General features: G+C 70.2%; 203 protein-coding genes, 6 tRNA genes, 1 other RNA gene, 2 pseudogenes and 1 riboswitch (1 of these 213 running past the window's edge). Of the genes and pseudogenes, 143 read left to right on the plus strand and 69 right to left on the minus strand.

The genetic code is table 11. The features are described from left to right. Positions 1-97: 97 nt before the first annotated feature. On the minus strand, positions 98-1117 hold the full coding sequence (locus tag ACTVCO_RS01255; protein ID WP_443726572.1) for an NAD(P)H-quinone oxidoreductase: 1020 nt from the start codon (positions 1115-1117) through the stop codon (positions 98-100). Positions 1118-1297: 180 nt separating this feature from the next. On the opposite strand from ACTVCO_RS01255, the gene ACTVCO_RS01260 reads away from it, so the two are divergent. From ACTVCO_RS01260 to ACTVCO_RS01320, 13 genes are all read left to right on the plus strand, one after another. Beyond that, positions 1298-5362 (plus strand): ATP-binding protein, encoded by a 4065-nt coding sequence (locus ACTVCO_RS01260; protein WP_443726573.1) that lies wholly within the window; start codon positions 1298-1300, stop codon positions 5360-5362. 20 nt (positions 5363-5382) lie between these two features. Beyond that, positions 5383-5826, plus strand: coding sequence for a roadblock/LC7 domain-containing protein (locus tag ACTVCO_RS01265; RefSeq protein WP_443726574.1), 444 nt, complete (start codon positions 5383-5385; stop codon positions 5824-5826). A 15-nt stretch (positions 5827-5841) separates the two neighbouring features. After that, a complete protein-coding gene (locus tag ACTVCO_RS01270; RefSeq protein ID WP_443726575.1) occupies positions 5842-6240 on the plus strand; it encodes a DUF742 domain-containing protein in 399 nt (132 codons plus the stop codon). Next, on the plus strand, positions 6221-6814 hold the full coding sequence (locus ACTVCO_RS01275) for a GTP-binding protein (RefSeq protein WP_443726576.1): 594 nt from the start codon (positions 6221-6223) through the stop codon (positions 6812-6814). The genes ACTVCO_RS01270 and ACTVCO_RS01275 overlap by 20 nt, the downstream gene beginning before the upstream one ends. A gap of 197 nt (positions 6815-7011) precedes the next feature. Beyond that, positions 7012-7455, plus strand: a complete 444-nt coding sequence (locus ACTVCO_RS01280; RefSeq protein ID WP_443726577.1) for a hypothetical protein — start codon at positions 7012-7014, stop codon at positions 7453-7455. Positions 7456-7497: 42 nt separating this feature from the next. Next, positions 7498-7580, plus strand: a tRNA-Ser gene (locus ACTVCO_RS01285). A 169-nt stretch (positions 7581-7749) separates the two neighbouring features. Further along, on the plus strand, positions 7750-9018 hold the full coding sequence (locus ACTVCO_RS01290) for a threonine/serine ThrE exporter family protein (RefSeq protein WP_443726578.1): 1269 nt from the start codon (positions 7750-7752) through the stop codon (positions 9016-9018). Positions 9019-9067: 49 nt separating this feature from the next. Continuing rightward, a tRNA-Ser gene (locus tag ACTVCO_RS01295) sits at positions 9068-9156 on the plus strand. Positions 9157-9321: 165 nt separating this feature from the next. After that, a tRNA-Arg gene (locus tag ACTVCO_RS01300) sits at positions 9322-9394 on the plus strand. Positions 9395-9805: 411 nt separating this feature from the next. Continuing rightward, the gene (locus ACTVCO_RS01305) at positions 9806-10621 is read left to right on the plus strand and encodes a hypothetical protein (RefSeq protein ID WP_443726579.1); all 816 of its coding nucleotides are present in this window, start codon (positions 9806-9808) and stop codon (positions 10619-10621) included. A gap of 3 nt (positions 10622-10624) precedes the next feature. Beyond that, a complete protein-coding gene (locus tag ACTVCO_RS01310) occupies positions 10625-11323 on the plus strand; it encodes a hypothetical protein (RefSeq protein ID WP_443726580.1) in 699 nt (232 codons plus the stop codon). A gap of 167 nt (positions 11324-11490) precedes the next feature. Continuing rightward, positions 11491-12114 (plus strand): hypothetical protein, encoded by a 624-nt coding sequence (locus tag ACTVCO_RS01315; RefSeq protein WP_443726581.1) that lies wholly within the window; start codon positions 11491-11493, stop codon positions 12112-12114. A gap of 272 nt (positions 12115-12386) precedes the next feature. Next, positions 12387-12722 carry a hypothetical protein gene (locus ACTVCO_RS01320; protein WP_443726582.1) on the plus strand — a complete coding sequence of 112 codons (336 nt, stop codon included), beginning with the start codon at positions 12387-12389 and terminating at the stop codon, positions 12720-12722. A gap of 4 nt (positions 12723-12726) precedes the next feature. Here the strand turns inward: ACTVCO_RS01320 and ACTVCO_RS01325 are convergent, their stop codons facing one another. Next, positions 12727-12996 carry a helix-turn-helix domain-containing protein gene (locus tag ACTVCO_RS01325; RefSeq protein ID WP_443726583.1) on the minus strand — a complete coding sequence of 90 codons (270 nt, stop codon included), beginning with the start codon at positions 12994-12996 and terminating at the stop codon, positions 12727-12729. Positions 12997-13291: 295 nt separating this feature from the next. Between ACTVCO_RS01325 and arsB the strand changes: the two genes are divergently transcribed. From arsB to ACTVCO_RS01340, 3 genes are read left to right on the plus strand one after another with little or no spacing between them, the layout of a single operon-like run. Then, positions 13292-14395: an ACR3 family arsenite efflux transporter gene (arsB, locus tag ACTVCO_RS01330; protein WP_443726584.1), complete on the plus strand. Its 1104-nt coding sequence runs from the start codon at positions 13292-13294 to the stop codon at positions 14393-14395. Positions 14396-14403: 8 nt separating this feature from the next. Further along, positions 14404-15471 (plus strand): metalloregulator ArsR/SmtB family transcription factor, encoded by a 1068-nt coding sequence (locus tag ACTVCO_RS01335; protein ID WP_443726585.1) that lies wholly within the window; start codon positions 14404-14406, stop codon positions 15469-15471. Next, positions 15468-15917: an arsenate reductase ArsC gene (locus ACTVCO_RS01340; RefSeq protein WP_443726586.1), complete on the plus strand. Its 450-nt coding sequence runs from the start codon at positions 15468-15470 to the stop codon at positions 15915-15917. The genes ACTVCO_RS01335 and ACTVCO_RS01340 overlap by 4 nt, the downstream gene beginning before the upstream one ends. Positions 15918-15957: 40 nt before the next feature. Here the strand turns inward: ACTVCO_RS01340 and ACTVCO_RS01345 are convergent, their stop codons facing one another. After that, positions 15958-16266 (minus strand): sulfurtransferase TusA family protein, encoded by a 309-nt coding sequence (locus ACTVCO_RS01345; RefSeq protein WP_443726587.1) that lies wholly within the window; start codon positions 16264-16266, stop codon positions 15958-15960. A gap of 190 nt (positions 16267-16456) precedes the next feature. Between ACTVCO_RS01345 and ACTVCO_RS01350 the strand changes: the two genes are divergently transcribed. The 4 genes from ACTVCO_RS01350 to ACTVCO_RS01365 all read left to right on the plus strand — a co-directional run bounded on the left by ACTVCO_RS01350 (position 16457) and on the right by ACTVCO_RS01365 (position 22941). Beyond that, positions 16457-17845: a GH1 family beta-glucosidase gene (locus tag ACTVCO_RS01350; protein WP_443726588.1), complete on the plus strand. Its 1389-nt coding sequence runs from the start codon at positions 16457-16459 to the stop codon at positions 17843-17845. A 292-nt stretch (positions 17846-18137) separates the two neighbouring features. Continuing rightward, the gene (locus ACTVCO_RS01355) at positions 18138-19802 is read left to right on the plus strand and encodes an AbgT family transporter (RefSeq protein ID WP_443726589.1); all 1665 of its coding nucleotides are present in this window, start codon (positions 18138-18140) and stop codon (positions 19800-19802) included. Between the two features lie 26 nt (positions 19803-19828). Next, positions 19829-21343: a leucyl aminopeptidase family protein gene (locus tag ACTVCO_RS01360; protein ID WP_443726590.1), complete on the plus strand. Its 1515-nt coding sequence runs from the start codon at positions 19829-19831 to the stop codon at positions 21341-21343. 35 nt (positions 21344-21378) lie between these two features. After that, positions 21379-22941 (plus strand): SLC13 family permease, encoded by a 1563-nt coding sequence (locus tag ACTVCO_RS01365; RefSeq protein ID WP_443726591.1) that lies wholly within the window; start codon positions 21379-21381, stop codon positions 22939-22941. A 60-nt stretch (positions 22942-23001) separates the two neighbouring features. Here the strand turns inward: ACTVCO_RS01365 and ACTVCO_RS01370 are convergent, their stop codons facing one another. Further along, entirely contained in the window at positions 23002-23616 is a 615-nt protein-coding gene (locus ACTVCO_RS01370; RefSeq protein WP_443726592.1) for a phosphoribosylanthranilate isomerase, read from the minus strand. A gap of 29 nt (positions 23617-23645) precedes the next feature. Beyond that, the gene (locus ACTVCO_RS01375) at positions 23646-24395 is read right to left on the minus strand and encodes a TetR/AcrR family transcriptional regulator (protein ID WP_443726593.1); all 750 of its coding nucleotides are present in this window, start codon (positions 24393-24395) and stop codon (positions 23646-23648) included. A gap of 114 nt (positions 24396-24509) precedes the next feature. Between ACTVCO_RS01375 and ACTVCO_RS01380 the strand changes: the two genes are divergently transcribed. Together ACTVCO_RS01380 and ACTVCO_RS01385 are read left to right on the plus strand one after the other, a co-directional pair. After that, on the plus strand, positions 24510-27335 hold the full coding sequence (locus ACTVCO_RS01380) for an MMPL family transporter (protein ID WP_443726594.1): 2826 nt from the start codon (positions 24510-24512) through the stop codon (positions 27333-27335). Between the two features lie 26 nt (positions 27336-27361). Beyond that, the gene (locus tag ACTVCO_RS01385) at positions 27362-29713 is read left to right on the plus strand and encodes a hypothetical protein (protein ID WP_443726595.1); all 2352 of its coding nucleotides are present in this window, start codon (positions 27362-27364) and stop codon (positions 29711-29713) included. 31 nt (positions 29714-29744) lie between these two features. Here the strand turns inward: ACTVCO_RS01385 and ACTVCO_RS01390 are convergent, their stop codons facing one another. The 4 genes from ACTVCO_RS01390 to ACTVCO_RS01405 form a co-directional block, all read right to left on the minus strand. Beyond that, entirely contained in the window at positions 29745-30794 is a 1050-nt protein-coding gene (locus ACTVCO_RS01390; protein WP_443726596.1) for a pirin family protein, read from the minus strand. Continuing rightward, positions 30791-31111, minus strand: a complete 321-nt coding sequence (locus ACTVCO_RS01395) for a GNAT family N-acetyltransferase (protein ID WP_443726597.1) — start codon at positions 31109-31111, stop codon at positions 30791-30793. Before ACTVCO_RS01395 ends, ACTVCO_RS01390 begins: the two co-directional genes overlap by 4 nt. A gap of 106 nt (positions 31112-31217) precedes the next feature. Then, positions 31218-33176 carry a heavy metal translocating P-type ATPase gene (locus tag ACTVCO_RS01400; protein ID WP_443726598.1) on the minus strand — a complete coding sequence of 653 codons (1959 nt, stop codon included), beginning with the start codon at positions 33174-33176 and terminating at the stop codon, positions 31218-31220. Between the two features lie 113 nt (positions 33177-33289). After that, the gene (locus ACTVCO_RS01405; protein WP_443727131.1) at positions 33290-34969 is read right to left on the minus strand and encodes a methyl-accepting chemotaxis protein; all 1680 of its coding nucleotides are present in this window, start codon (positions 34967-34969) and stop codon (positions 33290-33292) included. 274 nt (positions 34970-35243) lie between these two features. On the opposite strand from ACTVCO_RS01405, the gene ACTVCO_RS01410 reads away from it, so the two are divergent. The 7 genes from ACTVCO_RS01410 (at position 35244) to ACTVCO_RS01440 (ending at position 43722) form a co-directional block, all read left to right on the plus strand. Further along, entirely contained in the window at positions 35244-36836 is a 1593-nt protein-coding gene (locus ACTVCO_RS01410; RefSeq protein WP_443726599.1) for an aspartate:alanine exchanger family transporter, read from the plus strand. A gap of 56 nt (positions 36837-36892) precedes the next feature. Next, a complete protein-coding gene (locus ACTVCO_RS01415; RefSeq protein ID WP_443726600.1) occupies positions 36893-37534 on the plus strand; it encodes a TetR/AcrR family transcriptional regulator in 642 nt (213 codons plus the stop codon). 129 nt (positions 37535-37663) lie between these two features. Continuing rightward, the gene (locus ACTVCO_RS01420) at positions 37664-40801 is read left to right on the plus strand and encodes an efflux RND transporter permease subunit (protein ID WP_443726601.1); all 3138 of its coding nucleotides are present in this window, start codon (positions 37664-37666) and stop codon (positions 40799-40801) included. An 11-nt stretch (positions 40802-40812) separates the two neighbouring features. Continuing rightward, positions 40813-41544 (plus strand): glutamine amidotransferase, encoded by a 732-nt coding sequence (locus ACTVCO_RS01425; RefSeq protein ID WP_443726602.1) that lies wholly within the window; start codon positions 40813-40815, stop codon positions 41542-41544. Positions 41545-41597: 53 nt separating this feature from the next. Further along, positions 41598-42641, plus strand: a complete 1044-nt coding sequence (locus ACTVCO_RS01430) for a YihY/virulence factor BrkB family protein (protein WP_443726603.1) — start codon at positions 41598-41600, stop codon at positions 42639-42641. A gap of 54 nt (positions 42642-42695) precedes the next feature. After that, on the plus strand, positions 42696-43280 hold the full coding sequence (locus ACTVCO_RS01435) for a CDP-alcohol phosphatidyltransferase family protein (protein WP_443726604.1): 585 nt from the start codon (positions 42696-42698) through the stop codon (positions 43278-43280). A gap of 238 nt (positions 43281-43518) precedes the next feature. Further along, positions 43519-43722: a cold-shock protein gene (locus ACTVCO_RS01440; protein ID WP_166412647.1), complete on the plus strand. Its 204-nt coding sequence runs from the start codon at positions 43519-43521 to the stop codon at positions 43720-43722. 104 nt (positions 43723-43826) lie between these two features. On the opposite strand, the gene ACTVCO_RS01445 is transcribed toward ACTVCO_RS01440, so the two are convergent. The 4 genes from ACTVCO_RS01445 to ACTVCO_RS01460 form a co-directional block, all read right to left on the minus strand. After that, positions 43827-44621 (minus strand): DedA family protein, encoded by a 795-nt coding sequence (locus ACTVCO_RS01445; protein ID WP_443726605.1) that lies wholly within the window; start codon positions 44619-44621, stop codon positions 43827-43829. Between the two features lie 146 nt (positions 44622-44767). Next, positions 44768-46909, minus strand: coding sequence for a thioredoxin domain-containing protein (locus tag ACTVCO_RS01450; protein ID WP_443726606.1), 2142 nt, complete (start codon positions 46907-46909; stop codon positions 44768-44770). A 130-nt stretch (positions 46910-47039) separates the two neighbouring features. After that, positions 47040-47684 carry a PKD domain-containing protein gene (locus ACTVCO_RS01455; RefSeq protein WP_443726607.1) on the minus strand — a complete coding sequence of 215 codons (645 nt, stop codon included), beginning with the start codon at positions 47682-47684 and terminating at the stop codon, positions 47040-47042. Between the two features lie 275 nt (positions 47685-47959). After that, positions 47960-48370 (minus strand): hypothetical protein, encoded by a 411-nt coding sequence (locus tag ACTVCO_RS01460; RefSeq protein ID WP_443726608.1) that lies wholly within the window; start codon positions 48368-48370, stop codon positions 47960-47962. Positions 48371-48911: 541 nt separating this feature from the next. On the opposite strand from ACTVCO_RS01460, the gene ACTVCO_RS01465 reads away from it, so the two are divergent. Next, positions 48912-50405, plus strand: coding sequence for a hypothetical protein (locus tag ACTVCO_RS01465; RefSeq protein ID WP_443726609.1), 1494 nt, complete (start codon positions 48912-48914; stop codon positions 50403-50405). A gap of 75 nt (positions 50406-50480) precedes the next feature. Here the strand turns inward: ACTVCO_RS01465 and ACTVCO_RS01470 are convergent, their stop codons facing one another. Beyond that, positions 50481-51392 carry a nuclease-related domain-containing protein gene (locus tag ACTVCO_RS01470; protein WP_443726610.1) on the minus strand — a complete coding sequence of 304 codons (912 nt, stop codon included), beginning with the start codon at positions 51390-51392 and terminating at the stop codon, positions 50481-50483. Between the two features lie 24 nt (positions 51393-51416). Beyond that, positions 51417-52313 carry an HNH endonuclease gene (locus ACTVCO_RS01475; protein WP_443726611.1) on the minus strand — a complete coding sequence of 299 codons (897 nt, stop codon included), beginning with the start codon at positions 52311-52313 and terminating at the stop codon, positions 51417-51419. Positions 52314-52413: 100 nt separating this feature from the next. Between ACTVCO_RS01475 and ACTVCO_RS01480 the strand changes: the two genes are divergently transcribed. Both ACTVCO_RS01480 and ACTVCO_RS01485 read left to right on the plus strand, forming a co-directional pair. Continuing rightward, the gene (locus ACTVCO_RS01480) at positions 52414-53454 is read left to right on the plus strand and encodes an LLM class flavin-dependent oxidoreductase (RefSeq protein WP_443726612.1); all 1041 of its coding nucleotides are present in this window, start codon (positions 52414-52416) and stop codon (positions 53452-53454) included. A 136-nt stretch (positions 53455-53590) separates the two neighbouring features. Next, on the plus strand, positions 53591-53839 hold the full coding sequence (locus tag ACTVCO_RS01485; protein ID WP_443726614.1) for a hypothetical protein: 249 nt from the start codon (positions 53591-53593) through the stop codon (positions 53837-53839). A gap of 131 nt (positions 53840-53970) precedes the next feature. Here ACTVCO_RS01485 and ACTVCO_RS01490 read toward each other — a convergent pair whose 3' ends face one another. Continuing rightward, positions 53971-54945, minus strand: a complete 975-nt coding sequence (locus tag ACTVCO_RS01490) for a hypothetical protein (protein ID WP_443726615.1) — start codon at positions 54943-54945, stop codon at positions 53971-53973. A 141-nt stretch (positions 54946-55086) separates the two neighbouring features. On the opposite strand from ACTVCO_RS01490, the gene ACTVCO_RS01495 reads away from it, so the two are divergent. The 3 genes from ACTVCO_RS01495 (at position 55087) to ACTVCO_RS01505 (ending at position 57247) form a co-directional block, all read left to right on the plus strand. Beyond that, the gene (locus ACTVCO_RS01495) at positions 55087-55788 is read left to right on the plus strand and encodes a DsbA family oxidoreductase (protein WP_443726616.1); all 702 of its coding nucleotides are present in this window, start codon (positions 55087-55089) and stop codon (positions 55786-55788) included. A gap of 32 nt (positions 55789-55820) precedes the next feature. Next, the gene (locus ACTVCO_RS01500; RefSeq protein WP_443726617.1) at positions 55821-56030 is read left to right on the plus strand and encodes a hypothetical protein; all 210 of its coding nucleotides are present in this window, start codon (positions 55821-55823) and stop codon (positions 56028-56030) included. Between the two features lie 374 nt (positions 56031-56404). Then, on the plus strand, positions 56405-57247 hold the full coding sequence (locus tag ACTVCO_RS01505) for a VOC family protein (RefSeq protein WP_443727132.1): 843 nt from the start codon (positions 56405-56407) through the stop codon (positions 57245-57247). Positions 57248-57705: 458 nt separating this feature from the next. On the opposite strand, the gene ACTVCO_RS01510 is transcribed toward ACTVCO_RS01505, so the two are convergent. After that, positions 57706-57987: a DUF4235 domain-containing protein gene (locus ACTVCO_RS01510; RefSeq protein ID WP_443726618.1), complete on the minus strand. Its 282-nt coding sequence runs from the start codon at positions 57985-57987 to the stop codon at positions 57706-57708. Positions 57988-58397: 410 nt separating this feature from the next. After that, positions 58398-58511, plus strand: a riboswitch (TPP riboswitch). 86 nt (positions 58512-58597) lie between these two features. Here ACTVCO_RS01510 and ACTVCO_RS01515 point away from each other — a divergent pair. The 19 genes from ACTVCO_RS01515 (at position 58598) to ACTVCO_RS01605 (ending at position 80953) form a co-directional block, all read left to right on the plus strand. Continuing rightward, positions 58598-59782 carry a thiamine ABC transporter substrate-binding protein gene (locus ACTVCO_RS01515; protein WP_443726619.1) on the plus strand — a complete coding sequence of 395 codons (1185 nt, stop codon included), beginning with the start codon at positions 58598-58600 and terminating at the stop codon, positions 59780-59782. A gap of 6 nt (positions 59783-59788) precedes the next feature. After that, complete coding sequence (locus tag ACTVCO_RS01520) at positions 59789-61576, plus strand: ABC transporter permease (protein WP_443726620.1); 1788 nt, start codon at positions 59789-59791, stop codon at positions 61574-61576. Next, the gene (locus ACTVCO_RS01525) at positions 61576-62595 is read left to right on the plus strand and encodes an ABC transporter ATP-binding protein (RefSeq protein ID WP_443726621.1); all 1020 of its coding nucleotides are present in this window, start codon (positions 61576-61578) and stop codon (positions 62593-62595) included. The genes ACTVCO_RS01520 and ACTVCO_RS01525 overlap by 1 nt, the downstream gene beginning before the upstream one ends. A gap of 117 nt (positions 62596-62712) precedes the next feature. Beyond that, on the plus strand, positions 62713-63741 hold the full coding sequence (locus ACTVCO_RS01530; RefSeq protein WP_443726622.1) for a LacI family DNA-binding transcriptional regulator: 1029 nt from the start codon (positions 62713-62715) through the stop codon (positions 63739-63741). Between the two features lie 170 nt (positions 63742-63911). Further along, positions 63912-65216 carry an extracellular solute-binding protein gene (locus tag ACTVCO_RS01535; protein WP_443726623.1) on the plus strand — a complete coding sequence of 435 codons (1305 nt, stop codon included), beginning with the start codon at positions 63912-63914 and terminating at the stop codon, positions 65214-65216. Between the two features lie 9 nt (positions 65217-65225). Beyond that, a complete protein-coding gene (locus ACTVCO_RS01540; RefSeq protein WP_443726624.1) occupies positions 65226-66248 on the plus strand; it encodes a carbohydrate ABC transporter permease in 1023 nt (340 codons plus the stop codon). Then, positions 66248-67141 carry a carbohydrate ABC transporter permease gene (locus tag ACTVCO_RS01545; RefSeq protein ID WP_443726625.1) on the plus strand — a complete coding sequence of 298 codons (894 nt, stop codon included), beginning with the start codon at positions 66248-66250 and terminating at the stop codon, positions 67139-67141. Before ACTVCO_RS01540 ends, ACTVCO_RS01545 begins: the two co-directional genes overlap by 1 nt. Before the next feature lie 58 nt (positions 67142-67199). Beyond that, complete coding sequence (locus ACTVCO_RS01550) at positions 67200-69668, plus strand: beta-xylosidase/alpha-l-arabinosidase (protein ID WP_443726626.1); 2469 nt, start codon at positions 67200-67202, stop codon at positions 69666-69668. Beyond that, positions 69665-71218 (plus strand): family 43 glycosylhydrolase, encoded by a 1554-nt coding sequence (locus ACTVCO_RS01555; RefSeq protein WP_443726627.1) that lies wholly within the window; start codon positions 69665-69667, stop codon positions 71216-71218. Before ACTVCO_RS01550 ends, ACTVCO_RS01555 begins: the two co-directional genes overlap by 4 nt. Before the next feature lie 34 nt (positions 71219-71252). Then, positions 71253-71750 carry a fluoride efflux transporter FluC gene (locus tag ACTVCO_RS01560; RefSeq protein ID WP_443726628.1) on the plus strand — a complete coding sequence of 166 codons (498 nt, stop codon included), beginning with the start codon at positions 71253-71255 and terminating at the stop codon, positions 71748-71750. After that, complete coding sequence (crcB, locus tag ACTVCO_RS01565) at positions 71747-72118, plus strand: fluoride efflux transporter CrcB (RefSeq protein WP_443726629.1); 372 nt, start codon at positions 71747-71749, stop codon at positions 72116-72118. The genes ACTVCO_RS01560 and crcB overlap by 4 nt, the downstream gene beginning before the upstream one ends. A gap of 121 nt (positions 72119-72239) precedes the next feature. Then, positions 72240-73208: a MerR family transcriptional regulator gene (locus ACTVCO_RS01570; RefSeq protein ID WP_443726630.1), complete on the plus strand. Its 969-nt coding sequence runs from the start codon at positions 72240-72242 to the stop codon at positions 73206-73208. Next, on the plus strand, positions 73205-74455 hold the full coding sequence (locus ACTVCO_RS01575) for an MFS transporter (protein ID WP_443726631.1): 1251 nt from the start codon (positions 73205-73207) through the stop codon (positions 74453-74455). Before ACTVCO_RS01570 ends, ACTVCO_RS01575 begins: the two co-directional genes overlap by 4 nt. Before the next feature lie 103 nt (positions 74456-74558). Beyond that, positions 74559-75035, plus strand: coding sequence for an AAA family ATPase (locus ACTVCO_RS01580; protein ID WP_443726632.1), 477 nt, complete (start codon positions 74559-74561; stop codon positions 75033-75035). Positions 75036-75147: 112 nt separating this feature from the next. Next, complete coding sequence (locus tag ACTVCO_RS01585; protein ID WP_443726633.1) at positions 75148-76212, plus strand: cold-shock protein; 1065 nt, start codon at positions 75148-75150, stop codon at positions 76210-76212. A gap of 810 nt (positions 76213-77022) precedes the next feature. Next, on the plus strand, positions 77023-78867 hold the full coding sequence (gene dnaK / locus ACTVCO_RS01590; protein ID WP_443726634.1) for a molecular chaperone DnaK: 1845 nt from the start codon (positions 77023-77025) through the stop codon (positions 78865-78867). Further along, positions 78864-79475: a nucleotide exchange factor GrpE gene (gene grpE / locus ACTVCO_RS01595; RefSeq protein ID WP_443726635.1), complete on the plus strand. Its 612-nt coding sequence runs from the start codon at positions 78864-78866 to the stop codon at positions 79473-79475. The genes dnaK and grpE overlap by 4 nt, the downstream gene beginning before the upstream one ends. A 77-nt stretch (positions 79476-79552) precedes the next feature. Beyond that, positions 79553-80542 carry a DnaJ C-terminal domain-containing protein gene (locus ACTVCO_RS01600; protein ID WP_443726636.1) on the plus strand — a complete coding sequence of 330 codons (990 nt, stop codon included), beginning with the start codon at positions 79553-79555 and terminating at the stop codon, positions 80540-80542. A gap of 6 nt (positions 80543-80548) precedes the next feature. Then, positions 80549-80953, plus strand: a complete 405-nt coding sequence (locus ACTVCO_RS01605; protein WP_443726637.1) for a heat shock protein transcriptional repressor HspR — start codon at positions 80549-80551, stop codon at positions 80951-80953. A gap of 61 nt (positions 80954-81014) precedes the next feature. Here ACTVCO_RS01605 and upp read toward each other — a convergent pair whose 3' ends face one another. Continuing rightward, positions 81015-81653: a uracil phosphoribosyltransferase gene (gene upp / locus ACTVCO_RS01610; protein ID WP_443726638.1), complete on the minus strand. Its 639-nt coding sequence runs from the start codon at positions 81651-81653 to the stop codon at positions 81015-81017. 150 nt (positions 81654-81803) lie between these two features. On the opposite strand from upp, the gene ACTVCO_RS01615 reads away from it, so the two are divergent. Continuing rightward, positions 81804-82235, plus strand: a complete 432-nt coding sequence (locus ACTVCO_RS01615; RefSeq protein ID WP_443727133.1) for a nucleoside deaminase — start codon at positions 81804-81806, stop codon at positions 82233-82235. 48 nt (positions 82236-82283) lie between these two features. On the opposite strand, the gene ACTVCO_RS01620 is transcribed toward ACTVCO_RS01615, so the two are convergent. After that, positions 82284-83090, minus strand: coding sequence for a tyrosine-protein phosphatase (locus ACTVCO_RS01620; RefSeq protein ID WP_443726639.1), 807 nt, complete (start codon positions 83088-83090; stop codon positions 82284-82286). Between the two features lie 124 nt (positions 83091-83214). On the opposite strand from ACTVCO_RS01620, the gene ACTVCO_RS01625 reads away from it, so the two are divergent. From ACTVCO_RS01625 to ACTVCO_RS01650, 6 genes are all read left to right on the plus strand, one after another. After that, positions 83215-83925, plus strand: a complete 711-nt coding sequence (locus ACTVCO_RS01625) for a FadR/GntR family transcriptional regulator (RefSeq protein ID WP_443726640.1) — start codon at positions 83215-83217, stop codon at positions 83923-83925. A 74-nt stretch (positions 83926-83999) separates the two neighbouring features. Next, positions 84000-84905 carry a dihydrodipicolinate synthase family protein gene (locus ACTVCO_RS01630; RefSeq protein WP_443726641.1) on the plus strand — a complete coding sequence of 302 codons (906 nt, stop codon included), beginning with the start codon at positions 84000-84002 and terminating at the stop codon, positions 84903-84905. A gap of 32 nt (positions 84906-84937) precedes the next feature. Beyond that, on the plus strand, positions 84938-86260 hold the full coding sequence (locus ACTVCO_RS01635; RefSeq protein WP_443726642.1) for an ABC transporter substrate-binding protein: 1323 nt from the start codon (positions 84938-84940) through the stop codon (positions 86258-86260). Between the two features lie 58 nt (positions 86261-86318). Further along, positions 86319-87266: a carbohydrate ABC transporter permease gene (locus ACTVCO_RS01640; protein ID WP_443726643.1), complete on the plus strand. Its 948-nt coding sequence runs from the start codon at positions 86319-86321 to the stop codon at positions 87264-87266. Then, positions 87263-88102 (plus strand): carbohydrate ABC transporter permease, encoded by an 840-nt coding sequence (locus tag ACTVCO_RS01645; RefSeq protein WP_443726645.1) that lies wholly within the window; start codon positions 87263-87265, stop codon positions 88100-88102. The genes ACTVCO_RS01640 and ACTVCO_RS01645 overlap by 4 nt, the downstream gene beginning before the upstream one ends. Then, positions 88099-88896 carry an SDR family NAD(P)-dependent oxidoreductase gene (locus ACTVCO_RS01650; protein ID WP_443726646.1) on the plus strand — a complete coding sequence of 266 codons (798 nt, stop codon included), beginning with the start codon at positions 88099-88101 and terminating at the stop codon, positions 88894-88896. Before ACTVCO_RS01645 ends, ACTVCO_RS01650 begins: the two co-directional genes overlap by 4 nt. On the opposite strand, the gene ACTVCO_RS01655 is transcribed toward ACTVCO_RS01650, so the two are convergent. Then, complete coding sequence (locus ACTVCO_RS01655) at positions 88854-89780, minus strand: NAD-dependent protein deacetylase (protein WP_443726647.1); 927 nt, start codon at positions 89778-89780, stop codon at positions 88854-88856. The two genes, ACTVCO_RS01650 and ACTVCO_RS01655, sit on opposite strands and share 43 nt — an antisense overlap. 136 nt (positions 89781-89916) lie before the next feature. On the opposite strand from ACTVCO_RS01655, the gene ACTVCO_RS01660 reads away from it, so the two are divergent. Next, positions 89917-91443: a peptide MFS transporter gene (locus ACTVCO_RS01660; RefSeq protein WP_443726648.1), complete on the plus strand. Its 1527-nt coding sequence runs from the start codon at positions 89917-89919 to the stop codon at positions 91441-91443. Between the two features lie 96 nt (positions 91444-91539). Next, positions 91540-91628, plus strand: a tRNA-Ser gene (locus tag ACTVCO_RS01665). A 69-nt stretch (positions 91629-91697) separates the two neighbouring features. Here the strand turns inward: ACTVCO_RS01665 and ACTVCO_RS01670 are convergent. After that, positions 91698-93077, minus strand: a complete 1380-nt coding sequence (locus ACTVCO_RS01670; RefSeq protein ID WP_443726649.1) for a hypothetical protein — start codon at positions 93075-93077, stop codon at positions 91698-91700. 147 nt (positions 93078-93224) lie between these two features. Between ACTVCO_RS01670 and ACTVCO_RS01675 the strand changes: the two genes are divergently transcribed. The 3 genes from ACTVCO_RS01675 (at position 93225) to ACTVCO_RS01685 (ending at position 97331) form a co-directional block, all read left to right on the plus strand. Then, positions 93225-94928, plus strand: a complete 1704-nt coding sequence (locus ACTVCO_RS01675; protein ID WP_443726650.1) for a glycoside hydrolase family 13 protein — start codon at positions 93225-93227, stop codon at positions 94926-94928. A 174-nt stretch (positions 94929-95102) separates the two neighbouring features. After that, a complete protein-coding gene (locus tag ACTVCO_RS01680) occupies positions 95103-95903 on the plus strand; it encodes a tetratricopeptide repeat protein (RefSeq protein WP_443726651.1) in 801 nt (266 codons plus the stop codon). A 117-nt stretch (positions 95904-96020) separates the two neighbouring features. Next, complete coding sequence (locus ACTVCO_RS01685) at positions 96021-97331, plus strand: uracil-xanthine permease family protein (protein ID WP_443726652.1); 1311 nt, start codon at positions 96021-96023, stop codon at positions 97329-97331. A gap of 124 nt (positions 97332-97455) precedes the next feature. Here ACTVCO_RS01685 and ACTVCO_RS01690 read toward each other — a convergent pair whose 3' ends face one another. From ACTVCO_RS01690 to ACTVCO_RS01710, 5 genes and pseudogenes are all read right to left on the minus strand, one after another. Further along, complete coding sequence (locus ACTVCO_RS01690) at positions 97456-98061, minus strand: GNAT family N-acetyltransferase (protein ID WP_443726653.1); 606 nt, start codon at positions 98059-98061, stop codon at positions 97456-97458. Position 98062: 1 nt separating this feature from the next. Beyond that, the gene (locus ACTVCO_RS01695) at positions 98063-98788 is read right to left on the minus strand and encodes a LytR C-terminal domain-containing protein (protein ID WP_443726654.1); all 726 of its coding nucleotides are present in this window, start codon (positions 98786-98788) and stop codon (positions 98063-98065) included. A 155-nt stretch (positions 98789-98943) separates the two neighbouring features. After that, positions 98944-99234, minus strand: a pseudogene (locus ACTVCO_RS01700) (type II toxin-antitoxin system VapB family antitoxin); the annotation flags it as partial. Between the two features lie 174 nt (positions 99235-99408). Further along, positions 99409-100023 carry a copper resistance CopC family protein gene (locus ACTVCO_RS01705; RefSeq protein ID WP_443726655.1) on the minus strand — a complete coding sequence of 205 codons (615 nt, stop codon included), beginning with the start codon at positions 100021-100023 and terminating at the stop codon, positions 99409-99411. Positions 100024-100341: 318 nt separating this feature from the next. Then, positions 100342-100426: transfer RNA gene (locus ACTVCO_RS01710), tRNA-Ser, on the minus strand. Positions 100427-100526: 100 nt separating this feature from the next. Between ACTVCO_RS01710 and ffs the strand changes: the two genes are divergently transcribed. The 11 genes from ffs (at position 100527) to ACTVCO_RS01765 (ending at position 112055) form a co-directional block, all read left to right on the plus strand. Beyond that, positions 100527-100623: signal recognition particle sRNA small type (ffs, locus tag ACTVCO_RS01715), an RNA gene on the plus strand. A gap of 504 nt (positions 100624-101127) precedes the next feature. Next, positions 101128-102027, plus strand: a complete 900-nt coding sequence (locus ACTVCO_RS01720; protein ID WP_443726656.1) for a MetQ/NlpA family ABC transporter substrate-binding protein — start codon at positions 101128-101130, stop codon at positions 102025-102027. A 166-nt stretch (positions 102028-102193) separates the two neighbouring features. Further along, positions 102194-103300, plus strand: coding sequence for a methionine ABC transporter ATP-binding protein (locus ACTVCO_RS01725; protein ID WP_443726657.1), 1107 nt, complete (start codon positions 102194-102196; stop codon positions 103298-103300). Then, positions 103297-104010: a methionine ABC transporter permease gene (locus ACTVCO_RS01730; protein ID WP_443726658.1), complete on the plus strand. Its 714-nt coding sequence runs from the start codon at positions 103297-103299 to the stop codon at positions 104008-104010. Before ACTVCO_RS01725 ends, ACTVCO_RS01730 begins: the two co-directional genes overlap by 4 nt. A 55-nt stretch (positions 104011-104065) precedes the next feature. Further along, positions 104066-107068, plus strand: coding sequence for a DNA polymerase III subunit gamma and tau (locus tag ACTVCO_RS01735; RefSeq protein WP_443726659.1), 3003 nt, complete (start codon positions 104066-104068; stop codon positions 107066-107068). A gap of 56 nt (positions 107069-107124) precedes the next feature. Then, complete coding sequence (recR, locus tag ACTVCO_RS01740) at positions 107125-107724, plus strand: recombination mediator RecR (protein ID WP_443726660.1); 600 nt, start codon at positions 107125-107127, stop codon at positions 107722-107724. Then, positions 107717-108307 carry a DUF5063 domain-containing protein gene (locus ACTVCO_RS01745; protein WP_443726661.1) on the plus strand — a complete coding sequence of 197 codons (591 nt, stop codon included), beginning with the start codon at positions 107717-107719 and terminating at the stop codon, positions 108305-108307. The genes recR and ACTVCO_RS01745 overlap by 8 nt, the downstream gene beginning before the upstream one ends. After that, entirely contained in the window at positions 108304-109089 is a 786-nt protein-coding gene (locus ACTVCO_RS01750; protein WP_443726662.1) for a TSUP family transporter, read from the plus strand. The genes ACTVCO_RS01745 and ACTVCO_RS01750 overlap by 4 nt, the downstream gene beginning before the upstream one ends. A 144-nt stretch (positions 109090-109233) precedes the next feature. Further along, entirely contained in the window at positions 109234-109419 is a 186-nt protein-coding gene (locus ACTVCO_RS01755; RefSeq protein ID WP_443726663.1) for an antitoxin, read from the plus strand. Between the two features lie 275 nt (positions 109420-109694). After that, positions 109695-110978 (plus strand): aspartate kinase, encoded by a 1284-nt coding sequence (locus ACTVCO_RS01760; RefSeq protein ID WP_443726665.1) that lies wholly within the window; start codon positions 109695-109697, stop codon positions 110976-110978. Positions 110979-110981: 3 nt separating this feature from the next. Continuing rightward, positions 110982-112055, plus strand: a complete 1074-nt coding sequence (locus ACTVCO_RS01765) for an aspartate-semialdehyde dehydrogenase (RefSeq protein WP_443726666.1) — start codon at positions 110982-110984, stop codon at positions 112053-112055. An 83-nt stretch (positions 112056-112138) separates the two neighbouring features. On the opposite strand, the gene ACTVCO_RS01770 is transcribed toward ACTVCO_RS01765, so the two are convergent. Beyond that, positions 112139-112870: a hypothetical protein gene (locus ACTVCO_RS01770; RefSeq protein WP_443726667.1), complete on the minus strand. Its 732-nt coding sequence runs from the start codon at positions 112868-112870 to the stop codon at positions 112139-112141. Positions 112871-112991: 121 nt separating this feature from the next. Here ACTVCO_RS01770 and ACTVCO_RS01775 point away from each other — a divergent pair, with 121 nt between their 5' ends. Then, positions 112992-113948, plus strand: a complete 957-nt coding sequence (locus ACTVCO_RS01775) for a hypothetical protein (RefSeq protein WP_443726668.1) — start codon at positions 112992-112994, stop codon at positions 113946-113948. Between the two features lie 126 nt (positions 113949-114074). Then, a complete protein-coding gene (locus tag ACTVCO_RS01780; protein ID WP_443727134.1) occupies positions 114075-114194 on the plus strand; it encodes a helix-turn-helix domain-containing protein in 120 nt (39 codons plus the stop codon). 20 nt (positions 114195-114214) lie between these two features. Here the strand turns inward: ACTVCO_RS01780 and ACTVCO_RS01785 are convergent, their stop codons facing one another. The 6 genes from ACTVCO_RS01785 to ACTVCO_RS01810 form a co-directional block, all read right to left on the minus strand. Beyond that, positions 114215-114907, minus strand: a complete 693-nt coding sequence (locus ACTVCO_RS01785; RefSeq protein WP_443726669.1) for a response regulator — start codon at positions 114905-114907, stop codon at positions 114215-114217. A 29-nt stretch (positions 114908-114936) separates the two neighbouring features. Further along, the gene (locus tag ACTVCO_RS01790; RefSeq protein WP_443726670.1) at positions 114937-116187 is read right to left on the minus strand and encodes a sensor histidine kinase; all 1251 of its coding nucleotides are present in this window, start codon (positions 116185-116187) and stop codon (positions 114937-114939) included. 9 nt (positions 116188-116196) lie between these two features. Continuing rightward, the gene (locus tag ACTVCO_RS01795) at positions 116197-116973 is read right to left on the minus strand and encodes a lysostaphin resistance A-like protein (RefSeq protein ID WP_443726671.1); all 777 of its coding nucleotides are present in this window, start codon (positions 116971-116973) and stop codon (positions 116197-116199) included. An 888-nt stretch (positions 116974-117861) separates the two neighbouring features. Beyond that, positions 117862-118476, minus strand: coding sequence for an anaerobic ribonucleoside-triphosphate reductase activating protein (gene nrdG / locus ACTVCO_RS01800; RefSeq protein WP_443726672.1), 615 nt, complete (start codon positions 118474-118476; stop codon positions 117862-117864). 1 nt (position 118477) lies between these two features. Continuing rightward, positions 118478-120763 carry an anaerobic ribonucleoside-triphosphate reductase gene (nrdD, locus tag ACTVCO_RS01805; protein WP_443727135.1) on the minus strand — a complete coding sequence of 762 codons (2286 nt, stop codon included), beginning with the start codon at positions 120761-120763 and terminating at the stop codon, positions 118478-118480. A gap of 224 nt (positions 120764-120987) precedes the next feature. Next, on the minus strand, positions 120988-122220 hold the full coding sequence (locus tag ACTVCO_RS01810) for a methyl-accepting chemotaxis protein (RefSeq protein ID WP_443726673.1): 1233 nt from the start codon (positions 122218-122220) through the stop codon (positions 120988-120990). A gap of 407 nt (positions 122221-122627) precedes the next feature. Between ACTVCO_RS01810 and ACTVCO_RS01815 the strand changes: the two genes are divergently transcribed. Further along, entirely contained in the window at positions 122628-123701 is a 1074-nt protein-coding gene (locus ACTVCO_RS01815) for a 3-deoxy-7-phosphoheptulonate synthase (protein ID WP_443726674.1), read from the plus strand. Positions 123702-123977: 276 nt separating this feature from the next. On the opposite strand, the gene ACTVCO_RS01820 is transcribed toward ACTVCO_RS01815, so the two are convergent. Together ACTVCO_RS01820 and ACTVCO_RS01825 are read right to left on the minus strand one after the other, a co-directional pair. Then, the gene (locus tag ACTVCO_RS01820) at positions 123978-125612 is read right to left on the minus strand and encodes a SulP family inorganic anion transporter (RefSeq protein ID WP_443726675.1); all 1635 of its coding nucleotides are present in this window, start codon (positions 125610-125612) and stop codon (positions 123978-123980) included. A gap of 130 nt (positions 125613-125742) precedes the next feature. Continuing rightward, positions 125743-126405, minus strand: a complete 663-nt coding sequence (locus ACTVCO_RS01825) for a TetR/AcrR family transcriptional regulator (RefSeq protein WP_443726676.1) — start codon at positions 126403-126405, stop codon at positions 125743-125745. Positions 126406-126601: 196 nt separating this feature from the next. Between ACTVCO_RS01825 and ACTVCO_RS01830 the strand changes: the two genes are divergently transcribed. The 6 genes from ACTVCO_RS01830 (at position 126602) to ACTVCO_RS01855 (ending at position 134275) form a co-directional block, all read left to right on the plus strand. Beyond that, the gene (locus ACTVCO_RS01830; protein WP_443726678.1) at positions 126602-128284 is read left to right on the plus strand and encodes an ABC transporter substrate-binding protein; all 1683 of its coding nucleotides are present in this window, start codon (positions 126602-126604) and stop codon (positions 128282-128284) included. 93 nt (positions 128285-128377) lie between these two features. Further along, a complete protein-coding gene (locus tag ACTVCO_RS01835; protein ID WP_443726679.1) occupies positions 128378-129199 on the plus strand; it encodes an ABC transporter ATP-binding protein in 822 nt (273 codons plus the stop codon). Next, positions 129196-129996: an ABC transporter ATP-binding protein gene (locus ACTVCO_RS01840; protein ID WP_443726680.1), complete on the plus strand. Its 801-nt coding sequence runs from the start codon at positions 129196-129198 to the stop codon at positions 129994-129996. Before ACTVCO_RS01835 ends, ACTVCO_RS01840 begins: the two co-directional genes overlap by 4 nt. After that, on the plus strand, positions 129993-131066 hold the full coding sequence (locus tag ACTVCO_RS01845; protein ID WP_443726681.1) for an ABC transporter permease: 1074 nt from the start codon (positions 129993-129995) through the stop codon (positions 131064-131066). Before ACTVCO_RS01840 ends, ACTVCO_RS01845 begins: the two co-directional genes overlap by 4 nt. 3 nt (positions 131067-131069) lie before the next feature. Continuing rightward, the gene (locus ACTVCO_RS01850) at positions 131070-132044 is read left to right on the plus strand and encodes an ABC transporter permease (RefSeq protein ID WP_443726682.1); all 975 of its coding nucleotides are present in this window, start codon (positions 131070-131072) and stop codon (positions 132042-132044) included. Positions 132045-132046: 2 nt separating this feature from the next. Next, complete coding sequence (locus tag ACTVCO_RS01855; protein WP_443726683.1) at positions 132047-134275, plus strand: exo-beta-d-1,3/1,6-glucosidase; 2229 nt, start codon at positions 132047-132049, stop codon at positions 134273-134275. An 82-nt stretch (positions 134276-134357) separates the two neighbouring features. Here ACTVCO_RS01855 and ACTVCO_RS01860 read toward each other — a convergent pair. From ACTVCO_RS01860 to ACTVCO_RS01870, 3 genes are all read right to left on the minus strand, one after another. Then, a tRNA-Pro gene (locus ACTVCO_RS01860) sits at positions 134358-134431 on the minus strand. A 93-nt stretch (positions 134432-134524) separates the two neighbouring features. Then, a complete protein-coding gene (locus ACTVCO_RS01865; RefSeq protein ID WP_443726684.1) occupies positions 134525-135451 on the minus strand; it encodes a metallophosphoesterase in 927 nt (308 codons plus the stop codon). Continuing rightward, the gene (locus ACTVCO_RS01870; protein ID WP_443726685.1) at positions 135444-137906 is read right to left on the minus strand and encodes a transglycosylase domain-containing protein; all 2463 of its coding nucleotides are present in this window, start codon (positions 137904-137906) and stop codon (positions 135444-135446) included. The genes ACTVCO_RS01865 and ACTVCO_RS01870 overlap by 8 nt, the downstream gene beginning before the upstream one ends. 130 nt (positions 137907-138036) lie before the next feature. Between ACTVCO_RS01870 and ACTVCO_RS01875 the strand changes: the two genes are divergently transcribed. Continuing rightward, a complete protein-coding gene (locus ACTVCO_RS01875; protein WP_443726686.1) occupies positions 138037-138204 on the plus strand; it encodes a DUF4177 domain-containing protein in 168 nt (55 codons plus the stop codon). Further along, on the plus strand, positions 138201-138674 hold the full coding sequence (locus ACTVCO_RS01880; protein ID WP_443726687.1) for a RidA family protein: 474 nt from the start codon (positions 138201-138203) through the stop codon (positions 138672-138674). Before ACTVCO_RS01875 ends, ACTVCO_RS01880 begins: the two co-directional genes overlap by 4 nt. 90 nt (positions 138675-138764) lie before the next feature. On the opposite strand, the gene ACTVCO_RS01885 is transcribed toward ACTVCO_RS01880, so the two are convergent. Next, positions 138765-139442, minus strand: coding sequence for a Crp/Fnr family transcriptional regulator (locus ACTVCO_RS01885; RefSeq protein WP_443726688.1), 678 nt, complete (start codon positions 139440-139442; stop codon positions 138765-138767). Positions 139443-139494: 52 nt separating this feature from the next. Then, a complete protein-coding gene (locus ACTVCO_RS01890; RefSeq protein WP_443726689.1) occupies positions 139495-139896 on the minus strand; it encodes a hypothetical protein in 402 nt (133 codons plus the stop codon). A gap of 107 nt (positions 139897-140003) precedes the next feature. Between ACTVCO_RS01890 and nth the strand changes: the two genes are divergently transcribed. Next, on the plus strand, positions 140004-140732 hold the full coding sequence (gene nth / locus ACTVCO_RS01895; RefSeq protein ID WP_443726690.1) for an endonuclease III: 729 nt from the start codon (positions 140004-140006) through the stop codon (positions 140730-140732). A 42-nt stretch (positions 140733-140774) separates the two neighbouring features. On the opposite strand, the gene ACTVCO_RS01900 is transcribed toward nth, so the two are convergent. Together ACTVCO_RS01900 and ACTVCO_RS01905 are read right to left on the minus strand one after the other, a co-directional pair. Next, positions 140775-141674 carry an alpha/beta fold hydrolase gene (locus ACTVCO_RS01900; protein WP_443726691.1) on the minus strand — a complete coding sequence of 300 codons (900 nt, stop codon included), beginning with the start codon at positions 141672-141674 and terminating at the stop codon, positions 140775-140777. Then, positions 141671-142402, minus strand: a complete 732-nt coding sequence (locus tag ACTVCO_RS01905; protein ID WP_443726692.1) for a winged helix-turn-helix domain-containing protein — start codon at positions 142400-142402, stop codon at positions 141671-141673. Before ACTVCO_RS01905 ends, ACTVCO_RS01900 begins: the two co-directional genes overlap by 4 nt. Positions 142403-142583: 181 nt before the next feature. Here ACTVCO_RS01905 and ACTVCO_RS01910 point away from each other — a divergent pair, with 181 nt between their 5' ends. The 4 genes from ACTVCO_RS01910 (at position 142584) to ACTVCO_RS01925 (ending at position 146341) form a co-directional block, all read left to right on the plus strand. Further along, on the plus strand, positions 142584-143318 hold the full coding sequence (locus ACTVCO_RS01910; RefSeq protein WP_443726693.1) for a hypothetical protein: 735 nt from the start codon (positions 142584-142586) through the stop codon (positions 143316-143318). A gap of 257 nt (positions 143319-143575) precedes the next feature. Further along, the gene (locus tag ACTVCO_RS01915) at positions 143576-144106 is read left to right on the plus strand and encodes an FABP family protein (protein WP_443726694.1); all 531 of its coding nucleotides are present in this window, start codon (positions 143576-143578) and stop codon (positions 144104-144106) included. 4 nt (positions 144107-144110) lie between these two features. Beyond that, positions 144111-145250, plus strand: coding sequence for a CAF17-like 4Fe-4S cluster assembly/insertion protein YgfZ (gene ygfZ / locus ACTVCO_RS01920; protein ID WP_443726695.1), 1140 nt, complete (start codon positions 144111-144113; stop codon positions 145248-145250). After that, a complete protein-coding gene (locus ACTVCO_RS01925) occupies positions 145250-146341 on the plus strand; it encodes an FUSC family protein (protein WP_443726696.1) in 1092 nt (363 codons plus the stop codon). Before ygfZ ends, ACTVCO_RS01925 begins: the two co-directional genes overlap by 1 nt. Positions 146342-146363: 22 nt before the next feature. Here ACTVCO_RS01925 and dtd read toward each other — a convergent pair whose 3' ends face one another. The 4 genes from dtd to ACTVCO_RS01945 form a co-directional block, all read right to left on the minus strand. After that, positions 146364-146795, minus strand: a complete 432-nt coding sequence (gene dtd / locus ACTVCO_RS01930) for a D-aminoacyl-tRNA deacylase (RefSeq protein WP_443726697.1) — start codon at positions 146793-146795, stop codon at positions 146364-146366. Between the two features lies 1 nt (position 146796). Continuing rightward, the gene (locus ACTVCO_RS01935; protein WP_443726698.1) at positions 146797-147123 is read right to left on the minus strand and encodes a DUF2516 family protein; all 327 of its coding nucleotides are present in this window, start codon (positions 147121-147123) and stop codon (positions 146797-146799) included. Positions 147124-147145: 22 nt separating this feature from the next. Beyond that, complete coding sequence (locus tag ACTVCO_RS01940) at positions 147146-147916, minus strand: ABC transporter ATP-binding protein (RefSeq protein WP_443726699.1); 771 nt, start codon at positions 147914-147916, stop codon at positions 147146-147148. 166 nt (positions 147917-148082) lie between these two features. Then, positions 148083-148676 carry a hypothetical protein gene (locus ACTVCO_RS01945; protein ID WP_443726700.1) on the minus strand — a complete coding sequence of 198 codons (594 nt, stop codon included), beginning with the start codon at positions 148674-148676 and terminating at the stop codon, positions 148083-148085. Between the two features lie 185 nt (positions 148677-148861). On the opposite strand from ACTVCO_RS01945, the gene ACTVCO_RS01950 reads away from it, so the two are divergent. Then, entirely contained in the window at positions 148862-151426 is a 2565-nt protein-coding gene (locus ACTVCO_RS01950) for an ATP-dependent Clp protease ATP-binding subunit (RefSeq protein WP_443726701.1), read from the plus strand. Between the two features lie 137 nt (positions 151427-151563). On the opposite strand, the gene ACTVCO_RS01955 is transcribed toward ACTVCO_RS01950, so the two are convergent. The 3 genes from ACTVCO_RS01955 to ACTVCO_RS01965 form a co-directional block, all read right to left on the minus strand. Further along, a complete protein-coding gene (locus ACTVCO_RS01955; RefSeq protein ID WP_443726702.1) occupies positions 151564-152397 on the minus strand; it encodes an alpha/beta fold hydrolase in 834 nt (277 codons plus the stop codon). A 144-nt stretch (positions 152398-152541) separates the two neighbouring features. Further along, entirely contained in the window at positions 152542-153777 is a 1236-nt protein-coding gene (gene nhaA / locus ACTVCO_RS01960) for a Na+/H+ antiporter NhaA (RefSeq protein ID WP_443726703.1), read from the minus strand. Between the two features lie 134 nt (positions 153778-153911). Further along, positions 153912-154892: a DUF4862 family protein gene (locus ACTVCO_RS01965; protein WP_443726704.1), complete on the minus strand. Its 981-nt coding sequence runs from the start codon at positions 154890-154892 to the stop codon at positions 153912-153914. A 386-nt stretch (positions 154893-155278) separates the two neighbouring features. Here ACTVCO_RS01965 and ACTVCO_RS01970 point away from each other — a divergent pair, with 386 nt between their 5' ends. The 11 genes from ACTVCO_RS01970 (at position 155279) to ACTVCO_RS02020 (ending at position 164573) form a co-directional block, all read left to right on the plus strand. After that, positions 155279-156283: a TRAP transporter substrate-binding protein gene (locus tag ACTVCO_RS01970; RefSeq protein ID WP_443726705.1), complete on the plus strand. Its 1005-nt coding sequence runs from the start codon at positions 155279-155281 to the stop codon at positions 156281-156283. Between the two features lie 31 nt (positions 156284-156314). After that, a complete protein-coding gene (locus ACTVCO_RS01975) occupies positions 156315-156821 on the plus strand; it encodes a TRAP transporter small permease (protein WP_443726706.1) in 507 nt (168 codons plus the stop codon). Positions 156822-156831: 10 nt separating this feature from the next. Then, a complete protein-coding gene (locus ACTVCO_RS01980) occupies positions 156832-158139 on the plus strand; it encodes a TRAP transporter large permease (protein ID WP_443726707.1) in 1308 nt (435 codons plus the stop codon). Positions 158140-158236: 97 nt separating this feature from the next. Further along, positions 158237-159076, plus strand: coding sequence for a 5-dehydro-4-deoxy-D-glucuronate isomerase (gene kduI / locus ACTVCO_RS01985; protein ID WP_443726708.1), 840 nt, complete (start codon positions 158237-158239; stop codon positions 159074-159076). A 27-nt stretch (positions 159077-159103) separates the two neighbouring features. Then, the gene (locus ACTVCO_RS01990) at positions 159104-159898 is read left to right on the plus strand and encodes an IclR family transcriptional regulator (protein WP_443726709.1); all 795 of its coding nucleotides are present in this window, start codon (positions 159104-159106) and stop codon (positions 159896-159898) included. A gap of 41 nt (positions 159899-159939) precedes the next feature. After that, positions 159940-160728, plus strand: coding sequence for an SDR family oxidoreductase (locus tag ACTVCO_RS01995; protein WP_443726710.1), 789 nt, complete (start codon positions 159940-159942; stop codon positions 160726-160728). 17 nt (positions 160729-160745) lie between these two features. Continuing rightward, positions 160746-161756 (plus strand): C-terminal binding protein, encoded by a 1011-nt coding sequence (locus tag ACTVCO_RS02000; RefSeq protein WP_443726711.1) that lies wholly within the window; start codon positions 160746-160748, stop codon positions 161754-161756. Further along, on the plus strand, positions 161753-162787 hold the full coding sequence (locus ACTVCO_RS02005; protein WP_443726712.1) for a zinc-dependent alcohol dehydrogenase: 1035 nt from the start codon (positions 161753-161755) through the stop codon (positions 162785-162787). Before ACTVCO_RS02000 ends, ACTVCO_RS02005 begins: the two co-directional genes overlap by 4 nt. Further along, on the plus strand, positions 162784-163539 hold the full coding sequence (locus ACTVCO_RS02010; RefSeq protein ID WP_443726713.1) for an SDR family oxidoreductase: 756 nt from the start codon (positions 162784-162786) through the stop codon (positions 163537-163539). The genes ACTVCO_RS02005 and ACTVCO_RS02010 overlap by 4 nt, the downstream gene beginning before the upstream one ends. Positions 163540-163623: 84 nt before the next feature. Further along, complete coding sequence (locus tag ACTVCO_RS02015) at positions 163624-164031, plus strand: hypothetical protein (protein WP_443726714.1); 408 nt, start codon at positions 163624-163626, stop codon at positions 164029-164031. Positions 164032-164099: 68 nt separating this feature from the next. Next, positions 164100-164573: a hypothetical protein gene (locus tag ACTVCO_RS02020; RefSeq protein ID WP_443726715.1), complete on the plus strand. Its 474-nt coding sequence runs from the start codon at positions 164100-164102 to the stop codon at positions 164571-164573. A 14-nt stretch (positions 164574-164587) separates the two neighbouring features. On the opposite strand, the gene ACTVCO_RS02025 is transcribed toward ACTVCO_RS02020, so the two are convergent. Continuing rightward, on the minus strand, positions 164588-165271 hold the full coding sequence (locus ACTVCO_RS02025; RefSeq protein ID WP_443726716.1) for a FadR/GntR family transcriptional regulator: 684 nt from the start codon (positions 165269-165271) through the stop codon (positions 164588-164590). Between the two features lie 8 nt (positions 165272-165279). Then, positions 165280-166662, minus strand: a complete 1383-nt coding sequence (locus ACTVCO_RS02030) for an enolase C-terminal domain-like protein (RefSeq protein ID WP_443726717.1) — start codon at positions 166660-166662, stop codon at positions 165280-165282. 236 nt (positions 166663-166898) lie between these two features. On the opposite strand from ACTVCO_RS02030, the gene ACTVCO_RS02035 reads away from it, so the two are divergent. From ACTVCO_RS02035 to ACTVCO_RS02060, 6 genes are all read left to right on the plus strand, one after another. After that, positions 166899-167660, plus strand: coding sequence for an IclR family transcriptional regulator (locus tag ACTVCO_RS02035; protein WP_443726718.1), 762 nt, complete (start codon positions 166899-166901; stop codon positions 167658-167660). Positions 167661-167730: 70 nt separating this feature from the next. Beyond that, positions 167731-169371 carry a hypothetical protein gene (locus tag ACTVCO_RS02040; protein ID WP_443726719.1) on the plus strand — a complete coding sequence of 547 codons (1641 nt, stop codon included), beginning with the start codon at positions 167731-167733 and terminating at the stop codon, positions 169369-169371. A gap of 149 nt (positions 169372-169520) precedes the next feature. Beyond that, positions 169521-170162 (plus strand): bifunctional 4-hydroxy-2-oxoglutarate aldolase/2-dehydro-3-deoxy-phosphogluconate aldolase, encoded by a 642-nt coding sequence (gene eda / locus ACTVCO_RS02045; RefSeq protein WP_443726720.1) that lies wholly within the window; start codon positions 169521-169523, stop codon positions 170160-170162. A 47-nt stretch (positions 170163-170209) separates the two neighbouring features. Beyond that, positions 170210-171334: a sugar kinase gene (locus ACTVCO_RS02050; protein ID WP_443726721.1), complete on the plus strand. Its 1125-nt coding sequence runs from the start codon at positions 170210-170212 to the stop codon at positions 171332-171334. A 329-nt stretch (positions 171335-171663) separates the two neighbouring features. Continuing rightward, a complete protein-coding gene (locus ACTVCO_RS02055; RefSeq protein WP_443726722.1) occupies positions 171664-172446 on the plus strand; it encodes an SDR family NAD(P)-dependent oxidoreductase in 783 nt (260 codons plus the stop codon). 135 nt (positions 172447-172581) lie between these two features. Then, positions 172582-173760 (plus strand): VanZ family protein, encoded by a 1179-nt coding sequence (locus ACTVCO_RS02060; protein ID WP_443726723.1) that lies wholly within the window; start codon positions 172582-172584, stop codon positions 173758-173760. On the opposite strand, the gene ACTVCO_RS02065 is transcribed toward ACTVCO_RS02060, so the two are convergent. Together ACTVCO_RS02065 and ACTVCO_RS02070 are read right to left on the minus strand one after the other, a co-directional pair. Continuing rightward, on the minus strand, positions 173710-174333 hold the full coding sequence (locus tag ACTVCO_RS02065; protein ID WP_443726724.1) for a histidine phosphatase family protein: 624 nt from the start codon (positions 174331-174333) through the stop codon (positions 173710-173712). The two genes, ACTVCO_RS02060 and ACTVCO_RS02065, sit on opposite strands and share 51 nt — an antisense overlap. Continuing rightward, positions 174330-174794, minus strand: a complete 465-nt coding sequence (locus ACTVCO_RS02070) for a tRNA (cytidine(34)-2'-O)-methyltransferase (protein ID WP_443726725.1) — start codon at positions 174792-174794, stop codon at positions 174330-174332. Before ACTVCO_RS02070 ends, ACTVCO_RS02065 begins: the two co-directional genes overlap by 4 nt. Positions 174795-174841: 47 nt before the next feature. Between ACTVCO_RS02070 and ACTVCO_RS02075 the strand changes: the two genes are divergently transcribed. From ACTVCO_RS02075 to ACTVCO_RS02090, 4 genes are all read left to right on the plus strand, one after another. Then, positions 174842-175918, plus strand: coding sequence for an aldo/keto reductase (locus ACTVCO_RS02075; RefSeq protein ID WP_443726726.1), 1077 nt, complete (start codon positions 174842-174844; stop codon positions 175916-175918). Positions 175919-175994: 76 nt separating this feature from the next. Then, entirely contained in the window at positions 175995-176522 is a 528-nt protein-coding gene (locus ACTVCO_RS02080; protein WP_443726727.1) for a MarR family winged helix-turn-helix transcriptional regulator, read from the plus strand. Next, on the plus strand, positions 176522-177202 hold the full coding sequence (locus ACTVCO_RS02085) for an NAD(P)H-dependent oxidoreductase (RefSeq protein WP_443726728.1): 681 nt from the start codon (positions 176522-176524) through the stop codon (positions 177200-177202). The genes ACTVCO_RS02080 and ACTVCO_RS02085 overlap by 1 nt, the downstream gene beginning before the upstream one ends. Positions 177203-177243: 41 nt before the next feature. After that, a complete protein-coding gene (locus tag ACTVCO_RS02090) occupies positions 177244-177576 on the plus strand; it encodes a cupin domain-containing protein (protein WP_443726729.1) in 333 nt (110 codons plus the stop codon). Positions 177577-177585: 9 nt separating this feature from the next. On the opposite strand, the gene ACTVCO_RS02095 is transcribed toward ACTVCO_RS02090, so the two are convergent. Next, on the minus strand, positions 177586-179463 hold the full coding sequence (locus ACTVCO_RS02095; RefSeq protein WP_443726730.1) for a bifunctional 3'-5' exonuclease/DNA polymerase: 1878 nt from the start codon (positions 179461-179463) through the stop codon (positions 177586-177588). A gap of 221 nt (positions 179464-179684) precedes the next feature. On the opposite strand from ACTVCO_RS02095, the gene trpS reads away from it, so the two are divergent. Together trpS and ACTVCO_RS02105 are read left to right on the plus strand one after the other, a co-directional pair. Beyond that, complete coding sequence (trpS, locus tag ACTVCO_RS02100; protein ID WP_443726731.1) at positions 179685-180746, plus strand: tryptophan--tRNA ligase; 1062 nt, start codon at positions 179685-179687, stop codon at positions 180744-180746. Positions 180747-180824: 78 nt separating this feature from the next. After that, the gene (locus ACTVCO_RS02105; protein ID WP_443726732.1) at positions 180825-182189 is read left to right on the plus strand and encodes a hypothetical protein; all 1365 of its coding nucleotides are present in this window, start codon (positions 180825-180827) and stop codon (positions 182187-182189) included. Between the two features lie 3 nt (positions 182190-182192). On the opposite strand, the gene ACTVCO_RS02110 is transcribed toward ACTVCO_RS02105, so the two are convergent. Next, on the minus strand, positions 182193-184094 hold the full coding sequence (locus ACTVCO_RS02110; RefSeq protein ID WP_443726733.1) for a phosphoenolpyruvate carboxykinase (GTP): 1902 nt from the start codon (positions 184092-184094) through the stop codon (positions 182193-182195). A 165-nt stretch (positions 184095-184259) separates the two neighbouring features. On the opposite strand from ACTVCO_RS02110, the gene ACTVCO_RS02115 reads away from it, so the two are divergent. From ACTVCO_RS02115 to ACTVCO_RS02140, 6 genes are all read left to right on the plus strand, one after another. Next, a complete protein-coding gene (locus ACTVCO_RS02115) occupies positions 184260-185696 on the plus strand; it encodes a helix-turn-helix domain-containing protein (RefSeq protein ID WP_443726734.1) in 1437 nt (478 codons plus the stop codon). A gap of 107 nt (positions 185697-185803) precedes the next feature. Then, positions 185804-186517, plus strand: coding sequence for a hypothetical protein (locus tag ACTVCO_RS02120; protein WP_443726735.1), 714 nt, complete (start codon positions 185804-185806; stop codon positions 186515-186517). Between the two features lie 41 nt (positions 186518-186558). Beyond that, positions 186559-187827 carry an MFS transporter gene (locus tag ACTVCO_RS02125; RefSeq protein WP_443726736.1) on the plus strand — a complete coding sequence of 423 codons (1269 nt, stop codon included), beginning with the start codon at positions 186559-186561 and terminating at the stop codon, positions 187825-187827. A 20-nt stretch (positions 187828-187847) separates the two neighbouring features. Beyond that, positions 187848-188045 (plus strand): hypothetical protein, encoded by a 198-nt coding sequence (locus ACTVCO_RS02130; protein WP_443726737.1) that lies wholly within the window; start codon positions 187848-187850, stop codon positions 188043-188045. A gap of 198 nt (positions 188046-188243) precedes the next feature. After that, positions 188244-188780: a helix-turn-helix transcriptional regulator gene (locus ACTVCO_RS02135; RefSeq protein WP_443726738.1), complete on the plus strand. Its 537-nt coding sequence runs from the start codon at positions 188244-188246 to the stop codon at positions 188778-188780. Then, positions 188777-190078 carry a HipA domain-containing protein gene (locus ACTVCO_RS02140; protein ID WP_443726739.1) on the plus strand — a complete coding sequence of 434 codons (1302 nt, stop codon included), beginning with the start codon at positions 188777-188779 and terminating at the stop codon, positions 190076-190078. The genes ACTVCO_RS02135 and ACTVCO_RS02140 overlap by 4 nt, the downstream gene beginning before the upstream one ends. A gap of 210 nt (positions 190079-190288) precedes the next feature. On the opposite strand, the gene ACTVCO_RS02145 is transcribed toward ACTVCO_RS02140, so the two are convergent. The 5 genes from ACTVCO_RS02145 to ACTVCO_RS02165 all read right to left on the minus strand — a co-directional run bounded on the left by ACTVCO_RS02145 (position 190289) and on the right by ACTVCO_RS02165 (position 197130). Beyond that, entirely contained in the window at positions 190289-191590 is a 1302-nt protein-coding gene (locus ACTVCO_RS02145; protein ID WP_443726740.1) for an alpha/beta fold hydrolase, read from the minus strand. 35 nt (positions 191591-191625) lie between these two features. Beyond that, positions 191626-192801, minus strand: a complete 1176-nt coding sequence (locus ACTVCO_RS02150) for a matrixin family metalloprotease (protein WP_443726741.1) — start codon at positions 192799-192801, stop codon at positions 191626-191628. Positions 192802-192898: 97 nt separating this feature from the next. Further along, the gene (gene glpK, locus ACTVCO_RS02155; RefSeq protein WP_443726742.1) at positions 192899-194416 is read right to left on the minus strand and encodes a glycerol kinase GlpK; all 1518 of its coding nucleotides are present in this window, start codon (positions 194414-194416) and stop codon (positions 192899-192901) included. Between the two features lie 122 nt (positions 194417-194538). Further along, entirely contained in the window at positions 194539-195276 is a 738-nt protein-coding gene (locus ACTVCO_RS02160) for an MIP/aquaporin family protein (protein ID WP_443726743.1), read from the minus strand. A 102-nt stretch (positions 195277-195378) separates the two neighbouring features. Continuing rightward, the gene (locus ACTVCO_RS02165; RefSeq protein WP_443726744.1) at positions 195379-197130 is read right to left on the minus strand and encodes a glycerol-3-phosphate dehydrogenase/oxidase; all 1752 of its coding nucleotides are present in this window, start codon (positions 197128-197130) and stop codon (positions 195379-195381) included. A 151-nt stretch (positions 197131-197281) separates the two neighbouring features. On the opposite strand from ACTVCO_RS02165, the gene ACTVCO_RS02170 reads away from it, so the two are divergent. Together ACTVCO_RS02170 and ACTVCO_RS02175 are read left to right on the plus strand one after the other, a co-directional pair. Beyond that, entirely contained in the window at positions 197282-198283 is a 1002-nt protein-coding gene (locus tag ACTVCO_RS02170; RefSeq protein WP_443726745.1) for a sugar-binding transcriptional regulator, read from the plus strand. 166 nt (positions 198284-198449) lie between these two features. Then, positions 198450-198965 carry an amino-acid N-acetyltransferase gene (locus ACTVCO_RS02175; RefSeq protein ID WP_443726746.1) on the plus strand — a complete coding sequence of 172 codons (516 nt, stop codon included), beginning with the start codon at positions 198450-198452 and terminating at the stop codon, positions 198963-198965. A gap of 99 nt (positions 198966-199064) precedes the next feature. On the opposite strand, the gene ACTVCO_RS02180 is transcribed toward ACTVCO_RS02175, so the two are convergent. Next, positions 199065-199955 (minus strand): A/G-specific adenine glycosylase, encoded by an 891-nt coding sequence (locus ACTVCO_RS02180; protein WP_443726747.1) that lies wholly within the window; start codon positions 199953-199955, stop codon positions 199065-199067. 188 nt (positions 199956-200143) lie between these two features. Here ACTVCO_RS02180 and ACTVCO_RS02185 point away from each other — a divergent pair, with 188 nt between their 5' ends. Beyond that, the gene (locus ACTVCO_RS02185; RefSeq protein WP_443726748.1) at positions 200144-200758 is read left to right on the plus strand and encodes a hypothetical protein; all 615 of its coding nucleotides are present in this window, start codon (positions 200144-200146) and stop codon (positions 200756-200758) included. 38 nt (positions 200759-200796) lie between these two features. On the opposite strand, the gene disA is transcribed toward ACTVCO_RS02185, so the two are convergent. Together disA and radA are read right to left on the minus strand one after the other, a co-directional pair. Further along, positions 200797-201861, minus strand: coding sequence for a DNA integrity scanning diadenylate cyclase DisA (disA, locus tag ACTVCO_RS02190; RefSeq protein ID WP_443727136.1), 1065 nt, complete (start codon positions 201859-201861; stop codon positions 200797-200799). Between the two features lie 50 nt (positions 201862-201911). Continuing rightward, positions 201912-203315 (minus strand): DNA repair protein RadA, encoded by a 1404-nt coding sequence (gene radA / locus ACTVCO_RS02195; protein WP_443726749.1) that lies wholly within the window; start codon positions 203313-203315, stop codon positions 201912-201914. A gap of 98 nt (positions 203316-203413) precedes the next feature. Here radA and ACTVCO_RS02200 point away from each other — a divergent pair, with 98 nt between their 5' ends. From ACTVCO_RS02200 to ACTVCO_RS02240, 9 genes and pseudogenes are all read left to right on the plus strand, one after another. Then, a complete protein-coding gene (locus ACTVCO_RS02200) occupies positions 203414-204451 on the plus strand; it encodes a LacI family DNA-binding transcriptional regulator (protein ID WP_443726750.1) in 1038 nt (345 codons plus the stop codon). Between the two features lie 105 nt (positions 204452-204556). Beyond that, positions 204557-206173: pseudogene (locus tag ACTVCO_RS02205) on the plus strand (FGGY-family carbohydrate kinase); the annotation flags it as partial. A gap of 111 nt (positions 206174-206284) precedes the next feature. Beyond that, positions 206285-206980: an L-ribulose-5-phosphate 4-epimerase gene (locus tag ACTVCO_RS02210; RefSeq protein WP_443727137.1), complete on the plus strand. Its 696-nt coding sequence runs from the start codon at positions 206285-206287 to the stop codon at positions 206978-206980. Between the two features lie 23 nt (positions 206981-207003). After that, positions 207004-208509 (plus strand): L-arabinose isomerase, encoded by a 1506-nt coding sequence (gene araA / locus ACTVCO_RS02215; protein ID WP_443726751.1) that lies wholly within the window; start codon positions 207004-207006, stop codon positions 208507-208509. 208 nt (positions 208510-208717) lie between these two features. Beyond that, on the plus strand, positions 208718-209674 hold the full coding sequence (locus ACTVCO_RS02220) for an ABC transporter substrate-binding protein (protein ID WP_443726752.1): 957 nt from the start codon (positions 208718-208720) through the stop codon (positions 209672-209674). A gap of 75 nt (positions 209675-209749) precedes the next feature. After that, complete coding sequence (locus ACTVCO_RS02225; protein ID WP_443726753.1) at positions 209750-211294, plus strand: sugar ABC transporter ATP-binding protein; 1545 nt, start codon at positions 209750-209752, stop codon at positions 211292-211294. A gap of 1 nt (position 211295) precedes the next feature. Continuing rightward, positions 211296-212411: an ABC transporter permease gene (locus ACTVCO_RS02230; protein WP_443726754.1), complete on the plus strand. Its 1116-nt coding sequence runs from the start codon at positions 211296-211298 to the stop codon at positions 212409-212411. Continuing rightward, positions 212411-213472, plus strand: coding sequence for an ABC transporter permease subunit (locus ACTVCO_RS02235; RefSeq protein WP_443726755.1), 1062 nt, complete (start codon positions 212411-212413; stop codon positions 213470-213472). The genes ACTVCO_RS02230 and ACTVCO_RS02235 overlap by 1 nt, the downstream gene beginning before the upstream one ends. Before the next feature lie 176 nt (positions 213473-213648). Continuing rightward, positions 213649-214371 (plus strand): hypothetical protein, encoded by a 723-nt coding sequence (locus ACTVCO_RS02240; RefSeq protein WP_443726756.1) that lies wholly within the window; start codon positions 213649-213651, stop codon positions 214369-214371. A 117-nt stretch (positions 214372-214488) separates the two neighbouring features. Here ACTVCO_RS02240 and ACTVCO_RS02245 read toward each other — a convergent pair whose 3' ends face one another. From ACTVCO_RS02245 to ACTVCO_RS02255, 3 genes are read right to left on the minus strand one after another with little or no spacing between them, the layout of a single operon-like run. Next, a complete protein-coding gene (locus tag ACTVCO_RS02245; protein WP_443726757.1) occupies positions 214489-214920 on the minus strand; it encodes a hypothetical protein in 432 nt (143 codons plus the stop codon). A gap of 58 nt (positions 214921-214978) precedes the next feature. Continuing rightward, positions 214979-215689: a potassium channel family protein gene (locus ACTVCO_RS02250; RefSeq protein ID WP_443726758.1), complete on the minus strand. Its 711-nt coding sequence runs from the start codon at positions 215687-215689 to the stop codon at positions 214979-214981. Further along, positions 215682-217058: a TrkH family potassium uptake protein gene (locus tag ACTVCO_RS02255; RefSeq protein ID WP_443727138.1), complete on the minus strand. Its 1377-nt coding sequence runs from the start codon at positions 217056-217058 to the stop codon at positions 215682-215684. The genes ACTVCO_RS02250 and ACTVCO_RS02255 overlap by 8 nt, the downstream gene beginning before the upstream one ends. Positions 217059-217240: 182 nt before the next feature. On the opposite strand from ACTVCO_RS02255, the gene ACTVCO_RS02260 reads away from it, so the two are divergent. From ACTVCO_RS02260 to ACTVCO_RS02270, 3 genes are all read left to right on the plus strand, one after another. After that, positions 217241-218440 (plus strand): acetoin utilization protein AcuC, encoded by a 1200-nt coding sequence (locus ACTVCO_RS02260; RefSeq protein WP_443726759.1) that lies wholly within the window; start codon positions 217241-217243, stop codon positions 218438-218440. A 136-nt stretch (positions 218441-218576) separates the two neighbouring features. Continuing rightward, the gene (locus ACTVCO_RS02265; RefSeq protein ID WP_443726760.1) at positions 218577-218783 is read left to right on the plus strand and encodes a helix-turn-helix domain-containing protein; all 207 of its coding nucleotides are present in this window, start codon (positions 218577-218579) and stop codon (positions 218781-218783) included. 149 nt (positions 218784-218932) lie between these two features. Then, positions 218933-219031 (plus strand): 30S ribosomal protein bS22, encoded by a 99-nt coding sequence (locus tag ACTVCO_RS02270; protein ID WP_003792170.1) that lies wholly within the window; start codon positions 218933-218935, stop codon positions 219029-219031. A gap of 139 nt (positions 219032-219170) precedes the next feature. On the opposite strand, the gene ACTVCO_RS02275 is transcribed toward ACTVCO_RS02270, so the two are convergent. Then, the gene (locus tag ACTVCO_RS02275; RefSeq protein WP_443726761.1) at positions 219171-220037 is read right to left on the minus strand and encodes an HAD family hydrolase; all 867 of its coding nucleotides are present in this window, start codon (positions 220035-220037) and stop codon (positions 219171-219173) included. Between the two features lie 37 nt (positions 220038-220074). On the opposite strand from ACTVCO_RS02275, the gene ACTVCO_RS02280 reads away from it, so the two are divergent. The 3 genes from ACTVCO_RS02280 (at position 220075) to ACTVCO_RS02290 (ending at position 223161) form a co-directional block, all read left to right on the plus strand. Beyond that, positions 220075-220326, plus strand: coding sequence for a glutaredoxin family protein (locus ACTVCO_RS02280; RefSeq protein ID WP_443726762.1), 252 nt, complete (start codon positions 220075-220077; stop codon positions 220324-220326). Continuing rightward, entirely contained in the window at positions 220323-220985 is a 663-nt protein-coding gene (locus tag ACTVCO_RS02285; RefSeq protein ID WP_443726763.1) for a redox-sensing transcriptional repressor Rex, read from the plus strand. Before ACTVCO_RS02280 ends, ACTVCO_RS02285 begins: the two co-directional genes overlap by 4 nt. A gap of 217 nt (positions 220986-221202) precedes the next feature. Continuing rightward, on the plus strand, positions 221203-223161 hold the full coding sequence (locus tag ACTVCO_RS02290; protein WP_443726764.1) for an anthranilate synthase family protein: 1959 nt from the start codon (positions 221203-221205) through the stop codon (positions 223159-223161). A gap of 66 nt (positions 223162-223227) precedes the next feature. On the opposite strand, the gene ACTVCO_RS02295 is transcribed toward ACTVCO_RS02290, so the two are convergent. Continuing rightward, positions 223228-226599, minus strand: a complete 3372-nt coding sequence (locus tag ACTVCO_RS02295; RefSeq protein ID WP_443726765.1) for a S8 family serine peptidase — start codon at positions 226597-226599, stop codon at positions 223228-223230. A 242-nt stretch (positions 226600-226841) separates the two neighbouring features. Then, the gene (locus ACTVCO_RS02300; protein WP_443726766.1) at positions 226842-227390 is read right to left on the minus strand and encodes a YceI family protein; all 549 of its coding nucleotides are present in this window, start codon (positions 227388-227390) and stop codon (positions 226842-226844) included. Positions 227391-227542: 152 nt separating this feature from the next. Here ACTVCO_RS02300 and ACTVCO_RS02305 point away from each other — a divergent pair, with 152 nt between their 5' ends. Next, positions 227543-228001, plus strand: a complete 459-nt coding sequence (locus ACTVCO_RS02305) for a MarR family winged helix-turn-helix transcriptional regulator (protein ID WP_443726767.1) — start codon at positions 227543-227545, stop codon at positions 227999-228001. A 172-nt stretch (positions 228002-228173) separates the two neighbouring features. Beyond that, on the plus strand, positions 228174-228233 hold the 5' end (the start) of the coding sequence (locus tag ACTVCO_RS02310; protein ID WP_443726768.1) for a histidine phosphatase family protein. 621 nt of this gene lie beyond the right edge of the window; 60 of the gene's 681 nt are visible here — the first part of the coding sequence; it begins with the start codon at positions 228174-228176; its stop codon lies off the right edge, out of view.

The following is a 228233-nucleotide window of genomic DNA, read 5'->3' on the forward strand; positions in this document are numbered from 1 at the left end:
CACCGCGCGGACGGGGGAGGGTCGGCGCGAGCGCCGACCCTCCCCCGTCCGTCGTCCACGCGGGTGTCGCGCCGGCAGTGAGCCGGCGTGCGGGGCCTCAGGGAGTGAGAACGACCTTGCCGACGACGTCACCCGAACCGAGCAGGTCGTGGGCCCGCTGTGCTTCGGAGAAAGGCACCTGAGCGTGCACGTGGGGCCGCACGACACCACGGGTGACGAGCGGCCACACGTGCTCCTCGACAGCAGCCACGATGGCAGTCTTCTCGTCGTCGCTCCGCGACCGCAGGGTCGTGCCGCTCACGGTCCCGCGTCGGGCGAGCAGAGCGCCGAGGTCGAGCTCGCCGCGACGCCCCTTGAGCATGCCGATGACGACGAGCCTCCCGTCGAGTGCGAGCGCCTCGACGTTGCGCCCGAGGTTGGCCGCGCCCACGACGTCGAGAACGACGTCTGCGCCGCCCGCCTCGCGAACGACCGTCACGAAGTCGTCGGTCTCACGGTCGATGACCGTGAGGGCGTCGTGCGCTGCGCCGTGAGCGCGCGCGTGGACGAGTGCGGGTGTCGCGAGGTCGCGCACGGCAGCGACCCGCTCGCGTCCCCGTGCCGTCGTCACGACGCGGCAGCCGCGCGTGAGCGCGACCTGCACGGCCAGCGACCCCACACCGCCAGCGCCCCCGTGCACGAGGACGGTCTCACCGGGGACGAGGCGCCCGACGTCGACGAGCGAGGACCACGCGGTGCACAGCCCTTCGGGGAGCGCGGCCGCGTGCGCGTCGTCAAGATCGTCGGGCACACGCCACACGTGGCTCGCGGTCACGCGGACCTGTTCGGCGTAGCCGCCCCCGGGGAGCAGCGCCGCGATCCTGTCGCCGACGGCCAGCCCGGCCACCTCGTCGCCCACCGCGGTGACCACACCCGCCACCTCGAGCCCGGGCCATTCGGGGGCGCCGGGCGGCGCGGGGTAGAGTCCCCGGACCTGCAGGAGGTCCGCGGGGTTCACACCGGCGGCCCTCACCTGGACGAGCACCTCACCTGGTCGGGCGACCGGAACGGGGGAGGTCGAGTCCGTCAGGTGGGCAGGTACTGGCCCCGCGGCGGGAGTCACGGCGATAATGCGCACGGCGTCGACTCTACTGTCGTCACAGCCGTCGCAAGTGGTTTCCTGGTTCTCCGTTAAGGTGGGCGGGCTGGGTGCCGATGCTACTTAGCACGAAGACTTGTTTCGGTCCTACCGAGACACGCAGCTCCCGAAGGTCGGAACCCATCGATCACCGGGCACGAACGAACGAGAGAGGTACCGATGCTCCGCAGACTCGGGGTGCGCGGGAAGATCCTGGCAGCGCTTGGCGTGCCAGTCCTCGTGCTCGTCGTCGCGTTCGGCCTCCTGTCGCTACGCGCGGTCAGCAGCTACGACCAGGCGCAGCTTCAGAAGACGTTCGTCTCTCTCGTCGCAGGACAGGAGCGTTTCATCCAGACGCTCCAGCACGAGCGTGACATCGCCATCCAGGTTGCGCACGCCGGGGACGCCGCGTCGGCGGATCTCAAGGCCGAGCTCGACCGTGCCAAGGCCGCATCTGACACCGCCCGCAAGGCGTTCAACAACGCGATGGCTGGCGCGGACCTCAACAGCGAGAGCGAAGACACCCGAGCCGCGCTCAGCGCGTCGGTCAAGGCGCGCAGCGAAGCCGCCGTCGAGAACGCACGCGCCGCACTCTCGGCCCAGCCGTTGCACGCCCCGACGATCCAGGCGCGCTACACCGAGATCATCAACCCGCAGATCGACCTCATCGACGTCCTCGCGAACGTCCTCGTCGACCGCAAGCTCGGCTCCTACGTCGCCGCCTACGGGGCTCTCACCCGGTTGCACGACGGCGTGCAGCTCGAGGGCGTTCTCGGTGCGCAGCAGATCGCCCTCTACGTGAGCGACGACCTCACAGAGGGCCAGCGACGGACCGTCGCGCTCTTCGCGAGCAACATCGGCGCCGTCGAGGCAGAAGCGCAGTCGCGCCTCAACCAGATCACTGGGCTCGCCGCGAACCTCAAGGTTCCGACCAACATCTTCTACTACACGCAGGTGCACAACGCCCTGCGTGACGGCAACGTGACCTCCGCTGGTGTTTCCGCGATCCAGCAGTGGGACGAGTCCTACGCGTCGCAGGTCGAGGGCGTGGATGCAGTTCGTGCGCAGGTCTCGTCGGCCATGGCCGACGTCGCCAACGCAGCCGAGGCTGCCGCGCTGCGCGAGCTCATCATCACGATCATCGCCATCCTTGCGGCCTTGATCGTCACCCTCGTCATCGCGTTCTTCATCTCCCGGACGATCGCTGACCCACTGCGGGCCCTCCGTGACGCCGCCGGCAAGATCCGCGACGAGCTGCCGCGCATCGTCGACCAGGTCGCCGAGCCCGGTCGAGGGCCGGACGTCGTGGTCACACCGATCGAGGTGACCTCGCGCGACGAGGTCGGTCAGCTCGCGACCGCGTTCAACGAGGTCAACGAGGTGACGCTCCGCGTTGCCCGTGAGCAGGCACTTCTTCGTGGCTCGATCGCTGAGATGTTCATCAACGTGGCGCGTCGCGACCAGGTGCTCCTCAACCGCCAGCTCGTCTTCCTCGACGAGCTCGAACGGTCTGAGGAAGACCCCAACACGCTCTCGAACCTCTTCCGGCTCGACCACCTCGCCACTCGTATGCGTCGTAACGCGGAGTCGCTCCTTGTCCTCGCGGGCATCGACTCGGGTCGTCGCGTGCGACAGCCCATGGCGCTCTCGGACGTCGTCCGCACCGCATCCTCTGAGATCGAGCAGTACGACCGTGTCCAGCTCGACCTTGAGACCGACCCCCTCATGCTTGGGCACAACGCGCTGCCCGCAGCGCACCTGATCGCTGAGCTCCTCGAGAACGCGACCGTGTTCTCCGAGCCCGGTACTCCGATCGTCGTGTCTGTCACGGAGGACAGCCGGTGGATCAACGTCGCGGTCACGGACGAGGGACTGGGAATGTCCCCCGCGGAGATGGAAGAAGCCAACGAGAAGGCAGCGACCTACGCCGCGAGCGAGATCGTCGGCGCACAGCGTCTCGGCCTCTACGTGGTGGGACGCCTCGCCTACAAGCTGGGCGCGACCGTCCGCTTCACCCCGGCGACGGCCGGCACCGGGACGTCCGTGCGCGTCGCGTTCGCCCGTGCGCTCTTCCTCGCCGAGTCCGAGGTCCCGCTCGACGCTCCTGTCGACCCGCTGAGCAAGTCGACGCGCGACGCGACCGACGCCTGGGTCGGCCCAGAGGTCGAGCCGAGCCCCGCGCCGCTCGCGCCGCGACGCCCCGCGATCGAGGAGCCTGAGGCTCCGGTTGCGATCCCCGTCGACCTTGATGCCCTCACGGATGGCGCGACCTCGACCGGCATGCCGCGTCGGCGCACGCGGATGGACGGGAATGCACCCGCGCCCAGCGTGGCGATGTCGGGCGGTCTCGACGAGTCCGCGATCATCCTCCCTGAGACTGTCGCACCTGCCTTGCCAGCAGACTTCGCTGGCGCGAACGACGGCTGGACGCCTCCCGAGGCTGGTATCGCGACCGGTGTGCTGCCGTCGCGTGGCGGCACGGGCCTTCCGGCGCGCTCTCGCCAGCAGGTCCCGGCCCCGACGGCGGCGACGGCCCCGTCGCTCGGAATGATGGATTCGGCTGCCGACGGTGTTCCCGCCCGCGCCGCCGTCTTCTCGAGCTTCCGCACCCGTCGCTCGATCGAGTTCATGGAGCAGGCGAACGCCTCAGGCGGCGCCGTCCCGAGCGGGGACGTGGCCGCTGAGGCCGTGGCACCACACGAGGACGAGTTCGTCGTTCCCGGCGTCGTCGCCGACTCCGACATTCTCGGCCCCGAGCTCACGCCTGCCGCGCCTGCGACGGCGACGCCCGCGGACGACTCGTGGGCCCCGACCTACCCGGGTGGCTCGTTCGAGCTGCCGATGGACGAGCCGTGGGCTCCCTCAGCGCCGGCGGACCAGACGACGGCGCCCGCGCACGCGGCGCCCGTCGACGAGTGGGCCGCTCCCTCTGCGTCGGACTCGTGGGAGGCCGTCACCACTGAGGCGTGGGAGGCACCTGCTCCCGTCGAGGCTCAGGCGTCGGTCGAGATCAGCTCGTTCGCCGATCCCGCAGAGGTTCAGCGTCTGCGCTCGCTCGGCGCTCACGTCGGCTCGATCGCGTCGGCTGCCGAGCTTCCCGAGGACGACGCCCCCGTGCGTCGTGGGCGCTACGCGCGCTACGTCGACGAGGAGCCCATGGCTCCGGCCGCGTACTCGGCCCCGGCCGTGCACGACGAGCCCGTCGCCTACGACGAGCCCGTCGCCTACGTCGAGCCCGTCGCGTACGCCGCGCCCGTGGTTGACGATGAGCCCGCCGCGTACGAGGTCCCCGGTCTCGAGGCCTCCGATGTTGAGTCATACGTGCCCGGCCTGGAGTACGAGGCCGCGCCCGGCCTGGCGGATGGTGACGCGTTCGCGGAGCCGGCGCCTGTCGAGCTCGCGCCCGCACCCGACGGCTTTGCTCCCGCACCCGAGCCTGAGACGGCAGAGGCACCTGAGGCCGCGTCATGGCCGCAGCAGCAGGCACAGGCCGACGCCTTCGCGCCCTTTGCCGTGACCCCCGGCGGAACTTCGCTCCCGAGCTTCTCCGACGTCCTCGGCCAGCCGGCGGCTCAGCCGGTCGACGAGCCCGTCGCAGAGCGTCAGGGTCTCTTCGGCCGGATGTTCAAGCGCAAGCGGGCTGACGCGGCCGCGGCGCCCGTCACCCCGGCGCCGAGCGCGCCTGCTCCGTTCATCGCGCCCGAACCGGCTGCGCCCGCCTGGAACGCGCCTACGGAGCCCGGGTTCTCGGCACCAGCCCCCATCGACTCGGCTGACGTCCCCTCGAGCGGGTTCTCGTACCGCGCGCCTCAGATCCAGCACAACTTCGCCCCGGCTCAGACGTTCGAGCCTGCGGCCGCCGCGGCTCCGGTCGCTGCTGCCGAACCGGCAGAAGAAGTCTGGGGAGGGCCATCGCTCGCGTTCGACGCCGACCTCACCGCGCGGCTTGCGCTTCAGGCCGGCATCCAGGAGCAGGCGCTGTCTGAGCTCAGCCAGCTCTCGTCCTACCGCCCCAACCAAGACCTCTCGGGCAAGAGCCCGAGCCTCACCAAGCGCGTGCGCTCCGAGGCTCCCGCTGCGACCGAGACGGAGAACGCCGAGGACACGAAGATCAACCGCGACGCGGTCGAACTTCGCTCACGCCTCTCGTCCTTCATGAGTGCGACCACCCGCGGTCGCCAGGATGGCGTGGGCGACGAGCCCGCACCGTCCTCCGTTCCTGACCACGCACCGCAGTCGTACTGACGCCGGCACAAGGAGATCCCGTGACCATCAGTTCCGAGGCAACCAACTTCGGCTGGCTGCTCGACAACTTCGTCAAGACAGTTTCCGGCGTCAAGCACACGCTCGTCGTCTCCGCCGACGGCTTGCTCATGGCCATGTCGGAAGACCTTGACCGCACGTCGGGCGACCAGCTCGCCGCCATCGTCTCCGGCATGTCGAGCCTGACGCGCGGGGCAGCGCGCCAGCTCAACTCCGGTAACGTTCGCCAGTCCATCATCGAGATGGACGACGCGTTCCTCTTCCTCATGAACGTCTCGAACGGCTCCGTGCTCGGTGCTGTCGCAGACGCTACGTGCGACGTGGGCCTCATCGGCTACGAGATGGCCCTGCTCGTCTCGCGTACGGAAGCAACGCTCACCCCGCAGCTCATCTCTGAGATGCGCGGGAACCTGCCCGTCAACGGCGCAACGCTGCCGCAGAACTGATGAGGTGATGACCCGATGAGTAGTTACGACAACGAGGTGGAGCACTCCACAGTGCGGCCCTATGCCGTGACTGGTGGGCGTGTGCGTTCGGCGACGTCGGACTTGCCTCTTGAGGCTCTTGTCGAGGCGACGCCTGCATCCGTCAACGGTCGCGGCCTCACTCCCGAAAAGCGCGAGATCCTGCGTCACGCCGCGACGAACTATGTCTCCGTCGCTGAGCTCTCCGCGCTCGTGCGACTTCCCATTGGCGTCGTCCGCATCGTCATCTCTGACCTTGCTGACGAGGGCTTCCTCACCGTGCACACGTCGACGCCTGTCAACGTCCACACTGGTCACGGTCAGCCCGGTTTCCAGAACCCTGCCCTTTCCCTGAGCGTGTTGGAGAGTGTTCTCAATGGCATTTCCTCCCTCTGAGTCGGGCGCACAGCCGCACCAGGCTCCGACTGCCGTGAAGATCGTCGTGGCGGGTGGGTTCGCCGTCGGCAAGACGACGTTCATCGGTTCGATCTCTGACATCGAGCCGCTCAACACCGAAGCGGCGATGACCGAGCACTCCGTGGGCGTCGACGACGCCGGCGGCGTCACCGACCGCAAGACCACGACGACGGTCGCCATGGACTTCGGTCGCATCGAGCTCTCGAGCTCGCTGTGGCTCTACCTGTTCGGCACGCCCGGCCAGGACCGCTTCCTCTTCATGTGGGACGACCTTGTTCGCGGTGCCATCGGCGCCGTCGTGCTCGTCGACACCGACCGCCTCGAGCAGTGCTTCCCGGCCGTCGACTACTTCGAGTCGCGTGGCATCCCGTTCGTCGTCGGCGTCAACTGCTTCGACGGCGTGGCCAAGCACCGCCTCGAGGACGTCCGCGAGGCGCTCCAGGTGCCGGCGCACGTGCCGATGCTCTACACGGACGCCCGCTCGCGCGCGGCGACCAAGCAGACGCTCATCGCGCTCGTCCAGCTCGCGATGGCTCGCCTGCGCGCCGCCTGAGCAGAAGCAGTCGTTGCAGGCCCGCACCCCGATGAGGGTGCGGGCCTGCGTCGTTCTCGAGGACGTGCACGCGTCGTGACGTGATGCCGGACGACTGGGCTGCTCCGGGTGCTCGGCCACGATGCCCGCACCCCGCCCATGACGGTAGATTGGCGACGGCTGCGCACAGAGGCGCGCCACGGCAGGAGGTGTGGGACGTGTACTACGCGGACGGGTCCGCGCTCAGGCTGTCAGTCGTGGACCCCGACTACCCGTTCCTCCCCGGCGAAGACCATGGCCCGGCCATGCACGCGCACGCATGGCGAGCGTGGCTCGCGGAGCACGCCGAGCGGGTTGCCGTCACTGAGATGGGGCTGAGCGCCGCCAAGAGCGCCGCGATCCCGCTGGGATGGGCGGCCCGCGACGCTGTCCGTGAGCTGGGGGAACGCCTTACGGTCCTGCGCATCCCTGACCAGGCGTTCCCGGTTGCGGCGATGGTCGGTGGCGTCGTCCCGTCCGTCGACGCGGTCCACCTCGGCGTCGCGGTTGCCGACAGCGAGGTCGACACGTTCCTCACCTACGAGAAACAGTCCGCGCAGCTCGCGCGCATGTATGGACTCGACGTCTTCTCGCCCGGGCTGCCCGACCACTGGTGGGCGTGAGAGGCGCCAAGGCCTCGCGCGACGTGCCAGAATAGGGCGTCGGGAGGGCTGACAGAGCGGCCTAATGTGACGGTCTTGAAAACCGTTGTCCGAAAGGACCGGGGGTTCGAATCCCTCGCCCTCCGCAGCTGACGGGGTCGCGCCCACGCCGGGCGCGACCCCGTCGTCGCGCCACGGGTCCCTCGTCCCACCCGCGTGCACACAGGTCGTGACACGATCATCCGGGCGTCGGTGCTCCGGCGCTCTGCGCCGCCAGCCAGCCCGACGACACGGCAGCAGCGTTGAGGAGGGGTCGTGAGCGGCACGACGCAGGAAGACCAGCTCGAGCCCGTCGGGCTCATCCGACAGTCGGGCGCGATCCTCGCCCTCGGGCGGCTCAGCCTCTCCGGCGGAACGGGCAGCTACCGGGTCAAGGCGACGATGGCGCGGGCGGCGCAGGCCCTCGGCATGGACCGGCACGAGGCGCACGTGACGCTCACCGAGATCACCGCGACGTCGCACCGCGGACCGATCTTCCGGACCGAGGTCACCGAGAGCCGCAAGGTCGGGGTCAACGCCGACCGGCTCATGGAGATCGAACGGTTCGTCTCGGCGCTTCCGGTCGGCGCGCGCGTCGAGGAGCTCGAAGAAGGTGTCGGACGGATCGGCGCGAAGGCGCCGCTCTACGGGCCGTGGCGCAACGCCCTGTTCGCGGCCGTCGCCTGCGCCGCGTTCGCGTTCCTCAACAACGGCGGGCCCATCGAGTGCGTGGGTGTCTTCGTCGCCGCCGGGCTTGGCCAGCTGCTGCGCCGAGCCCTCCTGCACCGGGGCATGAATCAGTTCGCTGTCACGATGGTGGCCGCAGCCCTCGCGTCGGCGCTGTACCTCGGGCTCGTGACCGTGCTGCTCGCGACCGGGGCGACCGCCGGCAACCACGAGGCGGCGTACATCTCGGCAGTGCTCTTTCTCGTGCCCGGGTTCCCGCTCGTCACGGGGGCGCTCGACCTCGCCCGGCTCGACTTCTCGGCCGGGGTCGCGCGCCTCGTCTACGCACTCATGATCCTTGTGTCGGCGGCGCTCGCCGTCTGGGCCGTGTCGGCGCTCGTCGGCGTCATACCGGATCCTGCCGTCGCGCCGAACATCCCGTTCCTCGTGCTCACTGTGCTGAGGCTGCTGGCGAGCTTCCTCGGCGTGCTCGGGTTCGCGCTCATGTTCAACAGCCCATGGGCCATGGCAGTCACCGCCGCCTGCGTCGGCATGGTTGCCAACGTCATGCGCCTCACGCTCATCGGCGAGGGCCTTGCGCCACAGGCAGGAGCCGCAATCGCCGCGCTGCTCGTCGGCGTCGTCGCCGCGTGGGCCGCACCTCGCATCGACGTACCGCGGGTCACCGTCTACGTACCGGCGGTCGTCATCATGGTGCCGGGTGCCGCCGCCTACCGCGCTGTCTACCACCTGAACAACGGGGCGACGGTCCAAGCCATGGCGTACGCCGTCGACGCCGGGCTCGTCGTCGTCGCGCTCGCGATCGGGCTCGCCGTGGGCCGGATGCTCACCGACCGCTCGTGGTTGATCGAACGGTAGACCGTTCAGTTTGGAGCGTGTCGGGGCCTCCGATAGAGTGTGCTGGCCTGGAGACGTCGCATAGTCAGGTCTAGTGCGCCACCCTGCTAAGGTGGTAACGGGGTAACTCGTTCGAGGGTTCAAATCCCTCCGTCTCCGCTTCCGAAGGGCCCCGGTCAATGACCGGGGCCCTTCGCTGTATCAGGCGGCCGTGACGGCCCGGGGCCGAATGTGAGCGGGGCCATGCTGGATGGATTTCGCACCCAGCCCTTCCTGTGGGTATGCTCTACGAGGCCGATCACGCGGAGACGTGCGAGCGGCCATGCGCCCGTAGCTCAACGGATAGAGCATCTGACTACGGATCAGAAGGTTGGGGGTTCGAATCCCTCCGGGCGCACGAGTCGCAACGGCACCCCACGGGGTGCCGTTCGCCGTTTCCGGGGCCAGGCGACGGAGCCGTGACGCCGTAGAGCTGCATGACATCGACGCCGAGGTAGTCCGCGACGATGAGGAGTTCGGCGGCGTCGAACGCGACGTGCCTCATCTTCCTGCGCGAGAACCAGGGCTGCTTCTGGCCGAGATGGTTGGCGAGCATCGTGGACGCCAGAGCGACTTCCGTCCCGACGCGTGTCGAGCGGGAAGCAAGGTGCGTCGACCGCCGCGCGATGCCCTCAGTCGCGACAGTGACGCGATTCTCTCGCGGGGACCGTGACGTCACTAAGGCAAGGGGCTCCGTCGCGGTCCTGAGAGAGGCTATAGGTGCTTTAACCCAGAGCGAGGCCATGGGGGTATCCAGACGCTATGGCCAATGTGGCTGTTCACCCCTACGGTTAAGCTATGTAACAACGCTCACGAGGAGATCGGTATGTACCGTAGACCCAAATTTGCAGCACCGATCGGTGTCTCTGCCATCACCGTGATCTGTATGTCTGCGTTGTTCTCCGCGACCTCGGCGAATGCACGGGAAGCATCCCCAGCGCCGGGCGATGCAACTGAAGGCCCAGCGCTCGTGATCAACGGTGTGCGAGGCTTCCGTGGATCGATCGAGGAGTTGATTGCGGCATTCCCGGACGACGACGCAGACGTGACGATCCGCGTCGAGAACATCGAGGTGCTCGACGGCGATGCGCGGCGAGCCCGCGATGCGCGGTGGGTGGCCGAGCAGGCGCCGTTGCAGCGGAGCACCGTGGGTTCCGAGCTCGCGTGCGAAGACCGGGCGGCAGCGGCTCGGACCCGCCATGCTGTTGTCGCCATGCTGTCATGCCTCGACCAGCCCGCCTCGACGCGCGACAAGACAATCGACGGCGAGAATGTCGACGCCGTCCTGGATGCCTTGACTGCGCTCATCGAGCACGCGGTATCGACGCCGCTGGCTGAGCCGCTTTCCGGCGCGCTCGTCGACGGGCACCTCACGGTCTCTGTTCCAGCCGCGGTCGCGCAGACGGTATCGACGCTCGACGGCATGAAGAAGTCATCGCTCGACGATGCCGTGTACTCGACGTTGTTAATGGTGCGGACCGTGTCCTCGGCGACTTTGGGGGTTGACGGCGACTGTTACGCGTGGGCCCTCACCTTGGGCGGCGATAGTTGCGGAGCCATGACCTTCGACTCCTGGGAGAAGTGACCGGTGCTGAAGCAGATGATCCGCGCTCTACTGACCCTGTGCCTGGTGTCTGCCGGGATGGTCGTCGCGACGTCCCCCGCGAGGGCCGACTACAACTATGTGCCGACGGCCGCCGCTAACAACGGTCACAAGGTGTTCCTGTCCGTAGCGTGCCACGACGGCAACGACGGAGTGCCCGGCGGCGCCTGTATACCAAATATCGGGTGTAAGTCGCACAACGAGAACACGGGCTCTCTCGTCGCCTCGCTCCATACGGCTAGCGGAACGAGCGTAGGCTTCGGTTCTCTCGTTGACCGTGGTTACAAGGTTCGGGTCGGAAACGGAACGGCGGGGCAGAATATCACCTCATCGAACCAGTTCGGCGCAGACGTTCATATACCTGTTCACTCCAACGCGACAAACGGCTACACGTGTTCGACGACCGTCGCGAGCAACAAGGGAACCTTGGCGATGTATGCCTCGACAGCAGGAAAGGCCTGCGCGGACTACCTGAGGTCCGCAGTCGGTCCGCGGTCGCCTGGGACCAACGACATCATTCAGAAGAGGACGAACCTGGGCGAGCTCAACCAGACGAACGCGACTGCGTGCTACCTCGAGGTTGAGTATCACACTTGGAACAAGGGCGTGGACTTTATCAAGGACGTGCCGGATTGGACATGGCGGGTCGCCATGGCCGTCGAGCAGACCCTCGGCTACCCGTGAGGCGCACCGGGGTCATCATCGGCTTCGCGGCGATGCTCCTCGTGGGGTTCTCTGGTTGCACTCCCTCCTCGAGCGATCCGTCTCCCACGCCCGCAGTCAGTGCGTCGCCGTCCGCGCCGGGCCTCGCGGTCGCGCCCGGGGATGCGGGAAAGCTCGAGATCCGCGGGGTGGGGTTCGCGCCAGGGGTCAAGGTCGAGATCATTCCCTGCGCGCGTCCGTCGGGCGAACTCGAGAACGCGGAGGCGGACTGTGACCTCTCTGACCGGACGCTCGCCGCTGTCGACGCATCCGGCGAGTTCACGGCGAGCGTCGATGCGTTCGCCTACGTCCAGTTCGGTCCCCGACACGAGCGAGTGTGCGAGTCCGACTGCTCCGTCGGTGTGACGGGGGGTGGGGACGACAGCGTTCTCGCGGCGATCGACGTCCCGGCAGAGCTGCAGCCGGCGCTAGTGCCCACCCCGGAGCTGAAGTTGGGGAAGATCAGCTACGCGAAGGACGGTGCAGCGCAGGTGGCTGTGACGGGTTCCGGCTTCGCTGCACGCGAGTCGGTGGGCCTTGTCCAGTGCCCCGCCAGGGATGAGAACTCGGTGCCGGCCGGGGACTGCCTGTACGACTACGGGACCCGTGTCGTCGCCGATGACGACGGATCTATCGTGGCAACGGTTGTGCTCTACACGCGGATGCAGCGGTCCAACGACGAGCTGGTCGAGTGCGGTGCGATGGTCGGGAGGTGCGTCCTCGCTGTTCCGTGGCCCGAAAAGGGGACGCGGATGGTGATCGCCCCCTTCTGAACCAGCGAGGTTGAGGGCCCCAGGTCGCGGCCCGTCGCGGTGAGGGATGTTCGTGCACCCAGATCGTGCGGCGAGCCATGCGGTCCCGGCGACTGCCGGACCCGTCGGGTCTACGTTCCACGTGCGCCTGCCGGCCGGGGATACGACCACCCCGCGAGGTAGCCCAGGGCGAAGCTCTCTGGCAGCGAGAGTCGGGCCCCGAGGTTCCGGGCCGCGTCGACTCCGTGACGGCTCTGTGGGTGACGAGCTCTGGTCGCGCCGAGCGACTGGTCGTGAAGGAGAACTCCCTCACGTTTGAAGCGGGGCGGAAGTACGTCGTTCCGATGTACGTCGACGGCCAGTCGGCGGCGTGGGTAGCGATGACGGGCGCGGCCCTGCCCTATGACGGGGGCGTCGTGGGCAGCGGCGAGGCGTTCGTGAGCAAGGAGGGCCGGGTTGCGGAGCCGCGCAACGACGCAGGTCGCGAGATCTGGGGAGGGGACGCGACCGTGATCCGCGAGAAGCTCGGCGTCGCTGTTCCGGAGCCGGCGTCGCAAAAGCACTTGGACCTACCGGCCCCGCGGCGGTACGTCGCAGCCCAGGAGGATATCCGGGGGGCGGCGCAGTAGAGCGTCACTGTTGTTGGAGTGGGTCCTCGTCAAAATGGTCGAGCCCAGCGGGTCGTGAGTCGACCACGATCAGTTGTCGCTCGAGTGCGCCCACGACGGCAAGCACGCGCGCGAACTCCGCGCCGGGGCGAGCGCCGGCCTCGAGTTCGGAGACGAATCGACGAGAGACGCCGGCGCGCTCGGCGACGTGGGCTTGCGTCAGGCCCAGCTTCTCCCGCGAATCGGTCACAGCGGTGTGGAGCGTGGCGGCGCGGACCGCGGCCTGGTGTGGCACGCGAGGGCCGTTTTCTCGCGCATCGGCGGCCGGTGATGAACAGTGCGTGAACCTGCCCCGGGACATGGACCCCTGTATCAATGAGTGTCAATATAGATGCATGTCGATGGAGCAGTCAGCGGTTCCGCTGGGTGCACCTCGGCGGTCGACGCGGCCCACGTCGTGGCGGCGTCACCCACCCAGCTCGTCGACGCCAGGGAGGCACTGTGAGCACCGCAACCGGCGAGCTCGTTGAGACGATCATCGGCGCGGAGCCGAGCACTGCCCTTTCCGCTGCGATCAATGAGGTGCTCGCGTGAACACAACGACGGACACAACCGTTGCGCAGGCACCTGCTCGCTTGTCGACGCTCGATCGCTGGCTGCCGATCTGGATCGGGCTGGCGATGCTCTCGGGTCTGGTGCTCGGCAACGTCGTCCCGGCGCTCTCCGACGCGCTGGCCGCGATGGAGGTCGGCGGGATCTCGGTGCCGATCGGTATCGGCCTGCTCGTCATGATGTACCCGGTCCTCGCGAAGGTCCGCTACGACCGCGTCTCGGCCGTCACGGGCGATTCCCGGCTGCTCGTGAGCTCGATCGTCCTCAACTGGCTCGTCGGCCCCGGGCTCATGTTCGCCCTCGCCTGGGTCTTCCTGCCCGACCTTCCCGAGTACCGCACTGGCCTCATCGTCGTCGGCCTCGCGCGCTGCATCGCCATGGTTGTCATCTGGAACGACCTTGCGTGCGGGGACCGCGAGGCGGCAGCGGTGCTCGTCGCGATCAACTCGGTCTTCCAGGTCGTCGCCTTCTCCCTCCTCGGGTACTTCTACCTCACGGTCCTCCCCGGCTGGTTGGGCCTGGATACGCAGGGCCTCGACGTCTCCATGGGGCAGATCGCGCTGAACGTCCTCGTCTTTCTCGGGGTGCCGCTCATGGCCGGCGGCGCGTCGCGTTGGATCGGCGAGCGGGCCAAGGGCCGCGACTGGTACGAGTCGACGTTCGTCCCGCGCATCGGTCCGTGGGCGCTCTACGGCCTGCTCTTCACGATCGTCCTGCTCTTCGCCCTCCAGGGCGAGGCGGTCACGTCCGCTCCGCTCGACGTGGTCCGCATCGCGCTGCCGCTGCTCGCGTACTTCGGCCTCATGTGGGGAGTCGGCATGGTCACGGGACGAGCGATCGGGCTCGGGTACGCCCGGTCGACAACCCTCGCCTTCACCGCCGCGGGGAACAACTTCGAGCTCGCCATCGCCGTCGCGATCGGCACGTTTGGCGCGACATCGGGGCAGGCGCTCGCCGGTGTCGTCGGACCGCTCATCGAGGTCCCCGTCCTCGTCGGGCTCGTGTACGTCTCGCTCTGGGTGGGGCGCCGGTGGCGCGCCGAGGACCCGACCGTGCCGCAGGCCCGCGGCGGGGTCCTCTAGGGGCTGCGATGACCGCCATCGACGCGAACGCCACCGGGGCCGTCGCCGATCGTGCCCCGGTAACCGAGGCGCACACCATGGGGCTCGACGCCGCCGAGCGCGTCGGCGCCACACTCAAGGCGTTGGCCGAGCCGGTGCGCCTGCGGATGCTCTCGCTCATCACCACGTCCGCGACGGGGGAAGCGTGCGTCTGCGAACTCACCGCGATCACCGAGATTTCTCAGCCCACGGTTTCCCACCATCTCAAGGTCCTCAAGGACGTCGGTGTGCTCACCTCTGAGCGGCGCGGCACGTGGGTGTACTACCGCGTCGCGCCGACGCTGCGTGGCGCAGTGTCGACCCTGCTTGATGCCTTCGCCCCCGCGACGCTCGATGCGCCCACGAGCGGCCCCGAGACCGTCGGCCTCGCCGACGTCGACCACACGCTCGTGCGGATGGCCGACGAGCTGGCGGAGTGCTACCCGAGTCTGGATCACGATGCTGTGCTGTGGGTCGTCCGGGAGTCCTACACGGCCCTCGCTCGTCGGTCGACGGTGCGCACGCACCTCATCGTCACGACAGAGCGGTTTGCACAGCAGCGGCTGGCAGACCTCGCTCGGACGACCGCCGTCGGCGTGGGCCGCCGACCCCAGGTGCTCTTCGTGTGCGTCGCCAACGCTGGGCGCTCCCAGCTCGCAGCGGCTCTGCTCCACAGCTATGCCGGTGACGCCGTCATCGTTCGGTCGGCAGGCTCGGCCCCCGTAGGCGAGGTACACGCCGGGGTCCGGCCCGTCCTCGACGAGCTCGGTGCATCGGACGCCTTCCCCAAACCGCTCACCGACGACGTCGTGCGCGCGGCGGACGTCATCGTCACGATGGGCTGCGGCGACACCTGCCCGGTCCTGCCCGGCAAGCGCTATGAGGACTGGTCCGTAGGCGACCCGGCCCTGGCCTCGCCCGAGGGCGTCGCCGCGATCCGCGACGAGCTCGACCGACGCGTTCGCGGCCTGCTCGCCGAGATCATCCCGTCTTCTACCGTGCCTGCCCACCCCACCGCGGCCCTCGCCGCACTGCCCGACACCCAGGAGAACTCATGACGACGACCAATATCACGGCTGGTTCGACCGCCGAGCAGACCCGCCCCAGCGCGCTCTTCGTGTGCGTCCACAATGCCGGCCGCTCCCAGATGGCTGCGGGCTTCCTGCGTGAACTCTCTGGCGGCGCCGTCGAGGTCCGGTCGGCGGGCTCGATGCCGGCTGACCAGATCAACCCGACCGCCGTCGAGGCGATGCTCGAGCTCGGCATCGACATCCGTGCCGAGCAGCCCAAGGTCCTCACCACCGAGGCCGTCCAGGCGTCCGACGCCGTCATCACGATGGGATGCGGCGACGTGTGCCCGATCTTCCCGGGCAAGCGGTACGAGGACTGGAAGCTTGACGACCCGGCAGGCCAGGGCCTCGAGGCCGTCCGCCCGATCCGCGACGAGATCCGCCGGCGCGTCGTGGCCCTGCTCGACCAGCTGGGCGTTCCCGCAGCCCCGTGACTAGGTCAGATGGCTCGCGTGCGAGTGGTCGCCACCGACGCTAGAGCGTCTGCCAGGGGTGTTGCGGGTCTGTCCGCGTGGGGGTGGCCGCGACCTGGATGGCGTAGGTGGGGCGATCGTCGCTGGCGACCGGGCCCAGATAGGTGTGGCCCGTGAGGCGGCACCAGGCGGGTAGGTCGATCGGTGCGAGGGGGTCCGAGGACGTGAGGTGGACGATCGCGTCCTCGCTGAGCGCTGCCACGTGACGGCGCAGGTGGATGAGGAGTCGGGCGCAGCCGAGGTCGCCGCCGTCGACGCGCAGGATCCCGTCGTCGCCGTGCTCGGCTGTGATCGTCGGGGGCAGGCTCATGCGCCGTGGGCGTGCACGCGCGGGTCGGCGTCGTGCTGCGCAGGTCCGGCAGAGTCCATGGCTCGACCCTACCGGCGGTCGTGGCCTGCGCGGCGGGCGCGGGTTCCCAGAGATTGGGCGGCGATGGTCGTCGTCGGGCACGTGTGACACCATGTGGAAGCGTTTCCACAGACGGCGAAGGAGCCCCACCATGCGCATCCCCGACGGCTTCATCCTCGGCGCCGCAACCGCGGCCTACCAGATCGAGGGCGCAGCAAGCGAAGACGGCCGCGGCCCGTCCATCTGGGACACCTTCAGCCACGTGCCGGGCACGATTCTGGGCGATGACACGGGCGATGTCGCTGTCGACCACTATCACCGTCTCGACGACGACCTCGACCTCATGGCGTCGCTCGGGCTCAATGCCTACCGCTTCTCGATCTCATGGCCTCGCGTCATCCCGGCCGGCCGCGGACCCGTGAACCGCGCGGGCCTCGACTTCTACTCGAGGCTCGTCGACGGACTGCTCGAGCGCAACATCACACCCGTCGCGACGCTCTACCACTGGGACCTGCCGCAGCAGCTCCAGGACGCGGGAGGCTGGCTCAACCGCGACACGACGAGCGCCTTCGCGGACTACGCGCGCATCGTCGGCGCTGAGCTGGGCGACCGCGTCGACACGTGGACGACGCTCAACGAGCCCTGGTGCTCCGCCTACCTCGGCTACGGCTCCGGCGGGCACGCGCCCGGCCTCACCGGTCGCATGCAGCCGCTGCTCGCCGCGCACCACCTCAACCTCGCGCACGGCGCCGCGATCGCGGCCATGCGGCCCGTCGTCCGCCCCGACGCGAAGTTCTCCGTCACCCTGAACTTCCACGCGTTCATGCCCGACGGCCCCACGGGCCCGGCCGCCGTCGACAAGGTCGACGCGCTCGCCAACGACACGTTCCTCGTCCCCATGGTCGAGGGCAAGCTCTCGGAACGGCTCGTCCGTGTCACCGAGGACGTCACCGACTGGTCCTTCGTGCGCGACGGTGACCTCGAGACGATCGCCCAGCCGTTGAGCAACTTGGGCGTCAACTACTACTCCTCCAACACCGTGCGCATGTGGGACGGCGCGAGCGAACGCACGCTCGCCGACGGCCACAAGCGCGGCGCGACGTCCGCGTGGCCAGGGGCCGAGGACGTCGACTTCCTGCCGATGGCCGGCCCGCACACCGCGATGGGCTGGAACATCGACCCCGACGCACTGGGCCGCCTCCTGCGCAACCTCTCCGAGCGCTACCCCCGCCTCCCGCTCCTCATCACCGAGAACGGTGCGGCTTTCGACGACGAGGTCGCGCCCGACGGCGCGATTCACGACGACCTGCGCACGGACTACATCCGTCGTCACCTCGCCACCGCGCTCGAGGCACGTGCCGACGGCGTCGACCTGCGCGGCTACTTCGTGTGGTCGCTCTTCGACAACTTCGAGTGGCGCTACGGCTACGACCGCCGCTTCGGCATCGTGCGCGTCGACTACGACACCCTCGTGCGGATTCCTAAGGACTCCGCGCTCTGGTACGCGGGCGTCATCGCCTCACGCGAGCTTGACGCATAGGGCGCCCGCGCAGCCGGAATAAGCTGCCCGAGCCGTGATGGCCGTGGCGGTGTCACCTCGACCGCAGGCCGCGGACGTGGAAATATGCTGAGCAGGGCCTTCTTCGATACGAGGCCCGCCAGCCGGGTCGCCACCGGCTGCCCGACTCGGGACGGACGCCGTCAATGACGAAGCTCCTCGTGACCGCCACCCACCAACCGCGGCTCCCGATGGCTGACGCCAACCCCCTGTCCCCGGGGTGCGGACGAGCAACCCAGTCCGGAACCCCGCCGCTCGGGACTTGGAGGACGACATGACCGCGCAGCCAGCACTTACAGGCGACATCGACGACGCGAGCACGAAGGGCTTCCTCGGCTGGATCGAGCGCGTCGGCAACAAAGTGCCCGACCCGACGCTCATGTTCGTCTACCTCATCGCCCTCATCGCCGTCATCTCCGCGATCGGCTCGTGGGCCGGGGTCTCCGTCACCGACGACGTCGTCGTCCCCGTGCCCCGCGACGAGTTCTCCCAGATCAACGAACACCTCGGCGGCACCTGGTCGATCTACGACTCCGTGACCGGAGAACCGGCTGAAGTCCCCGAGTTCATCGTCACGCAGCAGACGTTCGAGATCCGCAACCTCCTGTCGGCCGAGGGCGTGCGGCACTTCTTCAGCTCGTTCGTCGACAACTTCGCGGGCTTCGGTGTCGTCGCCGTCGTCCTCATCGCCATGGGAGGCGTCGGCGTCGCCGAACACGCCGGCATGATGGGCGCGCTCATCAGGCGCATCGTCAAGATTGCCCCGCGCCGCTGGCTCGCCGCGATCCTCATCGGCGTCGGCGTCCTCTCGTCGGTCGTAACCGACGCGGGCTACCTCATCCTCGTGCCCCTCGCCGCCGCCGCGTTCCTCACCGTCGGACGCCACCCCCTCGCGGGCCTGGCCGCCGCCTTCGGCGCCGTAGGCGCCGTCTTCGGCGTCAACGTCCTCATCACGCCGAGCGACTCCATGCTCACCGAGGTGACCAACGGCGTCCTCGAAGCCGCAGGCATGGAAACGATCGAAGTCACCCAGAACCTCTACTTCGCGATCGTCTCGTCCATCGTCCTCACCGTCGTCACGCTGCTCGTCACCGTCTTCATCACGGAGCGCAGGCTCGGCCCCTACGACCGCGCCGAGCTCGCTGTGGCCTCGATCGACGAAGAGATCGACGAAGCCGCTGAGATCCGGGGACTGCGAGCCGCAGGTATCGCGCTCGGCATCTTCGCCGTCGTCATCGCGCTGCTCACCCTCGTGCCGAACGCACCGCTACGCGACGCAGAGACCGGCCAGATCATCGGCACGACGCCCTTCATGGCCAGCCTCGTCTTCATCATCTCGCTCGCGTTCCTCGTGTGCGGGATCGCCTACGGGCGCGCAGCCAAGACGCTCACGGGAGGCAGCGCCGTCGTCGGAGCGATCGGCAAGACGTTCGGAAGCCTCGGCGGCCTGCTCGTCATGTTCCTCATGATCGCCCAGTTCATCGCCTTGTTTAACTGGTCCAACCTGCCCACGGTCGCCGCCGTCTCAGCCGCAGAGCTTCTCGAACAAGCGAACGTGCCCGCGATCGTCCTGCTCATCGCGTTCATCGTCGTCATCGTGCTGCTCGACTTCATCCTGCCCGGGCTCGTGCCCAAGTGGGTGATCTTCGCGCCCGTCTTCATCCCCATCTTCGCGTCGCTCGACGTCGCACCGCAGACGCTCCTCGCGGCCTACCGAGTCGGAGACTCGCCCGTCAACGTCCTCACCCCGCTCATGGTGTACCTGCCGTTCATGGTGACCGTCGCCCAGCGCTACAAGAAGGACGCGGGCATCGGCACGATCATCGCGCTCATGATCCCGTACGCCACGTGGATCCTCCTCAGCTGGACCGCGCTGTTCGCCGCGTGGTTCTACCTCGGCATCCCCTGGGGCCCCGGGTCTCCGGTCTCGATCGGCTGAGCATTCCCACCACCCAGGAGGCACAGATGCCAGACACCACACCAGCCCTCGACCACGCGCTGCCAGGCCTCGCGGCCCTCGATGCGCTCACCGTCATGGCGAGCGCCGACGCCACCCCGGTCGACGCCATCGGCTACCTCGTGCCCGACGGTGACAGCCTGCCCCCCGACGCCGGAATCGACCTGGCGACGCTCGAGGCTGCAGGCCTCGAACCAAAGCACGGCGCCACGATCCTCGTGCCACAGCCGCACGGCCCCGACACCGTCGTCGTCAGGCTCGGGCCCGCCGCAGACCTCACGGTTGCCCGCCTCCGAGACGCCGCCGCCGCGTTCGTGCGCGCAGTCCCGCGCCGTGCCCGCCTCGCGCTCGCGACCCCGCTCGACGACCTTGACGTCGACCGCGCCGATGCCCTTGCCGCGCTCGTCGAAGGCGCGGTCCTCGCCCGCTACCGCTTCGCGACCTACCGGACGAGCCCGCCGGACGTCTCGCTCGACGTCCTCGCCCTGCGCGTCGGGGTCGGCGGCGACGACGACGCCGCCATCGCGCACGCCCTGCGCGGCGTACGTGCAAGCGTCGTCGCCCGCGACCTCGCCAACACGCCCGCGACGGACCTCACCGCGCAACGGCTCGGCGAGATCGCCACAGCGCTCGGCGAACGCTTCGGCTTCGACGTCTCGATCGCCGACAAGGCCGAGCTCATCGAGCTCGGCTGCGGCGGGCTCCTCGGCGTCAACCGCGGCTCGGTCGACGAGCCGCGCATGATCCGCCTGCGCTACGTGCCCGACGGCAACCCCACCGGCCTGCTCGGGTTCATCGGCAAGGGCATCATGTACGACTCCGGCGGCATCAGCCTCAAGCCGTCGGACCCCATGCACCTGCTCATGAAGATGGACATGGGCGGCGCCGCAGCCGTGCTCGGCGCCTTCACCGCGCTGCGCGACGCTGGCACCCCGAACGAAGTGCGCGGCTGGCTCATGTGCACCGACAACATGCCGTCAGGATCCGCGCTCAAGCTCGGAGACATCCTCGTCGCGCGCGACGGCACGACGATCGAGGTCAAGAACACCGACGCCGAGGGCCGCCTCGTCATGAGCGACGCATTCGCGCTCGCCGTCGAGGCCGACGTCGACGCGATCGTCGACGTCGCAACGCTCACCGGCTCGGCTCTCGTCTCGCTCGGGCCACGCGTCGCCGCGCTGCTCGGCAACGACGTCGACATCCTCAGCATCGTTGAAGACGCGGCAGAGGTGACGGGGGAGCGCGTCTGGCAGCTGCCGCTCGAACGCGACTACCGACCCCAGCTCGACTCGACGATCGCTGACATCTCGAACCTCGGCGGCCCGTACGCGGGCGCAATCACGGCCGCTTTGTTCCTCGACCACTTCACGCGCGGCACACCCTGGGCCCACCTCGACATCGCCGGCACCATGCAGGTCGAGAAGGACGAATCATGGCGTAGCGCGGGAGCGACCGGCTTCGGTGCGCGCATCCTGCTCGACGTCGCCGGACGGTTCACGACAGACGACGACGCGACGCAATGACCCAACCGGACGCACGGAGCTGAGGGGAGCGCCACGTGGAACCATCGACGATCACCTTCATCATCCTTGCCGCCGCCGTCGTCGCGATGATCTCGGGCAAGGTGCCCCTCGGCGTCACCGCCATCGGGGTGTCCCTCGCGCTCTACCTCACGGGCGTCCTCACGCTCGACGAGACGACAGCTGGGTTCGGCGACCCGACAGTCCTGTTCATCGCGGCGCTCTTCGTCGTCGCCGAAGCGCTCGAGATCACAGGCATCACCGCCTGGGCAGGTCACATGCTCGTCGAACGCGGTGGCACCCGACGCGGCCCCCTGCTCGTCCTGCTCTGCCTCATGACGGCAGCGCTCACGGCACTCATCAGCGTCAACGGAACAGTCGCGGCGTTCCTGCCGCTCGTCGTCGTCGTCGCCTCACGCGTCGGCATCCCCGCGTCGCAGATGCTCATGCCCCTCGCGTTCTCTGCGCACGCAGGCTCGCTCCTCGCGCTCACCGGCACGCCCGTCAACATCATCGTGAGCGACGCCGCCGTCGAGGCTGGGGCGCGCCCCTTCGAGTTCTTCGAGTTCGCGCTCGCAGGGCTGCCGCTGCTCACGGGCACCATCTTGCTCGTGGTCTTTCTCGGCACGCGTCTCTTCCCAGAGCGGCCGGCGGCCCAGGCACCCGCCGACGCCCACCGCCTCGCGGCCCTGCTGCGCGAGGAGTACGGGATCGACGACGAACGCACGCTCATGACGACCGCCCGCGGCGTCACCGAGGTGCTCGTGCCGCCCCGCTCCCCGCTCGTCGGCCTGCACGTCTACCCCGGCATGGCCACGCCCAGCGGGAGCCTCGTCGTGCTCGCGGCCCGGAGGGGTGACGACGAGATCACGGGCCACGACTCAACCCTTCAAGCGGGCGACATACTTTTGCTCGACGGCACGTGGGACGACCTCGTGCTGCACACGGCTGACGACCGCGAGGTGCTCGTCGTCAATGCTCCCGGCCGCCTGCGCCGATCCGTTCCGCTCGGAGCCGGCGCCAAGCGGACCATGGTCGTCCTCGTCGCGATGATCGTGCTCCTCACGACGGGCATCCTGCCCGCTGCGGTCGTGGGACTTGGCGCGGCGTGCGCCCTCATCCTGCTGCGCGTCGTCACCCCGCCCCAGGCATATCGCTCCGTGTCCTGGACGATCATCGTGCTCGTCGCCGGAATGATCCCCCTCGCGACCGCCTTCACGACGACCGGCGCAGCCGACCTCATCGCACGCCACATCGTCTCGGCCGTCGGATCTGCGGGCCCGACACTCGCCCTCGCCGCGATCGTCCTCGTCACCCTCGTGCTCGGCCAGCTCATCTCCAACACCGCGACCGTTCTCATCCTCGTGCCGGTCGCGGTCGCGACCGCCTCCACGATGAACGTCTCGGTCCTGCCGTTCCTCATGGCGCTCACGGTCGCCGGGGCAGCGTCATTCCTCACCCCGGTGGCCACCGCAGCCAACCTCATGGTGATGGAGCCAGGCGGCTACCGGTTCGTCGACTACATCAAGGCCGGGTGGCCGTTCTTCGCCCTGTTCGGGCTCGTCGCGATCTTCTACGTGCCGCTCATCTGGAGGTTCTAGCCGACGCCGCTCGGCGACCCTGCCGTCGCGCCCGCGCTACGCCCCGCGCTAGGCCCCGCGCTACGCCCCGCGCGCCGCCTCGACGAACGCGCGCACGAGCTGCGGGTCTTTGACGCCGCGCGTCACCTCGACACCGGATGACACGTCGACCCCCCATGGCCGCACGGCGCGCACAGCGTCGGCCACGTTCGCCGGGTTGAGCCCGCCCGCGAGCATCCATCGTCCGTGAGGCCTGTGCTCCCCGAGACCCGTGAGGTCCCACGCGTTCCCCGAGCCGGGCACGGGTGCGTCGAGCAGGAGGACGCTCTCGCCCAGCGCTCCGACAACCGGTGCGGCGTCGTCCGCGAGCGACACGGCACGCCACGGCATCAGTCCCTCAGCGGTGACCGCCGCGAAGTCCGCCGCGCCGTAGTGCCCTCCGTGCAGCTGGACGGCGTCGACTCCTGCCGCGAGCGCCTGGCGCACTGCCTCGGCGGACGAGAGCTCCGCAGTGACGAGCACCGTCGTCACCTCTGGATCGGCTTCTCGCAGCGCCACGACGATGTCGAGGGCTTGCGCGGTCGTCACGTGCCGTGGGCTGCGAGGGCTCATGACGACGCCGATCGCGTCGGCGCCGGCCGCCGCAGCGACGTGCGCGAGCTCGGGCGTCGTGAGCCCGCAGATCTTCACCAGCACAGGGATCCTCCGGATCGTGGACGACGACCCTATCGGGTCTCGCTGCTCTCGTGACGGGTGGGCCGGGACGCCCCGGGCTGCGTCGTCGTGTCCTCGCTGCGTGGCTGGGTGAGGCGCGCGGTGACGATGGGGATCCACTCCGACGCGAGCTCGGTTGCTGTCGGACCACCGGGAGCCGAGCGTTCGACCGTCTCGAAGTCGACCTGGAATCCCGCCCACAGCAATCGCACGAACACGCGCGTCGGAATGGCGAGCTCGCGCCCCATCGACTCGACGAGCTGCACGATCTCGTGCCCGATCGCGTCAAGGAGCATGTCCTCGCGGTGCGCGTGTGCCCTGGCGAACGCGGGGTTCCGGAGCGCGATCAACCGGAGCTCGCCGTTGATCATGCCCCACCGTCGGTCGAGCGTGAGGGCGTCGAGCAACGTTGTGGCGACCTCGCCGAGCGAGGTGAGGGAGTCGTCGGACTCGCACGTGCACTCCCACGTGCCCGCGTCGATGGCTTCGCGCAGCTGGGTGATCGCCGTGTCCTGCTCGCGCGCGGCGAGCGCGTCGATGAGCTCGTCCTTGTCGGCAAAGTTGGAGTAGAAGGCGCCACGCGTGAAGCCTGCTCGGTCGCAGATCGCCTCGATCGACGTCGCGTCGACCCCGGCCTCGGCGAAGAGGTCGAGTGCTGCGTCGAGCAGGCGCTCGCGGGTGCGCTGACGCCGCGCGCTGGGCGCGGGGTTGCCGGAGGCCTGCGCGTCGGGCGGTGCGGGCGTCAATGCGGGCGTCGACATGGGGGTCCTCTCCGTCGAGGCAACCATAGTCCCCGATACGGGAGTGTATCCAGTACGGTGGTGTATCGGATACAGTTCTGTATCGAATCTGGTGCCTCATCGCTTGGAGTCGTCGTGTCCTCCTTCCTCTACCGCCTCGGTCGCACCGCCTCACGGCACCGACGCGCGGTCGTCGCGCTCGTGCTCGCGACACTCGTCCTCCTCGGCGGCGCCGCTGGCCTCCTGCAGCAGGGCATGGACAACTCCGTCAGCATCCCCGGCACAGAGTCCCAGGCCGCGCTCGACCGCCTGAGCGCGACGTTCCCCGAGGTCTCGGGTGCCAGCGCCCAGATTCTCGTCGTCGCCCCCGAGGGCACCTCGGTGCGCGACGAAGGCGTCGCAACGACCGTCCGCGCCACAACCGACGCGCTCACCGAGCGCGACGACGTCCGCGGCATCCAGTCGCCCTTCACCGACACCCTCACGGGCACGCCCATCGCCGCGGCAGACGCGGCCGGGCTGTCCGACGACGACCGCGCCGCGCTCGTCACCGTGATGATGAACGGCGCGAGCCCCGAGATCCCCACCGAGATCAAGGACGAGATCGCCGACATCGTCGGCGACCTCGCCGCCGAGCTCCCTGACGGCTGGACCGCAACCGTCGGCGGCGAGCTCTACTCCTCGGAGTTCCCCGAGATCACGCCGACCGAGGCCCTCGGCGTCGGCGTCGCCCTCATCGTCCTCGTCCTCACCCTCGGCTCCCTCGTCGCGGCAGGCCTGCCGCTCGTCAACGCGCTCGTCGGCGTGGGCATCGCCATGGCGCTCGTCCTGCTCGCGACCGCCGTGACCCCGGTCAACTCCTCGACGCCCATGCTCGCGCTCATGCTCGGCCTCGCCGTCGGCATCGACTACGCGCTGTTCATCGTCTCGCGTCACCGCGACCAGCTGCGCGAGGGCCTCGACGTCGAGGAGTCGATCGCGCGCGCGACCGCGACGTCCGGCTCCGCCGTGCTCTTCGCGGGCCTCACCGTGATGATCGCGCTCGTCGGCCTCGGCGTCGCCGGCATCCCCTTCCTCACGACCATGGGTGTGGCGGGGGCCGTCGCCGTCGCCGTGTCCGTCGTCGTCTCCGTGACGCTCACGCCCGCGCTGCTCGGCTTTGCGGGGGAGCGGCTGCGGCCGCGACCCTCGCGTCGCGCTCGCCGCGCCGCAGCGCGCGCAGCCGCGCACGCGGGTGCACCGCACGACGCGACGCCCGACGCCCCCGCGCTCCCCGCCCTCACCCGCTCCGACCGCTTCTTCGCCGGCTGGGTCTCGGCTGTCACGCGCCGCCCCATCGTGACGATCGGCGCCGTCCTCATCGTCGGCGTGATCCTCGCTCTGCCAGCGCTCAACCTGCGACTCGCCCTGCCCAACGCGGGCGGCCTGCCGACCTCGAGCCAGGCGCGCCAGACGTACGACGCCATCACCGACCACTACGGCGCAGGCGCCAACGGCCCCCTCATCGTCACCGGGTCGATCCTCACGAGCGACGACCCGCTCGGCCTCGCCGACGACATCGCGCGCGAGATGCAAGCCCTGCCCGGCGTCGCCGACGTGCCGCTCGCGACCCCCAACGCGTCGGCCGACACGCTCATCGTCCAGGTCGTCCCCGCGACCGGACCGACCGACGAGGCCACGACCGAGCTCGTCCAAGAGATCCGCGACCAGCGTGAACGGCTCAAGGACACCTACGACATCGACATCGCCGTCACGGGCTTCACCGCCGTCGGGATCGACGTGTCGGCGAAGCTCGGCGCCGCGCTCGTCCCCTTCGGGATCTTCGTCGTCGGTCTCTCGCTCGTGCTCCTCACGATGGTCTTCCGCTCGATCGCCGTCCCCCTCAAGGCGACGTTCGGCTACCTCCTGTCCGTCGTCGCCGCGTTCGGCGTCGTTGCCGCCGTCTTCGAGGACGGGATCGCCGCCGAGCTCCTCAACGTCGGCAAGCTGGGGCCCGTCATCTCGTTCATGCCCATCGTCCTCATGGGCGTGCTCTTCGGGCTCGCGATGGACTACGAGGTCTTCCTCGTCTCACGCATCCGCGAGGACTACGTGCACGGCGGCGACGCGCGCGCCGCGATCCGCTCAGGCTTCCGCGGCTCGGCACGCGTCGTCACCGCCGCGGCCGTCATCATGTTCTCGGTCTTCATCTTCTTCGTCCCCGAGGGCGACGTGTCGATCAAACCCATCGCGCTCGGTCTCGCGGTCGGCGTCTTCGTCGATGCGTTCCTCGTACGGATGACGCTCGTGCCCGCGATCCTCGAGCTCCTCGGGGACAAGGCGTGGTGGATGCCGCGTTGGCTCGATCGCGCGCTGCCGTCGTTCGACGTCGAGGGTGAGGGCCTGCACGCCGAGCTCGCGCTCGACGGATGGCCCGCAGCCGGGACGATGATCGGTGCACGCGCACTCGTCGTCGACGAACGCGCCGGAGTCCCGACGCCGCTCGACCTCGCAGTCCCGACCGGCGCCGTCCTCGTCGTCGATGGCCCCGCACGCGCGGTCACGGGCCTGCTCCTCACGCTCGCCGGGCGCGTCGCGCCCGTCAGCGGCGACCTCAAGGTCGACGGGCTCGGACTGCCCATGCGCGGCGGCGCGGTGCGCCGCCGCGTCGGGTGGGTCGACTCCCGCCACACCGACGTCCGCGCCGTCGAGGCCGCCGTCCGCGAAAACCCCCGTGTGCTCGTCGTCGACGCAGCCCACCACCTCCACGGGGACGAGCGCGCCGGGCTGGCGCTGCGCAGCGCGCTCGAGGCGGGCGTGACGCTCGTGCTCGGCTCCGCCGGGCCCGACGTGCTCCCGCCCGGACTCACCCCCACCCACCGCCTCAGTCTCGAGCCCGTCGTGGCCGCGACCGAGAGCCCCGCCGGCACCCCTGCCGCCGGAACCGCCGTCGGAACCGCCGCGGCCGGAGCCCAGCGATGACCGCCCCCGTCCGGAAGGACCCCCTGATGACCCGCTCCGCACAGCGCCGGTGGCTCCTCGCGGCCGTCGCGCTCCTCGTCCCCGTCGCCCTCGTCTTCACCGTGCTCGCCTCCCAGTGGGACCCCGCCGCACGCGCCGCCGACGTCACGGCCGCCGTCGTCAACCACGACGAACCCGTGACGATCGGTGACCAGCTGACCCCGCTCGGTCGCCAGCTCGCAGCCGAGCTCGTCAAGGGATCGCGGTCGCGCGGCGGCTGGACGTGGGTCGTCACAGACTCCGACGACGCGACGACAGGGCTCGACGACGGCACGTACGCGGCGGTCGTGACGATTCCCGAGTCGTTCTCGGCCGACGCAACCTCGTTCGCCGACGGTGACAGCGCGCGCCAGGCGCACATCGACGTCGTCACCGCGCACGGTTCGACCGCGACGCGCGACCTCGTGACGACCGCGCTCGCCGACGCAGCGACCGTCGGCCTCGGCCGCCAGCTCACGCAGACCTACATCGAACAGGTGCTCGTCGGGTTCTCGACGACGGGCGATCAGCTGGGTGAGGCTGCCGACGGCGCGAAGCAGCTCGCGTCGGGTGCGGGCAAGCTCGCTGACGGTCAGCAGCAGCTGGCTGACGGGGCGGGGAGCCTCGCGTCTGGCACGACGACCCTCGCCGACGGGCTCGCGTCCCTCGCGGGTGGTGCGGGCACCGCCGCGTCGGGAGCGAGCTCGCTCGCGGCGGGCGCCGGAGAGCTCTCGAGCGGTGCGCGCGACCTCGCGTCGGGTGCCGCCACCCTCGCGAAGGGCACCAAGCCGCTCGCCGTGGGCGCGTCCGACGCCGCCCGCGGCGGCAAGGACCTCGCCAAGGGGGCCAAGGACCTCGCCGCAGGCGCCGGTGCGCTCGCGACGGGAACGTCCGCGATCGCTGACGGCGCGGGCACGCTCGCTGCGGGTGCCGAGCCGCTCGCGACCGGTGCGGGAGCCGTCGCCGACGGCATCGACCAGGTGCTCACGGGCGTGACCGGCATGCAGCCCCGGGTGGCTGTGCTTCCGGGAGCGGTCGGCGCGCTGCGCGCCGCGCTCGAAGGCCTTGACGGCGCCGACCCGGTGACCATCGACGTGACGGTAAAGAAGGTCGCGGCCGGCCTCGCCGCTCTCGAGGGCGACCCTGACGCCGCCCCGACGTCCGAGGCGGCGGGCCTCTACGGCCTCGTCGCAGGGCTCGGTGGGCTCGTCGGTGACCCCGACGCGGCTCCGACCTCGCCCGCCTCGGGCCTCCGCGGACTCGCGGCGGGCGCGCGCAGCGTGGCCGACGGGACCGACGAGCTCGCCTCGGGCGCCTCGACGCTCGCCTCAGGTGCTGGCGAGGTGGCCGAGGGCGCGGACGCCCTCGCCACCGGGACGACCGCGCTGTCGAAGGGCGCGAGCTCGCTCTCGGGCGGCCTCACGACGCTCTCCAAGGGAACCTCCCAGCTCTCGACCGGTGCGGGCGCGCTCGCCACCGGCGCAACGTCGCTCTCGACGGGCGCGACGACCCTCGCAACCGGTGCGGGCGAGCTCGCAGGAGGCGTCGGCCAGCTCTCCGAGGGTGCGCGCGGCGCATCGACCGGAGCGGGAGCCCTGCGCGACGGGGCCTCGAGCCTCGCCGAGGGCCTCGGCACGACCCTGCCCGGGACGACGCAGCTGACCGACGGCGCCTCCGAGCTGGCCGACGGCCTCAGCACGGCCGTCGACGCGCTCGCGCAGCAGAAGGTCACCGACCCGGCCGCCCTCGCGAACGTCATCGCCTCACCCGTCGCGGCACCCGCGGCGCGCGGCCTTGGCTCGGTCGGCTCGGCGGGCATCACCGCGGCCGTCGCGCTGTGGCTCGGGGCGCTCGTTCTCACCATGCGCCCGCACGTCTCGGGAGCCGCGATGCTCGGCACGACGCGGTCCTCGGCCGTCGTCACCGCCCGCGACACCGCAGCCATCGGCGGCGTCGCCGCAGCTCAGGGACTGCTCGTGGGTGCGGTCCTCGTCGCGGTGACCGAGGCCTCGTGGGTGGCCGTCCCGGCCGCTGCGTTCGTCGCGGTCGTCCTCGTGTGGTTCCTCTACGCGCTCGTCGCCTGGGTCGGGAACGTCGGGCGGGCCGCCGCGCTCATCGTCGGCGTGGCGGTTCTCGTCGCGTCGTCGGCGCCGTCCGCACCCGCGTGGGTCGGCGGGCTCGGCGAGCTCGGACCGCTCGACGCAGCGGGCCAGCTGCTCGGTGGCTTCGTGCACGGGGAGGCGTCGGGTGGGGCGTTCGTCGTCCTGCTCGTGTGGGCTGCAGCCTCCGCTGCGGCCGCGATCGGCGCAACGAGCTGGCGCCGCCGGCAGGCGGGCAGCGCGGTGCTGGCCGCGGCCTGACCGCGGCCCGCCCAGGCGGGCGTGGGCGGCGCTACCGGGCGCGCGGGCGGAGCCGGACGTGGGGGAGCTCGGGCGCCGGCAGCGGCCGCCCGTCGTACCCGACGACCTTGCCGAAGCGGGCCTCGCCCTCGGCCCCGCCGTCCACAGCGTCCTGCCACAGCCGACGGGCCTCGACGACCTCGTCGTGCGTGCGCCCGACGAAGTTCCACCACATGAGGATCTGCTCGTCGAACGGCTCTCCGCCGACGAGCATGGCGCGCACGGGACCGTCACCCGCGCGCAGCTCAAGGACACGCCGCCCGGGCGCGACATAGCCGACCCACGCGGGGGCGATCGTCGTCCCCTCGAGCGCGAGGTCGCCCAGGTCAACAAGAACAGCGTGCTCGAACGACTCCTCGACCTCGAGGCGCACGACCGCACCCGCGGCCAGGTCGATCTGCGCTGCGACGAGCGGCGTGTACGCGCGCGCGGGCGACGTCACCCCACCGAGCGACCCCATGACGACCTGGACGCGCCCGACCGCCTCACCAACCGCATCCGCGGGCGCGTTCGCGGGCGCACCACGGTCGTCCGCGTGCATGAGCGTGAACGACGGCACCTCCTCGACGTGCTCGAACGCGCGCTCGCCATGCCGTGCTTCCTCGGGCAACGCAGTCCACAGCTGCACGCCGTGCAGCCGCGGACTCTCCGGGAAGAGCTGCGGGGTCGCTTCCTCGGAGTGGCAGATCCCCGCGCCCGACGTCATGAGGTTGAGCTGTCCGGGCGTGATCTCCTCAAGGGAACCGAGCGCGTCGCGGTGCCGCACACGCCCCTCGAACAGCCAGGTGACGGTCTGCAGTCCGATGTGCGGGTGGGGTGCGACGTCCATGCCACCCGTCGCGGCGACGTCGTCGGGCCCGTAGTGGTCGATGAAGCAGAATGCGCCGACCATGGAGCGTCCGCGCGAGGGAAGGGTCCGGCGGACCGTCATGGCTCGCGGCCCGCCGAGCGGAACGTCGCGCGGCTCGACGAGCTCGACCCCCGCGTGGATGGCGCCCGCGCTGCACGGGGTCTCGGTGGGCTGGGGGTCGAGGTTCGTCATGGGTGGTCTCCGAGGCCGAGCCGCTCGCGGGCGTCGGCGGGGACGAGATCGAGCCAACGACCGGGGTCGCGCGCGATCGTGGCGCGGGCGTAGGAGCAGAACGGCAGAACGGCCAGGTCGCGCTGCCGGACGTCGTCGAGGACGGATGTGATGAGCTCCTTCGCAAGACCCTGACCTGCGAAGATGGGGAGCGTCTCCGTGTGAGTGAGGGCGATGACGTGCCCTTCGAGCCGGTAGTCGACGAAGCCGGCGAGCGTGCCGTCGACGGCGATCTCGTAGCGCGACGCGTCGGGTGCGTCGATGACGGTGACGTTCACGGAGCCTCCCTGGTCAGTGAACCTTCATCCTGCGCCATCTCTGGCGTGCGGCGCATCCCCCAGCGCCTGCGCAGGAGCCCGGGGGATGCGCGCGTGAGCGGCGTTCCTACGATGTCACGCGTTCGCGCACGCCGGCTGCCTCGGCCGGGGCCGGGGTGCGGGACGCGGGCGGCAGCGTGGGTGCGCGACGCCCGGGGGTGAGGGCGCGCAGCGCGCCGAGGATCGCGACGAGGTCGACGACCTCTTGCATGGCCGCGCCCGCGAGTGCGGGCAGGAAGCCGAAGGCGGCGACGAGCATGAGGACGACGGAGAGCCCGATGCCCGCCCAGATGCTCTCGAGCGCGACGCGGACGGTGCGTCGGGCGATCCCGACGAGCTGCAGGAGGCCGCCGAGGTCGTCGATGAGCAGGACCGCGTCGGCGGACTCGCTGGCCGCGGTTGCGCCGGTGGCGCCCATGGCGACGCCGACGTCGGCGACAGCGAGTACCGGGGCGTCGTTGACGCCGTCGCCCACCATGAGGACGGGACGGTCCGTGAGCCCCGCGACCGCGGCGACCTTCTCCTGCGGCAGGAGGCGAGAGCGGACGTCGTCGATGCCGACCTCGGCCGCGACGTGCTGGGCAGTCTCGCTCGCATCGCCCGTGAGCATGACGATGTGCTCGACGCCGAGGCCCCGCAGCGCCGTGAGCACGGCAGCGCTCTCGTCGCGGAGCGCGTCGGTGAGCTCGACGCGTCCCACGAGGGCGCCGTCGACGGCGACGTAGACGGCTACCGCCCCCGGCGGGATGGGGGCATCGGTCGAGACGTGCGGGGCTGTGGTCACGTCGGCGTCGGTGCCGGGCGCCGCGCTGCCCCCAGGAGCCTCGCGGCGCGAGGCGTCCACGACCCACGACGCCTTGCCGACCGCGACCCGACGCTCGCCGACGGTCGCGGCCACGCCGTGCGCGGTCTCCTCCGCGACGTCCGTACCCGTGGCCACCGGGAGCCCGCGCTCGCGGGCTCCCGCGACGACCGCGGTCGCGAGCGGGTGGGGGGAGTACTGCTCGGCCGCGGCAGCGAGGGCGAGCACGTCGTCCTCGGCGAGCCCGTCGGTCGCGACGACCCGTGTGATGTGGGGCCGCCCGTGCGTGAGGGTTCCGGTCTTGTCGAGCGCGACCGTCCGCACGCGTGCGAGCTGTTCGAGCACGCCCCCGCCTTTGACGATGACACCCGCGCGCGCCGAGCGTGACATGCCGGCGACGAACGCGACCGGCGCGGCGATGAGCAGCGGGCACGGGGTCGCGACGACGAGGACCTCGGCGAGTCGGCGCGGGTCACCGCTCACCCACCAGGCGACGAGCGCGATCGTGATCGCGACGAGCGTGAACGGCAGTGCGTAGCGGTCGGCGAGCCGCACCATGGGTGCGCGTGACGACTCGGCCTCGGCCACGAGCGTGAGGATGCGCTGGTACTGGGAGTCTGCGGCGAGCGCGGTCGCGCGGATGCGGATGACGCGGTCGCCGTTGACGGTTCCGGAGGCGATGTGGTCGTCGCGCACGTGCTCGACGGGAAGGGACTCCCCGGTCACGGACGACTCGTCGAGCACGGCGTCGTCGTCGAGCAGGGAGCCGTCGACGGGGACGACCTCGGCGGGCTTGATGAGCAGGGTGTCGCCCACGGCGACCTCGTCGACGGGGACGTCGGCGACGGTGCCGTCGGGCGCGAGCCGGTGAGCGGTGCGGGGTGCGCGGTCGAGGAGGGCGGTGAGCTCGCGCTTGGCGCGGCGCTCGGCGTAGTCCTCGAGGGCCTCGCCGCCCGTGAGCATGACGACGACGATGAGCGCGGCCCAGTGCTCGCCGACGGCGACGGCTGCGGAGATCGCGAGGACCGCGAGGATGTCGAGGCCGACGGCCCCGGCCCGCAGGGACTTCACCATGTCCCACGCCTGCGTGAGCGCCACCGTCATGGCCCAGGCCGTGATCACCCAGCGCGATGCGTCCTGGAGGTCGGCTGCGAGCAGCGCGAGGCCGAGGACGCCGACGACGAGCGTGGCGATGACCCAGGGGTAGGCGCGGAGGCGTTCCATGACACCAGTCCTACGCCTTACCGAGAATCATTTCCAGCAAGCGAAGGCTCGCCTCACTCGTCGTCGCCGTCGTGGACAACGTGCGGGTCGCGCCGTACGCGACCCGCACGCTGTCAGTACGTGAACGTCGCGACCCGGCCGTCGAGCTCGGCCGCCATGCGCGCGAGCTCGGCCACGGCCGAGCCCATCTGCTCGACGGTCCGCGACGAACGGGCGGCAGACTCCGCAACGCCGGTGATGTTGCGCGCGATCTCGGTCGAGCCCGTTGCGGCCTCGGTCACCGAGCGTGACATCTCGGTCGTCGTCGCGGTCTGCTCCTCGACGGCCGACGCGATCGTCAGCTGGTAGTCGTTAATCTGCGCGACGATCTGCGTGATCTCGCTGATCGCCGTGACCGCGCCATCCGTGTCGGCCTGGATGGCCTCGACGCGTCGGGCGATGTCCTCCGTGGCGCGCGCGGTCTCCTGCGCGAGCTCCTTGACCTCGCCGGCGACGACCGCGAAGCCCTTGCCGGCCTCGCCTGCGCGCGCGGCCTCGATGGTCGCGTTGAGGGCGAGCAGGTTGGTCTGCTCGGCGATCGAGGTGATGGCCCGCACGACGGCGCCGATCTCCTGCGAGGACGTGCCGAGGCGCGCGACGGTCTCGCTCGTCGTTCCCGCGACGTCGGTCGCGCGTGCGGCGACCTCCGCGGCGCGGGACGCGTTCTGTGCGATCTCGCGGATCGAGGCGCCCATCTGCTCGGCGCCTGCGGCCACGGTCTGGACGTTGCGGGAGACCTGGTCGGCTGCGGCCGCGACGACCCCGGCCTGCGTGGAGGTCTCGTCGGCGCCCTTGGCGACGTCGACTGCAGCGGTTCCGAGCTCCTCGGCCGCGCTTGCGACGGTCGCGGATGTCTCACCGACGCGAGCCAGGGTTCCGGCGATCGTGCCACGCGCGACGTTGAGGCGCTCCGCGGTGATGCCGAGCTCGTCACGACGGACGACGGGTGCGTCGACCGTGAGGTCGCCCGCGGACATCGCAAGGATGGAGCCTTCGAGGCTCTTGACGGAGCGGCTGACGGACGTGATGACCGAGCGGGACAGCAGGAGCACGACAGCAGCCGCCGCGATGATGACGACGATCGTGACGATGGTCGAGATGTCGGCGCGAGTCCGGGCCTTGTCAGCGATTCCGTCCATGTACGCGTCGATCTCGACGTGGGCGTCGTCGAGGGCCGCGACGTACTCGTCGATGACGGGCTGGACGTAGATCGTGTGGAGCTGCGTGAAGGAACCCTCGGCGCTGGATGCACCGTTGAGCAGGGGCATGAGTCGCGCGTCGCGGACCTCGACGAAGGCGGCAAAGGCCTCGGTGAAGCGCGTCCAGCTGGCGGAGGCACCGTTGAGCGATGCGCTGAGCTTGTCGATGTTGGCGGTGAGGATCGCGTCGTTCTCGCGCAGCTTGGCACCCCAGGTGTCGCGCTCTGAGGTGGGACCCGCGGCGGCCATCTGGGCGATGATCATGCGGCCCTTGAGCTGGTCCTGGTGCACGAGGTTGAGCGGGGCGCCGATGCTCGTGTTGACGGTGGTGATCTCGCTGGACGAGGCCGCGAGGATGTTGAGCAGGGCGAGCGCGAGGCCACCGATGACCAGGACGCCGGCGATGCCGGAGGCGGTGAGCATGAGCAGGCGACGGCGGATGCTCGCGCTCCTGCGGGTGCTGGTCGCGGGCGGCGTCGGCGTCGGCGTCGAGCCGGTTTCGTCGTCGTGGGGCGGGAAGCTGGGCGAAGCCAGGTCCACCTCTGGGGTCGTCATCGTCATCTGATCGTCCTTGACTCGGGCTGAGCGGCCACCAGTCCCTTGCGGCAGCTGCGCTTCTGGCCGTCCCATCGGCTGGCGGTGACGGAATGTGAGGGGAAACACCAGGGGGCGTGGGCGCGGACGTGCGGGTGCGCTCGGAGGTGGGTCGCGGGGCTGGCGTCGGCGAGGGTCGGGGCCAGTGGTCCCACGTGTGGGGCGCGTTGGGGTGATGGGGTGGGTATGGCAGGGACAAGGCGACGGGCCTGTCACTCGTCGTGGAAAGGTCGTCATGGACGCGGTCCTCACTCTCCTCGTGGAGCAGCCGGTTCTCCTTCTTGTCGGGCTCGTCGGTGTGGGTGCGGCGATCGGTCATGTGCAGGTGCGCGGTGTGGCGCTCGGTGCGGCTGCCGTCTTGTTCTGCGCGCTGTTGTTGGGTGCGTGGGGGGCGTCGCGGGCGATCGAGCTTGAGGTGCCGCACGCGTTTGGCACGTTTGGTCTCACGCTCTTCACGTTCACGGTCGGGATCGTCTCGGGTGCGGAGTTCTTTGCGTCGTTGCGGCGCAGCCTCACGGTGGTCGGCGCGATGATCGGTGTCGTTGCGGTGGGCGCGGGCGTGGCGGTGGGCCTGGGCAAGGTGCTGGGGCTGTCGTCGGCGACGGTTGCGGGAACGTTTGCGGGTGCGCTGACGAACACGCCCGCGCTTGCGGCTGCGCGTGATGCAGCGGGCGATGCGTCGGCTCCGACGGTCGGGTACGCGGTTGCGTACGTGTTCGGTGTCATCGGCATGCTTGTCATCGCGCAGCTGGTGCTGCGTGGGCGCGGCTCGGACGTGGACGCGCCGCCCGAGATCGTTGAGCGGCCGGTGCGGGTCGAGTTCGCGAGCGGGCAGTCGTTGCGTGAGCTCACGGAGCTCTACGGCGAGTCGATCGTGTTCTCGCGGTTGCGCCGGGGTGCCGAGGACGCGGCGCCGCGGGCGGCGCTGGACGACGACGTGCTCGAGGTCGGCGACGTCGTCACGGTCGTCGGTCCTGAGCGGCAGGTCGATGAGATTGCCGCGGCGCTCGGGCACGTGTCGTCGCACATGCTGCGCCAGGACGGACGTGTCGTCGCGATGCGCCGCATCACGGTCTCGAGCACGCGGATCGCGGGCCGCACGCTCGAGGAGCTCGAGCTGCACTCGCGCTTCGGCGCCGCGGTGACGCGGCTGCGACGCGGGGATGTCGATGCGGTGGCGAACTCGCGGACGGTTCTGCAGCTGGGGGATCGGGTGCGCGTCGTGGCGCCGCGCGGTCACATGGCTGAGATCACGAAGATCCTGGGGGACTCGACGCGCGGGTTCTCGGACATCAACCCGGGGGTGCTCGGTATCGGTCTGGCCCTCGGGGTGCTGCTGGGGCTCGTCGTCCTGCCGATCCCCGGGGTGCACGTGACGATCGGCGCGGCGGCCGGGACGCTCGTCGTGGGTCTCGTGCTTGGTCGGTTGGGCAGGGTGGGGCCGTTGTCGACGTCGATGTCGTTCTCGGCTGCTCAGGCGTTGAGCGAGCTGGGCCTGCTCATCTTCCTTGCGCAGGCGGGGCTCGTTGCTGGCGGCCAGGTTGCGCCGGCGTTTGCGTCGGGTGAGTGGTTGCGCATCGTCGTGCTGGGGGCGGCGGTGACGTTGACCGTGGGCCTGGGGCTGTGGGTGGTGTTGCGCAGGGTGTGCCGTGTGGGCGCGACGACGACGTCGGGGATGATCGCCGGAACTCAGACGCAGCCCGCGGTTCTGGCGTTTGCGAACCAGCGCACGGGCTTTGATCCTCGGATCGCGCTCGGGTATGCGCTCGTGTACCCGGCGGCGATGATCGTGAAGATCGTGGCGGGCGGGATCCTCGGCTCCCTGTGAAGATTGCCCATTGGGCAATGTTGCACAGTGGGCAACTGCATGCCTAGGGTGACCCGGTGACTGCTTCGTTGCGCGACCTCAAGAAGGCCGCGACCGCGCACGACCTCGCCGCGACGGCGCTCGCCCTCGTGCGTGAACGCGGCTACGACGCCGTGACGATCGACCAGATCGCTGAGCGCGCAGGCTATTCGCGCCGCACGTTCGCCAACCACTTCGGTGGCAAGGCCGAGGCCGTCGTCGACGGCTTCCTTGAGCGGGTGCGACCCGAGGCGATCGATGAGACGAGCGCACCGCACTCCTTCAGCGACCTCGTCGACGGGACCGAGGCGTTCATCAGCGCGCTGTGCGAAGGCCCCGCCCTCGACGACATCCGCGACTTCGTCGTCATCGCCCGCGAACACCCCGTCGTCGAGTCCACCGCGCACGCCCGCATGCAGGCGTTCCGCGGCTCCGCGACGCTGCAGCTGCTTGCGCACCGCTTCGGAGAGACGCGATCGACTCTCTACATCTCGGCCGTCGTCGGACTGCTCGGAGGAGCCCTGCACGTCCTGCACGACGAGCTCGGCGAACCGTGCGGGCCGCCTGATCTCACCCCGCGCGTCCGCGCACGGCTGCGCGACCTCATCACCGAGGCGTTTGGCTACCTCCGGCACGGCTTCGTGCCCGGCCCCCGCGCAGAGGCGGACCCGGCGCCCTAGCGACCCCGCCCCTAGCGACCCCGCCTCCCTGGCGGTCCCGCCTCACCCCAGAACCTCTCCGCCCAGTCAGACCCGCTCCGCCCCGCACGACCGTCTCCGCCCAGCACGCATTCACAGGACAGGATCCCCGTGCATCAGCTCTCCGTCTTCTCACTGAAGAACCGCGCACTCATCGCGCTCGTCACGGTGGTCGTCGCCGTCTTCGGCGCGCTCGCCTTCACGTCGCTCAAGCAAGAGCTCATCCCCTCGATCGAGGTTCCGCAGCTTGCGGTCATGACGGTCCACCCCGGTGCGTCGGCCGAGGTCGTCGCGAGCGACGTCACCGCCCCGCTCGAGAAGGCGTTGCAGACGGTCCCGGGCCTGCTCGGCACGACGTCGACGTCGTCGACGGGTGTCTCGGTCGTCCTCGCCGAGTTCGAGTTCGGGACGGACACCGCCAAGGTCGAGCAGAAGATGACGCAGGCGATCAGCCGCATCCGCTCGTTCTTGCCTGAGAACACGGATCCGTCTGTCATCGCGATCAGCCTGGACGACTTCCCCGTCATCCAGGTCGCGGTCTCCGCCAACAACACGGCGTCGCTCGCGGGCGTCCTCGCTGACTCGGTCGTCCCGCAGCTCGAGCGCCTCGAGGGCGTCGCGTCGGCGTCGATCGTCGGCGCGCCTGGCCCGCGGGTGTCGATCACACCGCGTGCGCAGGACATGGCGGCCTACGGCGTGGGACCGCAGCAGATCGGCGCGCTGCTCATGCAGAACGGTGTGCTCATGCCTGCGGGCACGATCGTCGAGAGCACCAAGGAGATGGCGGTCCAGGTCGGCTCGCGCCTCACGTCGGTCGAGGACATCGCGGCCCTGCCGATCGTGCTCGGCCCGGGCTCGGGCGAGACCACGCTCGCGGACGTCGCTGACGTCGAGATGACGACGGACCCCACGTCGTCGTACTCGCTCGTCAACGGCAAGAAGGCGCTCACGCTCTCGGTGACGAAGCTGCCCGACGCCAACACGGTTGATGTCTCACAGGCTGTGCGTGACGCCCTGCCTGCCCTCGAGGCCACGATTGCGGGCGCGTCGTTCAGCGTGCTCGTCGACCAGGCGCCCTTCATCGAGGAGTCGATCAGCGGGCTCGCGACCGAGGGTCTGCTCGGCCTCGTCATGGCGATCATCGTCATTCTCGGGTTTCTGCGCTCGGGCCGCGCGACGCTCGTCACGGCGGTCTCGATCCCGGTGTCGCTCCTCATCGCGTTCGTCGGCATGCAGGCGGCGGGCTACACGCTGAACATTCTCTCGCTCGGTGGTCTGACGATCGCGATCGGGCGCATCGTCGACGACTCGATCGTCGTCATCGAGAACGTCGAACGCCATATGCGGTACGGCAAGTCGAGGCGGGCGACGATCGTCGACGCGGTGCGCGAGGTGGGCGGCGCCATCACGGCTTCGACCGTGACGACGGTTGCGGTGTTCGTGCCGATCGCGCTCGTGGGCGGCATGGCGGGCGTGCTCTTCCGTCCGTTCGCGTTCACGGTCGCGATCGCGATGGGTGCCTCGCTCCTCGTCTCGCTCACGATCGTTCCGGTGCTCGCGTTCTGGTTCCTCAAGTGGCGTGGTCACGGCGCAGCCGTGACGAGCGACGCTGTGACGAGCGACGCCGACGCGACCGTCGTCGACCCGGCTGCAGCCGGGACGGCGGCGACCGAGACCGCAGGGAACGCGGCCGAGCCCGCCAACGAGTTCGAGGACGAGGACGCGGGCGCGATCCAGCGCGTCTACGGTCGCCTGCTCGACAAGGTGCTCGCGCACCGGTGGATCACGGTTGGCGCGGCGGTTCTCGTCCTCATGGGGACCGTTGCTCTCACCCCCCTGCTCAAGACGAGCTTCCTCGGCGACATGGCGCAGAACTCGCTCGGCATCACGCAGCAGGTCAAGCCCGGCACGAGCCTTGACGCGCAGCTGAAGACGGCGCAGCAGGTCGGCAACGCGCTGCGTCAGGTCAAGGGTGTCGAGCTCGTGGCGGCGACAGTAGGCCAGACCGACCAGAGCATGCTGCTCGGCGGTGGTGGCGGTATCTCGTACTCGCTGACGACGGCCGCTGACGGCGACCAGGAACGCATCGAGGCCGACGTGCGTGCGGCTGTCGTGGCGATCGTCGACGAGGACGACGTGACGATCTCGCCGTTCGCGGGCATGGGCATGTCGAACGATGTCGAGATCGCTGTGTCGGGGACGGATGCGCAGCTCGTGGCGAAGGGCACGGAGGCGATTGCTGAGGCGATGCGTCCGCTCGACGGAGCCCGTCAGGTCTCGACGACGCTCGCGGCGGCTCGTCCGACGGTCTCGGTGGTCATCGACCGCACTAAGGCCGCGATGGCAGGGCTGACGGAGTCAGCGTTGTCGCAGGCGATCGGCGGCATGATCACCCCGCAGCAGGTGGGTGCGGTGACGTTCGACGGCTCGTCGATCGACGTCTTCCTCACGCCTGAGGAGCCGGCAGGGTCGGTCGAGGCGATTCGTCAGCTGCCGCTCGGTGAGGGCTTCACGGTCGGTGACGTGGCCACGGTCGAGGTGGTGGACGGGCCGGTCGCGATCACGACGGCGAACGGTGTGCGCAACCAGCTCGTCAAGGTGACGCCGCAGTCGGACGACCTGGGCCAGGTGGCTTCGGTCGTGCAGGAGGCGCTCGACGGCGTCGACCTGCCTGACGGTGTGACAGCGGAGCTCGGTGGGGTGACAGCTGAGCAGTCGAAGGCCTTCGCTCAGCTGGGTCTGGCGATGCTCGCTGCGATCCTCATCGTCTACGTCGTCATGGTGGCGACGTTCCGGTCGCTCCTGCACCCGCTGCTGCTGCTCGTCTCGGTTCCGTTCGCGGCGACCGGTGCGATCCTGCTGCAGGTGGCGACGCAGATCCCGCTGGGTGTTCCGTCGCTCATCGGTGTGCTCATGCTCATCGGCATCGTCGTGACCAACGCGATCGTGCTCATCGACCTCGTCAAGCAGTACCGAGATCGTGGCAGGTCGATGACCGACGCACTGCGCCTGGGTGCGATCCACCGTGTTCGACCGATCCTCATGACGGCTGCGGCGACGATCCTCGCGCTCACGCCGATGGCGATCGGGGTGACCGGCCACGGTGGATTTATCTCCCAGCCGCTTGCGATCGTCGTTATTGGTGGTTTGCTGTCGTCGACGCTCATGACGCTCGTCGTCCTGCCGGCGGTCTATCACCTGGTCGAATCGATCGGGAAGCGCGGACAGACGCGCGTTCTCGAGGACTGAGAGGGGCTCAGATGCACCCGTTCGTGCTCATCGCGACGCGCGCCGAGGACGAGATCGCCGATGTGGAGCACGCGGCGTACCTCGAGCTCGGTGGGCTCGCGCCGCACGAGCTCGTTCGGGTGCGTCTTGAGCAGGGGCCGATGCCCGAGCTCGATCTTGCTGCTGTCTCGGGCGTGATCGTCGCGGGCAGCCCGTTCACGTCGTCGGTTCCGGCGGGCTCGAAGAGTGCGACGCAGGTGCGGGTCGAGGCAGAGATCTCGGCGCTGCTCGACGAGGTGCTCGCGCGTGACGTGCCGTACCTGGGTGCGTGCTACGGCGTCGGGACGCTCGGAACCAAGATCGGCGCGATCGTCGGCCCAGAGTTCGGGGAGCCTGCGGGAACGATCGACGTCGCGCTGACGGACGAGGGTCGGGCGGACCCGCTCCTTGCGGGCCTGCCGGACGTCTTCGCGGCGTACGTCGGGCACAAGGAGGCCGTGACGTCGCTCCCGCCCCACGCGGTGCTGCTCGCGACGGGCACCGCGTGCCCCGTGCAGATGTTCCGGGTGGGGCGGGCGGCGTACGCCACGCAGTTTCACCCGGAGCTCACGCGTGACGCGTACGTGCAGCGCCTCGAGGCGTACGCGGGCCACGGCTACTACGCGCCCGACGAGGCCGAGGCGGTTCTTGCGACGGCCCGGGCGAGCGACGCTCCGGAGCCGCCGCGCATCTTGCGGCGCTTCGTCGAGCTCTTCGCGCGCTAGCTAGCGCGTCGCCCCCGATGGCGAGCGCTCTCGCCGCGCGGGACGATCAGTCCATGACACCGGTCGACGAGCCTCGCGCCCCCCGCCGCTCTCCGCTGACCGTCGCACGCGCGACGGTCAGAGCGTTTCTTGCGGACCGCGGGACGGATGTCGCGGCTGCGTTGACGTTCTACGCGGTGCTTGCGATCGCGCCTGCGGCGGCGGCTCTGCTGTCGATCGTCGGCCTTGTCGAGAACCGGCAGTCCGTCGTCGACGAGATCATGGGGGTGCTGCGCGAGGTGGCGTCGCCCGAGGTCGTCGAGACGGTGGGCGGTATCCTCACGCGTCTGGCCGAGAGCGGAGGGGCGGGGCTCGCCTTCGTCGTCGGTCTTGTCGTCGCGCTCTGGTCGGCCTCGGCGTTCGTCACGGCGTTCTCACGAGCGATGAATACCGTGCACGGTGTTGAGGAGGGGCGGCCCGTGTGGGTGCTGCGGCCGCTCATGGCGGCGCTCACGGTCGTGCTCGTGCTCGTGGCTGCGATCGTCGCTGTGCTGCTCGTCGTCTCGAGCGACGTGGCGCGGGCGTTGGGTGAGCCGATCGGGCTGAGCGACACGTTCGTCACGCTGTTCGCCTGGGGTCGCTGGCCGCTCGTCCTTGTCGCGCTCGTGCTGCTCGTCTCGTTGCTCTACCACTGGACGCCGAACGTGCGGCCGGGACGGTTCCGGCTCCTGTCGGCGGGGGCGGCGGTGGCGATCGGGGTCATCCTCGTCGCGAGCTGGGGCTTCGGCTTCTACGTGAGCAACTTCGGGAGCTACGACCGCACGTACGGGGCGCTCGCGAGCGTCGTCGTCGTGCTCGTGTGGCTGTGGATCTGCTCGATGATCCTCGTCCTGGGGGCAGAGCTTGATCACGAGCTGCTGCGGGGCCGCCAGCTGCGGGCGGGCATGCATGCGTCGGAGCGTGCGCTCCTGCCCGTGCGCTCGACCGCTGGCATCGAGAAGCGGGCGCGTGCCTCGGCGAAGGCAGCCGAGCGTGACGAGGCCGTGCGGCGTGCGGCGCTTGCGACCTTGGTCACCGCGGATGGGACGCACACAGGTCCAGCGTCCGCTGGCCGATAGGCTGACGCGCAGCGTGGGCCTGTCGCGGGCCCGCTATGAAAGGAAGGACGGCAGGTGACGATTCCCAACATCATCACCGTGGTCCGCCTCGTCGTCCTCACCCCGCTGTTCGTCGTGCTCGCTGTGACGGGTCAGACGGGTGCGGCGATCGTGACCCTCATCGGGCTCGGCATCACGGACTGGGCCGACGGCTTCATCGCCCGGCGCTTCGACATGGCGAGCGAGCTTGGCAAGACCCTGGACCCCCTCGCGGACCGGCTGGGGATGCTTGCGGTCATCATCACACTCACTGCGCTGGGTGAGCTTCGCCTGTGGATGCTCGGGCTCGTCGTGCTGCCTGACGTCATTCTCATCTGTGGGTCGCTGTTCCTCATGGCGACCAAGCGCTGGCCCTTGCCTGACCTCGAGGTGTCGTTCCTGGGCAAGGCGCGCACGGCTGCGCTCATGACGGGACTTCCGCTGTTGTTGCTGGCCTCGGGCACGGACGGCGTGCTGTGGCATGTCGCGTTCGGTCTGACGGTGGCGGGGTGCGTGGGCCATGCGGTCGCGGCGACCGCCTATGCGGTGCGGGCGTGGCAGCTCGTCTACGGGCCTGGGCGCGCCTCTTCTGAGGCTCAAGGTCCCAGTCGTCTCGTCTGAACATCTGGTGCACGGGGAGCGTCGGATGCGTGTTGTTTCCGCATCGTTATAAAGAGGTTCTCGATCCGACTCGCACAAGAGGCCCTCAGTCCCCTATGCTGACGTGGTAGTTGCTGTGCTTTGCTCGTCTCGCTGCGATGGAATCATCGCGTTCCGGCTTCAGGAGTGGACGAAGAACACCGCGACGGAGCGGTCCTCGAAAGACGAGGACCGTCCGAGCACTCTGAAGGAGTACGGAATGTCTGTTGGAACCGTGAAGTGGTTCAACTCGGAAAAGGGCTACGGCTTCATCGCCCCCGAGGACGGTAGCGCCGACGTGTTCGCGCACTACTCGGCCATCCAGTCGAGCGGCTACCGCTCGCTCGAGGAGAACCAGCGCGTCGAGTTCGACGTCACGCAGGGCCCGAAGGGCCCGCAGGCGGAGAACATCCGCCCCATCTGATCTCGCACAGCGCGTAGATCTTCGAACGCCCCGCTCCCCTCACGGGGGGCGGGGCGTTCTGCATGCCCGGGGGGCGTGTCGTTGACGCCCGGTGGGGCCCGCCGTCAGGCGCGGGGATTGCCCTGCTGGCCGTCGCCGGGCGTGGCCGGTTCGTCGAGGTCGATGTCGGTGACGGCCTCGACGACGGTCTCGACGGCATCTTCGACGGCGTCCTGCGCGGTGCGGTTGGCGGCGCGGACGCGCGTGATGCGCAGGAGGCGTGCGGCGACGAACCAGAGGACGAGGGCGCCGATGACGACGAGCACGAGCGTCGAGAGGACGCCGCTCCACCTCTCGAGCACGGGGCGGATCGCAGGCCCGGCGACGTAGCCGATGCCGATCCAGATCGCGTTCCACAGCCCGGAGCCGGCGAAGGTATACCACGTGAAGCGGCCGATGGGCATGCGTTCGATCCCGGCGGGGATCGAGATGAAGGAGCGCACAAGAGGTACGCAGCGCCCGACGAAGACCGCGGTTCCGCCCCACCGGCTGAAGAAGGCCTCGGCGCGGTCGAAGTCCTCGTGCTCCATGAGAGGAATCGCGCCGACGATCGCGCGCGTGCGGTTGCGTCCGAACGCGTAGCCGATGCCGTACCAGGCCCAGGCGCCGATGAGGGCGCCGGCGGTGGCCATGGACCAGGCGAGCCAGACGTTCATGCGGCCCTCGTAGGCGAGGAATCCGGCGCCGGGCAGCACTGCCTCGGACGGGATCGGGGGCACGAACGTCTCGACGAGGACGGCGATGCCGACACCGATCTCGCCGAGGGTTTCCATGAGACCGAGCACCCAGCCGATGAAGCCGTCGTAGCCGGCGGCGGGATGGGTCTCGGTCGTGAGCAGGGCGGTGCGGATGGGGTTCATGGCTCCGTGCTTCAGCGAGAGGGGTGGCCAGGTGGAAGCGGCCTTCCTGAACCTACCCGGGTGGCGGGCCGCGGTGGGCGAGCGCGTGGGGAGGTGTCGTAGGGAAACGCTGCGCGTGGCCGTGCTGCGCGGTGTGGTCGGCGTGCTCAGCTGCGCTGGGGTGAGAGGGTGCGCGCGAGGGCGTCGGGTGCGGTGAGTGGCAGGGAGCAGGTGGTGCCGCGGCAGACGTATGCGGTGGGCGTGCCGTTGACGGGCAGGCGGTCGGCGTGGGCGGGGATCGCGACTTTGGGAGCCGAGGCATCGTGGGGTGCGACGAGTGTTGCGACGACGCCGGGGGCGGTCGACGACCAGACGATGCGTGCAAGCTCGTCGTCCGGGGTCGCGCCTGCCAGGACGACGCACTGGGGTCCGTCGACGAGGGCCTCGGCGACGGCGAGGCCCCAGCCTGCGGCGCGGGGCGCACCGTGGGCGAGTGCGCGGTAGGGGGCGAGCGCGGTGTGTGCGGCGGCGAGCTGACGGTGGTCGCCGCTGAGTGCTGCGAGACGGAGGAGCGCACCGGCGGCCGCGGAGCGGCCCGACGGCGAGGAGCCGTCGGTGGGATCCCCGGGCCGGACGACGAGTGCTGGGCCTGTGCCCGCGGGTGGCGCGTCGTAGTAGGCGTCGCCGTCGACGAAGCGGTCGAGCATGCGGTTGACGATCTGGTGTGCGACGTCGTACCAGTGGGGGTCGCCTGTCGCGGCGTGGAGCTGGAGGAGCCCGTCGGCAAGCAGGCCGTGGTCCTCGAGGGTGCCTTCGACTGGGCTCACGCGGTCGCCGAGGCTCGTGCGGTGCAGCGTCCCGTCGGTGAGGTGGCGCCCGACGACGGTGTGCGCGACGCGCGTCGCAAGCTCGACGAGATGGGGTGCGTCGAGTGTCCGACCTGCCTCCGCAAGGGCGCCGAGGGTGAGGCCGTTCCAGCCGGCGACGACCTTGTCGTCGCGGGCGGGCGCTGTGCGCGTCGCGCGAACCTCGTGGAGCCGAGTGCGGATGTGTGCCCAGCGTTCGCCGTCGGACGAGGCAGCGGGTGCTGCGAGCACGTGGGGTGCGAGGCGCAGGACGCTCGTGCCGTGCTCGAACGTGCCTGCGTCGGTGACGGAGCAGATGTCAGCGACCCACGCCGCGTCGTCGGCCCCGAGGGCGTCGGTGAGCTGTGCGGGAGTCCACACGTAGAAGGTGCCCTCGGCGCCGTCCGTGTCAGCGTCGAGGGAGGTCGCGAATCCTGTGGGGGTGAGCATGTCGTGTTCGAGGAAGGTGGCGAGGCGCAGCGCCGTCGTCCGCACCCAGGGTTCACCGGTTGCGCGCCAGAGTCCTGTGAGGACGGCGAGGAGTTGGGCGTTGTCGGTGAGCATCTTCTCGAAGTGGGGGACGGTCCACGTCGCGTCGACGCAGTAGCGTGCGTACCCGCCGCCGAGCTGGTCGTGCAGTCCGCCGCTCGTCATGGCGAGGACGGTGCGCTGGACGACAGCGAGTGCGCGAGCGTCACCCGTGCGGCCGTGATGGCGCAGCAGGTGCAGGAGGTTCGCCGATGGTGGGAACTTCGGGGCTCCGCCGAAGCCGCCGTGGACACGGTCCTCTGCTGCGATGAGGTGCTCGACGGCGGCTGCGAGGTCGTCGGGCCCGGGCGCGATCGCCGTGCGACGGGCGCCGGGCATCGCGCCGGTGCTCGGGATCTCGGTGGCCGCGACTGCGAGCGGGTCGAGGCCGCTCGGTGCGCCCTGGGTGTCCTGTGCGGGCGTGGGGCTGGCGGTCGACGTGCTGCGCAGGTGTGCAGCGAGTGCGTCAGCCTGGCGTTCGATCGCGTCGCGTTGGCCATGCCAGGCTGCCTGGACGCCGTCGAGGAGCTGGCGGAACGAGGGGTGGCCGCCGACGGGCTCGGGTGGGTAATAGGTGCCGGCGAGGAAGGGACGTCCGTCAGGCGTGAGGAGGGCGGTCAGTGGCCAGCCGCCGTGCCCGGTGAGGGCGAGGAGCGCGGCCATGTGGACGGCGTCGACGTCGGGGCGCTCCTCGCGGTCGACCTTGATGCTCACGAACCCCGCGTTGAGCATTGCGCCGACCTCGGGGTCGGAGAAGGACTCGCGTGCCATGACGTGGCACCAGTGGCAGGCGGCGTAACCGATCGAGAGCAGGACGGGGACGTCGCGCTCGCGGGCCTCGGCGAATGCCTCGTCCGACCACTCGTGCCAGTCGACGGGATTCTCCGCGTGCTGGCGCAGGTAAGGAGAGAGCGCGTGGGCGAGGCGGTTCGACACGATGACTCCGAGGGCGCGACGGCAGGGACGACTCCAGCAAAGCACGAACCCCGGACGCTGCAGCGGCGAGCGGTCACTGTCTCGGCGTGGGCGGAGGTCGGGGGTGGACCGGTGTGATGACGGGGCGTCGTCAGCTGAGGACGGAGCGGATCTCGCGGGTCTCGAAGGAGGCCGTGGTGTGGGTTGTGGAGCCTGTGCCGGTGATGGGGCGCCAGGTGTCGGCTCCGGTGATGCGGAAGCGGCCTTCCCAGGTGGTGGTGAGCGTGATCCGGTACTCGCCGACCTTCTTGTAGACGTGCGTGATGGTGTCGTCGGGGAAGGAGGCGCCGGGCGCTTTCGACGTGATCGCTGCGGTGCCGTCGCCCGGGTCCCACGTGAAGGTGGTGGGGGTGAGTTCGAGCTCGACGTCGGTGCCTAGGACTGTGGTCGTGAGGGTCTCGGGCTCAGCGTCGGTGTAGTAGGTCATGGGGAGCTGGACGGGGAACCAGTCGGTGACCGGTGCGATCTGAGCGCGCTTGGCGGGGATCTTCAGGGTCTTGAGCTCGCGGGCGACGGCGTCGGCGATGGGGTCGTCCGAGGTGAGGGTGCCGTCGTCGACGGGTACGCACGGCGGTGTGACGAGGCGCCAGGGACCCCATTTGTTGGTCGCTGGATCGAGGGTGCGGGCAAGGGTGGGCCAGACGAACGCCGTGCCGTCGGGGCAGGTGATCTCGTAGAGGTCGATGTCTTGGGCGCCTGCGCACCATGCGGTAAGGACCGGGTGAGCGTCGGGCACGGTGACGCAGTTCTCCGCGATCCACCGTGTGTACTGCGTCCTTCCGGGATCTGTTGAAGGCGGGAGAGGAACGGCGGGTGCCGCATCGCGGGTCGGCTCGGTGCCGACGGCGTCGTTGTTGGTGCGGCTCGTGATGATAGAAGGCTCCGAAGGACCAGTTGGCCCAACCCCGTAGGCGGCCGAGGGGTAGCACCCGATGAGTGCGAGGATGAGCGGTAGTGCGAGTCTCAGTCTCGTGAGCGGTCCCGCCTGTGAAGCGCTCGGGGCGTTCTCTATCACTCCTGCTCCGTCGAGGCTGAAATGCCGTTGATGCGCCAGTTGGGCCCTACGCGGACGAGCTCGATATAGGCAACTGACGACAGCGGCTCCGTCGTATGTGAGTCCTCTGGATTTGGGTACTCGTAGGTGATGGGCGCTTGTGTGTACTCGACGCGCCATACGAACCGGCCTTCGTGCGAGCTCTTCAGTTCCTCTGAGAGAGGGAAGCGGAACCCCCCGCCGGTCGCCACAATGCTCTGAGTCTTGAAGTTGTCGATGTCCTCAATGAGGTTGGCACACGATTTACAGTCTTCGGTCGAGAGTTCCTTGAGTTGGGTGGACTCGCCGGTGTGGAGGCCGCTGGTGTAGGCGGCGAAGAACCGTTCGACGACGTCCCAGGTCACTTCAGCGGGGATCTTCGGATTCACATTCGAACGCGCAGGGGTCGACGGTTCTGCCGCCGCGGTTGTCGTCGGCGTTGCCTGCGGAGGCGCAGTGGTGGTGGGGTGCGTGGTGGTCGGCGGTGGTGTGGGTGAGCTGTCGGCTGGCGTGCTGCAGCCGGCGAGGGTGAGCGCCAGTACTCCGAGCGCGGCTGCGCCAAGCCGGGGCAGGTGTCGTTGGTGTGCTGAATGTGCCATGTTGGTCCTCCTGTCGGGTTCTGCCGTCGAACATAGAGCTCGGGTCAGTTGCCCGCATCTGCGGGTGCCGGCCTGTGGACAACCTGCCAGGGTCCTCGCCACCCCACGCGACTACGGTGCCCAAGAGAGTCGCGGTGGGCGGAGGGCCTGGGGTGGGGGTTCGCCTCCGGTCGCGGCGGCTGCCGTCTCGTCATATCGTGTGCCCGACGAGCGTCGGCGAGGGTCGGGGGACGACATGGCACGGTCACGAGTGGTCGCAGCTCTGGCGGCGATGGCGGTCGGAGTGGCATTGAGTGGGGCCGCGCCCGCGGCGGCCGCTCCACTTCCGAGCGTGGCTCCGCTTCCGACGTCCGTTTCGACGACGCGGGTCGCCGCGTCGGCGTACTCGGACGGGCTCCTGCGGCGTTCGGCGACGGTCGCGGATGCGAGCACGTCGACCTCGCCGAGTGCTGCGCAGCGGGTGACGCGGATCGTGGCGACGCAGGACGTCGTCGGGCGGCGCCTGCGAGCGACCGTGACGTATGCCGCGGCGCCGACGGCGACTGCCGGGTCCTTGGTCGCGGTCGTCTTCGGGGAATGGGCTGGTACGTCGTGCACGCCGCAGGTGGTGCTCGCGGCGAGTGCGCAGCCCAGGGGCGCAACATCGGGCCAGTTCGTGACAGCGAGCGGAACGCTGGGCGGCACGTTCAGTGTGGCGCGAGGTGGTAGCGGCGCAACGCTGACGCTGACGTCGTCGGCCGCAGCGACGTTCCGGAACTCGAACCTCGAATGTGTGTTCGCGACGGTGGGTTCCACGGTCGACGGGTCGCCCTACCAGAGCTTCTATGCCGAGGACCTCGCCGAGACGTACAAGCCCAAGCTCGCGGTCACCGGCGGCGAGCCCGTGCAGGGCGCGCGCGCAGGCAAGTGGACGACGCTGCGGCTTGAAGTGCGCAACAGCGGGCGCGGACCGGCAAAGAACGTGAAGATCCGAGCCAAGGGCTCGGGTATGACGATCAAGAAGGCGAGCCGAAAGCTCGGCACGATCGACGCTCGATCGAGTGAGTACGGCGTGATCTACAAGGTGAAGCTCAAGGGCGCGAAGTCCCGCAAGCTGACGTTCACTGTGACCGCCAGCGGCGGGTACAAGACGACGAAGTCATTCACGATCGCGCGTGAGCCGGCGCCCAAGAAGTATCGGTCGCTCTCTGGGCGATACTTCTGGGGGTTCCAGCCGACAAGCATGAGCTCCTCGTCGGGCTGGGACAACACGACGATGCACTTCCTCAACAAGAAGTGGGTGTACATCGGTGACGAGAAGGGGCGCACGCCGACGTGCCGCAAGACGACGAAGACTTGCAAGCGCTACACCTATGACGCGCGACGCGGTGTCGCGAAGATCGGCTTGCAGAAGTTCAAGGTGACGACGAAGGGCTTCTCGTACCGGGTGGCGAAGGGCGAGCAGAAGTCGAGCTTCTCACCGGCAACGCTCGCGAAGAAGGGCACGCGCATCAAGGCTGACCTTGTGCACCAGGACTGGTCCGGCTTCTGCATGATCAGCTGCACCTCGTGGACCGAGCGCCTCACGCTCTCAAAGAACGGGCGCTTCGTGTGGGCACGAACGTCGATCGGCAGCTGGCCGGGAATCGGGTCGTCATGGTCGTCGGCTCCGCCGGACAAGCGTGGCACGTACAGGGTCGTGAAGAAGGGCGTCGCAGAACTGCGATACGCGAACGGCAAGAAGAAGCGATTCACGATCGCAATCGATCACGACATCCGCGGGAAGGCGTCGCCGGCCGGCGCCGGAGTCCTGCTGGGGACGAAGAACTTCTACTACCAGGACTGAGGCGGGACCGCTTTTGAGCGGTCGGGTCCGGGCGGTTTGCAGTGTCGCCGCTTGTGGGGTGGTGGTCGGGCTCGGTCAGCCGGCCGGCGTGGGCGCGGGGACCGCTCCGATGGCCTGGCCAAGGAGATCGCCTATGAACTCACCGATCGCGGGCCCGTAGTTGACGAGGAGCACGAAGCCGAGGAACGCGACGAGCATCCGAAGAATCGTGCTGAATGCGGACCGCGCCGAGCGCCGCGTAGCGCCGCGCGATCCTGACTGCGACGGGCGCGCTGTCTGCGTTCTCTGCTGCGCCCGGGGCCGATGAGTTCGCACCCTCGCCTCGTACGAATGGTGGTCCCGCCTGACTTGGATAGCGACGTCGACAACGTCAAACGGGTTCAGGCGGGCGGGCAGGTCCAGCAGCCACGGCCCAAGGTGTTCGCGGCCCATCACGATGATCGGCCCCGCCTGGGCGGGCGCGGTGTCGTGAGAAGCGAGGGCCATAACTCCGCGCACGGCCGATCGCTGCTCGGGCCGAAGCAGTGCGGTCACGTCAGCCGCCTGGCGCGCGATACCGTCGCACTCCTTGGCTTTGCTGTATCCGCCGCAGCGGAGGACGCCGTCCGTCACCGTGACCTCGCCGCTCCAGTTCTTCGTATCGATAATGACGACACCGCCCGGCCCGATCGCAACATGATCGATGTTGGCCTTCTGGCGTCCCGGCCAGCGGATGTCGTGGAGAAGGAGCCAGCCGTAACGCTCGAGCGCACCTAGCGTCTGCGCCACGAGACGCTCCCCCTCAGCGCCTTGCGACCAGTTCTTCTGCGTCCGCAACGCTCGCTGGAGCTCGGCCTCGGCCGCGCTGTCTGTCGCCCCTGCGATCTCACGCTCACGCCGTAGCCGTCGGGCGCGAAGCGCTGCACGCGACGCGACCTCCTCGGCCCCTTCGCCCGGCCCGCGATGCTCGGTCACGGAATATGAATCGGCACAATCGCGCGCCGACATGAGCCGGAGGCCAACGGAGCCCGGTCAGCTGGCTCCCACAAAGTCCTCGTAGCGGTCTGCAAGGTACGCGCGATTGGGCCGATCAGCTGCACGCTTGGGAACGACGAGTGTCCTGCCATGCATCTCTTGCAGGCCGTGCGTAAGCATTGGACCGTCCGAGTCCTCGAGTACCCAGGGACTTACCTTCACTACATAGTCGGGCGTGATGCCGAGCATGTTGCGGTCAAAGGCGACATGGTGGATCTTGCACAGCGCCATGCCATTGTCGGTCGTCGGCACGCCCCGCTCGTCTGAGTCCGGCAGGATGTGGGCTGCATCGAGGAGCGCTCCGTACTTGAGCTGGCAAACGGCACAACGCGAGGAGTAGGCGACCATGACTCGCGTCCGAAACGCCGGCTGGTGCAAGCGTTGGCGAGCGAGCCTCATCGCATACTCCTTCTGCGTCTCCGACATCGCGACCGGGTCGGCGAGCAACGTCAGCGACTCGTCGAATGCGATGAGAAACGTCCGGGTGGCGCGGTCATCGCCCACGACAAACGCCGGCGCGACGGGCGTGTACACGTTGGCCACTTCCTTGCGGAAGAGGATGATCGGCTCCCGTGTGGCAAGGGCATTCCGCAACTTGCGATTGTCGCTCCCGTCAGGGTCTCCAGCCCGATATGCGTAGTGCAAGAGCCCATCATCGGACTCCAAGTCGTCGTAGGGTCCGTTCGCAGTCGAGACGATCGACAGCGTGGACTCGAAGGTTGCAGGATTTCGGATCCCGCGGGAGTAGTCGATCACGGGCAGCTTCAGCCCACCCGCCGTGTAGTTGAGCAGCTCCTCCCTTCGGAGGAACCCGCCATTCTCCTCGGCCCTCCGATTCACCCAGTCAATTACCTGAAGGCGAAGCGCACGTTCAACCGCTGAGTCCGCTGACATGACACCGATGATGCCAGCACCCAGTGCACACGGTCCATGAGGGAATTTTGGCGATCGTGGGCGGTTCTACTTGTTACCGAACCGACCCTGGAGCCCCCACATGCCCACCCCCTTCCCGCTCGAGCTTGGCCTCGACACCTTCGGCGACACGTCCACCACGCCCAGCGGCTCCCTGAGCTCGCACGCGCAGACGATCCGTGAGGTTGTCGAGCAGGGCGTTCTCGCTGATCAGGTGGGTCTGGATTTCATCGGTATCGGCGAGCACCACCGGCCTGACTTCGCGGTGTCGGCGCCGGACACCGTCGCGACGGCGATCGCGGCCCGCACGGAGCGCATCCACGTGGGCACGGCGGTGACGGTGCTGTCGTCGGAGGATCCGCTGCGCGTGTTCCAGCGGTTCTCGACGATCGACGCCATCTCGGGCGGACGCGCCGAGGTGATCCTCGGGCGCGGCTCGTTCATCGAGTCGTTCCCGTTGTTCGGCTACAACCTCGACGACTACGAGATCCTCTTCGAGGAGAAGCTCGACCTGTTCATGCGGGCCCGCGCGCAGGAGCCCATCACTTGGTCCGGTCAGACCCGCGCGAGCCTCGAGAACGCCGAGGTGTACCCGCACGTCGAGAACGGCCTGCTGAAGGCATGGATCGCCGTCGGCGGCTCGCCGCAGTCCGTGATCCGCACCGCGCAGCACGGACTGCCGCTCATGCTCGCCATCATCGGCGGGGAGCCGCTCGCATTCGCGCAGTTCACCGACCTGTACCGTCGCGCGCTCGACCAGCTCGGCAACCCGCTCCAGCCGATCGGCGTGCACATGCCCGGCCACGTCGCGGAGACCGATGAGCAGGCGATTGACGCGGCGTGGCCGTTCATCGCGCCCTACTTCTCACGCATCTTCGCGGAGCGCGGCGGCCGGCCCATCACCGAGGGGCAGTTCCGGCAGATGGTCGGGCCCGACGGCGCCTACGCCATCGGCAGCCCCGAGACTGTGGCCCGCAAGATCGCGCGCACCCTCGAGGGCCTCGGTGCCAGCCGCTTCGACCTCAAGTACGCCAACGGCAACATGCCGCACTCGATGCTCACGCGCTCGATCGAGCTGTACGGCACGAAGGTCGCGCCGCTCGTCCGCGACATGCTCGCCTGAGCCGGATGCGAGGCCCGTTCGCGGTGTGTCTCGGCGTGTCTCGGTGACATGCTCGCGGCTGCGATCCCACCCTCCCGCCGGTGACACCGACTCGTGGGCTCTCAAGTCCCGCCACAGGCCTGCCGATATCGGTGACATGACGGACCTTGACCCGAAGGCGGCCCCCACTGCGGCCTCGAGGCGCGCCGCACTGGCGCACTCGCGTCACCTGCGCGTCGAAGGGCACCACGTCCCGCCCGCGTACACCGTCGTCGTGTCCGACCTCACGCCAGCCCTCGCAGCCGAACGCAAGCAGCGCGACCGCAGCGGCCTCTGGTTTGCCCTCGGCGTCGTGCTCACGGTCGTCGTGCTCGTTGCGTACAACGCGCTCGTCGGATTCGGCTGAGCCGCGAGCTCACGCCGTGATGCACGCCCAGTGAACCGGGCTGCCCCTAGATACGCCGACGCCCCGCCGCCGATCGCCGTGATGGCGACTGGCAGCGGGGCGTCGGACGTTGTGAGGTCAGTGCCTGCCTGTCAGGCGGAGCGCGTCGTCCACGTGCGCTCCGGGTCCTGGTACTTCTTGCCCCACGCCTTCCACATGGCCTTCGCGTTCTTCAGGCGCTCGCCCTTGCAGGACCGCGTGTAGTAGTTGTTGCGCGTCGACTTCGTGATGGCCGTCGCCATGCAGTCAGCCTGCTGCTCCTGGGCGGGGTGCAGGCCCTTACGGAACACCTTGTTCGTCCGTGCAACCGACGCGTCGTACGACTTCTGGCTCTTGCCGATCGGGCGCGCCTGCACGATGTGCGCGCACTCGTGGATCGCCGTGTGACGCAGCTGGCTCGAGGTGAGGCCCGACGCAAGCTCGATCGTCTGCGTCCAACGCCACTTGTACGTGAAGCCAGAGCCGTTCCACGACGACCGCCACTGCCACCGCGTCCACGCCATGCCGATGTAGGAGCTGTCCTTGACGCGGGGCGAGTCGATGTAGATGGGGGTGGACGGGCAGTACCGCTTGATGTACTTGCGCGCCTTCGCGATGTACTTCGCGTACTTCTTCGAGTCAGACTGGAAGAACCTGAACGACTTCGAGATCGTCTGCTTGTTGTACTTGCTCTTGCCCAGGACGACGCGGTACGCGCGGTAGCCAGCCTTCGCCGGGACCTTGAGACGCACCGTCGCGCTCGTGCCCGTACGCGGAGCCCGCGTCGTCGAGATGGTGCGCCACTTGCCGGAGTCCTTGCGCTGCAGGGCCAGCTTCTGCCCGCGCGGCTGCGACACCTTGACCGACACCGACTGGCGCTTGTTCGTTGACTGCAACTCGCGGAACGATGGCTTGCCGAGCTTTGACTTCGCAGCACCACCGATGGTGCCCGAGCCGGACGAGGTGCCGAGTGTCGACGCGACAGACGCCGTCGTCGTCACGGGCCCCGCCGCAACAGCAGGCGCGGCCACGGGAAGGCACAGTGCGGCCGCAGAGAGTGCGGCGACGATCGAGGTGCGGAACTTCACGGAGTCGTCCTTTGTCCGGTGGGAACGGCAGGGGTCCAAGGTTTCCGTCAGGATAGTCGCGCGTCGCACAACGCGCTCGGTGATGTGCACAACCTCACCCACCCGGGGAATACCCAACGCGCCCCACGCGGTTGACGAGGGGTGAGCACCCAGCCCGCGGCCGTCGAGCCGCTCAAGATCGACATCTGGTCCGACATCGCCTGCCCCTGGTGCTACCTGGGCAAGCACCGTCTCGCGACAGGTCTTGCGGCCTTCGCCGCGACAGACGGCGCCCTCCCCATTGAGATTGAGTACCACTCCTTCGAGCTCGCGCCCGACACCCCGGAGGACTTTGAGGGCTCCGAGGTCGACTTTCTCGCGCGCCACAAGGGCATGCCGGCCGCGCAGGTCGAGCAGATGCTCGGCCAGATGACTGCGACCGCCGCCGCAGAAGGCCTCACCATGGACTTCGCGCGCCTGCGTCACACGAAGACGCTGCGCGCGCACGAGCTGCTCCACGCAGCCAAGAGCGCGGGCAAGCAGCCCGAGATGCTCGAACGCCTCTTCGAGGCGTACTTCGCCCAGGGTGAGCACGTGTCCGACGTCGACACGCTCGTGCGGCTCGCAACTGAGGTCGGACTCGACGCCGACGAGATCCGCGCTGCCCTCACCGACGGCCGCCATGCCGACGATGTCGAGGCCGACATCGCCCAGGCGCGAGCCTTCGGCATTTCGGGCGTACCCTTTTACGTCATCGACGGACGGTACGGCATCTCGGGTGCCCAGCCCGGCGAAGCCTTCGCGCAAATGCTCGGCCAGATCGTGGCCGAGCGCGCGACCGCCGGGCCAGCCACCGCCGAGTGACACCCACAGTTTTCGAGGATCAAGGAGGATCCATGACTGATGTTCACACCGCACCTCGCGGTCACGAGAATTCACTGATGTTCGACGGGGTTGCGCCCGTCTCGGCGCCGACGCCCCGCGCCGACGCCGCAATGCTCGACGCGTTCGCGGCGCCGCGGCCGGCAACTGCGTCGGCGTTCACGATGGTCGGCGCGTCTGGCGAAGCGTGCGCCGACGGAGTGTGCGGGCCCACAGACGTCTGACGTTCGTTCTTCGTGGCCGGCGCCCGGCGCTCCCGGCAATCGCGGGAGAGCCGGGCGTCGTGCATGCGGCGCATCGACGGGGGAGCGCCACCCGCGATGGTTCACGCTTCAATAGTTGACGCTTTAAGTGATGACGGGCAGACTGGAGGCAGTCGAACCGAGGAGTATCCGTGACCACCCAGCCCGCTTCAGCCCAGCCCGCTTCAGCCCAGCCCGCCGCAGCCCAGCCCGCCGCAGCCCAGCCCGCCGCAGGCCAGACCGCCGCAGCCCAGCCCGCGCCGTCGGGCCCTGCCGCCAACGAACGCCTCGCACATGCCGCAGGCGCAGCCCCGTCGGCACTCGCCCCGGCCGACCGTCTCGCCGCAGCAACTCACATGGACGCCGTCACGCTCTACGTCCGCGACATCGACGGCATGACTGACTTCTACTCGCGTGTTATCGGGCTGCAGATCATGCAGCGCACCGCCGTCGACGGCCGCGACGGCGTCGTCACCCTCGGCCGCGGAACCGTGCCCCTCGTCGTCCTGCGCGAAGCCCGCGACCTGCCCGAACGCCGCCGCGGCGAGGCCGGGCTCTTTCACACCGCGATCCTCTTCGCCGACCACGCCGGGGTCGCCGGCGCGCTCGCACGCGTCGCCACCCACGCGCCCCAGCTCTACACGGGCGCAGGCGACCACCTCGTCTCCGAGGCCTTCTACCTCGACGACCCCGAGGGCAACGGGATCGAGCTCTACGTCGACCGCCCCCGCGAGCAGTGGGAGTGGACCCAGGGGCACGTCCGCATGGACACGCTCTACATCGACCCCAACGCGTTCCTCACCGAACACCTCACCGACGCCGCGCTCGAGAAGCCCGAGGAATCAGCGGCGACCCTCGGGCACGTCCACCTGCAGGTCGGCGACATCCCCGCCGCCCACCGCTTCTACGTCGACACCCTCGGCTTCGAGTCGACCGCGACGCTCGGCCACTCCGCACTCTTCGTCTCCGCAGGCGGCTACCACCACCACATGGCCATGAACACGTGGCAGTCGATGGGCGCCGGGCCGCGACCCGTTCAGCTCGGCCTCGGCGAGGTCTCGATTCTCGTGCCGACCTGCGACGAAATCGGTGCGCTCGCCGATCGCCTTACGCACGGCACGGTTGAGCACGCCGACGACGGTGAGGTCCTGCGCTTCTCGGACCCGTGGAACAACCGCATCGCAGTAGCCGTCGGCTAACACCCTCCCGGGACGTCCCCGGTCGGCGTCCCGGGCCTCCCGGGCCTCCGCCGGCCGGGTTTCCCGGCTCCCGAGCATCCTCCGTCCGCCCACCCGCAACTTTGTGCCCTACCCGCGGATCCAGACGTGCGGGTGAGGCACAAAGCTGCGGGTAGGTGGTCTCTCCGGCCACCCGGCCACCCGGCCTCCCGGCCTCCTGGCCTCCTGGGCCGTCGCCCGTCCGGCTCCGTGGCTCACCGGCTCCCCGGTCGGCCTACCGGGCATCCGCCGGTCCGGCTACCCGCAGGTTTGTGCCCTACCCGCGGATCCAGACGTGCGGGTAGGGCACAAAGTTGCGGGTGGGCGGAGATGTTGGCGCGCTGCGGCGAGCGGGGGCTGGCGAGCGGGGGCTGGCGAGCGCGCGACGGCGACCGCGCGCCAGCGACGGCTAGGGGCGGGCAGCTAGGGGGAGAGGGGTGTTAGGGGTGGAGCTTGCGGCCTGCGACGACGCGTGCGGCGACCCGGCGCGCCCCGCGGTCCGCGGCAATCTTCGCGGCAGCAGCGACAGCCCCCGTGATCGCTGCGAAGACGATGATCGACGTGTTTGGCGCATCGGTGTCGAGGGCATTTCGCGGGGCATCCTTGCCCGTCGCCTTCTTCCACGCGTACGACAAGCCGCGTTGCGCGATCCACGCCGCCCCCGCCGAAGCACCGAGCAGGATGACCTTCTCGAGCAGAGCTTCCTTCTCCTGGTCAGCCACGTGTCCTCCATCAAGGTCGGCGTGCCACGGTCGTCGTCGGCATCTCCCCCCACGCTAGCGTCCTGGCCGCCCACACGCCGCACCGCAGTCCCATGGAACGGCGCAGCTGTGCCGCCGACGCGGCGCAGATCCCCGACGCGACCGCACCTCATCGCCGCGAGTAGCGGAATCTGCCCCGGGCAGCGGTCAGCGGAATCACCCCGGCGAATGCCAGCAAGCGACGGCCAGCAAGAATCGGCCAGCAAGCGACGGCCAGCAAGTGACGGCCAGCAAGAAGCGGCCAGCAAGAAGAGGCCAGCAGCCAGCAAGCAGCAGCCACCGACCCCACCCGAGCAGCGCTCAACCGCCAGCGGGCATGCGTCGACACGTGGACGGCCCACGCTCCCAGAAGCGCTGCGGCCTATGATGACGGGGAACGACAGGGGAGCGCAGCGGGAGACCGTAGGCGCTGAGAGTGCGGACAGCCGCAGACCCTCGAACCTGATCCGGTTAGCACCGGTGGAGGAAGTCGGGAATCTCACCTCGTCGCTCACCACGGCACGTCGCGCGCACCGCGGCAGGCCGCGGCGAGCGGCGCGGCCCCTCCTCATCTGCGTAGGAGGAGAAGACCTTGCACAGCACGACGCACGAAAGCACGACGCACGACAGCACGACGCACGACGGCACGACCCACACCAGCACGACCCACACCAGCGCAACCCACACCAGCAAAGCCCGGGCGGCCCTCGCGGCCCTAGCCCTCGCCACGACGGCGGTGCTCGCCGCGTGCTCGGGCGCCACGACGCCCGCGGCCACGCCCACGACCCCGGGCGTGACAGCGTCGACGACCGAGGCCCCCGCGAGCGGTCCCGTCACCCTCCTCACCCACGACTCTTTCGAGCTCGGCGACGAGCAGCTCGCGGCGCTCAAGGCCAAGGGTCTCGACGTCAAGGTCGTCCAGGTGGGTGACGGCGGAACCCTCGTCAACCAGCTCATCCTCACGAAGGATGCGCCGCTCGGCGACGTCGTCTTCGGCGTTGACAACACGTTTGCCTCGCGGGCGATCGACGCGGGCGTCTTCGAGCCCTACGCCTCTCCCGCGCTGCCTGCCGCGGCAGCTGGCCTGAGGGTTGCAGGAGGTGACGCAGTCACGCCCGTCGACCAGGGTGACGTGTGCGTCAACGTCGACTCGGTGTGGTTCGACGAGCATGCCGACGTTCCCGTCCCGGCGACGCTCGACGACCTCGTCAAGCCTGCCTACAAGGACCTCGTCGTCCTCACCAACCCTGCGACCTCGACCCCGGGCCTGAGCTTCCTTGCGGGCACGGTCACGCAGTACGGGGCTGACGGCTACCTCGACTACTGGACGAAGCTCAAGGCCAACGGCGTCCGCATCGCCGACTCGTGGTCCGACGCCTACTACTCCGACTTCACGGGCGCCGCCGAGAACGGTACGCGGCCCATCGTCCTGTCGTACTCCTCGAGCCCCGCCTACACGCTCACGGACGACGGCAGCACGACGACTGCCTCATTGCCTGCGACGTGCACGCGCCAGGTCGAGTATGCGGGTGTTCTCGCGGGTGCCGCCAACCCCGCCGGGGCTCGTGCGGTCATTGACTACCTGCTCTCGCCCGAGCTCCAGAAGACCCTCCCGGACACGGCGTACATGTACCCCGTCGACCCGGGCGTCGCCCTGCCCGACGCCTTTGTCGCGCACGGCGCCCTCGCGGCCGAGCCCATCGCTGTCGACCCGCTCGTCGTCGCTCGCGACCGAGACGCCTGGATCGCTGACTGGACTGACACGGTGCTGGGCTGATATTTCATGACCACCCTGCGTTCCGCCTCCGACGACGTCCGTGTCCCCCGCACGGCGCCGCTCGGCGAGCCGCCCGCCCCCGCCGTCGTCGTGCCCCTGGCACGGCGGCGGGGCCTCGGCGCGGCGAAGGCGGGGCGCAGGGCATCGTGGGCGCTCGCCGCTGCGGTGCCGCTGATCTTCCTCGGACTGTTCTTCGCGTGGCCTGTCGTCGCGATGCTCGTGCGTGGCCTCACGAGCCCCGCCGGGGGCCTTGACCTCGCGGGTGTCGCGGACGTCCTTGCTCGCCCGCGCACGTGGCGCGTCGTCACGACGACGATCCTCCAGGCGCTCGCGGGCACGACCCTTGCGGTCGTCCTTGGCGTGCCTGGCGCCTACGTGCTCTATCGGTCCCGCTTCCGCGGGCGTGCGTTGGTGCGGGGGCTCGTCACGGTGCCGTTCGTCCTGCCGAGCGTCGTCGTCGGTGTGGCGTTCCGTGCCCTGCTGGGCCCGGGCGGCCCGCTCGGTGGGCTTGGCCTCGACGGCACGTTCACGGCGATCGTGCTCGCGCTCGTGTTCTTCAACTATGCGGTCGTCGTGCGGACCGTCGGCGGGTTCTGGTCACGGCTCGACCCGCGGGCGGAGGAGGCTGCGCGCGCCCTGGGGGCGCGCCCCGCGCGCGTCCTGCGGACCGTGACGCTGCCTGCGCTCGTGCCTGCGATCGCGAGCGCGGCCGCGCTTGTCTTCCTCTTCTGCACGACCGCCTTCGGCGTCGTCATGGTGCTGGGCTCTCGCGAGCACGCCACGATCGAGACGGAGATCTACACGCGGACGACGCAGCTGCTCGACCTGCGCACGGGCGCGGTCCTCTCGATCCTTCAGGTCCTCGTCGTCGCGGCCTCGCTGGTGGTCTCGGGCCGAGCGCGCGCCGCGCGTGAACGCGCGCTGCCCCTGCATGCGCAGCCGCGCGGGGAGCGCCGCCTCACGTGGCGTTCTCCGAGCGACGTGATCGCGGGGGCGGTGACGGGCACGGTCGTCGTCGTGCTGCTCGTGTGGCCCATGGCTGCGCTCGTCGGGCGTTCGCTGCGCGACCGGGAGGGTGCGTGGACCGTTGACGCCTACCGGCGCCTTGCCGAGGCGGGGCCGGGCACGGGACTGAGCGTGACGGTGTGGCAGGCGACGGCGACGTCGTTGCGGACGGCTCTGGCGGCGGCGCTGCTCGCGGTCGTGGTGGGTGGGCTCGTCTCGTTCGTCGTCTCGCGCCGGCCGCGCTCGCGCGCGGGACGCCGCGGGCTCTCGGTTCTCGACGCGCTCTTCATGCTGCCCCTCGGAGTCTCAGCCGTGACCGTGGGCTTCGGCCTGCTCCTCACGATGACGCGGCCCGTGCTGGGCGTCGACCTGCGCACGACGGGCTGGCTCCTGCCGGTCGCGCAGGCCCTCGTCGCCGTGCCCGTCGTCGTGCGGCTCCTGCTGCCTGTGCTGCGCGCGGTCGACCCCCGCCAGCACGAGGCCGCGGCCACGTTGGGGGCGCCCCCGGGGCGCGTCCTGCGGACCGTCGACCTGCCGCTCGTCGCGCGCCCCCTCGGGCTCGCGATCGGCTTTGCGTTCGCGGTGTCGCTCGGCGAGTTTGGTGCGACGTCGTTCCTTGCCCGGCCCGACGAGCCGACGCTGCCCGTTGTCATCGTCCGCCTGCTCGGGCGACCCGGCCCCGAGAACCTTTCCACCGCGATGGCGGCCGCAACCGTTCTTGCGGTCGTCACCGCAGCCGTCATGCTGCTCGCCGAGCGGCTGCGCGGAGATGCAGCAGGAGACCTGTGATGACTCGTGCGCTCGAGGTCCGTGACGTTGTCGTCACCTACCCGCCCGACGGTCGTGGCGGCACGCCCGTGCGCGCGGTCGACGGAGTCTCGCTCGAGGTGGCGCGCGGCGAGATCCTTGCACTGCTCGGACCGTCGGGCTGCGGAAAGTCGAGCCTCCTGCGCGCGATCGCGGGCCTCGAACCGCTCACTCATGGAGCCGTGACCTGGGACGGAGTCGATCTTGCGCGCACGCCCGTGCACGAGCGCGGCTTCGGTCTCATGTTCCAGGACGGCCAGCTCTTTGCGCACCGCGACGTGGCCGGCAACGTCGCCTACGGCCTTCAGGGGCGCACGACGGTCGAGGGCCGGCGGGTTCCGCGCACGGAGCGTGCGGTGCGCGCAGCCCGGGTGGCTGAGCTGCTCGACGTCGTCGGGTTGACGGGCTACGGCAGGCGCGCGGTCGCCACTCTCTCGGGAGGCGAACGGCAGCGTGTCGCGCTCGCGCGCGCCCTTGCGCCACGGCCCCGTCTGCTCCTGCTCGACGAGCCGCTCTCAGCTCTCGACCGTGAGCTGCGTGAACGTCTCGCGGTCGACCTGCGTGCGGCGCTCCTCGCCACGGGCACGACGGCCGTGTTCGTCACGCACGACCACGACGAAGCACTCACGGTCGCCGACCGCGTCGCCGTCATGCGAGGCGGCCGCGTCGAACAGATGGGCACGCCTGCCGAGCTCTGGGCGGATCCTGCGTCGTGGTCGGTTGCGTCGTTCCTCGGGTACGAAGCCCGCGTCACGGTCGACGGTGTCACCCGAGCGCTTGCGCCCGGGGCGCTCCGGCCCGTCGGGAGCGACGCCGGGCCGCGCCTGCGGGGCGTCGTGCAGTCCGTGCACGTGCGCCGCGGGGTCGTCGAGGCGAGCGTCGACGTCGGTGGGATCGGCGTCGTCACCGTCGTGCTCGGGCGCGACGCGGTGACCCCTGAGCCGGGAGCGCAGCTCGACCTCACCCTCGACCACGCGCGCACGGCGTTGATCCCGGACTGACGCGCTGGTCACGGGCGCTTTCGCAGGGTAACGCGGGGCTCGGCCGTGCGTCGTACGGGTGCATCTCACAGACGTGTGATGGTCTGAACTGACTGTCGGGAGGGCTACAGTCGTGCCGTGCGATCGACGGGACGAGTGACGATCGGAGACGTGGCGCAGCGCGCCGGGGTCTCCGTCGCAACCGTGTCCAAGGTCATCAACGCCCGCTATGGTGTCTCGCCCTCGACGATCGAGCGGGTGCAGAAGGTCATCGACGAGCTCGGGTACGAGTCGTCGCTCATCGCGCGCTCCCTGCGCGGCCAGCGCACCAACGTCATCGGGATCCTCGTCGCCGAGTTCGAGCCGTTCTCGACCGAGATCCTCAAGGGTGCCTCCGACGCGGCGCGTGGCACGGGCTATGAGCTGCTCGCGTTCTCGGGGGCACTGGGCGGCGCTGATGCGGCCGGGCGGACGGGCTGGGAGCGTCGTTCGCTCGCACGCCTCGCGGGCACGCTCATCGACGGGGCGATCCTCGTGACGCCGACGGTCGTCGACCCCGGCCAGGCGATTCCCGTCGTCTCGATCGACCCCCACGAGGGCCGCGACGGCCCGCCGACCGTCGACTCTGACAACCTCGCCGGGGCGCGCCTCGCAACGGAGCATCTGCTGGCCCTCGGGCACCGCCGCATCGGCTTCCTTGCGGGGCGTTCCGACCTCGAGTCGGCGCGGCTGCGTGAGCAGGGCTACCGCGAGGCACTTGCAGCGGCCGGGGTCGCGTTCGATCCCGCGCTCGTCCGGGTCGGTTCGTACCGGGCCGAGCAGAGCTCTGCCCCCGCGCACGAGCTCCTCACGGGGCCCGGACGCCCGACTGCGGTGTTCGCTGCGAACGACCTCTCCGCCCTGCGGACGATCGAGGTCGCGCGCGAGCTGGGCCTGCGGGTCCCCGAGGATGTCTCGGTCATCGGCTTTGACGACGTGCCCGAGGCCGCGGCCGCTCAGCCGCCGCTCACGACGGTTGCGCAGCCCCTGCATCGCATGGGCGCGGAGGCGTTGCGCCTCATCATCGACCTGCTCGAGGGTCGCGAGCGCGAGGCGACGGACGTGCGCCTTCCGACGAAGCTTGTCGAGCGTGGCACGACTGCCGCGCTCGACGGCGACGCCGCCTGATCCTCCAGTCTCCCCGACACGCTTCGTGACCTGGGTCACCATCAACCGTATGTAAATCGTTATCGATATCGATTGACATGGGTTTTTGGCCATGGAAGCCTACCTCTGACGCCACTGACCGACGAGGGTCAGGGGAGCGATCAGTACGACTCGACGAGGAGTGAAGTCTGATGCGGAGAAACAAGATCATGGGGATCGCGGCAGTCACTGCCGCGCTCACCCTGGGCCTCACGGCCTGTGGCGGGGACGACCCGAAGGCGCCCGGCACCCCCGGAGCCAACGGCGAGGCCACCGAGCTGACCTTCTGGCACAACTCGACCACCGGTCCCGGCAAGGAATACTGGGACAAGATGGTGACCGACTTCCAGGCGGCCAACTCTGGGATCACCGTCAAGGTTCAGTCCATCCAGAACGAAGACATGGACGGCAAGCTCCAGACCGCCCTGAACTCCGGTGACGCACCGGACATCTTCATGGCGCGCGGCGGCGGCAAGCTCGCCGAGATCGTCAAGGCCGGCCAGGTCCTCGACCTCACGAGCCTCGTCTCCGAGGACGTGAAGAAGGACGTCGGCGGAACGCTCGGCGCGTTCAGCATCGACGGCAAGGTCTACGGCGTGCCGACCTCGGTGCTCCCGGGCGGCATGTACTACAGCAAGGACCTGTTCGCGAAGGCCGGCATCACCGCGACGCCGAAGACGTTCGACGAGCTCAACGACGCAGTGACCAAGCTCAAGGCCATCGACGTCGCGCCGATCGCCCTCGGTGGCAAGGCCGCCTGGCCCGCAGCCCACTGGTACTACTTCTACGCACTGCGCTCCTGCTCGAAGGCCGTCATGGACGCCCTCCCGCAGACGCGTGACTTCAGCGACCCGTGCTGGGAGCAGGCCGCAACCGAGCTCAACAACTTCGCCTCGACGAAGCCGTTCAACGAGGGCTTCCTCACGACCGAGGCCCAGGGCTCGGCAGGCTCGTCGGCCGGACTGCTCGCCAACCACCTCGCGAGCATGGAGCTCATGGGTGCGTGGAACCCGGGCGTCATCGCCGACCTCACCCCCGACAAGAAGCCGCTCGCGGACCTCGGATGGTTCCCGTTCCCGGCAGTCGCGGGCGGTGCCGGTGACCCCAGCGCCATGATGGGCGGCGTCGACGGCTACAGCTGCTCCGCCAAGGCTCCGGCCGAGGCCTGCGCAAGCTTCCTCAACTTCGTCCTCTCGAAGGAGAACCAGGAGGCGTACGCCGAGGCGTTCGTCACCCTCCCCGCCAACCAGCAGTCGCAGGGCGTCATCAAGGACCCCGCGCTGCTCGACGTGCTCGCCGCCTACAACGACGCCGCGTACGTGACGGTCTGGCTCGACACCCTGCTCGGCCAGAACGTGGGTAACGCGCTCAACGCCGGTGTCGTCGAGATGCTCGCCGGAAGCGGATCGCCGGAAGGCGTCATCAAGTCCGTGACCGACGCGCTCGCGAAGGAGTAATCGGCCATCATGAGTGACACCTTGGGCGACAACATGCTCACGTCATCAGCGCCCGAGGGTCGCTCGGCGGGCGGGGACGGTGCCTCGAAGGCGCCGTCCCCGGCCTCCCGCAAGCGGCGGTCCGGGGGTGTTGACTGGGCCAAGGGCCTCGAGATCGCACTGCTCGCCGGCCCCGCGATCGTTATGTTCCTCTCGTTCGTCATCTTCCCCGTGGTGATGGCGGCGTACTACGGATTCTTCAAGTGGAAGGGCTACGGCCCGCCCACCGAGTTCGTCGGACTGCAGAACTACATCGTCATCTTCCAAGACACGGCGTTCCACGACGCGCTCATGCACAACGGCTTCATCGTCGTCATGTCGCTCGTCATCCAGGGCCCCGCCGCCGTCGCGCTCGCGCTCCTGCTCAACCAGCGCATGCGCGGACGCTCGCTCGTCCGCGTCCTCATCTTCGTGCCCTACGTGATCTCCGAGGTCATCGTCGGGACGGGCTGGAGCCTCATGCTCCAGACCACAGGCGCCGTCAACCACTTCATCGAGCGCATCGGACTGCCCGACTGGACGGTCGAGTGGCTCTCCGACCCCAAGATCGCCATCTGGACCCTCATGGTGATCATCTCGTGGAAGTACATCGGCTTCGCCGTCATCCTCTTCCTCGCGGGCCTGCAATCCATCCCCGAAGAGCTCTACGAGGCCGCCGCGATCGACGGCGCCACCTACTGGCAGATGCAGCGCCGCATCACCCTGCCGCTGCTCGGCCCGACGATCCGCATCTGGGCGTTCCTCTCGATCATCGGCTCCCTGCAGCTGTTCGACCTCGTCTACATCATCTGGGGCCAGTACGTGGCGACGACCGCGGGCACCTCGACGATGGCGACGTACATGGTCGCCGAGGGCCGCAACGCCGGCAACTACGGGTTCGGTAACGCCGTCGCCGTCGTCCTGTTCATCATCTCGCTCGTGATCGCCCTGATCTACCAGCGCTTCGTGCTCCGCCGTGACACGGCGGGTGCGATCACGGAAGGGGAGAAGTGATGTCCGCAAGCGCCACGACCGCGCCGCCGCTCCCGGCGAGCCGCCCGGCCCGAGACTCCAAGAACAAGGCCTCGCGCCTGCACCACAGCGGACCCATGACGTACATCGTCGCCTTCCTGTTCGTCATGATGTGCATCGGCCCCGTGCTCTTCATCGTCATCGGCGGGTTCCGCAGCAACTCCGAGATGACGACGGACCCGTCAGGGTTCCCCACCGTCTGGCACTTCGACAACTACCTCAGCGTCCTGCAGAACGAGATCTTCTGGCGCCAGATGGGTAACTCGACGATCTCCGCGGTGAGCACCACGATCGGCGTCGTCATCCTCGGCGTCATGGCGAGCTACGTCATTGCCCGCTACACGTTCAAGGGCAGCACCGCGATGTACTCGCTGTTCGCCGCCGGCCTCATGTTCCCCATGACCGTCGCCATCACGCCGCTGTACATCCTCGTGCGCGGGCTCGGCCTCATGGACTCCCTCGCGGGCATCATCCTGCCGCAGATCGCCTTCGCGCTTCCGACGACGATCATCATCCTCGTCCCCTTCCTCAGGGCCATTCCCAAGGAGCTCGAGGAAGCAGCCTCGATCGACGGTGCCGGACGGCTCGGATTCTTCTTCCGGATGGTCGTCCCGCTCTCGCTGCCGGGCGTCATCACCGTCGGAATCCTCGCGTTCATCGCGGCCTGGAACAGCTACATGCTGCCCCTGTTCATCCTCAGCAACGAGATGTCGTACACGCTGCCGCTCGGTGTGCAGTCGTTCGCGTCGCAGTACGCGGTCGACACCGCCCGCGTCCTTGCCTTCACGTCGCTCTCGATGATTCCCGCGCTCATCTTCTTCTCACTCTTCGAACGCCGCATCGTCGGCGGCCTCACCGGAGCAGTCAAGGGCTGACCGCACGCGCGGACGCCCCCGACTACCTCCCGCAGCACACCTAGCAAAAGGAACGCCCGTGCCCGACCTCGACTCCACCATCCCCGGGACCCCCCACGTCTCAGCCCGCGTCCACGCGTTGTTCTCCGAGATGACCCTCGACGAGAAGCTCGCGCAGATCGTCGGCTACTGGCTCGACCAGAACGGCACCGTCGCTCCCATGCAGTCGGAGATGACCTCCGGACAGAAGGACTCGGGGCTCCTCAGCGAGATCACCAAGCACGGGATCGGGCAGTACACCCGGGTCTACGGAACCCGACCCGTCGACCCGGTCGAACGGGCCGCGTGGCTGTGGAACGAGCAGCGTCGCCTCAAGCGCGAGACGCGCCTGGGCATCCCGGCGGTCGTCCACGAGGAGTGCCTCACCGGGCTCGCCGCCTGGAAGGCCGCCACGTACCCGACGCCCCTCGCATGGGGTGCGACGTTCCACCCCGAGATCGTCGAGGAGATGGGCGCGTCGATCGGCGAATCCATGCGTGCCCTCGGCATCCACCAGGGGCTCGCGCCCGTCCTCGACGTCGTGCGCGACCCCCGGTGGGGGCGTGTTGACGAGTGCATCGGCGAGGACCCCTACCTCGTCGGCACCGTCGGCACCGCGTTCGTCAAGGGCCTGCAGTCCGAGGGCGTGCACGCGACGCTCAAGCACCTCGTCGGGTACCCCGCCTCGGACGGCGGCCGCAACCACGGGCCCGTCGCGATGGGGCCGCGCGAGATCGCCGACATCTACCTGCCGCCGTTCGAGATGGCGATCCGCGACGGCCACGCGCGGTCGGTCATGAACTCCTACTCGACCGTCGACAACGTTCCCGTCGCGGCCGACGAAAGCCTGCTCACGGGCGTGCTGCGCGAGCAGTGGGGCTTCGACGGAATCGTCGTCGCCGACTATTTCGCCGTCGCCTTCCTCGAGGTCATGCACCGCGTCGCAGCAGACCGCGGCGAGGCTGCAGCGCTCGCGCTGCGCGCCGGGATCGACGTCGAGCTCCCCACGGGTGACGCCTACCTCGAGCCCCTTGCGGAGCTCGTGCGCTCGGGCGCGTTCGACGAACGGTACGTCGACCGCTCCGTGCTGCGCGTCCTCGCGCACAAGGAAGAGCTCGGGCTGCTCGACCCCGAGGCCTTCGAGGACGAGCCCCCGGCATCGATCGACCTTGACACGCCCGCGCATCGCGAGCTCGCCCGCCGCATCGCGGCCGAGTCACTCGTCCTGCTGAGCAACGACGGCACCCTCCCGTTCGGGGGCCTGCCCGCCGCGCCCACCCCGGCGCCCGAGCGCATCGCCGTCGTCGGACCCAACGCCGACCGCACCGCTGCTCTCATGGGCTGCTACTCCTTCGTCAACCACGTCCTCGCGCACCACCCCGGAACCCCCGACGGCATCGCCCTGCCCACCGTCGCCGAGGCCCTCGCCGAGACCTACCCGGACGCGGTCATCACCCGCGCTCAGGGGTGCGCGGTCGACGGCGAAGACCGCTCCGCGATCCCTGCAGCCGTCGACGCCGCCCGGGACAGTGACGTTGTCGTCGCAGTCGTCGGCGACCAGGCCGGGCTCTTCGGCCGCGGCACCGTCGGCGAGGGCAACGACGTGCAGTCGCTCGCGCTGCCCGGCGTTCAGCGCGACCTCGTCGAGGCGCTCGTCGCCACGGGCACGCCCGTCGTGCTCGTCGTCGTCACCGGTCGTCCCTACGAGCTCGCGTGGGCTCTCGAGGGTGACGGGCCGCGTCCCGCCGCCGTCATCCAGGCCTTCTTCCCCGGTGAAGAGGGTGGTCACGCGATCGCTGACGTCATCTCGGGCGTCACGACCCCGTCGGGTCGCCTGCCCGTGAGCTTGCCCCGCAGCGTCGGCGCGCAGCCGTTCCGCTACCTCCACCCTGTCCTGGGCGGACCGAGCGACGTCACCGCGACCGACCCGAGCGCGGTGCGCCCGTTCGGGTTCGGCCTCAGCTACACGACGTTCGAGCACAGTGACCTCGTCGTCGACGAGACCGCGGCGACGAATGGCTCGTTCACGGCGTCCATCACCGTGACGAACACCGGTTCCGTCGCTGGCGCGGACGTCGTCCAGCTCTACGGGCACGACATCGTCGGCTCGCTGCCGCGGCCCGTCGTCCAGCTGCTCGGCTACGCGCGCGTTCCGCTCGCTGCAGGCGAGAGCGCACGCGTGACGTTCGACGTTCCCGCAGGTCGCCTCGCCTTCACGAACCGCGACCTGCGCCGCGTCGTCGAGCCCGGCGACGTCGAGGTCTGGGTCGGTGACCACTCGGCGACGCCCGCGCCCGCGGCCCTCGCCGACTCGACGGGCGGCGCGATCCGCTCGATCGCCGAGAACGAGACGTACGACGTCCCGGGTAGCTCGACGCCGCGTCTCGTCGTCAGGTTCACGGGTGACGTGCACGAGGTGACGGGCGCCGACGCGCGCGTCGTCGGCGTGCACGTCGCTGACACCGACACGGCCCTCGCGGGGGCGACGCCCACCGAGGAGACCCGATGACCGTCGTCCACAACCCGATCCTGCCCGGCTGCTTCCCCGACCCCTCGATCTGCCGCGTCGGCGAGGACTACTACCTCGTCACCTCGACCTTCGAGTACCTGCCGGGCCTGCCGATCCTCCGCAGCCGTGACCTCGTCACGTGGGAGCACGTCGGCGACGCCGTCACCGACCAGCTCGACTACTCCGGGCTGCCGTCGTCGAGCGGTCTCTACGCCCCGACGATCCGTCACCACGACGGGCTGTTCTACATCGTGTGCACGCTCGTCCACCAGGACGAAGACGCACGCGGCGGCAACTTCCTCATGACCGCGACCGACCCGGCCGGACCGTGGTCCGCGCCCGTCTGGCTCGAGGTCGGTGGGATCGACCCGTCAATCTTCTTCGACGACGACGGCCGCGCCTGGCTCCACGGCACTCGGCTCGTCGACCCCGACCCCGAGTGGTTCCACCAGACCGAGGTGTGGCTGCGCGAATACTCGCTCACCGAGCAGCGGCTCGTCGGGCCCGAACACATCCTGTGGACAGGCGCCCTGCGAGGCGCCGTGTGGGCAGAGGGCCCGCACCTGTACAAGATCGACGGAACCTACTACCTGCTCGCAGCCGAGGGCGGGACCGAGATCCACCACGCCGTCTCCGTCGCGCGCGCCGACACCGTCACCGGCCCCTACACGGGAAACAAGGGCAACCCCGTCCTCACCCACCGCCACCTCGGCTCACACGCCGACGTCGTCGGGGTCGGCCACGCCGACCTCGTCCAAGCGGTCGACGGCTCCTGGTGGGCCGTGTGCCTCGCCATGCGGCCCTACGGCGGCTACCACTACAACCTCGGCCGTGAGACACACCTCGTGCCCGTCGAGTGGGAGGACGGCTGGCCCGTCTTCGCACCGCGGCAGGGCCGCGTGCCCGCCGTCATCGACGTGCCGTTCGGCCGCGACGAGCCCCTCAGCACCATGCAGGGCGCCGCCAGCGGGATCGTCACTCCGAGCGACCCGCGGTGGACCGCACTGCGCGCGCTTCCCCTCGACATCGCCGAACCGGCAGGCGACGGCTGGCAGCTTCCCGTGCGGGCAGACGACCTCACCGGAACGGGCGTGCCCGCCTTCCTCGGCGTCCGGCAGCAGCACATCGACGTCGACGTGACGATCGGCGTGCGCGCCGAGCTCGCCGTCGGCGAAGAAGTCGGCCTCGTCGTCCGGCAGTCCGAGCGCGACCACGTGCGCCTCGCGCTCGTGCGCGACGGCAACGCGTGGGCCGCGGTCGTCACCCACCGCACCGCGAACGTCGACACGACGCTCGGGAGCGTCGTGCTCGACCTCGCCGACGGCGCCGACGTCGACCTGCGGCTCCGAGCGCGCGGGCAGGACTACGAGCTCTCGGCAGCGGTGACCGGGTCCACGGCCGACGTCATCGCCGTCGCCGACGGTCGCACCCTCGACACCGTCGCCACCGGCGGATTCCTGGGCCTGTGGGTCGGTGCCTACGCGACGAGCGCAGGCGCCGCCACCACGTCGGTCGCCACGATCCGCCACCTCACCTACGACCCCGCCTGACGGCTCGGCGCGCGCCGCGGCGCGGAGAGGGCGCGTGACCGCGCAGAATGGTGCGGTGCGCACCGACCCCCGCCTCCTCCTCGTCGTCGCCCTCGGTGGCAGCGTCGGAACGGCGCTGCGGTACGGCCTCGGCCGCCTCGTCCCGCACGGCGACGGCGTGCCGTGGGCGACGTTGACCGAGAACGTCGTCGGCGCGTTCTGCCTCGGACTCCTGCTCGAGGCGCTCGTGCGCGCCGGCCGTGAAGACGCACGCCGCCGCCTGCTCAGGCTCGGCCTCGGCACAGGCCTGCTCGGCGGGTTCACGACGTTCTCGGCGCTCGCTCTCGAGACCCGCACGCTGCTGGCCGACGGGCAGGCCGCACTCGGGCTCGGGTACGCGCTCGCGTCGTGCCTTCTCGGGGTCGTCGCCGCGGTCGCGGGGGTCGCGCTCGCAGCGCGCCTGCGCGGGCACGTCGGGCTGCTGCCCGACGACCCCGACGCCGCCGACCCCTTCGAGGACCCCGCGGGCACGACGCGACGGGACGAGCGATGACCGTGCTGTGGCTGTGCCTGCTGGGCGGCGCAGGCGCCGCTGCGCGCTTCTGGCTCGACGGCGCGCTGCGCGCCCGCCACCCCGGGCCCCTGCCCGTTGCGACGATGACGATCAACGTCGCTGGCTCCCTGCTCATCGGCGTCCTCCTCGGCCTGCAGGTCGCGGGCGTGCTCGCGCCCGACGGGTACGCCATGCTGGCCACCGGCTTCTGCGGCGGCTTCACGACGTTCTCGACCGCGATGGTCGAGGCCGTGCGCCTGCTGCAGGACGGTGATGTGCGGCGGGCATGGGGGAGCGTCGCGCTCACGCTCGCGCTGTCGGTCGCGGCGGCGTCCCTTGGCGTCGCGGTGACGAGCGCCCTCGCGTAGCTCGTTCCCCTCGACCGTGAGCGACGAGTGCCGTGCGTCTCGACGGGGTTGGACACCTTTCAGCGGAGAAGCAGCCTGCCCGGTTGACCTTCGGGTGGCCCGAGGGACGAGGATCGCAGGCATGCCAGGACCACTGCTCTCGATCGGGTCGTTCGCGCGGGCCGTCGGCCTCACGTCGACGACGCTCCGCCACTACGACGACGTCGACCTGCTCGCCCCTGCTCACGTCGACGAGGCGAGCGGCTACCGGTTCTACGACGTCGCGCAAGTACGCGCGGCGCGGACGCTCGCGGTGCTGCGTGACGCCGCGGTCCCGGTCGAGACGATGCGCGAGGTCGTGGCGGCCGACGCCCGCACTGCGAGCCTGCTCCTCGAAGAGCTCGCATCGCAGCGCACGCTGTCCGCGGCCGCCGACGCGTCCGCGCTGCGGCGCCTCGCGGGCGAGCTCACCGCCCCCGGGCGCGCGGTCGCCACGGTCGACGGCGCACACCTCGCCCTCGCGCTCGGGTCGGTCGTCGCTCTCGCTGGCCAGGGCGATCTTGAGGCCGTCCAGATCGTCGTCGGTGACGAGCTCGTGCTGCTCGCGTCGGACAGGGTGCGGCTCGCCCGGTGGGCGCTCGATGCGACGACGCGTGCGCCGACGGGCGGGCGCGGCCCCGTCGTGAGTCTCGCGGGGTCGGCCGTCGTGGCGCTCGCGGACTGGGCCCGCGAGCGGGCCGAGATCACGGTGACGGCCGACGCGCACGGCGCGACGTTCGTCGACGGTTCGCGCGTCGCGCCCGTCACGGCTGCGCCTTCGGGCACCGCTCCTGACCTCGCTGCCGTCTGGGAGGCGCGGTGCCCGCGCTGCGAGCACCGCACCTGGCCCCAGCCGACGACGACGCGTCACGTCGAGCTCGTCCTCGGAGGAGTCGCCGTCGTGCTCGACCGGGCCCTGCTCGACGGTGCGCTCGCGAGCATCCACGGCCCGGCGACCCTTACGGTCGACGCGCCGGGCGAACCCGTCCTCATCCGCTCGACGGCCGTGCCGCGTCACGGGGTCCTCCTCATGCCGGTGCTCCCGGCACGGCCGGAGACTGCGCACTCATGAGCCGTCGCGAGAACGTGTGGGTCGCTGTCGTTCTTCTCATGTCCCTCGGCTCGGCAGTGCTCGGCGTGGGGCTCGCGTGGTCGGCCGCATCGGCCGGGCCGCGAGTTGCGGGACTCGTGGGGGCGCTGCCGGCCGTCGTCTCGGGTTCGTTGCTGCTCCTCGGCGGAGCGCTCGTCGACCGTGTCGACCCGCGACGAGCGGTGCTCGGCTCGGCGATGGCGCTCGCGGCGCTGTGCCTCGGCGCCGCGGCCCTGCCGCGGGACGTCGCTGCAGGTCCGGCGGTGCTCGTCGTCGTGTCCGTGCTGCTCGGCGTCCACGCGGCCGTGAGCTCTCCTGCGACGGTGACGTTCTCGCGGCTCCTCTCGACGGAGGAGAGCTTTCCGCGCCTGCTCGCCGCCGAGCAGGTGGCGGGCCAGACGGCGCTCGTCGGCGGCCGGGCGCTCGGCGGGATCGTCGTCGGGGCAGGTGGGCTCGCGCTCGCGGCCGCCGTCCCGGCCGTCGCGGCGATCGTGTGCGTCATCGTTGTTCTCGTCGTGCTCACGGGGGTTGTTCGACCGCCGAGCCGGTCCGACGCGCCGCGGGAGCAGACGACGCTCGCGATGATCGGCGCGGGGACGCGAGCGATCGTCGATGATCCCGTGTTGCGTCCGTTCGTGCTGCTCACCGCCGTCGTTGCTGGCGCGGTCATCCCCGCGGTCGGGGTCGGGATGCCGCTCCTGCTCGTCGAGCAGGGCGCGGACGCGGGCATGCTTGGCGTGCTGGGGGCGTCGGTCGCGGGTGGCGTTGCGGTGGTTGCGCTCGCCGTCGCGGTCCGAGGTCGGTGGCGGACGACGTGGGTGGCCGTCGTCGGCGGTGCGGCGGTCGCCGGGTGCGGGGTTGTCGTGCTCGCGTTCGTGCCTGAGGGAGTGGGGCAGGTCGTGGGCGCGGTCGTCGTTGGCCTAGGGCAGGGGCTCTTCGCGACGCATGGTGCGCCGCTCGTGCGGCGGGTTCCGGTCGAGGTGTGCGGCAGGGTGCAGGCGACGCAGGGTGCGATGCAGGCGCTCGCGATCGCCGCCGGATCGGCCAGCCTGGGTGCGACGTCGGCCGCCTGGGGGGCGAGTCCGAGCGTCGCCGGTGCGGGAGTCGTCGTCCTCCTGGCGGCGATCGCGGCGACGGCTGGGGGCTTCCGCCCGTCGGAGCCGCGCCCAGCCACGGGCGGCGAGCCCTGCGCGGTCGCGCCGTCTCCGTCCCTCCCGGCGGGCTCGTAGGGCCACGTCGAATCGTGCAAGAGCGCTCCGAGCCGCCCGCGCTTCTGCGTGACCCGTTGCGTGTGCGCGCCGTCGGCATGTGCTGGGATGCTAGGAGTCGGAGATGGGGTGGAACGTGACCGTCGTGCTCGTGTGCGGGGTGGCCGGGGCCGGGAAGTCGACGCACGCGCGGCGGCTCGAGGCCTCTGGGTTCGCGCGCCTGTCGTTCGACGAGGTCGCCTGGGACGCGGGGCACCGCGAGCACCCGCTGCCCGACGACGTCGCGCACGCGATCCATGACATCCTTCGCGCGCGGATGCTCGCTCTCGTCGCCGAGGGGCGGAACATCGTCGTCGACACGTCGTTCTGGTCCCGGGCATCGCGCGACCGGTACCGTTCCTGGCTCGCGGAGGTGGACGTGGTGCCCGTCGTCCATCATGTTGTCGCTCCGCGCGCGGTCGTGCTCGCGCGGCTTGCCGCGCGCGGCGGCACCGGGCCGCACGACGTCGTCGTGCCGCCCGAGCTCGCGGAGCGCTACCTTGCGGGGTTCGAGGCGCCGACGCCCGACGAGGGGCCGCTCGAGCTCGTCCCGACGGCGTGAACGGCGCGAATCGTGGCCGACGGAACAGTTCCAGGTAGCCTCACCCGCGCACGCCCGGCCGTTCGTGCGAGACACTGGGACGAGTAACCCACCATTCTCACGAGGAGATCACGTGCCCCAAGGAACCGTTCGCTGGTTCGACACCGACCGAGGCTTCGGCTTCATCGCGCCCGAGGACGGGTCGGACGACATCTACGTCCACGCGTCCGAGCTGGCCGACGAGGGCGTTCGCGCGCTCCGTGAGGGCCAGGAGGTCGAGTTTGAGGCCGGTGAGGGTGATCGCGGTCCGCAGGCCCGCAACGTCCGCGTGACGGGCGAGGCCCCGGCGGCGTCGCTCGGTGTGCTCGGCACGGTCTCGTGGTATGAGCCGTCGAAGGGCTACGGCTTCGCGACGGCCGACGGCAGCAGCGACGAGATCTTCGTCCACAGCTCGTCGATCGTCGGCGGCGGCGTGGTCCGTGAGGGCCAGCGTGTCGCGTTCCTCGTCGTGCCCGGTGAGAAGGGTCCGCAGACGGACCACCTGCTCCCGCTCGGCGACCAGGCGGCACCTGCGGGTGGCGGCGCGTCCGGCAACGACGGTGCCAATGGCACCGTGTCCTGGTTCGACGGCGGCAAGGGCTTCGGTTTCATCACGCCCGACGACGGCAGCGCCGACGTGTTCGCGCACGTCCGTGAACTGGGGCGGAACATCGACGAGCTCGGCGAGGGCGACCGTGTGAAGTTCGAGACCGTCGAGGGCGACAAGGGTCCGCAGGCGCGTCGGATCGAGCTGGTCGGCGGCGGGCGTGGTGGCCGGTCGCACGGTCGTCAGGACCGGGGACGCGGCGGCTTCGACCGTGGCGGCGACCGTGGGCGCGGGGGCGACCGCTTTGACCGCGGCGGCGACCGTGGGCGTGGTGGCGACCGCTTCGACCGCGGCGGTGACCGCTTCGACCGCGGCAACGATCGCGGGCGCGGGCGTTCGAGCGCGCCGGCGCGTGGCGGCTCGGGCGAGGTCGTGCGCTTCGATCCTGACCGTGGCTTCGGCTTCATCCGCCCGGACTCGGGTGGCGACGACCTCTTCGTTCACGTGTCCGTCGTGAGCGGCGGCGTCGAGCTCTACCAGGGTGACCGTGTGCGCTTCCAGGTGCGCCAGAGCGATCGCGGGCCGCAGGCCGACCGCGTCGAGCTCGACTGACCACTCACTGACCGGCCCTCGATAGCCGATCCGCACACGTCAAGTGTGCGGATCGGCTATCGATCTTTGGGGGGTGTGGGGGTGGAGCCTGACTGGCCTCTCTCCCTTGGACCGGAGAGGCGAGGCTGGCCTGCTCGGTAGTGGATCTGTTCACGTGTGACGTCTGGTTCGGCTATCGATCTCCGGGGTGGGTGGGGGAGCCTGACTGGGCCTCTCTCCCTTGGACCGGAGAGGCGAGGCTGCTCCGCTCGGTAGTGGATCCGTTCACGTGTGACGTGCGGATCGGCTATCGATCTCCGGGGGTAGGGGGGAACCCGACTGGGCCTTGCCCCCCAGTGGCCCGATAGTCGATCGGGCCACGTGACGTGCACTGATTGGCTATCGATCTTTGGGGGTGGGGGTGGAGTCCGACTGGGCCTCTCTCCCCCTGGGCCGGAGAGGTGAGGCTGCTCCGCTCGGTAGTGGATCCGTTCACGTGTGACGTGCGGATCGGCTATCGATCTCCGGGGGTGGGGGGTGGGTCGAGCCCTACTGGGCCTCTTTCTCTCCCCCTGGGCCTCTCCCCTTGGGCCGGAGAGGTGAGGCTGCTCCGCTCGGTAGCGGATCCGTTCACGTGTGATGTGCGGATCGGCTATCGATCTTGGGGGGGTGGGGCTGACTTGGCGTTGTGGGCTGCTGGAATAGAACGCCGCTCGTGAAGGTTGAGTGCATCAGACTCAAGTTTGGGCGTCTGGGCTTGCATCAGCGCCCGACGACGCGCAGACTTGAGTGCAACAGACTCAACAGCACGATCTTCTGGAGGCATCACCCATGGCACGAGCAGTCGGCATCGACCTCGGTACCACCAACTCCGTCGTCGCAGTCCTTGAAGGCGGCGAGCCCACGGTTATCGCCAACGCCGAGGGCATGCGCACGACGCCCTCGGTCGTCGCGTTCTCCAAGTCCGGCGAGGTCCTCGTCGGCGAGATCGCCAAGCGCCAGGCCGTCACCAACGTCGACCGCACGATCAGCTCGGTCAAGCGCCACATGGGCACCGACTGGTCGGTCGAGCTCGACGACAAGAAGTACTCCGCGCAGGAGATCTCCGCGCGCGTCCTCGGCAAGCTCAAGCGCGACGCCGAGGAGTACCTCGGTGAGGCCGTGACCGACGCCGTCGTCACCGTCCCCGCGTACTTCAACGACGCCGAGCGCCAGGCGACCAAGGACGCCGGCCAGATCGCCGGGCTCAACGTCCTGCGCATCGTCAACGAGCCCACCGCCGCCGCGCTCGCATACGGCCTCGAGAAGGGCAAGGAGGACGAGCTCATCCTCGTCTTCGACCTCGGTGGCGGTACCTTCGACGTCTCGCTCCTCGAGGTCGGCAAGGACGAGGACGACTTCTCGACGATCCAGGTCCGCGCGACCTCGGGCGACAACCGCCTCGGTGGCGACGACTGGGACAACCGCATCGTCGAGCACCTCATCAAGGAGGTCAAGAACTCCTCGGGCGTCGACCTGTCGAAGGACAAGATCGCGCTCCAGCGCCTCCGCGAGGCCGCCGAGCAGGCGAAGAAGGAGCTCTCGTCCGCGACGAGCACGAACATCTCCATGCAGTACCTCTCGATGAGCGAGAACGGCCCCATCCACCTCGACTCCAAGCTCACGCGTGCGCAGTTCCAGCAGATGACGCAGGATCTCATCGACCGCACCAAGACGCCGTTCCACGCGGTGATCCGCGACGCCGGCATCTCCGTCTCGGAGATCGACCACATCGTCCTCGTCGGCGGCTCGACCCGCATGCCCGCGGTGACCGAGGTCGTCAAGGAGCTCACGGGCGGCAAGGAGCCCAACAAGAGCGTCAACCCGGATGAGGTCGTCGCCGTCGGCGCGGCCCTCCAGGCAGGCGTCATCAAGGGCGAGCGCAAGGACGTCCTCCTCATCGACGTCACCCCCCTGAGCCTCGGCATCGAGACGAAGGGCGGCGTCATGACGAAGCTCATCGAGCGCAACACCGCTATTCCGACCAAGCGCTCCGAGGTCTTCTCGACGGCCGAGGACAACCAGCCCTCCGTCCTCATCCAGGTGTTCCAGGGTGAGCGCGAGTTCGCCCGCGACAACAAGCCGCTCGGCACGTTCGAGCTCACGGGCATCGCGCCCGCGCCGCGTGGTGTCCCGCAGGTCGAGGTCGCTTTCGACATCGATGCCAACGGCATCGTCCACGTCTCCGCGAAGGACCGTGGCACGGGCAAGGAGCAGTCGATGACGATCACGGGCGGCTCCGCCCTCCCGAAGGAAGACATCGACCGCATGGTCAAGGAGGCCGAGGAGCACGCGGCCGAGGACAAGGCGCGCCGCGAGGACGCCGAGACCCGCAACCAGGCTGAAGGCTTCGCCTACTCGACCGAGAAGGTCCTCAAGGACAACGAGGACAAGCTCTCCGACGAGATCAAGACCGAGGTCGGCGACGCGATCGCCGAGCTCAAGAAGGCTCTCGAGGGCGAGGACATCGCCGAGATCAAGGCGAAGCAGGAGACGCTGACGACGGTCGCGCAGAAGATCGGCGAGGCCCTCTACGCGGCCGAGCAGGCCGGTGGCGACGCTCCCGTGGCCGAGGAGGCAACCTCGGACGAGGACGTCGTGGACGCGGAGATCGTTGACGAGGACGAGTCCAAGTGACCGACTCCCCCTTCGAGTTCACCGACAAGCGTCGGGTCGACCCCGAGTCGGGGCAGCCGCGGGAGTCCGCGGCCGCCCCGGCCGGGGACGGCGCGGCCGAGCCCGACGTCGCTGTTCCTGACGACGCCTCGTCGCTCATGGGAGACGCCGCCAGCGGCGACGCACCCCTCAACGACGAGCTCGCCGTCGCCCAGGCCCTCGCGGCCGAGCGTCTCGACGACCTCCAGCGTGAGCGCGCGTCGTTCACGAACTACCGCAACCGGTCGCTGCGCGACCAGGAGGCGGCACGTACGCGCGGCATCGAGGATGTCCTTGCGGCTCTGCTCCCGGTGCTCGACGACATCGACCGTGCCCGGCAGGCCGGCGAGCTGGAGGGCCCGTTCGCGGCGATCTCCGACAAACTCGACGCTGCCCTCGGTAAGTTCGAGGTTGTGCGCTTCGGTGAGGTTGGCGAGGAGTTCGACCCGAACCAGCACGACGCCCTCATGCACGAGGACTCGGCCGAGGCCACGACGACGACCGTGAAGTTCGTCATCGAGCCCGGCTATCGCATCGGCGAGAAGACGGTCCGCGCGGCGCGCGTCGCCGTCGTCGGACCCCAGCAGTAACGACGCGTGCGCGGCGGGCCCACGGGCCCGCCGCGCATGCACACCCACTCCCAGACGCACCGATCGGAAGGACCGCGTTGACTGGACAGGACTGGCTCGAGAAGGACTTCTACGCCGCGCTCGGCGTCGCGAAGGACGCCGACGCCGCTGCGATCAAGAAGGCGTACCGCAAGCTCGCGCGCCAGTACCACCCTGACCAGAATGCCGGTGACCCGAAGTCGGAGTCGCGCTTCAAGGAGATCGGCGAGGCCTACGCGGTCCTCTCTGACCCGGCTGAGCGCGAGAAGTACGACGCGATCCGCGCGATGGGCGGCGGCGCACGCTTTGCCGCTGGCCCTGGCGGCGCAGGTGCGGGCGGCTTCGAGGACATGTTCGGTTCGATGTTCGGCGGCGGCGCGGGTGGTGGCCACCCGGGTGGCCGCGCTGGCTTCGGTGGCGGAGGCGGCGGCTTCGAGGACATCCTCGGTGGCCTCTTCAACGGCGGTGGTGGCGCCGGGTTCCGCGGCGGGCCACGCCCGCAGCAGGGTGCCGACCTCACGACGTCCGTGACGCTGCCCTTCCGGCAGGCCGTCGAGGGCTCCGAGGTTGCGCTCGACATCGAACACCGCACGATCAAGACGCGCATCCCCGCGGGGGTGCGCGACGGGCAGAAGATCCGGCTGCGCGGCAAGGGCCGACCCGGCACGGGCGGCGCTCCCGCGGGCGACCTCATCATCACGGTCGCGGTCGCGGCTCACCCGGTCTTCGCGCTCGACGGCCACAACCTGCGCGTCACCGTGCCGGTGACGTTCGACGAGGCTGCGCTCGGCACCCGGCTCGAGGTTCCGACGCTCGACGGCTCGACCGTCAAGGTCAAGGTGGCCCCTGGGACGCCGTCGGGTCGCGTGCTGCGAGTCAAGGGCCGCGGCGTCAAGGCCGCGAAGACGACGGGTGACCTGCTCGTCACCGTTCAGGTCGTCGTGCCGCAGAACCTGTCGTCGGACGCGCGCAAGGCGGTTGAAGCGTTCCGCGACGCGACAGCCGGGGCCGACGTGCGTGCCGACCTGCTCGCGCACGCCAAGGACTGACCTCCCATGGATGCCGCCGACGTTCCCGTGCTGCCGATCTCGCGAGCTGCCGAGCTCGCGGGCATGCACCCGCAGACGCTGCGTCAGTACGACCGGCTCGGCCTCGTGGTGCCGTCACGCACCGCGGGCCGTGGACGGCGCTACAGCGCCCGCGACGTCGAGAAGCTGCGCACGATCCAGCAGCTGAGCCAGGACGAGGGCATCAATCTCGCGGGCATCCGTCGCATCCTTCACCTTGAGGACCAGGTGCGGCTCCTGCGGGGCAGGGTGGAGATGCTGGCGACCGCCCTCGACCCGGGTCACCGCATCTTTACGGCGGACGCGGCGGGCGACATCATCGCCGTCCCCCGCGGCAAGCGGGTGCCGGCCGAGCGCGGCGGTGCGCTCGTCCTGTGGCGCCCGCGCCGCTGAGCCGCCACCCAGCGCGGCGCCACCCAGCGCGCCGCTGAGCCGCCACCGCGCTCGAGAGTTGTCAGTCGACGATGCCGTAGAGGCGGTCGCCCGCGTCTCCCAGACCGGGGTAGATGTAAGCCTGCTCGGTGAGGTGGGAGTCCACCGCGGCGACGACGATCGAGACGTCGGCACGCTCGTCCACGGCCGCCTTGACGGTCTCGACGCCCTCGGGGGCGGCGAGCAGGCAGACGACGGTGACGTCGCGTGCGCCGCGCTCGAGCACGTAGTTGATCGCTGCGACGAGCGTCGCGCCCGTGGCGAGCATGGGGTCGAGCAGGAAGACCTGGCGGCCCGTGAGGTCGTCGGGCAGACGGTTGGCGTACGTGATCGCCTCAAGCGTCTGCTCGTCGCGCTGCATGCCGAGGAATCCGACCTCGGCCGTCGGCAGGAGCCGGGTCATGCCGTCGAGCATCCCGAGGCCTGCGCGCAGGATTGGGATGACGATCGGCTGCGGGTCCGCGATCTTCGTCCCGATCGTCGGTGCGACGGGCGTCGTGATCGGCACCTCCATCGTGCGCACGTCACGCGTCGCCTCGTAGGCGAGGAGCGTGACGAGCTCGTCGACCAGGAGCCGGAACGTGGGAGAGGCGGTCCGCTCGTCGCGGAGGACGGAGAGCTTGTGGGCCACCAGCGGGTGGTCGGCTACGTGCAGGCGCATGACGTAACGGTACCGCTCACGCCGCGTGCCGCAGGGGCACATGGGGAAGCCTGTCGCTCATCTCACTGTGAGACGTCTGCTCGCTGCGGCTGCGCGCACAGCGCTGACTAAGGTGGGGGCGTGCACGACGACGGACGGTGGGACGACGCGATGGGGCTCGCGCTCGTGGAAGCGCGCGCGGCGCTGGTGACGGGCGACGTGCCCGTCGGGGCGGTCGTGCTCGATGCCGCAGGCGTCGTCATCGGCCGGGGTCGGAACGAACGCGAGGCGAGCGGCGACCCGACTGCGCATGCGGAAGTTCTTGCTCTGCGTGAGGCCGCGCGCACGCACGGTGAGTGGCGGCTCGAGGGCTGCACGCTCGTCGTCACGCTTGAGCCGTGCGTCATGTGTGCGGGTGCGATCGTTGCGGCGCGCGTGCCCCGGCTCGTGCTCGGCGCGTGGGACCTGCGCGTGGGGGCGACGGGTTCGGCATGGGACCTTGTGCGCGACCCGCGTCAGAACCATTTCGTCGAGGTGCATCCGGGTGTGCGGCGCGAGGAGTGCGAGCGGATGCTCGCGGAGTTCTTCGCCTCGCGGCGCTGAACTCACGTCCCGACGTCTCCGCGCCTCTGACCCGCGCGGGTGGCGAGCTCAGCCGAGCAGCCGCCTGACGAGCGTCGCGATCTCGTCGTCGTTCATGCCGTGCGCGCGCAGGTACGGACGCGTGGCCTCGGGCGAGCCGTCCTCAACCGTCGTGAGGAACTCGTCGAGCACGTCGGCCGGGCTCGTCACGAGCATGTCGGTGTACGACTCGGCGTCCTCACCCACGACGCGTCGGAGCTGCTCAAGCTTCTCGGCGAGCCACGGTCCGCGCAGTCGTGCCTCGGTCTCGGCATAGTTCGCGATGACGTCGTCGCGGGAGACGCCGACGGCCCGGAGGGCGAGGGCAACCGTGAGGCCCGTGCGGTCCTTGCCCGCGGTGCAGTGGACGAGGACCCCGCCCGCGACGGGGCTCGCCGCGTCTGCGCGTCCGTCGTCGTCGCTCATCGTCGGCACGGCGATGTGGCGCACGGCCGTCGTGAGCGCTGTGCCGCACTCGGTGGCCATGACCGCGTACATGCCACGCATCGATGTCCCGACCGCGGTGAACGAGCGTATCGAGCCCGTGAAGATCGGCAGGCTCGTCACGGTGAACCCTGCTGCGGTGAACGGTGTGGGGTGGTGGGCGGCTTCCTCGATGTTGCGGAGGTCGAGGACGTAGCGGAGGCCAGCGGCTCGCAAGGTGGTGAGCGCGTCGTCGTCGAGGGTCCCGGGCGCGTCGGACCGCAGCAGGACCCCCGGGACGACGGTTGCGTCGCCTGCGGCGAGGCCGCCGACGTCGCGCAGGTTGGCGAAGCCGCGGACGGCGGAGAGGTCGGGGAGGCCCATGACGTGATCCTGCCATTCTTCGCGCGTCATGGGGCATGGCTGCGGGCTGCCTGCCTAGGACCTTGGTCTCGATCCGGTCACACCAGTTGACAGATATCTGATAACCGATCTGTAATGGCTGTCACACACACGACGACGTGGAAGTGACGAGACGATGACGCGTAAGCCACTGTCCCGGCAGGCAGAACTCAGCCTCCGGCAGTACATCCTTGACGAGGGCCTCGCCCCCGGCGACGCCCTCCCCTCAGAGGCCGAGCTCGCCGAGCGGCTCAACATGGGCAAGACCTCCCTGCGCGAAGGCGTGCGCCGCCTCGAAACCCTCGGGATCGTCGACGTCCGCCACGGCAGAGGACTCTTCGTCGGCCGGTTCTCGTTCGCACCCCTCATCGAGCAGCTGCCCTACTCCCTCGCGATGGACTCCGCGCCGTTCCGTGACCTGCTCCAGGCCCGCCGCGCACTCGAAGAAGGACTCGTCGTCCAGGCGTCGCGCAGCCTCACCGAGACGGACCTCGCGCACCTCGACAGCCTCGTCGAACAGATGGCCGATCTCGGCCCCGGAGGCATGGTGCGTCCCGAGGTCGACCGCGAGTTCCACCACGCGCTCTTCGCCCCGCTCGGCAACCAGTTCGTCAGCCAGCTCCAAGAGGTGTTCTGGCAGATCTTCGCGCGCGCCATGGCACACGTCCCACCGCGTCCGGACCTCCACACCGTCGCCGATCACGCGCGCATCGTCGAGGCGATCCGCAGCGGCGACCCCCTTCTCATGACCGCAGCCGTGGCCGCCCACTTCGCCGACATCGAACAAGTCGTCGCCGACATGGTCGTGACCGCCGACTCCACCCGACGCCACACCCAGCCCCGATAGGCGGGCCGCAGCACCGACGCTGCCGCCCACGACCCGCACCACGAGCCCCACCAACCCAGGACCGAGGTACCCCCATGCCACTTTCCGGCATCATGCCCGCACTCATCACCGCCTACGACGACTCCGGCCACATCGACCTCGAGCGCAACGGACGCCTCGTCGACGCCCTCGTCGGCGCAGGCGTCGACGGGCTCTTCATCTCGGGCTCGACAGGCGAGGCACTGCTCCACACCCTCGACGAACGCCGCGCCCTCATGACCGCCTGCGTCGAGGCCGTCGACCACCGGGCATCCGTCATCGCCCACGTCGGCCAGATCGACGTCGCCACGACGCTCGACCTCACACGATTCGCGCTCGCCCAGGGCGTCGACGCGGTCGCAGCCGTCACGCCGATCTACTACTACCTCGACGCCCGCGCCCACGCCGACTACTACCGGCGCATCGCAGACGCCCTCGGCGGGGCGATCCCCCTGATCGCCTACCACATCCCCTCCCGCACGGGAGTCGAGCTCGGCCCGGACTTCTTCCTCGACCTCGCCGCGGAAGGCGTCATCCACGGGCTCAAGTACACCTCGACCGACCTCTACCCCCTTGCGGAGGTGAGGCGCTCAGCGCCCGAGGGATTCCTCGTCTACAACGGTGCGGACGAGGTCATCACGGGCGGGCTCGCGCTCGGCGCCGACGGCGGAATCGGCTCGACGTACAACGCGCTGCCGCGCCTCTACCTCGACCTGCGCGCCGCAGTCCTCGCGGGCGACCTCGCCGAGGCTCGCCGGCTGCAGGCCCTCGCGAACATCTTCATCGGGGAGATGTCCGGCTACAACTTCATCTCCTTCCTCCGCGCGGCCCTCGAACGGCAGGGCATCGCGATGGGTGCCAGCCGAGCACCCCTGCCTGGTCTCGACGCTGCGCAGCACGCACGCGTCCGAACCTTCTTCGACGACAACCCGGAGATCTCCGACTACCTCGTCACCCCATGACCGACCCCGTCAAGACGCTGGAGAGGACCACCATGACCCACCGACAGACCACCCGACGCGTGCTCGGCATCGCCGCCGCCACGCTCGCAGGCGCACTCGCTCTCGGCGCGTGCACACCCAGTGACGACGCCCCCGCAGCCTCCGGCACCGCACCGTCCACCGGTGCCGCAGGCAACCCCACGGGAACCCTCGAGATCATCTGGCCCGGAACCTCGGACCCCGAGACCCGCATGGCGGAGGACTTCGCGAAGGCGATGGCCGCCAAGGGCATCACCATCGAGTACAACTTCCTGTCCTGGGCCGACATCCAGAAGCAGCTGGCGGTTCGCATCCAGGCGGGTGACCCGCCGGACCTCACGATGACGCAGGACGTCACCGACCTCGTCCGCATGGACGGGCTCCTTCCCCTCGACGACCTGTTCGCGAAGTCGTTCGAGGCGGCCGACTTCAGGCCGGGGACGCTCGAGGTCTCGACGGTCGACGGCTCGCTCTACGCGGTCCCCTACGCAGCACAGGCCTTTGATCTCGTCGTCAACGAGACCATGCTGAGCGCTGCAGGCTATGCGGTCGAGGACCTCAAGACCTGGGACGACGTCGTCGCGGCCGCCAAGGCCATGACCAAGGACGGCGCCTATGGCTTCGGTTTCCCGCTGCAGAACCCCCGGTTCGCGTTCCGCGGAGCACTCACCATGGCGTACACGAACGACCTGTGGCCCGGTGACGACTCAGACGCGGCCACGACGAAGTGGATCCAGACGCTCGAGCACGCCAAGGCGATGAACGCGTTCTCGCCGCCCGCTGCAGCCGCATGGAGCTACCCCGAGATGTTCCAGGCGTACTCCAACGGCGAGGTCGGCATGATTCCCGCTGGCACGTTCTTCACGGCGAACGTCTACGAGCTCAACCCTGAGATCGTCGAGCAGTCCCGCCAGATCGCCTACCCCGCGGGACCCTCTGGCACGCAGGTTGCGCCGGTCTCCAACACGGGCTTCGGGATCTTCAAGGACTCACCAAACCACGATCTCGCGTGGTACGTCATCGAGCAGCTCGTCTCACCCGAGTGGGTGGGTCGCCTGACGACGGCAGTGAACAGCCCGGCGCTCGCCGCCATCAAGCCCGCTGATCTCGCCGACGACGCGGCGCTCATCTACCCGAACGCGCCCGAGGGGCACGCGCAGCAGATGACAGACCAGGCGGCCCTCATCGACGACCACGGCACCCCGTTGCGCCCGATCGTCGGTCAGCCCGCGCTCGAGCCCGAGTTCCAGGCCATCCTTCTCGACTTCTTCGCGGGGAAGATCACGGCCGACGACGCTCACGGCCGCATCGCCACCGCGATCAAGCAGTCCCGCTAGCACCCAACCAGTTCGCGGGGCGGCCGCGTAGCGCGGCCGCCCCGCGGGAGGAATCCCAATGACGACGACGACACCGGCAACGGCGCCGAGCGTGTCCTGGAGAATCGGGCGCTGGTACCAGGAGCGTGGCTTCTGGCTCGCGCTCATGGCGCCCGTTCTCATCTTCCTGCTCTTCGCCCAGTTCTACCCCCTCATCGAGACAGTGCGTCTGGGCTTCACGAACGATCGTGCCACTGCCCCGGGCCAGACGGGCTGGGTCGCGTTCGAGAACTACCGACGACTCCTGCTCGACGACCCCAAGTTCTGGGGCATCTTCCGTAACAGCCTCATGTGGGTCTTCGGCTCGGTGATTCTCCAGCTGGTCCTCGGGGTGCTCGCGGCTCTCGTGCTCAACCTTCCGCTGCGCCTGCGAGCCCTGTGGCGCGGCTTGCTCATGGTGCCGTGGGTGACCCCGGTCGTCGTGGTTGCCATCATCTGGCGCTGGCTCTTCCAGGGCGGCGAGTCGGGCCTCATCAACCACTACCTCGGGCAGGCCGGGATCATCGACGACCCGATCGTCTTCCTTGCCTCCGACGTGTGGGTCTGGCCCGTGCTCCTGCTCGCGTCGACGTGGAAGGGTCTGCCGTTCGCGGCCTTGCTCATCCTCGCGTCGCTGCAGTCCATGCCCAAGGAGATCCACGAGTCGGCGTCGATCGACGGGGCGAACGCTGTCCAGAGGTTCTGGCACGTCACGCTCCCGCACCTGCGCCCGACGCTCTTCGTCACGGGCGTCACCTCGCTCGTCACGACGTGGTTCAAGTTCGAGATCATCTGGGCCCTGACCAACGGTGGCCCGGGGTTCGCCACGAGCATCCTGCCGACGTACGTCTACACGTTTGCGTTCCAGCGCTTCGAGTTTGGGGTTGCGGGGGCTGTCGCAACGATCGCGATGGTCGTCGTGCTCGTGCTCGCTGCGCTCGTCGCGCTCGCCTTCGGTGAGCGCCGCGCCAAGGGAGAGATTCGATGACTCATCGTTCACCGTGGGCCGTCCTCGGCCGGTACGCCTCGCTCGTCGCGCTCATGTCGTTCCTGCTCGTGCCCGCGCTGTGGCTCGCGTACTCGGCGCTGCGACCGAACCGGGAGATCTTTGGGACGCCCAAGATCAGCCTCTCGAACCTCACGCTCGAGAACTTCCGGTGGGCGTTGTCCGAGCGCGGCCTCGGCATGGCTCAGCTCCTTCAGAACACGTTCGCCGTGTGTCTCATGACGGCGGCTCTCACGACGGTGTTCGCTTGCCTCGCGGGCTACGGGCTCGTGCGCTACCGAGGAACAGGGGCGCGCATCGCGATCGTCGGGCTGCTCGTCGCCCAGATGGTCCAAGGCCCGATGATCATGATCCCCTGGTACAAGATCGCCGCGACGCTCGATCTCCTCAACACGCGTGAGGTCCTCGTGCTCATCTATCAGACGCTCACGTTGCCCGCGGCGGTGTGGCTCATGGCGAGCTTCTTCCGTGCCATCCCGTCCGAGCTTGAAGAAGCGGCGTCGATCGACGGTGCCTCCAGGCTGAGGACGATGCGGTCGATCATCCTGCCGCTTGCTCTGCCTGGCATCACGGCGGTGGGCCTGTACTCGTTCATCCTCGCGTGGAACGACTACCAGTACGCGCTCATCCTCACGAGCTCGAAGTACTCCAAGACCGTTCAGATCGGGATTGCGCAGGTGATGGACTCGATGGGGTCGACGAACTGGGGCGGCATCATGGCAGGCGGTGTGCTGGCGATCATCCCCGCGGTCGTCGTGTTCGCGATCGTGCAGAAGGCGCTCGTCGAGGGCCTCTCAGCCGGGGCGGTCAAGGGATGAGCGGGCTCGAGGGCCGTGTCTGTCTCGTCACCGGCGGCTCGCGCGGCCTCGGGCTGGGTGCGGCACGAGCACTCGCGCGGGCGGGTGCGACGGTCGTCATCACGGGGCGTGACGGTGACGCGACGCACGCCGTGGCGCGCGGCCTCACCGGTGGTGGCCTCGACGTGCGTGGCGTTGCGCTCGATGTCACGGACGACGGGTCGATCGCGCGTGCGGTGGGGTCGGTGCTCGACGACCACGGGCGCATCGACGTGCTCGTCAACAATGCGGGAGGAGGGTCTGGCTCGAGCCCCGCGTGGTTGCCGGACCGCTCGGCCCGCGACATCAGATCGTCGATCGAGGTCAACCTCGTGGGCCCGATCCTCGTCACCCGTGCGGTCATCCCGTCCATGATCGAGCAGCGCAGCGGGTCGATCGTGTCGATCGCGTCGGTTGCGGGGCACGTGGGACGAGACCGTCGGCTGTATACCGACAACGGGATGCTCGGGCAGCCCGTCGACTACGCGGCAGCGAAAGCTGGCATCGCCGGGCTCACGCGTGATCTTGCCGGGATGCTTGGCCCGTACGGTGTGCGAGCCAATGCGATCTCACCCGGAGGGTTCAGGCGTGACAACCTGCCGGACGGCTTCGTGCGGGACTACGCCGACCGGACGGCGCTGGGCCGCATGGGCGAGGAGGATCGTGACGGCTACGGTGACCTCGACGGTGCGGTCGTCTTCCTTGCGGGTCCTGCGTCCGCCTACGTCACGGGTCAGGATCTTGTGGTCGACGGTGGCTTCGGCGTCTTCCGCTGAGCCGGGCGCGCAGGCACGGGCAGCACCCGGGGGAGCAGGTTGACGAAGGTCTCGGTCGTGCCCTCGTCGAGCCGCAGGTCGGCCTGGTCGTCGCCGCGCGTCGGGCCGCGGTTGATGATCGCGACGGGCGTGCCGCGCCGTGCCGCATGCCGCACGAAACGCAGGCCCGAGTGGACCGTGAGGGAGGAGCCCGCGACGACGAGCGCCTCGGCCTCGTCGACGAGCGCGAACGCGCGCTCGACGCGCTCGCGCGGGACCTGCTCGCCGAAGTAGACGATGTCGGGCTTGAGCATGCCCCCGCAGCTCTCGCACGGTGCGACGACGAAGCCGGCGGTCTGCTCGACGACCGCGTCGGCGTCGGGCGCAATCTCAATGTCGGTCACCTCGCCCTGAGCCTCACGGAATCCGGGATTGAGTGCCGTGAGGCGCGCATCAAGCGTTTCACGTGGAACGACGGTGCCACAGCCGAGGCACACGACCCTGTCGAAGGAGCCGTGCAGGTCGACGACCGTGCGCGTTCCGGCACGCTGGTGCAACGTGTCGACGTTCTGCGTCACCACACCGGTGACATGTCCTGCCGCCTCGAGCGCGGCGAGCGCGCGATGCCCGTTGTTCGGCCGGGTCGCGGCCATGTGCCGCCAGCCCACGTGATTGCGCGCCCAGTAGTGCCGCCGAAACGCCGCGTCGCCGATGAACTGCGCGAACGTCATGGGGGTGCGCGGTGCCGAGCCCGGCCCGCGGTAGTCAGGGATCCCCGAGTCCGTCGACATTCCGGCGCCCGTGAGCACAAGCGTGCGTGCGCCGCGCACGAGCGCAGCGAGCTCGGCCAGAGCGTCCGGCGGAGTGCTGCGCCGACCAGCGGAGCGAGTGGCGAGAGCGGGCACGCCGCCACGCTACGACGAACGCGCGCGTCGTGCAGTGACGAATACCTCGTCCGGACGGGCGTAACGTCCTCCGTGTCCGGTGATCTGCCGTGCGAGCCTTCTCAAGGCACGTCATCACCTAGAGGAGCAACGAGCAATGACGACTTCCACCGGATCGAGGTCTGACACACGGTTCTTCGGTCACCCGTTGGGCCTCATGACGCTGTTCAGCACAGAGCTGTGGGAGCGGTTCAGCTACTACGGGATGCGCGCCATCCTGCTGTACTTCATCACCGACACGATCGCCAACGGCGGCCTCGGGATCGACCGGTCGACGGGCGTCGCGATCACATCGATCTACGGCGCGAGCGTCTACCTGCTCTCGGTCGTGGGCGGCTGGCTCGCCGACCGCGTCATCGGCGCACGGCGCGCAACCCTCTACGGCGGCCTCGTCATCGCGCTCGGCCACGTCCTGCTCGCCGTGCCTGGCGGTGCACCGACCGCGTTCGCCGGCATCATCTCGGTCGCGATCGGAACGGGCCTGCTCAAGCCCAACGTCTCGAGCATGGTGGGCGAGCTCTACGAGCGCAACGATGACCGACGCGACGGCGGCTTCGCGATCTTCTACATGGGGATCAACCTCGGCTCGTTCTTCTCGCCGATCCTCGTCGGAGCGGCTCGCGCCTGGGGCGGCTACCACGCCGGATTCCTCGTCGCCGCGATCGGCATGGGCCTCGCCCTCGTCTTCTTCGTCCTGGGCCGCAAGGCGCTCTACGGCGCCGGCGACACGGTCGAGAACCCCATCACGCGCGACGAACGTCCCGCGCTCATGCGAGCGGGCCTCCTCATCGTCGGCCTCATCGTCGTCGCCGTCGGCATCTCCGCCCTCGTCCAGACCCTGCGCGCGGACGGCCCCGCCTTCGGAACCAGCGGCGTCGTCGACGCGATCTCCTACCTCGCGTTCGCCGCGCCCGTCGGCTACTTCATCGTCATGCTGCGCTCACCCAAGGTGACGCGCGCCGAACGCTCGCGCGTGCTCGCCTACATCCCGCTCTTCATCGCCGCCATGCTCTTCTGGATGATCAACGAGCAGGCCGCGAGCTCGCTCGCTGCGTTCGCGGCGGACCGCACGGTGCTCACCTTCCTCGGCTTCGACATTCAGCCCGAGTTCTTCCAGTCGATCAACCCGCTCATCATCATCGTCGGCGCGCCCGTCATGGCGGGCGTGTGGATGCGCGTGGGCGACCGCGGCCCGACGGTCGCGCACAAGTTCGGCATCGGGCTCGCGCTCGCGGCGTCCTCGTTCGTGCTGCTCGCCCTGCTCACCGCGTCGTTCGGCGGTGACAAGGTTCCCGCCTGGGTGCTCGTCGTCACGTACGCCGTGCAGACCGTCGGCGAGCTCTTCCTCTCGCCCGTCGGCCTCGCCGCGACGACGCTCCTCGCGCCACGTGCGTTCCGGTCACAGGCGATGGCGCTGTGGTTCCTCGCCCCCGCGGCGGGGCAGGCGATCACGGCGCAGCTCGTCACCGCAACCGAGAACCTTGCCGAGTCGTACGTGCCGTACTTCGGCACGATCGGCGCCGTGACGCTCGGCCTCGCGGTTCTGTTCTTCTTCGTGGCGCCGTGGATCACGCGGCACATCGCGCAGGGCGAGGACGAGGGCGCCGAGGTTTCCACGTCCTGATCGCGCAGGTCGGGTGGTGTTTCTCGAGGATGTTGGTACTCGGCGCCGGCTCCGATTTCCGAATCCGGGCGGCAGCCTTGTATCCTCGTCAGGCTAGGTAGCGTGTCCGAGCGGCCGAAGGTGCAGCACTCGAAATGCTGTGTGGTTCATAGCCACCGTGGGTTCAAATCCCACCGCTACCGCCAGCATGACGAAGCCCCCCACGGGATCCCCGTGGGGGGCTTCGCTGTGCGCGGGAGCGTTCGTGCGCCCGGTCAGTCGCCCGGTGAGATCGTCACGGACCGCCCGTCCGTGAACACGTTGCCGGAGTGCGTGATCTTCGTGGTGCGCGGGCTGATGATCGCGCAGCCGCGGTGCCCCGTGTTGAGCCCGAAGGTCACGCCCGTGACGGCGACCCCGCTGATCGGCCCGCGACCGTTCTCGGCGACGTTGATCGAGCATGCACCGCCGTCGATGAAGCTGTCCTCGACGCGCACGTCGCTCACGCCACGCGCGCCCTGCACGATCATGATCGACGCGCTGCGCGACCCTTCGAAGCGGTTGCCGACGAATGCGAAGCCGCTGCCCGACGAGATCTGCACGTTGTCGTCGTGGCTCGGCCCGCCGCCGTGGAGCGGGTCGGAGGCGTAGTGGAGATTGTCGTGGAACCACGAGTCCGTGACGACGACGCCCCCGCCTGTCGTCGAGAGCTGGTCGATGACGGTGTGGACGTTCGTGCGGGTCATGCGCAGCCGGGAGCCGACGACGCCCTTGATGAGGTGCGAGGGGTGTGCGGCGTAGATCTCGGTGTCGACGATCTTCGTCCCGGTGACGCCGGGGGAGATCTGGACGAGGTAGCTCTGCTGCGTGACCTTGCGACCTTGGACGATGCTGCGCTTGATCGTCACGTCGTTGGCGTCGATGCGGACGAGCCCGCGAATGTCGCGGCGATCGATGACGGTGCCGGCCTTGCTGACGACGAGGTCGCCCTCGTGGACCTTGAGGCTCGTGCCGTGGGGGACGCCGGTCGTGCCAGGGCCGGGGAACGAGCTGCGGGGCTCCGGCTGAGGTACGGGAGTTGCCGGCGTGGTCGGTTCGGGTTCCGGCTCGGGTTCAGGGGCGCGCGTGGGGGGTGTCGTCGTCGTGGGTGCCGGGGCGGGTTCGCGCGGGGCTGAGGTGGTCGGGCGCGGCTCGGGCGAGCGCGGAGGACGCGTGGTCGTCGGGTCCGTCGTCCCCGGCTCCGTCGTTCCTGGGTCTGTGGGGTGTGGATCCGCGGGATCTGTCGTGCCGGGTGCGGCTTCTCCGGGCGCCGTTGTGCTCGGTTCCGTGCCCGGCTCTGCCGTGCCCGGCTCCGTGCCCGGTTGCGTCGGCGTGGGTTCGCTCGGTGACGTCTGGCCAGGTGTCGTCGCGCCTGGGCTCGGCTCTGCGTGCGTCGTCGGGTCCTCAAGCGTCGGCGGTTGCGGGCGCGTGCCGCTCAACCCGCGTGACGCGGGCTCGGTCGCCCCCGCACGCCGAGCGGTTGCGGTGGCGTGGCTGCGTTGAGCGTCGTCGTCGAGGGAGGTGACGGCAACGGCCGTCGTCGCCGCGAGCGCGAGCGCTCCGGCAGCGGCGATGAGAGCGGTGCGGCGAGACGGAAACGTGGGGCGACGAGACATGTCGCCATCATTTGCACGGTCTTGGGCCCATGTCCTCCGCTCACGCCTGAACCGTCCCGGATCGCGGGACGGGACGACGCCGCGTGGGTGGCATGACCCGGATGGCGTCGCTCGAAACGTTGCTGCAAGCGTGCGTAGGCTGGGGACGTGATCGAGCTCCGCACCACCTCCCAGCCCGCTGACCCGCAGCCCACCGACGCGACCGTCACGCGCGATGCCGCGCAGCCCTGGTGGCGCGAGGCCGTGTTCTACCAGGTCTACCCGCGCTCCTTCGGCGACTCGACGGGTGATGGAACGGGCGACCTCGCGGGGATCACGGCACGCCTCGACCACGTCGTCGCCCTCGGCGTCGACGCCCTGTGGCTCTCGCCCTTCTACCCGTCGCCGCAGGTCGACGCGGGCTATGACGTCGCCGACTACTGCGACGTCGACCCCATGTTCGGAACTCTCGACGACCTCGACGAGCTCGTCGCGTCCGCGCACGCGCGAGGGCTCCGCGTGACGATCGACCTCGTCCCCAACCACTGCTCCGACCAGCACCCGTGGTTCCAGGCCGCGCTCGCGGCCGAACGCGGCAGCCGCGAACGCGAGCTCTTCCACTTCGTCGAGGGCCGAGGCGAGCACGGGGAGCTGCCGCCCACCAACTGGCGGTCGGCGTTCGGTGGTCCGTCGTGGACGCGCGTCACCGAGCCCGACGGCACCCCGGGCCAGTGGTACTACCACCTCTTCGCAGCCGAGCAGCCCGACTTCAACTGGGCGGAGCCCGCGGTCCTCGCCGAGTTCGAGCGGGTGCTGCGCTTCTGGCTCGACCGCGGCATCGACGGCTTCCGCATCGACGTCTCGGACGCGCTCATCAAGGACACTGCGTGGGAGGACACGCCCGACGGCAACCCGAACATTCCCAAGGACGACGCGAGCGGGGTCCACGAGATCTACCGGGCGTTCCGCACCGTCATGGACTCCTACGACGGCGACCGGATGGCGGTCATCGAGACGGGCGCACCCGACGACATCGTCGCGCTGTTCCTGCGCCCCGACGAGATGCACCTCGCGTTCAACTTCCGCTTCGTCAAGGCGGGCTGGGACGCGGACGCGATCCGTCGGGCGGTCGACGAGTCGCTTGCCGCGTACGGAGCGGTCGGGGCCCCCACGACGTGGGTGACGGACAACCACGACACGACGCGTTCGGTCACGCGCTACGGGGCGGACGTGCGGCTCGAGGGCGAGTACGTGCCCGGCTCGACCGCCGAGCGACCGCTCGACGCGGCAGCCCTTGCCAGGGGGACGCGTCGCGCGCGAGCGATGGCGGTCCTGCTGTTCGGGCTGCCGGGCGCGGCGTACGTCTACGCCGGTCAGGAGCTTGGCCTGCCCGAGGTCGTCGACCTGCCGCTCGAGGTCCTGCAGGATCCGATCGTCGCGCGCTCGGGAGGGGCGTCGCGTGGGCGCGACGGCTGCCGCGTGCCTCTTCCCTGGTCGGGCACGCGCGCGCCCTTCGGCTTCTCTCCCGAGGGCACGACGACGTGGCTCCCGCAGCCCGACGACTGGGCGGGCCTCACGGCGCAGGCCCAGCACGACGACGACGCGTCGATGCTCGCGCTCTACCGTGCGCTCGGTGCGCTGCGCCAGGCCGAGCCCGCGCTGCGTGGCGGTGAGGTCAGCTGGGTCGAGCAGACGCCGACGCGACTTGTGCTGCGGCGCGTTCCCGCGCCGGGCGCGGGCGGACGCGAGCTCACGCTCGTCGTCAACCTGGGTGAGGAACCGGCGCCGCTCCCTGCGGGCGACCTCGTCCTGGCGACGGCAGGGCTGAGTGGCGGGATGCTGCCGGGCGAGTCGGCGGCGATCCTCGCCTGAGGCTGGGCGGTCACGTGGGTGAGAGCGAGGTGCGCGGGGTGAGGCCACCCCGTTGCGGTTGCCCACGGTGAGAGCGGTTGCAAGACTTCTTCCAGGAGGCCCCCTGTCGTGCTTCGGCGGGGTCGGCAACGCGGCTGGGATCGCCCAGTCGCACTCACCCTGAGGAGCCCTGCGATGGCCGCGCACACGACGACGCACCCTCCCCAGGCGACCACGTCTGATCCGCGGGATGCCGCTGAGGACATCCGTGTCGCTCTCCACCGCGTGAGTTCCGCCGCGCCCGAGGAGTTCTTCAACATCGCCAACGACCTGCGCGCGCTCGGCTGCGACGAGGCCGCCGTGCCGTTCTACGAGAAGGCGATCGCGGCAGGCGTTGCCGAGGCGACGTACAACTTGGCGCTGCTGCACCACGAGCGCGGACGTACCGAGCTCGCGCGCGCGGGCTTCGTCGCCGCGTCCGAGGCTGGCGACGCGAAGGGCGCGTTCATGGCCGCCCAGATCTTCGAGGCGTGCAGCGACGACGAGCGCGCGGCGCTCCACTACGCTCGGGCGCTCGAGCTGCCCGAGACCCCGGTGAGGCTCGCCCGCGTCCTGCGGCGCATCGGGCTCACGACCGAGGCTGAGGACATCGTCGCCGAGTCCGCACAGACCAGCTGGGAGTCCGCGGTCGAGCACGCGCTGCGGGACACCACGTCGGTGGCCGACGGGCTCCGGCTGCTCGACGGCCACTGGTCGCGCGGTGAGACCCGGGTCGCGGTGACGCTTGCGCTGCTCCTCGAAGAGGACGGCCGCGAGGACGACGCCGAGGCGGTGCTGCTCGTCGCGGCCGAGGCCGGCGATGTCCAGGCGCTCACGAACCTCGGCACGCACTGGCGTGACCACGGTGACCTTGAGGCGGCGCGCCGCGCGTGGGGTGAGTCCGCAGAGCGCGGCGACGCCCTCGCCCGCACGCTCCTCGAGCAGAACCCCCTCTGACGACGGGGCCCGCGGGCGCGGACAGGTCTCTCGCTAGGTGGGACGCGGAGTAGGATGCTCCGCGGCGCGACGCCCTGCGCTGACCTGCCCCCCGCATCACACCTGATGGGACCCCACATGGCTCTCTGGACCGTGCACGGAGACGGCAAGACCGTCCGACCCGGGGAGGCCGTCGCCCCCCTCGAACGACTTTCCTGGCCGCGCACCGTCGGCATGGGCATGCAGCACGTCGTCGCCATGTCAGGTGCGACTCTGCTCGTCCCCGCGATCACGGGCTTCCCGGCGACCGCCACCCTGTTCTTCAGTGCGCTCGGCACGTTCATCTTCCTGCTCGTCAACCAGAACCGGCTCCCGAGCTACCTGGGCTCGAGCTTCGCGTTCCTCGCGCCCATCGGCGCAGCCGCGAGCATGAGCGACGCCTCGGGCGGAATCCTCTTCGCGGGTGCGTCCCTCGTCGTCGTCGGAGCCCTCGGCCACTTTGCGGGTGTCGCGTGGATCGACAAGCTCATGCCGCCAGCCGTCAACGGCACGATCGTCGCGCTCATCGGGCTCAACCTGGCGCCCGCCGCCTGGAACAACTTCAAGGGACACGAGGTCGTCGGCTTCGTGACGATCCTCGCCGTCGCGATCGTCTCCGTCCTCTTCAAGGGCATCCTCGGCCGCCTCTCGATCCTCGTCGGCATCGTCGTCGGCTACATCGTGGCGGCCGTGCGTGGCGAGATCGACTTCGGCTCGGACGCCATCACCCAGGCGAAGATCGTCGGCCTGCCCGACTTCCACACCCCCACGTTCAGCGACCCGGGCCTGCTCCTCATGTTCGTGCCCGTCGTCCTCGTGCTCGTCGCCGAGAACATCGGCCACGTGAAGTCCGTCGCCGCGATGACGGGCGAGAACCTCGACGACCGCGTCGGCCGTTCCCTCGTCGCCGACGGCGTCGCCACGATGCTCGCGGGCGCCGGCGGCGGATCCGGCACGACGACGTACGCCGAGAACATCGGTGTCATGGCGGCGACCCGCGTCTACTCGACGGCCGTCTACTGGGTCGCAGGCACGACCGCGCTCCTGCTCGCGTTCTCCCCGAAGGTCGGCGCGATCATCCAGGCGATGCCCGCGGGCGTCCTCGGGGGCGCAGGGACGATCCTCTACGGAATGATCGGCCTGCTCGGCGCCCGCATCTGGGTGCAGAACAAGGTGAACTTCTCCGACCCCGTCGTCCTCACGTCGGCGGCCGTCGCGCTCATCATGGGCATCGGCGACTACACGTTCACGATGGGTTCGATCACGCTCGGTGGCATCGCCACCGGCACGATCGCGGCGCTCGTGCTCTACCACGGCATGCGGGCGATCGCCCGGTGGCGTGGGACGTCGGCCGAGCCTGCGAGCCCGAGCTCGGTCCCGGACACGGCGGTCGGCAACCCCGACGCCTGACACCGCCTCACGCACGCGAGCCGCGCAGCCATGGGCTGCGCGGCTCGCGTGCGTTCAAGCGCTCTGTGACCCTCGCGACGGCTAGGTCAACCGCAGTGGACCCGACGCGACCTAGAAGCGCGACCTAGAGGTCGATCCCGTAGATCCAGTCGGAGTCGGGGAGCGCCGGCCGGAATCCCAGGTGCTCGTAGAACCCGACCGCGTGCGTGTTCGTCGTGTCGACACCCAGGTGCAGAGCCGTGACGCCCCGCGCGCGGAGCGCGTCGAAGAGCGTCTCGAGGAGGCGTCGTCCGTTGCCCCCGCCCTGGCCTTCGGGCAGAAGATCCACGTGCAGGTGCGCCGGGAAGCGATCGATGGCGGCGTCCGGCAGTGCGACGGGCGCGTGGATGAGCTCGATAAGCTTCGCGTCGAGCGTGCCCGCCTCCGCAGAGCCGAGCGGGAAGCGCTCGCGGAGCGCGGGCCACCACTCGCGCTCGCACCGGGCCGCAAAATCACGTGTGTCGGCTGCGCCGATGACGTAGCCCACCGCATTGTCGTCGTCGTCAGCGAGGACGAACGCAAGGCCCGGCTCGAGCGCAAGGTACGCACCCAGGTAGACCGCGGGCAGCAGCTCCGGCTGCGCGTACAGGCCGCTCGCGTCACCGCCGGCCGCGCCCGTGCGGATGCACACGTCGTAGAGCCGAGCGACCTCCGCAGCGTCAGCCGTGCGTGTGTGTCGGATCGTCGTCACGTCACTTGTCCTTGTCGGACTTGTCCTCGTCGTCCTTGTCCTGCTCGGCCTTCGCCTCGTCGGCCGCGTCCTTGGCGGCCTTCTCGGCTGCCTTCTTCTTGGCCTCGTCGAAACGAGCCGGGGCGGGCTGCGGCGTGATCTGAGCGGGGTCCACGCAGCCCTCGACTGACGTCACAGGTGCCTTCGGGTCGAGCGTCACCGCTTCTTCGGGTGTGATCGTCGTGAACTGCGCGCCGATCGTCACGTCGACGGACTTGCCAGGGCGGTCGTCAAGCACGAGCCGCGCGCCCGGGAAGCGCGCACGAACCGTGTAGGCCTGGACGATTCCCGACGGGCCAGACGTGATGAGCGTCTGCCGCGGCCGACGTTCATCGTTGCCCGAGCCCTCAACCGCGAAACCGCGATCCAGCAGGTCCTCGGCCACGGTCGTCGCGAGCGCGGCGCGCGTCGTCCCGTTGAGCACCGTCACCTTGATCTTCGCGCGGCCAGCCGGCTTCTTCTTCGGCGGCGCACACGGCTCGTCCCACGTGATGAGCGTTCCCTCAGGCTCCTTCGAGACGAAGTCCGACGACCCTGGGAGTGAGAAGTTGCCCGTAAACGCGGCAACGCCCGTCAGGCCAGCGATCGCGAGCGCCGCGATGAGCACACCAAAGATCACGGTCTGCCGCTCGTGCTCACGGCGACGGCGCAGGGCACGAGCCTGCTCAGGGGTGAAGCGAGCGGTCACAGGGCAGTCCTCAGCGGAGTTGGTGAGTCATCGTCAACAGGGAGTGCGGGAGTCGAAGGCGCGGGCGAAGCCACAGGCGCGGGGGCGCCGTCGCTCGTCGGGGTCGCAGGGGAGACCGCAGCGGGCGCGGCCTGCGCCGAGACCGCGTCGTCAGGCAGGACGAGCACGCGCGCATGCAGCACCGCGCGCTGCTGCAGAGCAGCGCGCACAGCCCGGTGGAGGCCGTCCTCGAGATACATGACGCCCTTGAACTGCACGACGTGGGCGAACAGATCACCGTAGAAGGTCGAGTCGTCAGACAGGAGCGAGTCCAGGCTCAGCGTGGCCTTCGTCGTCACGAGCTCGTCCAGACGCACCTGGCGCGGCGGCACGACCGACCAGTCCTTGGGCGTGACGAGGCCGTGCTCGGGGTACGGCCGGCCGTCACCGACGCCACGGAAGATCACCCCAGCGAGTCTAGGGCGAGCCTCGGCGTCGAGGCCGTGCTCGTCACGGTCCTTCTCACGACCTTCACCAGCAGCCTGTGCACGCCGCAGGTACACCTCACGGACGCTCGTCCGACGGATCGGGCCAGCGTTCATGAGATCACCTCCTGAGAGTTAGGGACAGCGCCGTGCGTCTTAGTCGCGTGCGCGGCGGCGCCGCACCGCAACGATCGAGAGAACAATGCCGACGAGAACCACGACGCCACCCGCCACGACGAACGGGAGAGCCCCCGTCGAGCCCGCGGCGGCAGTGCTCGCGGAGGACGTCGTTGCGGACGCTGGGACATCAGGCGTCGTGGGTGCAGCGACCGTCGTCGGCTCGTCCGACTCCGTCGGGCTCGGCTCCGTCGGGCTCGGCTCCGCCGGGCTCGACAACTCAGCAGCCTCGACGACGAACGAACTCGACCCGTCGACCGGGTGACCGTCGGCCGACGTCACCCGCCACGCCACCTCATACGCACCCGGACCCGCATCACTGATCGCCTGCGACACCGAACGCTCCTCAACCACCGCAGCGCCCTCCGACACGACCTCACCCGACGGGCCCGTCACCCGGACCGTCGTCCCCAGCTCAAGAACCGCGTCGCCGTACTCGAGGCGCACCTCCGTGGGAACCGCATCGAGCGTCGCACCATCAGCCGGCACCGGCACCGGAGGCGGGTTGTGCGCGGACGCAGGCGCAGCAACAGCGAACACGACGGCGGCAGCAACGGCAGCGAGCAGGCTCGCGCCACGAAGGACAAGACGCATAACGACATCGTCCCACCCTTTGTCGGACGAGGGGATCGGTCTCAGGGAGGAGATACGAACGCGCCCCGGAGCAGAGCGGAGGATGGGGGAGCCGGGCTCCTCGCTGCGCTGCGGGCCCTCCCGAATCCGCTCTATACGTTCGCTGAACGATGATGACCCCGGACCGAAAAGCGTGGTCCGGGGTCATCATCGTTCTGTGGAGGATGGGGGAGCCGGGCTCCTCGCTTCGCTGCGGGCCCTCCCGAATCCGCTCTGTACGTTCGCACAATGACGAGGACCCCGGACCAAAAAGCGTGGTCCGGGGTCCTCGTCATTGTGCGGAGGATGGGGGATTCGAACCCCCGAGGGCTTGCACCCAACCGCCTTTCCAAGACGGCGCCATAGGCCACTAGGCGAATCCTCCTGGCAACAGCGCTACCGAGGATACCTGACTCAGCGCGTGGTACCGAATCGCCGGCCGTACGCGATTCGGCCTCGAGCCGCACCCTCCGCTAGGCTCTCTTCCAGACCCCTCGTGTGGCGTCATCTCGCTGAACCCCCCCAGGGCCGGAAGGCAGCAAGGGTAGGTGAGCTCTGACGGGTACACGGGGGGTCCTTGTGTGTCCCGACATGTGGACGCGACGCTCCGCGTCACGCTGTGACCGCGATCACCACATGGACACCCCCGCTGGAGCGAGAGCCGCGGGAATTCGCCGACGCGGCCCGCGCCCAGCGCCATGCCTCGATATCAAAGCGTCCACGCTCTGAGATTTCACGGTGTCGGGCTGGCCGTCCGCGCCGACCCCGACGCATGGTTGATCCATGACCGCCACCTGCTGCACCTCGACCCGCTCTGTCGCGACATGCCGTCGCGACATGATGCGCGGGCGAATGTCGCAGCGGGCCGCGCAGGCCTGAGCCACCGAGCTGCGTCCAGAGGGACCCGACCGCAACGCGGTCGTCAGTCGGAAGGCCTCCTGCCGGGCATCGTCGATGCCCTGACCCCCGCCTCACCCAGAAGCACGCCCCGGACCACGCCTGAACGGCCTCCGGATCCCCTGCCTCCTGGCGCCCACGCGTCGCCGCACGCCCCCGGCGTGCGCCCACACCTGAAGCGAGAACATCATGAACCGCAAGCTCACCGCGCTCGCCGCGACCACCGCTCTCCTCCTCGGTCTTGCCGCCTGCAGCTCCGACGACGCCGCGTCGTCGTCCACCCCGACCGCAGGCGGGACCGCGCCCGCCAAGGTGCGCGTCGGCGTCGTCAACTCCGAGGACGACCAGTGGCCCGTCCTCGTCAAGAAGGCCAAGGCCGAGGGCATCGAGGTCGAGCTCGTCAACTTCGCGTCCTACCCCGAGCCCAACCCGGCGCTCACCCAGGGCCAGCTCGACCTCAACCAGTTCCAGCACATCCAGTACCTCGCGGACTACAACGTCGCAGCGGACGAGGACCTCGTCGCGATCGGCTCAACCGCGATCTACCCGCTCGCGCTCTACTCCTCCAAGCACGCGTCGGTCGAAGAGATCCCCGCGGGCGGCGAGATCGCCGTCCCGAACGACCCCACGAACCTCAACCGTGCCCTCTTCGTCCTGCAGAGCGCGGGCCTCGTCGAGCTCCGCGACGGCGGCACGCTCGCCTCAACCGAGCTCGACGTCCTGCCGACGTCCAAGGTCACGGTGACGCCGGTCGACGCCGCGCAGACCGCGATCTCGCTCCCGTCGGTCGACGGAGCGATCATCAACAACGACTTCATCGCTGACACCGACCTCAAGCCCACGGACGCCATCGCGCAGGACGACCCCGCGTCGGTCGGCGCTCGCCCCTACATCAACGTGTGGGCGGCGCGGGCCGAGGACAAGGACAACGCGACGTTCCTCAAGCTCATCGAGCTTGCACAGTCCGACGAGGTCGAGGCCGCGCTCAAGGCGGCGTCGGGCGACACCGCGGTCCTCGTCCACGAGGACGCAGGAACGCTCGCGACGTACCTGAGCGACGTCGAGGAGCAGGTCCGCTCCGGCAAGTGACCCCACGCGCGGGCGCGACGCGCCCGCGCGTGCGACGGTGGGGCCGCCTCCCGCGGCCCCACCGTCGCGGTCGTCGCCCGGTGCAGGGGGCCCTGGGCGGCGACCGCTTGAGCACGACACGATAGGGGCGGCACGCACGCCCTGACGACGACAGGACCCATGTCCCATGAGCCAAACCCAGCCCAAGGTGCGCTTCGAGAACGCCACCAAGGTCTTCACCACCTCCAAGGGAGAGGTGCGGGCCGTCGACGGGGTCGACCTCACGATCGGCGCGGGCGAGATCTACGGGGTCATCGGCTACTCGGGGGCCGGCAAGTCAACCCTCGTGCGGCTCATCAACGCGCTCGAGCCCGTGACGAGCGGCCGCGTCCTTGTCGACGGCCGTGACATCCACTCCCTCAAGGAGTCGGACCTGCGCGCTGCGCGGGCCGGCATCGGCATGATCTTCCAGCAGTTCAACCTGCTCTCGTCCCGCACGGTGCACGGCAACGTCGCCTACCCCCTCAAGGTTGCGGGCTGGCCACGCGCCCGACGAGCCGAGCGCGTCGCCGAGCTCCTCGAGTTCGTCGGGCTCTCCGACAAGGCCCGCTCCTACCCGTCCCAGCTCTCCGGTGGGCAGAAGCAGCGCGTCGGGATCGCGCGTGCGCTCGCCACGAACCCGACGATCCTCCTCGCCGACGAGTCGACGAGTGCCCTTGACCCCGAGACGACGCAGGACGTCCTCGACCTCATCAAACGCGTCAACGTCGAGCTCGGGATCACCGTCGTCGTCATCACGCACGAGATGGACGTCGTCAAGTACGTCTGCGACAGCGTCGCAGTCATGGAGAACGGCTCGGTCGTGGAGCAGGGCGACGTGTACGACGTCTTCGCGCGGCCGCAGCACCCCGCGACCCGACGCTTCGTCGGGACCGCGCTGCGCGACCGCCCCAGCCCCGCCGCCCTCGAACGTCTGCGCCGCCGCCACCCCGGCCGCATCATCACCGTCGGCGTGCGCGAAGACGGGGGTGCCGCGGGCGAGATCACGCGCGCCCTGCGCGACCACCCCGTCGACGGAACCGTCATCTACGGCGGCATCACCGAGATCGCCGAGCGCCCCTACGGGTCGCTCACTCTCGAGCTCGACGGCGAGGACGCGGCCGTCGCCGCGTTCCTCGCAGACCTCGGACGGACCGCGTCCGTCCTCGACCTCGGCACCGCTGCGGCGCCGCTCGCCGACCCGGACGCCGTCGGACCGCGTGCCTCGCTCGGCCCGAAGGGACCCCGCGCATGAACCCCGTGCTTGCCGCCGCGCTGCCGTCCGTGCTGCCCACGGCGGCCCGGCCCACCGACTGGGACCGCATGCTCCCGGCGCTCTGGGAGTCCCTCGGCCAGACCCTCTACATGATCGGCTTCACGCTGCTCGTCGGCGGCGCAGCCGGACTCGTGCTCGGGCTCGCGCTCTACGTGACCCGGCGCGGCAACCTCTACGGCAACCGCGCGGTCAACCTCGTGCTCAACCTGCTCGTCAACCTCGTACGGCCCATCCCGTTCATCATCTTCCTCACCGCGATCGGTCCGCTCACGCTCGCCGTCATCGGCACGACGATCGGCACGACGGCCGTCATCCTGCCCATGACGATCATGGCGACCTTCGCGTTCTCGCGGCTCGTCGAGCAGAACCTCGTCGCGGTCGACCCGGGCGTCGTCGAGGCCGCGCGCTCGATGGGGGCGTCCAAGCTCCGGGTCATCGCGACGGTGCTCATCCCCGAGGCGCTCGGCCCGCTCATCCTCGGCTACACGTTCTTGTTCGTCGGCGTCGTCGACATGTCGGCCATGGCAGGCATGGTCGGTGGCGGTGGCATCGGTGACTTCGCGATCCGCTTCGGCTACCAGCGCTTCAACTGGGAGATCACGTTCGTCGCGGTGCTCGTCATCGTCGTCATCGTCCAGGTCGCTCAGGGCGTCGGCAACCTCCTGGCGCGCAAGGTCCTGCGGCGCTGACGGGTCGCCCGGACCGCCCCCAAGAATGTCCGACCGACCGCATAGGGTGGTGGCCGTGAGCACAGCCCTGTACCGCCGCTACCGTCCGGACTCCTTCGCCGACGTCGTCGGGCAGGAGCACGTCACCGGGCCGCTGCGGCAAGCGCTGCGCTCCAACCGCGTCAACCACGCCTACCTCTTCTCAGGCCCCCGCGGCTGTGGCAAGACGACGTCCGCGCGCATCCTTGCGCGGATCCTCAACTGCCACGCCAACACCTCCGAGAGCCCGACGGACACCCCGTGCGGCACATGCCCGTCGTGCATCGACCTGGCGACAGGTGGCTCCGGCAGCCTCGACGTCGTCGAGATCGACGCGGCAAGCCACGGCGGCGTCGACGACGCTCGTGAGCTGCGCGAGCGCGCGACCTTCTCGCCGACGCGCGACCGCTTCAAGATCTTCATCCTCGATGAGGCGCACATGGTGACGCCCCAGGGCTTCAACGCGCTCCTCAAGATCGTCGAGGAGCCCCCGGCCTACCTCAAGTTCATCTTCGCGACGACCGAGCCCGACAAGGTCATCGGCACGATCCGCTCGCGCACGCACCACTACCCCTTCCGGCTCGTTCCGCCGGAGGTCATGGTCCCGCTGCTCGAGAAGCTCTGCGCGTCCGAGAACGTCGCCGTCGGCGCGGGCGTGCTGCCGCTCGTCGTACGGGCGGGCGGTGGGTCTGTGCGCGACACGCTCTCCGTCATGGACCAGCTCATCGCCGGGTCGGGGCCCGAGGGCGTCGACTACGAGCTCGCTGTCGCACTGCTCGGGTACACGCACACGACCCTGCTCGACGACGCGGTCGAGTCGGTCGCGTCGCGCGACGGCGCGGCACTGTTCCGTGTCGTCGACCGCGTCGTGGGGTCGGGGCACGAGCCCCGACGCTTCGTCGAGGACGTGCTCGAGCGACTGCGCGACCTCATCGTCCTGGCGGTCTCGGGTGATGACGCGGCGGCCGTGCTGCGCGATGTCCCCGCCGACCAGCTCGAGCGCATGCGCTCGCAGGCCACAGCCATGGGCACGGCCGAGCTCTCGCGCGCGGCCGACCTCGCGAACGACGCACTCACGACGATGAGCGGCGCCACCTCACCCCGCATGCACCTCGAGCTCTTGTGCGCGCGCCTCCTGCTGCCCGCCGCGTCCGGCGGCGAGCAGTCCCTCGCGGCGCGGCTAGACCGGCTCGAGCGCGGGCTCGGTCCCGCAGCCGGGCACGGTGGCGCCGCCTCGCCCGACGCCGCGCACGGCGGCACCGTCCTCGGCATGAACGCTGCCCCACGCCAGGAGGCAGCTCCCGAGGCGACTCGCGGTGAGACTGGGCGTGGGGATGCCGGACGTGGTGACACCGGGCGCGGGGCCTCGGCCGCACGGGCCGCGCTCGCGGCCGCGACCGGGCGCGCGCCTGGGGCCGCGCCGGCTCCCGCTTCCGCGCCGGTCCCCGCTTCCGCGTCGGTCCCCGCCACCGCGCCTGCTTCCGCTCCCTCGGACGTGTCGACGGTCGCGGCCGTGCCTGGGACCGTTGCGGACCCTGAGCTCGCAATCGTTGCCGCGCCGCGCGCCGAGAACGACGACGTGGCCGTCGCGGACCAGGGGACAACCTCGAGCGCACCGCCGCCGTGGGACCCTCCGACGCCGGCAGCCGCAGACCCCGTCGCGCAGCCGAACGACGCGCACGAGCCTGCGCAAGAGGTCGCGCCTGAGCCGGAGGTCGAGCCGGCCGCTGCGCATGAGTCTGAGCCCGAGTCTGTGCCTGTGCCTGTGCCCGTGCCCGTGCCCGAGGCCGAGCGCGCGACCGAACCCGAGGCCGAGGCCGAGGCCGAGCCCGTATCCGTGTCCGTGTCCGACGGAGAGGTCGAACGCGCGGGCGAGAGCATCCCCGAGGTTGCGCCTGAGCACGTGCACGCACCGGCTCTCGCTGGTGCGCCCGAGGCAGCGACTGCGTCGTCGTCCGCGCACGACGCTCCGAGCGCACCGACCGACGAGGCCCGTGCTCCGGCAACGACTGCGGGCGAGGACTCCGAGACTCTCCGCCGCCGCTGGGACGAGGTGCTGGCGACTCTCGCCGACCTCAAGAAGGCCACGTGGGTGCTCGTCAAGGACAACGCCCGTGTCGCCGAGCTCACGCAGACGACCCTGCGCCTCGCGTTCACCGCGCCCGGCCTCGTAGGGGCGTTCAGCAACGGCCCGCACAGCGGCCTCGTCCAGCAGGCCGTCAAGGAGACCCTCGGCTACGACGTACGCGTCGAAGGTGAGGTCCAGGGCGAAGGGGCCGTCAGCGAGAGCGCCCCGTCGCCGGCTCCCACATCGGCCCCGTCGGGTTCGTCGAGCTCGGCTCCCGCGCTGACCTCCGCGCTGACCTCCGCGCCAGTCGCGTCTGCCGCCGCGCCGGCCGCGTCCGCGCCCGCTGGGCCTGCGTCCGCGCCCGCTGCGCCCCAGGTCATCGACTCGTGGGACGTCGTCCCCGTCGGCACCTGGAGCCCCGACGCGCCCGCTGCGCCGACCTCGGCAGCCGCGCCGACCTCGCCAGCCGCGTCGGCCGAGCACGCTGCACCGGCCTCGTCCGTCGCACCGGCCTCGCCCGTCGCACCGCGCGAGGCAGTCGCACCGCGCGAGGCAGTCGCACCGCACGAGGCCGCCACGTCCCCGTCCGCGCCGACGACCCACGACGCACGCCCGATCCCCGCGCGTGCCGAGCCAGTGACCCTGCCTCCCGCGCCCGTGAGCCGGGCCGCCGAGACCCCCTCCGGCCGCGCCGCGTCCGTCAACCCGGGTCCCGCCGACGCCGTCACGCGACTCAGCGGAGCCGCAGCGGCGCGCGCCGCCGCGCTCGCCGGACGCGCAGGTGGCAGTCAGTCACGCACCGCGCACACAGACGAGCCCCCGCACGACGACGTCCCCCCGCCCGACGAACCCTCGTACGAGGACTACGAAGACTCGGTGCCCTTCACCGAGACGGCACTCATGGGCGTGCCCCTCGTCGTGCAGATTCTCGGCGCCACCGTCCTCGAAGAGATCACCGACCCGGACGCCTGAGCACACCCCCGCACGCGGCGGCACTCAGTGTCGGAGCCTGCCGATAGGCTCAAGGGGTGTACGAAGGAGCGGTTCAAGACCTCATCGACGAGCTCGGGCGGTTGCCCGGGGTCGGCCCCAAGAGCGCCCAGCGCATCGCGTTCCACCTGCTTGCAGCAGACGCGGACGACGTGCGTCGCCTCGTCGACGCCCTCACGCAGGTCAAGGAGCGCGTGAAGTTCTGCGAGGTGTGCGGGAACGTCTCGGAAGAAGAACGCTGCCGCGTCTGCCGTGACGCGCGGCGCAGTCAGACGGTCATCTGCGTCGTCGAAGAACCCAAGGACGTCGTCGCCATCGAGCGCACGCGCGAGTTCCGCGGGACGTACCACGTGCTCGGTGGGGCCATCAATCCCATCGAGAACGTCGGGCCCGACGACCTGCGCATCTCCCAGCTCATGGCACGCCTCGCCGACGGCCAGGTCACCGAGGTCATCCTCGCGACTGACCCGAACGTCGAGGGTGAAGCAACCGCGACCTACCTCGCGCGTCTGCTCGGCCCCATGGGTCTGCGCGTCACTCGTCTCGCGTCAGGCCTGCCTGTCGGGGGAGACTTGGAGTACGCCGACGAGGTGACGCTCGGTCGGGCATTCGAGGGACGGAGAGTTGTTCATGGGTGACGACGCACGCATGGCGCTCCCCGGCGGAGTGAACGAGGTCGAGGGCGCGTTCGCCGAGCAGGCGAGCCACTTCGTTTCGACGGTCGCACAGATCGCGTCGGGCGCAGCTCCCGACGCCGCGATCCCCGTCCTGCTCCTCGCAACGTCTGACATCCTCGCGGCAGGCGCACGCCTGGGTGCGATGATCGACATCGTCCCGGCAGAGGAGTTCGAGCCCGACTCGGGCCCTGACACCGACGTCGAGCCCCTGCGGCTCGCGCTCGCCACGATCCTCGACGGGCTCGACGCGTACGCCGAGGTCGTCGACCCCGTCCTCGGCGACGAGACCGACCGCACGAGCCTGTCCGACGGCCTCGCCGAGATCACGCTCGCACTCACCCAGGGCCTCGCCCACCACGAGGCCGGTCACGCAACCGAAGCCCTGTGGTGGTGGCAGTTCACGTACCTGTCCGGGTGGGGCGCGACCGCAGCCTCCGCAGCACGGGTCCTCGCCCTCATCCTCAGCCACCTTCGGCTCGACGTCGAGGACGACGTCGCCGCCGAGGCCGAGTACGACGCGTTGCAGCGCCACACGACCGGATGACCTCAGGCGGCCTCGACCTGTCGACGACGACGATCCTGCTGCTCGTCGTCGCCGGCTTCACCGCCGGGTGGGTCGACGCCGTCGTCGGCGGTGGTGGTCTCGTCCAGCTGCCCGCGCTCCTCCTCGTCCCCGGCATCAGCCCCGTCCAGGCGCTCGCGACCAACAAGCTCGCCGGGATCATGGGCACGTCCGTCGCCGCCGTGACCTTCTACAGGCGCGTCGGCCCCGACCTGCGCACAGCCGCGCCGATGGCCGCGTGCGCGTTCGGCGGCGCCATCGGCGGCGCCGCCCTCGCGAGCCGCATCCCCGCCGATCTCTTCACGCCCATCATCCTCGTCGTCCTCATCGGCGTCGCCGCGTGGACCCTCCTGCGGCCCGCGCTCGGCACGTCCTCCGAGCTGCGGTGGGAGGGCAACCGGCACCGCCTGACCGCGGCCGCCGTCGGCCTCGCGATCGGTGCGTACGACGGGCTCCTCGGCCCCGGCACGGGAACGTTCCTCGTCATCAGCCTCGTCGGCCTCCTCGGCTACGCGTTCCTGCCCGCCTCCGCGATCGCCAAGATCGTCAACTTCGCGACCAACGCCGGAGCTCTCGTGATCTTCGTGCCGCACGGAGCCGTCCTCTGGGGACTCGGGCTCGTCGTCGGCGCCGCCAACCTGTGCGGCGGCTACCTCGGAGCGCGCATGGCCGTCGCGCGCGGGTCCGGATTCGTGAGGGTCGTCTTCGTGCTCGTCGTCTCCGTGCTCATCGTGCGTCTTGGCTGGCAGGTGCTCTCCCGGTGACCTGGCGGTCGACCTCGGGCGGGCAGGTCTCGCGCCCTGCCCCGCGGCAGAGTCGATCAAAAGGGCTGCCGTCCGTAGCGATCCGCAGTACCGTGGAAGAAGGTCGTGCGCGTCCGGCGCGCGCTGGGAGGAAGGAGGTGGCGTATGGGCATCGATGACCTCGCCGCTAAGGCGAAGAGTGCACTGGCGGACCACGGCGACAAGGTCTCGGACGGTCTGGACAAGGCCGCCGAGTTCGTGAAGTCGAAGACGTCCGATGACGTCGACACGAAGATCGACTCCGCTGTCGACGCCGCCCAGGGCTTCATCGCCAAGCAGCAGCAGGCCTGAGAATCAGCCCCCGACGCCCGCACCCCCTCACGGCGGTGCGGGCGTCGTGCTGTCGGCGCGGCGGTGCAGCGGCGCGGCGGTGCGGATAGCGGATCGTGACGTGGGGAGCGTACGGATCGACTATCGACGGGCCGACGCCCGGGTACAGGGGGCGCAGTGGTCCGGGGGGCGGACGGGGCGTGGTTCTCGCCGGCCGGCGCGGCTACGATGACGACGTTCGAGCACACATCTGGTGGACGTTTAGATCAACGGGACCAGTGAAGAAAAGAGAACACATGGCACTCATCGTGCAGAAATATGGCGGCTCCTCGGTGTCCGACGCCGAGAGCATCAAGCGTGTAGCCAAGCGCATCGCCGAGTCGAAGCGGGCGGGGAACGACGTCGTCGTCGTGGTCTCTGCCATGGGCGACACGACGGACGAGCTCATCGACCTCGCCCAGCAGGTCACGCCTGCGCCTCCGCAGCGAGAGATGGACATCCTCCTCACCGCGGGCGAGCGCATCTCGATGTCGCTGCTCGCGATGGCGATCAACAACCTCGGCGTCAAGGCCAAGTCCTTCACGGGTCAGCAGGCCGGCGTCATCACGGACGCCGTGCACGGCAAGGCGCACATCGTCGACGTCGTGCCCTCGCGCGTGCGCGAGACCATCGAGAAGGGCTCGGTCGCGATCGTCGCCGGGTTCCAGGGCGTCACCCGCGACACGAACGACGTGACGACGCTCGGCCGCGGCGGCTCTGACACGACCGCCGTCGCGCTCGCGGCGGGGCTCGGCGCGGACGTCTGCGAGATCTACTCGGACGTCGACGGCGTGTTCACGGCCGACCCGCGGATCGTGCCCGCGGCCCGCAAGGTCGAGCGGCTCACGTACGAGGAGATGCTCGAGATGGCGGCGAGCGGGGCGAAGATCCTTCACCTGCGCTGCGTCGAGTACGGGCGTCGCTACGACGTGCCGATCCACGTGCGGTCCTCCTTCTCCGGCAAGGAGGGCACCCTCGTGACCAACCGACCCCAGACTGCCGACAACGGCGAGGAGCTCCCGATGGAAGACCCGATCATCACCGGCGTGGCTCACGACCGGTCCGAGGCCAAGATCACCGTCGTCGGCGTGCCCGACGTCCCCGGAACCGCAGCGCGCATCTTCGAGGTCGTCGCGACCGCGGGCGCGAACATCGACATGATCGTCCAGAACATCTCCGCCGCGCAGACGGGCCTCACGGACATCTCCTTCTCGCTTCCTGAGGGTGATGTTCCGGCGACGCTCGCGGCGCTGCGCGTCGCCCAGGACGAGATCAAGTTTGAGTCGTTGCAGTTCGACGACCAGATCGGCAAGCTCTCGCTCGTCGGTGCGGGCATGAAGTCGAGCCCCGGTGTCTCGGCGAAGCTCTTCGGTGCGCTGCGCGACGCAGGCATCAACATCGAGATGATCTCGACCTCCGAGATCCGTATCTCTGTCGTCACGCGCGAGGACTCCCTTGATGACGCGGTGCGCGCCGTGCACTCGGCGTTCGGGCTCGACGGTGACGCAGAGGCCGTCGTCTACGCAGGAACGGGGCGTTGAACCATGACTGAGAACCTCACTGTTGCTCTTGTGGGCGCGACCGGACAGGTCGGTGCCGTCATGCGCCGGCTCCTGGTCGAGCGTGACTTTCCTGTCGGTGCGATCCGGTTCTTCGCCTCGGCGCGTTCGGCGGGCAAGGTGCTCGACTGGAAGGGCACGGACGTCGTCGTCGAGGACGTCGAGACTGCGGACCTCGCGGGGATTGATATCGCGCTGTTCTCGGCCGGGGGCTCAACGTCGGTCGCGCAGGCCGAGCGCTTTGCCGCGGCGGGGGCCGTCGTCATCGACAACTCCTCCGCGTGGCGCCTCGACCCGGACGTTCCGCTCGTCGTCTCGGAGGTCAACCCGGACGCCGTCCTCGAGGCCCGCAAGGGCATCATCGCGAACCCCAACTGCACGACGATGGCCGCGATGCCCGTCCTCAAGCCGCTCTCGGATGCGGCTGGGCTGCAGCGTCTCATCGTCTCGACGTACCAGGCCGTCTCAGGCTCGGGCCTTGCCGGCGCAACCGAGCTTGCCGATCAGGTGCGGGCCGCGGTTGCGGGCGACGTCCCGCTCGAGGAGCTCGTCACCGACGGGTCCGCCGTCACGCTGCCGGAGCCGAGCAAGTACGTGCGGAACATTGCGTTCAACGTCGTCGCCGTTGCGGGCAGCATCGTCGAGGACGGGTCGCTCGAGACCGACGAGGAGCAGAAGCTCCGCAACGAGTCGCGCAAGATCCTCGGTCTGCCGGACCTCGCGGTCTCGGGCACGTGCGTGCGCGTGCCCGTGTTCTCGGGTCACTCGCTCGTCGTCAACGCCGAGTTTGGTGAGCCCCTGTCGCCCGAGCAGGCGACGGCGCTCCTCGAGGCGGCGCCGGGCGTCGAGGTGACCGACGTACCCAACCCCCTGCAGGCGGCGGGCGCCGACCCGTCGTTCGTCGGTCGCATCCGCGTCGACCAGTCGGTTCCGGGTGGCCGCGGGCTCGCGCTGTTCATCTCGAACGACAACCTGCGCAAGGGCGCCGCGCTCAATGCGGTGCAGATTGCCGAAGTTGTTGCGCCGCGCCTCGCTGAGGTGCGTGCAGCGCGCGTCTGAGCTTGGGCGCCGTCGTCGGCCCCCGTTCCGCCTGGCGGAGCGGGGGCCGACTGCATTTCTGGGGCGACGGCCTGCCGGGGCGCTCACCGCAGCTGGATCCCGAGACGGTCGACGAGCCAGCTGTCGCCGTCCCAACCGAACTTCACGAACCCGCCGCCGGCGAGTCCAGGCTCGATGTGCAACGCCGCGGGATCCGACGAGATGAGGAGTGGGTCCTGCTCGAACGAGAAGGCCCAGCCCTTCTCACCGGTCTCGACGATGTTGCCTTGCACCGGTGGGGTGATCCTGAAGGCCGCACCGGTGACGGTCGCGAAGGGCGGCGGGGGCGTGATGTCCGCGGCGATGGCTGCGCAGTTGCTGCATGCAGGGCTGAAGGTGCGGAGGAACGCGCTGCGATTGCCGGTCTGGAGGGCGAGCGTCCACGCGTCCAAGAAGTGGGCGAGGAGCTCGTGGGCCGCTACCGCGTCGGTCGTGAGGTCGACGTCTGGATCGTCGAACGCGGGCGGTGTGGATAGCTCGTTGGATCGGCCCGCCACGAATGGCGACGAGGCCGGGGGCTCAGGCTCGTCGGGCTCGGCGGCCGTGTCGGGAGCGGCGGTCTCGGCCGGGTTCTTCAGTGCGGGTGGGAGGGCGCGCGGTGCGTCGGCGGGGGCCTGGGCGACGGTCGACGGCGCGGGGTCGGGGCGTGCGGTGGCGGCTCCGACATCGCGGGGATCGGTGCCGCACGCTGCGAGGAAGGCTACGACGAGGACGGTGGTGAATGCCGCGGCGCGGCTCGACGGGCTGGGGCGGCGGTGCGTACGGGGCGTCGGCATGCGGGCGACGTTAGCGTCGGGGTACTGGCCGTCGTGCCGTGAGAGGGGGCAGCTGTGGAGCGGGTGGCGCTCGCAGGCTTTGTGGGCGCCGCCGCATGTGGCACCCCGCTACGATCACCGCATGACTTCAGGGGATGGCGCAGGTCAGTCGGTTGAACGCGAGCTTGAGGAGGTCGCGCGGGCGATCGCCGAGCGTGCGCGGCTCAAGGAGATGCTGCGTGCGGCAAAGGTGCGACTCGCGGCGGCTGATGCGACCGCGGCTGAGACACGCCGTTCCCTCGACGCCGAGACGGCGGACGTCCTGCGGCTCGAGGGATTCTCGTTCGCTCGCCTCGCTGCGAACGTCCGCGGGACGCGTGCTGACGACTTGATGAGGGAGCGCGGCGAGCAGGCTCGAGCCGAATCGGCGCACGCGACCGCGACGAGCCGGGCTGCTGCGGCGCGGACGGACGTTGACGACCTCACGCGGCGCCTCGAGGCGCTCAGCGGCCTCGATGCCCGTCGTCGGGCGGCGCTCGAGGCGAAAGCTGCGTGGCTGAGCGCCACCGGGCACCCGGCGGGCGCACGTCTTGACGATCTCTCGGCGCGACTGGGTGAAGCGCACGAGCTGAGCCGCCAGGTCGCCGAGGCGCTCGCGGCGGCTCGGACGGCGGGCGCGGGATTCGACGCCGTGCTCGGCCAGCTGGGGACGGCCGAGTCGTGGGCGACGTTCGACCTGTTCGGCGGCGGGATCCTCACCGATCTGGCCAAGCACTCGCACATCGATGAGGCCCAGCGGCTCATGGCGGACGCGGATGCCGCCGTCCGTCGCCTTCAAGCCGAGCTCGCGGACGTCGGCGAGGTCGCAACGGTCGATTCGGTGGGCGTGACGGAGGGGACGCGCCTCATGGACTACTTCTTCGACGACATCTTCTCGGCCATGTCGGTGCGGAACTCGCTCATCGACTCCCGCGCACGAGTGGTCACGGCGCGAGATGCGGTGCAGCGCGTCGAGCAGACACTCCGCGGTCGGGCCGGTCAGGCTCACGCCGAGATCACGCGCCTGAGTAGCGAACGCGACGCACTGCTTGAGGGGTAGTTGTTCGTCGGTCGCATCGGAGTGGCCGGGCAGGGGACAGGGAAAGTTTCTGTCCCTGTCGTGTGAACCCGTCAACGAAACACCGGTTTCGTTGACGGGTTGCTCGCGTCGCGGGTGTGACCTGGGATCCTCTCAGACCGCGCAAAGAAGGCACCAGCCAACCCGCGCCTGTCCACGCTCCTTGACCTGGCGCAGGCTCTTGACTGCCGTGTGACAGACCTGGTGGAGGGACTGCTGTCCCGCTGAGGGCGGTGAGACCCGGTGCCCTACGCCTCGACGAGCCCCACCCGGTAGGCGAGCACGACGGCCTGCACGCGGTCTCTGAGCCCGAGCTTCGCGAGGATCCGCGACACGTACGTCTTCACCGTCTCGGGCGTGATGACGAGCGCGGCCGCGATCTCCGCGTTCGAGAGGCCATTCGCGAGCTGGCGGAGCACCTCAAGCTCGCGCGCGGTGAGGACGGCGATGACGTCGTCCCGTGCGGAGCGTGACGTCTCCGCGGGCCGCAGCCGCTCAGCGAACCGCCCGATGAGGGCGCGCGTGACGCTCGGCGCGAGCAGCGACTCGCCCCGGGCGATCGTGCGGATCCCGTCGACGAGCTCGGCGGGTGGCGCGTCCTTGAGCAGGAATCCGCTCGCGCCGGCGCGCAGCGCCTCATAGACGTAGGCGTCGATGTTGAACGTCGTCACCATGAGCACCTTGGCCGGGATCGCGACGTCCGGACCGGCGATGAGCCGGGTCGCCTCGATGCCGTCGAGCACGGGCATGCGAATGTCCATGATGACGACGTCGGGCTGGAGCTCGCGCACCGCGTCGACGGCCGCGCGCCCGTCCGCCGCCTCGCCCACGACCTCGATCCCGGGCTGCGCCGACAAGATCGTCACGTAGCCGACGCGAATGAGCTCCTGGTCCTCGCACACGAGGACGCGAATCGGCGCGGTTCCCGCCCCAGCTCCCACTCCCGCTCCCACTCCAACTCCCGCTTCCCTCACGAGTCCTCCGAGGCCGAGGGGATCCGCGCGTGCAGCCGGAAGCCGCCCTCACGTGTCGGGCCCGCCTCGAGCGTGCCGTCGAGCAGCCGCACGCGCTCGCGGAGCCCTGCGATCCCCAGCCCCCCGGACGGCAGCGGTGCCGCGGCGACCGGCCCACCTCGTCCCGAAGCTGCGGAGCCGTCCGTCGTCACATCGATGTCGACGGAGGTCGCGCCGTGGCGCAGCGTCACCGTGATCGCGCGCCCAGGCGAGTGCTTGAGCGCGTTCGTCAGCCCCTCCTGGACAACCCGGTACGCGGTGAGCTCGACGGCGTCCGGCAGCGGCAGCCACTCACCGCCGTCGACCAGCTGGACGCTCTGCCCGGCCGCGCGCGCCTCGTCGATGAGGTCCGTGACGCGCCCGAGCGTCGGCCGCAGTGTCGGCCGCAGCGTCCCGGCGTCCGGTCCGTCGGCCGACCCCAGCACCCCGAGCAGGTACCGCAGCTCGGTGAGCGCGCGCCGGCCCGTGCCGCTGATCGCGGTGAGACCGTCGGCCGCGCGGTCGGAGCCGTCGGGCAGGAGGTACTGCGCCGCTTCGGCCTGGACGACCATCGCCGTCACGTGGTGCGTGACGACGTCGTGGAGCTCGCGCGCGATCCGCGCGCGCTCGTCGGACGTCGCGATCGCGGCCGCGAGCCGCTGCCGCTCCGCGGCCTCGGCCCGCCAACGCCGCACCCCCGCACCCGCGAGCCACATGATGACGAGAACCAGGTAGAACGCGACGAAGTCCGCGGGCCGGCTGGGCGACCCGAGCGACGTCAGCGCGACCGCCAGCGCACCGTACCCGGCGGTCGCCCCCGCCCCGACGCCCCGGCGTCCTCGCGCAAGGAACGCACCGGCCGTGTAGAGCGCGACGTAGAGGCTCACGCTCGCAAACGTCGGAGGGTAGGCGAGCAGCTCGTCGGCGGCCACCGCGAGCCCGACGAGCGCGAGGCACGCACCCGGCCAGCGACGACGCACCGCGAGCGGTGCACACTGCGCAACCAGCAACGCCACCCCGAGCGCGTCCCACGGGCGCTCGGGCAGGTCGCCGAGCACGACCCCGATCGTCGACGCAGTCGGCACCAGCCCCAGGCCGACGAGCACCAGCGCAAGGAGCCCGTCGCGCACGCCTGGCCGCTGCACGAGCAGCGCCACGCGCGCCGGGAGCACGAGCTGGGCCGCGCGCCTGAGGCGCGTGGCCGGACTCGCAGGCGGGGTAGGCGGCACGGTTCGAGCCTACGGGCGCGGACGCCGGGCCGGGACGAGCGTCCCGCGCCGTCTCGCGGCCACGAGCATGGCCGCCGCGACCAGCGCCCCGAGCAGCACGGTGACGAGCGACCCCTCAATCCCGAACTCGCCGCCCGTGAGCAGTGCCGGACCGGTCGCGTCAGCGGTGAGCAGGCCGGGGGAGACGTGACCCGAGACGGGAACGCCGAGCAGACCCACAGCGCTGTTCCACGCAAAGTGCAGCCCGATGACGAACCACAGGTTGCGTCGCCACAGGAATGCCGCGCCCAGCATCGCGCCCGCCTCGACCGCGATGGCGAACCCGCTCCACGCCGTCGCGCCCGGGTTGAGCAGGTGCACGACGCCGAAGAAGGCGGCAGTCAGGGCGAGCGCCGCCCAGCTGCCGAGCAGTCGCTCGAGCGCCTGCAGCGCAAAGCCCCGGAACATGAGCTCCTCGGTCACGGCGGCGCCGAGGGTCACCGCCAGGACGGGGACGACGACGGCGACGACGTCGACGTCGGCCGCGTGGAACGTGTAGCCGCCGAGCGCCGCGACGACCGACGCCGCAGCCGCAGCAAACCCCAGCCCGAGGCCGACGCCGAACAGTGCCTCAGGGATCGCGCGTCGGCCAGCGAGCTCGGGCGTGCTGCGTCTCGCCACGAGGCGCATGACCGCGAGGTACACGACGACCGCGACCGCGGCGCCGAGCGCGGGCACCACGGTGATCGGCTCGCGCCGTGCGGTCAGGCTCGCGACGATCCCGACGCCGACGACGCCGACGGCCATCCAGGCGACGGGGTGGCGCAGGCCGCGGGGCGCCGGGCCTGCGGGGCCGGAGGCTTGGGGGGTACCGGGTCGTGTGGAGACGGTTTCTGTGGACCCGGTTTCTGTGGAGTCGGGCGCCGGTGGGCGGGGTGTGGGCAGGGTCGTCATGAGTCCTCCGAGAGTGCGCGGCCGGCCAGTGTGGTGACCTGCAACAACGGTAGGAATCCGGGGTGCGGAGCGAATCCCCCGCCGGGAAGCAATGCGTGTAGCTCTCACGGGGGATGCCGGCTGTGGCGCTCGCGGAGCGCGCGGGCCGGTCGGTTGCGCGCACGCACCCGTCGGGGGTGCCTGGACGCAAGTGACGGGGGAGGTTGCCGGGACGAGCCGGACGAGCCGGGCGGGCGGGCGCGGCGGCACCCGTCGGCCGGCGCGGCCCGAGCGGGGCCGCGCACTCGGCCCCCGGGGCGAGCTGGTTGCGTGTGCGCACCCCGTTAGGGTGCCTGGACGCAAGCAACCGTGAGAGGTCGGGGACGAGCGGACGCGGTGGCACCCGTCGGGTGGGGTGGCCTGAGTGGGGCCGTGAGCTCGCCCCCCGAGCGAGCTGGTTGCGTGTGCGCACCCCGTGGGGGTGCTTGGGCGCAGTGAACCGGGGATGCCGGGGATGCCGGAGGCGCCGGGGGCCGGGGGCGGGGTGGCCTGAGTGGGGCTGCGCGCTCGGCGCTCGGGGCGAGTTCGTTGCGTGTGCGCACCCGGCGGGGGTGCCTCGACGCAACTAACCGGGGATGCCGGGGATGTCGGGGAGTTGGTTGCGTCCAAGCACCCCGTGGGGGTGCTTGGACGCAAGTTGCGGGGACGGCACCGGCGGGGGACGGCGCCGGCGGGGACGGGCGGGACGGGCCCGCCGAGGGCCTAGATAAGTGCCCGACGCTCGATCTGCTCGACCGTCGTCGACGCGTCGGCGACCCCCGCCCACGTGACCGCGTGCCCTGCCGCGAGCGACGCGCGCGCGTCGAGCACGCGCTGGTTGCGCGAGCCCCGAAACGCGAGGCGCAGGTCCTTCTGCTCGACGTCGAAAGGCCCGTCGACGAGCACGTCGATCGACGCGAGAAGCTCGGCCTTGTCTCCATGACCAGACGAGGCCCAGGCGCACAGCTCCTCGAACGTGTAGCCGCTCCACGCCCACACGTCCTTGGCGCGGCCGTGCTCAGCCCGCAGCCGGCGCACGACCCGCAGGCACACACCCGTGTTGAGGAACGGCTCCCCGCCGAGCAGGGTGAGTCCCTGCACGGCGGGGTGCGCGAGGTCCCGCGCGATGCGGTCGTCGAGCGCGTCGTCGAACACGGTTCCGTACCGGAACGACCAGGCGGCCTCGTTGAAGCAGCCGTCGCACGCGAACGGGCAGCCGCTCACGTACAGGGAGCAGCGCACGCCCTCGCCGTCGACCATGACGAACGGCTTGTAGTCGGCGATGCGGTCCTGGCTCAGGCGGTCAGAGGTCCACTCGGCCCGGGGCTCGTGCGCCACGTCAGGCGTCGGCCGACGCGTCGCCCGCGCCCGCAGCACCGGTGACGCCCGCAGCAGCACCGCTGACGATCGGCGCGGAACCGTCGGGCAGCGACCCCGTCGACCCGGCCATGTGCTTGACGCGCGAGGAGATCTCGACGTGGCGCCCCTTGACCATGGGCCGCTGCTGCGGGTTGCCCAGGTAGCCGCACGTGCGCTTGACGACGTCGCACGTCCGCGGGTCGTCGTTGCCGCACGCGGGGCACGCGAAGCCGCGCGCCGTCGGCGTGAAGTCGCCCTTGTAGTCGCACTCGAGGCAGTGGTCGATGGGCGTGTTCGTGCCGAGGTAGCCGACGCTGTCGTACGCGTAGTCCCACACCGCTTCGAGGGCCTTGGGGTTCTGCTGCAGCACGGGGTATTCGCAGTAGTGGATGAACCCGCCGGCCGTGAGCGGTGCGTAGACCTTCTCGAAGTCGAGCTTCTCGAACGGCGTCGGGTTCTTGCGCACGTCGTAGTGGAACGAGTTCGTGTAGTAGCCCTTGTCGGTGATGTTCTCGACGTCGCCGAACTTCTTCGCGTCGAGGCGTGCGAAGCGGTCGGTGAGGGACTCGCTCGGCGTCGCGTACACGGAGAACTGGTAGTGGTGCTCTGCGGTCCAGGCGCGGGCGTGCTCCGAGAGCGTCCGCAGGACGCGCAGCGTGAACTCCTTGGCCTCCGGGTTCGACTCCCACTCGCCGCCGAAGAACGCGGCAGCCGCTTCATAGAGGCCGATGTAGCCGAGCGACACCGTGGCGCGGCCGTCGCGGAAGAGGCGGTCGACGTCGTCCGTCGGCGCGAGACGCTCGCCGAACGCGCCGTGACGGTAGAGGATCGGCGCGTTCGCGGGCACGGCCTCCTTGCACCGCTCGACCCGGTACAGGAGTGCGTCGTGCACGGTCTCGAGACGCTCGTCGAGCAGCGCCCAGAACGCGTCGAGGTCGCCGCGCGTCTCGAGCGCGATGCGGGGCACGTTGAGGGTGACGACGCCGAGGTTCATGCGGCCTTCGACGACGTCGGCGCCCGACGGGTCGTTCCACCCCTGCAGGAATGAGCGGCAGCCCATCGGCACCTTGAACGAGCCGGTGATCTCGACGATCTTGTCGTAGCTGAGGACGTCGGGGTACATGCGCTTGGTCGAGCACTCGACGGCGAGCTGCTTGATGTCGTAGTTGGGGTCGTCGGCCGTGAGGTTGGTGCCGCGGCGCAGCGTGAAGATGAGCTTGGGGAAGATCGCGGTGCGGCGCTCCTTGCCGAGGCCGAGGATGCGCACCTCGAGGATTGCGCGCTGGATCTCGCGCGAGAACCAGCTCGTGCCGAGGCCGAAGCCGACGGACGTGAACGGCGTCTGCCCGTTCGACGTGAACAGGGTGTTGATCTCGTACTCGAGGGACTGCATCGAGTCGTAGATGTCCTTGCGCGTCTTGGCGCGGGCGTAGTCGACGCGGCGCGTGGCGTCGTCGATCCACTCTTCGGCGTCGGCGAGGTGCTTGGTGTAGTTGGCTTCGGCGTAGGGCTCGAGGAGCTCGTCGATGCGGTTGACGGAGCAGCCGCCGTACTGGCTCGAGGAGACGTTCGCGATGATCTGCGTGATCTGCGCGGTCGCCGTCTGGATGGAGCGCGGCGGGGACACCTGGGCGTTGCCGATGCGGAAGCCCTCGGACAGCATCGCGTTGAAGTCGATGAGGCAGCAGTTCGTCATCGGCGCATACGGGTGGTAGTCGAGGTCGTGGTAGTGCAGGTCGCCCTTGGAGTGGGCGTTGGCGACGTGCGCGGGCAGCATGCGCAGGCCGATGGCCTTGCCGACCGCGCCGGCGGTGAGGTCGCGCTGGGTGTTGAAGACGTCGGCGTCTTTGTTGGCGTTCTCGTGGACGACGCTCGAGTCCTTGTCGACGAGCTGGCCGATCGAGTGGTTGACGTCGAGCGACTGTGAGCGGGCGAGGTCGCGCTGCACGCGGTAGTCGATGTAGGCCTTGGCGACGCCGTACTCGTGGGAGGACAGGAGAGTGTGCTCGACGACGTTCTGGATCTCGTAGATCTGCACCTCATCCGCGTAGCGTGCGTGGAGCTCCGCGAGCGCGCGCTCGACGAGGTCGGTGATGGTGAGCTGGTGAAGTGCGGTGATCTCGCCGTGGACCTCGACGAAGGCCTTGGTGACGGCGGCGGTGATGCGACCGGTGTCGAATGCGAGTGCGCGGCCGTCGCGCTTGCGCACGGTGAGTGTGGCCGTCGGGGCCTCTGGCTGTGCGTCCTGCTCGGTTCCGTTCAGCATGGTCGTCACGTTGAATCCCGCCCTGTCTCCGTTGGCTGAGCACTACATCTAGTGGTGTTGCGCGGTTGCAAGACTAGATCTTGTGGTGCGCTGGGCCTAGGACGAAGGTCCCGGAGGGACGGCGTGACGTCGTCCCAGCGGCAGGAAGATGCCGCTGGATGCCACGGGTGTCATTTACCGCGTCGGGCGCGCCCGGAGGAGAGGGCGCCCGACGCGGCAGCGGGCTAGCGGTCAGCCCTCGTGTAGACGAAGCGCGCGACCTCGAGACGCAGCGCCTCGCTGAGCCCGGACAGCTGGCTCACGACCTCGCTCGCGTCACTCGCTGCATCGCTCGACGTCGTCGCAGTCGCCGCCATGCCGTCAGTGCTCGTTGCGATCTCGGTCGTCCGGGTCGCAGCCTCCGTCACCGACCGCGACATCTCGCTCGTCGTGGCAGTCTGCTCCTCGACGGCGGAGGCGATCGTCAGCTGGAAGTCGTTGATCGACGCGATGATCTGCGAGATCTCGTCGATCGACGTCACTGCTTGAGCCGTGTCAGCCTGGATCGCCTCGACCTTGCGCGCGATGTCCTCGGTCGCGCGCGCGGTCTCCTGCGCGAGGTCCTTGACCTCGCCTGCCACGACAGCGAACCCCTTGCCGGCTTCGCCCGCACGGGCAGCCTCGATCGTCGCGTTGAGCGCGAGAAGGTTGGTCTGCTCGGCGATCCCGGTGATCGCGCGCACGACCGTGCTGATCTCCTGGCTCGACCCGCCCAGGCGCGTGATCGTTGCGGTGGTCGTCCCGGCGACGACCGTGGCCTGCTCGGCGACCTGCGCGGCCTTCGCGGCGTTCTGCGCGATCTCGCGGATCGATGCACCCATCTGCTCGGCGCCGGCAGCGGCAGCAGCGACGTTGCGTGAGGCCTCGCTCGCGGCCGTGGCCACGGTGCTCGCCTGCGCCGATGCGTCCCGGGCGCTCGAGGCGACAAGCGTGCTCGTGCCCGCGAGGGAGGTGACAGCGCCGCCCAGCGTCTGGGTCGTGTCGCTCACGCCGGCGACGAGCGTCGTGAGGGTCGCCCGGGCCGCGTTGAGGTCCCGCGCGGCGTGGCCCAGCTCGTCGAGCAGGTAGACGGGCGCCTCGACCGTGAGATCGCCTCGGCTCATCGCGTCGAGAGATGCGCTCAGCCCTGAGGCTGACGCCCGGAGCCGTCGTGCGACAGACGTGGCCTGAACCCATTGCGCCGCCGCACACAGCACGACGGTTGCGAGGATGATCCACGTCGCCATCGTCGCCTGCTGCTGTGCAGCGACGCCCGCCTCCCCTGCCACCGAGCGGCCGATCATCTGCACGGAGACGACGGACACCGCCGTGACGATGAGCGCGAGGGTCATCGACCCGGAGAGGATCGCCGTCATCTGACGACGGATCGACGACGTCTTGGGCTGCGCCTCGGATGTGGGCGGAAGTGCGTGTGTCATGCCTCGGCCTCCTGGGATGCGGCGACGACGTGCATCGCGCGACTCGACGACAGGCCGGGTGTCCCCGCTACGGGCCTCGGGGCCCACCTTGGCCATCACGGTCCCTATCGGCTGTGACGGAGGCACTATGAGGAAATGCGCGTACTGGGCGCGGCGACCGAGGTGTGGACACTCCTTTCGGCAGGCGAGACTGGCCGTGTAGCCTCTCCCTCATGCAGATCCGTTGGTATTGGCGCTTTACGCAGGCTCCTGGTGGGGCCTCGCGGGCGTGCGCCTGACCGACAACCTTCCCACCGGAGCCAGCAGAGGGCCTTGGACGCGAGAGCGTCCGGGCCCTTCGTCATGAGACGGACGGCTCCCGCGGCGACGGGGCTCCGTCGACGAGACCTACCCGAGGAGCGCCACCCATGACCGCCACCACGCCGCTCGCCCCCGCGACGAGCGACCTTCGCGTCCGCGAGCTCGACCCGCTGCCGACGCCTGCCGAGATGCTTGCCGACCTCCCCCTGACGGGCGCGGCCGCTGAGCTCGTTGCCCGCTCGCGCGACGAGGTCCGCCGTGTCTTTGCGGGCGAGGACGACCGGCTCGTCGTCGTCGTCGGACCGTGCTCCATCCACGACGCGGACGCCGCGCTCGACTACGCCACGCGCCTGGCCGCGCTCGTCCCCGAGCTCGAGGCCGACCTGTGCGTCGTCATGCGCGTGTACTTCGAGAAGCCGCGCACGACGGTCGGCTGGAAGGGCCTCATCAACGACCCGGACCTTGACGGCACGCACGACATCCGCCGCGGCCTGCGCCTCGCGCGCGAGGTCCTCCTCGGCGTGCTCGACGAGGGCGTGCCTGCGGCGTGCGAGTTCCTCGAGCCGACGAGCCCCCAGTTCATCGCCGACGCGGTGACGTGGGGTGCGATCGGTGCGCGCAACGCCGAGTCCCAGGTGCACCGGCAGCTCGCGTCGGGCTTGTCCATGCCCGTCGGGTTCAAGAACGCGACCGACGGCGACGTGAAGATCGCGGTCGACGGCTGCATCACTGCCGCAGCCGAGCACACGTTCTTCGGGATCGACTCCGCGGGGCGCGCGGCCGCCGTCGCGACCGCGGGCAACCCCGACTGCCACGTCATCCTCCGCGGCGGACGTTCGGGCCCCAACTACGACGACGCGTCCGTGTCCGCGGCGCTCGACGTCGCCGAGGGCTCGGGCCTCGGCCGCCGTCTCATGATCGACGCCTCGCACGGCAACTCCGGCAAGTCCTGGGAGCGTCAGGCAGAGGTCGTGCGCGAGATCGGCGCGTCTGTCGCGGCCGGCAACCGTGAGATCGCGGCCGTGATGATGGAGTCGTTCATCGTCGCCGGGGCGCAGAAGCCCGCCCCGTCGGGCCTCGTCTACGGGCGGTCCGTCACGGACGAGTGCCTCGACTGGGGGACGACGGCCGAGCTGCTGCGCGGCTTGGCGTCGGATGTGCGTGCCCGTAGGGAGGCATGAGGGGCGTCAGCCCGCTGGACGAGGCTGCTCCGCATCGCGTGGGATGCGGCATAATGACGTCGTCGCGTGTTCGACCCGACGCAGGGGGCGGGTCGGCCGGGGCAGCGGCATCGCATGCGATGCCGCCCGATGAGGAGCGTGGCTTGTCACGCGCCACCCCCTGAGGCCCGCCTCGCGCCCGCGCGAGGCGGGCCTTTTCCGTTCTCGTGCGCGGTGCCCTCCGGCGAGGCGCGGGCGGCCCTCCGGCGAGGCGTGGGCGCGAGCCGGGAGCGGCGGCTAGCGGGCGATGTGCACGCGGGCGTGCGCGACCGCGGCGTCGAGGTCGTCGAAGAGGTGGTGCTCGCTCGCGAGCTCGTCGAGCACACCCACGCGCGTGAGCACGGGACGATGCTGCTCCTGGACGCCCTTGACGAGAACCGTGACGCCGGCCCGCTCGAGCGTCCCCACGAGCTCGGCGAGCGCGTGTGCTCCGGTCGCGTCGACGAGCCTCAGTCCGGACAGGCGCAGCACGACGACGCGGGCGCCGTGGTCGCGCAGCACGGTCTCGGCGATGCGGTCGGCCGCGCCGAAGAACATGGATCCGTCGAGCCGGAACAGGGCGATGTGCTCGTCGCCGTCGGTCGCGGGCCCGGGCAGGGGCTGACGGTGGACGACCGACGCGCGCGAGATCGCGCGCAGCGCGAGGAGCGCCGCAGCCGCCAGGCCGACGACGATCGCCTGCACCAGGTCGACCGCGATCGTCACGACGGCGGTCACGACGAGGACGAGCGCGCTGCCCCGCGTCGAGCGCAGCACCGTGCGCACCGCGCGGATGTCGACCATGCGGAACGCCGTCACCATGAGGACGCCCGAGAGCGCGGCGAGCGGGATGCGCCCGACGGGCCCGGTCGCCGCGTAGATGACGACGAGGATGACGAGACCGTGAATGACGGCGGCGAGCCGCGTCTGCGCGCCGGCGCGCACGTTGACCGCGGTGCGCGCGATTGCTCCGGTCGCCGGCATCCCGCCGAAGAGGCCAGCGGCCACGCTCGCGAGGCCCTGCCCGACGAGCTCTCGGTCCGGGTCGTAGCGGCGGGCGTCGTCGGGCAGCGTCTCGGACGGCATGGTCGCGGCCACGCGCGCCGACAGGAGCGACTCGATCGCGGCGAGCGCTGCGACTGCGACCGCGGGACCGACGAGCTCGCTGAGGAGCGCGGGCGTCACGCCCGGGATCGAGGGTGCGGGCAGAGCGTCGGGAAGCGCGCCGATGCGCGCGATCGGTGCGTCGAGAAGCTCGGCGGCCACCGTGACGAGGATGATCGCGACGAGCGAGGCGGGGAGCGCGGACCACACGCGCGGCAGGACGAGCATGAGCGCGACGACCGCGGCGACGGCTCCGAGCGTCCACACGACGGTCGAGCCGGCGCGCGGGATGACGTCGATCGCGGTGAGCAGCGGGTTCTCGCCGGCCTTCGCCACGACGCCGACGGCCGCGGGCACCTGCTGCAGGAAGATGATCGTCGCGATGCCGAGCGTGAAGCCCTCGACGACGGGCCATGGGATGAAGGTGACGACCCGGCCGAGGCGCGCGATGCCTGCCGCGAGGACGATCAGACCGGCCATGATGGCGACGAGCGGGACGGAGCCCGCGCCGTGGACGGCGACGAGCGGGGCCAGGACGACGGCCATGGCGCCTGTCGGGCCTGAGACCTGGACGCGCGAGCCGCCGAACACTGCGGCGACGATGCCGGCGACGACGGCGGTGACGAGGCCGGCGGCCGGGCCGACGCCTGAGCTCACGCCGAACGCGAGGGCGAGGGGGAGTGCGACGACGCCGACGGTGACGCCGGCGAGGAGGTCGCTGCGGACGCTCGTGAGGCGCGGCATGGCGGAGAGACGGGGGGCGCGCTCGGGCGCGGAGGTGGGGGTCATCGGGCGGGCGTCGTGCGGGACTCGGAACGCACGGCTGCACTCCTTCCGCCATATCTTATGGCGGACGGAGGGCAGATTCGTAGGACGTCTGTCACCGCCGCTCGCGCGCGGGTCGCGGCGGCGGCCGGGATCAGCTTGCGTCGGTGCCCGTGGTGGCTCGCGACACGGGCGTCGCACGCGCGTCGAGCACCTGCGCGACGATCGCTTCGACGGCGAACTCGGTGGCCTCGCCGAGCTCGACGGCTGCGGGGTCGAGGAGCCACTGGATCTGGAGGCCGTCCATGACGGCGAGGATCGAGGCTGCGGCGCGGTCGACCGTCTCGGGTGCGGTCACGCCCTCGTCGGCGCACATCGTGCGGAATGCCGTGGCGACCTCGTTGCGCAGGTTGACGTAGCGCTCCTCGAAGAAGCTCCGGGCAGGGTGGCCGTCCGTGACGGCCTCGCTGGACAGGACGGTGAAGGCCTGGACGATTCCGGCGCGACGCGCGTTGAGGAACGCCGTCTTGACGAGGTGGCGGAACAGCTCGGCGCCGCCGGGGATGTGCTGGGTGGGGAGGTCCTCGACGTCTTCGTCGTCCCGGAACTTGAGGACCTCGAGGAGGAGGGCGCTCTTCGAGCCGAAGTAGTGGAGCACGCCGGCGTGCGTCATGCCGACCTGCTCGGCGATGTCGCTGAGCGGGCCCTTGTACCCCTTGGCTGCGAACGTCGCGATGGCCGCGCGGAGGATCTCTTCACGGCGCTGCGCCGTCTCGGGGCGGGGCTGGAGCGTCCTGCGAGCGGTCGGGCTGACCATGGTGAGAACTCATCTCGTCGTCGTGCAGCGGGTAGTGGGGTGCGAGCCGCGGAGGCCATGGAGGTCGGCGCCGTCCATTGTCGTTGCGGAACTGTGACACTGTCGACTTCCCATCTTACTTTCTCGACAGTAAGTTAAGGCCAGCCAACCTGGCAACGGCCCCGACGAAGGGGCTCGGTCCACTTCAGGAGCGACGATGAAGTCATCCATCAAGGCCGCGGCGGCCCTCGCCACGGCAGCGGTTCTACTCCTCACCGGCTGTGGCGGTGGAGGTACCAGCAGCACGGCCACCGGTGGCACGAGCACAGGCGGCGCGGCTACCGGCGCGGCACTCACCATCGCCAAGCCCGACGGTGCCATCACCACCGAGTCCCACAACCCCTTCCTGGGCGACACCTCTGCATCGATGTACGGCTACCGCATGGTGATGTTCGAGACGATGGCACTGGTCAACACGGCCGACCCGTCGGTCGTCACACCGCGCCTCGCCTCGAAGGTCGAGTGGAATGCCGACTACACCCAGCTCACCGTCACCGCGCGTGAGGGCGTCACCTGGCACGACGGCAAGCCGTTCACGATCGCCGACATCGTCGGCACGTTCGACATGTACCTCAACGAGCGCCTCACCGACTCGGCGGCACTCAACTACCTCGGCGCCGACGTCGACGGCGACACCGCAACCCTCAAGTTCAAGGACTCGAAGTTCGTCAAGCGCGGCTCCGTCCTCCACATCCCGATCGTTCCCAAGCACGTCTGGGACAACATCGCGGACCCCGCGACGACCCCGCTCACCGGCGAGGGAGAAGCAGTCGGCACCGGGCCCTACACGCTCGACTCGTGGACGACGCAGTCGGTCACGCTCAAGGCCAACCCCACCTGGTGGGGTGGCGAGCTCGCCGTCCCCGAGCTCCACTACGTCTCCTACGGCGACAACGCGGCCCTCACGACCGCCCTCGCCACGGGCGAGGCTGACTGGGCCCAGGCCTTCCTCCCCCAGATCCAGGAGTCGTTCCTCGGCGTCGACCCGGCCAACCGCCGGGTCATCACCCCCACGGCCGGCGCGGCGACCCTCTTCCTCAACCTCACCGCCAAGCCGTTCAACAACCCCGCGCTCCGCGAGGCCCTGGCGTGGACCATCGACCGCTCCGCGTATGTCGAGATCGCCCGTGAGGGTGCCTCCGCCATCGTCGACTCGGTGACGGGCCTCGGCCCGTCGCTCCAGAAGGACGTCGTCGACGAGTTCGCCGGGCAGGTCTACACGGTCGACGTCGAGAAGGCCAAGTCGATCCTCACGGACGCCGGGTACACCGGTGTCGGCACAGCACTCGTCGACCCCGACGGTGAGAAGGTCACCTTCGCTGTCTCCGTCCCCGCGGGATGGTCCGACTGGAACACCCAGCAGGCGCTCCTCGCCGAGGAGCTCAAGCAGCTCGGCATCGAGGTCACCATCGAGCAGCCTGACTGGGGCGGCTGGGACGAGCAGCGTCAGCGCGCCGAGTTCGGCGCGATCATCCACTGGCTCGACGGAGAGGGCGCCTGGGGTGTCTACGACTCGATCATGAGCACCCGCTGGATCGATGAGAAGGAAGACACCGCCCAGTTCAACTTCGGGCGGTACACCAACCCGGCCGTCGACGAGGCGCTCAGCGCCTACGCCACCGCTGACAACGACGACACCCGTCGCGAGGCCATGACGACGATCCAGCGTGCGTTCGTCAAGGACGTCCCGGCGATCCCGCTCGGTTCGCACCCGCTCATCGGTCTGTTCAACGAGCGCAGCTACACGGGCTGGCCGACCGAGGACGACATGTACGCCTCGGTCGACCCGACCCAGGCCGAGATCACTCTCGTCCTGCAGAACCTCAAGCCCGTCTCCTGACGGTCCGCACCACGTAGCGGGTCGGGGTGGCTCAACCGGCCACCCCGGCCCGCTGCACGTCGCGCGGCCGACGCTCTCCGGAAGGTTCACCCTGTGAAAGATCCACTGCTCTCGATACGTGACTTCTCGGTCGTGTACGAGGTCGACCCGCCCGTCGAGGCGGTGAAGAACGTCTCCCTCACCATCCACCGCGGTGAGATCCTCGGACTCGCTGGCGAGTCCGGGTGCGGCAAGACGACGCTGGCCTACGGCGTCCAGCGGCTCCTGCGTCCCCCGGCCACCATCCCCGGCGGGTCGGTCACCTGGCACGACGCGGACGGCACCGAGACGGACGTCCTCGGCCTGTCGGCCGACGCGATGATGACGTTCCGCTGGGACAAGATCTCCATGGTGTTCCAGGGTGCGATGAACGCACTCAACCCGGTGGCCACGATCGGCGCCCAGCTCGCCGACGTCTTCGAGGTGCACCGCCCACAGATGTCGAAGCGGCAGCGCACCGCCGCCGTCATCGAGCTTCTCGAGATCGTCAAGGTCGGCGGACAACGGATCAAGAGCTACCCGCACGAGCTCTCGGGCGGAATGCGGCAACGCATCATGATCGCGATGGCGCTCGCGCTGCGTCCCCAGCTCGTCGTCATGGACGAGCCCACGACCGCGCTGGACGTCCTCGTCCAGCGCGAGATCCTCCGCGAGATCACGACCCTGCGCGAGGCCTTCGGGTTCTCGGTCGTCTTCATCACCCACGACCTGCCGCTGCTCCTCGAGATCTCCGACCGGATCGCCATCATGAAGGACGGCGAGATCGTCGAGCAGGACACCGCGGAGAACATCTGGTTCCACCCCCAGCACGACTACACGAAGAAGCTGCTGTCGTCCTTCCCCCGCCTCACGGCAGACAAGCAGGTGACCCGATGACCACCCTCGAGGTCCGTAACGTCACCAAGACGTACCGCGTCCGTGGTGCCGGCGCGATCAACGCGTTGTCCGACGTCTCCTTCACGCTGACGACCGGGCAGTGCATCGGCATGGTCGGCCAGTCCGGCTCCGGCAAGTCGACCGTGGCGAAGATCCTCACGCAGATGGAGAAGCCCACCGAGGGCGCGGTGCTCCTCGACGGATCGCCGGTCCCGACGCGCGGCAGGGCGCTTCGCGCCTACCGGCAGCAGCTGCGGATGGTCTTCCAGGACCCGTTCGCCTCCCTCAACCCTTACCACTCGATCCGGCACCACGTGGAGCGCCCGCTGGCACTGTCCGGCGTGGTCCCGGCCGACGAGATCGAGGCGGAGGTGCACCGGCTTCTGGAGAAGGTCCATCTCGACCCGTCAGCCGTCATCGACCGCCGTCCGCACGAGCTGTCGGGCGGCCAGCGTCAGCGCGTCGCCATCGCTCGCGCACTCGCCCCGCGCCCGACGCTCCTGGTCGCCGACGAGCCCGTCTCGATGCTCGACGTCTCGCTGCGCATGGGCGTGCTCAACCTGCTCGCCGAGATCCGGCGCGCGGACGGCCTCGGCGTTCTCTACATCACCCACGACCTCGCCACGGCGCGCTACTTCTCCGACGAGATCATCGTCCTCAACCAGGGGCGCATCGTGGAGCACGGCCCGGCCGACGACGTCATCCTGCGCCCGCAGGACCCGTACACCCGCGCTCTCCGTGGTGCTTCTCCCGACCCGGAGCGCTTCTTCGCCGCGCGAGCAGGAGGCGCATCATGACCACGACCGAACACTCTGACGTCGCTGTCGAGGTCGTCGCAGGTGGGACGACCGCCACGCAGGCGACCAAGGTCCGGGTGAAGATCCCGTGGCGCTTCCTCGGTCAGCGTGCCGCGTTCTACCTCTTCACCCTGTGGGCGGCCCTCACCATCAACTTCTTCGTGCCGCGCATGATGAAGGGCGACGCCGTCGACAACTTCCTCGCCCGCAACCGCAACATCTCGCCCGAGGCCGCCGACGCGCTGCGCGCGCTCCTCGGCCTGGACTCCGACAAGTCGATGTGGCAGCAGTACCTCGACTACTTCGGGATGCTCGTGCGCGGTGACCTCGGTGTCGCGATCACCCACGGCCTCCAGCCGGTGAGCGGGGTCATCGCGACCGCCCTGCCGTGGACCATCGGTCTCATCGGTCTCGCGACCCTGGCCGCGGTCGCGATCGGCACCGTCGGCGGCGCGTACGTCGGGTGGCGGCGTGGCTCGCGTCTTGACGCCCTCATCCCGATCACGACGTTCTTGTCGACCGTCCCGTACTTCTGGCTCGGTCTCATGGCGATCTCGCTCTTCTCGGTCGGCCTCGGGTGGTTCCCCATCGGCAAGGCCTACGGCGTCGGGCAGGTGCCGGGCTTCTCTCTCGAGTTCATCGGGGACGTCATCTCGCACGGCATCCTTCCGCTCGCGACGATCGTCGTCGCGTCGCTCGGTGGCTGGACGCTCGGTATGCGCAACATGATGCTCACGGTCCTCGACGAGGACTACATCACGGTCGCGCAGGCCAAGGGGATGCCGAATCGTCGGGTCCTGTGGCGCTACGCCGCGCGGAACGCGGTCCTCCCGCAGATCCAGTCGTTCGCGCTGTCGATCGGCTTCATCGTCGGTGGCGCGATCATCGTCGAGCAGGTCTTCTCCTACCCCGGGGTCGGCAAGATGCTCCTCGACGCAACCAACGCGAAGGACTACGCCCTCATGCAGGGTGGCTTCCTCGTCATCGTGCTCGCTGTCCTCGTCGCGAACATCGTCGCGGACATCGTCTACGCAGTCCTCGACCCTCGTACCCGCCAGTCGGAGGCCTGACCGATGTCCAGCACCCACCTCATCCTTCGCCAGCGCGTCTCGAAGATCGGCTCGGCGTTCGCGATGTTCCGCAATGCCAAGTCGATCGCGGGACTCTCGATCCTCGCGCTCTTCGTCCTTGTCGCCGTCTTCGCCGACAAGCTCGCCCCGTTCTCCCCGACGCAGATCAACCCGCGGTTCCGGCTCCAGCCGCCGTCTGCTGCGCACTGGTTCGGTACGACGCACCTCGGCGAGGACGTCCTCAGCCAGGTGATCTACGGGACGCGTGGTGTCGTCATCGTCGGCGCGCTCACCGCCGTCATCTCGATGACGATCGCCATCATCGTCGGGGTCCTCTCCGGGTACCTGTCGGGCTGGCGGTCCGAGGCGCTCTCTGCCCTCGCGAACGTCTTCCTCGTCATCCCCGGCATCCCCATCCTCATCATCATCGCTTCGCGGTTCACCAACCCGCCGCTGTGGATGATCGCTGCGATCCTCGGCCTCCTCGGCTGGGGATGGGGGGCGCGCGTCCTGCGCGCGCAGACGATGTCGCTGCGCAACCGTGACTTCGTCCAGGCGGCGAAGCTCAACGGTGAGCCGCTGCACCGGATCATCGGCGTCGAGATGCTGCCGAACCTCATGGCGATCATTGCCTCGTCGTTCGTCGGCTCGGTCACGGCAGCCATCCTCGGCCTGACGACCCTCTCGTACATCGGCGTCATCCCGGTCAACGCCTACAACTGGGGCACGATCCTCAACTGGGCGTCCGCACAGGGGGCCTTCGTCCAGAACCAGTGGTGGTGGTACCTGCCTCCGGGCCTGAGCATCGCCGCGATCGGCGTAGCGCTCGCGCTGCTGAACTTCGGCATCGACGAGTACATCAACCCGCGCCTGCGGTCGGCGGGCGAGCGCGCCCGCGCCATGAAGAAGAAGGGCCTCGACATCACCAACGCGGTGACCGTCGTCCGCTCCCACCAGAACCCGACGGAGAACTCCTGACGATGGACGCCTATCGCAACCCCCACCTGCCGATCGCTGACCGGGTCGCTGACCTCCTCAGCCGCATGACGGTCGAGGAGAAGGTCGGCCAGATGTTGCAGCTCGACGCCCGCGACGGCGTTCGGGAGCACATCCTCGACATGCACGTCGGCTCGATCCTGCACACCTCGCCCGAGCGCGTGCGGGAGGCGCACGACCTCACCGCGCAGACCCGGCTCCAGATCCCGCTGCTCATCGCCGAGGACTGCATCCACGGGCATTCGTTCTACGAGGGCGCGACGATCTTCCCCACGCAGCTCGGCATGGCCGCCTCCTGGGACCCGGAGCTCATCGAACGGGTGGCGCGGGCCACGGCCGTCGAGGCGGCAGCGACCGGCATCCACTGGACGTTCTCGCCCGTGCTGTGCATCGCGCGCGACCTGCGCTGGGGCCGGGTCAACGAGACGTTCGGCGAGGACCCGTACCTCATCGGTGAGCTCGCCTCGGCGATGGTCCGCGGCTATCAGGGCTCCGGCCTCACCGACGAGACCGCGATCCTCGCGACGGCCAAGCACTTCGCTGGGTACTCCGAGACCCAGGGCGGACGGGACGCGTCCGAGGCTGACATCTCGCGCCGCAAGCTCCGCTCCTGGTTCCTCCCGCCGTTCGAGCGGGTCGCCCGCGAGGGATGCAGGACGTTCATGCTCGGCTACCAGACGACCGACGGCGTCCCGATCACGGTCAACGACTGGCTGCTCACCGACGTGCTGCGCGGCGAGTGGGGCTACACCGGCATGCTCGTCACGGACTGGGACAACGTCGGCCGCATGGTCTGGGAGCAGAAGGTCCAGCCCGACCTCGTCCACGCCGCGGCCGCGGCCGTCAAGGCCGGAAACGACATGATCATGACGACGCCGGGCTTCTACCAGGGCGCGCTCGACGCCATCGCGCAGGGGATGCTCGCCGAGACGGACCTTGACGTCGCGGTCGCCCGCATCCTCACCCTCAAGCTCGAGCTGGGCCTGTTCGAGAACCCGCGCCGCCCGTCCGACGAGCGCATCGCTGAGGTCATCGGCGCGTACGCGGACCTCAACCTCGAGGTGGCGCGCAGGTCGCTCGTGCTCCTCGAGAACGACGGTGTGCTGCCCCTGTCCGCGGGCACACCCGCCCGCATCGCGGTCGTCGGGCCTCTCGCCGACGACGCGCAGACTCAGCTCGGTGACTGGGCCGGCTCGTCCGGTCAGGTCGACTGGCTGCCCGACGGGCACCCGCGAGAGATGATCACGACGATCCTCGACGGGCTGCGGTCGCTCGCCCCAAGCGGCTCGGAGGTGGTCTTCGCCCCCGGAGCGGGGCAGCTCACCCTCGTGCCCGACCCGGCGGGCGAGACGTTCCCGGACGGGCAGCCGCGGCCACCGGTCGTCGCCCCCGCGCCGGTCGACGAGGCGGAGCTTGCTGCGGCCGTCGCCGCGGCCGAGGCCTCCGACGTCGTCGTGGCTGTCGTCGGTGACCGCATCGAGCTCGTCGGAGAAGGACGGTCGACGGCGACTCTCGAGCTGCTCGGCGGCCAGGTTGCCCTGCTCGACGCGGTCATCGCGACGGGCAAGCCGGTCGTCGTCGTGCTTCTTGCGAGCAAGCCGCTCGTCCTGCCGGCCTCGGTCGCTGACGCGGCCGCGGTCGTCTGGGCGGCAAACCCCGGCATGCAGGGTGGGCGTGCGCTGGCCGAGGTCCTCTTCGGTACGACCGAGCCGTCGGGCCGTCTTCCGATCTCGTTCGCACGTCATGTCGGTCAGCAGCCGACGTACTACAACCAGGTCCGTGGCCAGCACGGCAGCCGGTACGCCGATCTCACGCAGGCGCCCGCCTGGGCGTTCGGGGAGGGGCGCTCGTACTCGACGGTCGAGTACTCCGACCTCGTCGTCGAGACGACCGTCGTCTCGGCGACCGACGAGGTCCGTGCGCGCGTGACGCTCACCAACACGGGTTCGCGGCCGGCGCTCGAGACGGTGCAGGTCTACGTGTCTGACGTCGTGACCTCGGTGAGCTGGGCGGACAAGGAGCTCAAGGGGTACCGCCAGGTTGCTGTCGCGCCGGGCGAGAGCGTCGTGGTCGACCTGGAGATCCCGGTGTCGGAGTGCACGATCGTCGACGCTGCTGGTCGCCGTGTCGTCGAGCCGGGCGTGTTCGAGCTGCTCGTCGGGCCGTCCGCGCGCGCCGAGGCGCTGCTGAGTGCGAGCTTCACCGCGAAGTAATGTCACAGGCCCCGCGCGGGGCCGGGCATGGACAAGGCCCTCTGACCAGGAGTGAACTCTGGTCAGAGGGCCTTTCTACCGGTCGGGGTGACAGGATTTGAACCTGCGACCTCTTCGTCCCGAACGAAGCGCGCTACCAAGCTGCGCCACACCCCGGTGGCTCATCCGCGAACGAGCCTCGCCTATGTTAGCCGACGCGTGGCCCCAACACGAAACCGGTGGTGACGCCCGCTCCTGGGAGCTGAGGATTCAGCGTGGGACGAGCGTGAGGAGCGTTGCTGAGGGTCGGCACGCGAACCTCAGCGGCGTGTACGGGTTGGTGCCCGCACCGTTGGAGACGTGCAACCAGACCGACTCGTGCCCCCCGAACTCGTCGGGCCGCGGGCCGGGCCAGCCGTGCAGTCCGCTCGCGCGGCCACGGTCGAGGTCGCAGTTGGTCACGAGGGCGCCGAACCCGGGGACGCAGAGCTGCCCGCCGTGGGTGTGGCCGGCGATGATCGCGTCCGCGCCGTCGGCCCGCAGGGCGTCGAGGGCGCGAAGGTATGGCGCGTGCACGACGCCGAGGCGCAGGTCGACGCCGTCGGTCAGTGCCGCCTCGGGTGCGGGGAGACGGTCACGGTCGATGTGCGGGTCGTCGAGACCCGCGAACGCGATGTCAAGCTCGCCGAGGCGTAGCCGGGCGCGAGCATTGCCGAGGTCGTGCCAGCCCGCGTCGGTGAAGAACGACGCGAGCGCTGCGGTCGGCAGGTCGGGTTCGCGTTGCACCGACGTCTGGGGCCTGCGCGCCGACGGCAGGAGGTAGCGCGCCGGGCTCTTGCGGAGCGGCGAGAAGACGTCGTTCGACCCCATGACGAACGCGCCTGGGAATGCCGTGAGCGGCCCGAGCGCCTCCTGCAGGGCAGCCAGACCGTCGAGGTGGGCGAAGTTGTCGCCCGTGTTGATGACGAGGTCAGGCGTGAGCTCGGCGAGGGACCGCACCCAGGCGATCTTGCGCTGCTGCGCGGGCGTGAGGTGAAGGTCCGAGACGTGCAGAACTCGCACGGGCGTGGCGCCCGAGGGCAGCACGGGCACGGTGACGCGGCGGACGGTGAACGCCTCTGCCTCGATGCGCGCCCAGGCGAGGGCGAGCGCTCCGGCGGCGGTGAGGAGTCCCAGCGACCGACGGAGCCTAGTCATTCGCCCCGCGTCCTGCGTCGTTACCGCGCCTCGGCCGCTCGGGCTTCTCGGGGCGCTCTGGTCGCTTCGGTCCGTCACCGACCTCGCCCTCCTTCTCCTCTTCCTTCTCGGGCTTCTCCGGCTTGCCGGTGGAGATGTGGAGCGTGATGTTCGAGCCGACCGTCGTGCTGCCCGCCGGCGTCGTGTGCGCGACGACGCCGCGCGGGTAGGAGGAGTCGACGCGCTCCGGGCTCACCGTGACCGAGAATCCGGCCTCGGTGAGGATCCGCGTGGCGTCGTCGATCGAGCGGCCACCCACCCACGGCACGGGAACCCGCTCGCCATGGATCGTCTTGGTGCTCGGGTCGGTGAAGCGTTCGATCGGCTCGCCCTCGAGCGCCTGGTCCATGAACCTCTTCCAGGTCGGGGCGGCGAGCGTCGATCCGTAGACGCGCGAGTAGGGAATCCCGTTGATGCGGATGTTCTGCATCGCGGTGTCGCGGTCGGGGTTGCCGATCCACACGGCCGTCGCGAGCTGCGGCGTGAAGCCGATGAACCACGTGTGACGGTTGAGCTGAGCCGTTCCCGTCTTGCCGGCGGCCTCGCGCCCACCGGAGAGGCGGGCGCGAGTGGCGCCGCCCTCGGTGAGGACCTTCTGCAGGGCATACGTGACGCCCCTGACGACCTCGTCGTCGAGCGTCGTGCGGCAGTTGGCCTGCGGCACGGGCAGCTCCTCGCCCGAGGCCGTGATGATCTTCGTGATCGCGACGGGGTCGCAGTACGTGCCGCCCGCTGCGTACGTCGCGTACGCGTTCGCCATCGCGAGCGGTGAGGTGTTCTGCGTTCCGAGCGTCATCGAGGGGGTGAGCTCGATCCCGTTGTCGTCCGACGGCGGGTCGTCGCGCTCGAGCGCGAGCGAGGGGCGGTAACCCGCGAGGTACGCGGACTCGGCGATCCCGCAGAAGTCGAGCTGGGTCTCCATCGCGACGAAGGCCGTGTTGACGGACATCGCGGTTGCCCGGAGGACCGACGTCTGACCGCTTGCGCGGCCGTCGGAGTTGCCGGGGCCGTACGTACCGACGTAGCGGTAGTCGTCGATGCATGACGCGTGCCACGAGGAGCCCGGCCAGTTTGTGCGCGTCGCGCTCACGGAGGCGTTGAGGGGCTTGCCCTGGCGCAGCCATTCGGTGAGCGTGAACGTCTTGAACGTCGACCCGGCCTGGAAGCCTCGCGAGCCACCGTGGTTCTGGTCGGTGTTGTAGTTGACGGACGTCGCGCCCTTGCCCGCCGCCTCAGGGTCCGCCACGTACGTGCGGTTCTGCGCCATGACGAGGATCTTGCCCGTGCCGGGCTCGACGACGGACATCGCCGTCCCGAGGCCCGAGGAGTCCTTCGTGGGGATCGAGTTGCGCAGCTCCTTGTTGGCGATCTTCTGCAGACCCAGGTCGATCGTCGTGTGGATCTCGAGGCCGCCGCGGTAGAGCAGGTCGTCGCGCGCGGACTTCGTCTCGCCGAACGCCTCGTCGCTCAGGATGACCTTGGTGACGTAGTCGCAGAAGTACGCGGCGCCGCCTGCGGCCTCGCAGTTGCGCTTGGTCGGGGTGATCTTCAGCGTGTCAGCGATGTCCTGGGCGCGTGCCTCGTCGTACTCCGCCTTGGTGATGTAGCCCTGCGTGTACATCTCGCGCAGCACGATGTTGCGGCGTGCGACCGCGTTCTCGGGGTTGCGCTCCGGGTCGTACTTCGTCGGTGCCTTGGTGATGCCGGCGATCGTCGCGGCCTGCACGGGAGTGAGCTTGGCGGCGGTCGTGCCGAAGTAGTAGCTCGCGGCAGCCTCGACGCCGTACACGGCGACGCCGAACTGGGCGATGTTGAGGTAGGCCTCGAGGATCTCGAGCTTCGTCATGCGGTCTTCGATCGCGATGGCGAGCTTGGCCTCGCGCAGCTTGCGCTCGTTCGTCGACTCGCGTGCGGCGGCGACGCCGAGCTTGTCGCCGCGGCGGTTGGCATCCTCGATGAGCACGTTCTTCACGTACTGCTGCGTGAGCGTCGAGGCGCCCTGCTTGGTGCCGGTCGCCGCGTTGAGCACGAGGGCTCGCGCCATGCCCTCGACGTCGACGCCGCCGTGCGCGAAGAAGCGCTTGTCCTCGATGGCGATGACGGCGTTCTGCATCGCCATGGAGACCTCGTCGAGAGGCACGACCGTGCGGTTCTCCGAGTAGAAGGTTGCGAGGAGCTTGCCGTTGGCCGCGTAGATGTGCGACGCCTGCGACGGCTCGCCCGGCTCGAGCTCGGTCGGCAGGTCCTCGAAGACCTGGGTCGCAGTGTTCGTCATGGCGCTCGCCCCCGCGGCCGCCGGGAGCACGAGACCTGCGGTGAGCAGACCGCCGACCCCGGCGAGGAGGACGAACGTCAGGAGCAGGCCGAGAGCCTGGAGGACGTTGACCTGGCGGGTGGCAGGGCGCGGGGCAGACATGGTTCCCAGGGTAGTGGGAGAGCCTGCGCGCGGCGTCCGGCGTCCGTGAGGATCGTGTGCATTTCGCTGTCGTCGCCGGTGTGGACAGGACCACTGCCGTCGCACGGTGCGTGCGGGTTAGGCTCGTCGCATGGTCACCACGTGGGAGTACGCAACCGTTCCTGTCCTCATTCACGCCACGAAGGCGATCCTCGACAACTGGGGTTCTGACGGCTGGGAGCTTGTCCAGATCGTTCCGGGCCCTGCGGGCAACGAGAACGTCGTCGCGTATCTCAAGCGCCCGACGGGCGAGAAGTGAGCGGTCGCGTCCTCACGCGTCTTGCGGAGCTGGGCCTGAGCCTTCCGCCTGTGGCGGCGCCCGTCGCGGCCTACGTCCCGGCCGTGCGCACGGGCAACCTCGTGCACACCTCGGGCCAGCTCCCGTTCGTCGACGGCGCGCTCGCCGTCACGGGCAAGGTGGGCACGGGCTCGGGAGACGTCACGCCTGACGTCGCCGCCGACCTCGCCCGCACGGCCGTCCTCAACGCCCTCGCCGCGGTGGCCGACCTCGTCGGGGACCTCGACTCGATCGTCAGAGTCGTCAAGGTCGTCGGCTTCGTCGCCTCCCGCCCCGACTTCACGGGACAGCCCGCCGTCATCAACGGCGCGAGCACGTTCCTCGGTGAGCTGCTCGGTGACGCGGGCGTCCACGCCCGCTCCGCCGTGGGCGTCGCGGTGCTCCCGCTCGACTCGCCGGTCGAGGTCGAGATCGTCGTCGAGGTCGCCTGAGCACTCACGCGGCCGCGCTGCACGCGGCGCGTCCGCACGACGACGAAGGGCACCCACCGTCCGGTGGGTGCCCTTCGACGTGGTGTGGGGTCAGCGTGCGCGACGCTCGAGCCGTGCGACGTCGAGCAGGACGACGGCCCGGCCCTCACGACGCACCCAACCGCGCGCCGCGAAGTCAGCGAGCGCCTTGTTGACCGTCTCGCGAGACGCGCCGACGAGCTGCGCGAGCTCTTCCTGCGTGAGGTCGTGAGCGACGCGAATGCCGTCGTCGGTCGCGTGACCGAACCGGGTCGAGAGGTCGAGCAGCGCCTTGGCGACGCGACCCGGAACATCCGAGAACACGAGGTCCGCGAGGTTCTCGTTCGTGCGACGCAGGCGTCGTGCAAGTGCGCCGAGCAGGAACTTCGACATGCCGGGGTGAGTCTGCAGCCACCGGACGAGGTCGGCGTGAGAGAGCTCCTGAAGAGTCGTCTCGGCGACGGCCGTCGCGGTGAGGGTGCGGGGCCCCGGGTCGAACAGCGAGAGCTCGCCGAACATCTCACCCGGACCGAGAACCGCCATGAGGTTCTCTCGTCCGTCGGAGGATCGGCGGCCAAGCTTCACCTTGCCGTCGGAGATGACGTAGAGGCGGTCACCGCGCTCACCCTCGTTGAACAGCGTCTCGCCGCGTGCGAGGTGGACGGGAGTGAGTGCGTCGAGAAGTGGCTGCGCCTCCTGCGGGTCAAGCCCGGCGAAGAGGGGAGCGGAGAGGATGACGGCGTCGTCCACGGTTGTGTCCCATCGGGTCGGTGTTGTGTGCCCCAACACACACCATCATGCCTCAGAACAGCGATGACAGGTGGGCTGGGCCGGTGACGAGATCTTCCGTGAGCCGCTGCACGAGCATCTCGGTGACGCGCTCAAGCTCCGAACGCACCCGATGACCATACTCCTGCACCTCGTTCTCGAGGTCGCGGAGCTCGGCAAGATCGAGCACAGCGGCCGTGGGCAGCCCCCCGCGGACCAGCGTCGTCATACGCACGTGGTCGGGTGGGGTGATCTGCCCGAGGGGGCCGGTGGCCACGAGACCGAGCCGGTCCGGCAGGAGCGCTGCCGAGACGGACAGGTCGATCCGAGCTCGCAGGAGACGGCGCCAATGCTGGATGCGCTTCATCTCAGCCCGCAGGGCACGCCGACGGGCACGGAGAGTTTCAGTCTCCGAAGCCAGTGGGTGCGTGCTCACGGGGCGGCCTCCTGTCGTGCGTTGTCCCTCGTCATTCCCTGTGTCTGTATCGGCCACCGAAGTCAGACCCTTAAGGACTTTGGAGACGTGACACCTAGGATCGCTGTATGCGACCATCTGCGGCCGACGGCGTCGAGTCACGTACTGCGCGCGTTCGTCGGGCGCGACGCGTCATGCGGCTCCTCGGTGTCGTGCACCCAGGTGCGCGGTGCGAGCTCGACTTCACGACGCCGCTCGAGCTGCTCGTCGCCACTGTGCTCTCGGCCCAGTCGACGGACGTCCGGGTCAACGGTGTGACGCCCGAGCTCTTCGCCACGTACCGCGATGCTCGCGCGTTCGCGGAGGCTGACGCGGCAGAGATCGAGGACATCATTCGGCCGACGGGCTTCCAGCGGGCCAAGGCGCGTTCGCTCGTCGGACTCGGCCAGGCGCTCGTCGAGCGGTACGACGGCAGGGTCCCTGCGCGGCTCGAGGACCTCGTGACGTTGCCCGGGGTGGGACGCAAGACGGCCAACGTCGTGCTGGGCGACGCGTTCGGTGTTCCCGGGCTCACGGTCGACACGCACCTGGGGCGGGTCGCGCGGCGGCTCGGGTGGACCCAGGAGGAGGACCCGGTCCGCGCCGAGACGGAGATCGGTGGGCTCTTCGAGCGCAAGGACCTCACGATCGTCTCGCACCGGCTCATCTTTCACGGCCGGCGCGTGTGCCACTCGCGCAGGCCGGCGTGCGGTGCGTGCCCGATCGCGCGATGGTGCCCGTCGGCGGGAATCGGTGAGACCGACCCGGTCCTGGCGCGGGACCTGCTGCGCGGCGACGTCGTCGACCCGGAGGCCTGAGACCCCGCTGAGCGCGGCCGCAGGCCGCGGTGGTCCCCGCGGCTAGAGCCGCGCGAGGTGCTCGAGGAGGAGCGCGTTGACCTGCTCGGGCGCTTCTTCGTGAGGGAAGTGCCCGACGTCGTCGAGCCGCTCGAAGCGGAAGTCGCGGCACAGCGCCGCCGCATCGAGATCGATCCCGTCGGCCCGCAGGAACGGGTCCTGCGCACCGTGGACGAGCATCGTGGGAACGGCGATGGGACGCCGGACGACGGACAGGAAACGACGACCGTCGACGCGTGGCGCCGACCGCACGATCCACCGCAGCGGCTCGAGCGCGTTGTGCGCCGCGAACGGTACGTGCATCGCCGAGTCGTACGTGGCGCAGTCGTCGGCCGAGCGTGGCGCGACCGAACCGTCGGACACGATGCGGCCCGCAAGGCCGTCGCGCAGCCGTCGCTCGGGAACGACCGGAAGCTGCACGAGCGCGATGTACCGCGCGACGCGCGGCGTGAGCATCGCGCGCAGGCTCCGGTGCATGCGCGCGGGGTGCGGGCAGGCGAGGGCGATGACGGACTCGGTCACCGCAGGCTGCAGGCTCGGCATGGACCAGGCGACGTGCGCGCCCAGACCATGCCCGACGATCGTCGCCGACGAGGCTCCGAGCGACCGGACGATGCCCGCGACGTCGCGCGTGCGCGTGAGGACGTCGTAGCCGAGCGGAGGCTTGTCCGAGGCGCCCGTGCCCCGCATGTCGACCGCGACGGCCCGGTACCCGGCCGCGCCGAGCGCCTCGAGCTGGTGACGCCACGTCCACCAGAACTGCGGGAACGAGTGGAGCAGGACGACGAGCGGCCCGTCCTCGGGACCCGCCTCAGCGATGTGGAAGCGCGTTCCGTTGGCCGGGACGAAGCTGTGGCGCCACGGCCCGTCGATGAGGACGGTGGAGTAGTCGGCGGCGTTCACGCTGATCCTTCGGGCGAGGTCGGATGGGGCGCGACGCCAGGTTGTGCGCGTCGGGCTGCGGGCGGGTCGAAGCGGTAACCGACGTTCCGGACGGTCCCGATGAGCTGTTCGTGCTCGGGGCCGAGCTTGGCGCGCAGGCGCCTCACGTGGACGTCGACCGTGCGCGTGCCACCGTAGTAGTCGTAGCCCCACACCTCCTGGAGGAGCTGCGCGCGCGTGAAGACGCGTCCCGGGTGCTGGCCGAGGCACTTGAGGAGCTCGAACTCCTTGTACGTGAGGTCGATCGGCTCGCCGCGCACCTTGACCGTGTAGCCGCCCGGGTCGATGACGAGGTCGCCGGAGGAGATCTCCTCGGAGTCCGGGTGGGTGCCGTGCGCGGTCCGCGAACGCTCGAGCGCGAGCCGCAGGCGCGCCTCGACCTCAGCGGGCGCAGCCTGCTCGAGCAGCAGGTCGGCCGCGCCCCACTCGGCCGTCACGACCGTGAGCCCGCCCTCGGACAGGACGAGGACGACGGGAACCTCGAGCTCTGCGGCCGTCATGATGCGGCACATGCTGCGCGCCCCGGCCAGGTCCCGACGCGCGTCCAGCAGGATGACGTCGGCCTCGTGCGCTCCGAGCAGAGCCGAGGGCTCGGGCGGCGCCACGTGGACGCGGTGGCCGAGCAGGCCAAGAGCAGGAAGAACCTGAGCCGATGCCTCGGCTGAGGATGTCAGCAGCAGCAAGTCCATCCGCGACTCCCTCCTGCGCTCGATCCTGCGGGTCCGTGCCGAGATTACAGGTCATCGGGGTGGATTCGTTGTGTCCGGCCGTTCTCTGGGAAGATTGCCCAGGCCCTCGACGTCACCCGTGTGCCGCCGTCGCCGTGGAGCGCTGCCCGGTGCTCCACCTCGAGACCCTTCAGGACGTGCCGTGAGCAGATCGACCCGCGCCGTGACGACGGCCGTCGCGGCGACCCTTCTCGCAGCCGCCTCGTTCCTCGGCCCAGTCGGTGTCGTGGCCGCGGTCGCGGTTCTCGTCCTCGTCCTTGCCGTCGGGTGGCCACGTCTTCTGGGCGCGCCCTGGCCTGCAGGAACGATGACCGTTCTGGCGCTCGCGGGCGCAGGTGCGATCACCGCCGTGACGATCGGTGATGGCACGCTGAGCGCCCTTCCTCTTGTCGTCGCGTGCGGGCTCGTGCTCGCGTTCCTCGGTGAGATGCAGCGGCGCGACGGCCGCACGCACCTCGTCGAGTCGCTCACCGGCTCCGTCGCGGGAGTCGTCGTCACCGTGTGCGGTGCGGGGTGGCTCGCGGTCGTCGAGCACGACGGTGGCCTCAACCTCGTCGTCGTGTGTGCGGGCGCGCTCGCGGCGGCGAGCGTCGCGGCGGTCTTTGCGCCGTGGAAGGGCTGGACGAGCGTCGCTGTCGCCGTCGCTGCTGGCGCGGCGGTCGGGACGGCGATCGCCGCCCTCGTCCCCGCGACGTCCGTGGGCGCTGGCGCGATCATCGGAGCGTTCGCGGGAGTCCTCGCGGCGTCCCTTCACGTTCTTCTCGAGAAGCTGCCCGCGTCGTCGTCGCGGATGGGGGGAGCGGCGAGCGCCGTCGTCCCGATCATGGTGCTCGGCGTCGTCGCGTACATCGTCGGAGATCTGCTCGGCACCCTGTAGACGACGTGACCGAGGACGCGTGGACCACCCCGCGCCGCGGGCCGAGTGCCGGTTAGGATCGGGGCATGGAAGCACTCGAGGGCTTTTTTATCGGCTTGCTGGTCGCTGCGTCCGTCACCATCACCTGGTTCGCGGGCTTCGTCGTCTACCGGCTCTACAAGGGACAGCGCTGAGGCTGAGCGTCGGCGACGACGCCGGCGCTCAGCTCAGCCCCCCGTCCAGCTCACCCACCCCTCTTTGCTCATCGGAGTGACACCGTGGCCTTCGCCTTCCCTGATGGACTCGCCCCCGAGGCCTACCCGCTCGCATGGCTCGTCGGTCGGTGGACCGGCTCGGGCGTCATCAAGTACCCCGACATCCCTGAGACGACGTTCGTTCAGGACGTCACGTTCGACCACGACGGCGGTCCCTACCTGCGGTACGAGTCGACGCTGCGCCTGCCCGCAGCCGACGAGGGCGGGGAGTCGACCGTGTGGTCGACCGAGACCGGCTACTGGCGGATCTCGCCCGAGCCCTTCGAGGGCCTCGGCGAAGGCCAGACGTCGCTCGAAGTTCTCCTCGCCGACCCCGCGGGGCGCGTGAGCGTCTACCTCGGCGTCGTCGGCAACGGCCGCGTCAACCTCGGCTCAGACTTCATCGCGCGCACCGGGACGGGCGCCGACGTCACGGCCTCCAAGCGCATGTACGGCCTCGTCGAGGGGCGCCTGCTGTGGGCGTGGGAGCTCGCCGCGTTCGGCAAGCCGCTGCAGAACTACGCGTCGGCCGAGCTCGACCGCGTGACGGAGTGACGGCGTGACCGAGAGCGCGACGCCCGCACGTCGCAGCCCCCTGCTCGGACGGCACGGAGCGGTCGCCGCTCTCGCCCCTGACGAGGGAGTGGCCTGGCACTACGGCGACCCGTTCGGCGAGCAGCGGGCGCTCGACCGTCGTCGCGCATTCGCCGACCAGTCGCACACGGGCGTCGTCACCGTCACCGGTCCCGACCGCCTCACGTGGTTGCACTCGATCACGTCTCAGCACCTCACGGACCTGCCTCCGCGCACGTCGACGGAGCTGCTCGTCCTGGACCCGCACGGCCACGTCGAGCACGCCGTGGGCGTCGTCGACGACGGGACCACGACGTGGCTGCTCACGGCCGGCGACCACGCCGCACCGCTCGCGGCCTGGCTCGACCGCATGCGCTTCATGATGCGCGTCGAGATCGCCGACGTCACGGACGAGTGGGCGGCGATCGGTGAGAACGTGCGCGCCGAGGGCCAGGACGGCGAGCCCGTCACCTGGGTCGACCCGTGGCCGACGGTCGCTCCCGGCAGCACGCGCTACGGCCCTGACGCCGCCGACCACCCGGGCTCCGAGCGAGCGTGGCGCCTCGTGCTCGTCCCCCGCGCGTCTCTGCTCGACGAGGCTGCGGCTCGCGAGGCGTCCGGCTGGACGCTCGTCGGCACGTGGGCGACCGAGGCGGCGCGCGTCGCTGCCCTGCGACCGCGCGTCGACGTCGACGTCGACGACCGCACGATCCCGCACGAGCTCGACTGGCTGCGCACGTCGGTGCACCTCGCCAAGGGCTGCTACCGCGGACAAGAGACCGTTGCGCGCGTCCACAATCTCGGGCGCCCGCCGCGCCGCATCGCGTTCGCGCACCTCGACGGGTCTGAGAACCTCCTGCCCGTGGCTGGCGCCGAGGTCACGGTGGGTGAGCGGGTCGTCGGGCGGGCCACGTCCGTGGCCATGCACCACGAGCTCGGCCCGATCGCGCTCGTCATGCTCAAGCGCAACGTCGACCCGGCGGTCGAGCTGGTCATCGCAGCCGAGGGCGGCACCGTCGCGGCGACGCAAGAGGTCATCGTCGCAGCCGAGGGCGTGACGCCCGACCGCCCCGCACCGAGGGCGCCGGTCGCGCGCGGTCTCGCGCCGCGCCAGCGGCGCGACTGATGACAACCCCGGCCCGGACCGTCCGCCGCCGGGTCGTCCAGCTCCGCGTCCTGCAGGGTCGCGCGCGCGTCCGCCGCGCGTTCGTCCCCGTGCTGCAGGCCGCGGTCGCCTCGAGCATCGCGTACGCGATCGCGTTCTACGTCCTTGGCCACGAGCTGCCGTTCTTCGCGCCCATCTCCGCCTGGGTGTGCCTCGGGTTCTCCGCCGACCGTGAGCTGCGGCGCGTCGCCGAGCTCGGCGTGGGCGTCGCCCTGGGGGTGGGCTTCGGGGATCTGGTCGCGCACGGCATCGGCTCGGGCTGGTGGCAGATCGGGCTCACGCTCTTCGCTGCCGCGCTGCTCGCCCGGTTCCTGGACCGCGGGCAGATGCTCACGATGCAGGCGGGGGTGCAGGCCGTCGTCATCATCGGCATGCCGCAGATGGGCGCTGGGCCCGTCGGACGCTGGACGGACGCGCTCGTAGGCGGCGCGACGGCATTGCTCATCGCGACGCTCACGCCCGGGGATCCGCGACGGCACGCGCGCGTGCTCGGCGCTGAGGCGACGACGGCGCTCGCCGAGATGCTCCGGGAGCTTGCCGCGGGGCTGCGGACGCACGACAGCGAACGATTGCAGAGCGCGCTTGACCGAGGCCGCGGAACGCAGGGACTGCTCGAGGACTGGGCGACGTCTGCGCGCTCCGGACTCAACAACACGAAGCTCGACGCGGCCTCGCGCCGCTACCGCGAGGACTTTCGGACGCTCGTCGAGCAGGCTGAGTTGCTCGACCGCGCGGTCCGGTCGGTGCGGGTGCTCGCGCGGCGTTCTCTTGCCGTCCCGTCGAACGCGCGCGTCGACGAGCTGGCCGAGCTCGTGGGCCAGGCAGCACGTGCGACGCAGGTCCTTGCGGCCGTCGTGGGCGCGGGGTCAGACGCGACGCCGGCTCGGGCGGCCCTGACGGAGGTTGCGGCGCTCGCCGACCCGGGCGCGGCTGGGGACGCCGGGTGGCAGGTGCAGTCGCTCGTCGTGCTCATGCGGTCGCCCCTCGTCGACCTGCTCGAGGCGGCGGGTGCGTCGCCGCAGGCGGCTCGGGACGCCTTGCCTGACCTGTAGGGGGCCGGCGGGTGGGGTGCCGTCAGGCGTCGGCGTCGTACACGATCGTCACGGGACCGTCGTTGACGAGCTCGACCTGCATGTGCGCGCCGAACTGGCCCGTGCCGACCGTGACGCCGAGGGCGCGCAGCTCGTCAGCCACCGCGTCGACGAGCGGTTCTGCGACCGCGCCGGGTGCGGCGGCCGTCCATGACGGGCGTCGGCCCTTGCGCACGTCGCCGTAGAGCGTGAACTGGCTGACGAGCAGGACGGGCGCACCGTCGTCGAGCACGGAGCGCTCACCGTCGAGGATCCGCAGGCCAGCGACCTTCGTCGCGACGGCCTTCGCCTGCGCGGGGGTGTCGGTGTGCGTGACGCCGACGAGGACGACGAGGCTGGGGCCGTCGAACGTGGCGAGGACGTCACCGTCGACCGTGACGGAGCAGCGTGCGGCGCGCTGGATGACTGCTCTCACGTCACCACCGCTGCGGGTTGCGCGGCGGCCGACGGCGCCGGTACGGCGCGGTTGCGGGCCGCACGTCGACGACGAAGACCGCGGCGGCGACCGCGGCAATGATCGCCAGGAAGTTCAGGGGGCTGATGACGCCCGGGAACGGCAGCGCGAGAAAGCCGACGGCCGTCGCGATGCTCACGATCGCGAGCCATGCGGTCCGGGTGAGCTTGCCCGCGTTGGTGAAGGCCGCTGCCGGCGTGCGGAGCGCGACGACGAGCGCGAACACCTCGATCGCGAAGGCCGCGACTGCGAGGATGAGGACGACGAGGAACTGGAGCTCGTAGATCACCGGGTAGCCGATCGTGCTGGGGTCAGGGGATGCGCTGGACCGCGAGCGGCGCAGCGGCTGCGAGGTCCTTGATGGCGGGATGCTCGCTCGAGGCGAGCGTCGGGAACACGGGACCGCGCGCCACGATCTTGCCATCCGCGAGGAAGATCGCCTCATCCGTCATGCGTGCGACGAGCTCGAGGTCGTGCGAGACGAGCACAACAGCGGTGCCCAGATCCTGTGAGATCTCGGCGATGTTCGCGGCGATGTCACCGCGCATGGCCGGGTCCATGGCGGTGAGGGGCTCGTCGAGAAGCAGGATGTCGGGGCGGCCCGCGATGGCGCGCGCGAGAATGACGCGCTGGCGTTCACCGCCCGAGAGCGTGTAGCCCTGACGCTGCGCGATCGTGCGGGGGAGAGCGACGACGTCGAGCAGCTCCTCGACCGTGCGGTTGACCGTGCGGCCAGCCTTGCGTGCGTCCTTGAGGCCTTCGCCCACGAGCTTCTCGACCGTGCGCGCACGCTCAGGTTCCGTGAGGTCGCCCTGGAGGACGCGGCGCACCGATGACGTGAAGAGCTTCTTGTCACGCCCGACGCGGTGCACCGAACGGCCACGCCACGTGACCGAGCCGCGACCCGGCTTCACCACACCCTGCATCGCCCGCAGCAGCGTCGTCTTGCCCGCACCCGACTCACCCACGATGCCCAGCGGCGCGTCACCCGGCGTCACCGTGAGACTCACGCCCTGCAAGACGAACGAACGCTCGTACCCCGCATAGAGATCAGTGACGACGAGGGCAGGGGCGGCGGGCATGAGAATCCGTTCGTTGCGCGGTGCGGGGGCCTGTCTCACGGTAACGGGTGGGGTGGGCGGAGGGTTCCCTCGGGGCGACGACGAGGCCCGCCCCGCCGGATCGCGGCGGGACGGGCCTCGGATGGTCAGTGCGCCGGCTGTTCGCCGGCGGTGGTGCGGGGAGGGATCACTCGCCGCCGAGGACGAGCCACGTGTCGTGTCCGCCCATCGCCTTGTCGACGTAGGCGCCGACGCGCGCCCGCGCCTCGGCGCGGGTCTCGACGGACGTGCAGCCGTCCCCGAGGTTGACGTTCGACGTCCACACGACCGCGGGGGTGTCGAGTGTTCCGCACGCGTCACCGAAGTCCTCGAAGACGACGGCCACGTACTTGCCGGTGTCGCGACCGACCTCCGTGGCGAGTGCTGTGGCGGCGTCGCGTGCCGCGCTCGGGGCGTCTGCCGACGGGACGACGATCGTCTCAGTCGTGCGGCGCGCAATGTCGGTGCTCACCGCAGCGGGAAGAGCCTGGCGGGCGTTGACGCGCACGAGAGTGCCGTCCGGAAGCGTGTAGGCGTAGTCGCCCTCAGCGGCCTGCAGGTTCGCTGCCTGGGCGGCGGTGAGAGTTGCGCCGACGTGCGGCGTGGAGCTGGTGCCGTCGCTGACCTCGGCGTCGGCAGCGCACGCGGAGAGCGTGAGTGCGGCGACGGCGGCGAGGGTGACAGGGGCGAGACGGAGGCGGCGGGAGGCAGAGGGGGTGTTGGTGTAGAGCACGTTCTCCATGATCTCAGACGGACAGCCGAGACATCCCATGAATAAGCGTGGCGTTCCTAACGTGACGAGCCTGAATCGGGTCACGCCTGTGGCGAACACGGGCATCAAGGGGCCCTGCCCCTGGTTAGAGTCGAAGCGGTCAGACCTGTGCGCCGAACCCGGCGCGGGTGTACGCCGCTCGTGAGGAGCAGCTGATGTTTGAGAGATTTACCGACCGGGCCCGCCGGGTGGTCGTCCTCGCCCAGGAAGAGGCGCGGATGCTCAACCACAACTACATCGGGACCGAGCACATTCTGCTCGGCCTCATCCACGAGGGTGAAGGAGTCGCAGCGAAGGCGCTCGAATCCCTCAACATCTCACTGGACGCAGTGCGCTCCCAGGTCACCGAGATCATCGGTGAGGGGCAGCAGGCGCCGAGCGGCCACATCCCGTTTACGCCGCGCGCCAAGAAGGTGCTTGAGCTCTCGCTGCGCGAGGCGCTCCAGCTCGGCCACAACTACATCGGCACCGAGCACATCCTGCTCGGTCTGATCCGCGAGGGCGAAGGCGTCGCCGCCCAGGTCCTCACGAAGCTTGGCGCCGACCTCAACCGGGTCCGCCAGCAGGTCATCCAGCTCCTCTCGGGCTACCAGGGCAAGGAGCCCGTCGCGTCGGGCGCGCCCGCCGAGGCCACGCCCGCGGGCTCGGCCGTGCTCGACCAGTTCGGCCGCAACCTCACGCAGGCGGCCCGCGAAGGCAAGCTCGACCCTGTCATCGGCCGCTCGAAGGAGATCGAGCGCGTCATGCAGGTCCTCTCGCGCCGCACCAAGAACAACCCTGTCCTCATCGGCGAGCCCGGCGTCGGCAAGACCGCCGTCGTCGAAGGCCTCTCACAGGACATCGTGCGTGGTGACGTCCCTGAGACGCTCAAGGACAAGCAGCTGTACACGCTCGACCTCGGTGCTCTCGTCGCAGGCTCGCGCTACCGCGGTGACTTCGAAGAGCGCCTCAAGAAGGTCCTCAAGGAGATCCGCACCCGCGGCGACATCATCCTCTTCATCGACGAGATCCACACGCTCGTCGGTGCGGGTGCCGCTGAAGGGGCGATCGACGCCGCGTCGATCCTCAAGCCGATGCTCGCCCGCGGCGAGCTCCAGACGATCGGTGCGACGACGCTCGACGAGTACCGCAAGCACATCGAGAAGGACGCCGCGCTCGAGCGCCGCTTCCAGCCGATCCAGGTCGCCGAGCCGACGCTCAATCACGCGATCGAGATCCTCAAGGGCCTGCGCGACCGCTACGAGGCACACCACCGCGTCTCCATCACGGACTCCGCGCTCGTTGCGGCCGCAACCCTCGCAGACCGTTACGTCAACGACCGGTTCCTGCCCGACAAGGCGATCGACCTCGTCGACGAAGCAGGCGCACGCCTGCGTATCCGTCGCATGACGGCCCCGCCGGAGCTGCGCGAGCTGGACGAAGAGATCGCCCAGGCGCGCCGCGACAAGGAGTCCGCGATCGACGAGCAGGACTTCGAGAAGGCTGCCGCACTGCGCGACACCGAGAAGCAGCTTCAGGCTCGTCGCGGCGAGCGCGAGAAGCAGTGGAAGTCGGGTGACCTCGACACGGTCGCTGAGGTTGATGAAGATCTCATCGCCGAAGTCCTCGCACAGGCCACGGGCATCCCCGTGTTCAAGCTCACCGAGACCGAGTCGGCTCGCCTGCTCAACATGGAAGACGAGCTGCACAAGCGCGTCGTCGGCCAGGAGACCGCGATCAAGGCGATCTCGCAGGCGATCCGTCGCACGCGCGCCGGGCTCAAGGACCCCAAGCGCCCCGGCGGCTCGTTCATCTTCGCCGGGCCCACGGGCGTCGGCAAGACCGAGCTCGCCAAGGCGCTCGCCGAGTTCCTCTTCGGTGACGAAGACGCTCTCATCCAGCTCGACATGTCGGAGTTCAGCGAGAAGCACACGGTCTCGCGTCTCTTCGGCTCGCCCCCCGGGTACGTCGGCTACGACGAGGGTGGCCAGCTCACGGAGAAGGTGCGGCGTCGTCCGTTCTCCGTCGTCCTCTTCGACGAGGTCGAGAAGGCGCACGCGGACATCTTCAACTCGCTCCTGCAGATCCTTGAAGACGGGCGCCTCACCGACTCTCAGGGCCGCGTCGTCGACTTCAAGAACACGATCATCATCATGACGACGAACCTCGGCACGCGAGACATCGCCAAGGGCGTCCTCACCGGATTCTCGGCAACAGGTGCGCTCTCGACCGACTACGAGCGCATGAAGGGGAAGGTCAACGACGAGCTCAAGACGCACTTCCGTCCCGAGTTCCTCAACCGCGTCGACGACATCGTCGTCTTCCCGCAGCTCTCGCAGGACGAGATCGTCAAGATCGTCGACCTCATGATCGCTCGCCTCGACAAGCGCATGCACACCAAGGCCATGTCGATCGAGCTGACCGACGCAGCCAAGAAGCTCCTCGCTGAGCGCGGCTACGACCCGGTGCTCGGAGCACGCCCGTTGCGTCGCGCCATCCAGCGCGACATCGAAGACGTCCTCTCCGAGAAGATCCTCTTCGGCGACGTGCACGCAGGGCAGACGATCCTCGTCGACGCCGTCGGCGAAGGACCGCTCGGGGAATTCACGTTCACCGGGACAGAGCGCGCCCAGCTCCCCGAGCCCGCACCCGTGGAAGAGATCGAGCCGCTCACCTCGCGCGCCACGACGCTTCCCTCAAGCAGCGGCGGCGACGGCGGCATGCGCCAGGCAGGCGCCTGACGACCCCGCTGCACAGCGCACAACGGCTGCGGCCTCCCACCCTTCGGGGCGGGAGGCCGCAGCCGTTGTGCGCAGAGGGACAGCCGTCCGTTGTGAGCAGAGGGACGACGGTCCGGTGTGGGCAGAGGGACGGCGGATCAGCGCGCGTCGGCCGTCGCAAGTGCCTCGTCAAGAATCGCGAGGAACTGCGCGCGGCGATCACGACGCACGCAGTGACCCGCGCCCTCAAGCACGAGCACCTCGCCGCGGCCCTCGATCGTCACCTCGGCGCGCTCAGCCATCTCGGCCGGAACGACTGATCCGTGCTCGGGCGTCCCGAGGACAACCGTCGTCGTGAACTCACCCATGGGGGCCAGCTGCGCAAGCTCGGCCACACGGTCGCCGTCGCCCCAGCCCTGCGCCAGGTCGATGACGCGGGGGTCGACCTGCAGCTTCGACTCGGCCCACGGCGCGACCTCGTCGGCCGGCCAGTCCGGGTTCTCGGTGAGGCACTGCCGGACAAGCTGCGCGTAGGAGCTGCCGCGCAGGCTGCGCACCCACGCCCCCACACCGTCCTGCGAGTCCGGATTGATGTCCCATGCAGGATCTTCGAGGACAAGCCCGCGCAGGAGCGCTGGCGCGCGCACAGCAAGGTCTTGCGCGACGAGCCCTCCGAGGGAGTGGCCCACGACGAGCGCGGGACGCTGCGCGACCTGGCGCACGACGATCGCGAGGTCGTCGGCTGCGGCCTTGATCGTGAACAGCGCGTCGGGCAGGGGCGACTCCCCGTGACCGCGCAGATCGGTCACGATGGTGAGGCGGTCAGCCGAGAGATGTTCGACGACACCGGGCCAGCACGCAGCGGAGTCCGAAAGGCCGTGAAGCAGGACAACGGGTGTGAGGGGGGACGTCGGAGGGCCATAGGCCGCCCACGTCACGTGCCCGAGGTGCCCCGAGCCGGCCTCGACGACGCCGTAGTTAAGTGCTGCCACCTGTGCCTCTGCATGTCTGGGGGCCCGTCAGCGGGCCCCGCCCAGCCTATCGGCTCAGAGCGCCCACGTCCGCCGCGCATCCCGGCAGCCGCGGCCGGGTGCCGGGCCCGGCGAACTCGGGACCCGGACCCGGCCGACGCGCGGTCAGTCCTGAACTGCGCCCTGGCGCCGGTGGGCGCGGCCGCGGATCGTCAGCAGGATGCCGCCGAGTGCGGCAGCGGCGAGTGAGCCGAGCAGCACGGCCGCCTTGGCTGCATCCGCGGACGGGGAGCCCGCGGGGAAGGAGAGCTCGGCGATGAGCAGCGCGACGGTGAAGCCGATTCCTCCGACGCAGGCGACCGCGATGACGTCACCCCAGCGCATCGACTCGTCGAGCCTGGCCTTCGTCAGGGTGACGAGCAGCCAGGTGGCGACGACGATGCCGAGCGGCTTGCCGATGACGAGCCCGAGGAAGACGCCCTGCGCGGCAGGGGTCGATGCTGCGGCCGAGATGGCGGCCGGGTCGAGTGCGACGCCCGCGGCGAACAGCGCGAACACGGGGACGGCGACGCCCGCCGAGATGGGACGCCACACGTGCTCGTAGCGCTCGGCGAGCGAGGTCGACTCGGAGGCGCGGGCGAGCGCAGGAACCGTGAAGCCGAGCAGGACGCCCGCGATCGTCGCGTGCACGCCCGAGGCGTGCATGAGGCCCCAGGCGAGGATGCCGACGGGCAGGAGGATCCACCAGGGCGCGCCGCCACGGCGTCGCACGATAACGGCAAAGATCGCGATGACCCCGAGCGCAGCCGCCAGCATGAGCATGTCGAGGCCGTCCGAGTAGAACAGCGCGATGACGATGATGCCGAGGAGATCGTCGACGACGGCGAGCGTCAGCAGGAACACGCGCAGGGCCGTCGGCAGGCCGCGCCCGCAGATCGTGAGGACCGCGACGGCGAACGCGATGTCGGTTGCGGCGGGGATGGCCCAGCCGTGAGCCTCGCCGCCAGCCTGGAGGTTCGTGAGCGTGTAGACGAGAGCCGGCACAGCCATGCCGCCCACGGCGGCGAGGATCGGAACGATCGCGGTCGCCGGCTTGCGCAGCTGACCGTCGACGATCTCGCGCTTGAGCTCGACGCCGACGACGAAGAAGAAGATCGCAAGCAGCCCGTCGGTCGCCCACTGGGCGAGCGAGAGATCGAGGTGGAGCGAGGCTGGCCCGAGTCGGACGTCGGACAGCGTCGCGTAGGCGTCCTTCCACGGCGAGTTCGCCCAGAGGAGCGCGATGACGGCGCCGATGAGCAGGAGGATCGCGCCCGTGTTCTCGGCGCGCAGGGTGTCGGCGAGGTTGCGCCGGCTGCCGAGGACGGGCTCGGCGAGCACGTTGTTGCGGTTGTCTGACATGGTTCCTCGATTGGTTGGGGTGCTGCCGAAACGCTAACGCGGGGTCGTGTCTGGACGCGACGGGGAAGTCGGGGTATCGCGCGCAGGTGCGCGCACTATCCAACTCGCGGCGCCGCTGTGAGCAAGGTCACATATCAGCGGACGAGGGTCGCGCGGGTGTGGAGGAGGAGGTCGAGAGCGGCCTGGGCGAGGGCGATGCGCCCCGCGAGGTCGGTTCCCGGCGCCGCAGCGATCTTCATGCCCACGTGCTCGAGCGGGCCTGCGACGGCGAGCACGGACGCAACGGCCGCAGCGTCGAGCAGCGAGTCCGCGCTCGATGCGAGCGCGTGAGCGTCGCCCGACGGCGCGATGTGCGCGTCACCCCACGGCGCGCCCCACGGCGTGGCGGCATCGGTTGCGCCTGAGAACATCACGCCGCGCAGGAGCCCCGACGCTCGGGCCGCCTCCGCATGAGCGACGGGCGTGGCCGCGGAGCGCCCTTCGATTGCGGACCGGCCCCAGTTGAGCATGAGCCCGAGCGCGGGGTGGCCGTGGTCGAGCAGCGCCGTGATCTCGTCCTCGAGCGTCCAGAAGCCCTTCGCAGGCTCCTGACCGGCGACGAGAGCGTCGCAGTGTTCGATGACGACGTCGGCGCCCGTGAGGTCCCACGAGGTGATCTCGTCGAGCGACCAGCGCATGGCGTCGGACGTTCCCACGGTTCCACGCGCGGATGCGTCGGACGGTGCGGGAGCGGTGTGAATCTCGATCGTGCGGATGCGTGCGCGTCCTGAACGGTCGGCGAGGTCGCGTGCCAGGTCGCGTACCTCGGCGATGTCGGCTAGGGCTGCCGCGCGCCCGGCGGGGTTGCTCGACGCGAGCCCGTACGAGCCGTCGGCGGCGAGCTTCTTCATGGTCCGGGGGATGCAGGTGACGACGAGATCGAGGTGCGCGGGGGTGTCGCGCAGAATCGAGGTGGCGTCGCATGCCGGGTCGTCGGGCATGGCGAGTGGATGCTCGAGCGCGTCGATCGGCAGGTCGGCGAGCGCTGCGTAGAACTCCGCGCGGTCGGCGTCGGTGCTGGGTGCGAGCGCGTAGGCGCCGAGGACGTGCTGCGGGCGTGGGGTGCGGGGGGTCATCGTCGTCCCGTTCTCTCATCATCGAGGTCGTGTGCGGAACTCAGTTCCGCGACACGGAACATCATGGCATGGGGCCACCGTACCCACGCAAGGGGTTGAGTGAGAGCGGGACTTCGGTCCCGCGCTAGATCACGGGCTGATTACAGGCGCGTGGCAAGTCGCCTCCAATCGGACTTGGCGCCCTGTGAGTTCGCCGTCATGGGTTGACGACGGCGCATCCGTGTGCCGTACTAGTTCCGTACCCCGGAACTTAGTTCCATATCGCAACGGCGCATGGCAGCCGTTCGGATCACCAGGATGCGGCCCAGCCGCACCCGGGCCGGCACCCCGGCGCTCAGAGAAGAGCGCACCGGCACGAACCGATCACGGCGCCACCAAGGAGAATCATGAAGCGGAACATCGTTGTTTCGATGGTCGCGATCGGCGCACTCGCGCTCGGCCTCACCGCCTGCAGCTCTGACGGCGACAGCGCTGGTGGAGCCAAGACCTTCAAGGTCGCGTTCAACCAGAACGACACCCACCCGCAGTACAAGGCGATCAGCGAGCTCGGCGAGCGCCTCAAGGAGCGTACGGACGGCCGCTACGCCCTCGAGGTCTTCCCGAACGAGACGCTCGGCAGCCAGAAGGACACCCTCGAGCTCGTCCAGGCCGGCTCCGTCGACTTCGCGATGGTCGCAGGCTCGCTGCTCGAGAACTTCAACCCGGACTTCGTCGTCTTCAACCTGCCCTTCACCTTCGACTCGAAGGACCACCAGCGCACGACGGTCAACGACCCCGCAATCTCGGGCGAGATCTTCGACACCCTCAAGTCGAGCAACCTCGAGGTTGTTGCCGGCTTCCACGGCGGCATCCGCAGCGTCTACAACTCCGAGAAGCCGATCAACGTGCCCGCCGACCTCAAGGGCATGAAGATCCGTGTCATCGAGTCCGACACGAACCTCCGCATGATGGAGCTCATGGGCGGCTCGGGAACCCCGATGGGCCAGGGCGACGTCTACACCGCGATCCAGTCCGGCGTCCTCACCGGGGCCGAGAACAACGAGTCGATCTACGCGAACCTCAAGCACGCCGAGATCGCGAAGTACTACTCCTACACCCGCCACCTCATGTTCCCCGACTTCCTCGTGACGAACCCCAAGATTCTTGAGGGCATGAGCGAGGCCGACCGTGCCATCTTCAAGGAAGAGGTCGCTACGGCCCTCACCGACGAAGCCAAGTACTGGGACGACGAGGTCACCCGCTCGATCGACATCGCGACCAAGGCAGGCGCTGTGTTCAACGAGGTGGACGCCGAGGCATTCCGCACCGCGCTCGCCCCGCTCATCACGGAGAAGCTCAGCAACGACACCGTCAAGGGCGTCTACGAGAAGATCCGCGCCGCGGCCAAGTGACCCCTGAAGGCGGACCCGAAGGAACTCCATCATGAACAAGCTCAAGACAGGCTTGGACAAGACGCTCGCGTGGTTCTGCGTCGTCCTGTTCGCAGTCCTCGTCCTCGACGTGGCCTGGCAGGTGTTCACCCGTGTCGTGCTCGACGACCCCTCCGGGTGGTCTGAAGAGCTCGCGAAGTACCTCTTCATCTGGCTCGGGCTCTTCGGGTCCGCCTTCGTCTTCGGGGAGCGTGGGCACATCTTCGTCGACTTCGCCGTCGCGAAGTTCCCCGATGCAGTCAAGCACTGGATCGGCGTCCTCATGCAGGTTGCGATCCTCGCGTTCGCGTCGCTCGTCCTCGTCTACGGCGGCTACAAGATCTCCGTCCTTGCCTGGGACCAGAACCTCACAGGTCTGCCTGTCAACGTCGGATGGCTCTACACGGCGCTCCCGATCTCGGGCGTGCTCATCGTTTTCTACACCGTCTATCACCTGGTCGCGATCCTGCGGCATGCCGAGTCCGGCATTGCTTCAGACGCCGAGCCGGACGTCCTGTAAGGAGGGCACGATGCTTGACACCGCAGCTCTTGCAGGCCTGATCCTCGTCGTCGGCCTCGTCGTCCTGCTCCTGGCAGGCGCGCCCATCTCCGTCGCTGTCGGCCTCTCGTCGGCCTTCGCGATGGTCTCCGCTCTCGGCTTCGAAAACGGCATGCTCACCTCGGCCCAGCAGATGTTCCGAGGCATCAACAACTTCTCGCTCCTCGCGATCCCGTTCTTCGTCCTCGCGGGCGTCATCATGAACAACGGCGGGATAGCGCTCAAGCTCATCAACGCGGCCAAGGTGCTCGTCGGCCGCATGCCCGGGTCGCTCGCCCAGACCAACGTCGCTGCCAACGCGCTCTTCGGAGCCGTCTCCGGCTCCGCGGTCGCCGCAGTCGCGGCAGTCGGTTCGACGATGTCGCCCCTGCAGGCCAAGGAAGGCTACGACCGGAACTTCGCCGCAGCGACAAACATCGCCTCGGCACCCTCCGGAATGCTCATCCCGCCGTCGAACCTCATGATCGTGTACTCGCTCGTCTCGAGCACGTCGATCGCCGCGATGTTCGTCGCCGGGTACATCCCCGGAATCCTGTGGGCCCTGGCGTGCATGGTCATCGTGTACATCTACGCCCGCAAGCGCCCCGAGCTCAAGCTCACCGAGCGCGTGGCCTGGGGCACGCGCGCCAAGATCATCGTCGACGCGATCCCGTCGCTCCTGCTCATCGTCGTCGTCATCGGCGGAATCCTCGGCGGCATCTTCACGCCGACCGAAGCGTCCTGCATCGCGGTCCTCTACGCGCTCGTGCTCTCGTTCATCTACCGGTCGATCAAGATCAAGGACCTCTTCCCGATCTTCCTCGACTCGGCACGGACGACGGCGATCGTCATGTTCCTCATCGGCGTCAGCTCGGTCATGGGCTGGGTCATGAGCTTCGCGAAGATCCCGCAGCTCGTCGCAGAGGCGATGTTCAGCGTGAGCGAGAACCCCGTGATCCTCGTTCTGCTCATCCTCGTCCTGCTGCTCGTCATCGGGTGCTTCATGGACCCGACGCCCGCCGTGCTCATCTTCGTGCCGATCTTCATGCCGATCGTCACAAGCTTCGGGATGGACCCGATCCACTTCGGTCTCATCATGTGCTTCGCACTGAGCCTCGGAACGATCACACCACCGGTGGGACCCGTGCTCTTCGTCGGAGCCAAGGTCGCCAACCTGCGCATCGAAGACGTCATCAAACAACTGGTCCCGTACTTCCTCGCGCTCGTCGTCGTCCTCCTGCTTGTTGCCTTCATCCCGCAGCTCTCGCTGTGGCTCCCCACGCTCCTCGGTCTCGCCTGACGTACCGCGGTGCACCCTCCGTCACGCCCCGCACGGGGCGTGACGGAGGACCCCGGGCCTCGGAGGCCCGACTCCTCTCACGAGAAAAAGGACACTCATGGAACAGCGGTACGCCACGAGCCCCGAGCACATCCCCGGCATGGACACCGACGAGCTTCGCTCCCGGTACCTCGTCGAGGACCTCTTCCGCGACGACGAGGTCGGCTCCGTCTACACCCACCACGACCGCGTCGTGCTCCTCGGCATCAGCCCCGTCACCCGGGCCATCGACCTGCCGACGTATGACGAGATCCGGTCCGACTACTTCCTCGAGCACCGCGAGGCCGGCATCGTCAACGTCGGTGGCACCGGCACGATCACGGCCGACGGCGAGACGTACACGCTCGTCAAGGGCGCGTGCCTCTACCTCGGACGCGGCGTCAAGGACGTCACGTTCGCCTCGAGCGACGCCACTGGCGAGCACGGCGCCGCAGCGTTCTACGTCGTCTCGGCACCCGCCCACACGGCCTACCCGACGACGCTCGTCGAGCCCGGCCAGGGCACCGTGCGCGAGCTCGGTGACCAGGTGACGTCCAACCGGCGCACGCTCAACCAGTACATCCACGAGAACGGCGTCAAGTCCTGCCAGGTCGTCATGGGTGTCACGCAGCTGCACCCGGGATCCATGTGGAACACGATGCCCGCGCACACGCACGACCGTCGCATGGAGGCCTACCTCTACTTCGACGTCCCCGCCGACGCCCGCGTCATCCACCTCATGGGCCGACCCGACGAGACGCGTCACCTCGTCGTCGGTGACCGGCAAGCGACGATTTCCCCGAGCTGGTCCGTCCACTCCGGGGTCGGAACCGCCGCGTACTCGTTCGTCTGGGCCATGGCCGGAGAGAATCAGTCGTTCGATGACATGGACGGGTTCCCTGTCACCGAGATGCGCTGACCTTCAACGACGTAGGAGACGACACCCATGACCGAGACACTCGACACCGCTGTGGCGCCCATGGCGGCGTCCGCCGCGAGCGCGAGCGCAAGCGAGAAGACGCTGCTCGTCCTCGAGGCCGCACTGTCGCACTCACGGTTCACGGACGTCGTCGAGGCGACCGGGCTGGCGAAGGCCACCGTCCACCGGATCCTCGCGACCCTCCAGGCGCGCGAGTTCATCCTGGTCGACGGTGACGGCCGCTTCCAGCCCGGTCCCAAGATCCTCTCGCTCGCCGGCCGCGCGCTCGAGAACCTCGATATCTCTGCGATCGCGCGGGGACACATCGAGCGACTCGTCGCCGAGGCGCACTGCACGGTGCACCTGGGAGTTGCGGCCGGTGACGAGGTCGTCTACCTCATGCGCCAAGACTCAGACAAGCCGTACCGCATGCCCTCGCGCGTCGGCCACTCGATCCCCATGCACTCCTCGGGCATCGGGAAGGTCATTCTCAGCGGACACTCCGACGACGAGCTCGCACGGTTCGTCACACGCGCGGGCCTCGAACGTCGCACCGCCCGCACCATCACGACGCTTGACGGTCTGCGCACCGAGATCGCGGACGTGCGCGCCAAGGGCTACGCCCGTGACCGCGAAGAGAACGTCCCCGGCGTCTCGTGCGTTGCCGCACCCGTGCGCGACCACACCGGAACCATCCGGTACGGACTGTCCATCTCCACCCTCGCTCTTGAACACACCGACGCCCAGATCGAGGCGATGGCACCCCTCGCCATCGCCACCGCGGACAAGATCTCCGCGGCGCTGGGCTACCAGCCGCGCTAGGTCCTCGGACCACGCGCAACCGATAGGAAGAAGCCCCCGCCATGAGCACCACCCCCGCACTCGCCGCCCACCTTGCCGCACGCTTCTCGCTTGACGGCCTCACCGCGGTCGTCACCGGCGCCAACCGCGGCATCGGCCTCGGCATCGCGACTGCTCTTGCACAGGCTGGCGCCGACATCATCGGCGTCTCGGTGGAGATGCCCGACGGTGAGTCCGACGCCCGCACTGCCGTCGAGGCAGCAGGCCGGACGTTCACGCCGATCGAGGCGGACCTCGGTGACCGTGAGGCGCTCACCGCGCTTGCCGCCGACCTGCGCGCACGCGGGGTCGACATCCTCGTCAACAACGCGGGGATCATCCGTCGGACGCCCGCTGCTGAGCACTCCGACGCCGACTTCGACGCGGTCATGGACATCAACCTCCGCGCGACGTGGGTGCTGTGCCGTGAGGTGGGCGCGTCGATGCTCGAGCGCGGCTCGGGCCGCATCGTCAACATCGCGTCGATGCTCTCGTTCCAGGGCGGGATCAACGTGCCCGGCTACACGTCCGCCAAGTCGGCCGTCGCCGGCCTCACCAAGGCGCTCGCCAACGAGTGGGCGGGCCGCGGCGTCAACGTCAACGCTGTTGCTCCTGGCTACGTCGCCACCGACAACACCGCTCAGCTGCGCGCCGACGCGGACCGCTCGGCCTCGATCCTCGACCGCATCCCCGCGGGCCGCTGGGCGACGCCCGAGGACATCGCGGGTGCGATCCACTTCCTGTGCTCCGACGCCGCCTCCTACGTCCACGGGGCGATCGTGCCTGTGGACGGCGGCTGGCTCGCACGCTGATCGGACGGCGACCCACCATGCGCATCGTCACCACGGAGTGCGACCACGACACCTTCGACGTCGAGCAGGCTGTCGCGGACGCGTCGGGCGCTGAGCTCGTCGTCGCCCAGGCGTTCGACGACGACACGCTCGTCGCCAACTGCATCGACGCCGACGCGGTCCTCGTGCAGTACGCACAGCTGACCGCCGACGTCATGGATCGGCTCCCGCGCCTGCGGGCGATCGGCCGCTACGGCGTCGGAGTCGACTCTGTCGACGTCGCCGCGGCGACCGAGCGCGGCATCGCCGTGTGCAACGTGCCGGACTACGGGACCGAAGCGGTCTCCGACCACGCGATCGCGATGGCGCTCTCTGTCGCCCGCGGCATTCCGCGCCTCGACCGTGGTGTCCGCGCGGGGTCCTTCGACCTCGTCGCGGTGCGCCCGCTCTACCAGACACGCGAGCGTGTCTTCGGCGTCCTGGGCCTCGGCCGCATCGGCACCGCGACTGCACGCAAGGCAGCAGGCCTGGGGTATGAGGTCATCGGCTACGACTCGGCGGTGCCCGCGGGCGCGACGGAGCACCACGGCGTGCGCGTCGTGAGTCTCGACGAGCTGTTGCGTCGTTCGCAGGTGCTCTCTGTGCACACGCCGCTCACGGACGAGACCCGCGGTCTGGTCGGCGCCGCCGAGATCGCGACCATGCGCTCGGACGCGATCATCGTCAACACCGCTCGCGGCGGAATCGTCGACAACGACGCGCTCGTTGCGGCACTGCGCGAAGGCCGCCTCGCGGGGGCGGGCATCGACTGCCACACGACCGAGCCGATCCCCGCTGAGGATGAGCTCACGACGTTCGACAACGTCGTGCTCACCCCTCACCTCGCGTGGTACTCCGAGGAGTCCTACGAAGAGCTCAAACGGCGCACGATCGCGAACGTCGCCGACGTCATCGCAGGGCGCATGCCGCGCGACATTCTCAACCCCGAGGTTCTGGGGGCGCCGGGCCGCAACCAGGCGTTCGTCCCCGGTGAAGGAGCAACACGATGAGCACGATGAGGGCCGCCGTGTGGACGGCAACCGACACGGCCGAGGTCCGCGACATCCCGCTGCCCGACGTCCCCGAGGGCTGGGCGCTCGTGAAGATGGCCTACAACGGCATCTGCGGAACCGATCTCGCGATCTACCACGGCAAGCACCCGCGCGCGCAGCACGGTCTCGTGCCCGGGCACGAGATGTCAGGCTGGATCGTCACGCCCGGCACGTCGGGCCTCGCCGAGGGCACGCTCGTCGTCGTCGAACCCCTCATCTCGTGCGGGGAGTGTCGCGCGTGCCGCACGGGCGCCGCACACGTGTGCAACCGCCTCGGCCTCTACGGAATCGACACCCCGGGCGGCATGGCCGAGTACGTCGCGCTGCCCCCACACACTCTCCACGCCGTCCCTGACGGCGTCGACGCGCGCCTCGCCGCGCTCGTCGAGCCGCTCGCGGTCGCCGTCCACGCGATCGCGCTGTCCGGCATGGAGCAGGGCGACACGGTCGCGGTGTTCGGCGCAGGCCCGATCGGCCTCCTCACGGCGCTCGTCGCACGCGCCGAGGGCGCGGGCCGCGTCGTCATCACCGAGCCGTCGCCGTGGCGACGGTCCGTCGCCGAATCCTTCGGGTTCGACGTCGTGCCCGAGGGCTCGACGATGACGCAGACGCTTGCCGAGCTCACGGGCGGCGAGGGCGCGGACACGACGTTCGACTCGGCCGCGCACCCGTCGGTTGCTGCCGAGCTCACGGACGCGACGCGCGTCCTCGGACGCATCGTCGTCGTCGGTGTGTACAAGGAGCCGACGCCGCTCAACCTGCGCGACGTGTGCTTCAAGGAGCAGTCAGTCGTGGGTGTGCGCGTCTACACGACGCCCGACGTCACGCGGGCGATCGAGCTGCTCGCGTCGGGCGTCCTCGGCCTCGAGAAGTTCCCGACGGCCGCGTACGACCTCGCGGACGTCTCGGCGGCGTTCGACGCCGCGACCTCGGGCGCCGATGCGCTCAAGGTGCTCGTCACGCCTCTCACGGACGGAGCCGACCGATGACCAGCCTCTTCTCGCTCGCGGACCGCACGGCGGTCGTCACCGGCGGCGGCCGCGGCCTGGGCCTCGGCATCTCGAAGGCACTGCTCGACGCGGGCGCTGACGTCGTCGTCCTCTCGCGCGGCGGCGTGCCGGACGAGCTCACGGCCCACGCCGCGTCACTCGGCAGGGCTGTTCACCACTACGCGGTCGACCTTGGCGACATGGACGCGATCGAGGCCGTCGCGGCGGCCGTCCTCGCCGACCACACGGTTGACATTCTCGTCAACAACGCGGGCACGCAGGACCGCTACCCGGCGGTCGACTTCCCGATCGACGCGTTCGACGCCGTGCTCGACGTCAACATGCGCGCCGTCTTCCGCCTGTGCCAGCTCTTTGGCCGGCCGATGCTCGAGCGCGGCTACGGCAAGATCGTCAACGCCGCCTCGTTGCTCACGTTCCAGGGTGGGCTCAATGTCGTCGCGTATGCGGCGTCGAAGGGCGCCGTCGGGCAGATCACCAAGGCCCTGTGCAACGAGTGGTCGGGCAAGGGCGTCAACGTCAACGCGGTCGCGCCGGGGTACATGGCCACCGACATGAACGAGGCGCTCCTCGCGGACCCGGTGCGGCTCGAGCAGCTGTCGGTGCGCATCCCGGCGGGTCGCTGGGGCACGCCCGAGGACATGGGCGGCGCGGTGGTCTTCCTCGCCTCGCGCGCGTCGGACTACGTCCACGGTCAGACCCTCGCGGTCGACGGCGGCTGGCTGGCGCGTTAGCCCCGTCCGCGAAACGGGGGCGCCCGGGACGCGGGGCGCCGTTGGTCCCATGCGTGGCGGCGTCCTGGGTGGTGGTGTGGAGGGGTGGACCTCACGACACTCACGCGCCGGACGAACTCCGGCCTGCTCGATGACCGCATCGCTCTCGCTGCCGCCCCCGACCTCGACGCGCGGATCTACGCGGAGCTCGCCCACGACCGCTCGACGCTCGTGCGCCACGTGCTCGCCGAGAACGACGCCGTCCCGCGCGACGTCCTCGTCGAGCTCGTTGCCGGCGACCCCGACCTCGCGGATGTCGTCGCGCTGCGCCGCGAGGCGCCCGCAGCGCTCAAGGAGCCGCTGCCCGTCACCGAGCTGAGCCCCGAGGCGATCGACGTCTACAGCGCCGATCGCGGCGCGGACCCCGCGACGCGCGTCCGCCTCCAGGAGGCGCGCTCGACGTACGCGTCGGAGACGCTGGGAGAGGCATACCGGCGGCTCACCTCGCGCTGAGCGTCGCTCGTCCGCGCCCCGGCTGCTAGTGTCGGCGCCCTCGCTCGGGACCAGAAGCTGAGGACGCCATGACGACGCTCGAACCGCGCACCGGCCCGCGACTCCGCGGCTGGCGCGAGCATGCCCTCGATCTGCTGCAGCACTTCGCGTCGCTCGTCGTCGCGTTCACGGTGGTCTACCTGGCGATCTCGGGAGGGGCGATCCTCGGTTCGGGATCGGCCGACGACGTGCTGGGAATCCTGCGGATGCTCCTCGTCCTGTCCGGCGTGACGCTCGTGGGGCACGGACTCGTCACGTGGGTGCGCAAGCGCGTGTCGATCGTCGTCTCGGCCGTCGTCACGTGGCTCGCCTACGTTGCCGCGATGTCGCTGCTCATGGTGGGAGCAGAGGGTGACGCGTTCCTAGCGAACGTGATGTTGTCGATGCTTGTGGCTGTGCCGATCGTTGCTTTGCAAATTGTTCTGCGTGCGTTCGTCCCTGTGTTCCAGACCCGGGCTGGGGGCGAGAGGGTTCGGCCGATCATGAGCTCGTCTAGCGGCTGACGGAACGACAACCCCTACGGAAGCTCCCGTTCCGTTTCGAGAAGATGGGCCTGCGTGAGGGTTCGCGCTTCGTCCTGCCCGCCGGCCAAGACGGCGTCAAGGATCCGCTCGTGCCACGCGTGCGCCCGAGCGTCGGCATCCGGCACCGCCCGGCCGCGCCACCTGCGGTGACGCGTCGTGCGCCCCGCGAGCGCGTCGAGCAGGGCCGCGAGGACGGGGTTGCCGGACCAGCGCGCGAGTGCACCGTGGAAGGCCATGTCGGCGTCGAGGAACGCCTCGTGGTCGCCGTCGGCCAGGGCCTTGGCAGCCCGCGTGAGCGCCGCGTGCGCGGCTGCGGTGGCGTCGTCGTCTGACCTGCGCGCGGCCGCCGCGGCGGCCTCGCCCTCGAGGAGGCGCCGCACCGCGTGCGTGTCGCGCGCGTGCCCCGCGCCCTGGAGCTCGACGAGCAGCCCGACGGGACCGAGCAGCCGCGCGGGCGCGAGGCTCGACACGTACGTGCCGTCGCCCTGGCGGACGTCGAGCACCCCGAGGACGGCGAGGGCGCGTACGCCCTCGCGCAGCGACCCGCGGGAGACCTCGAGCCGCTCGGCGAGCTCGGCCTCGATGGGCAGGCGGTCGCCCGCCGCGAGCTCGCCGTCGAGGATCATGCGCGTGATCGAGTCGACGACGCGATCGGTGCGTGAGAGTCGTTCCTCCACGACGCGCCTCAGCCGAGGGTCGCGGCGACGGACGCGGCCGCGGTGCCCGCGGCGACGGCCGCGCGCGCCGCGTCTGCGTGGCGCTCGCGCCAGTAGGCGCCGTCCGGGTAGCTGTAGTCGGCGACCGACGCGGCGTGCATTTCGGTCGAGTAGCCGGGCTGCGACGGCAGGCGGTAGCGCGCGTTCTCGACGAGGACGGGGTCGGTGAAGTGCTCGTGCAGGTGGTCGACGAACTCGGTGACGCGCCCCTCCATGGAGCCGGAGATCGCGACGTAGTCGAGCATCGAGGCGTGCTGGACCATCTCGCACAGGCCGACGCCCCCCGCGTGCGGGCACACGGGCTTGCCGAACTTCGCGGCGAGGAGCATGACGGCGACGATCTCGTTCATCGACGCGAGGCGGCCCGCGTCGAGCTGGACGAAGTCGATCGCGTCGGCTTGGAAGAACTGCTTGAACATCACGCGGTTGTGGCAGTGCTCGCCCGTCGCGACACCGACGGGGCTGACGCCCTTCTTGATGGCCGCGTGGCCAAGGATGTCGTCGGGGCTCGTGGGCTCCTCGATCCACAGGAGGTCGAACTCCTGCATGGCGTTCACCCAGTCGATCGACTGCTCGACGTCCCACACCTGGTTGGCGTCGATCATGAGGTGGCGGTCGGGGCCGAGGATCTCGCGGGCGATGCGGGCGCGACGGATGTCGTGCTCGAGGTCGAGGCCGCACTTGAGCTTGACGTGCTGGTAGCCGGCGTCGACGGCCTCCTGCGCGAGGCGCGCCATCTTCTCGTCGGAGTAGCCGAGCCAGCCCGCCGACGTCGTGTAGCAGGGGTAGCCGACGTCCTCGAGGTGGGCGATGCGCTCGGCCTTGCCTGCCTCCTGCGCGCGGAGGAGCTCGATGGCTTCCTTGCGCGTGAGGGCGTCGGAGAGGTAGCGGAGGTCCGCGACGTCGACGAGTTGCTCGGGGGTCATCTCGGCGAGCAGGCGCCACACGGGCTTGCCTGCGAGGCGGCCGGCGAGGTCCCAGGCGGCGTTCATCACCGCGGACAGGGACAGGTGGACGACGCCCTTCTCGGGGCCGAGCCAGCGCAGCTGGGCGTCGGACGTGAGGAAGCGGTAGGTGCCGCCCATGTCGGCGACCATGGCGTCGACGTCGCGGCCGACGAGGTGTGCGGCCTGCTGGCGTGCAGCGGACGTGACGATGTCGTTGCCGCGTCCCGTGGTGAACGTGAGCCCGTAGCCCGCGAGCGGGTTGCCCGACGCGTCGACCCCGTCGGTGCGCAGGACGACGTAGGCGGCGGAGTAGTCGCCGTCCTTGTTCATGGCGTCCGAGCCGTCTGCGGTGAGGGAGGTGGGGAAGCGGACGTCGTGGACCTCGACGCCGGTGATGCGAGCCATGGGGTGTCCTTCGTCGGTGAAGTGGGCTGCCGCCATCGTAGCAATCATCTGATGATTGCTCGTGGAGGCTCCGCGGATGTGCCGGTAGAGGGGAGGTGGGGGCCGAAAGATCGGATCTCTCAGGGTGTGTGTGCATGGCTGTCGGCCCTCCGGGCCGGGCCCGCGTATTGTGGCGCCGACGACTGCGTCCATTGCGCCACGCCGACGCACCATCCGCGCCCGCCCCAGGAGAGTCCGTGCCCGATGCCCCCGCGGCCACCCCGCCGGTCGAGGCGATCGACCGCGCGCTCATCCTCCTCGAGACCCTCGCGAGCGCAGGCCCTGGCGGATTGTCGCTCGCGGATCTCGCCGCCAGCACGGGCCTCAACAAGACGACGGCCCACCGTGCGCTCGCCGCGCTGCGTCACCGCGGCTTCGCCGACCAAGATCCCGCGTCGGGCACGTACGCGCTCGGCGCCGCAGCCGTCGCTCTCGGTGACGCCTTCCTCCGCGAGGACAACCTCCCCGGCCTCCTGCACCCCGCGTTGCTCGCGCTCTCACGCGCGGCAGGCGAACTCGTTCACCTCGGCGTCCTCGTCGGCACGAGCATCGTCTACCTCGACAAGGTCGAGCCCGAACGTTCGGTCAGGGTCGTCTCTGCCATCGGTCGCCGCAACCCCGCGGTGACCACCGCGCTCGGGCGCGCGCTCCTCGCGTCCCGCGGGGTTGACCGCAGCGCGCTCGGCGCCTACCTCGTCGGGCATGAGAGCATTGCGGACCGCGCCTGGTCCGAGGTGCGCGCAGCCCGCACGCGCGGGTACGCGATCGAGGATCGCGAGAACGAGCCCGACATCGCGTGCGTGGCCGTGGCTCTCGTCCGCGGGGGAGCGCCCGTCGCGGCCGTGAGCGTCACCGCCCCGGCAGCGCGCATGAGCCCAGAGCGGGCGGCCGAGCTCTTCGGCGAGATGACGAACGTGCTTCCGCCGCTGCTACCTGCGGGGATCGCGCTCGCGCGCTGACTCGCCCGGCTTCTGACAGGCTCGGCTGGTATGTTCGGCGCGACCCGCTGTTCCCCGACGAGGAGCCCCCATGCCCGTCGCCGTACGTCCTGCGCACCCCGCCCGCCGTTCCCGTCTCCTCGCGCTCGGCGCTGGCGCCGCTGTTGCGGCGCTTGCGCTCGCGGGCTGCACGAAGGAGGTCGACGAGGCGCCCGAACCGGTGACGATCGACGTTGTTGGTGGGACGTTCCCCGACGCGCTCGACGCCGGGGTCATCGAGGTCCTCGGGGAGGGGCTCGACACGGGCTACTCGACCTCGATGCTCGACGACGGCTCGGTCCTTGTCTCGGGCTCGAGCGATGGCGATGCCGATGACTCGGTGGGAGTGCTTGACCCCGCGACGGGTGAGGTCACCTGGGTGGCCACGGCGGAGATCCCGGAGGACGCGACGATCATTCCTGGTGACATTACGGACGAGTGGGTGACGTGGAGCGTCGAGATGATCGACGGGGTGACGCCGGACAACGCGATTCCATTCGTGTACGCCTTCGACCGCGAGGCCGAGAAGACGTACGTGCTTGCTGACGGGACCGGCGCGGGCGGGTTCGCGCCGGGCACGAGCGGTGCTCGCGTCCTCATCGAGGGTGGGATCGCCGTGTGGGAAGGCGCGGTTCCGCTCGATGCTGCGACTGACGGTGCAGGTGGCGGCGGCGGCGCCGACGGCACGGGAGCCGAGGGCTCCGATGAGGCGGCCGACGATCTTGACGAGCCGCTCGAGGACGAGATCCCCGACGAGGACGAGCCGCTCGGTGAGGAGTTCGACGAGCAAGAGGTCCCCCTCGATGATGAGTGGGCTGTGGCGTCGACCGTCTTTGCCCGCGTGCTCGACGCAACTGCGGACGTCCTGACGCTTGCACCCGAGGCGACCGGCGTCGACCGCGACTACTGCGTCGAGGGTATGCCCGTCGCCGTGCAGGTCACCACTGACGAAGGCCCTGTGCGGCGCACCGTGACGGCTGACGGCGCGCTTGGCGCGACGTTCGGTCAGGTGGCAGCCGCTGAGGGTGAGGACGTGTGGCTGCGGTGCGGCGCGGGTGGCGTCGTCGAGACCGTCTCGGAGGACGGCGGCGTGGTCGCGAAGGCGGTTCTGCGTGGCGAGGGCCGGGACATCGTGCTCATGGGTGACGGCGTGGCCGACATCCAGGTGGTGGGCCTGACGAAGGAGTGGGCCGCGGTGTGGGTTGGCGACCTTGACACGGCGTACGGCCCGCAGCTCCTTGTGCACCGCCCGACGGGCAAGGCGTTCTCCTTGGGAGAGTCCGAGTCGCAGATGCTCATTCTTCGGCCAGGGTTTGTCGCGTTCGGGGCCGACGGTGAAGCGCTGGAGTTCCCCGAGGACGAGCTCGGTGACGAGGAGCTGAGTGACGACGAGCTCGGTGATGAGGAGCTGAGTGACGACGAGCTCGGTGACGAGGAGCTGGGTGATGGTGAGCCCGCTCCGGAACAGTCCGAGGGATCGGTGGGCGGCCAGGACGAGGCCGACGCCGAGGAGTCTGAGGACATCGAGGTCATCGACGGTGAGGTCGAGGTCGTTGACGAAGAGCTCGGCGACGACGGTCTTGGCGGGGACGACCTCGCTGATGAGGAGCTCATGGAGGACGATCTCGGCGATGACCTCGCTGAGGGTGGCGTCGTGACGACGATCGCGAGGCTCATCGCCCCACAGGCCTGAGCCGGCGCGGCTGAGCGCGCAAGAGTGACGCGGACGACCCCGGGAGGGCTTGCCTCCCGGGGTCGTTCCATGTCACTCTTGTTTCGTTCAGCGACACCTCCGTTTCGGAGAGCGAAATGGCAACGAAGCCGTTGCCGGAAGGACGGGACATGACCTCCCCCACGCCCCAGCAGGTTCTCGACACCCTGAGCGCCGGCCGCCTCGTGCCCGTCGTCGTCCTCGACGACGCAGCGCACGCCGACCCGCTCGCCGCAGCCCTCGTCGCAGGCGGCCTGCCCGTCGCCGAGGTCACCTTCCGCACCGCGGCCGCAGCCGACTCCATCCGTGCGATGGCCGACCGCGGCGACATCGTCCTCGGGGCAGGAACCGTCCTCACCCCCGCCCAGGTCGACACCGCGGTCGCCGCCGGCGCCTCCTACGTCGTGAGCCCCGGCCTCTCACGCGCCGTCGTCGAGCGCTGCCAGGAGCACGGCATCCTCGCCCTGCCCGGCGCCGTCACCGCCACCGAGATCCAGGCTGCACTCGAGCTCGGCCTCACAACCGTGAAGTTCTTCCCCGCCGGGACCTCGGGCGGCGCCCCCGCGATCAAGGCACTCGCCGCACCCTTCGGCGGCGTGCGCTTCGTCCCCACGGGTGGGATCGGCCCTAAGAACCTCGCCGACTTCCTCTCGATCCCGGCAGTCGCCGCCGTCGGTGGCTCGTGGATGGTCCCCGCCGACCTCGTCCGCGCCGGCCAGTTCGACGAGATCGCACGCCTCACGGCTGACGCCGTCGCCCTCGCGGCCGCCTGAGCGCCCGCACCCGCCCTTCATTGCCGACCGACGAAAGAGTGACACCGATGTCCACGCTTCCCCCCGAGATCGCCGCGTTGAACCTCCGCCCCGCAACTGAGTGCCGCTACGACGCGGTCTCGCTCGGCGAGGTCATGCTCCGCCTCGACCCCGGCGCCGGGCGCATCCGTACGACCCGCCAGTTCGCAGCGTGGGAGGGCGGCGGCGAGTACAACGTCACCCGTGGCCTGCGCCGCGCCTTCGGCCTGCGCACCGCGGTCGTCACCGCGCTCGCGGACAACGAGGTCGGCCGGCTCGTCGAGGACCTCCTCCTCCAGGGTGGCGTCGACACCCAGCACATCCAGTGGCGCGACTACGACGGCATCGGCCGCACCGTCCGCAACGGCCTGAACTTCACCGAGCGTGGCTTCGGCGTCCGCGGCGCCGTCGGCGTCTCGGACCGCGGCCTCACGGCCGCGAGCCAGCTCGGACCCGACGACGTCGACTGGGACCACCTCTTCGGCACGCTCGGCGTGCGCTGGCTCCACACGGGCGGCATCTTCGCAGCCCTCTCCGAGACGTCGGCACAGACCGTCATCGCCGCGGTCACGGCCGCGAAGAAGCACGGCACCGTCGTCTCCTACGACCTCAACTACCGCCCGTCGCTGTGGAAGTCCATCGGCGGCATCGACAAGGCGCGCGAGGTCAACCGCGAGATCGCCCAGTACATCGACGTGATGATCGGCAACGAGGAGGACTTCACGGCCTCGCTCGGCTTCGAGATCGAGGGCGTCGACGAGCACATCTCCGAGATCGAGGTCGACTCCTTCGCGAAGATGGTCGAGACCGCGGCGGCCGCGTTCCCGAACTTCAAGGTCGTCGGCAACACGCTGCGCACCGTCCACTCGGCGTCCGACAACGACTGGGGCGCACTCGCCTGGTCGCGCGAGACGGGCATCGTCCACGCGACCATGCGCGAGCACCTCGAGATCTTCGACCGCGTCGGCGGCGGCGACTCGTTCGCGTCAGGCCTCATCTACGGCATGCTCGACGGCCAGCCGCTGCAGACCGCGGTCGAGTACGGCGCGGCGCACGGCGCCCTCGCCATGACGACGCCGGGCGACACGACGATGGTCACCAAGGCCGAGATCCTCAAGCTCGCAGGTGGCGGCTCGGCTCGCGTCGACCGCTGAGACACCGCCGCCCCGGCTCGCTCCCGGGGCGGCGTGCCACACGTCCTGCCCGGCTCGTCCCCGCGGCAGGGCACCCGCTCGCTCCGGGCTTGCGCCCGGGTGGGCACGACCTCGCCGGGGTGGTCACGGCGAGGTCGGAACGTCGGCCGCTGACACGGCCTTCCCTGTGGCCGACGGACCCGAGACCGTCGGCCCACGGCGGCGCCCCCGAGTACGCGCGGGGGCGCCGTCGTCTTTCCCGACGAATGGGCGCGTTTACCTCGTCGAATGCGGGAACGCGTGAGCCCGCCGGGGATACGCGACCGCGGGCGTCGGACTAGCGTGAGGGCATGACAACGACGCCTGGGTCCGATGGTCACCTCTCATTCGAGCTCGACGGACGACGCGCGCTCGTCACCGGCGGCGGAACGGGCATCGGTCGGACGGTCGCGCTGGCGCTCGCCCGCGCGGGCGCGGACGTCGCCGTGACGTTCCGCACCCACGACGGCGCGGCCGTTGCCGATGAGATCCGTGCGCTCGGGCGGCGGTCGGGAGCCTTCGCGCTCGACGCAACCGACGAAGCCGCGGTGCGCGACGTCATCGCACAAGCCTCGGACGCGCTCGGCGGCCCCATCGACACGCTCGTCAACAACGCGGGCGGGCTCGTCGGGCGCGTGACCGTGGCCGAGATGAGCCTTGAACACTGGCGCACGGTCATGGACGTCAACGTCACCTCCGCGTTCTTGGTGACGCGTGAGGTCATCGCGTCGATGCCCGCTCACGGCCGAGTCATCATGCTCGGCTCGATCGCGGGGGAGACGGGCGGCTCGGCCGGGTCGGCGGCATACGCCGCGTCGAAGACCGCGCTCGAGGGGCTCACGCGCGGCCTGGCGCGCGAGCTCGCGCCGCACGGAACGACCGTCAACCTCATCGCGCCCGGCTACATCACCGACACCCCGTTCCATGAGACGTTCTCATCACCGGAGAAGCGCGCCGCGACGGTCGACGGCATCCCGCTCGGTCGCGCGGGCTACCCCGACGACGTCGCGGCGGCCGTTCGCTGGCTCGCGTCACCCGCGGCGTCGTTCGTCACGGGCACCCTCACGCACGTCAATGGCGGCGCGTGGTTCTAGATCTCCTCTGCACCTCGTGCGAGAACGCGTGCCTGACCCGGCCTCGCGCGTCTGACCACCCATGTCGAGGTGGAGCACGCGTTCTCGCGGTGCGACGTGGGACCGAGAATCGGCGCGGGCTGGTTGGACGGGGTGGTGGGAGCATGGACCTGGCCGGCGTACGTCGGGGTGCTGTTCGGCACTCTGCTCTTCATCGCGCTGCTCGTTCCGCTCATCGTGTGGCAATCGCGCCGCTACGGCCGCCTGAGCATGCGCCGCGGCCTCGGTGCGGCAGCCGTCGCGGTCTACGGCGTGAGCCTCGCCGCATACACGCTTCTGCCGATCCCGTCGGGCGACCTTGTCACGTGGTGCGCGGAGTACGGTGTTGCGGGCGCGCAGACCCACCTCTTCCAGTTCGTCGAGGACATCCGCCGCGACACCGCGGGCCTGGGCCGTCGGGCGATGCTCCTGCACCCGACCGTGCTGCAGGTGGTCCTCAACGTCGTGCTGTTCATCCCGTGGGGCGTGCTGTGGCGCCGCTTCCTCGGCCGGGGTGTCGTCACCGCGACACTCTCAGGTCTCGCGGTCTCGGCCGCGATCGAGGCGACGCAGTGCACGGGCATCTTCGGGCTCGTCGGCTGCTCCTACCGCGTCGGTGACGTCGATGACCTGCTGACCAATACCCTCGGCGCCTTCCTCGGCGCAGCCGTCGCCCCGCTGCTCTTGCACTGGATGCCCCAGTCCCGTGATCTCGTGCGCGAGCGCGGACTGGCGCGACCCGTGCGCGTGGGGCGACGGTGGGGTTCGATGCTGCTCGATGCCTTCTTCTTCACCGTCCTTGGCGCGTTCGGTTCGCTGGCGTGGCGTGTCGGGCTCGCGGTGACGGAGCGTGAGGTTGGCGCCGCCACGTGGGGCGAGTGGCTCGTTGGCTCCGGGCTGCCGTTCGTCATCGTCTTCGTGCTGCCGGTGCTCTGCTCGGGCGCGTCGCTCGGGCAACGAGCGCTGTGGCTCGCGCCGGTGCGGGACGGCGCGCGGCCCTCGTTCGGGCGTCGGGCTGTGCGTGCGCTCATGCCGGGTGGGCTGTGGGGCCTGTGCGTCGTGCTGCAGGCACTGCCCGACGATCCGCGGCTGCCCGACGTCATCGTCTCTGCGCCCCTCGGTGCGATCGCCTCGCTCCTTGCGGTCGTCTCCGCTCTTGCTGTGCTCGTGAGCGCCGACAGACGAGGGCTGTCAGGGGAAGTTGCCCGTGTCACATATGTCGATGTGCGCGCGCTCTCCGTCGCCTCAGCTCGGGAGGTCGCCGATCGGCACGTTGTAGCCACGGAGGGCCGTTGAGCCGTCGCCCGCGAGGTCGACCGTCGTCACGGTCCCATTGCCGAGGTAGGGCATGACCGTGCGCACTGTGCTGGGGTCGATTCCCAGCAGTACGCACAGGACGAGTCGCGTCGTCATCGAATGTCCGACGACGAGCACGCGCCCGTCGGGGAACTCGGCGCACACGCCGCGGAACGCGGCGGCCGCGCGCGCGACGACCTCGAGACCACGCTCGCCCCCGGGCAGAGCGTGGTCCATGGGTGCGGCGAGATGCGCCGCGAGGGCGTCGGCCATGGTCTCGGCCACCTGCGGGCGAGTGAGTCCCTCCGCGGTGCCAAAGTCGACCTCCGCAAGGCGCGCATCCGTGCGGAGCGTGAGCCCGCATGCGTCGGCTGCTGGCTGCGCCGTCTGGACGGCCCGCCGCAGCTGGGAGGACACGATCGCGTCAAGGTTCGCCGACGGCGCCCATGCCGCAAGCTGCTGGGCCTGGGCGTGGCCGAGATCGGTGAGCTCGATGTCTGAGGAACCCGCGTAGCGGGGTCCTTCGTGCCACACGGTCTGGCCGTGGCGCACGAGCAGAAGCGTCGTCATCATTCTCCTCCGGGGAAGCCGAGCTGGCGCCAGGCCTCGTAGATGGCGATCGACGCCGAGCTCGTGATGTTGAGCGAGCGACGCTGCGGAAGCATGGGGATGCGCAGGTGCTCGCCCACGCGCGGGTGCGCCAGGACCTCGGGCGGCAGGCCGGTCGGCTCGGGGCCGAAGAGCAGGACGTCGTCGTCGCGATAGGTGACGTCCGTGTAGCGGGCGGTTGCGTGGGTCGTGAACGGCAGGACCCGGGCATCGCCCCACGCCGCCATCGCAGTCTCGAGGTCCGAGTGGACCGTGACGAGCGCGAGGTCGTGATAGTCGAGGCCGGCGCGGCGCAGCTTGGGCTCGGACAAATCGAAGCCCAGGGGCTCGATGAGGTGTAGGGGGGCGCCGGTCACGGCCGCGAGACGGATCGCGTTGCCAGTGTTCTGGGGGATGCGGGGCTCGAAGAAGGCGATGACGGGCACACCCCATGGTCCCACGACGGCGGCGCCCGACGGATATCGTCGGACCTATGACGACGACGTCCTGGACCGCTGACCCTGCCCGATACGAGACCGCCACCTACCGCCGCTGCGGCCGCTCAGGCCTCGACCTGCCCGCGCTCTCCCTCGGGCTCTGGCACAACTTCGGTGACACCAAGCCCTTCGACGAGCAGCGCGCCGTCGTGCGCCGCGCCTTCGACCTTGGCATCACGCACTTCGACCTCGCCAACAACTACGGCCCGCCCTACGGCTCGGCCGAGGAGAACTTCGGCCGCCTCATGGCCAAGGACCTCGCGCCCTACCGCGACGAGCTCGTCATCACGACGAAGGCGGGCTACGACATGTGGCCCGGTCCCTACGGCGACGGCGGCTCGCGCAAGTACCTCCTGGGGAGCCTCGACCGTTCGCTCGAGCGCATGGGCCTCGACCACGTCGATATCTTCTACTCCCACCGTCCTGACCCCTCGGTTCCCATCGCCGAGACGATGGGCGCGCTCCACACTGCCGTGACGTCGGGCCGCGCGACGTACGTGGGCGTGTCGAACTACACGCCCGCGCAGACGCTCGAGGCCCATCGCGTGCTCGCCGAGATGGGCACGCCGCTGCTCGTCCACCAGCCGAGCTACTCGATGGTCAACCGCCACGTCGAGCTGCCTGATGCGGGCTCGACGCAGGACGCCGACGCGGCCGGGGCGCTGTTTGCGCCCGCGCCCGTCGGGCGTTCGCTCCTCGACGTCGTCGACGAGCTGGGTATGGGCGTCGTCGTGTTCTCGCCGCTGCACCAGGGGCTGCTCACGGGCCGCTACCTTGACGGCGTGCCGCAGGGCTCGCGTGCGGCCGTCGGGCACTTCCTTCGCGCCGAGCGCATCTCGGAGGACTACCTGCGGCGCGCACGTGCGCTCGCGGAGATCGCTGAGGCGCGTGGGCAGTCGCTTGCGCAGCTCGCGCTCGCGTGGGTCTTGCGCGATGCGCGCGTGACGTCGGCGATCATCGGTGCGAGCTCGGTGGCGCAGCTTGAGGACAACGTCGGGGCGCTTGCGGCTCCTGCGCTGACGGCTGACGAACTCGCGGCGATCGAGCCGCTCGCGGAGCACGGAGCGTTCTAGCGACGGACGACCGCGGAGGCCGCGCCCTGTTGTCAACCAGTTGACAACAGGGCGCGGCGCGGGGCATCGTCAGGGCGTGAGCACCCTCGCCCAGACCACGTCCGGTCGCGCCGTCGTCGCGCTCCACAGGCTCGTCGGCGTCGTCGACGCAGCCTCCGCGGCGCTCGTGCGCGCCCACACGCCCTACGACCTCGCGACCGTGACATTCCTCGCCGTCCTTGCCGACGCGCAGCAACCCGTGAGCCCCGACGGCGACCCGGCCGACGCCTGGGTGGCCGACCTCACGACCCTCGCCGAATGCCTCGGCGTCACCCGTGCTGCCGTCTCCAAGCGCGTGCCCGCGCTCGTCTCACAGGGCCTCGTCCGCACCTCGGGAGACCCCCACCACGCCCGACGCATCCGAGTCGGCCTCACCGCACAAGGCGCGGCCCTCGTCGACACCGCGACCACCCTGCTCGAGACGTGGCTCGCCGTCGAGCTCGCGGGTCGCCTCGACCTCGACGCGCTCCACACGGTGCTCACCGACGCGCTTGCCGCGCTCATGCCACCCACCGACGGCGACACACCCGCGCCCGGCTCAGCCACGACACGCCGGGAGCCCTGATGCCCCGCACCCTCGTCGTCGTCGGCAACCCCGTCCCCGGCTCGTTCACCCACGCGCTCGCGGACGCCTACGTCGCAGGTCTGCGCGAGGCAGGGGAGGACGACGTCGTCGTGCGGGACCTGGCCGCGACGCGTCTGCCGCACGATCCGCCGTCGCGCGCGCTGCTCCGCGCGCCCGGCGGCGCGACCGACCACCTCGAGCCCGTCGTCGCCGAGCTCGTCGCCGAGCTGCTCGCCGCCGAGCACATCGTCGTGCTCTTCCCGCAGTGGTGGGGCGGGCAGCCGGCCGTCCTCAAGGCGTGGCTCGACCGCGTCGTCCTCTCCGGGAGCGCGTTCCGTGCGACCGCTGGGACGGGCCTGCCCGGCAAGCTGCTGCGGGGGCGGACCGCGCGCGTCGTCATGACGATGGACTCCCCGCGGTGGTGGAACCAGCTCGTGTACCGCGACTCCGCGGTCGTCCAGCTGACGCGCGCGACGTTCTGGTACACGGGAGTGCGCACCGTGGGCGTCGACCGGCTCACGGTCGTCAAGACGTCGACGCCCGAGCGCCGGTCCGCGTGGCTCGCGCGCATCGAGCAGCGTGGCCGTCGCGATGTGCGTCTCGGCAGCGGCCGGTCCGCGGCCGCTCCGGACGTGACGAGCGCCGATCATGCTGGTCCACCCAGCGTGCGACCCGCCTGACTCCGTCGTGCGACCCGCGAGTTCGTGCGACAGTGGGAGCTATGGAGAAGCATTCGCTCGTCGCACTTGCCCGTGAGCTCATCGTCGACGCTCGCGTCGCCTCTGCCGGTCGCGCTGCGCGCACCGTTGTCGGCGGTCACGAACATGTGTTGCGGCAGACGGTCGTCGCGCTGCGCGCTGGTGCAGTCCTCGCCGACCACGACAACCCGGGGGAGGCGACCGTCTTCGTGCTCTCGGGGCGGCTCGTGCTGCGGGCGGGTGACGTGTCGTGGGAGGGAACCGAGGGGTCGCTCCTCGTCGTGCCGCAGGCGCGTCACGCTGTTGAGGCCCTTGAAGACACTGCGTTCGTGCTCACGGTCGCCAAGCTGGCCTGACGCCGGGCGTCAGTGGGCGGCCGCCGCGTAGCTCGTGACGACGGCGGTCGTGAGCCGGAACTCGACGCCGTCCGCGCCCGCGGGGCCAAAGAGAATGCGGCCCGCCTCGATCGCTGACTCCTCGACGATCCGCGCAACCTCGTCCGCGAGGTGCTCGGGTGTGTGCACGACGACCTCGTCGTGCAGGAAGAACACCAGGTGCGGGCCGGCCGTTGCGCCGGGCACGCCCGCGCTGGGGTCCGCCGCATCCGTCGCTTCGGCAAGCGCGAGCGCGTGAAGTCGTTGCCGAAGCACCGCCATCCAGCACATCGCCCACTCGGCGGCGGTGCCCTGCACGACGAAGTTCCGGGTGAACCGTCCCCACGCGCGAGCGCGCGTGACCTCGGCCGAGGCGGACGAGCGCTCGGCACGCTCGGCCGTCCGTGCCTCAGCGCTGCCCTCCGACGGCCCCTCGCCACCGCCCTCGCCATCAGCGTTCGCACCCACCGGGCCCGCGCCTGGGCTACCCGCCCCGGGGCCGCGTGCAGCGGTTCCGTCCACGGGGCCACCCGCGACCGTGGGACGTCCCCACGCCCCTCCGAGCGGAGTAGCGGCAGGCGTCGGCAGCGGGGAGGTCCGGCCGAGCCACGTCATCACCTGCTCGCCCCGCTCACCGGCCTCGGCCGCGCGTTCGACGAGGCCGATCGCGTCCGGAAATGCTCGCCGTAGCTGAGGCAGCACCTGGCCGGAGACGCCCTGCGTCCCCCCGTACATCGCGCCGAGCATCCCGAACTTCGCGTGCGAACGGTCGGGCACTGCTCCCGAGGCGACGATGCCCTCGTACATGTCGGCTGCGCGCCCCGCCTGCGCCATGGCGTGGTCGCCGCTCATGGCGGCGAGCACGCGCGGCTCGAGCTGGGCGGCATCGGCGACGACGAGCCGCCAGCCGTCGTCGGCCTGGACCGCGTCACGGACGACGTGCGGCAGCTGGAGCGCGCCACCCCCGTCAGATGCCCAGCGGCCGGTGACAACCCCGCCGACGACGTACACGGGCCTGAAGCGCCCGCCCCGTACCCACGTGTCGAGCCACGCCCAGCCGTTGGCCGTGAACAGGCGCGCCATCGATTTGTACTCGAGCAGCGGCGCGACGACGGGGTGCTCGACGTCCCGCAGCTCCCACTTCGAGGTCGAGCGCACCGGAAGGCCCGCCCGGCGCAGGGCTGCGAGGAGGTCGACGGGAGAGTCGGGGTTGACAGGCCCGACGCCCAGGGCCTCGCGCACCTCGATCGCCTTGGCCTCCATGAGAGCCGGCCGGTAGCCGTCGGGCACGCGCGCACCGAGCTCGCGCGCGAGGATCTGGTCGTGGACGTCGGCGCGCCACGGCAGGCCTGCAGCGTGCATCTCTGCGGCGACGAGAGCGCCCGCGGACTCTGCCGCGAGCAACGTCCCGAGCCGTGCGGCATTGCGGCCCGCCGAGCGCAACGCGGCCAGCTGTGAGCGGAGCTCGACGACGGGATCGAGCGCCGTGCGAGGGCTGCCGAGGTCGAACAGCGGCTCGGCGGTGGCCGCCTGCGTCGGCGCAGGAGCGGGGCTACGCGGCTCGTCCCACGGACCGGCCTGCTCGCGTGCGAGGACCGACCCCGCCGTCCACAGGCTGTGGCGCAGGATCGCCCGGCTCAGTCGGAGGTCGTGGCAGCGGTCGACGCGCACGCCCGCCGCGAGCAGCGGCGGGTACGCGTGCTCCGTGTCCGCCCACGTCCACCTGGGGTGGAGCGTGCGTTCTAGCTCGACGACGCTCGCGGGAAGCGCATCGTTGTCGACCGTCCGCAGGATGCGGGGCGGTCCGTCCGCGCTCACGGTGGTGAGTGCGGTCCGGCCCTCAGGCCCCGGGACGACGACGACGTACATGCTGCCCATTGTCCGACGAACCTCTGACATTGAGCGGCGCACCGGTCGGGCCAGGCAGCCGTCGGGCACCCCGCAGCCGGGGCGTACCCTGAAGGCATGACCTCGCACGCATGGTGGTGGCTGCGCCCGCAGCCGTGACCTTGCGTGTCCACCGAGCTGCCCCGTGCGGCTCGGTCGACGACCGAGGCGACGGGACGCTCCTGCTCCCCTGGAGAGACTCCGTGCCCGAGCCCACGACCCTCGACGCCGCACGCGCCCGCAGCGCGCACCTCGAGCAGCAGATCGCCGAGGACCCCTCACGGTTCCGCGTCCTCACGGGCGAACGCCCCACCGGCCCCCTGCACCTCGGCCACTACGTTGGGACCCTGACGAACCGCGTCCGGCTGCAAGAGGCAGGGGTCGAGCTCATGCTCATCCTCGCCGACTACCAGGTGATCACCGACCGCGATGACATCGGCGACCTGCGCGCGACCATCCGCGAGATCCTCCTCGACTACATCGCCGTCGGGATCGACGTCGAGCGGACGACGATCTTCACGCACTCCGCGGTCCCCGCGCTCAACCAGCTCCTCCTGCCCTTCCTCTCGCTCGTCTCCGTCGCCGAGCTCGAACGCAACCCGACCGTCAAGGCCGAGACGGCGGCGACGGGTGGGCGCGCGATGAGCGGCCTCATGCTCACCTACCCCGTCCACCAAGCGGCCGACATCCTCTTCTGCAAGGGCAACGTCGTGCCCGTCGGGCAGGACCAGCTCCCGCACCTCGAGATGACGCGCGTCGTCGCCCGGCGCTTCAACCAGCGCTACTCGCCCGACGCCCCGTACTTCCCCGAGCCCGCGGCACTGCTCGCACCGACGCCGACCGTGCTCGGAACAGACGGCACGAAGATGAGCAAGTCACGCGGCAACGCCCTCATGCTCTCGGCGAGCGAGGACGAGACCGCGCGCTGGGTCAAGCGCGCCAAGACCGATGCCGAGCGCCACATCACGTACGACCCCGAGGGGCGCCCCGAGGTGGCGAACCTGCTCGACCTGCTCGCGCTCACGACGGGAGAGGCCGCGGGCGCAGCCGCCGAGCGCATCGGCGGTGGTGGCGCAGGCGCGCTCAAACGCGAGCTCACCGACGCGCTCGTCGACTATCTGCGCCCGCTGCGCGAGCGTCGCGCGGCCGCCGCTGCCGCAGGCGACGACGTCTTCGACGTCCTACGCCGCGGCAACGCGCGAGCGAACGAGCTCGCGGACGCCACCCTGGCCGACGTCCGACGCCTCATGGGGACCGCCTACTGACGCCCGCTAGTCGTCGACGGTGAGGCCCGAGGTCCGCTACGGTCGCTCTGGCGGCTATCGCAGGCCAGGGGAGGCACGATGCAGGTCGGGGGACGCAGGGGTCGGACGACCGCGGTCGTCGTCGCCCTCGGCATGACAGGTCTGGTGGCGTGCACGCCCGCGGGACCGAGGGCGCCCGCACCCACCGCATCTCCTCAGTCCGTCGCCTCGCCGTCGACCGTGCCGTCGACCGTGCCGCCGACGGATGTCCCGTCGTCGACCGCGCCCAGCGACGCGGGCACGGACCCCCTCGATGTCGTCACTCCCGGTGGCGGCACGCCGGGCGGCGGCACGAACGCAGGCGTCGTCCTGCGGTGGATGGACGGGACCGAGGTCGAACCGACCCGCATCGACCCGGGCACCGCCGAGCGTCGCGACGGGAGCGACCTTGAGGTCGTGCACGAGTTCTCGTCCTCGCAGGACCGTCAGCTCATCATCCTCGACGTCGAGCCCGACGGAACCGTCGTCCTCGACGAGAGCTCGCACGTGACCTCGAGCGACCTCGAGGACCCGAGCGACCCTGATCTTGATCCGTTGGAGCAGCTCGAGCCCTCGCTCGTCAGGGTCGACGGGCCGGGTGGCAGCCGCGTCCTCACGTCCGGACGCGAGCGGGAACGGACCTACGCGGCCACGACGACCCCCAACGGTGCGGTCATCTGGTTCACGACCGGCCCGGGTGACAACCTCGACTCGCACGCGTACCGCGCCGCGCCGGGGCGCACCCGCGGTCACGCGCTCGACATGGAGGTCGGCACCGCCGTCCGTTACTTCGACGACGGGTTCCTCACCTGGGGTGGCGACTTCATCGACTGGGACGGCAACGAGCGCCACGCGGGTCTCCCCGTCACGGCGGAAGGCGACATGGTCTCGGTGGGGTGCGCACTCACCACGTGCCCGCTCATCTTCCGAGAGGTGGAGCCGAACGCGTCGTCCGTGCCGGGCGCGGGCGACCCGGGCTCGTCCCTCACCACCACGTTCTCCCGGCTCGAGAAGGGCGAGGTCACGGCCCTGCTGACCGTGAGCGCCGATGCGCGGGTCTTCGCCGCCCATGGCACGTGGCTCGCGATCGGCGTGTGGAGCGACGCGGACAAGTTCCGCACGTGGCTCGTCGACGTCGACACGCACACCGCCTACTACGTCGACCACCAGCCCCATGTGGTCGTCGTCGACGGGCTCTTCGTCTGGAGCGAAGCCGTGCCGACGTCGTGGATCTCAGGAGGTGAGGAGGGGCCGGTCGCCGACCTCCACACCTTCGACCCCGAGACCGGTGAACTCACTCGGTACGTGCTCGACAAGCACGCGTCGAGGCTCGTCACAGACGGCTCGCTTCTCGCGTGGGTCGGCAGTGAAGGGGACTGGTCGCTGGGGAGCGACGGTGTGGTGGTGAGGCTGCCCAAGGGGTGAGGCTCAGCGCAGCCGCTCGCGCAGGTCGTCGAGCTGGTCGCGCAGCGCGTGCGGAAGCCGTGCACCGAACGTCGCGAAGAACTCTTCCGTGAGGTCCGCCTCACGTGCCCACGCCTCTGCGTCGACGCGGAACAGCTCGGCGAGCGCTCCCTCGGTGATGTCGAGCCCCGTGACGTCGAGCGCCCCCGGCGCGGGAACCCTCCCGACGGCGGTGTCGCGTGCCCCCGGCACGGGGCCGCCCCACGGACGGTCGTCGTCGTCCACGGCCGGACGCTCCGCAGACGCTCCTTCGGGCCGCGCGCGCAGGTCGGTGCGGCGCAGGAGCCAGTCGAGGACGCGGGAGTTCTCGCCGAAGCCCGGCCAGAGGAACCGGCCGGCCGAGTCCTTGCGGAACCAGTTGACCTGAAAGACGAGCGGGCGGTGCGCGGGGTCGAGGCCCGCGCCGACGTCGAGCCAATGCCGCCAGTGGTCGGCCATGTTGAGGCCGCAGAACGGAAGCATCGCGAAGGGGTCGCGTCGCAGGGCGCCGACCGTGCCCTCGGCGGCGGCGGTCTGCTCGGACGACACGGTCGCGCCCATGAGAACGCCGTGCTCCCACGAGTACGCCTCGGTGACGAGCGGCACGTTGGTTGCGCGGCGTCCGCCGAAGATGATCGCGTCGACCGGGACGCCGTCCGGGTCTTCCCAGTCGGGGGCGATCGTCGGGCACTGTGCCGCCGCAACCGTGAAGCGCGCGTTGGGGTGGGCTGCGCTCTGGTCGCTCGCGGGCGTCCAGTCGTTCCCCTGCCAGTCGATGAGGTGCGCTGGCGGCGCGTCCGTCATGCCTTCCCACCACACGTCGCCGTCGTCCGTGAGGGCGACGTTCGTGAAGATCGTGTCGCGTGCGATCGTGCGCATGGCCGTCGGGTTCGTCCCCCAGCCCGTTCCGGGCGCGACGCCGAAGAAGCCGGCCTCGGGGTTGATCGCGCGCAGCCGGCCGTCGGGCCCCGGTCGCAGCCATGCGATGTCGTCGCCGATCGTCTCGATGCTCCAGCCGGGCACCGTCGGCTCGAGCATCGCGAGATTCGTCTTGCCGCAGGCCGAGGGGAACGCGGCAGCCAGGTGGTAGTCGCGGCCCTGGGGACTCGTCGCTCGGAGGAGGAGCATGTGCTCGGCGAGCCAGCCCTCGTCGCGGCCCATGGCGGACGCGATCCGCAGCGCGAAGCACTTCTTGCCGAGCAGCGCATTGCCGCCGTAGCCCGAGCCGTACGACCAGATCTCGCGGGTCTCCGGAAAGTGCGTGATGTACTTCGTCGTGCTGCACGGCCACGGCACGTCGGCCTCGCCCGGGGCGAGCGGCGCGCCGACCGTGTGAACTGCCGGCACGTAGGGCGCGCCGCGGTCGATGACACGCAGGACCTCACGTGAGACGCGGGTCATGACGTGCATCGAGACGACGACGTAGGGCGAGTCGGTGATCTCGATGCCGACCTGCGAGATCGGGCCGCCGAGGGGGCCCATCGAGAACGGGACGACGTACATCGTCCGGCCCCGCATCGCGCCGGCCATGACCGAGCGGAGCTCGCGGCGCATCTCGGTGGGCTCACGCCAGTTGTTGCTCGGACCCGCGTCGCCCTCCTCTGCGGAGCAGATGAACGTGCGGGCCTCGACGCGTGCGACGTCCGACGGGTCCGACCGAGCGAGGAACGACCCTGGGCGCAGCTCGGGACTGAGAGGGATGAGCGTCCCGGACGCAACCATGAGCTCGTTGAGGCGGGTGCGCTCGTCGGACGAGCCGTCGCACCACACGATCTCGTCGGGCTCGAGAAGGTCGGCGACGGCCGAGACCCAGGCGCGGGCGGAGACCTGGTCGCCGTCGCGCGTCACTGTCGTGGGCAGCGTGGGTGCGGGGGTCGTGATACTCATCGGCCTGTCCTCGTCGTCGGGCTCGTCCGCGGTTGCGCGGGGCTACGTGTCGGCTGTGCCGGGCGGGCGGAGGTTCCGTCGCCATTCCCACCCTCACCCCGGACCGACGAGGTTTCACCGCCCGAACCCTAGAAAGATCGCCGAATCTTTCACTATGGTGAAGCGATGGACCTCCTCACGCTGGGACGGCGGATCCGTCACTTCCGCACCGCCGCGGAACTCACGCTCGACGACGTCGCGAACGCGACGGGCCTCGCCCCCTCCCAGCTCTCCCAGATCGAGAACGGCAAGCGCGAGCCGCGCATCTCCGCGCTCAACGCTCTCGCGGGAGCCTTCGGGGTCACGGTGACCGACCTGCTCGTCGAAGAACCGCCGTCGGCCCGTGCAGCGCTCGAGATCGAGCTCGATCGCGCGCAGCGCGGTCCCACGTACGGACGGCTCGGGCTGCCCGAGGTGAGGTCGTCGCAGAAGCTCCCGATGCCCGTCCTCGAGAGCCTCGTCGGACTCCACCGCGAGCTGTCCCGGCGCGACCGCGAGGCTGTCGCGACTCCTGAGGCGGCGCGCACAGCGAACCTCGCGCTGCGCGTCGCGATGCGCGAACGCGACAACCACCTCCCCGACATCGAGGCCGCGGCCGAGGACCTCGTGCGCCGGGCGGGCTACGTCGGCGGGCCGCTCACGCACCGCACGGTCGCGCGCGCGGCCGAGCTCTGCGGGTTCGAGATCCTCCACTCCGAGGAGCTGCCGCGCTCGACGCGCACCGTGACAGATCTGGCGACGGGCCGGATCTACCTGCCGCCCGCATCGATCCCGGGTGGGCACGGTCTGCGGTCGCTCGCGCTGCAAGCGCTCGCGCACCGCGTGCTCGAGCACCGCCGTCCCGAGTCCTACGCGGACTTCCTGCGGCAGCGACGCGACATCAACTACTTCGCGTCCGCGTGCCTCATGCCGCGCTCCGTCGCGGTTCCGTGGCTGCGGGAGCGCAAGAAAGAGCGCGAGCTCGCGGTGTCCGACTTCCGTGACGCGTTCGGCGTCTCGCACGACGCGGCCGCGCAGCGGTTCACGAACCTCGCGACCGTCGACCTCGGCATCCACCTCCACTACGTGCGCGTCACGGGCGAGGGCACGCTGCTGCGCGGGTATGAGAACGACGGTGTGCAGTTCCCGATGGATGTGACGGGAGCGATCGAAGGCCAGACGGTGTGCCGCAACTGGGCGGCGCGGCAGGCGTTCGCGTCGCGTGACCGCGCGAGCGAGTACTACCAGTACACGGACAAGCCGGGCGGCACCTATTGGTGCTCGACCCAGACGGGAACCGCAGAGAACGGGGAGTTCTCGATCTCGGTGGGCGTGCCGTTTGCGGACGTGCGCTGGTTCAGGGGCCGGGAGACGTCGCGGCGCATGACGTCGACCTGCCCGGACGCCGCATGCTGCCAGCGTCCCGCGGCCGAGCTCGAGGGCCGGTGGGCGGACTCCGCGTGGCCGAGCGCGAAGATGCACCAGCACGTGCTCGCCGCGCTTCCCACGGGCCGCTTCCCGGGCGTCGACGACGGCGAGGTCTACCGGTTCCTCGATCGCCACGCCCCAGGCACCACCGTCTGACGCGGCTGCCCCCACCTGCCCGGTCAGCGCGGACAGCTCGGACGGACACTCCGAAGATCAGTCGGGAGGTGGATGCCCTGGACGCGGTCGCGTCCTACGGTCGAGCGATGACCGAGACCGCGCGCCGCACCCCTGACACTGCGCCGTCCTCACGCGCCGCGACCCGGAACGTCCGCGTGCTCGCGGGCGTCGGTGCCCTGCTCACAGGCCTGGGTGGCCTCGTCGTGCTCGGCGGACGGGCGCTCTTCGGCGCGCATCGCTACGAGCAGGGCGGCGCGACTCTCCGACTTCCCGTGAGCGGCTGGTTCGCAGCCGTTGATGGGGCGCTCAACGAGGTCGAGGTGCCGTGGATCGGGCTCACGGAGGGTGAGAGTGCGCGCCTCACCGCCGCGTACGTGCTCGACGCGCTGTGGCTGCCTTCGCTCCTCGTCCTCGCGTGCGTCATGTTCGTGCGCCTCGCCGCGGGGCGTGCTCCGAGCGGATCATTGCGAGCCGCGGCCTGGCGGCCGACCGTCTGCGTCGGCGTCGGCCAGCTGGTCGCGTCGGTCATCGCGGCTGCATTGCGCACGGACGTCATGCCGACGATCAGCACCCGCGTTCTCGAGCCCGCGCTCACGAGTGTGAACGGGGTGGCGCACCTGCGCGCCGACGTCGAGGTGGCCGGGTCGCTCACAGCGAACCTGGGGATGACGGGCATCGTCGGGGGGCTCGTCGTCGTCATCGCCGGCCTCACCCTCGCGCTCACCCAGGCCCGACGCCCCGCACGTCCCACGCCTCTGCCCCGTCGTGCCCGGGAATCCGCCCGCCCGGAGACCCGCTGACCTGACCCCGGGTGCGGGCGCGGGGTGCGACGATATCCCTCGTGCGCCGCGCCCTCGTCAACTCGGTCTACCGCCGCCTCTTCATCGCCCAGATCGTTGCCCTCGCGGGCACGGGCCTGGCGACCGTCGCGCTCGCGCTCGTCGCCTACGACCTCGATCCGGGGCGAGCCGGTGGTGTCCTCGGGACCGCGCTCGCGGTGAAGATGGTCGCGTACGTTCTTGTCGCGCCGGTGGCGACGGCAGCGCTCGCGCACCTGCCGCGGCGCACGGTTCTCGTCGCGGCCGACGTCGTCCGGCTCGGCGCCGCCCTCTGCCTGCCGTGGGTAGACGCCGCCTGGCAGGTGTACGTGCTCGTCGCGGTGCTGCAGGTCGCGTCGGCGACGTTCACGCCGACGTTCCAGTCGGTCGTGCCCGACGTCCTCGACGACGAGGACGACTTCACGGCAGCACTGTCGCTCTCGCGCCTCGCCTACGACCTCGAGTCGATCTTCTCGCCCGTCCTGGCAGCAGCGCTCCTGCTCGTCGTGCGGCCCGGCGACCTCTTCCTCGGAACCGCAGTGGGCTTTGCGGTCTCCGCCGTCATCGTCGTGCGCACGGTCATCCCCGCGCGGGTCGACGTGCCCGACGAGGCCCCGCTGCTGCGTCGCGCGACGCGCGGCGCCGAGGTCATGGTCCGCACGTCGGCGCTGCGTCCCGTGCTCGCCCTCAACCTGGCCGTTGCAGGTGTCGGCGCGTTCGTCATCGTGCAGACGGTCGTCGTCGTGCGCACGGTCCTGGGTTTCGGTGAGGAGCTCGTCCCGCTGATCCTCGGTGCGCAGGGCGCGGGCTCGATCCTTCTTGCACTCGTCCTGGGTCCCGTCGTCCGGGCGTGGGGGGAGCGGGCGACGATGCTGGGGGGCGCGACGCTCGTCGTGCTCGCGGGAGCGGCCGTGCCGCTCGTTCTCCTCGCCGACGGCATGGTCGCGCTCGTCGGCATCGCGCTCGCGTGGTTCGTCGTCGGCGCGGGCTGGTCGGCGACCGAGACGCCCGTCGGGCGCCTGGTGCGCAGGCACGCGCCGCCCGAGCGCCTGCCGGATGTCTTCGCTGCGCAGTTCTCGCTCTCGCACGCGTGCTGGCTGCTCACGTACCCGCTCGCGGGGTGGCTCGGCACGGTGAGCATCGACGGTGCGGCGTTCGCCCTCGCGGCCGTCTCGGCGGCCGGCCTCGTGGTTGCGGCGGCGACGTGGCCCCGGAACGTCTCAGCGCAGGCAACGTCGACGGTCGACACGCCCCCGGGCACCGACTTGCCGACCAGCTCGCCGAGCACATGACAGCTGAGGGCAATCTCTACATGTGCGCGATCAAGAACGCGGTGGCGATGCGCGGGAACGTGCCCGGATGCATCGCGGGCTCCGACCGTGGCAGTCAGTTCCGCAGCCGCAAGGTTCTGCGGGTCCTGGCCCGTCACAGGCTCGTCGGATCGATGGGGCGGTTGACCCTGATCGAGTTCGAGACCACCATGACCGCTCAGGCCGCACTAGCGGCCTGAACCTGACTGTCACCTCACCGTGCAGCAGTCCCCCTCAAGGGTGCGGGGCTTCTTGCTTCGACCTCTGCCCCAGAGTCGGCTGTGTGCTGATGTTGCACTTCGCTGACACTCACCGTCGTGTCAACGCTCTCGAACATGCAATGTTCGAGAGCGTTGACATCCGATACGATGGCAGCGATCTCTGACATGGAGGCTTTCATGCGTATCAGTACTGCTGCCGACCTCGGAGCACTCGCGCGCCAGGCACGTCTCGACAAGGGCATGACACAGTCCGACCTTGCCGAGAAGATCGGCACGAGCCGTCAGTGGGTGGCTCAGTTTGAATCCGGCGCCCCCAATGTCCGCCTGGAACTCGTGCTCGGCGCACTGCGGGCCCTCGAACTGCGGGTCGATGTCGGACCAGAGCAGACTCGTGAGCGCCCCCTGCCCTCCTCCATGGGCGCACTGGCCCGGTGGGCCTCGGAGTCGCCAATCGTCAAGACCCCGCCCCCGCTCACCATTAGCCAGGCGATCCTCGCGGACGCGCTCCAACCCGTCAGAGACGCCTCGAGAATGGCCACCCTGTCGACTTTTGGGCTCGGAGGTAGCCGCTTTGGTGGGGCCATCCCTCCGGAGTCTCCACTCGCCGGGATCATTGCTGATCAGGCGATTCGTCTTGCCCAGATCGAGCGCCGTCCCGCAGCCGGGACCGAGGGCATCGAGTCTCCCTCCGACACCGACGAAGAGGGCCGATGACGGCCTTGCGTCAGCTCGACGTCTACCTGCGCGGGTATCACGCCGCGGTCATCTCCCGGAGTTCACGGGGGCTGGTCCTGGACTACGAGCGCGACTACGTTGAAAGCTGCCCCGACTGGCCGCTGTCCTACTCCCTGCCGATGACCACCCGCCGGCACTCGGGCCCGGAGGTAGCGGCGTTCCTCGACAACCTCATGCCCGACAACGGGGAGGTGACCCGCGAGTGGGCCCGGATATACGGCGCCAGGTCGACCGACCCCTTCGATCTGCTCTGGTTCGTGGGGGCAGACTGTGCAGGCGCGGCCACCTTTTTTCCGCGCGGCACCGATCCCGTGGACAGGGGCGCCCTGTCGCCCATCGGAGAGGCGGCGATCGCACAGCGGATCAAAGACCTGCGCGAGCGACCCAGCGGCTGGACCGACAGCTCCAACCCAGGGCAGTTTTCACTCGGCGGTGCACAGTCGAAGTTCGCCCTCGCTCTCACCCAGGACGGATGGGTCGAGCCAACCGGCGTCCACCCCTCAACTCATATCTTCAAGACCGGCATCCCCAAGGTGGAGTCTTCCGACGTCGTGGAGTACCTCACGATGCGGGTCGCGCGCGCTGTGTCCCCGGGGATCGCTGAGCTGGAACCTGTCGTGGCCGAGGTATACCTCCTGCCGTTCGAGGATCAGCGCGCGCTCGTGGTGGAGAGATTCGACCGCGAGATCGGCCCCGGCGGCGTCGGCCGGGTACACACTGAGGACATCTGCCAGATGCTGGGCCTCCCGTCACTGCGGAAGTACGAGTCCTACGGCGGCCCGGGCATCTCGGGAACCCTCGGAGCATTGGACAGGCTGCCTTTGAAGACTCTGGCGGACGCCTCGAAGAACTCTCTCCTCCAGGCTTTGGTGTTCAACTGGGTGATCGGGGGGACCGACGCGCACGCCAAGAACTACTCCGTCTTCGTGGGGCCCGAGGGCCGGCTCGCGCCGCTCTACGACCTCACCTCCTACGCGCCGTACACCGCCTCGGTCGCGGCATGCGGGCTACCGATGAAGATCGACGGCAACAGGTACTTCGGCGACGTCATGCCTATCCATTGGCGCGCCCTGGCCCGCGACGTCGGGGTCGACCGACGAACAATCATGGACCTGATCGAAGCCATGACGAGGATGATCCCGGCTGCTTGGGCCGCTGAGATGGCAACGCTTGCCGAGCCGCTGCTCACCCCGGTCGTGCTCGAGTCAGCCACAGTGCTGACCGCATGGTGCGACCAGATCCGCGAGACCCTAAGCAGTGAACCGCCCCGGGTTTAGTGGAAGCTCGGTTCTCTGGTCGTCACGAGCGTAGCGACCATCTGCTGCCGATAGAGCTCCGCCTCACGCTCGGCCGGTGGGACGTCACCGAGCTCGCTGTGAAGACGCCGATTGTTGAACCAGTCCGCCCATTCCAAGGTGGCTCACTGTCGCCGTTGACTGTGTTCCTGACAGGGTCCCAGCTGCTGCCAACGTCCTGGCCGGGTCCAACTAGAGGCCCTCGTCGAGGAGGTCGAGCAGGTGCGTGAGCGTCCCGCCGACGCGCAGGCCGTCGTGCTCGTGCTCGTTGGTCACCCACGTGCGCACGTTCCCGACCGTGGCCGCGGTGGCGAGCGAGAGGTCCGCGGGCACGAACATGTCGTCGTGATAGACGGCGGCGACGACGGGAACCTCGTTCGACGCGAGCCGGTCGACGTCATAGAGCGACGGCCACTGCGACTGGGAGTGCAGAGCCTCGGTCGCTGCTCGGAACGGTCGCAGCTCGCTCATCTCCTCGAACATCCACGGGAGGATCATCTCGCCCGTCAGCTGCAGCGGGCGCGCGTCGGGCGCGAAGTCGTCCGGCATCGTCGCGTGCGCTGCCCACGGCCGCACGTCGTCGCCGCTCGCGTAGATCGACTCGTGCAGCACCGCGTACAGGGGGTTCGTGCGGAAGCCGGTCGCCGCCTCGAGCCCCGCGAGGAACGTGTCGGAGAGCCGCTCGTGCGCGTCCGCGGAGCCGTCGGGCAGGAACGCGTCGTCGAGCAGCCAGTGGAGGCGATCCGCACCCTGCTTCATGCCGAGGTCCATGCCGAGCGACTGCAGGCGTCGCGTCGAGACGACGTCGCCGTTCGGGAGCGTCGTCGCCCCCGCGTCGAGCACGTCCGCGACCCGCGCGAGCAGCGCGACGTCCTCGGGGTGACGCGCACGGAGGGCAGCGTTCTTGCCACGCGTGCGCGCCCACGTGTTCGTGTAGAGCGCCGTCGCGTCCGGGGACAGGCTTGCGAGACCACCTGTGACGAGGCACGCGTCGAGCGCCTCCGGGTGCTGCGAGAGGTAGGTGAGCGTGAGGAAGCCGCCGTACGACTGACCGAGCGTCGTCCACGTCCGACCGCCGAAGACCTGCGCGCGCACCGCCTCCGCGTCGGCGACGATCGCGTCCGCGCGGAAGTGCGACAGGTACTCGGCCTGGGCGGCCGCGGCGTCGGGCGCACTCGCTGCGAGCGCCGCCATCGTCGCCGCCGTCACCGGGGTCGAGCGCCCCGTACCGCGCTGGTCGAGGAGGACGACACGGAAGCGCTCGAGCGCGGTCCCGACCCAGCCCTCGGCGCTGAGCGGTCTCGGTGAACGGCCGCCCGGGCCGCCCTGGAGGAACAGGAGGAGCGGCAGGTCGTCGCCCGCGCGCGTCGCCGTGACGACCTCGCGCGCGAGCACCTGGATCGTGCGGGGGTCCGCGGGATCGCCGTGGACGAGGGGGACCGTGACGACGTGGTCGGTCACGCGGATTCCGGGCAGGCGGTGGAGGGTGCTCACGAGAACATCGTCCCACCGGATGCCGGGATCAGCCGTCACAGGTGCGGCGTGCACCGCCCCGCGCCGAGCGCGGCGAGGCCCTCGATCTCGCCGGGCCCCCACGTCGAGACGCTGCTCACGCTGCCGTACATGAGGGCGTCCGGCTCGTCGACGTGCCCGAGCCCGAGCAGGTGCCCGACCTCATGGCGGAGCACGCCCACGTACGCGGGCTCACCCTGCTGGCGTGGGATGCGCAGCAGTTCGACGTCGAGCGCGACGCCTCCTGTGACATAGCCGGTCTGGTTCCCGCGCGTCAGCTGTTGCGCGCCGCCGAGACCCGCGACGTTGCCGGCGAGCTCGGGGATCTCCGCGTCGCTCGCCCACCCGATGATCGCAGGCGCCCAGCGGTCCCCGTAGCGGCCCGGCTGGTACGGCTCGCGGTCAAAGCTCACGCGCTCGTCGGTCGTGCCCTCGAGGAGGATCGACAGGCCGGAGAGTGACGACGCCTCGGCAAGCACCTGACCGAGCCAGGCCTCGAAGCCGACCGGGGCGTCAGTCGGGTCGATGACGATGCGGATCGCGCGGCAGGGGGACCACGTCGCCGCGTCGGACAGCGTGGCATAGGGGCCGCTCCGCGCGGCCGGGACCGGGGGCAGGATGCGCTCGGCCTGCTCGTCGATGCCCGGCCGGGGCATGTCCCCGCCCACCGCGCGTGGGTCGCCGAGCCATTGCGCCCGCGGGACGTCGAGCGTCGGTGAGAGGCGCTCGGCACCGACCCCTCGGTCGAGGACGACGACGGTGAGGATGACGACGAGCAGGAGGACGAGCCACCCCCCGCGCCGTCGCGGCTGCGGAGCGGGTGCGGACCAACCGCGCGGGTCACCGTACTGCGTGGGAGACAGGGGCTGCCGGGACCTCGGGTGTCGACGGTGCTGGCCGGGCACGTCCCACGAGGTCGCGGCCCGCTCGAACTCGGCGAAGGCGCGCGCATAGGCCTCGTCGGACAACTGCGGCGTGGCAGGGGAGGTCTGAGGCGACCATGACGTGGGAGCGTCCGGCACGGCGGCGGGGGCTCCGGGCGCGGCGGCGGGAGCGCCGGCGTCCGCGGGCACGGGAGGGCCGTAGGGGGACGTGGGCGGCGACGACGGCCCCGCGCCGGCCTGGCGCGACGGATCCGCCGCATGGCGGCCGCGGGGCCAGGCATCCCCTGGGTTCTCGTCGTGCGTCGTCACAGCATCCATGGTGCCGCACGCCACCGACATCCGGCAGGAGGCCCCCGCCCGTCGCGCTCGGCGATGGGCGAGGGCCTCCTCTCGCGGGTCTGCTGGGTCAGAGGACGTCGTCGTCGACCCAGTCGAGGGTCTTCGTGACGGCCTTCTTCCACAGGCGGTACTGGCGGTCGCGCTCCGCCGGGTCGATGGTCGGCTTCCAGCGCCCGCCCTCAACCCAGTTGTCGCGCACGTCCTGCTCGCCGGACCAGAAGCCGACGGCGATCCCGGCCGCGTAGGCCGCGCCGAGCGCCGTCGTCTCCGCAACCTCCGGCCGCACGACCTCGACGTCGAGGATGTCCGCCTGGAACTGCATGAGCAGCTCGTTGGCGACCATGCCGCCGTCGACCTTGAGCTCCTTGAGAGGGACGCCCGAGTCAGCGTTCATCGCGTCGAGCACCTCACGCGTCTGGAAGGCCGTCGCCTCGAGGGCTGCGCGCGCGATGTGATTCTTGTTGACGTAGCGCGTGAGCCCGACGAGCGCACCGCGTGCGTCCGCACGCCAGTGCGGCGCGAACAGGCCGGAGAACGCGGGCACGAAGTACGCGCCGCCGTTGTCGTCGACCTTGCGTGCCAGGTGCTCGACGTCAGGTGCGTCATCGAACATGCCCAGGTTGTCGCGCAGCCACTGGATGAGCGAACCCGTGACGGCGATCGAACCCTCGAGGGCGTAGACCGTCGGCTGGTCGCCGATCTTGTAGCAGACGGTCGTGAGCAGGCCGTTCTCTGAGCGCACGGGCTCGGTGCCCGTGTTGAGGAGCATGAAGTTGCCCGTCCCGTACGTGTTCTTGGCCGTGCCGACCTCGAAGCACGCCTGACCGAACGTCGCGGCCTGCTGGTCGCCGAGGATGCCAGCGATCGGCACGCCGGGAACCATGCCGCGAGGGCGGCCGTGCCCGTAGACCTCGGACGAGGAGCGGATCTCCGGGAGCATCGACATGGGGATGCCCATGTCCTTGGCGATGTCCTCGTTCCACGTGAGCGTGTCGATGTTCATGAGCATCGTGCGCGACGCGTTCGTCACGTCGGTCACGTGGATGCCGCCCTCGACGCCGCCGGTCATGTTCCACAGGACCCACGTGTCGGTGTTGCCGAAGACGAGGTCGCCACGCTCGGCAGCCTCGCGGGCGCCGTCGACGTTGTCGAGGATCCACTTGACCTTGGGCCCTGAGAAGTACGTGGCGAGCGGCAGGCCGACGATGTCCTTGTACTTCTCGGGGCCGTCAGCGCCGCCCAGCTCGTCGACGATCTTCTGCGTGCGCGTGTCCTGCCACACGATCGCGTTGTAGACCGGCTTGCCGGTCGTCTTGTTCCACACGACCGCGGTCTCGCGCTGGTTCGTGATGCCGACTGCCGCGATCTCGTCGTGCGACGCGTTGCCGCGCGTGAGCGCGATGCCCACGGCCTCGCGGACGTTGTTCCAGATCTGCTCAGGGTTGTGCTCGACCCAGCCGGCCTGCGGGAAGATCTGGTCGTGTTCGAGCTGGCCGACGGAGTGGATCGTGCCGTCGTGCGTGAAGAGGATCGCGCGCGAGCTGGTCGTGCCCTGGTCGATCGCCAGGACGTACTTCTTCTCCATGATGGGGTTCCTTCACGTCGTCGTGGTCGGAGGAGCTGCGTGGTCGCACCCGGGTGCGGTGCGTGGGCCGCGCCTGAGGCGCGGTGGCGTGAGCGGCGCGTGGACGCGCCGCTCACGTGAGGTCACATGTAGGCCGCGCCGACGAGGCCGCCGATGATGCCGCCGATGAGCGGTCCGACGACCGGCACCCAGGCGTAGCTCCAGTCGCTCGACCCCTTGCCCTTGATGGGCAGGAGCGCGTGCGCGATGCGGGGGCCGAGGTCACGAGCCGGGTTGATCGCGTACCCCGTCGGGCCACCGAGCGAGGTACCGATGACGACGACGATGAGGGCGACGGCGAGCGGGCCGATCTGCGTGGGCGTCTTGCCCTGGATGACGACCCAGAACACGAGGACGAACGTGCCGATGATCTCCGTGAGGAGGTTCCAGCCGTACGAGCGGATCGCCGGGCCGGTCGAGAACACGGCGAGCTTGGCGCCCGCGTCGGCGTCCTCGTCGAAGTGCTTCTTGAATGCGAGGAACATGACGACGGCGCCGAGGAAGGCGCCCAGCATCTCTGCTCCGAAGTACGTGAACATGTGAGCGACGGTCGGGTCAATCGTGGCGCCGTCCGCCCCTGTGTAGAACGGTTCACCGGCTGCGAAGAGACCGATCGTCACGGCGGGGTTGAGGTGGGCGCCGGACTTGAACGCGACGTAGACACCGGCGAAGACCGCAAGGCCCCAGCCGAAGTTGATGAGGAGCCAGCCGCCGTCGAACCCCTTCGACTTGGGCAGCAGGACGGTGGCGACGACACCGCCACCGAGGAGCAGGAGGATCGCGGTCCCGAGTACTTCGGACCAGAAGGCGTCCATCAACATGGAGGTGCTCTCTTTCTGGGTGGACTTCGTTGTCACGACCCGGCCACGTCGGTGTGGTCGGGGGATCGGGGGAGGAGGGCCGTCCGGCCCTCCTCGTAGTTGTCAGCGGTTGAGCGGGATGAGCGGGCTGACGTCTGCGGCGGCGAGGCGCGTGCGCTCTGCCGCGGCGTCGTCGGGCTCGTGCTCGGCAGCGGCCTCAGCCTCTGCACGGGCGGTGTACGACGCGATCTCGTCGGCCCGTCGGGCCTCGTCCCAGCTGAGCCGGTCCGCGGCGATCTGGGAGATCTCGTCGAGCGCTGCGAGCCCGCGGTCACGGATCTCGTAGTTGAGGCGGGTGCGGTGGAGCAGCAGGTCCTCGAGGTGAAGGACTCCCTCGGCCTCGACCGCGTACGCGATCTCAGCCCGCAGGTAGGCGGGGGCGTGCTCGAGGGGTCGGGCGAGGCTCGGGTCCGCCTCGCACAGCGCGACGAGGTCGCCGACGAGCGAGCCGTAACGGTGGAAGAGGTGGTCGAGCATCGCGCGGTCCCACCCGTAGGTGCGGGCGTGGCGCCTGGCCCAGTTGCGCTGGGCCTCGAGCCCGACGGCGCCGAGCAGGGGCGTCTGTGCGGTCACTGACGGGCGGGTGCGGGCCTCGGCACCGAGCGCGAAGTCGACGGCGTCCTCTGCCATGACCCGGTAGGTCGTGAGCTTGCCACCTGCGATGACGGTGAGGCCGGGGGTGGGGGAGGCGACCGTGTGCTCGCGGGAGACCTTGGCCGAGCTCGTGCCCTCCTTGGTCCCGGGCTGCAGCAGGGGCCGCAGGCCGGCCCACGTGCCGATGATGTCGTCGCGCGTGAGCGGGTCGGCGAGCACGGCGTTGGCGTGGTCGAGGACGTAGTCGATGTCGGCTGCGGTCGCGACGGGGTGCGTGAGCTCCTGCTCCCACGGCGTGTCGGTCGTGCCGATCACCCAGTAGCGGGACCACGGGATGACGAAGAGGACCGACTTCTCGGTCTGCAGGATGAGCCCGACGGTTCCCCGGATGCGTTCGCGGGGGACGACGATGTGGATGCCCTTGGATGCGAGGACCCGCAGGCCGCCCTCGGTCCCGGCGAGCGACTCGGTCTCCTCGGTCCACACGCCGGTTGCGTTGATGACGTGGCGGGCCTTGACGGGGAAGCGGTCGCCGGTCTCGAGGTCCTCGAGGACGGCGCCGTCGACGCGGCCCGACGGCGTCGACGTCAGCTCGACGACTTGCGTGCGGGTTGCGGCGTGCGCGCCGTACTCGGCGGCTGTCCGGACGAGCGTGAGGACGAGGCGGGCGTCGTCGACCGATGCGTCCCAGTAGCGCAGCGCGCCGACCGCGGCGTCGTGGCGGAGGTCGGGGAAGAGCTTTTCCATGCCGGTACGCGTGAGGTGCCGGTGCCACGGCATGGCCCGGGAGCCCGGAGCGAGCGTCGCGAGGCCGTCGTACAGGGCGACGCCTGCGCCGATGTAGGCGCGCTGCCAGACCTTGTGCTCGAGGGGGAAGAGGAAGGAGACGGGCTTGACGAGGTGTGGTGCGAGCTTCTTGATGAGCAGGTCGCGCTCGGTGAGGGCTTCCTTGACGAGGTGGAAGTCGAGCATCTGCAGGTAACGCAGGCCGCCGTGGACGAGCTTGGACGAGCGGGAGGACGTGCCTGACGCCCAGTCCTGGCCTTCGACGATCGCGGTCGTGAGACCGCGGCTCACGGCGTCGAGGGCGATCCCGGCGCCGGTGACGCCGCCGCCGACGACGAGGACGTCGAGCGGCTCGGTCGCCGAGGCGCGCAGGGCGTCGAGCGATGTCCGACGCGTTGCCGGGGTGAGGCGGGACGCGGCTCCGGAGACGGACATGGGTGACACCTTTCGTCGTCGTCGACCTGGTGATGCCCACGCAACCAGCGTTGGCACGGACGCGCAACCGGGCTGCACAGATGTGCAAGGCTAGGACCTAGATCCCCGGCAAAAGCCCCCGGGGCCGGACTTGTGGGCTGGTGAGGTGGCCATGCGTGCACGTGGACGTGACGTCCTGGCGGCGGCGTCGATGTACTACCTGCAAGACATGACGATGGAGACGATCGCGCGTCAGCTGGGGACGTCGCGCTCGACCGTCTCGCGTCTCATCAAGGAGGCGCGCGAGACGGGGGTTGTCGAGATCACGCTGCGCCCGACGCAATCGCGTGCGCCGGGCCTCACCCAGCGCATCCGTGACCGGTACGGGATCGACGCCTACGTGGCGCCCGTTCCGGACTCGGCAGGCCAGTCTGATCGCCTCGACCACGTTGCGCGTGCCGCGGCGCGACTCGTCGGCTCGTGGTTCGACTCCGAGATGGTGCTTGCGATCGCGTGGGGGACGACGATTCACGCGATCGGTGGGCACCTGCAGCAGAAGCAGACGCGCGGCTCGGCCGTCGTCCAGCTCAACGGCGCCGCCAACACGCGGTCGAGCGGAGTCGACTATGCGGGCGACCTCATCTCTGGCTACGGACGCGCCTTTGGCGCCCACGTCCACCATTTCCCCGTTCCGGCATTCTTTGACTTTGCCGAGACGCGCGACGCGATGTGGCGCGAACGTTCCGTGCGGCGCATCCTCGACGTTCAGCGGCGCGCCGACATCGCCCTGTTCTCGGTGGGCGCACTCGAGGGTGAGCTGCCGAGCCACGTCTATTCGGCGGGCTACCTCGAGCCCGAGGACGTCGAGCTGCTTGGCCTCGAGGGCGTCGTCGGCGACGTGTGCACCGTGTTCCTGCGCGCCGACGGCTCGTACGCCGACGTGGCGATCAACGCACGCGCAACCGGTCCGACGCCCGCGCAGCTGCGGCTCATCCCACGTCGCGTATGCGCGGTCGCGGGCGACAACAAGGCCGTGCCGCTGCGTGCCGCGCTCCTCGCGGGTGTGCCGACGCACCTCATCACCGACGAGCTCACGGCGCAGCGCCTCCTCGAGCTCGACGACGGCGTCGACGACGACGAGGCGTGGACGGACGTGCGCGACCCCCGTCCCTGACCCTCCGACCCGCCCTGCCCCGACTCGTCGCACTTCTGCACACTGCCTGGCAAGCGCTGGGAGTCGGGTGCCTCTGGCCATGGTGCGAGATCCTTACGATGTCAACCACCTTGGCGTTGCTGGATGCGGGCACCGTCTGGCGAGCGTCGGGGAGTAGCGTTCTCGCGTGAGCCCAGCCGCACCGCCCTTCACTGTCCGCTCCGCCCTGCCCGCTGACGTCCGCGCGATCCGCGAGCTCGTCGAGCCGTACGCGCACCGACGCATCCTCATCGCGAAGGAGCAGGTCACCTACTACGAGGCCGTGCAGGAGTTCGTCGTCGCGGTTGATGGGGCGGGCGAGGTCGTCGGCTGCGGCGCGCTCCACGTCATGTGGGCGGACCTCGCAGAGATCCGCACGCTCGCGGTCGTGCCGGGATGGGTGGGCACAGGCGTCGGGCACGCGATCCTCGACGCGCTCCTCGATCGCGCACGGGCGCTCGGCCTCGAGCGCGTCTTCTGCCTAACGTTCGAGGTCGACTTCTTCGCCCGCCACGGCTTCGAGGAGATCGACGGGACGGTCGTCACGCCCGAGGTCTACGCCGAGCTGCTGCGTTCGCACGACGACGGCGTCGCGGAGTTCCTCGACCTCGCCAGAGTCAAACCGAACACCCTAGGCAACACCCGCATGCTCCTCCACCTCTAGCACCTCGACGCAGCCCGCCTACCCGCAGCTTTGTGCTCCACCCGCGGGTCTAGACCTGCGGCTAGAGCACAAACCTGCGGGTAGCCGGATCGGTGGGCTCTAGCGGGGGAGGTGGAGGCCCTCCGGGGACTCCTCCGCCAGGTGGTCCTCGATGAGGGTCGCTAGGCAACGGTCCAGCTGGGCTGCGTCGGGCCAGAGGGTCGCGAGCCCCGCACGCGGGACCGGGCCCGACGCCTCGCGCAGCACGCCCATGACACGCCCGCGGCACTGCCGGTCCGTGCCCTCCCACGCCTGCGTCCGACGACGTCCCGCATGCTCGTCGGGCGGGAACCCCGCGAGCCGCCACGCGCAGAGGTCCGCGACCGGGCACTGCCCGCACCGCGGCACGCGAGCCGTGCACACGAGCGCCCCGAGCTCCATCGACGCCGCAGACCATGCGGCGGCCGACGCGTCGTCGTCCGGCAGGATCTCGGCCGCGAGCCGGACCTCGCCAGCCGTCTGCTGCGGATGCGGCAGCGCCGTGCCAGCGACCGCGCGGGCAAGGACGCGCCGCACGTTCGTGTCGAGCACGACCGCGCGCCGCCCGAAGGCGAACGCGACCACCGCCCCCGCCGTGTACGGCCCGATCCCGGGCAGCGCGAGCAGGTCCTCGTACGACGACGGAACCGTGCCGCCGTGTCGCCCGACGATGTCGCGCGCGCACTCCTGAAGACGCAAGGCGCGCCTCGGGTAGCCGAGGGTCCCCCACATGCGCAGCACGTCGGCGGCGTCTGCCGTCGCGAGGTCAGCGGGCGTCGGCCAGCGTTCGAGCCACGCGAGCCACGACGGCTCGACGCGTGCGACGGGAGTCTGCTGCGACATGACCTCGGAGACGAGGACACCCCACGGCGTCCGGTCGGCGGCACGCCACGGCAACGGTCGCGCCGCACGAGCGAACCACTCGACGATGCGCGCTCGCAGGAGCGCGGGCGACGACGTGGGGGCGGGCACGCCCCGATCGTGCCAGACCTCGTGGCGTCCAGCGGCATCCCGCGTCGAATGCGGAGTGTCCCGTGCCGTCCGCGGGACCACGACGACGCGCGCTGTCGGGTGCCGTTCGTCGTCCCGGCGAGCCTGCCGTGGCAATGTCGGTCGTCCGCACTACCGTGGGCGCAGGACCTGCCTGATGAGGAGCACCCATGAGCACTCTGCTGCGACCGACGGGTTCGTTGCCGCCGCGGGTCTACTGGCGCCGACGACTGGCGGTGCTCGTCGTGCTCGTCGCCGTGGTCGCGCTCGCGATTGCGCTCGTCTCGAAGCTCGGCGGCGACGACGCGCCCGAGAAGAAGGCGCCCGGCACGCCCGGCGCCGCCGCGACCGCCGCCGAGACCCCCACACCGCAGGCGACCGGCAAGGGTGGGGTGCCGATCTGCGTCCCGGAGACCCTCACCTCCTCGCTCGAGGCGAACGGCTCCGACTTTGCGGCCGACACCGAGCCCGCCTTCACGGTGACGATGACGAACACGTCGACGTCGCCGTGCCTCGTCGACGTGTCGGCCAAGACTCGGGCCGTCACCGTGACCTCGGGCCCCGCGCGCGTGTGGAACAGCAGCGACTGTGCGAAGTCCCCGGACAAGGGCAAGACCTTGCTCATCGGCGCGGGCAAGTCCGAGGCAACGACTCTCACGTGGAACCGCACGCGATCTGAGGCGGGCTGCCCGCGCAAGGGCGTCGTCGCCAAGGCAGGAACGTACCGGGCGACCGCCGAGGTCCTGGGCGTCGCCTCGAAGGAGATCGTGTTCGTCCTCAAGTAGCGCGCGCGGGGCTCACGTGACGTGAACGCCGCGCACGATCACACGTAACGCTCGAGGATGCTCGACTCGGCGAGGCGCGAGAGGCCCTCGCGCACGGCACGGGCGCGCTGTTCGCCGACGCCGTCGACGCCCATGAGCTCTTCGATCGTGGCCGAGAGCAGGCGCTGCAGGCCGCCGAAGTGCATGACGAGCCGCTCGACGATCGCGCCGGGCAGACGCGGAACCTTCGAGAGCAGGCGGTAGCCGTGGGGTGCGACGGCCGCGTCGAGGGCGTCGCCGCCACCCGGAAGGCCGAGCACGCGGCCGATCTGCGAGAGGTCGAGCAGCTGGGTGGAGTCGAGGAGCGACAGCGCGTGGAGGACGTCGGTGATCGAGCGGTCCTTGGCGCGCAGCTCGACGTAGTCACGGATGACGGCGTCACGGTCGGAGCCGAGGCCGCCGACGAGCTCGTCGAGCTGGAGCGCGAGAAGGCGCCCGTCGGTGCCGAGCTCGATGACGTAGCCGGCGATCTCTTCGTGAATCCGCGAGACCATCTCGAGGCGCTGGACGACCGCGCACACGTCGCGCACGGTGACGAGGTCTTCGATCTCGAGCGCCGAGAGCGTGCCAGAGACCTCGTCGAGGCGGGCGCGGTAACGCTCGAGCGTCGACAGGGCCTGGTTGGCGCGGGACTGGATGACCTCGGTGTCCTCGAGGACGTGGCGGCCGCCGCCCGTGTAGACGGCGACGATGCGCATCGACTGCGACACGGAGATGACGGGGAAGCCGGTCTGCTTGGCGACGCGCTCGGCGGTGCGGTGGCGCGTCCCGGACTCGGACGTGGGGATCGTCGAGTCCGGCAGCAGCTGGACGGCTGCGCGCACGATGCGTGACGTGCGGGGGTCGAGGACGACTGCTCCGTCCATCTTGGCGAGCTCGCGCAGGCGGGTCGCCGAGAACTCGACCTCGAGCTCGAACCCGCCCGAGCACAGGGACTCGACGAGCGGGTCCATGCCCATGACGATGAGTGCCCCGGTGCGGCCGCGGAGGATGCGTTCGAGGCCGTCGCGGAGCTCGGTGCCGGGCGCGACAGCCATGAGGGTGTCACGGAGCTGGGAGTCCATGTGGGCGGAGATTTGTGGCACGTCGCGATCCTAGCCGCCCCGCGTCGTTCTCAGGCGGTGGCGCGGTCCTCAGCGTCGGCGAAGAAGAGCTCGGCGACCTCGGCGATGTGATGGACGGGACGGAGGGTGAGGCCCGCGGGCAGGCGTGCGGGGTCGAGCTGGGAGGCGGAGCTCGCGGGCACGACGGCCGTGCGCAGGCCGAGCCGCGCCGCCTCTCCTAGGCGTCGGGCGAGCGCTGCGACGGGCCGCAGCTCGCCCGAGAGCCCGACCTCGCCGATCGCGACCGTCCCGCGGGGCAGGGCCCGGTGGCGGGCCGCGCTCATGACGGCGAGCGCGACCGCGAGGTCGGCGGCCGGCTCGGAGACGCGCAGCCCGCCGACCGTCGACGCGTAGACGTCCTGCTGGTCGAGCCGCAGCCCGGCGAAGCGGTGCATGACGGCGAGGAGCATCGCGAGCCGCGAGGAGTCGAGGCCGTTGGTCGTGCGCCGCGGGTTGGGCACGGTCGAGGGCACGGTGAGCGCCTGGACCTCGAGCGGAAGGGGGCGGCGGCCCTCGAGCGTCACGGTCACGCACGTCCCGGGGACGTCGTGCACCGCGGTGGAGACGAAGAGGCCTGACGGATCAGCCAACCCGACGATCCCGTCTTCCGTGAGCTCGAAACACCCGACCTCGTCCGTCGGGCCGTAACGGTTCTTCACCGCGCGCACGAGCCGCAGGCTCGAGTGCCGGTCGCCCTCGAACGTGCAGACGACGTCGACGAGGTGCTCGAGAGTGCGGGGCCCGGCGACCGAGCCGTCCTTCGTCACGTGCCCGACGAGCAGGACCGGCATGTTGCGGGACTTGGCGGCCTGGATGATGGCCGACGCGACCTCGCGCACCTGGGCGACGCCGCCCGGCCCGCCCTCGACGGCGCTCGAGGCGATCGTCTGGACCGAGTCGACGATGAGGAGGTCGGGATCGTTGGCCTCGACGTGGCCGAGCACGGTCCCCAGGTCGGTCTCGGACGCGAGCAGGAGCGAGGGCGCGAGCGCGCCGATGCGTTCGGCACGCAGCCGCACCTGACCCGCAGATTCTTCGCCTGAGACGTAGAGGACGGTGCGGCCCCCGGTCGCGGTGATCGCTGCGACGTCGAGCAGGAGGGTCGACTTGCCGACGCCTGGCTCGCCCGCAAGGAGCACGACGGCGCCGGGCACGAGCCCGCCGCCGAGCACGCGATCGAGCTCGGCCACGCCGGTCGCGCTCGCACGGGCCGAGTCGACCGAGACGTCCGAGATCGGGATCGCCGGAGTGCGGGCGGGGGACGTGGCGGCCGTGCGCGGGCCCGCGGGTGAGTCGACCTCAGCAACCGTGCCCCACTCCTGGCACTCGCCGCAGCGCCCCACCCACTTGGCGGTCGTCCACCCGCATTCGGTGCAGCGGAACGCGGGGCGGGGACGAGCGGTGCGACTGGCCATGGCGACACGGTATCTGCGGCCACGGACATCGGTGGCACGCGCGTAGACCTGCGATAGTGGGGCCGGGTCCGTGTGCTGCGGGCCGGAGGAGGAACCTCATGTCCGCAGGTGCACCCGCGTCCGGCCGTGCGCCGTCGATGGCTGACGTTGCGCTCATCGCGGGGGTCTCGCACCAGACTGTCTCACGCGTCCTCAACGACCATCCGAACGTGCGCTCGCAGACGCGCGAGGCGGTTCTCCAGGCCATCGAGCAGCTGGGCTACCGGCGCAACAGCGCGGCGCGCGCGCTCGTGACGCGCCGTTCGGGAGTGCTGGGTGTGGTGACGACGGGCTCGGCGCTGTTCGGCCCGTCCTCGACGCTTCTGGGGATCGAGCTCGCTGCGCGCGAGCACGGCTATGTCGTCACGGTCGCGACGGTGACGTCGTTCGAGCCGAGCCGGATGTCCGCGACGGTCGAGCAGTTTCTCGAGCAGCGGGTCGAGGGGATCATCGTCGTCGCACCGCAGGTTGACGCGACCCGTGCCATCCTCGCGCTGGGCGCTCCGGTTCCGATCGTCATGGTGTCGTCGTCGAGCGTCGACGCGCGCGGTGCGGGCGCGTCGCCCGTGCGCTCGGTGAGCGTCGACCAGGTGGCGGGCGGGCGTCTTGCGACCGAGCACCTGCTAGGGCTGGGGCACCGTGACGTGCTGCATGTCGCGGGGCCGCAGGACTGGTTCGACGCGCGTGCGCGCCTGGTGGGGTGGCGTGGGGCGCTCGACGGGTCGCCGGGGGCGACGGGGGCGCTCGTGCAGGGTGACTGGACGGCCGACTTCGGTCACGAGTGCGGGCTGCGGCTCGTGCGCGAGGGCCTTCCGTCGGCGATCTTCGCGGCTAACGATCAGATCGCGCTCGGGCTGCTGCGCGCGTTCTGGGAGTGCGGGCTCGTCGTGCCGAGGGATGTGTCGGTCGTCGGCTTCGACGACATCGCGGGTGCGGATCATTTCATCCCGCCGCTCACGACGGTGCGGCAGGACTTTCAGGCTCTGGGTCGTCGCGCGCTCGCGGCGACGGACCGCATGGTCGCGGGCGGGGAGCCGGAGACCGCGCCGCTCGTGCCGGAGCTCGTCGTGCGGGGGTCGACGGCCCGGCGTCGGTGACGCTCTCGTCCGTGGCTGGCCTGGTGCAGGGGAGGCCCGCGCGTTCTTGCGTCGTCGTCGTGCCCGCGCTTGCCGATTCAGAATTGTGAGCGCTAACATCTGCGCATGGAGCAACGACGCCCCCGCCCCGACGCAGCCCTCACCCTCACCGAGGGCCGCGCCATCCTGGGCATCGAGCTGGGCTCGACCCGCATCAAGGCAGTCCTCGTCGACGCCGACCTCGCCCCGCTCGCCCAGGGCGCCCACGACTGGGAGAACGACCTCGTCGACGGAGTCTGGACGTATTCGCTCGACGCGGTCGAGACCGGTCTCGCGGCCGCGGTCGCCGCCGTCCTCGCGGACGCCGAGGCGCGGCACGGGGTCCGCCCCCGCACGCTCGCCGGTCTCGGAGTCTCCGCGATGATGCACGGCTACCTCGCACTCGACGTCGACGACGAGCTCCTCGTCCCCTTCCGCACGTGGCGCAACACCTCGACCGGCCCGGCTGCGGCCGAGCTCACCGAGCGGCTGGGCGTCAACATCCCGCTGCGCTGGTCCGTCGCGCACCTCACCCAGGCGGTTCTCGACGACGAACCCCACGTCGCGCGGCTCGCGCGCCTCACGACCCTGGCCGGCTACGTGCACCACCGGCTCACGGGGCAGCACGTGCTCGGGGTCGGCGACGCGTCGGGCATGTTCCCGATCGACCCCGCGACCAGAACCTACGACGCCGCCGGGCTGCGCACGGTCGACGCGCTCCTCGCCGAGCACGGTCACCCCCTGCACCTGCTCGACCTCTTGCCCACGCCGCTCGTCGCGGGCGCGGACGCGGGCACGCTCACTGAAGCCGGGGCGCGCTACCTCGACCCGAGCGGAACCCTGCGTCCCGGCGTCCCCGTCGCGCCGCCCGAGGGCGATGCGGGGACCGGCATGGTTGCGACCGCCGCGGTGCGCCCGCGTACGGGCAACGTGTCCGTGGGGACGTCGATCTTCGCGATGGTCGTCCTCGAGCAGCCGCTCACGCGCGTGCACGCCGAGATCGACGTGGTGACGACGCCCGCGGGCGACCCGGTCGCGATGGTCCACTGCAACAACGGTGCGAGCGAGCTCGGCGCGTGGACGAGCGTGTTCGGTGAGCTGGCCGACGCGCTCGGGGTCACGGCAGCGCCCGACGACGTCTTCGCTGCGTTCCTCGGTGCAGCGCCGAGCGGAGCCGCCGACGCCGGCGGCATCTATGCGTACAACCAGGTCTCGGGCGAGCCCGTTGCGCAGCTCGACGCCGGGGCGCCGCTCGTCGCGCGCACCCCGTCGAGCCGCCTCACGCTCGCCAACCTCGCTCGCGCACAGGTCTACGGGGTCTTCGCGACCCTCAGCCTGGGTCTGCGGGTTCTGGCGAGCGAGGGCGTCGTCATCGATGTGCTGCGTGCCCATGGCGGGATCTTCCGGACGGCCGGTGTGGCTCAGCGCTTCTGCGCGGCGGCCGTGGGCGCGCCCGTCGCGGTGGGGGAGACCGCGGGTGAGGGCGGCGCGTGGGGCATGGCTGTGCTCGCGGCGCTGCGCCACGAGGTCGCCTCGGGCGACGGGACCGTGCCCGACCTTGCGGACCACCTCGACCGTGTGGTCACGGCGGGTGCGGGTGCGACGGTCGTCGAGCCGGACGCGGCCGACGTCGCGGGGTACGCGACCTACCTGGAGCGCTACGCGGCGGGGCTCGAGTCCGTTGCGGCCGCGGCCCGCACGCTCGCGCCCGCGCCCGTGTCCGGACCCGTGCCCGGGCCTGCGTCCGCACCCGTGCCCGCACCCAGTGCGCCCGCCGCATCCGGGCAGCCCGACGACGCCGCAACCCCGCGCGCCGTGACCCTTGCCTCGTTGCCGCTCGACGTCCAGGCCGACGTCGCGCGGGTCCGGGCCGACGTCGCCCGCCTCCACGCCGAGCTGCCCCGGTGGGACCTCGTCGTGTGGACCGCGGGCAACGTCTCCCAGCGCGTCCGGGTCCCCGGCGGTGACGATCTGCTCGTCATCAAGCCGTCGGGCGTGACGTACGACGAGCTCACGCCCGAGTCGATGGTCGTGTGCGACCTCGACGGGAACCTCGTCGACGGCGATCGAGCACCGTCGTCGGACACGGCCGCGCACGCCTACGTCTACCGCCACATGCCCGACGTCGGGGGAGTCGTCCACACGCACTCGACGTACGCGACGGCCTGGGCGGCGCGCGGCGAGGAGATCCCGTGCGCGCTCACGATGATGGCCGACGAGTTCGGCGGACCCGTGCCCGTCGGACCGTTCGCGCTCATCGGCGACGACTCGATCGGGCGCGGCATCGTCGCGACCCTCGCGGGGTCGCGCAGCCCTGCCGTCCTCATGCGCAACCACGGCCCCTTCACGATCGGCCGCGACGCGACCGCCGCGGTCAAGGCCGCGGTCATGGTCGAGGAGGTCGCCCGCACCCTCCACATCTCGCGACAGCTCGGCGAGCCCGACCTCATCCCGCAGCACCACGTCGACTCCCTCTACGCCCGCTACCAGAACGTCTACGGCCAGCACTGACGCTGGCCACCACGGAGATCACCATGACCAAGCCCTACCCTGACGCCGAGATCTGGTTCCTCACCGGCAGCCAGGCCCTCTACGGGCCGGGGACGCTCGAGCAGGTCGCTGAGCAGTCGCGCGAGGTTGCGCGGCTGCTCGACGAATCCGCTGACGTCCCGGCTCGGATCGTGTGGCGCCCGGTGCTCACGGACGCGGCATCGATCCGTCGGGCCATGCTCGACGCGACGAGCAACGACCGCGTCATCGGCGTCGTCACGTGGGCCCACACGTTCAGCCCGTCAAAGATGTGGATCCAGGGGCTCGACCAGCTGCGCAAGCCGCTTCTGCACCTGCACACGCAGGCGAACGTCGCGCTGCCGTGGGACACGATCGATTTCGACTTCATGAACCTCAACCAGGCTGCGCACGGCGATCGCGAGCACGCGTACATCCAGACGCGGCTGGGCATCGCTCGGACGACGGTCGTCGGCCACGTGACGAACCCGGCCGTGACCGCGCGCGTCGGTGCGTGGGTGCGGGCTGCGGCTGGGTGGGCGGCGACGCACGAGATGCGGCTCGTCCGGTTCGGCGACAACATGCGCGACGTCGCGGTGACCGAGGGCGACAAGACCGAGGCGGAGCTGCGGTTCGGCGTCAACGTCACGACGTGGGCGGTCAACGACCTGGTCGACGTGGTCGACGCGGTGACGGACGCGGAGGTCGACCCGCTCGTCGCCGAGTACGAGGAGCTCTACGACGTCGCGCCCGAGCTGCGTGCGGGAGGGGAGCGGCACGAGTCCTTGCGTGACGCGGCCCGGCAGGAGATCGCGATCGAGCGGATGCTCGTGGGGCTGGACGCGAAGGCGTTCACGACGAACTTTGAGGATCTTGGTCGGCTCACGCAGCTTCCGGGCCTGGCGGTTCAGCGGCTCATGGCCAAGGGCTACGGGTTTGGCGCCGAGGGCGACTGGAAGACCGCCATCCTTGTGCGCGCCGCGAAGGTCATGGGCGAGGGCCTGCCCGGCGGGGCGTCGCTCATGGAGGACTACACCTACGACCTCACGCCCGGTGACGAGCGGATCCTCGGTGCGCACATGCTCGAGGTGTGCCCGTCGCTCGCCGCCTCGCGCCCGCGGATCGAGATTCATCCGCTGGGGATCGGCGGCAAGGACGACCCGGTGCGGATGGTCTTCGACTCCGCTCCCGGGGTGGGTGTCGTGGTGTCGCTGACGGACATGCGCGAGCGGTTCCGGCTCACGGCGAACGTCGTCGACCTGGTCGAGCACCCGCGGCTTCCCCACCTTCCGGTGGCGCGGGCCGTGTGGCGTCCGCGGCCGGACCTCGCGACGTCGGCCGAGTGCTGGCTCACGGCGGGTGGCTCTCACCACACGGTGATGTCGACCGCGGCGGGCGTGGAGGTGTTCGAGATCTTTGCCGAGATCGCGCGGACGGAGCTGCTCGTCATCGATGAGAGCACGACGCGGCGCGGCTTCGCTGATCAGGTGAGGTGGAACCAGGTGTACTTCCGGGTGGCGCAAGGGTTTTAGCACCCACCGGAGGGGCGCTGCCGCCCCCGGATTGTCGGGGCGGCGCGCTCGTGCGGTGGCTTCTCGGGTCCGTCACGGTTCCGTTATGGAACGGTGATCACGAGGGGTTGAGACCGCATTTTGTTAGCGCTAACATCGCAGCGGAGGGTCAACGACGACTCCCGCACCAGCGCGGCCAACGTCGGCCGCGGCATCTCAAGGAGGAGTAATGCGACACACACAGGTTGCGCGGGTCACGATCGCCGCGCTCGCCACCCTCGCCCTCGGCGGACTCGCTGCATGCAGCGACGACGGGGGATCCAGCTCCGACGCCATCAAGGTCGGCTTCTCGCAGCTCGGAGCAGAGTCCGGCTGGCGCACCGCCAACACTGAGTCCGTCAAGGCCAACCTCACCGCCGAGAAGGGCTTCGAGCTCACGTTCGTCGACGCCCAGCAGAAGCAGGAGAACCAGATCAAGGCCCTGCGCGACTTCATCAGCCAGGACGTCGACGTCATCGCGTTCTCGCCCGTCATCGAGACCGGCTGGGACGAGGTCCTCCAGGACATCAAGGACGCAGAGATCCCGCTCGTCCTCGTCGACCGCACGGTCGACACGACGGTCGCCGACCCGTTCGTCACCTGGGTCGGTGCCGACTTCACCCAGGAAGGCCGCACGGCAGGCGAGTGGGTCAAGGCCAACCACCCCGACGCCAAGATCTTCGAGCTGCAGGGCACCATGGGCTCGGGCGCGCAGACCAACCGACAGGAAGGCTTCCGCGAGGTCGTCGGTGACAACGTCATCGGCGAGGCCTCAGGCAACTTCACCCGCGCCGAGGGCAAGGCCGCGGTCGAGGGCGCACTCGCCGCCTACCCCGAGATGGACCTCATCTTCGCGCACAACGACGACATGGGTCTCGGCGCGATCGAGGCACTCGAGGCCGCCGGCAAGAAGCCCGGCGTCGACATCAAGATCGTCACGGTCGACGGTGTGCGTGACGGCCTCCAGGCGCTCAAGGACGGCAAGTTCAACTACGTCGTCGAGTGCAACCCTGCCTTTGGCGACCAGCTCGCCGAGCTTATCCGCAAGGTCAACGCCGGCGAGGACGTCCCGAAGGAGACCATCGTTATCGACGAGGCCTTCGACCAGACGATCACGCAGGAGTTCATCGACGCGCGGACCTTCTGACCCACCCCGGCGTCCGGCCCGCAGCCGCGGGCCGGACGCCGTCGGCAGACCAGCGAGCAGGAAGAGGCGCACGTCATGTCCCCCCACGCACCCCACACCCCTCCTCCCGTCATCGAGATGCGCGGCATCACGATGACCTTCCCCGGGGTCAAGGCGCTCGACGCAGTCGATCTCACGTTGTACCCGGGCGAGGTCCACTCGCTCATGGGTGAGAACGGCGCCGGAAAGTCCACCCTCATCAAGGTGCTCACGGGCGTCTACCAGCTCGACAGCGGCACGATGACCGTCGACGGTGTCGAGCACCGGTTCTCGGGCCCCGACGAGGCCCAGCGCGCAGGCATCTCGACCGTCTACCAAGAGGTCAACCTGTGCGCCAACCTCTCGGTCGCCGAGAACATCATGCTGGGCCACGAGCCCCGCCGAGGCCCCTTCATCTCGTGGCGCGCCATGCGCCGCCAGGCGGCTGAGCACCTCGGACGGCTCCACGTCGACATCGATCCGGCCTCCCAGCTGTCAGCCCACTCGATCGCGATCCAGCAGCTGTGCGCGATCGCCCGGGCCACGGTGCGCGAGGCCAAGGTACTCATCCTCGACGAGCCGACCTCGAGCCTCCAGAAGGCTGAGGTCGACGAGCTCTTCACGGTCATCCGTGAGCTGCGCGACGCAGGCGTCGCCATCCTCTTCGTCTCGCACTTCATCGACCAGGTCTATGAGATCTCCGACCGCCTGACGATCCTGCGCAACGGGCGCCTCGTCGGCGAGCACCTCGCCGCCGAGCTGCCCCGACGCGAGCTCATCGGGCTCATGATCGGGCGCGAAGGCGCCGCGCTCGACGCGATCGAACGCGGTGCGCAGCACACTGCCGCCGGTGAGCGCGCCGACGAACCCGCGACGCTCACTGCGACGGGCCTCGGGCGTCACGGCCGCATCCTGCCGTATGACCTCACGGTTCAGCCCGGCGAGATCGTCGGGCTCGCGGGCCTGCTCGGCTCGGGCCGCACCGAAGCCGTACGGCTCCTGTGCGGGGCCGACAAGCCCGAGGAGGGCGAGCTGCGTCTCGACGGTGAGCAGGTGCGCATCAGCGACCCGCTGGGCGGCCTGCGCCACGGCATCGCGTTCTCGTCCGAGGACCGCAAGCTCGAAGGGATCGTCGGCGACCTCACGGTGCGCGAGAACATCGCGCTCGCGATCCAGACCGTCCGCGGCATGTGGCGCCCGGTCCCGCGCAAGGAGCTCGACGAGCTCGTCGCGAAGTACATCAGCGCGCTCGACATCCGCCCCGCGAACCCCAACCAGCTGGTGAAGAACCTCTCCGGCGGCAACCAGCAGAAGGTCCTGCTCGCCCGCTGGCTCGCGACCGCCCCCCGCCTGCTCATCCTTGACGAGCCGACGCGCGGGATCGACATCGGCGCGAAGACTGACATCCAGAAGCTCGTCGCACAGCTGGCGGCCGACGGCATGTCCGTCATCTTCATCTCCTCGGAGTTCGACGAGGTGCTTCGCGTCAGCCACCGCATCGACGTCCTGCGCGACCGTCACATCGTCGACACGCTCGTCAACGGGCCCGGCGTCACCCACGACACGATCCTCGAAGCCATCGCCACGAAGGAGGTGGCATGAGATGACCGGTCCCACCGTCCAGCTCGGCCGTGCCACGAACGCTCCCGCCCCGACCGGGCCTGCCGCGTCGCCGCACAGCCCGAGCCTCGTGCGCCGGGTCACGCGGCACCAGCTGTTCTGGCCCGTCGTCGCGCTCGTCGCGCTCATCGCCTTGTGCGGGATCAAGAATCCCGCCTTCCTCTCGGTCGAGCTGCGCGACGGCAACCTCTTCGGCCAGCTCATCGACATCGCCCGCATCTCGGCGACGCCGCTCCTGCTCGCCCTCGGGATGGCGCTCGTCATCGCGACGGGCGGGATCGACCTGTCGGTCGGCGCGATCATGGCGATCTCGCTTGCCGTGTCGCTGTCGTACATCGACAGCTCGTCGAACCCCGAGGCCGTGAGCACGGCCGCGGTCGCGCTCCTGCTCGGCCTTGCGGTCGCGCTCCTCGCCGGTGTGTTCAACGGCTTCATGGTCGCCTCGCTCGGCATCCAACCCTTTATCGCGACGATGATCCTCATGGTCGCTGGCCGCGGTGTCGCGATGCTCATCACGCAGGGTCAGATCACGACCGTGAAGAGCGCACCGTTCAAGTTCCTCGGCTCGGGTTCGGTTCTCGGCATCCCGACGCCGATCATCATCGCGCTGCTCATGTTCGTGCTCGTCGCGATCCTCGTGCGCCGCACGGCGCTCGGCATGCTCCTCGAGTCGATCGGCATCAACCGCGAGGCCTCGCGGCTCGCGGGCGTGCAGTCGCGCACGATCACCTGGCTCGTCTACATCGTGTGCGCCCTGCTCGCAGGTCTCGCGGGCATCGTCTACGGCGCCCCGACGATGGCCGCGGACGCCAACAACATCGGCCTCATGAAAGAGATGGACGCGATCATGTGCGTCGTCCTCGGGGGCACCGCGCTCTCGGGCGGCAAGTTCTACCTCTCGGGCACCGTCGTGGGCGCGCTCATCCTCTCGACCATCGAGCGGGCGGTCGTGATCTTCCACATCCCGTCGCAGATCACGCCGCTGTTCAAGGCCCTCGTCATCATCATCGTCTGCGTCGCTCAGTCCCCGCGCCTGCGCGAGATCCTGCGTGACCGCGCGGCGAGACTGCGGCCCCGAGCCCTTCCGGAGGTGGCGTGATGACCACGACCCTGCAGACCCAGGGCGCTGCCCCCAAGCCGAAGCCCACGGCCCCTGCCCTTGCTCGGACCCGGGCGCTCCGGCGGTTCCTCGCGCCCGAGTACCTGCCGATCGCCGGCACGATCCTCACGCTCGTCATCATGCTCGTCGTCGGCGAGATGCGGTACGGCGGCAAGCGCGGCTTCATCACGCCGACCCTCTTCTCCAACCTGCTCCAGGACAACGCCTACCTGCTGGTCCTCGCGGTGGGCATGACCTTCGTCATCATCACGGGCGGGATCGACCTGTCGGTCGGTGCGGTTGTCGCGCTCGTCGGCCTCGTCATCGCGACGCTCCTGCCGCTCGGCTTGCCGCTCCCGGTCGTGCTCGTCGTCGGCGTGCTCACGGGAACGGCGTTCGGTGTGCTCATCGGCGTGCTCGTCGAGTTCTTCGACATCCAGCCGTTCATCGCGTCGCTCGCTGCGATGTTCCTTGCGCGCGGCCTGTGCAACGTCGTCTCGACGAAGTCGCTCGCGATCAAGGACGAGGGCTTCGGCGAGCTGGCGGCGTGGAGCCTGAAGTTTGGCGAGGGGCGTGGCATCTGGAAGATCAACCTCTCGATGATCGTCGCGGTGCTGATCCTCGTGCTCGCGTACGTGGTGCTCCACCACACGCGCTTCGGCCGGACGGTCTACGGGGTCGGCGTGGGCGACGACGGCAGCGCGGTCCAGCTCATGGGTCTCAAGGCGGGCCGCACCCGCCTGTGGGTGTATGTCATCTCGGGCACGTGCGCGGGCATCGCGGGAATCCTCTTTGCGTTCTACACGAAGTCGGGGTTCAACCTCACGGGCATCGGCATGGAGCTCGACGCGATTGCGGCGGTCGTCATCGGTGGCACGTTGCTCGCGGGCGGCGGCGGTTTCGTGCTCGGCACGGGCGTCGGGGTCCTCGTCTACGGGCTCATCCAGGTGCTCATCGCGCGGGAGGGTCTCGACTCGTGGTGGACGAAGGTGTTCATCGGCGTCGTCCTGCTCGTCTTCGTCATCCTGCAGCGCGTGATCGCGGTGCGGCGGCGCGCCTAGCGTCGCGGCCGCAGGCGTCGGTGACGGGTCCCGCAGGTCTGTCGTCGGTCGTGCGCGCGGGCTCCTGTCCCGGTCGGGGACCGGAGCCCGCGCGCGTCGTGGACGAGACGCCCGCCCGCGGGCGCGTGGGTGCGTCGCGACGTACGCTTCCGTGAGCACCGGAGGAAGGACGCACGATGACGACGCACGACCCCGCGCACGCGAACCCGCCCGAGGAGCCGACGGCCGACGCCGTGGCTGAGGAGACCGCCGCGTCGGCGGGCGGAGCGGCGGTGGCCAGCACCGCGTCCCGCGAGGGATCCGCTCACGCGCAGGGCTCCGGTCGCAAGGGCCCGGCCCTGTGGATCGCCGCGGGCGCGGCCGTCGTCGTCGTCGCCGCGACGGTCGGCGCGATCGTCCTCAACCAACCCGACGAGCCTGTCGCAGCCCCGACGACGCCGCCCGCCGTGACGATCACGAACCCGCTGCCGACCCCGGTCGGCACACCTGCCGAGCGCGCGACGAAGAGGCCCCTCGAGAAGGCGTTCCCCGACGCCGTCCTCCAGTGGACCGTCGCGACGCAGGAGCGCACCAAGGTCGCGAAGAAGCCCCTCGAGTCCTACCGGCTCACGTACACCGACGGCGCGGGCGGCACCGTCACGGTCGACGTCGTCCAGGCACGCACGGTCGAGGCCGCGGTCAAGGCGTCCAAGCAGGCCGCGGCCGACGAGGCGCCCCTGAGCGCCGGCTCGACGGTCGCTGAGCTCCCCGTCCTCGTGGGCACGACCGAGGTCGGCAAGGCGTCGATCGCGACGGGCGGCGAGGTCGGCCTTGCGTACTGGACCAACGGAACGACGTCGTTCCGCGCGACGGGGCCGGGTGCGGCGATCCAGAACTTCTTCCTCGCGTTCCCGTTGTGAGTCCCGGACCTCGCCCACGCCCAGTTCATTGCGTGTGCGCACCCGTCGGGGGTGCGTGGACGCAATCAGCTGGCCGCCCGTCGGGCGGATGCGCACAGAACCGCCGCCGACGCCCGCTCAGGCCGGGATGATGACCGTGAGCGACGTGAGGAGCACGAGCGCCGCGACGGTCGCGACGACGGGAACCGTCGACCGCTTGGGCCCAGCGAGGTAGAGCCCGCACACGCCGCCGAGCACGGGGACGACGACGCCGAGGATGATCCCGCCGACGACCGCGGCGAACGGCGGGCGGCCGATGACGACGCCGAGTGCGAACCCGACGAGCCCCGCGCTCCCGACGGACGCGACGGCCATCCAGGTGATCCCGTGCTGCGCGGGCGGACGCTCGCCCTCGGGCCTCGTGGGCTGCAGGAGCGGGACGAGCTTGCGCGAGACCGGGCGCGGGCGTGTGCGGCGGTCGCCCGCGAACCACGTCGCGGCCACCGCGATCATGAGGACGGACGACGCCAGCAGGACGATCGTCGTGACGATCTCGACGGCAGAGTTCACGCCACCATCGTCCCCCACCCCGGGTGCTCCCCGGTTCGCGTCGGGCCCCTGCCGCGGCTCACGGCCGCGCAGCGAACCTCTCGAGCAGCTCGGAGTGGCCTGAGACGACGAGCAGGTCGTTCGCCGAGATCCGGGTCTGCGGCGTCGCGTAGATGAACTCCTGGCCCGGGGGCTTGACCCCGATGACGGTGACGCCATAGCGCGTGCGCACCTTCGACTGCTCGACCGTGAAGCCCTGCATCTCCTTCGGCGGACGCATCTTGACGATCGTGAAGCCGTCCTCGACCTCGATGTAGTCCATGAGCTTGCCCGAGACGAGGTGGGCGACGCGATTGCCCGCGTCGGCCTCGGGGAACACGACGTGGTGTGCGCCGATGCGCTGGAGGATGCGGCCGTGCTCGGCGGAGACGGCCTTGGCCCAGATCTGGGGCGTGCCCATGTCGACGAGGTTGCCCGTGATGAGCACGGACGCCTCGAGGGAGGAGCCCACACCGACGACGGCCACGGGGAAGTCGCGTGCACCGAGCTGCTCGAGCGCTTCGGGGTTGGTGGCGTCGGCCTCGACGAGGGGGATCCGACCGGACCACTGCTGCGCGAGCAGCGCGTTGCGCTCGACCGCGAGCACGTCCTGGCCCAGCCGGTCGAGCGTTGCGGCGAGCGCAGACCCGAAGCGGCCGAGGCCGATGACGAGCACGCCTTCGCCAGCGTCGGAGCGCTTGGAGGTCGTTGCGGAGCGGTTCGCGTGCGACTGCGTATATCGGTCAGCCAATGATCGGCCTTTCTTCGGGGAGCCGGATGACGCGGCTCCGGTCGCGCAGCGCGAGAGCTGCGGCGAGGGTCATCGTTCCGGTTCGCCCGATGAACATCAAGGCGATGAGGACGAGCTTGCCGGCGTCGGGCATGAGCGGTGTGACGCCTGTGGTGAGCCCGACGGTTGCGAAGGCCGAGATGGCTTCGAAGAGGATGACGTCGAGGGTCCAGCCGGTGATCTCGAGCAGGGCGAGGCAGGCAGCGAGGATCGTGGTGGCGCCGACAAAGACGACGGCGACCGAGAGGCGCAGCGTGTCGCGCGGGATGCGACGTCCGAAGGCCTCGACGTCGCGGTCGCCGCGGGCTTCGGAGATGATCGCGAGGAGCATGACGGCGAGCGTCGTCACCTTGATGCCGCCCGCGGTCGATGCGGAGCCGCCGCCGACGAACATGAGGGCGTCGGTGACGAGCCAGCTGGACTCGTGCATAGCGCCGACGTCGACGGTGGTGAACCCGCCCGAGCGCGGCATGACGCCTGCCAGGAGCGAGGCGAGGAGCTTCTCGGACCAGTCGAGCGGCCCGAGGGTTTCGTGGTTGCGCCACTCGAGCGCTCCGAAGGCGATGGTGGCGATCCCGACGAGGGCGACGGACATCGTCACGGTGAGCTTGGCGTGCAGGTTCCAGCGGCTGAAGCGACGCCCCTGCCTCGCGACGTTGAGGATGACCGGGAATCCGAGGGAGCCGATGAACACGCCGAGGATGATGGGGGTGAGGAGCGCCCAGTCGCCGACGTGGGGCGTGAGGCCCTCGGCCGTCGGGATGAAGCCTGCGTTGTTGAAGGCGGAGACCGCGTAGAAGACCGAGTGCCACAGGGCTTCGCCGGCCGACTCGTGGAGCAGGAGGAAGCGGGGCAGGAGGAGGGTCGCGATGGCGGCTTCGAGCGTGAGTGACGTGATGACGACGACGCGAATGAGCGAGCCGACCTCGCCGAGGCGGGTCGTCTTGGTCTCCGAGGCGGTGAGGAGCTTCTGCGTGAGGCCGATGCGACGGGAGACGGCGGCGCCGAGGATCGAGGCGAGCGTCATGACGCCGAGGCCACCGACCTGCATGGCGAGCAGGATGACGCCTTGGCCGAAGCCTGACCAGTAGGTTCCGGTCGGGACGACGGTGAGACCGGTGACGCACACGGCTGAGGTTGCGGTGAAGAACGCGTCGATGAACGGGGCGTGGCGCCCGGAGGCGGTGGCGGCGGGAAGGCTGAGGAGGCCCGTGAAGACGAGGATGACGCCGCCGAACGAGATGATGGCGAGGCGTGCGGGGGAGTGCCGGGCGAGCCTGTCGACGAGCTCGCGGCCTGCCCAGGCCACGGCCTTGAGCTTCTGCCCCACGTCCACGCCGTCTCCGTCCGCGCTCCGATCTGCGGTCCGACGGGACCGCACTGGTCAACGATGCCACCTGCTGAGGTCTCGTGCGCGCAGGCGTGCGGGCGGACGCGCGATGTCGCGGCGTTCTCGGCGTGCGCAGCGTGGACAGCCGGACGCACAAGTGTGACGCACGTTACGGTGGCGACATGTGCGTCGACGTCTTCGTGGCCTGGTCCCCCCAGCTCCTGGGCTACGACTTTGGCCTGGGGCATCCCCTCTCGCCCGTGCGGCTGCGCCTGACGATCGAGCTGGCACGCGCCGTCGGTGTGCTCGAGGGTGAAGGCGTCGACGTCGTCGAGCCCGAGCCGGCCCCTGACGACCTTCTCGCGCTCGTCCACGAGCCCGACTACCTCGCGGCCGTGCGGGCCGCGTCGGACCACGGGGTGAGCAATGTGGCGCGCGGGCTCGGCACGGAGGACGACCCGATCTTCCCGCGTATGTACGAGGCGGCGGCGCGGGTCGTGGGCGGGACTGTCGAGGCGACGCGCGCGGTGGTGAGCGGCCGGGCCCGTCACGGCGTCAACGTCTCGGGCGGCATGCATCATGCGATGCCGGGCGGTGCGTCGGGCTTCTGCGTGTTCAACGACGCAGCGGTCGCGATTCAGGATGCGCTCGACGCGGGCGTCGAGCGCATCGCGTACGTCGACCTTGACGCGCACCACGGTGACGGGGTCGAGCGGGCGTTCTGGGATGACCCGCGGGTGCTCACGGTCTCGGTTCACCAGTCGCCCGCGACGCTCTTTCCCGGGACGGGCTATCCGACGGATGTCGGTGGTCTCCGTGCCGAGGGGACGGCTGTCAATGTGGCCCTCCCGCCGCGCACGGACGGCGCGGGCTGGCTCCGGGCGATCGAGGCGACCGTGCTGCCGGTCGTGAGGAGCTTCGCACCGGATCTGCTCGTCACGCAGCACGGCTGTGATTCCCACGGCCGTGACCCGCTCTCGGAGCTGCGCGTCGGCATCAAGGCGCAGCGTCATGCCGCGGAGTGGATGCACGAGCTCGCGCACGAGGTGTGCGGGGGCCGCTGGGTCGCGGTCGGTGGGGGTGGGTACGCGATCGTCGGTGTCGTGCCGGTCGCGTGGACGAACCTCCTCGGCGTCGTCTCTCACCGGCCTGTGGCGCCCGAGGTCCCGGTTCCGGCGTCGTGGCGTGAGCGCATCTATGAGGAGTTTCTCGTGGAGGCACCCTCGCGCATGGGAGGGGACGACGTCGCCGACCTGGCCGACGGTCCGGACCATCGGACATGGGGGAATGGCTACGATCCGAGCGATCCTGTGGATCGCGCGGTCCGTGCCACGCGGGCTGCGGTCTTCCCTTATTTCGGCCTGTTGTCCGACGACACCTGACCTTGCCGTGTGACTGCTGTGCCGCCTGCGCATGATGGTGCAGGTGAGACGGGCTACCGCGCGGCTGCGCAAAGCCCTAGAGTGAGTCGCTGTATGGCCGCTGGGTGCGGCCAGCACTCGTCTCAGGAGGGGCCAGATGACCGACGCCGCAGCGCGGCCTGCCTTCCTCACCGTCGCCGAGGTCGCCGACGCCATGCGGGTCTCCCGTATGACCGTGTATCGCCTCGTTCATGCCGGTGAGCTGCCTGCCATCCGTGTGGGCAAGTCCTTCCGGGTGCCGGCGTCGGCGCTCGAGCAGTATCTGGCCGAGGCCACGCTCGAGCACGACCGCCTCACGTCCTGACCTGCATGACCATGCGTGGTTGGTGAGGGAGCGGTCCTGTGTCGCGGGCATCCCCGCGGGCGAGGTAAGATCGACAAGGACTTTTTTCCAGCGTGGTGGCCGCTCGGTGTGCCGCGCGTGCACATCCATCGAGACACTGCGAGGGACCCATGGGCTCCGTGATCAAGAAGCGCCGCAAGCGTATGGCGAAGAAGAAGCACCGTAAGCTGCTTCGCAAGACGCGCCACCAGCGTCGTAACAAGAAGTGACATCGCGCCTCACCGCGTGAGAGAAGGCCCCCGCCCGTCAGGGCGGGGGCCTTCGTCGTCCCAGGCTGCGGGCAGGCACGCGGGACCAGACCTGCCGCGCGGAGTCGCCCTGCGGCGGACTCCGGTGGCGGGAGCCCGGTCAGCGGCTCCGGAACGACCGGGTCGCCGAGCGTGCGATGAGCCCGAGCACCCACGCGGCCCCGGCCCACGAGGCGGTCTTGAGCGACCGCTTGGCGAGGCGGCGCTTACCGCGGAACTCCCGCATGGGCCAGCCACGCTCGCTCGCGAGGCGCCGCAGACGAGGCTCGGGGTTGATCGCGCACGGGTAGCCGACGCTCGAGAGCAGCGGGATGTCGTTGGCCGAGTCGCCGTAGGCGTACGACGCCTCAAGGTCGATGCCGCGCTTCTCGGCAAGGGCGCGCACGCCGTCGGCCTTGGACTCGCGGTGCATGAGCTCGCCGACGAGCCGACCCGTGTAGACGCCGTCGACGTGCTCGGCGACCGAGCCGAGCGCTCCCGAGGCGCCGAGGCGCTGGGCGATGAGCGCGCCGACCTCGATCGGCGCGGCGGTGACGAGCCACACCTCGTGCCCGGCTGCGAGGTGCGCGTCGAGGATCCGGCGCGTGCCGGGGAAGATCCGCGAGACGAGCGCCTGGTCGTACACCTCTTCGCCGATCGCCGTCACCTCGGCAACCGAGTGGCCCTTGATGATGAGGAGCGCGCGGTCCCGCACCGAGCCGATGTGCTCGTTGTCCTCGCCGAGGATGACATAGCGCATCTGCTGGATCGCGGCGAAGACGAGGTCGCGTACGCGGAAGAACTCACGCTTGTACAGCCCGATGGCGAGGTGGAAGGACGACGCGCCACGAATGATGGTGTTGTCGACGTCGAAGAATGCTGCGGTGACGGTCCCGGGGGCGGGAGAGTCGGGCATGATGATGCCCTCCGGCGCCTGACCAGGGACCGGGGGCAAGGAGCCCGAGCTCGAAGGTTCGTTGCGCGCCATGTCGTCCACTCTAGTGACCGCTCCGTAGGGTTGGCTCATGCAGACCGAGGTCAGGGTTCGTCTCATCACTCGTTCGACGTGTTCGCTGTGCGACGTAGCACGCGAGACCGTGGCCGCCGTGTGCGCCGATGAAGGTGTGGCATGGGAGGAGCGCGACGTCGACTCGGACCCCGCGCTGCTCGCTGAGCACGGCGAGCACGTGCCGGTCGTTCTCGTGGACGGGGCGCAGGTGGGCTTCTGGCGGATCCCCGAGAAGCGGCTGCGTCTGTTCCTCCAGGGCCCGCGGTGAACGCTGGGCCGGCGGTGTCGGGGCGGTCTCTTCCGCCGCCCACGCTCGAACGCCTTCCCGTGTACGTGCGGGTGCTCGACGAGCTGGCGCGGCATGGCGAGACGACGGCGTCCTCGACGCGGGTCGCCGAGCTTGCGGGGGTTGCGCCCGCTCAGGTCCGCAAGGACCTGTCGCGGCTCGGCACGTACGGCACGCGGGGTGTCGGGTACGACGTGCGTGACCTGGCCGCGCACGTGCGCAACGCGCTGCACCTCTCGGACAAGCACAGGGTTGTCGTCGTGGGTGCGGGGCACCTGGGGCAGGCGGTCGCGCGGTACGGGGGCCTGCGGGCGCGCGGGTTCGAGGTGGTGGCTCTCACCGACGTGGACCCGGTGATCGTCGGGCGCAGCGTGGATGGCGTGCTCGTGCGTCACGAACGCGATCTCACCGAGGTGGTGGCGTCGACGCACGCGACGATGGCGGTGCTCGCGGTTCCGACGGGCGCTGCGCAGGCGGCGCTCGACGCGCTCGCGGTCGCGGGGGTTGCGTCGGTCCTCAGCTTCGTCCCGGGGCGGTTCGACGTTCCCGACGGGATGGCGCTGCGCGTCGTCGATGTGGCCGCCGAGCTCCAGATCCTCTCGTTCTACGCGTCGAGCAGGGGGGTGACGACGCGGTCGTGACCCGGCGGCGGGCCGGGTCCGGTCCGGTCTCGACCGGCGGACGGGGGGTGGGCCCGGCGGGCTCGGCCGGGCTATCGTGTCCGACATGTTCGCGACGACCAGCTGGTGGCACCGCCTCTAGGCGGTGTGTTCGCGACCTCTCACGACCACGGACCGCCCATGACGGGTGGTCCGTTCTGTCTTTCCGGGCTCCTCGTCGGACCCCAGGAGACCCCCCATGACCAGCCCCCACGAGTCGACGTCGGCTCTGTTCGCCGGACTGCGCCCACCCTTCGCCCTCATCTCCCGCGATGGCGGTGACGTCGAGGTGCTGCGCGGCGACGCGGTCGATGTCAGCCTGCTCGACGACATTCCCCTGCACGACGCGGCCGGGCGCGCCCAGGAGGTGCTCGCGCTCGTTCCGTTCCGGCAGGTGCGCGAGCTCGGCTTCGATGCGGTCGACGACGGCGCGCCGCTGCGCTGCCTCGTCGTTCGCGAGCGCGCGCTCGTCGCGCGCGGCGCGGCGCTCGATGCGCTCCCGGCCGAGCCTGTCGCCGTGGCCGACGAGGGGTTCGACGTGGATGACGACGCGTATGCGGCGATCGTCCAGCGCGTCATCGACGACGAGATCGGGCGCGGCGCCGGGTCGAGCTTCGTCGTGCGCCGTGACCGGCACGGCCGCGCCCCGGAGGACCCGACGACGGCCGCGCTCACGTGGTTCCGCAGCCTGCTCGCGACCGAGCAGGGCGCCTACTGGACGTTCGCGATCGTCACGGACGATCACGTGGCGGTCGGAGCGACGCCCGAGGTCCACGTGTCCGTCACGTCGGGCGAGGTGACGATGACGCCGATCTCGGGGACGCTCCGCCATGGTGAGGCGCCGCCGACGCGTGAAGACCTGCTCGAGTTCCTTGCGTCGACCAAGGAGACCGAGGAGCTCTTCATGGTCGTCGACGAGGAGCTCAAGATGATGAGCGCCGTGTGCCCGGACGGCGGGAGGGTCTCGGGGCCGCACCTGCGGACGATGTCGCGGCTCACGCACACCGAGTACGTCCTCGCAGGCCAGACGCAGCGGGACCCCCGTGACGTGCTGCGCGCGACGATGTTCGCGCCGACCGTGACGGGCTCGCCCATGCGTTCCGCGTGCACGGTGCTCACGCGACACGAGGGGCGTGGACGGGGCTACTACGCGGGGGTTGCCGCCCTGTTCACGCCGCGTGCGGGACAGGCTGCGCATGATCTCGATGCGCCGATCCTCATCCGCACGGCGTACCTCGCGGGCGGCCGCCTCACTGTCCCGGTGGGCGCGACGATCGTGCGCCATTCGGATCCGGTGGCCGAGACCGCTGAGACGGTCGCGAAGGCCTCCGGTGTCCTCGGAGCTCTCGGCGTCGTGCCCCGGCCCGTGCGCGCACCGTCCCCGGTCGGGGCGCACACGGACCCCGGCGTGCTCACTGCGCTCGCGGCCCGCAACGACCGCCTCGCGTCGTTCTGGCTCGATGATCAGGGCGCGCCCGGGGACGTCGGCTCCGTGGAGCTTTCGGCGGTCGAGGGCCAGGCGGGCAGGACTGCCCTCGGGGCCGTGTCAGGCCGGCCCGTGCGCGCGGTCGTCGTCGACGCCGAGGACGCCTTCACGACGATGCTCGCCCACCAGCTCCGTCACCTCGGCATCGACGCGACCGTCGCCCCGTGGGACGCCGTGACGGACGAGACGCTCGAGGCGGCCGACCTCGTCGTCGCGGGGCCCGGCCCGGGCGATCCGCGAGACCGGTCGCCGCGCCTCGACCGCCTCGCGAGCATCGTCGACACGCGCCTCGTCCAGGGGCGTCCTCTTCTCGCGGTGTGCTTGAGCCATCAGGTCGTCGCGCACCGTCTCGGCCTGCCCCTGCGGCCCCTGCCTACACCGCGCCAGGGGTATCCGCTCGAGGTCGAGCTCGACGGCGAGCGCGCTCTCGTCGGCTTCTACAACACGTTTGCGGCCTACACCCGGCAGGGAACGACGTCGGTCGCGACAGACGTGGGCGACGTGCGGGTGGTGGCAGGGGAGGCGGGTGAGGTGCACGCGCTGCTCGGGGAGAGCTTCGCGAGCGTTCAGGGGCACCTGGAGTCCGTGCTGTCGCGGGACGGCCTGCGTGTGCTCACGCGTCTGCTCACGCACGTGCTGCGCTCGCCCGTCCGGGCCGCGTACGGAGCGTAGACGCCCGACGGGCCTCCCCTCCCGCATGGGGAGAGGAGGCCCGTCGAGGGGCGGTGAGGTCAGCCGTCAGCCGACGAACGACCTCGCGTGCTTGCCGCGCTTGATGTGGTCCCGCTCCTTGTGGTGCTTCTTGCCCTTGGGCGGCTTCGTCGGCGACGAAGCGCTCGGCAGTGTGAGCACCTCTGCGCGCTTGCCCTCGTCACCGTGCAGGTGGATGACGAGCGCGGTGGCGCCCTGTGCCGCGGACGAGCCGAGCGTGTAGCCGATCGTGCCCCGTGCATCGACATAGAGCGGCGAGCCGATGACGATGTCCGGGTCGGCGACGTCGAAGCTGAGGGCTCCTGACGTGTCGACGTCTTCGTTCGTGTAGGCAGAGAACATGCCGACCTGGTAGGTGACGGGGAACGACGTGGCCGCGCTCGTCATTCCGATCGCAGCCGGGTCCACCGGGATGAGCAGGACGTTCGTGTCGAACACATTGGTGTCGACGTCCCCGCTGGCGAAGTTCGCTGGGACGATCGAGACGAGTGCGCCCGTGCTCAGATCGACGAGGAGTGCTTCAAGCAGGTCGGTTCCCGAGATGTTCTGCACGAACACCTCGTAGTCGGCCCGCCCGTCGCCGTCGACGTCCATGTCGACGTAGGGGATCGTCGTGTTGCCGATCGTCGCCCAGTCGCCCCACGTCGCGATGCCGAACCACATGAGACCGTCCGCGTAGCCGCCCTCGCCGGCGACGGAACCGGCGCCCACGTAGCGCAGGTCACCGGCCCGCTCCGAGGCGATCGACACGCACTGGGTCGTCACGTCTGCCGAGCAGCGCGGGAGGCGCGCGGACGTCTCACCGAGCGTGAGGACAGACGCGTACGACGTATAGGCGCTCGAACCCGAGCCCTGTTCGACGCCCTTGCCGCGCAGCTCGATCGCGGGACTGGACGTGCGGTGCTTCGAGATGGACGCCTTCGTCTGCGACGTCGGCTTGGCCGCGCCGTAGACGGGGACCCGCAGCTCGTGGTCGCGTGCCGTGAGCACGAGGCGCCCCGAGGCGTCAGCGAGGAACTGGCGTGCCTCGTCGGCGCCCGTGTACGGGTTGACCTGGGTTGCGGCCATCGTCGGGTCGATCGTGCGGCGCAGCGCGCTCGGCTTGACGACCATCGTCACCGTGACCTTCGCGGTTGAACCGGCGCGCACCTTCACGCGAGCAGGCGAGACGCGGTAGGAGACGCCGGGCTGCTCGGTTGCCGGGGAGTAGCTCACTCGGACGTGCTGCGTCGTGCGCCCCGTGTTCCGGACGGTCACGGTGCGACGCTCGGTGACGGTGCCGCGTGAGATCGGTGCGGCAACGACGCCGAACGACGCCGAGATGGCACCCGAGCCCGCCTCCGCATACGCGATGAGGTCGGTCGTCACGGCCGAGAGCGCGTCGACGCGACCTGCGCCGACACGCGCCGGACCGTAGGCGACTCCGTCGTCCGTGCGGACATCGTGCGTGGCCGTGTTCATGATGGCGGCCTTGACCCGCTCGACGTCCCACGACGGATGCGTCGCGCGCACGAGCGCGGCGATTCCGGCGACGTGGGGTGCGGACATCGACGTGCCGTTGTTCGTCGCTGCCCCCGTGCCTGTTCCGACGGCGACCGAGCTGATCGTGTCGCCGGGTGCAGCGACGTCAGGCTTGACGACGCCGATCGACCCGTGGACGCCACGGGAAGAGAAGCTGCTCACGGTGTCACCGACCTCGTCGGTGATGTCCTTGATCGAGCCGGCGAGCGCACCGTCGAAGGTCACGCGCAGCGTTCCGGCGGCGGCGGCCGCGGCCAGTCGTGCCGTCTGCGTGGCCGGGAGCTGGATGATCGGGATGTCGTCGTTCCCGGAGATCCCGGCGGCGAACACATCAAGGTCCGAGGTGAAGATCGCACCGATCGCACCGGCGGCGGTGACGTTGTTGGCGCGGGCGGCAGAGCCGCAGCGTCGGGTCGCGTCGTTGTCGTCCCACGTGAGCCACGCGACGCGTCCGGAGACCCGGGCGGCCTCGGCTGCGCTCAGTGCGGCGCAGCCGTCCGAGTTCGATCCGTCGATCGTCGCGACGTCGCCTGTCACCGGGGCGGCGGACCAGTCGTAGGAGATCGAGAACTGGCCGGGGAGGATGCCTGCGAGGTCCGCGGGAGCCTCGACCTTGAGACCGTCGCGCAGCTGGTAGGGGTCGACCGAGCTCGCGACCGCGAGTCCGCGCACGGCGTTGCCGGGCGAGCCGCCGGTGTCGGTGAGGTCGCCGTTGTTGCCTGCGGACAGCACGGGCAGGACGCCGTGGGTCGCGAGCTTGTCGATGACGAGGTTCTCGGGGTCGTCGGCGACGCCGTAGTCGGAGCCGAGCGAGAGGTTGACGACGTCGAGCTTGTCGCTGAGGTCACCGTCGCCGTTGGGGTCGAGCGCGCGGTCGAGCGCCGCGATGACTTCGTTCGTCGAGCCCGTGCAGCCGAAGACCTTGAGTGCGTACAGGCTCGCGTGGGGTGCGACGCCCGGGCCGACCCGCATGTCGAGCAGGCCCTCAGCGGTGAGGGTTCCGTAGTCGCCCGTGAACGTCGACCCGTCGGCGAGGACGCCGAATCCCGCCGCGCTTCCAGCGACGTGCGAGCCGTGCCCCTGGCAGTCGAGCGGGTTGGGGTCCGGGTGGGGGACGGGCTGGTAGTCGTCGGCGTCGGGGTCAGCGTTGTAGTTGTTGCCGACGAAGTCGTAGCCGCCGATGACCTTGGCGGTGGGGGTCCACGCGTCTGCTGAGGCTGCGAGCGCGGTGTCGTAGGCCGCGACGGTGCCTGGGCCGCCGAACCCGGCGTGCGTGTAGTCGATCCCGGTGTCGATGACGCCGATCGTCACGCCTTCGCCGGTTTCTCCGAGGTTCTGCCAGGTCGCAAGGGCGCGTGTGAAGGCGTCGGCTCCGGCGTTGGCGGGCTTCTTCGGGATGATCGGCATGATCGCGACGACGTCGGCGCGGTCAGCGAGCTTGACGAGGGTGTCGGCGTCGGCACGCAGCGCGACGCCGGGGACGGCGTTGGAGACCTCGTAGAGGGCGGTGGCGCGCTTGTCGGTGCGGCGGGCCTCGGAGAGGACTGAGTCGGCCGTGCGTCCGACGGCGGCGCGGCGGTCCTTGACTGCCTTGCGCTTGGCGGCCGTTCCCGAGGCGCTGGCTGCGGCGTCGGCCGCGCCGCTCCCTGCGAGCTGGACGAAGACGGAGCGGGTCCCTGAGAGCGTCCCGAGTCCTCCGAGGAGCTTGGTGTTCTTCGCGAGGGTGCGTGGTGGTGCGGTGGGGGCGGGTTGTGCGGTGCCCCCGGGGTCGTCAGCCGCGGCGGCGGTCCCGGCGGCACCGACGGTGCCGAGGGCGAGCGCTGCGGTGACGGAGGTGACGAGCCAGGCGCCTGGGCGCCGTGAGGTTCGAGCAGACATGCGGTCCTCCCGGTTGGTTCACGAGACGCCGGGCGCGCGGGTGCGCGCTCGAAGACGCCCGACGCAGCCACGTCGGGTGCCTGGGCGCACGTCGTCGGGCGCCCAGTCCCGTGACGAGCCTGCTCCTGTGGGAGCGTGGCCGCAATCGGAGAGGGGGTGGAGCGAGGGGTGAAGTGCTTCCGGACGTGCGACAGCCCCCTGCGTCCGGGGACGCAGGGGGCTGTCGGGGCGTGCGGGTGCGGTCAGGCTTGCTTGATCGCCGAGACGTCGAGCGCGATGGCGACCTTGTCGGAGACGAGGACGCCGCCGGCCTCGAGCGCCGCGTTCCACGTGATGCCCCACTCCTTGCGGGAGATGGTCGTCGTGGCCTCGAACGCTGCGCGGGGGTTGCCGAAGGGGTCGGTCGCCGAGCCCGTGTACTCGAGGTCCAGGGTGACGGGCTTGGTGACGCCCGCGATCGTGAGGTCGCCGACGACCGTGAAGTCGTCGCCGTCAGCGGTGACGGAGGTCGAGGCGAACGTCCACGTCGGGTTGGTCTCGGTCGCGAAGAAGTCGGCCGACTGGAGGTGGCCGTCGCGGCCTGCGTCGCCCGTGGCGATGCCCGTGGCGTCGAGCGTCGCGGTGACCGAGGAGGTCTCGATGGTCTCGCCGACGGTGATCGTGGCCTCGGTGACGGGGACGGTTCCGCGGACCTTGGAGATGCCTGCGTGACGGACGGTGAAGCCGGCCTGGGTGTGCGTGGGGTCGGCGACGTAGGTCCCGGCGACGAGGTTCGTGGGCAGAGCAGTCATGGTGTGGTCCTCACTGTGGCGGTCTGCGGTGGTCGTAGTCGATCCACCCGCATCGATTGTCGGTTCAAGTGAATGTTCAATGAGATTAGCCCGTGCGGCCGCGGTCCGCAACACTAGAGGTCGAAATCCCTACAGATAGACGCGGAGGCTTCATGTCGGAGGCACCCGAGCGATGGCTCGACGACACCGAACAAGCCACGTGGCGGGCGTATCTCGAGGGCTCGACCCGACTCGCCGAAGCGCTCAGCCGCCAGCTCGAGACTCAGTGGGGCCTCACGCTCGGTGAGTACGCGGTCCTCGTCCGTCTCAGTGAAGCCCCTGAGGGCACGATGCGCATGTCCGAGCTCGCCGACGCGCTCGCCCACTCCCGCAGCCGCACGACGCACACGGTCCGCCGCCTCGAGAGCCGCGGCCACGTCCGGCGCGTCGCGTGCCCGTCCGACGGCCGCGGCGTCAACTGCGAGCTCACCCCCGCGGGCCGCACCGCCCTGAGTGACGCGGCGCCCAGCCACGTCGCCGCCGTCCGCCATCACCTCATCGGGCTGCTCTCGCCCGCCGAGGCCGCCCAGCTCTCGACCATCATGGAGCGTGTCGCCCACGCGGCACGCTGACCCCGCACGACCGCACGACCGCACGACCGCACGCACCCGCATGACCGCGCGCCGGCGGGGCCGCACGGGAACCCCTGAGCGTCCCGAGCGTTGTCCGTAGGGGGACGTGGACGCGGCCCACATCACACCCCGACCGGGACCGAGGTCCCTCGAACTCTGGAAACATGGAGACATGGCACTGACGACGGTCCACCTCATGCGTCACGGTGAGGTCCACAACCCTGACGGCATC

It is taken from the genome of Sanguibacter sp. A247, assembly GCF_052324925.1.
In the GTDB taxonomy this organism is placed as follows: domain Bacteria; phylum Actinomycetota; class Actinomycetes; order Actinomycetales; family Cellulomonadaceae; genus Flavimobilis.

Excerpts from the sequence above, each read along its gene's own strand:
- ACTVCO_RS01260 (WP_443726573.1), top strand. The coding sequence starts at position 1,298 with ATGCTCCGCAGACTCGGGGTGCGCGGGAAGATCCTGGCAGCGCTTGGC.
- ACTVCO_RS01270 (WP_443726575.1), top strand. The coding sequence starts at position 5,842 with ATGAGTAGTTACGACAACGAGGTGGAGCACTCCACAGTGCGGCCCTAT.
- ACTVCO_RS01275 (WP_443726576.1), top strand. The coding sequence starts at position 6,221 with ATGGCATTTCCTCCCTCTGAGTCGGGCGCACAGCCGCACCAGGCTCCG.
- ACTVCO_RS01305 (WP_443726579.1), top strand. The coding sequence starts at position 9,806 with ATGTGGCTGTTCACCCCTACGGTTAAGCTATGTAACAACGCTCACGAG.
- ACTVCO_RS01335 (WP_443726585.1), top strand. The coding sequence starts at position 14,404 with ATGACCGCCATCGACGCGAACGCCACCGGGGCCGTCGCCGATCGTGCC.
- ACTVCO_RS01340 (WP_443726586.1), top strand. The coding sequence starts at position 15,468 with ATGACGACGACCAATATCACGGCTGGTTCGACCGCCGAGCAGACCCGC.
- ACTVCO_RS01345 (WP_443726587.1), bottom strand. The coding sequence starts at position 16,266 with ATGAGCCTGCCCCCGACGATCACAGCCGAGCACGGCGACGACGGGATC.
- ACTVCO_RS01350 (WP_443726588.1), top strand. The coding sequence starts at position 16,457 with ATGCGCATCCCCGACGGCTTCATCCTCGGCGCCGCAACCGCGGCCTAC.
- ACTVCO_RS01355 (WP_443726589.1), top strand. The coding sequence starts at position 18,138 with ATGACCGCGCAGCCAGCACTTACAGGCGACATCGACGACGCGAGCACG.
- ACTVCO_RS01360 (WP_443726590.1), top strand. The coding sequence starts at position 19,829 with ATGCCAGACACCACACCAGCCCTCGACCACGCGCTGCCAGGCCTCGCG.
- ACTVCO_RS01375 (WP_443726593.1), bottom strand. The coding sequence starts at position 24,395 with ATGTCGACGCCCGCATTGACGCCCGCACCGCCCGACGCGCAGGCCTCC.
- ACTVCO_RS01385 (WP_443726595.1), top strand. The coding sequence starts at position 27,362 with ATGACCCGCTCCGCACAGCGCCGGTGGCTCCTCGCGGCCGTCGCGCTC.
- ACTVCO_RS01390 (WP_443726596.1), bottom strand. The coding sequence starts at position 30,794 with ATGACGAACCTCGACCCCCAGCCCACCGAGACCCCGTGCAGCGCGGGC.
- ACTVCO_RS01400 (WP_443726598.1), bottom strand. The coding sequence starts at position 33,176 with ATGGAACGCCTCCGCGCCTACCCCTGGGTCATCGCCACGCTCGTCGTC.
- ACTVCO_RS01405 (WP_443727131.1), bottom strand. The coding sequence starts at position 34,969 with ATGACGACCCCAGAGGTGGACCTGGCTTCGCCCAGCTTCCCGCCCCAC.
- ACTVCO_RS01410 (WP_443726599.1), top strand. The coding sequence starts at position 35,244 with ATGGACGCGGTCCTCACTCTCCTCGTGGAGCAGCCGGTTCTCCTTCTT.
- ACTVCO_RS01425 (WP_443726602.1), top strand. The coding sequence starts at position 40,813 with ATGCACCCGTTCGTGCTCATCGCGACGCGCGCCGAGGACGAGATCGCC.
- ACTVCO_RS01430 (WP_443726603.1), top strand. The coding sequence starts at position 41,598 with ATGACACCGGTCGACGAGCCTCGCGCCCCCCGCCGCTCTCCGCTGACC.
- ACTVCO_RS01440 (WP_166412647.1), top strand. The coding sequence starts at position 43,519 with ATGTCTGTTGGAACCGTGAAGTGGTTCAACTCGGAAAAGGGCTACGGC.
- ACTVCO_RS01445 (WP_443726605.1), bottom strand. The coding sequence starts at position 44,621 with ATGAACCCCATCCGCACCGCCCTGCTCACGACCGAGACCCATCCCGCC.
- ACTVCO_RS01470 (WP_443726610.1), bottom strand. The coding sequence starts at position 51,392 with ATGTCGGCGCGCGATTGTGCCGATTCATATTCCGTGACCGAGCATCGC.
- ACTVCO_RS01475 (WP_443726611.1), bottom strand. The coding sequence starts at position 52,313 with ATGTCAGCGGACTCAGCGGTTGAACGTGCGCTTCGCCTTCAGGTAATT.
- ACTVCO_RS01480 (WP_443726612.1), top strand. The coding sequence starts at position 52,414 with ATGCCCACCCCCTTCCCGCTCGAGCTTGGCCTCGACACCTTCGGCGAC.
- ACTVCO_RS01485 (WP_443726614.1), top strand. The coding sequence starts at position 53,591 with ATGACGGACCTTGACCCGAAGGCGGCCCCCACTGCGGCCTCGAGGCGC.
- ACTVCO_RS01500 (WP_443726617.1), top strand. The coding sequence starts at position 55,821 with ATGACTGATGTTCACACCGCACCTCGCGGTCACGAGAATTCACTGATG.
- ACTVCO_RS01505 (WP_443727132.1), top strand. The coding sequence starts at position 56,405 with ATGGACGCCGTCACGCTCTACGTCCGCGACATCGACGGCATGACTGAC.
- ACTVCO_RS01520 (WP_443726620.1), top strand. The coding sequence starts at position 59,789 with ATGACCACCCTGCGTTCCGCCTCCGACGACGTCCGTGTCCCCCGCACG.
- ACTVCO_RS01525 (WP_443726621.1), top strand. The coding sequence starts at position 61,576 with ATGACTCGTGCGCTCGAGGTCCGTGACGTTGTCGTCACCTACCCGCCC.
- ACTVCO_RS01535 (WP_443726623.1), top strand. The coding sequence starts at position 63,912 with ATGCGGAGAAACAAGATCATGGGGATCGCGGCAGTCACTGCCGCGCTC.
- ACTVCO_RS01540 (WP_443726624.1), top strand. The coding sequence starts at position 65,226 with ATGAGTGACACCTTGGGCGACAACATGCTCACGTCATCAGCGCCCGAG.
- ACTVCO_RS01545 (WP_443726625.1), top strand. The coding sequence starts at position 66,248 with ATGTCCGCAAGCGCCACGACCGCGCCGCCGCTCCCGGCGAGCCGCCCG.
- ACTVCO_RS01555 (WP_443726627.1), top strand. The coding sequence starts at position 69,665 with ATGACCGTCGTCCACAACCCGATCCTGCCCGGCTGCTTCCCCGACCCC.
- crcB (WP_443726629.1), top strand. The coding sequence starts at position 71,747 with ATGACCGTGCTGTGGCTGTGCCTGCTGGGCGGCGCAGGCGCCGCTGCG.
- ACTVCO_RS01570 (WP_443726630.1), top strand. The coding sequence starts at position 72,240 with ATGCCAGGACCACTGCTCTCGATCGGGTCGTTCGCGCGGGCCGTCGGC.
- ACTVCO_RS01575 (WP_443726631.1), top strand. The coding sequence starts at position 73,205 with ATGAGCCGTCGCGAGAACGTGTGGGTCGCTGTCGTTCTTCTCATGTCC.
- ACTVCO_RS01580 (WP_443726632.1), top strand. The coding sequence starts at position 74,559 with ATGGGGTGGAACGTGACCGTCGTGCTCGTGTGCGGGGTGGCCGGGGCC.
- dnaK (WP_443726634.1), top strand. The coding sequence starts at position 77,023 with ATGGCACGAGCAGTCGGCATCGACCTCGGTACCACCAACTCCGTCGTC.
- ACTVCO_RS01605 (WP_443726637.1), top strand. The coding sequence starts at position 80,549 with ATGGATGCCGCCGACGTTCCCGTGCTGCCGATCTCGCGAGCTGCCGAG.
- upp (WP_443726638.1), bottom strand. The coding sequence starts at position 81,653 with ATGCGCCTGCACGTAGCCGACCACCCGCTGGTGGCCCACAAGCTCTCC.
- ACTVCO_RS01615 (WP_443727133.1), top strand. The coding sequence starts at position 81,804 with ATGGGGCTCGCGCTCGTGGAAGCGCGCGCGGCGCTGGTGACGGGCGAC.
- ACTVCO_RS01620 (WP_443726639.1), bottom strand. The coding sequence starts at position 83,090 with ATGACGCGCGAAGAATGGCAGGATCACGTCATGGGCCTCCCCGACCTC.
- ACTVCO_RS01625 (WP_443726640.1), top strand. The coding sequence starts at position 83,215 with ATGACGCGTAAGCCACTGTCCCGGCAGGCAGAACTCAGCCTCCGGCAG.
- ACTVCO_RS01630 (WP_443726641.1), top strand. The coding sequence starts at position 84,000 with ATGCCACTTTCCGGCATCATGCCCGCACTCATCACCGCCTACGACGAC.
- ACTVCO_RS01635 (WP_443726642.1), top strand. The coding sequence starts at position 84,938 with ATGACCCACCGACAGACCACCCGACGCGTGCTCGGCATCGCCGCCGCC.
- ACTVCO_RS01640 (WP_443726643.1), top strand. The coding sequence starts at position 86,319 with ATGACGACGACGACACCGGCAACGGCGCCGAGCGTGTCCTGGAGAATC.
- ACTVCO_RS01645 (WP_443726645.1), top strand. The coding sequence starts at position 87,263 with ATGACTCATCGTTCACCGTGGGCCGTCCTCGGCCGGTACGCCTCGCTC.
- ACTVCO_RS01650 (WP_443726646.1), top strand. The coding sequence starts at position 88,099 with ATGAGCGGGCTCGAGGGCCGTGTCTGTCTCGTCACCGGCGGCTCGCGC.
- ACTVCO_RS01660 (WP_443726648.1), top strand. The coding sequence starts at position 89,917 with ATGACGACTTCCACCGGATCGAGGTCTGACACACGGTTCTTCGGTCAC.
- ACTVCO_RS01670 (WP_443726649.1), bottom strand. The coding sequence starts at position 93,077 with ATGTCTCGTCGCCCCACGTTTCCGTCTCGCCGCACCGCTCTCATCGCC.
- ACTVCO_RS01680 (WP_443726651.1), top strand. The coding sequence starts at position 95,103 with ATGGCCGCGCACACGACGACGCACCCTCCCCAGGCGACCACGTCTGAT.
- ACTVCO_RS01685 (WP_443726652.1), top strand. The coding sequence starts at position 96,021 with ATGGCTCTCTGGACCGTGCACGGAGACGGCAAGACCGTCCGACCCGGG.
- ACTVCO_RS01705 (WP_443726655.1), bottom strand. The coding sequence starts at position 100,023 with ATGCGTCTTGTCCTTCGTGGCGCGAGCCTGCTCGCTGCCGTTGCTGCC.
- ACTVCO_RS01720 (WP_443726656.1), top strand. The coding sequence starts at position 101,128 with ATGAACCGCAAGCTCACCGCGCTCGCCGCGACCACCGCTCTCCTCCTC.
- ACTVCO_RS01725 (WP_443726657.1), top strand. The coding sequence starts at position 102,194 with ATGAGCCAAACCCAGCCCAAGGTGCGCTTCGAGAACGCCACCAAGGTC.
- ACTVCO_RS01730 (WP_443726658.1), top strand. The coding sequence starts at position 103,297 with ATGAACCCCGTGCTTGCCGCCGCGCTGCCGTCCGTGCTGCCCACGGCG.
- ACTVCO_RS01745 (WP_443726661.1), top strand. The coding sequence starts at position 107,717 with ATGGGTGACGACGCACGCATGGCGCTCCCCGGCGGAGTGAACGAGGTC.
- ACTVCO_RS01750 (WP_443726662.1), top strand. The coding sequence starts at position 108,304 with ATGACCTCAGGCGGCCTCGACCTGTCGACGACGACGATCCTGCTGCTC.
- ACTVCO_RS01755 (WP_443726663.1), top strand. The coding sequence starts at position 109,234 with ATGGGCATCGATGACCTCGCCGCTAAGGCGAAGAGTGCACTGGCGGAC.
- ACTVCO_RS01760 (WP_443726665.1), top strand. The coding sequence starts at position 109,695 with ATGGCACTCATCGTGCAGAAATATGGCGGCTCCTCGGTGTCCGACGCC.
- ACTVCO_RS01765 (WP_443726666.1), top strand. The coding sequence starts at position 110,982 with ATGACTGAGAACCTCACTGTTGCTCTTGTGGGCGCGACCGGACAGGTC.
- ACTVCO_RS01770 (WP_443726667.1), bottom strand. The coding sequence starts at position 112,870 with ATGCCGACGCCCCGTACGCACCGCCGCCCCAGCCCGTCGAGCCGCGCC.
- ACTVCO_RS01775 (WP_443726668.1), top strand. The coding sequence starts at position 112,992 with ATGACTTCAGGGGATGGCGCAGGTCAGTCGGTTGAACGCGAGCTTGAG.
- ACTVCO_RS01795 (WP_443726671.1), bottom strand. The coding sequence starts at position 116,973 with ATGGCCGTCGGCGTCGTCGGCGTCGGGATCGTCGCGAGCCTGACCGCA.
- nrdD (WP_443727135.1), bottom strand. The coding sequence starts at position 120,763 with ATGCTGAACGGAACCGAGCAGGACGCACAGCCAGAGGCCCCGACGGCC.
- ACTVCO_RS01810 (WP_443726673.1), bottom strand. The coding sequence starts at position 122,220 with ATGACACACGCACTTCCGCCCACATCCGAGGCGCAGCCCAAGACGTCG.
- ACTVCO_RS01815 (WP_443726674.1), top strand. The coding sequence starts at position 122,628 with ATGACCGCCACCACGCCGCTCGCCCCCGCGACGAGCGACCTTCGCGTC.
- ACTVCO_RS01820 (WP_443726675.1), bottom strand. The coding sequence starts at position 125,612 with ATGACCCCCACCTCCGCGCCCGAGCGCGCCCCCCGTCTCTCCGCCATG.
- ACTVCO_RS01825 (WP_443726676.1), bottom strand. The coding sequence starts at position 126,405 with ATGGTCAGCCCGACCGCTCGCAGGACGCTCCAGCCCCGCCCCGAGACG.
- ACTVCO_RS01830 (WP_443726678.1), top strand. The coding sequence starts at position 126,602 with ATGAAGTCATCCATCAAGGCCGCGGCGGCCCTCGCCACGGCAGCGGTT.
- ACTVCO_RS01840 (WP_443726680.1), top strand. The coding sequence starts at position 129,196 with ATGACCACCCTCGAGGTCCGTAACGTCACCAAGACGTACCGCGTCCGT.
- ACTVCO_RS01845 (WP_443726681.1), top strand. The coding sequence starts at position 129,993 with ATGACCACGACCGAACACTCTGACGTCGCTGTCGAGGTCGTCGCAGGT.
- ACTVCO_RS01850 (WP_443726682.1), top strand. The coding sequence starts at position 131,070 with ATGTCCAGCACCCACCTCATCCTTCGCCAGCGCGTCTCGAAGATCGGC.
- ACTVCO_RS01855 (WP_443726683.1), top strand. The coding sequence starts at position 132,047 with ATGGACGCCTATCGCAACCCCCACCTGCCGATCGCTGACCGGGTCGCT.
- ACTVCO_RS01865 (WP_443726684.1), bottom strand. The coding sequence starts at position 135,451 with ATGACTAGGCTCCGTCGGTCGCTGGGACTCCTCACCGCCGCCGGAGCG.
- ACTVCO_RS01870 (WP_443726685.1), bottom strand. The coding sequence starts at position 137,906 with ATGTCTGCCCCGCGCCCTGCCACCCGCCAGGTCAACGTCCTCCAGGCT.
- ACTVCO_RS01875 (WP_443726686.1), top strand. The coding sequence starts at position 138,037 with ATGGTCACCACGTGGGAGTACGCAACCGTTCCTGTCCTCATTCACGCC.
- nth (WP_443726690.1), top strand. The coding sequence starts at position 140,004 with ATGCGACCATCTGCGGCCGACGGCGTCGAGTCACGTACTGCGCGCGTT.
- ACTVCO_RS01905 (WP_443726692.1), bottom strand. The coding sequence starts at position 142,402 with ATGGACTTGCTGCTGCTGACATCCTCAGCCGAGGCATCGGCTCAGGTT.
- ACTVCO_RS01925 (WP_443726696.1), top strand. The coding sequence starts at position 145,250 with ATGACAACCCCGGCCCGGACCGTCCGCCGCCGGGTCGTCCAGCTCCGC.
- ACTVCO_RS01940 (WP_443726699.1), bottom strand. The coding sequence starts at position 147,916 with ATGCCCGCCGCCCCTGCCCTCGTCGTCACTGATCTCTATGCGGGGTAC.
- ACTVCO_RS01945 (WP_443726700.1), bottom strand. The coding sequence starts at position 148,676 with ATGGAGAACGTGCTCTACACCAACACCCCCTCTGCCTCCCGCCGCCTC.
- ACTVCO_RS01950 (WP_443726701.1), top strand. The coding sequence starts at position 148,862 with ATGTTTGAGAGATTTACCGACCGGGCCCGCCGGGTGGTCGTCCTCGCC.
- nhaA (WP_443726703.1), bottom strand. The coding sequence starts at position 153,777 with ATGTCAGACAACCGCAACAACGTGCTCGCCGAGCCCGTCCTCGGCAGC.
- ACTVCO_RS01965 (WP_443726704.1), bottom strand. The coding sequence starts at position 154,892 with ATGACCCCCCGCACCCCACGCCCGCAGCACGTCCTCGGCGCCTACGCG.
- ACTVCO_RS01970 (WP_443726705.1), top strand. The coding sequence starts at position 155,279 with ATGAAGCGGAACATCGTTGTTTCGATGGTCGCGATCGGCGCACTCGCG.
- ACTVCO_RS01975 (WP_443726706.1), top strand. The coding sequence starts at position 156,315 with ATGAACAAGCTCAAGACAGGCTTGGACAAGACGCTCGCGTGGTTCTGC.
- ACTVCO_RS01980 (WP_443726707.1), top strand. The coding sequence starts at position 156,832 with ATGCTTGACACCGCAGCTCTTGCAGGCCTGATCCTCGTCGTCGGCCTC.
- kduI (WP_443726708.1), top strand. The coding sequence starts at position 158,237 with ATGGAACAGCGGTACGCCACGAGCCCCGAGCACATCCCCGGCATGGAC.
- ACTVCO_RS01990 (WP_443726709.1), top strand. The coding sequence starts at position 159,104 with ATGACCGAGACACTCGACACCGCTGTGGCGCCCATGGCGGCGTCCGCC.
- ACTVCO_RS01995 (WP_443726710.1), top strand. The coding sequence starts at position 159,940 with ATGAGCACCACCCCCGCACTCGCCGCCCACCTTGCCGCACGCTTCTCG.
- ACTVCO_RS02000 (WP_443726711.1), top strand. The coding sequence starts at position 160,746 with ATGCGCATCGTCACCACGGAGTGCGACCACGACACCTTCGACGTCGAG.
- ACTVCO_RS02005 (WP_443726712.1), top strand. The coding sequence starts at position 161,753 with ATGAGCACGATGAGGGCCGCCGTGTGGACGGCAACCGACACGGCCGAG.
- ACTVCO_RS02010 (WP_443726713.1), top strand. The coding sequence starts at position 162,784 with ATGACCAGCCTCTTCTCGCTCGCGGACCGCACGGCGGTCGTCACCGGC.
- ACTVCO_RS02020 (WP_443726715.1), top strand. The coding sequence starts at position 164,100 with ATGACGACGCTCGAACCGCGCACCGGCCCGCGACTCCGCGGCTGGCGC.
- ACTVCO_RS02030 (WP_443726717.1), bottom strand. The coding sequence starts at position 166,662 with ATGGCTCGCATCACCGGCGTCGAGGTCCACGACGTCCGCTTCCCCACC.
- ACTVCO_RS02040 (WP_443726719.1), top strand. The coding sequence starts at position 167,731 with ATGCCCGTCGCCGTACGTCCTGCGCACCCCGCCCGCCGTTCCCGTCTC.
- eda (WP_443726720.1), top strand. The coding sequence starts at position 169,521 with ATGACCTCCCCCACGCCCCAGCAGGTTCTCGACACCCTGAGCGCCGGC.
- ACTVCO_RS02050 (WP_443726721.1), top strand. The coding sequence starts at position 170,210 with ATGTCCACGCTTCCCCCCGAGATCGCCGCGTTGAACCTCCGCCCCGCA.
- ACTVCO_RS02055 (WP_443726722.1), top strand. The coding sequence starts at position 171,664 with ATGACAACGACGCCTGGGTCCGATGGTCACCTCTCATTCGAGCTCGAC.
- ACTVCO_RS02065 (WP_443726724.1), bottom strand. The coding sequence starts at position 174,333 with ATGATGACGACGCTTCTGCTCGTGCGCCACGGCCAGACCGTGTGGCAC.
- ACTVCO_RS02075 (WP_443726726.1), top strand. The coding sequence starts at position 174,842 with ATGACGACGACGTCCTGGACCGCTGACCCTGCCCGATACGAGACCGCC.
- ACTVCO_RS02085 (WP_443726728.1), top strand. The coding sequence starts at position 176,522 with ATGCCCCGCACCCTCGTCGTCGTCGGCAACCCCGTCCCCGGCTCGTTC.
- ACTVCO_RS02090 (WP_443726729.1), top strand. The coding sequence starts at position 177,244 with ATGGAGAAGCATTCGCTCGTCGCACTTGCCCGTGAGCTCATCGTCGAC.
- ACTVCO_RS02095 (WP_443726730.1), bottom strand. The coding sequence starts at position 179,463 with ATGTACGTCGTCGTCGTCCCGGGGCCTGAGGGCCGGACCGCACTCACC.
- ACTVCO_RS02105 (WP_443726732.1), top strand. The coding sequence starts at position 180,825 with ATGCAGGTCGGGGGACGCAGGGGTCGGACGACCGCGGTCGTCGTCGCC.
- ACTVCO_RS02110 (WP_443726733.1), bottom strand. The coding sequence starts at position 184,094 with ATGAGTATCACGACCCCCGCACCCACGCTGCCCACGACAGTGACGCGC.
- ACTVCO_RS02115 (WP_443726734.1), top strand. The coding sequence starts at position 184,260 with ATGGACCTCCTCACGCTGGGACGGCGGATCCGTCACTTCCGCACCGCC.
- ACTVCO_RS02120 (WP_443726735.1), top strand. The coding sequence starts at position 185,804 with ATGACCGAGACCGCGCGCCGCACCCCTGACACTGCGCCGTCCTCACGC.
- ACTVCO_RS02130 (WP_443726737.1), top strand. The coding sequence starts at position 187,848 with ATGTGCGCGATCAAGAACGCGGTGGCGATGCGCGGGAACGTGCCCGGA.
- ACTVCO_RS02135 (WP_443726738.1), top strand. The coding sequence starts at position 188,244 with ATGCGTATCAGTACTGCTGCCGACCTCGGAGCACTCGCGCGCCAGGCA.
- ACTVCO_RS02140 (WP_443726739.1), top strand. The coding sequence starts at position 188,777 with ATGACGGCCTTGCGTCAGCTCGACGTCTACCTGCGCGGGTATCACGCC.
- glpK (WP_443726742.1), bottom strand. The coding sequence starts at position 194,416 with ATGGAGAAGAAGTACGTCCTGGCGATCGACCAGGGCACGACCAGCTCG.
- ACTVCO_RS02160 (WP_443726743.1), bottom strand. The coding sequence starts at position 195,276 with ATGTTGATGGACGCCTTCTGGTCCGAAGTACTCGGGACCGCGATCCTC.
- ACTVCO_RS02165 (WP_443726744.1), bottom strand. The coding sequence starts at position 197,130 with ATGTCCGTCTCCGGAGCCGCGTCCCGCCTCACCCCGGCAACGCGTCGG.
- ACTVCO_RS02170 (WP_443726745.1), top strand. The coding sequence starts at position 197,282 with ATGCGTGCACGTGGACGTGACGTCCTGGCGGCGGCGTCGATGTACTAC.
- ACTVCO_RS02185 (WP_443726748.1), top strand. The coding sequence starts at position 200,144 with ATGAGCACTCTGCTGCGACCGACGGGTTCGTTGCCGCCGCGGGTCTAC.
- disA (WP_443727136.1), bottom strand. The coding sequence starts at position 201,861 with ATGGACTCCCAGCTCCGTGACACCCTCATGGCTGTCGCGCCCGGCACC.
- radA (WP_443726749.1), bottom strand. The coding sequence starts at position 203,315 with ATGGCCAGTCGCACCGCTCGTCCCCGCCCCGCGTTCCGCTGCACCGAA.
- ACTVCO_RS02200 (WP_443726750.1), top strand. The coding sequence starts at position 203,414 with ATGTCCGCAGGTGCACCCGCGTCCGGCCGTGCGCCGTCGATGGCTGAC.
- araA (WP_443726751.1), top strand. The coding sequence starts at position 207,004 with ATGACCAAGCCCTACCCTGACGCCGAGATCTGGTTCCTCACCGGCAGC.
- ACTVCO_RS02220 (WP_443726752.1), top strand. The coding sequence starts at position 208,718 with ATGCGACACACACAGGTTGCGCGGGTCACGATCGCCGCGCTCGCCACC.
- ACTVCO_RS02225 (WP_443726753.1), top strand. The coding sequence starts at position 209,750 with ATGTCCCCCCACGCACCCCACACCCCTCCTCCCGTCATCGAGATGCGC.
- ACTVCO_RS02230 (WP_443726754.1), top strand. The coding sequence starts at position 211,296 with ATGACCGGTCCCACCGTCCAGCTCGGCCGTGCCACGAACGCTCCCGCC.
- ACTVCO_RS02235 (WP_443726755.1), top strand. The coding sequence starts at position 212,411 with ATGACCACGACCCTGCAGACCCAGGGCGCTGCCCCCAAGCCGAAGCCC.
- ACTVCO_RS02240 (WP_443726756.1), top strand. The coding sequence starts at position 213,649 with ATGACGACGCACGACCCCGCGCACGCGAACCCGCCCGAGGAGCCGACG.
- ACTVCO_RS02260 (WP_443726759.1), top strand. The coding sequence starts at position 217,241 with ATGTGCGTCGACGTCTTCGTGGCCTGGTCCCCCCAGCTCCTGGGCTAC.
- ACTVCO_RS02265 (WP_443726760.1), top strand. The coding sequence starts at position 218,577 with ATGACCGACGCCGCAGCGCGGCCTGCCTTCCTCACCGTCGCCGAGGTC.
- ACTVCO_RS02270 (WP_003792170.1), top strand. The coding sequence starts at position 218,933 with ATGGGCTCCGTGATCAAGAAGCGCCGCAAGCGTATGGCGAAGAAGAAG.
- ACTVCO_RS02275 (WP_443726761.1), bottom strand. The coding sequence starts at position 220,037 with ATGGCGCGCAACGAACCTTCGAGCTCGGGCTCCTTGCCCCCGGTCCCT.
- ACTVCO_RS02280 (WP_443726762.1), top strand. The coding sequence starts at position 220,075 with ATGCAGACCGAGGTCAGGGTTCGTCTCATCACTCGTTCGACGTGTTCG.
- ACTVCO_RS02290 (WP_443726764.1), top strand. The coding sequence starts at position 221,203 with ATGACCAGCCCCCACGAGTCGACGTCGGCTCTGTTCGCCGGACTGCGC.
- ACTVCO_RS02295 (WP_443726765.1), bottom strand. The coding sequence starts at position 226,599 with ATGTCTGCTCGAACCTCACGGCGCCCAGGCGCCTGGCTCGTCACCTCC.
- ACTVCO_RS02300 (WP_443726766.1), bottom strand. The coding sequence starts at position 227,390 with ATGACTGCTCTGCCCACGAACCTCGTCGCCGGGACCTACGTCGCCGAC.
- ACTVCO_RS02305 (WP_443726767.1), top strand. The coding sequence starts at position 227,543 with ATGTCGGAGGCACCCGAGCGATGGCTCGACGACACCGAACAAGCCACG.